The organism is Klebsiella sp. K4, assembly GCF_014596785.2.
Taxonomy (GTDB): domain Bacteria; phylum Pseudomonadota; class Gammaproteobacteria; order Enterobacterales; family Enterobacteriaceae; genus Klebsiella; species Klebsiella pneumoniae.
Window position 1 is genome coordinate 5,144,388 of sequence record NZ_CP115021.1, and the last position, 171,265, is coordinate 5,315,652.

At 56.4% G+C, this 171,265-nt stretch carries 148 protein-coding genes, 5 tRNA genes, 6 rRNA genes and 1 riboswitch (1 of these 160 running past the window's edge); of the genes, 78 read left to right on the forward strand and 81 right to left on the reverse strand.

All coding sequences use genetic code 11. The features are described from left to right. A protein-coding gene (locus IB144_RS25305) for a DUF554 domain-containing protein (RefSeq protein ID WP_002883185.1) crosses the window boundary here: on the forward strand, window positions 1-712 show its 3' portion. The gene continues 11 nt to the left of window position 1, outside the view; only the last 712 of its 723 coding nucleotides appear in the window; its start codon lies off the left edge, out of view; it ends in the stop codon at window positions 710-712. A gap of 4 nt (window positions 713-716) precedes the next feature. On the opposite strand, the gene rep is transcribed toward IB144_RS25305, so the two are convergent. After that, window positions 717-2,738, reverse strand: coding sequence for a DNA helicase Rep (gene rep / locus IB144_RS25310; RefSeq protein WP_004181641.1), 2,022 nt, complete (start codon window positions 2,736-2,738; stop codon window positions 717-719). A gap of 112 nt (window positions 2,739-2,850) precedes the next feature. On the opposite strand from rep, the gene ppiC (IB144_RS25315) reads away from it, so the two are divergent. Continuing rightward, the gene (ppiC, locus tag IB144_RS25315) at window positions 2,851-3,132 is read left to right on the forward strand and encodes a peptidylprolyl isomerase PpiC (protein WP_002883181.1); all 282 of its coding nucleotides are present in this window, start codon (window positions 2,851-2,853) and stop codon (window positions 3,130-3,132) included. Window positions 3,133-3,183: 51 nt separating this feature from the next. Further along, complete coding sequence (gene ppiC, locus IB144_RS25320; protein ID WP_002883180.1) at window positions 3,184-3,465, forward strand: peptidylprolyl isomerase PpiC; 282 nt, start codon at window positions 3,184-3,186, stop codon at window positions 3,463-3,465. A 203-nt stretch (window positions 3,466-3,668) separates the two neighbouring features. Here the strand turns inward: ppiC (IB144_RS25320) and ilvC are convergent, their stop codons facing one another. After that, complete coding sequence (gene ilvC / locus IB144_RS25325; RefSeq protein WP_002883178.1) at window positions 3,669-5,144, reverse strand: ketol-acid reductoisomerase; 1,476 nt, start codon at window positions 5,142-5,144, stop codon at window positions 3,669-3,671. 152 nt (window positions 5,145-5,296) lie between these two features. Between ilvC and ilvY the strand changes: the two genes are divergently transcribed. Next, entirely contained in the window at window positions 5,297-6,187 is an 891-nt protein-coding gene (gene ilvY / locus IB144_RS25330) for an HTH-type transcriptional activator IlvY (protein WP_002883176.1), read from the forward strand. Here ilvY and ilvA read toward each other — a convergent pair. The 6 genes from ilvA to ilvL form a co-directional block, all read right to left on the reverse strand. Next, on the reverse strand, window positions 6,184-7,728 hold the full coding sequence (ilvA, locus tag IB144_RS25335) for a threonine ammonia-lyase, biosynthetic (protein WP_002883174.1): 1,545 nt from the start codon (window positions 7,726-7,728) through the stop codon (window positions 6,184-6,186). The two genes, ilvY and ilvA, sit on opposite strands and share 4 nt — an antisense overlap. A gap of 2 nt (window positions 7,729-7,730) precedes the next feature. After that, the gene (ilvD, locus tag IB144_RS25340; protein ID WP_002883173.1) at window positions 7,731-9,581 is read right to left on the reverse strand and encodes a dihydroxy-acid dehydratase; all 1,851 of its coding nucleotides are present in this window, start codon (window positions 9,579-9,581) and stop codon (window positions 7,731-7,733) included. A gap of 60 nt (window positions 9,582-9,641) precedes the next feature. Then, window positions 9,642-10,571 (reverse strand): branched-chain-amino-acid transaminase, encoded by a 930-nt coding sequence (gene ilvE, locus IB144_RS25345; protein ID WP_002883171.1) that lies wholly within the window; start codon window positions 10,569-10,571, stop codon window positions 9,642-9,644. 16 nt (window positions 10,572-10,587) lie between these two features. Beyond that, on the reverse strand, window positions 10,588-10,845 hold the full coding sequence (gene ilvM, locus IB144_RS25350; RefSeq protein ID WP_002883170.1) for an acetolactate synthase 2 small subunit: 258 nt from the start codon (window positions 10,843-10,845) through the stop codon (window positions 10,588-10,590). Beyond that, entirely contained in the window at window positions 10,842-12,488 is a 1,647-nt protein-coding gene (gene ilvG, locus IB144_RS25355) for an acetolactate synthase 2 catalytic subunit (protein ID WP_002883142.1), read from the reverse strand. Before ilvG ends, ilvM begins: the two co-directional genes overlap by 4 nt. Before the next feature lie 140 nt (window positions 12,489-12,628). After that, window positions 12,629-12,727 (reverse strand): ilv operon leader peptide, encoded by a 99-nt coding sequence (gene ilvL, locus IB144_RS25360; protein ID WP_001311244.1) that lies wholly within the window; start codon window positions 12,725-12,727, stop codon window positions 12,629-12,631. A gap of 354 nt (window positions 12,728-13,081) precedes the next feature. Here ilvL and IB144_RS25365 point away from each other — a divergent pair, with 354 nt between their 5' ends. Continuing rightward, window positions 13,082-14,602 carry a YifB family Mg chelatase-like AAA ATPase gene (locus IB144_RS25365; protein ID WP_040235663.1) on the forward strand — a complete coding sequence of 507 codons (1,521 nt, stop codon included), beginning with the start codon at window positions 13,082-13,084 and terminating at the stop codon, window positions 14,600-14,602. Between the two features lie 24 nt (window positions 14,603-14,626). Here the strand turns inward: IB144_RS25365 and IB144_RS25370 are convergent, their stop codons facing one another. Further along, window positions 14,627-14,965: a DUF413 domain-containing protein gene (locus tag IB144_RS25370; RefSeq protein WP_004146520.1), complete on the reverse strand. Its 339-nt coding sequence runs from the start codon at window positions 14,963-14,965 to the stop codon at window positions 14,627-14,629. Window positions 14,966-15,083: 118 nt separating this feature from the next. Between IB144_RS25370 and hdfR the strand changes: the two genes are divergently transcribed. Beyond that, on the forward strand, window positions 15,084-15,905 hold the full coding sequence (hdfR, locus tag IB144_RS25375; protein WP_040215592.1) for an HTH-type transcriptional regulator HdfR: 822 nt from the start codon (window positions 15,084-15,086) through the stop codon (window positions 15,903-15,905). A 108-nt stretch (window positions 15,906-16,013) separates the two neighbouring features. On the opposite strand, the gene IB144_RS25380 is transcribed toward hdfR, so the two are convergent. From IB144_RS25380 to btuB, 9 genes are all read right to left on the reverse strand, one after another. Continuing rightward, a tRNA-Trp gene (locus tag IB144_RS25380) sits at window positions 16,014-16,089 on the reverse strand. A 53-nt stretch (window positions 16,090-16,142) separates the two neighbouring features. Next, window positions 16,143-16,219, reverse strand: a tRNA-Asp gene (locus tag IB144_RS25385). A 57-nt stretch (window positions 16,220-16,276) separates the two neighbouring features. Continuing rightward, window positions 16,277-16,392, reverse strand: a 5S ribosomal RNA gene (gene rrf, locus IB144_RS25390). Between the two features lie 97 nt (window positions 16,393-16,489). Further along, window positions 16,490-19,391: ribosomal RNA gene (locus IB144_RS25395) — 23S ribosomal RNA — on the reverse strand. Between the two features lie 169 nt (window positions 19,392-19,560). Beyond that, window positions 19,561-19,636, reverse strand: a tRNA-Ala gene (locus tag IB144_RS25400). A gap of 36 nt (window positions 19,637-19,672) precedes the next feature. Then, window positions 19,673-19,749: transfer RNA gene (locus IB144_RS25405), tRNA-Ile, on the reverse strand. A 69-nt stretch (window positions 19,750-19,818) separates the two neighbouring features. Next, window positions 19,819-21,358, reverse strand: a 16S ribosomal RNA gene (locus tag IB144_RS25410). Together the 16S, 23S and 5S rRNA genes with 4 tRNA genes alongside form the textbook arrangement of a ribosomal RNA operon. A gap of 396 nt (window positions 21,359-21,754) precedes the next feature. Next, window positions 21,755-22,606, reverse strand: a complete 852-nt coding sequence (murI, locus tag IB144_RS25415; RefSeq protein ID WP_002883026.1) for a glutamate racemase — start codon at window positions 22,604-22,606, stop codon at window positions 21,755-21,757. After that, window positions 22,551-24,389, reverse strand: coding sequence for a TonB-dependent vitamin B12 receptor BtuB (gene btuB, locus IB144_RS25420; protein WP_064162498.1), 1,839 nt, complete (start codon window positions 24,387-24,389; stop codon window positions 22,551-22,553). Before btuB ends, murI begins: the two co-directional genes overlap by 56 nt. Before the next feature lie 64 nt (window positions 24,390-24,453). Beyond that, window positions 24,454-24,641, reverse strand: a riboswitch (cobalamin riboswitch). A gap of 114 nt (window positions 24,642-24,755) precedes the next feature. Here btuB and trmA point away from each other — a divergent pair. Beyond that, entirely contained in the window at window positions 24,756-25,856 is a 1,101-nt protein-coding gene (gene trmA, locus IB144_RS25425; protein ID WP_002883023.1) for a tRNA (uridine(54)-C5)-methyltransferase TrmA, read from the forward strand. A gap of 51 nt (window positions 25,857-25,907) precedes the next feature. Here trmA and IB144_RS25430 read toward each other — a convergent pair whose 3' ends face one another. Together IB144_RS25430 and fabR are read right to left on the reverse strand one after the other, a co-directional pair. Then, window positions 25,908-26,267 (reverse strand): YijD family membrane protein, encoded by a 360-nt coding sequence (locus IB144_RS25430; RefSeq protein WP_002883021.1) that lies wholly within the window; start codon window positions 26,265-26,267, stop codon window positions 25,908-25,910. A gap of 15 nt (window positions 26,268-26,282) precedes the next feature. Then, window positions 26,283-26,918: an HTH-type transcriptional repressor FabR gene (fabR, locus tag IB144_RS25435; protein WP_004151856.1), complete on the reverse strand. Its 636-nt coding sequence runs from the start codon at window positions 26,916-26,918 to the stop codon at window positions 26,283-26,285. A gap of 196 nt (window positions 26,919-27,114) precedes the next feature. Between fabR and sthA the strand changes: the two genes are divergently transcribed. Continuing rightward, window positions 27,115-28,515 (forward strand): Si-specific NAD(P)(+) transhydrogenase, encoded by a 1,401-nt coding sequence (gene sthA / locus IB144_RS25440; protein WP_002883016.1) that lies wholly within the window; start codon window positions 27,115-27,117, stop codon window positions 28,513-28,515. Here sthA and oxyR read toward each other — a convergent pair. The 4 genes from oxyR to argC form a co-directional block, all read right to left on the reverse strand. After that, window positions 28,498-29,415 carry a DNA-binding transcriptional regulator OxyR gene (gene oxyR, locus IB144_RS25445; protein ID WP_002883015.1) on the reverse strand — a complete coding sequence of 306 codons (918 nt, stop codon included), beginning with the start codon at window positions 29,413-29,415 and terminating at the stop codon, window positions 28,498-28,500. The genes sthA and oxyR overlap by 18 nt on opposite strands. A 259-nt stretch (window positions 29,416-29,674) precedes the next feature. Further along, entirely contained in the window at window positions 29,675-31,048 is a 1,374-nt protein-coding gene (argH, locus tag IB144_RS25450; protein ID WP_004146283.1) for an argininosuccinate lyase, read from the reverse strand. Between the two features lie 99 nt (window positions 31,049-31,147). Beyond that, a complete protein-coding gene (gene argB, locus IB144_RS25455; protein ID WP_087757923.1) occupies window positions 31,148-31,924 on the reverse strand; it encodes an acetylglutamate kinase in 777 nt (258 codons plus the stop codon). Window positions 31,925-31,930: 6 nt separating this feature from the next. Next, window positions 31,931-32,935, reverse strand: coding sequence for an N-acetyl-gamma-glutamyl-phosphate reductase (gene argC, locus IB144_RS25460; protein WP_004181637.1), 1,005 nt, complete (start codon window positions 32,933-32,935; stop codon window positions 31,931-31,933). A gap of 113 nt (window positions 32,936-33,048) precedes the next feature. On the opposite strand from argC, the gene argE reads away from it, so the two are divergent. Both argE and ppc read left to right on the forward strand, forming a co-directional pair. Beyond that, complete coding sequence (gene argE, locus IB144_RS25465) at window positions 33,049-34,200, forward strand: acetylornithine deacetylase (protein ID WP_004177969.1); 1,152 nt, start codon at window positions 33,049-33,051, stop codon at window positions 34,198-34,200. 258 nt (window positions 34,201-34,458) lie between these two features. After that, a complete protein-coding gene (gene ppc, locus IB144_RS25470) occupies window positions 34,459-37,110 on the forward strand; it encodes a phosphoenolpyruvate carboxylase (protein WP_004181636.1) in 2,652 nt (883 codons plus the stop codon). 43 nt (window positions 37,111-37,153) lie between these two features. On the opposite strand, the gene zinT is transcribed toward ppc, so the two are convergent. Continuing rightward, entirely contained in the window at window positions 37,154-37,804 is a 651-nt protein-coding gene (gene zinT, locus IB144_RS25475; RefSeq protein ID WP_004895133.1) for a metal-binding protein ZinT, read from the reverse strand. 24 nt (window positions 37,805-37,828) lie between these two features. On the opposite strand from zinT, the gene IB144_RS25480 reads away from it, so the two are divergent. From IB144_RS25480 to IB144_RS25490, 3 genes are all read left to right on the forward strand, one after another. Continuing rightward, a complete protein-coding gene (locus tag IB144_RS25480; RefSeq protein ID WP_074177891.1) occupies window positions 37,829-38,815 on the forward strand; it encodes an AraC family transcriptional regulator in 987 nt (328 codons plus the stop codon). Window positions 38,816-39,020: 205 nt separating this feature from the next. After that, window positions 39,021-39,683, forward strand: a complete 663-nt coding sequence (fsa, locus tag IB144_RS25485; RefSeq protein ID WP_004146275.1) for a fructose-6-phosphate aldolase — start codon at window positions 39,021-39,023, stop codon at window positions 39,681-39,683. 54 nt (window positions 39,684-39,737) lie between these two features. After that, window positions 39,738-40,841, forward strand: coding sequence for a glycerol dehydrogenase (locus IB144_RS25490; RefSeq protein WP_004146274.1), 1,104 nt, complete (start codon window positions 39,738-39,740; stop codon window positions 40,839-40,841). 63 nt (window positions 40,842-40,904) lie between these two features. Here the strand turns inward: IB144_RS25490 and IB144_RS25495 are convergent, their stop codons facing one another. From IB144_RS25495 to IB144_RS25505, 3 genes are all read right to left on the reverse strand, one after another. Beyond that, the gene (locus IB144_RS25495; protein WP_004177983.1) at window positions 40,905-41,786 is read right to left on the reverse strand and encodes a DMT family transporter; all 882 of its coding nucleotides are present in this window, start codon (window positions 41,784-41,786) and stop codon (window positions 40,905-40,907) included. A gap of 143 nt (window positions 41,787-41,929) precedes the next feature. Continuing rightward, entirely contained in the window at window positions 41,930-42,817 is an 888-nt protein-coding gene (gene metF / locus IB144_RS25500; protein ID WP_002882952.1) for a methylenetetrahydrofolate reductase, read from the reverse strand. 228 nt (window positions 42,818-43,045) lie between these two features. After that, window positions 43,046-43,954 carry a LysR family transcriptional regulator gene (locus tag IB144_RS25505; protein WP_004187294.1) on the reverse strand — a complete coding sequence of 303 codons (909 nt, stop codon included), beginning with the start codon at window positions 43,952-43,954 and terminating at the stop codon, window positions 43,046-43,048. A gap of 91 nt (window positions 43,955-44,045) precedes the next feature. Here IB144_RS25505 and IB144_RS25510 point away from each other — a divergent pair, with 91 nt between their 5' ends. Then, window positions 44,046-44,417, forward strand: coding sequence for a carboxymuconolactone decarboxylase family protein (locus tag IB144_RS25510; protein ID WP_002882947.1), 372 nt, complete (start codon window positions 44,046-44,048; stop codon window positions 44,415-44,417). A gap of 37 nt (window positions 44,418-44,454) precedes the next feature. Here IB144_RS25510 and IB144_RS25515 read toward each other — a convergent pair whose 3' ends face one another. Then, a complete protein-coding gene (locus IB144_RS25515) occupies window positions 44,455-46,011 on the reverse strand; it encodes a bifunctional UDP-sugar hydrolase/5'-nucleotidase (RefSeq protein WP_004177990.1) in 1,557 nt (518 codons plus the stop codon). 138 nt (window positions 46,012-46,149) lie between these two features. Here IB144_RS25515 and IB144_RS25520 point away from each other — a divergent pair, with 138 nt between their 5' ends. Beyond that, the gene (locus IB144_RS25520; RefSeq protein ID WP_046654798.1) at window positions 46,150-47,286 is read left to right on the forward strand and encodes an IS1 family transposase; all 1,137 of its coding nucleotides are present in this window, start codon (window positions 46,150-46,152) and stop codon (window positions 47,284-47,286) included. Here IB144_RS25520 and IB144_RS25525 read toward each other — a convergent pair. Together IB144_RS25525 and metB are read right to left on the reverse strand one after the other, a co-directional pair. Next, the gene (locus tag IB144_RS25525; RefSeq protein ID WP_002882944.1) at window positions 47,261-49,693 is read right to left on the reverse strand and encodes a bifunctional aspartate kinase/homoserine dehydrogenase II; all 2,433 of its coding nucleotides are present in this window, start codon (window positions 49,691-49,693) and stop codon (window positions 47,261-47,263) included. The genes IB144_RS25520 and IB144_RS25525 overlap by 26 nt on opposite strands. 2 nt (window positions 49,694-49,695) lie before the next feature. Next, entirely contained in the window at window positions 49,696-50,856 is a 1,161-nt protein-coding gene (gene metB / locus IB144_RS25530; protein WP_004150388.1) for a cystathionine gamma-synthase, read from the reverse strand. 267 nt (window positions 50,857-51,123) lie between these two features. Here metB and metJ point away from each other — a divergent pair, with 267 nt between their 5' ends. After that, window positions 51,124-51,441: a met regulon transcriptional regulator MetJ gene (metJ, locus tag IB144_RS25535; protein WP_002882924.1), complete on the forward strand. Its 318-nt coding sequence runs from the start codon at window positions 51,124-51,126 to the stop codon at window positions 51,439-51,441. A gap of 101 nt (window positions 51,442-51,542) precedes the next feature. On the opposite strand, the gene rpmE is transcribed toward metJ, so the two are convergent. After that, complete coding sequence (gene rpmE, locus IB144_RS25540; protein WP_002882922.1) at window positions 51,543-51,755, reverse strand: 50S ribosomal protein L31; 213 nt, start codon at window positions 51,753-51,755, stop codon at window positions 51,543-51,545. Window positions 51,756-52,007: 252 nt separating this feature from the next. Here rpmE and priA point away from each other — a divergent pair, with 252 nt between their 5' ends. The 7 genes from priA (at window position 52,008) to rraA (ending at window position 59,978) form a co-directional block, all read left to right on the forward strand. Then, window positions 52,008-54,203 (forward strand): primosomal protein N', encoded by a 2,196-nt coding sequence (priA, locus tag IB144_RS25545; protein ID WP_049186483.1) that lies wholly within the window; start codon window positions 52,008-52,010, stop codon window positions 54,201-54,203. 150 nt (window positions 54,204-54,353) lie between these two features. Then, window positions 54,354-55,382 carry a DNA-binding transcriptional regulator CytR gene (cytR, locus tag IB144_RS25550; protein ID WP_002882921.1) on the forward strand — a complete coding sequence of 343 codons (1,029 nt, stop codon included), beginning with the start codon at window positions 54,354-54,356 and terminating at the stop codon, window positions 55,380-55,382. Between the two features lie 93 nt (window positions 55,383-55,475). Continuing rightward, on the forward strand, window positions 55,476-56,444 hold the full coding sequence (ftsN, locus tag IB144_RS25555) for a cell division protein FtsN (protein WP_071526720.1): 969 nt from the start codon (window positions 55,476-55,478) through the stop codon (window positions 56,442-56,444). A gap of 91 nt (window positions 56,445-56,535) precedes the next feature. Further along, window positions 56,536-57,066 carry an ATP-dependent protease subunit HslV gene (hslV, locus tag IB144_RS25560; protein WP_002882918.1) on the forward strand — a complete coding sequence of 177 codons (531 nt, stop codon included), beginning with the start codon at window positions 56,536-56,538 and terminating at the stop codon, window positions 57,064-57,066. A gap of 9 nt (window positions 57,067-57,075) precedes the next feature. Beyond that, window positions 57,076-58,410, forward strand: a complete 1,335-nt coding sequence (hslU, locus tag IB144_RS25565) for an HslU--HslV peptidase ATPase subunit (protein ID WP_002882917.1) — start codon at window positions 57,076-57,078, stop codon at window positions 58,408-58,410. Window positions 58,411-58,479: 69 nt separating this feature from the next. Continuing rightward, window positions 58,480-59,400, forward strand: a complete 921-nt coding sequence (menA, locus tag IB144_RS25570; protein ID WP_009309732.1) for a 1,4-dihydroxy-2-naphthoate polyprenyltransferase — start codon at window positions 58,480-58,482, stop codon at window positions 59,398-59,400. A gap of 92 nt (window positions 59,401-59,492) precedes the next feature. Beyond that, on the forward strand, window positions 59,493-59,978 hold the full coding sequence (gene rraA, locus IB144_RS25575) for a ribonuclease E activity regulator RraA (protein WP_002882913.1): 486 nt from the start codon (window positions 59,493-59,495) through the stop codon (window positions 59,976-59,978). A gap of 61 nt (window positions 59,979-60,039) precedes the next feature. On the opposite strand, the gene pfkA is transcribed toward rraA, so the two are convergent. The 3 genes from pfkA to cpxP all read right to left on the reverse strand — a co-directional run bounded on the left by pfkA (window position 60,040) and on the right by cpxP (window position 62,763). After that, window positions 60,040-61,002 carry a 6-phosphofructokinase gene (pfkA, locus tag IB144_RS25580; protein WP_002882911.1) on the reverse strand — a complete coding sequence of 321 codons (963 nt, stop codon included), beginning with the start codon at window positions 61,000-61,002 and terminating at the stop codon, window positions 60,040-60,042. A gap of 196 nt (window positions 61,003-61,198) precedes the next feature. Continuing rightward, window positions 61,199-62,101: a CDF family cation-efflux transporter FieF gene (fieF, locus tag IB144_RS25585; protein WP_002882907.1), complete on the reverse strand. Its 903-nt coding sequence runs from the start codon at window positions 62,099-62,101 to the stop codon at window positions 61,199-61,201. 158 nt (window positions 62,102-62,259) lie between these two features. Beyond that, entirely contained in the window at window positions 62,260-62,763 is a 504-nt protein-coding gene (gene cpxP, locus IB144_RS25590) for a cell-envelope stress modulator CpxP (RefSeq protein ID WP_002882903.1), read from the reverse strand. 149 nt (window positions 62,764-62,912) lie between these two features. Here cpxP and cpxR point away from each other — a divergent pair, with 149 nt between their 5' ends. Both cpxR and cpxA read left to right on the forward strand, forming a co-directional pair. Beyond that, window positions 62,913-63,611, forward strand: coding sequence for an envelope stress response regulator transcription factor CpxR (cpxR, locus tag IB144_RS25595; RefSeq protein WP_002882901.1), 699 nt, complete (start codon window positions 62,913-62,915; stop codon window positions 63,609-63,611). Then, window positions 63,608-64,981, forward strand: a complete 1,374-nt coding sequence (gene cpxA, locus IB144_RS25600; protein WP_002882898.1) for an envelope stress sensor histidine kinase CpxA — start codon at window positions 63,608-63,610, stop codon at window positions 64,979-64,981. Before cpxR ends, cpxA begins: the two co-directional genes overlap by 4 nt. 66 nt (window positions 64,982-65,047) lie before the next feature. Here cpxA and yiiM read toward each other — a convergent pair whose 3' ends face one another. Together yiiM and sodA are read right to left on the reverse strand one after the other, a co-directional pair. Further along, window positions 65,048-65,722, reverse strand: coding sequence for a 6-hydroxyaminopurine reductase (gene yiiM / locus IB144_RS25605; RefSeq protein ID WP_040215775.1), 675 nt, complete (start codon window positions 65,720-65,722; stop codon window positions 65,048-65,050). A 72-nt stretch (window positions 65,723-65,794) separates the two neighbouring features. Further along, window positions 65,795-66,415, reverse strand: a complete 621-nt coding sequence (gene sodA / locus IB144_RS25610; RefSeq protein WP_002882894.1) for a superoxide dismutase [Mn] — start codon at window positions 66,413-66,415, stop codon at window positions 65,795-65,797. Window positions 66,416-66,704: 289 nt separating this feature from the next. Here sodA and rhaT point away from each other — a divergent pair, with 289 nt between their 5' ends. Then, a complete protein-coding gene (rhaT, locus tag IB144_RS25615; RefSeq protein ID WP_002882892.1) occupies window positions 66,705-67,739 on the forward strand; it encodes an L-rhamnose/proton symporter RhaT in 1,035 nt (344 codons plus the stop codon). A gap of 32 nt (window positions 67,740-67,771) precedes the next feature. On the opposite strand, the gene rhaR is transcribed toward rhaT, so the two are convergent. Beyond that, window positions 67,772-68,617 (reverse strand): HTH-type transcriptional activator RhaR, encoded by an 846-nt coding sequence (gene rhaR / locus IB144_RS25620; protein ID WP_002882891.1) that lies wholly within the window; start codon window positions 68,615-68,617, stop codon window positions 67,772-67,774. A gap of 73 nt (window positions 68,618-68,690) precedes the next feature. Then, window positions 68,691-69,527: an HTH-type transcriptional activator RhaS gene (gene rhaS, locus IB144_RS25625; RefSeq protein WP_004178008.1), complete on the reverse strand. Its 837-nt coding sequence runs from the start codon at window positions 69,525-69,527 to the stop codon at window positions 68,691-68,693. Between the two features lie 310 nt (window positions 69,528-69,837). Between rhaS (IB144_RS25625) and rhaB the strand changes: the two genes are divergently transcribed. From rhaB to rhaM, 9 genes are all read left to right on the forward strand, one after another. Next, window positions 69,838-71,304, forward strand: a complete 1,467-nt coding sequence (rhaB, locus tag IB144_RS25630) for a rhamnulokinase (RefSeq protein WP_004187190.1) — start codon at window positions 69,838-69,840, stop codon at window positions 71,302-71,304. Beyond that, window positions 71,301-72,560: an L-rhamnose isomerase gene (gene rhaA / locus IB144_RS25635; RefSeq protein ID WP_004150375.1), complete on the forward strand. Its 1,260-nt coding sequence runs from the start codon at window positions 71,301-71,303 to the stop codon at window positions 72,558-72,560. Before rhaB ends, rhaA begins: the two co-directional genes overlap by 4 nt. A gap of 149 nt (window positions 72,561-72,709) precedes the next feature. Further along, the gene (gene rhaD, locus IB144_RS25640) at window positions 72,710-73,540 is read left to right on the forward strand and encodes a rhamnulose-1-phosphate aldolase (RefSeq protein ID WP_004187188.1); all 831 of its coding nucleotides are present in this window, start codon (window positions 72,710-72,712) and stop codon (window positions 73,538-73,540) included. An 81-nt stretch (window positions 73,541-73,621) separates the two neighbouring features. Beyond that, window positions 73,622-74,608 carry a rhamnose ABC transporter substrate-binding protein gene (gene rhaS / locus IB144_RS25645; RefSeq protein ID WP_002882880.1) on the forward strand — a complete coding sequence of 329 codons (987 nt, stop codon included), beginning with the start codon at window positions 73,622-73,624 and terminating at the stop codon, window positions 74,606-74,608. Window positions 74,609-74,753: 145 nt separating this feature from the next. After that, window positions 74,754-76,265, forward strand: coding sequence for a sugar ABC transporter ATP-binding protein (locus IB144_RS25650; RefSeq protein ID WP_004150373.1), 1,512 nt, complete (start codon window positions 74,754-74,756; stop codon window positions 76,263-76,265). After that, a complete protein-coding gene (locus tag IB144_RS25655; RefSeq protein ID WP_017879784.1) occupies window positions 76,262-77,269 on the forward strand; it encodes an ABC transporter permease in 1,008 nt (335 codons plus the stop codon). Before IB144_RS25650 ends, IB144_RS25655 begins: the two co-directional genes overlap by 4 nt. After that, window positions 77,266-78,270 (forward strand): ABC transporter permease, encoded by a 1,005-nt coding sequence (locus IB144_RS25660; RefSeq protein WP_046654800.1) that lies wholly within the window; start codon window positions 77,266-77,268, stop codon window positions 78,268-78,270. The genes IB144_RS25655 and IB144_RS25660 overlap by 4 nt, the downstream gene beginning before the upstream one ends. 89 nt (window positions 78,271-78,359) lie before the next feature. Further along, entirely contained in the window at window positions 78,360-79,508 is a 1,149-nt protein-coding gene (gene fucO, locus IB144_RS25665) for a lactaldehyde reductase (protein ID WP_002882871.1), read from the forward strand. Further along, a complete protein-coding gene (gene rhaM, locus IB144_RS25670) occupies window positions 79,505-79,819 on the forward strand; it encodes an L-rhamnose mutarotase (protein WP_004181618.1) in 315 nt (104 codons plus the stop codon). Before fucO ends, rhaM begins: the two co-directional genes overlap by 4 nt. A 37-nt stretch (window positions 79,820-79,856) precedes the next feature. On the opposite strand, the gene IB144_RS25675 is transcribed toward rhaM, so the two are convergent. The 4 genes from IB144_RS25675 to IB144_RS25690 form a co-directional block, all read right to left on the reverse strand. Continuing rightward, window positions 79,857-81,122 carry an MFS transporter gene (locus IB144_RS25675; RefSeq protein WP_004181617.1) on the reverse strand — a complete coding sequence of 422 codons (1,266 nt, stop codon included), beginning with the start codon at window positions 81,120-81,122 and terminating at the stop codon, window positions 79,857-79,859. 41 nt (window positions 81,123-81,163) lie between these two features. Continuing rightward, entirely contained in the window at window positions 81,164-83,287 is a 2,124-nt protein-coding gene (locus tag IB144_RS25680) for an alpha-galactosidase (RefSeq protein ID WP_004181616.1), read from the reverse strand. Between the two features lie 115 nt (window positions 83,288-83,402). Beyond that, window positions 83,403-84,398, reverse strand: coding sequence for a substrate-binding domain-containing protein (locus IB144_RS25685; protein WP_004146243.1), 996 nt, complete (start codon window positions 84,396-84,398; stop codon window positions 83,403-83,405). Between the two features lie 87 nt (window positions 84,399-84,485). After that, complete coding sequence (locus tag IB144_RS25690) at window positions 84,486-85,034, reverse strand: helix-turn-helix domain-containing protein (protein WP_002882865.1); 549 nt, start codon at window positions 85,032-85,034, stop codon at window positions 84,486-84,488. Between the two features lie 99 nt (window positions 85,035-85,133). On the opposite strand from IB144_RS25690, the gene IB144_RS25695 reads away from it, so the two are divergent. Both IB144_RS25695 and IB144_RS25700 read left to right on the forward strand, forming a co-directional pair. Continuing rightward, window positions 85,134-85,793 carry an AzlC family ABC transporter permease gene (locus IB144_RS25695; RefSeq protein ID WP_004195589.1) on the forward strand — a complete coding sequence of 220 codons (660 nt, stop codon included), beginning with the start codon at window positions 85,134-85,136 and terminating at the stop codon, window positions 85,791-85,793. Beyond that, the gene (locus tag IB144_RS25700) at window positions 85,793-86,116 is read left to right on the forward strand and encodes an AzlD domain-containing protein (protein WP_004146241.1); all 324 of its coding nucleotides are present in this window, start codon (window positions 85,793-85,795) and stop codon (window positions 86,114-86,116) included. The genes IB144_RS25695 and IB144_RS25700 overlap by 1 nt, the downstream gene beginning before the upstream one ends. Window positions 86,117-86,156: 40 nt before the next feature. Here IB144_RS25700 and IB144_RS25705 read toward each other — a convergent pair whose 3' ends face one another. Both IB144_RS25705 and fdhD read right to left on the reverse strand, forming a co-directional pair. After that, the gene (locus tag IB144_RS25705; RefSeq protein WP_002882830.1) at window positions 86,157-86,369 is read right to left on the reverse strand and encodes a YdgH/BhsA/McbA-like domain containing protein; all 213 of its coding nucleotides are present in this window, start codon (window positions 86,367-86,369) and stop codon (window positions 86,157-86,159) included. Window positions 86,370-86,497: 128 nt separating this feature from the next. Beyond that, window positions 86,498-87,334, reverse strand: coding sequence for a formate dehydrogenase accessory sulfurtransferase FdhD (gene fdhD / locus IB144_RS25710; RefSeq protein ID WP_002882828.1), 837 nt, complete (start codon window positions 87,332-87,334; stop codon window positions 86,498-86,500). Window positions 87,335-87,490: 156 nt separating this feature from the next. Here fdhD and fdnG point away from each other — a divergent pair, with 156 nt between their 5' ends. The 4 genes from fdnG to fdhE are packed head-to-tail and all read left to right on the forward strand — an operon-like array spanning window position 87,491 to window position 93,014. Next, window positions 87,491-90,541, forward strand: coding sequence for a formate dehydrogenase-N subunit alpha (gene fdnG / locus IB144_RS25715; RefSeq protein ID WP_085921749.1), 3,051 nt, complete (start codon window positions 87,491-87,493; stop codon window positions 90,539-90,541). Between the two features lie 12 nt (window positions 90,542-90,553). After that, on the forward strand, window positions 90,554-91,456 hold the full coding sequence (gene fdxH, locus IB144_RS25720; RefSeq protein WP_002882822.1) for a formate dehydrogenase subunit beta: 903 nt from the start codon (window positions 90,554-90,556) through the stop codon (window positions 91,454-91,456). Continuing rightward, entirely contained in the window at window positions 91,453-92,088 is a 636-nt protein-coding gene (fdoI, locus tag IB144_RS25725) for a formate dehydrogenase cytochrome b556 subunit (protein WP_002882818.1), read from the forward strand. The genes fdxH and fdoI overlap by 4 nt, the downstream gene beginning before the upstream one ends. Next, entirely contained in the window at window positions 92,085-93,014 is a 930-nt protein-coding gene (fdhE, locus tag IB144_RS25730; RefSeq protein ID WP_004150358.1) for a formate dehydrogenase accessory protein FdhE, read from the forward strand. Before fdoI ends, fdhE begins: the two co-directional genes overlap by 4 nt. Window positions 93,015-93,187: 173 nt before the next feature. Here fdhE and IB144_RS25735 read toward each other — a convergent pair whose 3' ends face one another. Then, window positions 93,188-93,571 (reverse strand): type II toxin-antitoxin system VapC family toxin, encoded by a 384-nt coding sequence (locus tag IB144_RS25735; protein WP_062921072.1) that lies wholly within the window; start codon window positions 93,569-93,571, stop codon window positions 93,188-93,190. After that, the gene (locus IB144_RS25740) at window positions 93,571-93,813 is read right to left on the reverse strand and encodes a CopG family transcriptional regulator (RefSeq protein ID WP_004150355.1); all 243 of its coding nucleotides are present in this window, start codon (window positions 93,811-93,813) and stop codon (window positions 93,571-93,573) included. The genes IB144_RS25735 and IB144_RS25740 overlap by 1 nt, the downstream gene beginning before the upstream one ends. Window positions 93,814-94,017: 204 nt before the next feature. On the opposite strand from IB144_RS25740, the gene IB144_RS25745 reads away from it, so the two are divergent. Then, on the forward strand, window positions 94,018-94,935 hold the full coding sequence (locus tag IB144_RS25745; RefSeq protein ID WP_065888547.1) for an alpha/beta hydrolase: 918 nt from the start codon (window positions 94,018-94,020) through the stop codon (window positions 94,933-94,935). 13 nt (window positions 94,936-94,948) lie between these two features. Here the strand turns inward: IB144_RS25745 and fabY are convergent, their stop codons facing one another. The 5 genes from fabY to typA all read right to left on the reverse strand — a co-directional run bounded on the left by fabY (window position 94,949) and on the right by typA (window position 99,781). Then, window positions 94,949-95,890: a fatty acid biosynthesis protein FabY gene (gene fabY, locus IB144_RS25750; protein ID WP_004178031.1), complete on the reverse strand. Its 942-nt coding sequence runs from the start codon at window positions 95,888-95,890 to the stop codon at window positions 94,949-94,951. Between the two features lie 44 nt (window positions 95,891-95,934). Further along, a complete protein-coding gene (dtd, locus tag IB144_RS25755; protein ID WP_002882809.1) occupies window positions 95,935-96,372 on the reverse strand; it encodes a D-aminoacyl-tRNA deacylase in 438 nt (145 codons plus the stop codon). Beyond that, a complete protein-coding gene (locus IB144_RS25760; RefSeq protein WP_004146232.1) occupies window positions 96,369-97,229 on the reverse strand; it encodes a virulence factor BrkB family protein in 861 nt (286 codons plus the stop codon). Before IB144_RS25760 ends, dtd begins: the two co-directional genes overlap by 4 nt. Then, window positions 97,223-97,822, reverse strand: coding sequence for a glucose-1-phosphatase (yihX, locus tag IB144_RS25765; protein ID WP_004151865.1), 600 nt, complete (start codon window positions 97,820-97,822; stop codon window positions 97,223-97,225). Before yihX ends, IB144_RS25760 begins: the two co-directional genes overlap by 7 nt. Before the next feature lie 135 nt (window positions 97,823-97,957). Beyond that, a complete protein-coding gene (gene typA, locus IB144_RS25770; RefSeq protein WP_002882755.1) occupies window positions 97,958-99,781 on the reverse strand; it encodes a ribosome-dependent GTPase TypA in 1,824 nt (607 codons plus the stop codon). A gap of 378 nt (window positions 99,782-100,159) precedes the next feature. Between typA and glnA the strand changes: the two genes are divergently transcribed. The 4 genes from glnA (at window position 100,160) to IB144_RS25790 (ending at window position 104,446) form a co-directional block, all read left to right on the forward strand. Then, window positions 100,160-101,569 carry a glutamate--ammonia ligase gene (gene glnA / locus IB144_RS25775; protein ID WP_002882753.1) on the forward strand — a complete coding sequence of 470 codons (1,410 nt, stop codon included), beginning with the start codon at window positions 100,160-100,162 and terminating at the stop codon, window positions 101,567-101,569. A gap of 188 nt (window positions 101,570-101,757) precedes the next feature. Then, window positions 101,758-102,807 carry a nitrogen regulation protein NR(II) gene (gene glnL / locus IB144_RS25780; RefSeq protein WP_004146229.1) on the forward strand — a complete coding sequence of 350 codons (1,050 nt, stop codon included), beginning with the start codon at window positions 101,758-101,760 and terminating at the stop codon, window positions 102,805-102,807. Window positions 102,808-102,815: 8 nt separating this feature from the next. Further along, complete coding sequence (glnG, locus tag IB144_RS25785) at window positions 102,816-104,225, forward strand: nitrogen regulation protein NR(I) (RefSeq protein ID WP_040215788.1); 1,410 nt, start codon at window positions 102,816-102,818, stop codon at window positions 104,223-104,225. A gap of 110 nt (window positions 104,226-104,335) precedes the next feature. Further along, window positions 104,336-104,446: a YshB family small membrane protein gene (locus IB144_RS25790; protein ID WP_004152951.1), complete on the forward strand. Its 111-nt coding sequence runs from the start codon at window positions 104,336-104,338 to the stop codon at window positions 104,444-104,446. A 35-nt stretch (window positions 104,447-104,481) separates the two neighbouring features. Here IB144_RS25790 and hemN read toward each other — a convergent pair whose 3' ends face one another. Continuing rightward, window positions 104,482-105,855: an oxygen-independent coproporphyrinogen III oxidase gene (hemN, locus tag IB144_RS25795; RefSeq protein WP_002882745.1), complete on the reverse strand. Its 1,374-nt coding sequence runs from the start codon at window positions 105,853-105,855 to the stop codon at window positions 104,482-104,484. Between the two features lie 188 nt (window positions 105,856-106,043). Then, a complete protein-coding gene (yihI, locus tag IB144_RS25800; protein ID WP_040215789.1) occupies window positions 106,044-106,550 on the reverse strand; it encodes a Der GTPase-activating protein YihI in 507 nt (168 codons plus the stop codon). 583 nt (window positions 106,551-107,133) lie between these two features. Here yihI and yihA point away from each other — a divergent pair. Beyond that, on the forward strand, window positions 107,134-107,766 hold the full coding sequence (yihA, locus tag IB144_RS25805; protein WP_002882734.1) for a ribosome biogenesis GTP-binding protein YihA/YsxC: 633 nt from the start codon (window positions 107,134-107,136) through the stop codon (window positions 107,764-107,766). Window positions 107,767-108,113: 347 nt separating this feature from the next. Here the strand turns inward: yihA and polA are convergent, their stop codons facing one another. Continuing rightward, entirely contained in the window at window positions 108,114-110,894 is a 2,781-nt protein-coding gene (polA, locus tag IB144_RS25810; protein ID WP_040215791.1) for a DNA polymerase I, read from the reverse strand. A gap of 396 nt (window positions 110,895-111,290) precedes the next feature. Between polA and IB144_RS25815 the strand changes: the two genes are divergently transcribed. Then, window positions 111,291-112,190 carry an acyltransferase gene (locus IB144_RS25815; RefSeq protein ID WP_004150336.1) on the forward strand — a complete coding sequence of 300 codons (900 nt, stop codon included), beginning with the start codon at window positions 111,291-111,293 and terminating at the stop codon, window positions 112,188-112,190. A gap of 48 nt (window positions 112,191-112,238) precedes the next feature. Here the strand turns inward: IB144_RS25815 and dsbA are convergent, their stop codons facing one another. From dsbA to IB144_RS25830, 3 genes are all read right to left on the reverse strand, one after another. After that, a complete protein-coding gene (gene dsbA, locus IB144_RS25820; protein ID WP_004146224.1) occupies window positions 112,239-112,862 on the reverse strand; it encodes a thiol:disulfide interchange protein DsbA in 624 nt (207 codons plus the stop codon). 27 nt (window positions 112,863-112,889) lie between these two features. After that, entirely contained in the window at window positions 112,890-113,876 is a 987-nt protein-coding gene (locus IB144_RS25825; protein WP_004187940.1) for a serine/threonine protein kinase, read from the reverse strand. 75 nt (window positions 113,877-113,951) lie between these two features. Next, on the reverse strand, window positions 113,952-114,221 hold the full coding sequence (locus IB144_RS25830; RefSeq protein ID WP_002882612.1) for a YihD family protein: 270 nt from the start codon (window positions 114,219-114,221) through the stop codon (window positions 113,952-113,954). Window positions 114,222-114,292: 71 nt separating this feature from the next. Here IB144_RS25830 and mobA point away from each other — a divergent pair, with 71 nt between their 5' ends. Together mobA and mobB are read left to right on the forward strand one after the other, a co-directional pair. Then, on the forward strand, window positions 114,293-114,874 hold the full coding sequence (mobA, locus tag IB144_RS25835; protein ID WP_040215792.1) for a molybdenum cofactor guanylyltransferase MobA: 582 nt from the start codon (window positions 114,293-114,295) through the stop codon (window positions 114,872-114,874). After that, entirely contained in the window at window positions 114,871-115,377 is a 507-nt protein-coding gene (gene mobB / locus IB144_RS25840) for a molybdopterin-guanine dinucleotide biosynthesis protein MobB (protein WP_002882596.1), read from the forward strand. The genes mobA and mobB overlap by 4 nt, the downstream gene beginning before the upstream one ends. A 365-nt stretch (window positions 115,378-115,742) precedes the next feature. Here the strand turns inward: mobB and rrf (IB144_RS25845) are convergent. The 4 genes from rrf (IB144_RS25845) to IB144_RS25860 form a co-directional block, all read right to left on the reverse strand. Beyond that, window positions 115,743-115,858 (reverse strand): 5S ribosomal RNA (gene rrf, locus IB144_RS25845). A gap of 97 nt (window positions 115,859-115,955) precedes the next feature. Then, a 23S ribosomal RNA gene (locus tag IB144_RS25850) occupies window positions 115,956-118,857 on the reverse strand. A 182-nt stretch (window positions 118,858-119,039) separates the two neighbouring features. Then, window positions 119,040-119,115: transfer RNA gene (locus tag IB144_RS25855), tRNA-Glu, on the reverse strand. Between the two features lie 85 nt (window positions 119,116-119,200). After that, window positions 119,201-120,740: ribosomal RNA gene (locus IB144_RS25860) — 16S ribosomal RNA — on the reverse strand. Window positions 120,741-121,216: 476 nt separating this feature from the next. On the opposite strand from IB144_RS25860, the gene IB144_RS25865 reads away from it, so the two are divergent. Continuing rightward, window positions 121,217-121,918 (forward strand): FadR/GntR family transcriptional regulator, encoded by a 702-nt coding sequence (locus IB144_RS25865; protein ID WP_002882540.1) that lies wholly within the window; start codon window positions 121,217-121,219, stop codon window positions 121,916-121,918. 12 nt (window positions 121,919-121,930) lie between these two features. Beyond that, entirely contained in the window at window positions 121,931-123,328 is a 1,398-nt protein-coding gene (mdtD, locus tag IB144_RS25870) for a multidrug transporter subunit MdtD (RefSeq protein WP_002882539.1), read from the forward strand. Here mdtD and rbsR read toward each other — a convergent pair. The 7 genes from rbsR to kup form a co-directional block, all read right to left on the reverse strand. Next, complete coding sequence (rbsR, locus tag IB144_RS25875) at window positions 123,325-124,317, reverse strand: ribose operon transcriptional repressor RbsR (RefSeq protein ID WP_004187944.1); 993 nt, start codon at window positions 124,315-124,317, stop codon at window positions 123,325-123,327. The genes mdtD and rbsR overlap by 4 nt on opposite strands. A gap of 3 nt (window positions 124,318-124,320) precedes the next feature. Beyond that, entirely contained in the window at window positions 124,321-125,253 is a 933-nt protein-coding gene (gene rbsK, locus IB144_RS25880; RefSeq protein WP_004173836.1) for a ribokinase, read from the reverse strand. Window positions 125,254-125,353: 100 nt separating this feature from the next. Further along, entirely contained in the window at window positions 125,354-126,244 is an 891-nt protein-coding gene (rbsB, locus tag IB144_RS25885) for a ribose ABC transporter substrate-binding protein RbsB (RefSeq protein ID WP_002882536.1), read from the reverse strand. Between the two features lie 27 nt (window positions 126,245-126,271). Continuing rightward, entirely contained in the window at window positions 126,272-127,237 is a 966-nt protein-coding gene (gene rbsC, locus IB144_RS25890; RefSeq protein WP_002882531.1) for a ribose ABC transporter permease, read from the reverse strand. Between the two features lie 5 nt (window positions 127,238-127,242). Then, complete coding sequence (gene rbsA / locus IB144_RS25895; RefSeq protein WP_002882529.1) at window positions 127,243-128,748, reverse strand: ribose ABC transporter ATP-binding protein RbsA; 1,506 nt, start codon at window positions 128,746-128,748, stop codon at window positions 127,243-127,245. Window positions 128,749-128,758: 10 nt separating this feature from the next. Then, a complete protein-coding gene (rbsD, locus tag IB144_RS25900) occupies window positions 128,759-129,178 on the reverse strand; it encodes a D-ribose pyranase (protein ID WP_009308849.1) in 420 nt (139 codons plus the stop codon). Between the two features lie 185 nt (window positions 129,179-129,363). Continuing rightward, window positions 129,364-131,232: a low affinity potassium transporter Kup gene (kup, locus tag IB144_RS25905; RefSeq protein ID WP_002882520.1), complete on the reverse strand. Its 1,869-nt coding sequence runs from the start codon at window positions 131,230-131,232 to the stop codon at window positions 129,364-129,366. A gap of 217 nt (window positions 131,233-131,449) precedes the next feature. Here kup and ravA point away from each other — a divergent pair, with 217 nt between their 5' ends. Beyond that, a complete protein-coding gene (ravA, locus tag IB144_RS25910) occupies window positions 131,450-132,949 on the forward strand; it encodes an ATPase RavA (protein WP_004151555.1) in 1,500 nt (499 codons plus the stop codon). Next, window positions 132,946-134,394 carry an ATPase RavA stimulator ViaA gene (gene viaA, locus IB144_RS25915; protein WP_065888789.1) on the forward strand — a complete coding sequence of 483 codons (1,449 nt, stop codon included), beginning with the start codon at window positions 132,946-132,948 and terminating at the stop codon, window positions 134,392-134,394. The genes ravA and viaA overlap by 4 nt, the downstream gene beginning before the upstream one ends. Before the next feature lie 3 nt (window positions 134,395-134,397). On the opposite strand, the gene asnA is transcribed toward viaA, so the two are convergent. After that, on the reverse strand, window positions 134,398-135,390 hold the full coding sequence (gene asnA / locus IB144_RS25920; RefSeq protein WP_002882514.1) for an aspartate--ammonia ligase: 993 nt from the start codon (window positions 135,388-135,390) through the stop codon (window positions 134,398-134,400). A gap of 151 nt (window positions 135,391-135,541) precedes the next feature. Between asnA and asnC the strand changes: the two genes are divergently transcribed. From asnC to IB144_RS26035, 23 genes are all read left to right on the forward strand, one after another. Then, window positions 135,542-136,000: a transcriptional regulator AsnC gene (gene asnC / locus IB144_RS25925; protein WP_002882510.1), complete on the forward strand. Its 459-nt coding sequence runs from the start codon at window positions 135,542-135,544 to the stop codon at window positions 135,998-136,000. Between the two features lie 99 nt (window positions 136,001-136,099). Next, entirely contained in the window at window positions 136,100-136,540 is a 441-nt protein-coding gene (gene mioC / locus IB144_RS25930; protein ID WP_004144988.1) for an FMN-binding protein MioC, read from the forward strand. 381 nt (window positions 136,541-136,921) lie between these two features. After that, window positions 136,922-138,811, forward strand: coding sequence for a tRNA uridine-5-carboxymethylaminomethyl(34) synthesis enzyme MnmG (gene mnmG, locus IB144_RS25935; RefSeq protein ID WP_004144989.1), 1,890 nt, complete (start codon window positions 136,922-136,924; stop codon window positions 138,809-138,811). A 115-nt stretch (window positions 138,812-138,926) separates the two neighbouring features. Further along, complete coding sequence (gene rsmG, locus IB144_RS25940) at window positions 138,927-139,550, forward strand: 16S rRNA (guanine(527)-N(7))-methyltransferase RsmG (RefSeq protein WP_004151554.1); 624 nt, start codon at window positions 138,927-138,929, stop codon at window positions 139,548-139,550. Window positions 139,551-140,166: 616 nt separating this feature from the next. Continuing rightward, window positions 140,167-140,547, forward strand: a complete 381-nt coding sequence (gene atpI / locus IB144_RS25945; protein ID WP_004144991.1) for a F0F1 ATP synthase subunit I — start codon at window positions 140,167-140,169, stop codon at window positions 140,545-140,547. A gap of 7 nt (window positions 140,548-140,554) precedes the next feature. After that, window positions 140,555-141,370: a F0F1 ATP synthase subunit A gene (atpB, locus tag IB144_RS25950; protein WP_004151552.1), complete on the forward strand. Its 816-nt coding sequence runs from the start codon at window positions 140,555-140,557 to the stop codon at window positions 141,368-141,370. Between the two features lie 49 nt (window positions 141,371-141,419). Continuing rightward, window positions 141,420-141,659: a F0F1 ATP synthase subunit C gene (gene atpE, locus IB144_RS25955; protein ID WP_000429386.1), complete on the forward strand. Its 240-nt coding sequence runs from the start codon at window positions 141,420-141,422 to the stop codon at window positions 141,657-141,659. 50 nt (window positions 141,660-141,709) lie between these two features. After that, window positions 141,710-142,180, forward strand: coding sequence for a F0F1 ATP synthase subunit B (gene atpF / locus IB144_RS25960; RefSeq protein WP_004107293.1), 471 nt, complete (start codon window positions 141,710-141,712; stop codon window positions 142,178-142,180). Window positions 142,181-142,194: 14 nt separating this feature from the next. Continuing rightward, window positions 142,195-142,728: a F0F1 ATP synthase subunit delta gene (gene atpH / locus IB144_RS25965; RefSeq protein ID WP_004144994.1), complete on the forward strand. Its 534-nt coding sequence runs from the start codon at window positions 142,195-142,197 to the stop codon at window positions 142,726-142,728. 12 nt (window positions 142,729-142,740) lie between these two features. Then, entirely contained in the window at window positions 142,741-144,282 is a 1,542-nt protein-coding gene (gene atpA, locus IB144_RS25970; RefSeq protein ID WP_004144995.1) for a F0F1 ATP synthase subunit alpha, read from the forward strand. 50 nt (window positions 144,283-144,332) lie between these two features. Beyond that, on the forward strand, window positions 144,333-145,196 hold the full coding sequence (gene atpG / locus IB144_RS25975; RefSeq protein ID WP_004144996.1) for a F0F1 ATP synthase subunit gamma: 864 nt from the start codon (window positions 144,333-144,335) through the stop codon (window positions 145,194-145,196). A gap of 26 nt (window positions 145,197-145,222) precedes the next feature. Then, complete coding sequence (gene atpD, locus IB144_RS25980) at window positions 145,223-146,605, forward strand: F0F1 ATP synthase subunit beta (protein WP_004144997.1); 1,383 nt, start codon at window positions 145,223-145,225, stop codon at window positions 146,603-146,605. Window positions 146,606-146,625: 20 nt separating this feature from the next. Then, the gene (locus IB144_RS25985) at window positions 146,626-147,045 is read left to right on the forward strand and encodes a F0F1 ATP synthase subunit epsilon (protein ID WP_001251971.1); all 420 of its coding nucleotides are present in this window, start codon (window positions 146,626-146,628) and stop codon (window positions 147,043-147,045) included. Between the two features lie 696 nt (window positions 147,046-147,741). Beyond that, a complete protein-coding gene (gene glmU / locus IB144_RS25990; protein WP_004173839.1) occupies window positions 147,742-149,112 on the forward strand; it encodes a bifunctional UDP-N-acetylglucosamine diphosphorylase/glucosamine-1-phosphate N-acetyltransferase GlmU in 1,371 nt (456 codons plus the stop codon). A 183-nt stretch (window positions 149,113-149,295) separates the two neighbouring features. Then, entirely contained in the window at window positions 149,296-151,125 is a 1,830-nt protein-coding gene (gene glmS, locus IB144_RS25995) for a glutamine--fructose-6-phosphate transaminase (isomerizing) (protein ID WP_004150309.1), read from the forward strand. Between the two features lie 336 nt (window positions 151,126-151,461). After that, entirely contained in the window at window positions 151,462-152,502 is a 1,041-nt protein-coding gene (gene pstS / locus IB144_RS26000) for a phosphate ABC transporter substrate-binding protein PstS (RefSeq protein ID WP_004150308.1), read from the forward strand. Window positions 152,503-152,630: 128 nt separating this feature from the next. Then, window positions 152,631-153,590: a phosphate ABC transporter permease PstC gene (pstC, locus tag IB144_RS26005; RefSeq protein ID WP_004145004.1), complete on the forward strand. Its 960-nt coding sequence runs from the start codon at window positions 152,631-152,633 to the stop codon at window positions 153,588-153,590. Next, window positions 153,590-154,480, forward strand: coding sequence for a phosphate ABC transporter permease PstA (gene pstA, locus IB144_RS26010; RefSeq protein WP_004151547.1), 891 nt, complete (start codon window positions 153,590-153,592; stop codon window positions 154,478-154,480). The genes pstC and pstA overlap by 1 nt, the downstream gene beginning before the upstream one ends. 47 nt (window positions 154,481-154,527) lie before the next feature. Beyond that, window positions 154,528-155,301 carry a phosphate ABC transporter ATP-binding protein PstB gene (pstB, locus tag IB144_RS26015; RefSeq protein WP_004145006.1) on the forward strand — a complete coding sequence of 258 codons (774 nt, stop codon included), beginning with the start codon at window positions 154,528-154,530 and terminating at the stop codon, window positions 155,299-155,301. A 50-nt stretch (window positions 155,302-155,351) separates the two neighbouring features. After that, window positions 155,352-156,077 (forward strand): phosphate signaling complex protein PhoU, encoded by a 726-nt coding sequence (gene phoU / locus IB144_RS26020; protein ID WP_004145007.1) that lies wholly within the window; start codon window positions 155,352-155,354, stop codon window positions 156,075-156,077. Between the two features lie 477 nt (window positions 156,078-156,554). Then, a complete protein-coding gene (locus tag IB144_RS26025; protein ID WP_004150305.1) occupies window positions 156,555-158,189 on the forward strand; it encodes a carbohydrate porin in 1,635 nt (544 codons plus the stop codon). 38 nt (window positions 158,190-158,227) lie between these two features. Next, window positions 158,228-159,394 (forward strand): alpha/beta hydrolase-fold protein, encoded by a 1,167-nt coding sequence (locus IB144_RS26030; protein WP_004145104.1) that lies wholly within the window; start codon window positions 158,228-158,230, stop codon window positions 159,392-159,394. 49 nt (window positions 159,395-159,443) lie between these two features. Next, complete coding sequence (locus IB144_RS26035; RefSeq protein WP_040215422.1) at window positions 159,444-160,163, forward strand: glucosamine-6-phosphate deaminase; 720 nt, start codon at window positions 159,444-159,446, stop codon at window positions 160,161-160,163. Window positions 160,164-160,242: 79 nt separating this feature from the next. On the opposite strand, the gene yieH is transcribed toward IB144_RS26035, so the two are convergent. Continuing rightward, a complete protein-coding gene (yieH, locus tag IB144_RS26040) occupies window positions 160,243-160,908 on the reverse strand; it encodes a 6-phosphogluconate phosphatase (protein ID WP_004145102.1) in 666 nt (221 codons plus the stop codon). A gap of 169 nt (window positions 160,909-161,077) precedes the next feature. Between yieH and IB144_RS26045 the strand changes: the two genes are divergently transcribed. Further along, window positions 161,078-162,415 carry an NCS2 family permease gene (locus tag IB144_RS26045; protein ID WP_004145100.1) on the forward strand — a complete coding sequence of 446 codons (1,338 nt, stop codon included), beginning with the start codon at window positions 161,078-161,080 and terminating at the stop codon, window positions 162,413-162,415. Window positions 162,416-162,460: 45 nt separating this feature from the next. Here the strand turns inward: IB144_RS26045 and IB144_RS26050 are convergent, their stop codons facing one another. The 10 genes from IB144_RS26050 to rpmH all read right to left on the reverse strand — a co-directional run bounded on the left by IB144_RS26050 (window position 162,461) and on the right by rpmH (window position 170,644). After that, entirely contained in the window at window positions 162,461-163,027 is a 567-nt protein-coding gene (locus tag IB144_RS26050) for an NADPH-dependent FMN reductase (RefSeq protein WP_004151543.1), read from the reverse strand. A 36-nt stretch (window positions 163,028-163,063) separates the two neighbouring features. Beyond that, the gene (locus IB144_RS26055; protein ID WP_004145098.1) at window positions 163,064-163,639 is read right to left on the reverse strand and encodes a hypothetical protein; all 576 of its coding nucleotides are present in this window, start codon (window positions 163,637-163,639) and stop codon (window positions 163,064-163,066) included. A 309-nt stretch (window positions 163,640-163,948) separates the two neighbouring features. Continuing rightward, window positions 163,949-164,908, reverse strand: a complete 960-nt coding sequence (gene yidZ / locus IB144_RS26060; protein ID WP_149358921.1) for an HTH-type transcriptional regulator YidZ — start codon at window positions 164,906-164,908, stop codon at window positions 163,949-163,951. Next, window positions 164,883-166,061: an MFS transporter gene (locus tag IB144_RS26065; protein WP_014908135.1), complete on the reverse strand. Its 1,179-nt coding sequence runs from the start codon at window positions 166,059-166,061 to the stop codon at window positions 164,883-164,885. The genes yidZ and IB144_RS26065 overlap by 26 nt, the downstream gene beginning before the upstream one ends. 99 nt (window positions 166,062-166,160) lie before the next feature. Continuing rightward, a complete protein-coding gene (locus tag IB144_RS26070; RefSeq protein WP_040215424.1) occupies window positions 166,161-166,580 on the reverse strand; it encodes a GNAT family N-acetyltransferase in 420 nt (139 codons plus the stop codon). A 119-nt stretch (window positions 166,581-166,699) separates the two neighbouring features. Further along, window positions 166,700-168,064 carry a tRNA uridine-5-carboxymethylaminomethyl(34) synthesis GTPase MnmE gene (gene mnmE / locus IB144_RS26075; RefSeq protein WP_021313053.1) on the reverse strand — a complete coding sequence of 455 codons (1,365 nt, stop codon included), beginning with the start codon at window positions 168,062-168,064 and terminating at the stop codon, window positions 166,700-166,702. Window positions 168,065-168,258: 194 nt separating this feature from the next. Further along, a complete protein-coding gene (yidC, locus tag IB144_RS26080; RefSeq protein WP_004150295.1) occupies window positions 168,259-169,905 on the reverse strand; it encodes a membrane protein insertase YidC in 1,647 nt (548 codons plus the stop codon). A gap of 2 nt (window positions 169,906-169,907) precedes the next feature. Continuing rightward, the gene (yidD, locus tag IB144_RS26085) at window positions 169,908-170,165 is read right to left on the reverse strand and encodes a membrane protein insertion efficiency factor YidD (RefSeq protein ID WP_004151536.1); all 258 of its coding nucleotides are present in this window, start codon (window positions 170,163-170,165) and stop codon (window positions 169,908-169,910) included. Then, entirely contained in the window at window positions 170,129-170,488 is a 360-nt protein-coding gene (gene rnpA / locus IB144_RS26090; RefSeq protein WP_004151535.1) for a ribonuclease P protein component, read from the reverse strand. Before rnpA ends, yidD begins: the two co-directional genes overlap by 37 nt. Window positions 170,489-170,503: 15 nt before the next feature. Further along, window positions 170,504-170,644 (reverse strand): 50S ribosomal protein L34, encoded by a 141-nt coding sequence (rpmH, locus tag IB144_RS26095; protein ID WP_000831330.1) that lies wholly within the window; start codon window positions 170,642-170,644, stop codon window positions 170,504-170,506. Window positions 170,645-171,265: the final 621 nt, after the last annotated feature.

Consider the following 171,265-nt stretch of genomic DNA (forward strand, 5'->3'; position numbering starts at 1 on the left):
TATATTTGTCTGTAGCGGCTCGCTTCTCGTTGGTGCGCTGGCGGGCGCTTCACTGAATCGTTTTATTCCGGAACATTTCAAAAAAACCTTACCGTTGATCGCCGGACTGATCTCAATCAGTATGGGCATATTCTTTGTCAATAAATTACATAACCTGCCGCCGATTGCCCTGGCTATTATTGTCGGCACGATTATCGGCGGCTTGTTGAATATTGAAAAATGGATTGAACGAGCCGGAACAACGCTGCGCAGCCCCATTGAACGTATCTTTCCGGCGCAGTCCAGCGCCAGCGTCGGTGCGGAAGATTTTATGAATCAGTTTATCGCCGTGCTGATCCTGTTCTGCGCCAGCGGTACCGGCATCTTCGGCGCCTTAACCGAAGGGATGACCGGCGACCCGACCATTCTGCTGACCAAGTCGATCCTCGACTTTTTTACTGCCGCGATTTTCGCCTCCACGCTGGGGTATATCATCACCGTGATCTTTATTCCCCAGCTAATTGTTTTCGTTATCCTGTTTTTCGCGGCAACCTTTATCATGGCGTTAATCAATCCGTCGATGATCGCCGACTTCACCGCCTGCGGCGGCATCATTATGCTGGCGACCGGTTTCCGTCTGTGCGGGATCCGTGCCTTCCCTACCGCCAATATGCTGCCCTCGCTAATACTGGTGATGCCCTTCTCCGCCGCCTGGCAGCAGTTTATCGCCTGAGACGCTAAGCTTTTTTCGCCTTTGCCAGCATCGCCCGAATATTAGCGACGTTGGCCTGGCCTTTTTGCATCCGCTCTTCAGGCGTAATGGTTTTGCGTGCCTGCTCCCAGATAAGGTCGTCCTGAGGGAGCTCCAGCAGAAAACGACTCGGTTCAGGACGCACCAGCTCGCCATATTGCCGGCGCTCCTTACAGAGCGTAAAGGTCAGCTCTTTCTGCGCACGGGTGATGCCAACGTAGGCCAGGCGGCGCTCTTCATCGACGTTATCTTCATCAATGCTGCTTTGGTGCGGCAGCAATCCCTCTTCCATTCCCACCAGATAGACGTAGGGGAACTCCAGCCCCTTTGACGCATGGAGAGTCATCAGCTGCACCTGATCCAGCTCTTCATCCGATTCGCCGCGCTCCATCATGTCGCGCAGGGTAAAGCGGGTGACCACCTGGGTCAGGGTCATCGGCTCATCGATTTCGCTGCCTTCCAGCATCTCGGTCATCCAGGTAAACAGCTGGTTGACGTTTTTCATGCGCATTTCCGCGGCTTTCGGGCTGGGCGAGGTTTCATACAGCCAGGATTCGTAGTCGATCCCGCGAATCAAATCGCGCACGGCGTTGACCGGCTCTCGTTCGGCCAGCTGCTGGATCTCGCGTAGCCAGTGGGTGAAGCGGGTGAGGGATTCATAGCCGCGCCCGGTCAGCGTCTGGCTGAGACCCATATCAAAGCTGGCGGTGAACAATCCTTTGTTGCGGCCCATCGCCCACTCACCGAGCTTTTGCAGCGTCGCCGGGCCGATCTCGCGCTTCGGCGTGTTGACGATACGCAGGAAGGCGCTGTCGTCGTCCGGGTTGGTCAGCACGCGCAGATAGGCCAGCAGATCTTTAATTTCCGGACGCGAAAAGAACGACGTGCCGCCGGAGATTTTGTACGGGATGCGGTTCTGCATCAGCATCTTTTCAAAGACCCGCGACTGGTGATTGCCGCGATAAAGGATCGCGTAGTCTTTGTAATTGGTTTTATTAATGAAGTGGTGGGCGATCAGCTCCCCGGCCACGCGCTCCGCTTCATGATCTTCATTGTTGGCGGAGAGCACTTTCAGCTCCGCGCCATATCCCAGTTCGGAGAACAGCCGCTTTTCAAAGACGTGAGGGTTATTGGCGATCAAAATGTTGGCGGCTTTCAGAATACGCCCGGATGAGCGGTAGTTCTGCTCAAGCTTGATCACCTGCAGCGCCGGGAAGTCCTGGCTGAGCAGCACCAGGTTCTGCGGCCGCGCGCCGCGCCAGGAGTAGATCGACTGGTCGTCATCGCCCACCACGGTAAAGCGCGCCCGCTGACCCACCAGCAGTTTCACCAGCTCATACTGGCTGGTATTGGTATCCTGATACTCATCCACCAGCAGGTAGCGGATCTTATTTTGCCAGCGCTCGCGCACCTCCTCGTTGCGCTGCAGCAGCAGCGTTGGCAGCAGGATCAGATCGTCAAAATCGAGGACATTGCAGGCCTTCATGTGCGCGTCGTATAGCCCATAGCAGTGGGCGAAAATACGATCCCGTTCGCCTTTCGCGCCAGCGGCAGCCTGCGCCGGGGTTTTTAGATCGTTTTTCCAGTTAGAGATTGTCGAGATCAGCTGCTGAAGCACCACTTTGTCATCTTCGATCAACCCTTCGGTCAGTTCCTTAAGCAGCGCCACCTGATCGGTATCGTCGAATAAGGAAAAGTTAGACTTCATACCCAGCGCAGCGTATTCCCGCTTAATGATATCCAGCCCCAGGGTGTGGAAAGTGGAGATCATCAGGCCACGCGCCTCTTTGCGCCCCAGCGTTTGCCCAACGCGCTCTTTCATCTCGCGCGCGGCTTTATTGGTAAAGGTCACGGCTGCGATATGGCGCGCCTGATAGCCACAGCCGCGGATCAGGTGGGCGATTTTATTCGTAATAACGCGGGTCTTACCGGAACCGGCGCCCGCCAGCACCAGGCACGGTCCGGTGACGAATTCGACGGCTTGTTGTTGGCCAGGGTTTAAACGCATGGGAGTCTTGCTCAATCTTCGAACGGGGTGGGGATTGTAGCAGAAAGCGGAGCCGAGATTTACTGACTGATGGTAAAGTGTCAGCCACACAAACCATCCTGAGAATGATGTCATGGCAAAAAGCGCAGCGGCCCTGCATATCCTGGTCAAAGAAGAGAAACTGGCGCTGGAGATCCTCGCCAAACTGGAGCGGGGCGTCAGCTTCGATCATCTGGCGAAACGCTATTCTAAATGTCCGTCTGGCCGCAACGGCGGCGACTTAGGCGAGTTTCAGCAAGGCGCAATGGTCGGTCCGTTTGATCAAGCCGTCTTCAGCTGTCCGCTGCTCAAACCCTATGGCCCGGTGAAAACCAAATTCGGCTACCACATCATCAAGGTGCTGTATCGCCGCTAGCGCGTGATACTATGGCGCCCTGATTTATTCCAACTCACTCAAGGCGCAATCATGGCTAAAACCGCGGCAGCACTGCATATCCTGGTAAAAGAAGAGAAACTGGCGCTCGATCTGCTCGAGCAGCTCAAAAACGGCGCCGATTTCGGCAAGCTGGCAAAGAAACACTCCATTTGTCCGTCAGGCAAACGCGGTGGCGATCTGGGTGAGTTCCGCCAGGGCCAGATGGTACCGGCCTTCGATAAAGTGGTCTTCTCCTGCCCTGAACTGGAGCCAACCGGCCCGCTGCATACCCAGTTCGGCTACCACATCATCAAAGTGCTGTACCGGAAATAATAAAAAAACCCGGGGATCTTAATCTCCGGGTTTTTGCCTGATGGCGCTTCGCTTATCAGGCCTACTAAACAAATCCATGCCTCTATGGATTTCGGCTTGCCGGAAGGCGGCAAGGAAGTACATCCCCAGGAACAAAGATTACTATGTGGCTGGGGTGTACGTACCGTAGCCAACGCATCGGCAAGTCGAAAGACGACGAGGAATTAGCCGGCTACCGCGATACGCTTCATATCGGTCATATAACCGCGCAGTTTCTTACCAACCTGCTCGATAGCGTGGCTGCGAATCGCTTCGTTCACATCGCGCAGCTGCGCGTTATCTACCGCGCCTTCGGCAATCGCTGTGCCCAGGTCGCCGGTCTGCAGGGTGGTCATGAACTCTTTCAGCAGCGGTACGCAAGCGTAAGAGAACAGGTAGTTACCATATTCAGCAGTATCGGAAATAACCACGTTCATCTCATACAGACGCTTACGGGCGATGGTGTTGGCGATAAGCGGCAGCTCATGCAGTGATTCGTAGTAAGCAGACTCTTCGATGATGCCGGAGGCCACCATGGTTTCGAAGGCCAGCTCAACGCCCGCTTTCACCATCGCGATCATCAGAACGCCTTTATCGAAGTACTCCTGCTCGCCGATTTTGCCTTCATATTGCGGCGCGGTTTCGAAGGCGGTTTTGCCGGTCTCTTCACGCCAGGTCAGCAGTTTCTTATCATCATTCGCCCAGTCCGCCATCATGCCGGAGGAGAATTCGCCGGAGATAATGTCGTCCATGTGTTTCTGGAACAGCGGCGCCATGATCTCTTTCAGCTGCTCGGACAGCGCATAAGCGCGCAGTTTCGCCGGGTTGGAGAGGCGATCCATCATCAGGGTGATGCCGCCCTGCTTCAGCGCTTCGGTGATGGTTTCCCAGCCGAACTGAATCAGTTTTTCTGCATACGCCGGATCGGTACCTTCCGCCACCAGCTTGTCGAAGCACAGCAGAGAACCCGCCTGCAGCATGCCGCAAAGGATGGTTTGCTCGCCCATCAGGTCAGATTTCACTTCCGCCACGAAGGAAGATTCCAGCACGCCCGCGCGGTGGCCGCCTGTCGCCGCAGCCCATGCTTTGGCAATCGCCATGCCTTCGCCTTTCGGGTCGTTTTCCGGGTGTACCGCGATAAGCGTCGGTACGCCGAAACCGCGTTTGTACTCTTCACGCACTTCGGTGCCCGGGCACTTCGGCGCCACCATCACCACGGTGATGTCTTTACGGATCTGCTCGCCCACTTCCACGATGTTGAAGCCGTGGGAGTAACCCAGCGCTGCGCCGTCTTTCATCAGCGGCTGTACGGAGCGCACAACGTCTGAGTGCTGTTTGTCCGGCGTCAGGTTAACCACCAGGTCTGCCTGCGGGATCAGCTCTTCATAAGTGCCGACTTTGAAGCCGTTTTCAGTCGCTTTACGCCAGGAGGCGCGCTTCTCAGCGATCGCTTCTTTACGCAGCGCATAGGAGATATCCAGGCCGGAGTCACGCATGTTCAGACCCTGGTTCAGGCCCTGCGCGCCGCAGCCGACGATGACCACTTTTTTACCCTGAAGGTAGCTTGCGCCATCGGCGAATTCGTCGCGCGCCATAAAGCGGCATTTGCCCAGCTGTGCCAGCTGCTGGCGCAGGTTCAGTGTATTAAAGTAGTTAGCCATGTCTGTAACTCCGTGATGTTGTGTCGTGCTTATTGTTCGGTTCGCTTTTGCGAGAATGAACTTACTATATGACAGGAATTTTATTGCGGAAATTGATATATTCACAACGTCACGTTGCATTTTATGAAATACAAAACCGGGGAGTACGCGCCGTGGATTTACGCGATCTGAAAACCTTTCTGCATCTGGCGGAAAGCCGCCATTTTGGCCGCAGCGCGCGGGCCATGCACGTCAGCCCGTCGACGCTTTCGCGCCAGATCCAACGCCTGGAAGAGGACCTCGGCCAGCCGCTGTTCGTGCGAGATAATCGCACGGTGACCCTTACCGAAGCCGGGGAAGAGTTACGTACCTTTGCCCAGCAAACTTTATTGCAGTACCAGCAGCTTCGTCACGTCATCGATCAGCAGGGCCCTTCGCTCTCCGGCGAGCTGCATATCTTCTGCTCTGTCACCGCCGCCTATAGCCATCTGCCGCCGATCCTCGACCGCTTTCGCGCCGCGCACCCCTCGGTAGAGATCAAGCTCTCGACCGGCGACGCCGCCGACGCTATGGAGAAGGTCGTCACCGGCGAAGCCGACCTGGCGATTGCCGGTAAGCCGGAGACTCTGCCAGGGTCGGTGGCGTTTTCGATGCTGGAGAACCTCGCCGTGGTGTTAATTGCCCCGGCCCTTCCCTGCCCGGTGCGCAACCAGGTGACCGTCGAGCGCCCCGACTGGTCGACAGTGCCCTTTATCATGGCCGACCAGGGGCCGGTACGTCGGCGCATCGAGCTGTGGTTTCGGCGGCATAAAATCAGCAATCCGTCGATCTACGCCACCGTCGGCGGGCACGAAGCGATGGTGTCGATGGTCGCCCTGGGATGCGGCGTGGCGCTGCTGCCGGAAGTGGTGCTGGAGAACAGTCCGGAGCCGGTACGCAACAGGGTGATGATCCTGGAGCGCAGCGATGAGCAAACGCCGTTTGAGCTGGGCGTTTGCGCACAAAAAAAGCGGCTGCATGAGCCGCTTATTGATGCTTTCTGGAAAATTCTTCCCAACCACTAACCCGCGAGGAAAAAGCGGAATGCCGGGTTATGCGTTTCGTCGTGGCACTCATAGCCCAGCTCATTAAGACGAGTTTCAAAGTCCGGCTCGTGCTCGCCCAACTCGAAGGCCGCCAGTACCCGACCATAGTCAGTGCCGTGGCTGCGGTAGTGGAACAGTGAAATATTCCAGTGGGTGCCAAGGGTATGCAGGAATTTCAGCAGCGCCCCCGGCGATTCCGGAAACTCGAAGCTGAACAGCCGCTCCTGCAGCGCTTTTGACGGCCGGCCGCCGACCATATAGCGCACATGCAGCTTAGCCATCTCATCATCAGAGAGATCCACCACGCTGTAGCCGCCGTCGTTCAGTAACTGGAGGATCTCTTTGCGCTCTTCCAGGCCACGACTCAGGCGTACCCCGACAAAAATACAGGCGTCTTTGGCATCGGCAAAGCGGTAGTTGAACTCCGTCACCGAGCGGCCCCCCAGTAGCTGGCAAAACTTCAAAAAGCTACCTTTCTCTTCCGGGATCGTCACCGCCAGCAGCGCTTCGCGCTGTTCCCCGAGCTCGCAGCGCTCGGACACGTAGCGCAGGCCGTGGAAGTTGACGTTGGCCCCGGACAGGATGTGAGCCAGACGCTCGCCGCGGATGTTATGCTGGGCGATATACTTTTTCATCCCCGCCAGCGCCAGCGCGCCGGAAGGCTCCGCCACCGCCCGCACATCTTCGAACAGATCCTTCATCGCCGCGCAGATAGCATCGCTATCGACGGTGATGATATCGTCCAGATACTCCTGGCATAAACGGAACGTTTCATCGCCGATGCGTTTGACCGCCACGCCTTCGGCAAACAAGCCGACGCGCGGCAGATCCACCGGATGGCCTGCGTCCAGCGCTGCCTTCAGGCAAGCAGAATCTTCCGCCTCCACCGCGATCACTTTGATCTGCGGCATCAGCTGCTTGATCAGCACCGCCACGCCCGCTGCCAGACCGCCGCCGCCCACCGGGACGAATACGCGGTCAATATGGGCATCCTGCTGCAGCAGCTCCAGCGCCAGGGTTCCCTGTCCGGCGATGACCATTGGGTGATCGAACGGCGGCACCCAGGTAAAACCCTGCTGTTGCGCCAGCTCAATCGCTCTCGCCTTCGCTTCGTCAAAGTTGGCGCCGTGCAGCAGCACTTCGCCGCCAAAGCCGCGAACGGCATCGACTTTGATATCGGCGGTCGCTACTGGCATCACGATCAGCGCCTTAACGCCCAGCCGCGATGCGGAAAACGCCACGCCCTGGGCATGGTTGCCCGCCGAAGCGGTGATCACCCCGTGGGATTTCTGTTCGGCAGTCAGGCTGGACATCATCGCGTAAGCGCCGCGCAGCTTAAAGCTGTGTACCGGCTGGCGATCTTCACGCTTCACCAGAATAACGTTATCCAGCCGCGACGAGAGCTTATCCATTTTTTGCAGCGGCGTTTTCTGCACCGCTTCATAAACCGGCGCGCGCAGCACTGCTCGCAGGTACTCGGCGCCCTCAGGGGCGCCGGACAAGGGTTGTGAATCCGCCATGATTAGCCACCCAGCTTGGATTTATCGCGTACCGCGCCTTTGTCGGCGCTGGTCGCCAGGCTGGCGTAGGCGCGAAGAGCAAAGGAGACCTGACGCTGGCGATTCTTCGGCGTCCACGCCTGGTCGCCACGCGCTTCCTGGGCTTCACGACGCGCCGCAATTTCCGCATCGCTCAGCTGCAGCTGGATGCTGCGGTTCGGAATATCAATCGCGATCATGTCGCCATCTTCAATGAGCGCAATGTTGCCGCCGCTCGCCGCTTCCGGAGAGACGTGACCGATAGAGAGCCCTGAGGTGCCGCCGGAGAAACGGCCATCGGTGATCAGCGCGCACGCTTTGCCCAGCCCCATCGACTTCAGGAAGCTGGTGGGGTAAAGCATCTCCTGCATCCCCGGCCCGCCTTTCGGCCCTTCGTAGCGGATCACCACGACGTCGCCTTCCACGACTTTACCGCCGAGGATGGCCTCAACCGCATCGTCCTGGCTCTCATATACTTTCGCCGGACCGGTAAATTTCAGGATGCTGTCGTCCACGCCGGCGGTTTTCACGATACAACCGTTTTCTGCGAAATTGCCGTACAGCACCGCCAGGCCGCCGTCCTTGCTGTAAGCGTGTTCCAGAGAACGGATACAGCCTTCGGCGCGATCGTCATCCAGGGTATCCCAGCGGCAGTCTTGCGAGAACGCCTGGGTGGTACGAATGCCTGCCGGGCCGGCGCGGAACATTTTTTTCACCGCGTCGTCCTGGGTCACCATCACATCGTACTGTTCCAAGGTCTGCGGCAGCGTCAGGCCAAGGACGTTTTTGACCTCGCGATTCAGCAGCCCGGCGCGGTCCAGCTCGCCCAGAATGCCCAGCACGCCGCCGGCGCGATGCACATCTTCCATATGGTATTTCTGCGTGCTCGGCGCCACCTTACACAGCTGCGGCACTTTGCGGGAGAGCTTATCGATATCGCTCATGGTGAAGTCGATTTCAGCTTCCTGCGCCGCCGCCAGCAGGTGCAGAACGGTATTGGTGGAGCCGCCCATGGCGATATCCAGCGTCATAGCGTTCTCAAAGGCCGCCTTGCTGGCGATATTGCGCGGCAGCGCGGAAGCGTCATCCTGCTCGTAATAGCGTTTGGTCAGCTCCACGATACGTTTCCCGGCGTTTAGGAACAGCTCCTTACGATCGGCGTGGGTCGCCAGCAGAGAGCCGTTGCCCGGCTGTGACAGGCCCAGCGCTTCGGTCAGGCAGTTCATGGAGTTCGCCGTGAACATCCCGGAACAGGAGCCGCAGGTCGGGCAGGCGGAGCGTTCCACCTGATTACTCTGCTCGTCGGACACTTTCGGATCCGCCCCCTGAATCATCGCATCCACCAGGTCAAGCTTGATGATTTTATCTGACAGCTTGGTCTTCCCGGCTTCCATCGGGCCGCCGGAAACAAAGATCACCGGAATATTCAAACGCAGGGAGGCCATCAGCATCCCCGGGGTGATTTTGTCGCAGTTGGAGATACAAACCATGGCATCAGCGCAGTGGGCGTTAACCATATACTCCACCGAGTCGGCGATCAGCTCGCGGGATGGCAGTGAATAGAGCATACCCCCGTGGCCCATAGCGATCCCATCATCCACTGCGATGGTGTTGAATTCTTTGGCCACGCCACCGGCGGCTTCAATCTGCTCGGCAACCAGTTTGCCGAGATCGCGCAGGTGCACGTGCCCGGGGACAAACTGGGTAAAGGAGTTAACGACGGCGATAATCGGTTTGCCGAAATCGGCATCGGTCATTCCGGTTGCGCGCCACAACGCGCGGGCGCCCGCCATATTGCGGCCATGTGTGGTGGTGGCGGAACGGTACTTAGGCATGCTCTTTTTACTCCCATCTGTGTTTATTAAATGGGACGGTGCGTGCCGTCCCATTTTTAATTACTTACTTACCGGATCCAACCAGCCCCATTTATCTTCTGTTTCACCGGTGAAGAGGCCAAAGAAGGCTTCCTGAATGCGTTTGGTTACCGGACCGCGACGGCCTGCGCCGACCTGGATGCCGTCCACGCTGCGCACCGGGGTGATTTCCGCCGCAGTGCCGGACATGAAGACTTCATCCGCCAGATACAGGGATTCACGGGACAACACCTGCTCGCGGACTTCGATACCAAGATCTTTCGCCAGCTTGATAATGGCGTCGCGGGTAATGCCCGGCAGCGCGGAAGAGGTAAACGGCGGGGTGAACAGTACACCGTCCTTCACTTCAAACAGGTTTTCCCCTGCGCCTTCGGAGATATAGCCGTTAACATCGAGGGCGATACCTTCCTGATAGCCATGGCGACGCGCTTCACTGCCAACCAGCAGCGAGGAAAGATAATTACCACCGGCTTTCGCTGCCGTCGGGATAGTGTTCGGCGCCGCGCGGTTCCAGGAAGAGACCATTGCATCGATCCCCTGCTCAAGCGCTTCTGCGCCGAGGTAGGCTCCCCATGGGAACGCCGCGATGATCACGTCAGTGTTGTAACCCGGAGGCGGGTTTACCCCCATGCCGACATCGCCAACAAACACCAGCGGACGGATATAAGCGCTGGTCAGATTATTGGTTCGAATGACTTCGCGGCAGGCTTCCATCAGTTCGTCGACGCTCTGGGAGACCGGGAAACGATAAATTTTGGCTGAATCATGCAGACGCTGCATATGTTCGCGATGACGGAACACCACCGGGCCTTTGTGCGAGTCGTAGCAACGGATCCCCTCGAATACCGAGGTACCGTAGTGCAGCGCATGGGACATCACATGAACTTTCGCTTCGCCCCACGGAACCATCTCGCCATTGAACCAAATGTAATCAGCTTTTTTCGTCGTCATTTTTCTTCCTTTGCGCTCAGGCGCGGATTTGTTGTGATGTGGGTTGCTGGATCTCGACGCAGGCAACGTCGACCAGTTTGCTTAATTGACTAAACAGTAATTCGACGGGCCGCGGGCTGGCAACGGTCAATTCTATATTTATGTTCTGTGCGTCCGGCGCGGTTTCCATGTTCATTGCGCAGATGTGGAAACCCCGGTGGCGGACAACGCGCAGCACGCGCTCTAAGGTTTCCGGGTTGAAACGTGCCTGTAAAGCGACCTGATGTTGCATCATGATAATTTCTCCAGCATTTCAGAGTTACTGGCGCCGGGCGGCACCAACGGCCAGACATTCTCAAGTTCGTCGATTGAGACATGAAGCAGGTATGGCCCCTGGCTCGAAAGCATGGTGTCGAGTGCCGCTTCAACCTGGTCTTTACGGGTGATGTGTTGGCCAGGAATACCGAAGGCGCTGGCCAGCGTGAGGAAATCAGGGTTATCAGTCAGAGTGGTTTCGCTATAACGTTCCTGGAAAAACAGCTGCTGCCATTGTCGAACCATCCCTAACCGCTGGTTGTCGAGTAACACGATCTTCAGCGGTAACTGCTTGCGTTTAACGGTGCCCAGCTCCTGTACATTCATCATGAAGGAGCCGTCACCGGAGATACAGATCACCGTATCGTTAGGGCGCGCCACCTGGGCGCCAACGGCGGCCGGCAGGCCAAAGCCCATGGTGCCTAAGCCGCTGGAGGTGATAAAGTTTTCCGGGCGGGTATAGGTCATATGCTGAGCCGACCACATTTGGTGTTGGCCAACGTCGGTGGTCACCACGCTGTCCGCCGGCTTGCGGTCGGAAAGCTGCTTCAGCAGCAGCGGCGCGTAGATTGCCTCACCGGGATGATCGTAACGCCAGGCATGCTCGGCACGCAGTGCGGCACTCCGCTCGCGCCAGCCATCGATAGCTAACGGCTGCTGCAGCGCGGGCAGCAGGCAGTTCAGATCGCCTGTCAGACCGATATGCGCCTGACGCAGCTTGTTCAGCTCCGCCGGATCGATGTCCATGTGGATCACTTTGGCATGCGGTGCGAAGGTATTGAGCTTACCGGTTACGCGATCGTCAAAGCGCGCACCGACGGCGATCAGCAGATCGCACTCCTGTACCGCCAGGTTAGCCGCCTTAGTGCCGTGCATTCCCAGCATGCCGAGATAATAGGGATAATCAGCATCCACCACGCCCAGCCCTTTCAGGGTGCATGTTGCCGGCATCCTGGTCACCGCCAGGAATTCGCGCAAAGCCGGTACCGCCTGCGCCATGCCGACCCCGCCGCCAACATACAGCATCGGTTGCTGCGATTGGGCCAGCATCTGCAGAGCCTGCGCCACTTCCGCCTGCGGAAATGCCATCTCATCGGCGACGGTAGAGAAATGGGGATCGAGGTCGCCCTGCGCCATCTGAATATCCTTAGGGATATCAACCAGCACCGGACCTGGACGGCCTGAGTTTGCCACCTGGAAAGCCTCGGCAATAACCCGCGGCAGTTCGTCCAGAGACTGCACAAGGAAACTGTGCTTAGTACAGGCCAGTGACAAACCGAGAACGTCTACTTCCTGGAACGCATCCGTGCCGATGAAGGGTGCGGCCACCTGGCCGGTGATAGCTACGATGGGAATAGAGTCAAGCAGGGCGTCCGCCAGGCCGGTGATCAGATTGGTCGCGCCCGGGCCGGACGTCGCGATACACACCCCGGTTTTACCGGTTGCTCGCGCATAACCAATGGCCGCCATGGCTGCCCCTTGCTCATGCCGGCACAGCAGGTGCTCCACGCCGCCGTCATACAGTGCATCGTAAACCGGCATAATTGCGCCACCCGGATAGCCAAAAACTGTGTCGACTCCCTGTGTCCGCAAAGCATGTACCACCCACTGCGCGCCATTCATAGTTAGTTCCCCGTCATAAATCGGGAGAAACAGAATTTTATGCTAAAAGTCATCATCTGCTCCTCGCTTAGGTTATTTCAGTTATAAAAAAACCCCCGGACCTTTCGGTGCGGGGGTCTTAGTTCGTTAAGGCTTGATTTCTAAGCCTTTCCTCGTCCAAGTGCAGCCCCGCACGGTGGGATAATAATCACCACCACGCTAATCACGACCAGGCTAATCACTCGTAGAAGGGCTGTCATTTTTTATACTTTCTGGCTTCTTGTTCGAAGGAATACCTAAAGAGTTACCACAGACATCACATAAAGCACAAGATTTTTTTATATCTTCGTTGCTGATCAGCCTAACGGTTTCAATAAAAATAATTGTTTTATATGAAAAAAATCAAAAATGAAAAAAATTCAGTTTTCTCACGCCTGCCGCGCTCTTCGGCGCCCTCTTTGCCAACATAGCTCTGTTTTGCGATCAAACGTCCATTTTCGGCTAAATGTAACGATATGCCGCGAAAAGTATGGATACGCAGTTCTAAATTCGCACTTTTTCCATTCTCGCTTTACGTCATGCCAACCATAATTCTTCTCTGTCCAGGAGGTTTTATGTCGCTCGCTATCGTCTATACTCGCGCGGCGCTCGGTATCGAAGCGCCATTGATTACCGTTGAGGTTCATCTCAGCAACGGTCTTCCTGGTCTAACTATGGTCGGGCTGCCGGAAACCACCGTGAAAGAGGCCCGCGACCGGGTCCGCAGCGCCCTGATCAACAGCGGCTACGCTTTTCCTGCGAAGAAGATAACCATTAACCTGGCGCCAGCGGATCTGCCCAAAGAAGGCGGACGATACGATCTGCCCATCGCTCTCGCGCTTCTCGTTGCCTCAGAGCAGCTCAACACGACGCGACTGAATCAATATGAGTTTGTGGGCGAACTCGCCCTTACAGGTGGGTTACGAGGCGTTCCAGGGGCAATCCCCAGCGCAATGGAGGCCATCAAAGCCGGCCGGCGCATTGTCGTCTCCTCTGACAATGCGGCGGAGGTCGGCCTGATCGGCGGCAGCGATTGTCTGGTCGCCGACCATCTGCAGGAGGTTTGCGCATTTCTTGCGGGGCAGACATCGCTTTCGCCGCCTCTCGCCGAGGCGCCTGCTCGGGATGAACGCTACGAAGATCTGCTCGATGTTATCGGCCAGCAGCAGGGCAAACGAGCGCTGGAGATTGTGGCCGCCGGTGGTCACAATCTGCTCCTGATAGGCCCGCCCGGGACCGGGAAAACCATGCTAGCCAGCCGACTCCCCGGTCTCCTGCCGCCATTAAGCAATCAGGAAGCGCTGGAGAGCGCGGCCATACAGAGTCTGGTCAACCTCCACACCGCAAAGACGCGGTGGCGTCAGAGGCCGTTCCGCGCCCCCCACCATAGCGCCTCGCTGGCAGCGATGGTGGGCGGCGGCTCGATACCGGTCCCCGGTGAGATTTCCCTGGCCCATAATGGCGTGCTGTTTCTTGATGAACTGCCGGAGTTTGAGCGGCGGGTACTGGATGCGCTACGCGAACCCATTGAGTCAGGCAAGATCCACATATCACGCTCGCGCGCCAAAATTGACTATCCGGCGCGCTTTCAGCTTATTGCAGCGATGAATCCAAGCCCGACAGGACATTATCAGGGTAAACATAATCGTGCATCGCCGGAGCAGACATTGCGCTACCTTGGACGCCTGTCAGGCCCCTTCCTCGACCGCTTCGATCTTTCCTTAGAGATCCCATTGCCGCCGCCAGGAATACTGAGTCAGGGCTCGCAGGGCGAAGAATCGAGCGCAACGGTCCGGCAGCGGGTGCTGGCGGCGCGTGAACGACAAATACTCAGGCAAAATAAACTCAATGCCCATCTTGAGAATCGTGAAATGAAGAACTGCTGTCGCTTAAGGCGGGAGGATGCTGTCTGGCTGGAACAGACGCTAACGCAGCTGGGGCTTTCTATTCGCGCCTGGCAGCGTCTGTTAAAGGTTGCGAGAACCATTGCCGATCTGGCAGAGGTTGAAGAGATTGAACGCTGTCATTTGCAGGAGGCGCTCAGCTATCGGGCAATTGATCGGATGCTCAACCATCTGCAGAAAATGATGGCGTAAAAAAAGGGCTTACGCCCTTTTTTCTTAGTCATCGCTTTCGGTGTAATCGTCAGCGCCTTCCATCTGCGGTTTGCCGCCGGACAGAGTATGGAAACGCTTCGGCCGCTTGATACGCGCCATATACTTAATCCATACGCGTTCTGCTTCCGTCACCGGCTCACGTTCACCACGGCACACCGAGACAAATTGTTTTTCATCTTCGGTAACAGGTTCGCGCTTACCCAGTTCCAGTTCGTTAAAGGCATAACCATGACGTTCCAGCAGTTGCGCCTCTTTGATGGTGAAATCACCGTGACGGGAGAACCCGCGTGGATAATTTTTATTGTCGAAAAAACGATTAGTCGTCGTAAAGCTTTCCGCCATCCTACACGCTCCTGATTCTTTGGCCGAGCTATTTATGGCGCGGAGTATTAGTTACGCTTGACAGAGCGTCAAACAAAACATTTAAATCATCACGACAAATAATTTTGTGGAGAACGGTGTGGATACGGAATTGCTCAAGACTTTCCTGGAAGTGAGTAGAACTCGTCACTTTGGGCGAGCAGCAGAGGCGCTTTACCTGACACAGTCAGCAGTCAGCTTTCGTATTCGTCAGCTGGAAAATCAACTTGGTGTGAATCTGTTCACCCGTCATCGTAATAACATCCGCCTGACGACCGCCGGCGAAAAGCTCCTCCCCTATGCCGAAACGCTCATGAATACCTGGCAGGCTGCGCGCAAGGAGGTGGCACACTCTTCGCGACATAATGAATTCTCCATTGGGGCCAGCGCCTCCCTGTGGGAATGTATGCTTAACAGCTGGCTCGGTACCCTCTACAGCGCATCTTACAATCTCCAGTTTGAAGCCCGTATCGCGCAGCGGCAGTCGTTGGTTAAACAGCTTCACGAACGCCAGTTGGATCTGCTGATCACCACCGAATCGCCGAAGATGGATGAATTAAGCAGCCAGCTGTTGGGTAATTTTACTCTTGCCCTGTATTGCGCATCGCCTGCAAAAAACAGAAATGAATTGAATTACTTGCGCCTTGAATGGGGGCCTGATTTTCAGCAAAACGAAGTGGGACTGATAGGAAGCGATGATGTTCCGCTGCTCACTACCTCTTCAGCTGAACTGATCTATCAGCAATTATCGCGCCTGAACGGCTGCTGTTGGCTACCTGCTCGCTGGGCGAAAGAGAAGCATGGGTTACATACGGTCATGGACAGCGCTACGTTATCCCGTCCACTTTATGCGATCTGGTTACAAAATAGCGATAAGCAGGCGCAGATCCATGAGATCCTGAAAAACCCTATTCTGGAATAAACGCTACTCTCCATGGACGGAGATCAGCAAGGTATTTTCGTAGGGGATATTGCCAATGGAGATTAGAGATAAAAAAAATCCTTTGCCTGAGCAAAGGATTCTTATAAATGGCAGGGGCGGAGAGACTCGAACTCCCAACACCCGGTTTTGGAGACCGGTGCTCTACCAATTGAACTACGCCCCTAAAATTTTCTTACCACTAAGCCTGCTATTTGAGCAGGCTTAATGTTAAATAAGTGGCGGAACGGACGGGACTCGAACCCGCGACCCCCTGCGTGACAGGCAGGTATTCTAACCGACTGAACTACCGCTCCACCGAATTTCTTCGCTTTATTACCACCGGTTGTCACCCCGGCTTACTGCAATTTGATGCCTGGCAGTTCCCTACTCTCACATGGGGAGACCCCACACTACCATCGGCGCTACGGCGTTTCACTTCTGAGTTCGGCATGGGGTCAGGTGGGACCACCGCGCTAGTGCCGCCAGGCAAATTCTGTTTTATCAACACGTCTCACCAACGTATCGATTAATCTGTATCAGAGCTGAAAATTCTCTCAAACCCGCCAAAACATCTTCGGCGTTGTAAGGTTAAGCCTCACGGTTCATTAGTACCGGTTAGCTCAACGCATCGCTGCGCTTACACACCCGGCCTATCAACGTCATCGTCTTTAACGTTCCTTCAGGAGACTTAAAGTCTCAGGGAGAACTCATCTCGGGGCAAGTTTCGTGCTTAGATGCTTTCAGCACTTATCTCTTCCGCATTTAGCTACCGGGCAGTGCCATTGGCATGACAACCCGAACACCAGTGATGCGTCCACTCCGGTCCTCTCGTACTAGGAGCAGCCCCCCTCAATTCTCCAGCGCCCACGGCAGATAGGGACCGAACTGTCTCACGACGTTCTAAACCCAGCTCGCGTACCACTTTAAATGGCGAACAGCCATACCCTTGGGACCTACTTCAGCCCCAGGATGTGATGAGCCGACATCGAGGTGCCAAACACCGCCGTCGATATGAACTCTTGGGCGGTATCAGCCTGTTATCCCCGGAGTACCTTTTATCCGTTGAGCGATGGCCCTTCCATTCAGAACCACCGGATCACTATGACCTGCTTTCGCACCTGCTCGCGCCGTCACGCTCGCAGTCAAGCTAGCTTATGCCATTGCACTAACCTCCTGATGTCCGACCAGGATTAGCTAACCTTCGTGCTCCTCCGTTACGCTTTGGGAGGAGACCGCCCCAGTCAAACTACCCACCAGACACTGTCCGCAACCCCGGTCAGGGGCCAACGTTAGAACATCAAACATTAAAGGGTGGTATTTCAAGGTTGGCTCCACGCAGACTGGCGTCCACGCTTCAAAGCCTCCCACCTATCCTACACATCAAGGCTCAATGTTCAGTGTCAAGCTATAGTAAAGGTTCACGGGGTCTTTCCGTCTTGCCGCGGGTACACTGCATCTTCACAGCGAGTTCAATTTCACTGAGTCTCGGGTGGAGACAGCCTGGCCATCATTACGCCATTCGTGCAGGTCGGAACTTACCCGACAAGGAATTTCGCTACCTTAGGACCGTTATAGTTACGGCCGCCGTTTACCGGGGCTTCGATCAAGAGCTTCTCCTTACGGATAACCCCATCAATTAACCTTCCGGCACCGGGCAGGCGTCACACCGTATACGTCCACTTTCGTGTTTGCACAGTGCTGTGTTTTTAATAAACAGTTGCAGCCAGCTGGTATCTTCGACTGGTCTCAGCTCCATCCGCAGGGACTTCACCTACACACCAGCGTGCCTTCTCCCGAAGTTACGGCACCATTTTGCCTAGTTCCTTCACCCGAGTTCTCTCAAGCGCCTTGGTATTCTCTACCTGACCACCTGTGTCGGTTTGGGGTACGATTTGATGTTACCTGATGCTTAGAGGCTTTTCCTGGAAGCAGGGCATTTGTTACTTCAGCACCGTAGTGCCTCGTCATCACACCTCAGCCTTGATTATCCGGATTTGCCTGGATAACCAGCCTACATGCTTAAACCGGGACAACCGTCGCCCGGCTAACATAGCCTTCTCCGTCCCCCCTTCGCAGTAACACCAAGTACAGGAATATTAACCTGTTTCCCATCGACTACGCCTTTCGGCCTCGCCTTAGGGGTCGACTCACCCTGCCCCGATTAACGTTGGACAGGAACCCTTGGTCTTCCGGCGAGCGGGCTTTTCACCCGCTTTATCGTTACTTATGTCAGCATTCGCACTTCTGATACCTCCAGCATGCCTCACAGCACACCTTCGCAGGCTTACAGAACGCTCCCCTACCCAACAACACATCGTGTCGCTGCCGCAGCTTCGGTGCATGGTTTAGCCCCGTTACATCTTCCGCGCAGGCCGACTCGACCAGTGAGCTATTACGCTTTCTTTAAATGATGGCTGCTTCTAAGCCAACATCCTGGCTGTCTGTGCCTTCCCACATCGTTTCCCACTTAACCATGACTTTGGGACCTTAGCTGGCGGTCTGGGTTGTTTCCCTCTTCACGACGGACGTTAGCACCCGCCGTGTGTCTCCCGTGATAACATTCTTCGGTATTCGTAGTTTGCATCGGGTTGGTAAGTCGGGATGACCCCCTAGCCGAAACAGTGCTCTACCCCCGAAGATGAATTCACGAGGCGCTACCTAAATAGCTTTCGGGGAGAACCAGCTATCTCCCGGTTTGATTGGCCTTTCACCCCCAGCCACAAGTCATCCGCTAATTTTTCAACATTAGTCGGTTCGGTCCTCCAGTTAGTGTTACCCAACCTTCAACCTGCCCATGGCTAGATCACCGGGTTTCGGGTCTATACCCTGCAACTTAACGCCCAGTTAAGACTCGGTTTCCCTGCGGCTCCCCTATACGGTTAACCTTGCTACAGAATATAAGTCGCTGACCCATTATACAAAAGGTACGCAGTCACACCCGAAGGTGCTCCCACTGCTTGTACGTACACGGTTTCAGGTTCTTTTTCACTCCCCTCGCCGGGGTTCTTTTCGCCTTTCCCTCACGGTACTGGTTCACTATCGGTCAGTCAGGAGTATTTAGCCTTGGAGGATGGTCCCCCCATATTCAGACAGGATACCACGTGTCCCGCCCTACTCTTCGAGTTCACAACCTGTGCATTTTGGTGTACGGGACTATCACCCTGTACCGTCGGACTTTCCAGACCGTTCCACTAACACACAAGCTGATTCAGACTCTGGGCTGCTCCCCGTTCGCTCGCCGCTACTGGGGGAATCTCGGTTGATTTCTTTTCCTCGGGGTACTTAGATGTTTCAGTTCCCCCGGTTCGCCTCGTTAACCTATGTATTCAGTTAACGATAGTGTGACGAATCACACTGGGTTTCCCCATTCGGACATCGCCGGTTATAACGGTTCATATCACCTTACCGACGCTTTTCGCAGATTAGCACGTCCTTCATCGCCTCTGACTGCCAGGGCATCCACCGTGTACGCTTAGTCGCTTAACCTCACAACCCGAAGATGTTTCACTTCTGATTGCGAAAATTTGAGAGACTCGAACACACATTAACTGTGTGTCGTTTCAATTTTCAGCTTGATCCAGATTTTTAAAGAGCAAAACTTCGCAGTGCACCTTTTCAGGTTCACTCTGAAGTTTTCTTGTGTTCGCAGTAAAGATGGTGGAGCTATGCGGGATCGAACCGCAGACCTCCTGCGTGCAAAGCAGGCGCTCTCCCAGCTGAGCTATAGCCCCATCGTTTGAAACCTCTTCAAATTTGCTTCGCAAATTTGGTAGGCCTGAGTGGACTTGAACCACCGACCTCACCCTTATCAGGGGTGCGCTCTAACCACCTGAGCTACAAGCCTGTAGAGGTTTTTACTGCTGTTTTTCATCAGACAATCTGTGTGAGCACTGCAAAGGCAGGTTCTTTAAGGTAAGGAGGTGATCCAACCGCAGGTTCCCCTACGGTTACCTTGTTACGACTTCACCCCAGTCATGAATCACAAAGTGGTAAGCGCCCTCCCGAAGGTTAAGCTACCTACTTCTTTTGCAACCCACTCCCATGGTGTGACGGGCGGTGTGTACAAGGCCCGGGAACGTATTCACCGTAGCATTCTGATCTACGATTACTAGCGATTCCGACTTCATGGAGTCGAGTTGCAGACTCCAATCCGGACTACGACATACTTTATGAGGTCCGCTTGCTCTCGCGAGGTCGCTTCTCTTTGTATATGCCATTGTAGCACGTGTGTAGCCCTGGTCGTAAGGGCCATGATGACTTGACGTCATCCCCACCTTCCTCCAGTTTATCACTGGCAGTCTCCTTTGAGTTCCCGGCCGAACCGCTGGCAACAAAGGATAAGGGTTGCGCTCGTTGCGGGACTTAACCCAACATTTCACAACACGAGCTGACGACAGCCATGCAGCACCTGTCTCACAGTTCCCGAAGGCACCAATCCATCTCTGGAAAGTTCTGTGGATGTCAAGACCAGGTAAGGTTCTTCGCGTTGCATCGAATTAAACCACATGCTCCACCGCTTGTGCGGGCCCCCGTCAATTCATTTGAGTTTTAACCTTGCGGCCGTACTCCCCAGGCGGTCGATTTAACGCGTTAGCTCCGGAAGCCACGCCTCAAGGGCACAACCTCCAAATCGACATCGTTTACGGCGTGGACTACCAGGGTATCTAATCCTGTTTGCTCCCCACGCTTTCGCACCTGAGCGTCAGTCTTTGTCCAGGGGGCCGCCTTCGCCACCGGTATTCCTCCAGATCTCTACGCATTTCACCGCTACACCTGGAATTCTACCCCCCTCTACAAGACTCTAGCCTGCCAGTTTCGAATGCAGTTCCCAGGTTGAGCCCGGGGATTTCACATCCGACTTGACAGACCGCCTGCGTGCGCTTTACGCCCAGTAATTCCGATTAACGCTTGCACCCTCCGTATTACCGCGGCTGCTGGCACGGAGTTAGCCGGTGCTTCTTCTGCGGGTAACGTCAATCGACAAGGTTATTAACCTTATCGCCTTCCTCCCCGCTGAAAGTGCTTTACAACCCGAAGGCCTTCTTCACACACGCGGCATGGCTGCATCAGGCTTGCGCCCATTGTGCAATATTCCCCACTGCTGCCTCCCGTAGGAGTCTGGACCGTGTCTCAGTTCCAGTGTGGCTGGTCATCCTCTCAGACCAGCTAGGGATCGTCGCCTAGGTGAGCCGTTACCCCACCTACTAGCTAATCCCATCTGGGCACATCTGATGGCATGAGGCCCGAAGGTCCCCCACTTTGGTCTTGCGACGTTATGCGGTATTAGCTACCGTTTCCAGTAGTTATCCCCCTCCATCAGGCAGTTTCCCAGACATTACTCACCCGTCCGCCGCTCGTCACCCGAGAGCAAGCTCTCTGTGCTACCGCTCGACTTGCATGTGTTAGGCCTGCCGCCAGCGTTCAATCTGAGCCATGATCAAACTCTTCAATTTAAGTTTGATGCTCAAAGAATTAAACTTCGTAATGAATTACGTGTTCACTCTTGAGACTTGGTATTCATTTTTCGTCCGAGGACGTTAAGAATCCATGTCACTTTGAGTGCCCACACAGATTGTCTGATAAATTGTTAAAGAGCAGTTGCAACGCGGCTTTCAGCTCACCGTTGCGAGGTCCCGTATAATACGTTTTCCTCATTCAGAGTCAAGCCCTTATTTTGCTTTTCTCTGTCAGTTTTTAGCGCTGAACTTCACCGCTAAAACCCTGCTGACCCGGCGGCTTGCTTGCCGTTGTTCCGTGTCAGTGGAGGCGCATTATAGGGAGTTCTGAGACGTTGACAAGCCCTGTTTTCAAAAAATTATTCAACCGTCTCTTTTTTGTGCAAAACGCCCTTAGAGCGGTAATTTTTCCAGCGTCGAGAAGCCATAGCGACGCAGAACGGGTAAAAGCTGTTCTGTTTCTGCCGTCAGCGCCATGCAGAATGCTTTATTCTCGTCGCTGGACTTCGCATCCGGCGCTTCATGCTCTAACAGCCAGGCGGTGCGACGGGCAATCGCCGCGCCGGAATCGATCAACCGTGTGCCTTCCGGCAGAACGCGCTGCAGCTCCTCCTGTAAAAGAGGAAAGTGGGTGCAGCCCAGCACCACCGTATCCGGCGGCTCCTGCATCCGCAGCCATGGGCGCAGGATACGGCGCAGCTCTTCTAACGGAACAGGCTCGCCGTGCAGCTTCGCTTCCGCCAGCTCCACCAGCTCCGCCGACCCCAGCATTTCAATCCGACATTCATTGGCAAAGCGGTCGATCAGCTCACGGGTATAAGGACGCTTTACGGTACCGCGCGTCGCCAGCAGGCCAACAATGCCGTTCGCCGTTAAACGGGCGGCGGGCTTGATCGCCGGCACCACGCCAACGACGGGGAAAGCGAACTTTTCACGCAGGGCAGGCAGGGAGACGGTACTGGCGGTATTGCAGGCGATCACCGCCAGCGCCAGGGGATAACGCTGCTGGACAGCAGTGACGATTTCCACAACGCGCTCAACGATAAACTCCTCGCTCTTCTCGCCATAGGGGAAGGCAACGTTATCGAAAGCATAGATGTAATGCAGATTCGGCAGCAGCTGCCGAATCTCATTATAAACCGACAACCCACCGACGCCGGAATCAAACACCAGCACGGTGGGACGTGGATCAGAAGGTGTAGCTGCCAGACAAGGTGTATTCCCGTCCTGCAGATTGGTAGCCATAAACTGTCTCGTAATCTTTATCGAACAGGTTGGCTATTTTACCACGAACTGTCAGGTGTGAGGTGACGGGATACGATAAACCGACATCCCAGAGGCTCAACCCACCCATATTGACGGTACGCGAGTTGTCGTAGTCATAATCGTAACGCTTGCCGATGTAGTGATACGTCACATCCCACCCCAGATCGTAGACCTGGCCGTTCAGCTCGTATTTCACCTGCTGCTTCGCCCGGCGATAGAGGATCTTATTGGTTTCATCATCGCGAGGGTCAACATACTGCAGCGTCAGATGGTGCTCCACCGGCCCGGTGGTTATATTCCCCGTCCACTCCAGCCCCTTAATCGTCGCCGACTTGACGTTGTAATAGGCGTTGTTGTCGTAATCGATGAGGTTTTGAATCTCATAGCGATACGCGGAGAGGCGCCAGTCGACCGGCCCAGTTAACCCTTCAAGGCCCGCTTCCCATTGCTTCGACTCCTCTGGCTTCAGATTCGGGTTAGAGGCGATGCCAAAGCGTTCTGCACCGTACTGCTGCCCGAGGGAGGGGGCGAGGAATCCTGTGCCGTACGAGAGCGTTGTCCGATAACCGTCGATAAATTCCCAGCCTACGGCCGTCTGCCAGGTACCGTGCCAGCCAAACTGCTCGTCATGATCCTCACGGCCGGAAGCTTCCAGCGTCACGCTGTCAATCTGCTGCTGTCCCGTCAGATAAAGACCGGTGGTGTCACGCTTATACACGTCGGTACTGGTCGTTCCGCTGGATTTCAGCTTCTCTTGTTTCCAGTCAACGCCGCCGCTCACTGCCCCATGGCCTACCACAACATTATTTCCCCACTGGATATAGCGCTGTTCCATATCATCCAGGGTGGTGCCCGCGGCATAGCGGCCAGCGTCGCTGCTGTAGTTGTAATCTTTGATGCGCTGATAGTTAGCAATCAGCTGGGTGGAGTAAATTCCGGAGTGGTAGTGCAGACCGGTATCCCAGGATTGGGTATAGGATTGATCTTCATCGTTTCCACCTGCGTAGCCCCAGTTACCCTGGTCATAGTCAGCGTTGGCGGAATAACCATAGCCGCGGAAGAACCCCGAGAAGTTGTCATCGAACTGATGCTGTACCCCGCCCCACAGCATTTTATTGCGGTAGCCGTCGCGATCGCTGTCGCCGCTGTAAGAGGAATTCGGCTGGACGTTAAACCCTTTGGTGGTCTGATAGGCGCCAGCAGCGGTAACCAACGTATCGCCAAACCGCTTGTTAAAGGCGCCGTCATAGGACTGATAGCCGTTCGTACCCGCGCCGGCGTTGATCTGCGAACGCTCAGCGTCGGTCATGGTGATGATGTTCACCACCCCGCCGATCGCTCCGGAGCCGTACACCGCGGAGCGCGGGCCGCGGATGTATTCCACCCGCTGGACCAGTGAGATAGGGATCTGACTGATATCTACCCCGTTGGAGATCCCCGGACGCGCCATCGGCACACCGTCGATCAGCACCAGCACGTGACGAGCCTCCGTCCCCCGAACATACAGCGAAGCGCTCTGCCCCATGCCGCCGTTGCGGGCAATATCGACCCCGGGAAGACGACGCATGACATCGTTTAAATCTTTGGACTGCCAGCGGTCGATGTCATCGCGCGTCACAATGTCGGTCGGCGCCAGCACGGTATTGACCGGCTGTTGAAAACGGTTTGCTGTCACCACCAACGTATCTGAATTGCTATCCTGCGCCCAGCCGGAAAATGCCGTGACGGATAAGGCCGTCATCAGCGAAGCTTTTTTAATCATTGTAAAAGCATCCGAAACAGAAAAAGGATGCCGCAGGTTTTATCAGTTGCTCGCGACGATAAAACCCAGTGCGACGTATTCCGGCAGGTCTTCGGGCTTGGAGGCTGTTTCAAGAAATAATGACTTCCCACGGCTAGCCGCAGTGTCTGCACCGAGTGCGCTCATTTCTCACCTTCCTTACCGCTGCGCGTCAGCCCCAGATTTCCACTGGGTTCCCTTTTAACTCACAGGACCGGTAGGCGAATGCTACAATCAGAACCATATAGATGTCCAGACTGCTAATTATATTTCCCGCGGCATTCGAGGCTGGACATCCCCGGCGCTTTCCCTACAATCCCCGCGTACTTATTTTATTCAGGATACATCATGACCCCCGAACACCTTCCTACCGAACAATACGAAGCGCAGCTGGCAGAAAAAGTCGTCCGTTTGCAAACCATGATGGCGCCTTTTGCCGCGCCGGTTCCGGAAGTGTTTCGTTCGCCGGTCAGCCACTACCGTATGCGCGCCGAGTTCCGTCTGTGGCACGATGGCGACGATCTGTACCATATTATTTTCGATCAGCAGACCCGGTCGCGGATTCGCGTTGACAGCTTCCCGGCCGCCAGCGCGCTGATCAATCAGCTGATGACCGCCATGCTGGAGGGCGTACGCAACAATCCCGTGCTACGCCAGAAGCTGTTCCAGATTGACTATCTGACCACCCTCAGCAACCAGGCGGTCGTTTCGCTGCTGTATCATAAAAAGCTGGACGATGCCTGGCGTGAGCAAGCGGAGGCGCTGCGTGACGCCCTGCGAGCCCAGGGGCTCAATGTGCATCTGATTGGGCGGGCGACCAAAACCAAAATCGAGCTCGATCAAGACTATATAGATGAACGCCTGCCGGTTGGCGGGCGGGAGATGATCTACCGTCAGGTGGAAAACAGCTTTACCCAACCGAACGCGGCCATGAACATTCAGATGCTGGAGTGGGCACTGGATGTCACCAAAGGGGCGACTGGCGACCTGCTGGAATTGTACTGCGGCAACGGTAACTTCTCGCTGGCGCTGGCGCGTAATTTCGATCGCGTATTGGCCACCGAAATCGCCAAACCGTCGGTGGCGGCGGCGCAGTACAACATCGCCGCTAACCATATCGACAACGTGCAGATTATCCGCATGGCGGCGGAAGAGTTTACTCAGGCGATGAACGGGGTGCGGCAGTTCAACCGGCTGCAGGGTATCGATCTGCATAGCTATCAGTGCGAAACCATCTTCGTCGATCCACCGCGCAGCGGGCTGGACAGCGAGACGGAAAAAATGGTGCAGGCCTATCCGCGTATTTTGTACATTTCGTGCAACCCGGAAACGCTGTGTCGCAATCTGGAAACGCTAAGCCAGACGCACAACGTTACCCGGCTGGCGCTGTTCGACCAGTTCCCGTATACCCATCACATGGAGTGCGGCGTCCTGCTGACCCGCAAATAGGCCCAAAAAAACCGGCAACGTCATATTGCCGGTTTTTTTACCGCTGGCGGCTTACTCGGCTGCGGTATCTTTGCGGTTACGCATCTTGTAGCCGATCCAGAAGACCATCGCGACGGACAGAACGGCCGGGAAGAAGTTAGAACCGATATCCGGGTACTCCGCACGCACGACGGTGCTGTACAACAGCACCCCGAGAATAAAAAAGGCGGCGGCCAGGCCCGGTAGCCCAACGGGCATACTGCGATTCTGATAGCGCTGATGCAGACAGTAGACCGTCAGCAGCAGGGATAAAATGGGGAAGACGGAAAACGGAACTATCGAACTGAACAGCGCCGCAAAGGCGCCATTAATGGATAACCCGGCAATCAGCGCCAGCAGCAGCGTACCTTTATCTTGAACTGAGTGTTTCATTGCTCGTCCTTCACGTTATTCGGAATGATGTGACATTTTTTCTTGTTCACGGCGATACCAGTAATACGCGCCTTTCGAGATCATTCGAAGCTGCAGTACCAACCGTTCCTCCAGCTGCCGGCGCTGCTCAGGGCCGACATCCAGCGCTTCCGCGCCAGCGCTAAAAACGATGGTGACCATAGCTTCAGCCTGCGCTTCGGTAAAGGCGCGCGGCATATGGTTTTCGAGTTCTAAATAGTCGGCGAGTTCCGCAATAAAGTGCTGGATCTCGCGTGCGACGGCGGCGCGAAACGCCGCAGAAGTTCCCGAGCGCTCGCGCAGCAGCAGGCGGAAGGCGTTCGGGTTGTTACCGATAAATTCCATAAAGGTGGAGACCGAGGTACGGATCACGCTGCCGCCTTTGGCTATCCGCTGGCGCGCCTGGCGCATCAGCTGGCGCAGCATCAGTCCGCTCTCATCGACCATCGTCAGGCCCAGCTCATCGACGTCGCGAAAATGACGATAAAAGGACGTCGGCGCGATCCCTGCTTCCCGGGCCACTTCACGCAAGCTCAGGCTGGCGAAACTCCGCTCAGCGCTAAGTTGGCTGAATGCCGCTTCCACCAGCGAACGGCGGGTTTTTTCTTTTTGTTGTGCTCTTACGCCCATCACGATGTATGAATCCTTCCAATAGCCCTGCTGGCACTATACCAGAGATTAAAACTAATCGGTTTGCCCTGGATTGTGAATGATTGTTTACGAGCCGTTTCTGCTTTTATGCTGCAAAAAAGCACAACGATAATTGGGTTAAAGCGCAGCGAATGTTATCATCGTGTTTATTTTATGTATAAAACAGGTGAGTAATGCCATGTCACACTCTTGGGATTATGATGCAATAGTGATTGGTTCCGGTCCTGGCGGGGAAGGCGCCGCCATGGGACTGGTGAAACAGGGAGCACGCGTTGCCGTCATCGAGCGCTACCATAATGTCGGCGGCGGTTGCACCCACTGGGGCACCATCCCGTCGAAAGCCCTCCGCCATGCCGTCAGCCGTATTATCGAGTTTAACCAAAACCCCCTCTACAGCGACCACTCCCGCCTTCTTCGCTCTTCTTTCGCCGACATCCTTAACCATGCCGACAGCGTCATCAACCAGCAGACTCATATGCGCCAGGGATTCTATGAGCGCAACCACTGTGAAATTCTGCAGGGCAATGCCCACTTCGTGGATGAGCATACTCTGGCGCTGGAGTGCCATGACGGCACGGTTGAGACTGTGACCGCGGAGAAATTCGTTATCGCCTGCGGATCGCGCCCCTACCATCCGGCGGATGTCGATTTCCACCACCCGCGCATCTATGACAGCGATTCGATTCTCAGCCTGCAGCATGAGCCGCGCCATGTGATCATTTACGGCGCCGGGGTGATCGGTTGTGAATATGCGTCGATCTTCCGCGGCATGGAGGTGAAGGTCGATCTGATCAATACCCGCGATCGTCTGCTGGCCTTCCTCGATCAGGAGATGTCAGACTCGCTCTCTTATCACTTCTGGAACAGCGGCGTGGTTATTCGCCACAACGAGGAGTATGAGAAAATTGAAGGGGTGGATGACGGGGTGATCATGCACCTGAAGTCCGGCAAAAAGCTGAAGGCCGATTGCCTGCTGTACGCTAACGGCCGCACCGGCAACACCGACACCCTGGCGCTGGAAAATATCGGTCTGCAGACCGACAGCCGCGGTCAGCTGAAGGTCAACAGCATGTATCAGACCGCCCTCCCGCACATCTATGCGGTTGGCGATGTCATCGGCTATCCAAGCCTGGCTTCTGCCGCTTACGATCAAGGACGCATTGCCGCCCAGGCGCTGGTGAAAGGCGAAGCCTCAGCGCATCTGATTGAAGATATCCCGACCGGGATCTATACCATTCCGGAAATCAGCTCCGTCGGGAAAACCGAGCAGCAGCTGACGGCGATGAAAGTGCCGTATGAGGTGGGCCGCGCCCAGTTTAAACACCTGGCGCGGGCGCAAATCGTCGGTATGAGCGTTGGTACGCTGAAGATCCTGTTCCATCGTGAAACCAAGGAGATCCTTGGCATTCACTGCTTTGGCGAGCGCGCGGCCGAAATTATTCATATCGGCCAGGCGATCATGGAGCAGAAAGGCGGTGGCAACACCATTGAGTACTTCGTCAACACCACCTTTAACTACCCGACCATGGCGGAAGCGTACCGGGTTGCCGCGCTGAACGGCTTAAACCGCCTGTTTTAACGCCTTGTCGAAATGGCCATCCATCGTGCCGCGGATGGCCTCCGCCAGATGTTCATAGCGGCTGCGCAGCGGGGAGCCCGGACGATAAACCAGACCGATGGTGCGTCTTGGCTCTGGCTTAATGCACGGCAGGTAGACTACGCCATCGCGTTTTCTCTCCTGCGGCACCGCCAGCGCCGGCAGCAGGGTAATGCCGCTGCCTGCCGCCACCATATTGCGCAGCGTTTCCAGGCTGGTCGCGCGGAAGTGGGTATCCTCATCCGCCCCCGCTTCAAAGCAGAAGCCCATCGCCTGATCGCGCAGACAGTGGCCATCCTCCAGCATCAGCAGCTTTTCACCGGCCAGATCCGACATCGGCACCCGATCGCGGTTCGCCCACGGATGATCTTCATAGATAGCCAGCATCATCGGCTCATCGAACAGCGGCACCTCGATAAAGGCCTCGCTCTCTTTGACCAGCGCCAGGATGGCGCAGTCGAGCTTACCGCTGTCGAGCTGAGCCAGCAGCTGATGGGTCTGCGCTTCGTGCAGATACATTTCCAGCTTCGGGAAGGTCTGATGCAGCATCGGAATGATGTGCGGCAGCAGGTACGGGCCAATTGTCGGGATCAGGCCGATATGCAGCGGCCCGGACATGGTTTCCCCTTGTTGGCTTGCCATTTCCTTGAGCACTTTTACTTCGCGTAACACGGTACGCGCCTGATCCACCAGCAACAGCCCCGCCTGGGTAAACAGAACCTTACGGCTGGTGCGCTCCAGCAGCATGACGCCAAGCTCATCCTCCAGCTTGCGGATCTGTCCGCTGAGCGTCGGTTGGCTCACATGGCATGAGTCAGCCGCCCGCCGGAAGTGGCGGTGTTCGGCGAGCGCTACCAGGTATTCAAGATCGCGAATATTCATTATTCATCCTCCATCGCCACGATAGTCCATGGCGATAGATAGCATAGCAACGAACGATTATCCCTATCAAGTTTTCTGTTCAATAATACGCCCATAAAGACGGTCTACCTGTGAAAATCACTGACCCGTCACACTGTTTCTCTACCCGAACAACTAAAGCCAACGTGAACTTTTGCGGACCTTGCGTCCGCTTTTTTTTTGCATAAAAAACCCGGCGTCGCTGGGCTTGGCCGGGTCAGGGAGGGCAGATATCTAAGGATTAGCTTAAACGAGCCTTCGCCTCGTTGATAGCCTGGGCTACCTGCTGCGGCGAGACGCCGCCTTTCGCTGCGCGTTTCTCGAGGCAGGACTGCAGCGACAGGATCGGATACACATCGTCCGCAATCACTGGGCTGAATTTCTGCAGATCGGCCAGGGTCAGCGCTTCCAGCGGTTTCCCTTGCGCAATGGCTTCCACTACCGCTTCACCGACAATATGGTGCGCCTCGCGGAACGGTACGCCTTTCGCCACCAGATAATCCGCCAGCTCAGTGGCGTTGGCATAGCCCTGCTGCGCCGCTTCCGCACAGCGCGGGCGTTTTACCTGAATGCCGTCCAGCACCAGGGCCGCCATATGCAGGCAGTCGAGCCAGGTATCCAGGGCGTCGAAAAGCCCCTCTTTATCTTCCTGCATGTCTTTGTTGTAGGCCAGCGGCAGTCCTTTCAGCGTCATCATCATGCCGGTCAGCGCACCCTGCACGCGGCCGCATTTGCCACGGATAAGCTCCAGGGCGTCCGGGTTTTTCTTCTGCGGCATCAGCGAGGAGCCGGAGGTCACGCGGTCGGAAAGCTCGACGAAGTTCGCCTCGCCGGAGTTAAAGAAAATCAGATCTTCCGCAAAGCGCGACAGATGCACCATACCGATAGCCGCATCGGAAAGCAGCTCCAGCACATGATCGCGATCGGACACGCTGTCGAGGCTGTTGCGGGTGGCGGAGGCAAAGCCCAGCCAGCCGGCCAGCTGCTCGCGGTCGATCTCATACGCCGTCCCCGCCAGCGCGCCGCAGCCCAGCGGGCTGACGTCGAGGCGCTTCAGCGCGTCCTGCAGACGGCTTTCGTCACGCGCCAGCATTTCAACGTAGGCCAGACACCAGTGCGCGAACGTCACCGGCTGGGCGCGCTGCAGGTGGGTGTACCCCGGCATTACCGCGTCCTGATTCTGCTGGGCGGTCTCCACCAGCGCGCTCTGCAGCTGGCGGTTCGCTGAGAGCAGTTCGACAACGGTATCTTTGCACCACAGTTTAAGATCGGTGGCGACCTGGTCGTTACGGCTGCGCCCGGTGTGCAGTTTCTTGCCCAGCTGGCCCACTTTATCGATCAGCTTGCCTTCCACCCAGCTGTGAATATCTTCGGCATCGCTGGCGAGGATTTGCTGCGGATTGGCGCGCACCTCTTCCAGCAGCACGTTCAGCGCTTCTTCCAGCTGCTGCTGTTCAGCGGCACTCAGAACGCCGACCGTTACCAGCGCTTTCGACCAGGCGACAGAGCCAACGATATCCTGCTCCGCCAGACGATAGTCGAAGCGCAACGAGTCGTTGAACTGTTTGAACCGTTGATCTGCTGCCTGTGTAAAACGCCCGCCCCAAAGTGCCATAACATGCTTCCTTTATTCGTTAGTTCCGCCGGCGGCATTGTGCCGCTCGGCCTACGGTCTTGTAAGCCCGGCAGACGACGCGCCGCCGGGCATGAAATCTTAAGCCAGAATACGTGTGCCGATCGGCGTGCCGTTAAATAACGCCGGCAACTGCTCGGCGTGACGCCAGGAGGCGATATCCACCGGACGGCCCAGAGCACGTGCGGCGTCAAGGGCCGCATTCACTTTAACAATCATGCCGTCGGTGATAATCCCCTGCTCGATCAGCTGTTCTGCTTTCTCGGCGGTCATCTCGGCAATGCGCTGCCCTTTACCGTCGAGGATACCGCTAACGTCAGACAACAGGATCAGATCCGCCCCCAGGGTGGCCGCCAGCGCTGTCGCCGCCTGGTCAGCGTTGACGTTCATCAGCTGGCCTTCATCGGTCACCCCGATAGAGCTCACCACCGGCAGGTAACCGCCGGCCAACAGGGTGTTGATCAGTGCCGGGGAGCCCGGCTGCGCCAGCCCGACATGGCCCAGCTCAGCATGCAGTTGCGTGACCTTCACGCTATCGCCATCGCCGAGGAACAGGCCTACCGAGGAAATACCATGTTTTTTCGCCCACGCCAGCAGCGTCTTGTTGGCGGTTCCCGCCAGCGCGCCGGTGATGATGTCGATTTGCTCAGCCGGCGTAACGCGCAGGCCATTTTTCTTCTGCACCGGCAGGTTGAGCTGCTTCATCAGCTCATCCACCACGCAGCCGCCGCCGTGGACGATAATCAGCGGACGCTGGTGCGCTTCACGGTAGTTAACCAGCGCGGTAAACAGGCGCTCCAGCGCTTCTTCGCTATCGAGTAATACGCCGCCAAGTTTGATAATTAATGGGTTCATCATCACACCTTAAATAAGAGACTGCGTCTCAGCGAAGCCGAAACGAATATTCGCGCACTGCACCGCCTGCGCTGCGGCGCCTTTCAGCAGGTTATCCTCTGCCGCGACGACGATGAGATGATCGTCCTGCACGGCAAAACCGATATCACAGAATGGCAGGCCTTCGACGCTTTTCAAAGCGGGCACGCCTTTATCATATAAACGTACCAGTGGTTTATCGGCGTAAGCCTGCTGGTAAACCGCCGCGATCTGCGCATGGCCGACGCCCGGCTTCAGGCGGCAGGTAATGGTTTCCAGGATGCCGCGCTTAAAATTACCCAGGTGCGGGGTAAAAATTACCTTTGCCCCGAGGTGGCTGGCAATCTCCGGCTGATGGCGATGGTTAAATATGCCGTACGGCTGCAGGCTAACTTCACAGAAGCTGTTGCCGATCGCGGCTTTACGACCCGCGCCGCTCACCCCGCTGGTAGCGTTGATTACCGGCCACTGGTTGAGATCCAGCAGATTGGCCTCAATCAGCGGCTTCAGCGACAGCTGCGCCGCCGTCGGATAGCAGCCTGGCACTGCGATTAACTGCGCGTCTTTAAGCGCATCCGCGCTCCACTCCGCCAGACCATACACCGCCTGTTTGAGCAGGTCGGGATGCTGATGAGTGAAACCGTAATATTTTTCGTAGAACGCCCCATCGTTAACGCGGAAGGCACCGGAGAGATCGAACACCACGCAGCCAGCGGCAAGGAACTGCGGCGCCAGATCGTGACTCACTTCGTGCGCGGTGGCGAGAAACACCACGTCCACGCCAGCGCTGAATTCGCTGATATCGGACATCGGCTGCAGCGGCATATCGACAATGCCTTTGAGCTGCGGATGCAGGTCGGAAATTAATTTTCCCGCATCATTGCTTTGCGCGGAGACCGTCAAAGCGGTTATGTTCATATGCGGATGACGATTGATATAGGTCACCAGCTCTGCGCCGGCATAACCACTGGCACCCACAATCAGCGTATTTAACATTGGAAGCGCATCTCCTTACATTCGATGGGTTTTCTTACGCTCAACGATATTGTATTTTTATTCACAATAAATGCATGAATATTGATACTATCACGACCCAAGGTGTGTCAACAATGAAAAACAATTTACCGCCCTTTATCGAGATTTACCGCGCGTTGATCGCCACACCATCCATCAGCGCGACTGAAGAGGCTCTCGATCAAAGCAATGAGTCTTTAATCAATTTGCTGGCAGGCTGGTTCCGCGATCTCGGCTTCAATGTTGAGATACAGCCGGTGCCGGATACGCGCCATAAATTCAACCTGCTGGCCAGCACCGGACACGGCGCCGGCGGCCTGCTGCTCGCCGGGCATACCGATACCGTGCCGTTCGATGATGGCCGCTGGACGCGCGACCCGTTCACCCTCACCGAACACGATAACAAGCTCTACGGCCTCGGCACGGCCGATATGAAAGGCTTCTTCGCCTTTATTCTCGACGCCCTGCGCGATGTCGACGTCACCACGTTGAAAAAGCCGCTGTATATTCTGGCCACCGCCGACGAAGAGACCAGCATGGCCGGCGCGCGCTACTTTGCCGAAACCACCCGGCTGCGCCCGGACTGCGCCATCATCGGCGAGCCCACCTCCCTGCAGCCGATCCGCGCCCACAAAGGCCATATGTCCAACGCGATCCGTATTCAGGGCCAGTCCGGCCACTCCAGCGATCCGGCGCGCGGGGTCAACGCGATTGAGCTGATGCACGACGCCATCGGCCGGATTATGCAGTTGCGCGATCTGCTAAAAGAGCGCTATCACTTCGAGGCGTTTACGGTCCCTTACCCAACCCTCAACCTGGGCGCTATCCATGGCGGCGATGCCTCAAACCGTATCTGCGCCTGCTGTGAACTGCATATGGATATCCGCCCGCTGCCGGGGATGACCCTAAACGATCTTAATGGTCTGTTGGGCGAGGCGCTGGCCCCGGTCAGCGAACGCTGGCCGGGCCGCCTGACGGTCTCTGAGCTGCATCCGCCGATCCCCGGCTACGAGTGCCCACCGGACCATAAGCTGGTGCAGGTGGTCGAGAAACTGCTTGGCGCGCAGACCGACGTGGTGAACTACTGCACCGAAGCGCCGTTTATCCAGACGCTGTGTCCGACGCTGGTTCTCGGCCCGGGCTCCATCAATCAGGCCCATCAGCCTGACGAGTATCTGGAGACGCGCTTTATCAAGCCGACCCGGGAGCTGATTAGCCAGGTGGTTCATCACTTCTGCTGGCACTAAAATCGCCCTCTTTTTCCGCCCCGTTCTCCCGGGGCGGAACGGTGACGATCGTCACATTTCCATAAGCGATGCTTATCCAGCGCTCCCTGAATTAAATTTCGCAAATTACGGCGATTTACTCGTTTGCTGAAGCGATTTCGCAGTAATTGACGTGGGGGTATTTACGTGGCTTTATAAAAGACGGGTTGCTTATCCGTTGCTCACGTTCCAGCGCAGCGGATATAACAAAATAAAATGAGATGGGGTGTCTGGGGTAACATGAACGAACAATATTCCGCATTGCGTAGTAATGTCAGTATGCTCGGCAAGGTGCTGGGCGATACCATCAAGGATGCATTGGGAGAAAATATTCTTGATCGTGTCGAAACTATCCGTAAGTTGTCCAAATCTTCACGCGCCGGCAACGAAGCTAACCGCCAGGAGCTGCTGACCACGCTGCAGAATTTGTCAAACGACGAACTGCTGCCGGTGGCCCGTGCCTTCAGCCAGTTTCTGAATCTGGCCAACACCGCTGAGCAGTACCACAGCATTTCGGCCAATGGCGAAGCGGCCAGCAATCCGGAAGTCATTGCGCGTACCCTGAGAAAGCTCAAAGACCAACCCAATCTCAACGAAGAGACCATCAAACAAGCGGTGGAATCGCTGTCTCTGGAGCTGGTGTTAACCGCCCACCCGACCGAGATCACCCGCCGGACGCTGATCCATAAAATGGTGGAAGTGAACAACTGCCTTAAGCAGTTGGACAACAAAGATATCGCTGACTACGAGCACCATCAGCTAATGCGCCGTCTGCGCCAGCTGATCGCCCAGTCGTGGCATACCGATGAAATTCGTAAGCACCGCCCTTCCCCGGTCGATGAAGCCAAATGGGGCTTCGCGGTGGTGGAAAACAGCCTGTGGGAAGGGGTGCCTAACTATCTGCGCGAGCTGAACGAACAGCTGGAAGCCAACCTTGGCTATCAGCTGCCGGTGGACTTCGTCCCGGTGCGTTTCACCTCGTGGATGGGCGGCGACCGCGACGGCAACCCGAACGTGACTGCCGACATCACCCGCCACGTGCTGCTGCTCAGCCGCTGGAAAGCGACCGACCTGTTCCTCAAAGACGTGCAGGTGCTGATCTCCGAGCTGTCGATGGTGGAGTGTACCGACGAGCTGCGCGCTCTGGCTGGCGCCGAGGGCGCTCAGGAACCGTACCGTTATCTGATGAAAAAACTGCGCTCTCAGCTGATGGAGACCCAGGCCTGGCTGGAAGCGCGCCTGAAAGGTCAGAAGCTGCCGAAACCGGCGGGACTGATCACTCAGAACGAGCAGCTGTGGGAGCCGCTGTACGCCTGCTATAAATCGCTGCAGGCCTGCGGCATGGGCATTATCGCCAACGGCGAACTGCTCGACACCCTGCGCCGCGTGAAGTCTTTCGGCGTACCGCTGGTGCGTATTGATATTCGTCAGGAAAGCACCCGCCATACCGAAGCGCTGGGTGAAATGACCCGTTACCTCGGGATCGGCGACTACGAAAGCTGGTCGGAAGCCGACAAACAGGCTTTCCTGATCCGCGAACTGAATTCCAAACGTCCGCTGCTGCCGCGCCAGTGGGAGCCAAGCGAAGAGACGCGTGAAGTTCTCGACACCTGCAAGGTGATCGCCGAGGCGCCGCGCGGATCGATCGCCGCCTACGTGATCTCGATGGCGAAAACGCCGTCCGATGTGCTGGCGGTTCATCTCCTGCTGAAAGAAGCCGGGATTGGCTTTGCTCTGCCGGTGGCCCCGCTGTTCGAAACGCTGGATGACCTCAACAACGCCAACGACGTCATGACCCAGCTGCTGAATATCGACTGGTACCGCGGCTTTATCCAGGGCAAGCAGATGGTCATGATCGGCTACTCTGACTCCGCTAAAGATGCCGGCGTGATGGCCGCCTCCTGGGCGCAGTACCAGGCGCAGGACGCGCTGATCAAAACCTGCGAAAAAGCCGGTATTGAACTGACGCTGTTCCACGGTCGCGGCGGCTCTATCGGCCGCGGCGGCGCGCCGGCCCACGCCGCGCTGCTCTCGCAGCCGCCGGGAAGCCTGAAAGGCGGCCTGCGCGTTACCGAGCAGGGCGAGATGATCCGCTTTAAGTACGGCCTGCCGGAAGTCACCATCAGCAGCCTGTCGCTGTATACCAGCGCCATTCTGGAAGCCAACCTGCTGCCGCCGCCGGAGCCGAAAGCAGAATGGCGCGACATCATGGCCGAGCTGTCCGACGTGTCGTGCAAGATGTATCGCGGCTACGTGCGTGAAAACAAAGATTTCGTCCCTTACTTCCGCTCTGCGACCCCGGAGCAGGAGCTGGGCAAACTGCCGCTGGGTTCGCGTCCGGCAAAACGTCGTCCAACCGGCGGCGTCGAGTCGCTGCGCGCCATTCCGTGGATCTTCGCCTGGACCCAGAACCGCCTGATGCTGCCAGCCTGGCTGGGCGCTGGCGCTGCGCTGCAGAAGGTGGTCGAAGGTGGAAAACAGAGTGAACTGGAAGCCATGTGTCGCGACTGGCCGTTCTTCTCTACCCGCCTCGGCATGCTGGAGATGGTTTACTCGAAGGCCGACCTGTGGCTGGCGGAGTACTACGATCAGCGCCTGGTGAAGCCGGAGCTGTGGGCGCTGGGTTCCGAGCTGCGCAAGCTGCTGGCTGCCGATATCAACGTCGTGCTGGCCATCGCCAACGACTCCCATCTGATGGCCGACCTGCCGTGGATCGCCGAGTCTATCCAGCTGCGTAATATCTATACCGACCCGCTGAACGTCCTGCAGGCGGAACTGCTGCACCGTTCACGCCAGGCTGAAGAAGAGGGCAAGGACCCGGATCCGCGCGTTGAACAAGCGCTGATGGTCACCATCGCCGGCGTCGCCGCCGGTATGCGTAACACCGGTTAATCTATCTCTCCCCGGCCGCCCGGCCGGGGGTTTTCCGCCCGTTCTAGTGGTGCAGCATCTCATCAACGATCTGTTCTTTATGCAGCGCATACGGATAATAGGTCGGCCAGTTATCCATCTCTTTCAGCAACGCCTCCTGTGATTCATTGCCCATGAAAATATGGAAATGCTGTGATTTACGCGGGCCAATGATATGGTCGCTGAATTGCACAAATTTCGGCGCGTTGGCATCGCCCTGCTGGCACTCGAACAGATAACGCACGCCCTTCTTACCGGAGGTGTAATGCAGAATTTTATAGCCTGAATAGCGGTATTTGCAGCTATTGACGGTCTGGCCAACGTGGAACTCAATCACGTCATCTTCAATGCCAATCTGCTCCACATCGGTGGCGTAGCCCTTCTTATAATAGGCGCGATACTCCTCCACGCTCTTGCCGCCGGGCTTTTTCGCCTTCTGCTCCAGCACCGGATCGAGGTCGCCGTTGAGCAGATACGGGTTCACCGACTGCCAGACGCCCTCCCAGTCGCTCAGCGCGCGGTCCTGCACATCTTTATCCGCAAAAATGCCTTCGCTGGCCTGACGCTCCACTTCGGTTAACGCCGGGCCATGGCTATGGTTGCCGTGGGCGAACGCCTGGGCGCTGGCTAAAGCCATGCCGAATCCTAAGGCCAGCAGGGGGATCTTTCTGGTCATTACTCTCTCCTGAGTTTGCTATCAATGGCGACAAATTGTTACGATATAACATATCTTATCTGGGAGGCAAGAGCGACAGGCAAGCGCTTTTACCGCTGGAATAATGTCCGGTATGATGAAAAGGGTGATGCGCTGAACGGAAGAATGATGGACAACGATATCAATCAGCTTATTGATGCATTGCTAAAAAAGCAGACCAGCCTCGGCCGGGTTTATTTCGCCGGCGAGACGCGCTCGCCTGCTGAGCCGGTGGTGCAGGTGGATTTTCCCCGTCTGAATATTCTCCTTGATGGGCAGTTGCCCGACCAGGCCCTCGGCGATAACACCCCGCTCCTTGAGGCCCATGACGTGCTCTATATCCCTGGCGATAGCTGGAACTGCCCGCAGTGGCAAGCGCCTTGCCTGTTGTTAAGCATCCTGTTCGCTAAGCAGCAGCTGGAGTGCTCGCTGCAGCACTGGAATGGCAAGGCGATAACTGTTGTCGACAAGCGGCAGGCGCTGCGCCGCGGGCCGCGCGTCGGATCATTTCTGCTGCAGGCGCTCAATGAACTCCGGATGCAACCGCAGGAGCAGCAAACCGCCCGCAGCATCGTCGTCAGCCTGCTCAGCCACTGCCATGATCTTCTCGGCAGCCAGGCGCAAACCTCCTCGCGCAGCCAGGCGTTGTTTGAAGCGATCCGCCAATATATGGACATCCATTATGCGGAACCGCTGAGCCGGGAATCGGTGGCCCAGGCGTTCTACCTCTCTCCCAACTATCTTTCCCATCTGTTCCAGAAATGTGGGCCAATGGGCTTCAATGAATATCTAAACCATATTCGTCTCGAACAGGCCCGTATGCTGCTGAAGGGCCACGATATGAAAGTGAAAGACATCGCCCACGCCTGCGGCTTCGCCGACAGCAACTACTTCTGCCGCCTGTTCCGCAAAACTACGGAACGCTCGCCGTCTGAATACCGCCGCCAGTACCATAGCCAGCTGACGGAAAAAACATCCCCGGTAAAAAACTAGATTTTTGTGTGTTAAACCTGACTTTTGTGCGCGCTATAGTTACCTCCCATCCCAGCCAGCGCCGATAAATGTGATCTAAATCATCCTTAATCACGATGCGTACATTTATCCAGTTTTTGGCAAATTTGTCATCTGGCTATCCTTCGAACGAAAGCCGTATGCTTACCTCAACGACAGCACCGAATTAAGCATTGAGGAAAACACAATGGAACTCTATCTGGATACCGCCAACGTCGCCGAAGTGGAACGCCTGGCCCGCATCTTCCCGCTGGCCGGGGTAACCACCAACCCGAGCATTATCGCCGCCGGTAAAGTCCCGGTCTGGGATGTGCTGCCGCGCCTGCAAAAAGCCGTCGGTCCGGAGGGCACCCTCTTCGCGCAGACCATGAGCCGCGACGCGCAGGGCATGGTGGAAGAGGCCAAACGTCTGAGCAATGCCGTGCCGGGCATTGTGGTCAAAATCCCGGTCACCGCCGAAGGGCTCGCCGCTATCAAACTGCTGAAGAAAGAAGGCATCCCGACCCTTGGCACCGCCGTCTACAGCGCTTCGCAAGGCCTGCTGGCCGCGCTGGCCGGCGCAAAGTACGTCGCGCCTTACGTTAACCGCGTCGACGCCCAGGGCGGGGACGGCATCCGCATGGTGCAGGAGCTGCAATCCCTGCTGGAAATGCATGCGCCCGAGAGCAAAGTTCTGGCGGCAAGCTTCAAAACGCCACGCCAGGCGCTGGATTGTCTGCTGGCTGGCTGCGAAGCAATCACCCTTCCACTAGATGTAGCGCAACAAATGCTCGGCACCCCTGCGGTAGAGTCAGCCATAGAGAAGTTTGAACAGGACTGGAATAACGCCTTTGGCACGCTGAATCTGTAACCGGATCCGCGAGCCGCCTGCGGGCGGCGTCACGGTCATCGAGGAGGAATCGAAATGGATCGCATTATTCAATCACCAGGCAAATATATCCAGGGCGCAGGCGCCATCAAGCGCCTCGGCGACTATCTGAAACCGCTGGCCGAGCGCTGGCTGGTGGTCGGTGATAAGTTCGTCCTGGGGTTTGCGGAAGAGATGCTGCGTAAAAGCCTGGCCGACGCTGGCCTGGCGGCTGAAATCGCGCCGTTTGGCGGTGAGTGTTCGCATAATGAAATCAACCGTCTACGCGATATCGCCGGCAACGCGAAGTGCACCGCCGTGCTGGGGATCGGCGGTGGCAAAACCCTGGATACCGCGAAAGCGCTGGCCCACTTTATGAATGTGCCGGTGGCGATCGCCCCCACCATCGCCTCCACCGATGCACCGTGCAGCGCGCTGTCGGTGATATACACCGACGAAGGGGAATTCGACAGCTACCTGATGCTGCCGCGCAACCCCAACATGGTCATTGTCGATACGCAGATCGTTGCCGGCGCGCCGGCCCGCCTGCTGGCCGCCGGGATTGGCGATGCGCTGGCCACCTGGTTCGAAGCCCGCGCCTGCTCCCGTAGCGGCGCCACCACCATGGCGGGCGGGAAGTGCACCCAGGCGGCGCTGGCGCTGGCCGAGCTATGCTACAACACCTTACTCGAAGAGGGTGAAAAAGCGATGCTGGCCGCCGAACAGCACGTGGTCACCCCGGCGCTGGAGCGGGTGGTGGAAGCCAACACCTATCTGAGCGGCGTGGGTTTCGAAAGCGGTGGTCTCGCGGCGGCGCACGCGATTCATAACGGCATGACGGCCATCCCTGACGCCCATCACTATTATCACGGGGAAAAAGTGGCGTTCGGAACCCTGACGCAGCTGGTGCTGGAAAATGCGCCGGTGGACGAAATAGAGACCGTCGCCGCGCTGTGCCACAGCGTTGGGCTGCCGATCACCCTGGCGCAGCTGGATATCAAAGGTGATATCCCGACCAAAATGCGTCTGGTGGCGGAAGCCGCCTGCGCTGAAGGCGAAACCATTCACAATATGCCGGGCGGCGTTGATTCCGACCAGGTCTACGCCGCACTGCTGGTGGCCGACCAGTATGGTCAGCGCTTCCTGCAGGAATGGGAATAAACCAGAGCAAAACACCCGGCGTCAGCCGGGTGTTTTTTATGCATCTCTGCAGGCCGGAGCAGGCTATGCCCCTCGTCTCTTGATACTGATCATCGCCAACGCCAGTACTATCAACGCAATGCCACAACCTTCCACCTTTCCTGGATTTTCATGTAGTAGCCACCAGGAAAATAGCACGCCACAGACCGGTACGGCCAGCGTACTCAGACCGGCTATACTTGCCGGTAAATTACGCAGTACAAAAAGCCACAGACTCCAGGCCAGCGCCGTTGCAAGGATTGCGCTGTAAGCCAGGGCCCAGAAAACGTCGGGCTGCCAGTCTACCGCTCGTTGCGGGACGAGCCAGGCCACTACGCTCATTACTACGGCGGCATATAGCATCTGCCATGTCGTTAGCGCCAGCAAATCAACCTGCGGATACCGGGTATACATACGCTTCGCGACGATCGCACCTGCCCCCCAGCTCACGCCGGAGAGGATCGCCAGCAAGGCGCTTTTCAGGGAGGTAAAGTCGAGTTGCCAAGGCTGAAGTACGAGTATCAGGCCCACGCATGCCACCCCGATGGCGATATACTGCCATCGCCGCATGCGCTCACCTAAGAATAACGCGGCCATCACCACTACCCAGAATGGCATGGTATAACTCAGGATCGCCACTTTACCGGCGCCACCGCTCATTAGCGCCCACTGTGCCAGACCGACCATGCCGCAGGTTTGCAATAACGCGATCGCCAGGGTGTAGCCGAAAGGCGTCGGCTTGAGCGCTTTACCGCGGATCAACATCACTATCCATAGCACCACGGCGCCAAAAATACAGCGCAGCGCCGTGAAGTCAAAAGCGCCGATATAGCTCGTCACTTGCTTCATCGCGATCCAGCTAAAGCTCCAGATCAGCGTTAATAACGCCAACCCACCAAACGCCAGTGGATCGCTCTTCCTTGCCATTGCATAACCCATCCCTGTCAATTATCAGGCTGGCACTATACGCGCTTTATCTTCTGCTCTCCCCTGACCTGTATCAGCGTTTTGGGCAAAAAAAAGCGATGGCGAATACCGGCTTCGCCATCGCACTAAACGTTAATGAAAACTCAGGCCGGGCGTACGCCCAGCGTATGGCAGATGGCGTAGCTCATCTCGGCGCGGTTCAGGGTGTAGAAGTGGAAATCCTTGACCCCTTCCCGGCTTAAGATCTTCACCATGTCCATGGCGATATTCGCCCCCACCAGTTGACGGGTTTCGGCGTCGTTATCCAGCCCTTCGAACATTTTTGACATCCACACCGGGATACGGACGTTGGTCATATCCGCAAACTTTTTCGCCTGTTTAAAGTTGGAGACCGGCAGGATACCGGGAATGATTTCCACGTCGATGCCTGCCGAGACGCAGCGATCGCGAAAACGCAGGTAGCTTTCCACATCGAAGAAGAACTGGGTGATCGCGCGGTTGGCCCCTGCTTCTACTTTGCGCTTCAGGTTCAGTAAATCCGCCTGCGCGCTTTTCGCCTCCGGATGCACTTCCGGATACGCGGCGACAGAGATATCAAAATCGCCTACCTCTTTCAGCAACGTCACCAGATCGGCGGCGTACATATCCGGTTTACCGCTGCCCGGCGGCAGGTCGCCGCGCAGGGCGACGATATGGCGGATACCGTTGTTCCAGTAATCCTGAGCGATAGTGCGCAACTCATCGCGGCTGGCATCGATACAGGTCAGGTGCGGCGCTGCTTCCAGACCGGTTCGCTCTTTAATGCCTTTGATGATGCTGTGGGTGCGATCGCGCTCGCCAGAGTTCGCGCCATAGGTTACCGAAACAAACTTCGGTTTCAGACTGCTCAGGCGATCGATGGATTTCCACAGGGTTTGCTCCATTTCACTGGTGCGCGGCGGAAAGAATTCAAAAGACACATTAATCTGGCCCTGGACTTCCGCCAGGCTCTGATTCAGGGCTTCCCGCTGATTGGCGTGAAAAAAGCTCATACCTTACCTCATCAATCGCATGTAATGGCTGTTATATTGCGAACTTCTATACGTTTAGACGTCCAGATGTAAAAATGACGGAAAAGCGCGCGGGCGTCAATAGAAAAATCTGCGTAAAGAGTGAGGAATAGGTCACCTACTTGAAAAAAGTTCATCTTCCGATCACCTGACCACGCAAAGGAAGCGGCTCGGTGGGCAATATAAGGTGGCTCGCGAGTCAGCCTGAGACTAGCCAGTCGCCAGAATGCCATCCAGCAGAGAAAGCCATTGCTGCACGGACTCTGCCTGGTGAGGCGGATAAATCACCCCAAGGCTTAACGGCATCGCGTCGCCCTCAGCCACCGGGCAGAACGCCACCCCCTGACGCTGAATCGCGGAAAAGGACGCCGGCAGCAGGATCATGCCTTCCCCGCGCGCAATACGCGCCAGCAGCACATCATGCTCGGCCGGTTCTTCCACATACGTCGGGGCATAGCCAGCCCGGTCGAAAATGCGGCGCGTGTAGTCAAAGAAACCAGGATTACGCTCGCGTTTAAACCAGAACAGCGGCCGATGATTGAGCGCGCTTAACGTCAGCCCTGGCCTGGCGGCTTCCGGCCAGGAGGCCGGTAATGCCGCAATGAGCGGCTCATGATACGGCAATGGGTGCAGGTGCAGCCCTTCAGTATTGAGCGGCAACGCGACCAGCGCCGCATCGAGTTTGCCTTTGCGTACCTGCTGAGCCAGCGCCGGTGAGGCGTGGCGGGTGATATGCAACGCGCGGGTATGTTCGCTCAGCGCAGCCTCAACGGCGGCGAAAATGCCCTGTTCGAAGGCCGTCGTCACGCCCAGACGTAGAGCCTGCGGCGAGTGGGCCGCGAGCTCACTCAATGCCGCCAGCGTGCGTTCCTGGAGCGCCAGCAGAGGCTGAATCATCTCCAGCACCTCTCTACCCGCGTCGGTCAGGATCAGGCCTTTGCTATGGCGCTGAAACAGCGTCACCCCCAGCTGCGCTTCCAGATGGCGGATATGGCGGGTCAGCGGCGGCTGCGAGATAAATAACCGCTGCGCCGCCCGGCTGATGTTATTTTCCTCCGCTACCACGGCAAAGGCGCGCAGCAGGCGAATATCCAGGGAATGTAATCGCGAAGTTGTCATACTGAAAAGGTATCACGAAAAGGGTATTACTCAAGTCCGGCACACTTCCCTACCCTTCCTCTTAACGCACCATCACAGAGAGGAAAAAACGATGTCCAGCGAACGTTATATCATCGGTCAGGAAATGCTTCAGCGGGTGGATGGTAAGGGCGGGGAAGCCGTCGTCGACAGCCTGCGGGATATCGCCCCCGATTTCGCCCGCTATCTGATTGAGTTCCCCTTCGGCGATATTTACGCCAGGCCAGGGCTCGATTTACGCAGCCGGGAAATCGCCACCATCGCCGCGCTCACGGCGTTGGGTAACGCCGAGCCACAGCTGAAAGTACACATTGCCGCGGGATTAAACGTCGGCCTGACGCAAGAGGAGATTACGGAAGCGATCATGCAGATGGCAGTCTATGCCGGATTCCCGGCGGCCCTCAACGGCCTGTTTGCCGCCAGGGCGGTATTTGCGGCCCACTGATCGCTTAAGGCCGGGCTGACTGCCCGGCCTTAAAAACTTATTTCTTCACATCGACAACGCGCTGCCCGTTAAGCTGCTCATCCGTTATCTTTTGCCCGGCTTTGAAATAGTCTACGACCGCATTTGAAACGTAATAGCCGCCGGAGGTATTACGCGCCTGCCCCTCGGTAAACGCGACAAAACCATCGCCGCCATCTGCAAGGAAGCTGTTGGTGGCAATATGGTAAACCGTCGTATCGTCAATCGGTTTACCGTTTAGCCTGAATAACACAACGCGCTGGCCCACAGGTTTGCTGCTGTCATACTTCATTTCCAGTCCCCGGGAGACCTGCAGCACGCCGTTGCTCAACCCGGCGCCATGCTCCATCAGGCTACGCAACTGCTTCCCGGTTAGATCCATGGTGACCAGCTCGTTGGGAAACGGGAAGGTGCTGATAACGGCGCCCATGCTCACCGCCCCGGCGGGGATCTCATTCCGGATCCCGCCCGAGTTGGTTAACGCCATCTGCGTACTCCTACCTGCTGCCAACAGCAAGGCGTCAGCGGCAAGATTGCCCAACGGCGAAGAGATGCCATACGCACGGGTCAGTTCAACGGGCGATTGTGTAATGACCTGCTGCACCAGTTGGTCAAGTTGCTTATTCCAGCCGTCGATGACCTGTTTTGTCTGCGGATCAGGCTTCCACTCATCGGCATAAAGCGTCTTCAGCTCAAAGTGCTTCACCGTGAATTGGTGCGGTTTCTCCTGATAATCCAGCACCAGTTTACCCACATCGATGCCGCCGCTATCGGTAGAAAGAATCAACGTATTACCCACTTTAATGGGCTCCGGTGTGCCAACGTGAGCATGGCCGGTAATTAAAACGTCCAGGCCTTTCACCTGACCCGCAGTCTGAATATCTTTATCCAGCGCACGACGCACATCGGTTCCCCCCTGGCTCGACTGACGCGCCGGGACGCCTTCATGGATCAGGGCCACGGTCAGATCCACTTTACCGTTAAGTTCATCGATATAATGCTGTAGCCATTTCACCTCATCGCGCGCTTCGATACCCACTCGCGTCGCGGCAGAAACGGTGTCATTAAAAGCAAACACGCCGTGCAGGCCAATCACGCCAATTTTCACGCCATCTTTTTCGATAATGGTATAGGGCTTATCCCAGAACGATTTATCGCTGTTCTGATAAAAAATATTGCCCTGAACAATCGGGAATGTCGCCTGGCTAAGCTGAAGCAACGTATTATCCCAGCCGTGATCGAACTCATGATTACCGATAGTCACCGCATCGTAGGACATCGTATTCATAATATCGATTATCGCTTTGCCCTTCGTCAGGCTACTGATATAAGGCCCGGTAAAATAATCCCCGGCATCAAAAAACCAGGTCGCGTTATTTTTCGCTTTTTCCTGTTTCACCATCGTCGTGATATTCGCCCAACCACCAATATCTCGTTTACCATCCGCTATCCATGGCACTTTATAAGGTTCGACATGGGCATGAAGATCGTTGGTATAAATGATGGTGACATCTTTGGCGCAGGCCCAGAAAGGCAAAGTTAACAGAAGTGCTGCGCTCATTGTTTTTAGTTTCATCGGAGTTCCTTTCAGAGTGATAAAGAACCGCTAAGTTACGTTCTGAAAGACTTTTTTATGTGAGAGCATTCACAGTTGTATGCAACCTGAGCAGGACAAAATTAACGACCTGTAAAAATCGTTGGTATTGACCTGCCAGTGGATACTCTCTTTACCATTAATGCCTGTAAAACTTTTGGCTGCCGCAATTTAGGTTTACCGTCTGCGGCTGAGTATCATTTCCCGAATTTTCGGCTGGGCTACCCGGCGCTCTACTGCGCAGCCTGCGGCAGCTATCCCCCCCTGTTTAACGAACGGGAATTCCGCCCCTGGCTGGCGGCTTATCTGACGGATCATGCCCGCCGCTACGGCTATTTTTGCCCGGTATGCTATCAGCGGGATATTATTCGCTACGGCCGCAATCCGCAGGGTACGCAACGCCTTCAGTGCCGCCACTGTAAAAAGGTCTGGACGCCAAAATTCCCACACATCGCCCCAATTGAAGCCCCACGACGTATTTGCAGCGTACCGTTGATAGCGCCATTCCAGGGTAATGCCGCCGGGCAAAAGCTCTATTTTTTATTAAGCTTTGATGCCGTGCGCGGTAATGTTATTCATCTTACCTCTAATTTCACTGCTTTCGCGGTAGGCGAATCATTACGCTATCACTGGCGCGGCGGACAAGCCGACAGGGAGGAGACTGACGATATTATTCAACGTATTTCTCTCACTGAAATGCGCTTTTTACAACGCAGTCAGTTCGATGAAATCCAGTACGGCAGCGCAATGCAAAAGCGCCATGCCCGCGGCAATATATTGCGCCCGGTTATCGCCGCGCACGGTCATTTCAAACTTCTCAGCCAGCGGTTTCCAGAGGTGAAAACGCACGTTATTGCGCATGAATGCTTTTTACGCGGCGCGGCGATCGTTGCCTGGGCGCCGCTTTTTCGTCAGCGGCAAGGCGATCTATGGTATGTGGAAGAAGAGATAAGGAACCCAGCCAGCCCGGCTCCGTGGCAGCTACAGGGGAAAACCCATCATGGCTGGTGGCAAAATTCATGGCAGCGTTGGACGCAGGAAGAGAATCAGAAAATGGTCTGCCGGCTTGCCGGCACTGCAGAAGAGAACGCCTTTCTACCAGACCTTGCGGCCAGCCGACGGTTTACAATATGGCTGAAAAACAGACCCGCGTTTGCGCAGAGCGCCCTGTATTCCGCAGGGCGCGTAACGCAAATAGTGGCCTCACTGGTTCAAGAGTATAACGCGACGCTTACAGCAGCTGCGCCAGGCGGTTAATATCCGACTGGATCGCCCCGGCGGTCACATCGCGCCCGGCGCCGGGCCCGCGGATCACCAGCGGGTTATCGCGATACCAGCGGCTTTCGATGGCAAACACGTTATCGCACGGCAGCAGCGCCGCCAGCGGGTGCTCTTCGCGTACCGCTTCCACACCGACGCGTGCTTTGCCGTTGGCATCAAAGCGCGCCACGTAGCGGAGCACCAGTCCCATCTCGCGGGCCGCTTCCAGACGCTGCAGCATCTGCTCGTTCAGCTCTTCGCCATTCTCAAAGAAGTGATCGACCGACCCCTCTTCACAGTGCGCCGGCACCAGTGATTCCACACGCACCTGATCCGGTTCGATGTCATAGCCCGCTTCCCGCGCGAGGATCACCAGCTTACGCATCACATCCTTACCGGACAGATCGACGCGCGGATCCGGCTCGGTCAGCCCCTGCTGCCACGCCTGATCCACCAGGTCGGTGAACGGCACGGTGCCATCAAACTGCAGGAACAGCCAGGAGAGCGTTCCCGAGAAGATACCGCTCAGGCCGAGAATAGTATCGCCGCTGTCGATCAGGTCGCGCACCGTATGGTTCACCGGCAAGCCGGCGCCCACGGTGGCGTTATATAGCCAGTGGCGCCCCGTCTTCTCAAACGCGTCGTGGATCTGACGATATTTATCACTGCTGCTGGCGCCCGCCAGCTTGTTGGCGCTAATGACGTGGAAGCCATGGCTGGCGAAATCAAGATACTGGTCGGCCAGCTGTTCGCTGGCGGTGACGTCCAGCACCACTAAATCATCATACGGGTGCGCGCGCATCCACAGGAACAGCGACTCTTCATCCTGCTCCACCGCTTCATCGTTGAAGAAAGCCAGCGCCCGGCTGGCATCCAGCCCGTCGTAATTCAGCAGGCTGCGTTTACTGTCGACTACGCCGGCGAGAATAAACTCGAAACCGGTACGCGCCGAGAGCGTAGTTTGTTCACGGGCGAAAAGCTCCAGCCAGCGGGAACCAATGTTCCCTTTGCCGAACAGCATCAGGCCAATACGCTTTTCGGCGCGAAACAAGGACTGATGCAGCCCCTGGATCAGGCTTTCCGTCGGCCCGGCGCGTAGCACCGCCACCAGGCTGATCCCCTCTTCAGACTGCCAGGTGAACTCCACCGGCTGCCCTTTGAGCTGCTGCCAGAAACGGTGGCAGTGCAGCGGGTTACGGGTGACTCCCGCGCCCACCATCGCCACCAGCGCCAGCTTCTGACGCAGACGCAGCTCGCCCGGCAGACCGGCTTCATCGAGCAATTTCAGCGCGCTGTCGGCCACCTCGGAGGTATAGCAGAACTGCAGCAGCTTACGGTCGGCATGGACGCCAACGGCTAACGGGCGCAGCTGGGCGCGTTTGAGCAGAGCGTCCAGCTCTTTATGCGCCAGTTTGAAATCGTGACCGGCCGGCACCTGGAACTCCACCAGGCAGACGTCGTCATGGCTGGTGACAATCCGTGCGCCGGTACCGGAGGCCAGCACGCGCTCAATGCGCGTGGAACCCTGTTCCGGCGTGTAGCTGCAGCGTAACTGCAGATCGATATCACTGGCGGAAACCGGCTGTAGCGTGCGGGCATGGAGCACCGGCGCGGCCAGGCGCGCCAGCTCGCTGGCTTCGTCCAGACGCAGCAGCGGCAGCAGGCAGGCGTCTTTCACCTTGCGCGGATCCGCGCTGTACACCCCGGCAACGTCGCTCCAGATAGTGACCCGGGAGGCGCCCGCCAGCGCGCCGATCTGGGTGGCAGAGTAGTCAGACCCGTTACGGCCCAGCAGGACGGTTTCGCCGGCCTGGTTGCGGGAGATAAAGCCGGTCACCACCAGACGTTTGTTAGGATGCTGCGCCATCAGCTGCTGCAGCAGCGGATAGGATAATCCTTCATCCACCTGCGGCTGCGCGGCGCGTTCCGCGCGCAGGAACGCGCGCGCGTCCAGCCAGGCGGCTTCCATACCCAGCTGGTTGAGAACCGCCGCCATCAGGCGCGCGGACCACACTTCCCCATGGCCGACCACTTCCGCATAGACCGCTTCGGAAACCCCGCCGTCCAGCAGACCAGCCAGACGCTCAAGATCGTGGATAAAGGCGGCTATCAACGTATCCGCCGCCGCAGGCTCCAGCAGACCGCCAATCAGCTCGGTGTGATAGCGGCGAAGCGACTGCTGAACCTGATGCGCAGCAAGGCGATCGCTCTGGCTAAGCTTAAGCCAGCTGATCAGCTGGTTGGTGGTGCTGCCAGCGGCGGAGACGACCATCATATCCCCCGCCTGCGAATACTCCTTCATGATCCCCGCGACGCGCAGGTAACATTTCGCATCCGCTAAACTACTCCCACCAAATTTGTGCAGCTGACGACCCTTCGCCCCTGCCTGCGCAATCACACTCATCTTTATTCCTCGTTTGCTGCCCGGAAGCCATTTTCCAGGTCGGCAATTAAATCTTCACCATCTTCAATACCGGTCGATATACGCAGGAGCGTTTCTGAAATTCCGGCGGCGGCACGCGCTTCAGGCGCCATGCCGGCATGCGTCATCGTTGCCGCATGGGAAATCAGGCTTTCAACGCCCCCCAGCGATTCCGCCAGTGTAAACAGCGACAGCCCGCTCAGAAAACGGCGCAGCGTCTGCTCGTCACCGTCAAGCTCGAAGCTTAACATTGCGCCAAAACCTTTTTGCTGACGCGCCGCAATTTCATGCCCCTGGTTTTCCGGCAGCGATGGATGATACAGCTTTTTCACCAGCGGCTGGGTTTTCAGATACTCAACGATCGCCAGGGCATTTCGCTGCGCCACTTCCATCCGTGGAGACAGCGTCCGCAGCCCGCGCAACAGCAGATAGCTGTCGAAGGCGCTGCCGGTGACGCCAATATTATTCGCCCACCATGCCAGTTCGGTGACAGTTGCCGGATCTTTGGCAATCACCACCCCGGCCACCACATCGGAGTGACCATTGAGGTATTTGGTACAGGAATGCAGCACCAGATCGGCGCCCAGCGCCAGCGGGTTTTGCAACGCCGGGCTCAGGAAGGTGTTGTCCACCACGCTAATTGCCCCGGCCTCACGCGCCAGACCACAGATTTTCGCAATATCCACCACCCGCAGCAATGGATTACTTGGGCTTTCCACCAACACCAGCTTCGGTTTTTCCGCCAGCGCCGCCCGCAGCGCCTGCTCATCGCTTTGATCGACAAACTGGACGCGATAGCAGCCGCGCTTCGCCAGGCTGTCGAACAGACGGTAGCTGCCGCCGTAGCAGTCGTGCGGCGCCACCAGCAGATCGCCCGGTTTAAGGAACACTGTCGTCACCAGCAGGATCGCCGACATTCCGGTATTGGTCAGCACCGCGCCGGCGCCGCCCTCCAGCTCCGCTAAGGCGCGCTGCACCACATCGCGCGTCGGATTGCCACGACGGGAGTAGTCGTGGGCGCGCGGTTCATTAAAGCCGGTGAAGTTATAGGTACTGGAGAGGTGAATCGGCGGGACAACGCAACCGTACTGCTCGTCGTCATTTAAACCGCTACGCACTGCGATGGTGGCCTGTTTACGCGTCATGTTGGGAAGTTCCTGGGCTGAATCGGTGAAAAGTCAGGCTCCAGAGTAATCATTGTCACAATAGACGTCAATACATCTGGACATCTAAACTTCTTTGCGTATAGATTGAGCAAAGTGCAAATAGCCGTTAAAATTATATGCATTAGCGCACGTCGTCGGCGGCTTATCTCATGTCAGAAAGCCCGCGCATACGGTAAACTACGCGCAATTATAGCCCGGGCGGAATATTCTGGCCCTTCACTAATAAACAGAGGATTAAGGTATCTCATGGCTGAATGGAGCGGCGAATATATCAGCCCATACGCTGAGCACGGTAAGAAGAGTGAACAAGTAAAGAAAATTACGGTTTCCATTCCTCTGAAGGTGTTAAAAATCCTCACCGATGAACGCACGCGTCGTCAGGTGAATAACCTGCGTCACGCGACCAACAGCGAGCTGCTGTGCGAAGCGTTTCTGCATGCCTTTACCGGACAACCGTTGCCTAACGATGAAGACCTGCGTAAAGAGCGCAGCGATGAGATCCCGGAAGCGGCGAAAGCGATTATGCGTGAACTGGGAATCGACCCGGATACGTGGGAATACTGAGACGATAAAAAGGGCGGAATAATCTTCCGCCCTTTTTTCTTTCCCGCCCAGGCAGGCGGGAGAGACAAAAAAGCCGCCCTGAGGCGGCTTCTTCTGGCAACTTACTTGCTGCCCGGGATGCTGAAGCGCTTGTTGAAGCGGTCAACACGGCCACCGGTAGCAACATCACGCTGTTTGCCGGTGAAGAACGGGTGGCATTTGCCGCACACGTCGAGGTTCAGATCGTGACCAACGGTGGAGCGGATTTTCATGACATTACCGCAAGAACAGGTAGCAGTAATTTCGTCGTAATTTGGGTGAATACCTTTTTTCATGGGAGAACCTCAGTTAAGGCCGCGTCGCTCTTCCAGCCCTAACGCCAGACACCACGCGATATTAGTAATTTCCCGTCGCCTTCTACGCTGCTGACAGCGTGAAGCACGCGGTAATGGTCAATCTTCAATGCGATATAAAGCGCATCAAAGGCGGCGAATCATACAGAATTTGACCAGCATATGCAAACTGATCCGCGCCGCCTTATCGTAATGTGTATACTATCCCGCCAGATTTCAAGTCAGGAAGATGACATGTCCGTCGCCCACGTTGCCCTACCCGTTCCGCTACCGCGCACTTTTGACTACCTGCTGCCTGAAGGCATGGCGGTCAAAGCGGGCTGTCGGGTGCGGGTGCCGTTCGGCAAACAGGAGCGGATCGGCATTGTCGCGGCGGTGAGCGAGCGCAGCGAACTGCCGCTGGATGAGCTAAAACCGGTCGCCGAAGCGCTGGACGACGAGCCGGTCTTCTCCACGACTGTCTGGCGACTGCTGATGTGGGCGGCTGAGTATTACCATCACCCGATCGGCGATGTGCTGTTCCATGCATTACCCGTTATGCTGCGCCAGGGCAAACCCGCCAGCGCCACGCCGCTGTGGTACTGGTTCGCCACCGAGCAGGGGCAGGTAGTCGACCTTAACAGCCTGAAACGCTCCCGGAAGCAGCAGCAGGCGCTGGCGGCGCTGCGCCAGGGCAAAATCTGGCGTCATCAGGTTGGCGAACTGGAATTCAATGAAGCGGCGCTGCAGGCGCTGCGCGGCAAAGGGCTGGCGGAGCTGGCCTGCGAAGCGCCCGCCCTCACCGACTGGCGCAGCGCGTATTCGGTTGCCGGCGAACGCCTGCGCCTGAATACCGAGCAGGCCACCGCCGTCGGGGCGATCCATAGCGCCGCCGATCGTTTCTCCGCCTGGCTGCTGGCGGGTATTACCGGCTCCGGGAAAACGGAAGTCTATTTGAGCGTGCTGGAGAATGTGCTGGCGCAGGGGCGCCAGGCGCTGGTGATGGTGCCGGAGATCGGCCTGACGCCGCAAACCATCGCCCGATTTCGCCAGCGCTTTAACGCGCCGGTGGAAGTGCTGCACTCCGGGCTCAATGACAGCGAACGTCTCTCGGCCTGGCTGAAGGCGAAAAATGGCGAAGCGGCCATTGTGATCGGCACCCGCTCCTCGCTGTTTACCCCATTTAAAGATCTCGGCGTCATCGTCATCGACGAAGAGCATGACAGCTCCTACAAGCAGCAGGAAGGCTGGCGCTACCATGCCCGCGACCTGGCGGTATGGCGCGCCCACAGCGAGCAGATCCCGATAATTCTCGGCTCGGCGACGCCGGCGCTGGAGACTCTGCATAACGTCCGCCAGGGTAAATACCGCCAGTTAACCTTAAGCAAACGCGCGGGCAATGCGCGCCCGGCCCAGCAGCACGTGCTCGATCTTAAAGGGCAACCGCTGCAGGCGGGCCTGTCTCCCGCGCTGATTAGCCGTATGCGCCAGCACCTGCAAGCGGATAACCAGGTGATCCTGTTTCTTAACCGCCGCGGCTTTGCGCCAGCGCTGCTGTGCCACGATTGCGGCTGGATAGCGGAATGCCCGCGCTGCGACAGTTACTATACGTTGCACCAGGCGCAGCACCATCTGCGCTGCCACCATTGCGACAGCCAGCGCCCAATCCCGCGCCAGTGTCCTTCCTGCGGCTCCACGCATCTGGTGCCGGTAGGGATCGGCACCGAGCAGCTGGAGCAGGCCCTGGCGCCGCTGTTCCCTGAGGTGCCTATCTCGCGTATCGACCGCGATACCACCAGCCGCAAAGGAGCGCTGGAGGAGCATCTCGCCGCCGTCCATCGCGGCGGGGCGCGTATTCTGATTGGCACCCAAATGCTGGCCAAAGGGCACCACTTCCCGGACGTCACCCTCGTCTCCCTACTGGATGTCGACGGGGCGCTGTTTTCCGCTGATTTCCGCTCCGCAGAGCGTTTCGCTCAGCTTTATACCCAGGTCTCCGGACGAGCGGGCCGGGCAGGAAAACAGGGCGAGGTCATTCTTCAAACCCACCATCCGGAACACCCTCTACTGCAGACCCTGCTGTATAAAGGCTACGACGCCTTTGCCGAACAGGCGCTGGCAGAGCGGCGGACGATGCAGCTGCCGCCGTGGACCAGCCATGTGCTGATTCGTGCGGAAGACCATAACAACCAGCAGGCGCCGCTGTTTTTACAACAGCTGCGCAATCTGCTGCAGGCCAGCCCGCTGGCCGACGAAAAGCTATGGATGCTCGGTCCGGTTCCGGCGCTGGCGCCAAAGCGCGGCGGCCGCTGGCGCTGGCAAATATTGCTGCAGCATCCTTCGCGGGTGCGTCTGCAACATATCGTTAGCGGTACGCTGGCGCTGATCAATACGCTTCCGGAGGCGAGAAAAGTGAAGTGGGTGCTGGATGTCGATCCGATTGAAGGATAAGCCTTCTCTTGCGAGCCGGATCGAAAAATTTAACAAGCATCACGTTTTTCATGAAAATTCTGTAACTCACTGCCGCGACTATCTGATAAAAATGATGCAGCAGTTAGCGCCCAAGGGAAATGCCAGCGCCATTCAGCGAGGAGAAACCAGGTGAAGCCCAAAAAACAAGTGGTTGCCGCCACCATGAAAGACGTCGCCCTCAAGGCAAACGTTTCCACGGCAACCGTGTCCCGAGCGTTGATGAACCCTGATAAGGTGTCGCAAGCCACCCGTAACCGGGTCGAGCAGGCGGCGCTGGAAGTCGGCTATTTACCGCAGTCGCTCGGACGCAATATGAAGCGCAACGAATCGCGGACGATCCTCGTGATCGTCCCGGATATCTGCGATCCCTTCTTTAGTGAAGTGATCCGCGGTATTGAAGTCACTGCCGCCGAGCACGGCTATCTGGTGTTAATCGGCGATTGCGCCCACCAGAATCAGAAAGAAAAAACCTTTATCGACCTTATCATCACCAAGCAGATCGACGGCATGGTGCTGCTCAGCTCGCGCCTGCCGTTTGACGCCAGCGTGGAAGAGCAGCGCAATTTGCCGCCAATGGTCATGTCGAATGAGTTTGCGCCGGAGCTGGAGCTGCCCACCGTCCATATCGATAACCTGACGGCGGCCTTTAACGCGGTAAATTATCTCCACGAGCTGGGACATCAGCGTATCGGCTGTATCGCCGGCCCGGAAGATATGCCGTTGTGCCATTATCGCCTGCAGGGTTATGTGCAGGCGCTGCGCCGCAGCGGTATCACCGTCGATCCGCACTATATTGCTCGCGGCAACTTTACCTTCGAAGCCGGGGCCAATGCGCTGGAGCAGCTCCTGGCGCAGCCGGTGCCGCCCACGGCGGTCTTTTGCCATAGCGATGTGATGGCGCTGGGCGCCTTATCGCTGGCAAAACGTCGCGGTCTGAAAGTGCCGGACGACCTGTCAATTGTCGGCTTCGATAACATCGCGTTGTCTGAATTTTGCGATCCGCCGTTGACCACGGTTTCACAGCCACGGTTTGATATCGGCCGTGAAGGAATGCTGCTATTACTGGAGCAAATGCAGGGGCATAACGTGAACAGCGGCTCGCGTCTGCTCGATTGCGAACTGATTGTTCGCGGCAGTACGCAAAAAATCAGACGATAACCATCAGGCTTTCGGGCCTGCTCTTCTGGTCAAAGGCCCGCCGCTTAAGTAACATGGCGGGCTGACGAACGAATATAAGACAGCGAAACGATAGTGGCACAACGAGATTATGTACGCCGCAGCCAACCGGCTTCTTCGCGGCGCAAAAAGAGCACGACCCGAAGCTCAAGGAATAAGCAAAGCAGCCTTCCGGCGATTTCACCGGCGATGGTGGCGATCGCGGCGGCTGTGCTGGTGGCCTTTATCGGTGGCCTCTATTTCATTACGCATCATAAGAAAGAAGAAGCGGAAGCGATGCAAAATCGCCAGGCCGCCGGCAACGGCTTGCCGCCCAAACCGGAAGAGCGCTGGCGCTATATTAAAGAGCTGGAAAGCCGCCAGCCTGGCGTCCGCGCGCCGACCGAACCGACCGCCGGTGGCGAAGTCATGAAACCGGAACAGCTGACCGACGAGCAGCGCCAGCTGCTCGCCCAGATGCAGGCCGATATGCGCCAGCAGCCGACCCAGCTGACCGAAGTGCCGTGGAACGAACAAACGCCGGCGCAGCGCCAGCAGACGCTTCAGCGTCAGCGTTTAGCGCAGCAACAGCAGCAGGCGCAGCAGCAACAGTGGGCGCAGACTCAGGCGCAGACCGTCCAACAGCAGCCGCCGCGCGTTCAGCAGCCGAAGCCGGTTCAGCAGCAACAGCCGAAGCAGACCGTGTCAAACCAGCAGCCGTACCAGGATCTGCTGCAGACGCCAGCGCATACCAATACCACGCAGCCGCGTACCCAGGCCGCGGCGCCGGTAACTCGGGTGGAAGAAGCGCCGAAAACCACCGCCGAGAAGAAAGACGATCGTAGCTGGATGATCCAGTGCGGCTCTTTTAAAGGCGCCGAGCAGGCCGAAACCGTCCGCGCTCAGCTGGCTTTCGAAGGGTTTGCTTCGCACATTACCACTAACAACGGCTGGAACCGCGTGGTTATTGGCCCGTTGAAAGGCAAAGAAAGCGCCAACGAGATGATCACCCGCCTGAAGATGGCTGGACACGCGAACTGCATTCGTCTCGCCGCCAGGGGTTGAAACCCTCAAAATCCCCCCCATCTATAATTGCATTCGGCCCCGCGGACAGCGCGGGGCCCCTGTTCCGCTTTTGCAACCAAGGGGTCTGCTCGTGACTACAATTGTAAGTGTTCGCCGTAACGGCCATGTTGTTATTGCCGGTGATGGCCAGGCCACGCTGGGCAACACCGTGATGAAGGGCAATGTGAAGAAAGTGCGTCGTCTGTACAACGACAAAGTGATTGCCGGTTTCGCTGGCGGCACCGCCGACGCCTTCACGCTGTTCGAACTGTTTGAACGTAAACTGGAAATGCACCAGGGCCATCTGGTGAAGGCCGCCGTTGAGCTGGCCAAAGACTGGCGAACTGACCGGATGTTGCGCAAACTGGAAGCGCTGCTGGCCGTCGCGGACGAAAACGCGTCGCTTATCATCACCGGTAACGGTGACGTGGTACAGCCGGAAAACGATTTGATTGCTATCGGCTCCGGCGGTCCTTACGCCCAGGCCGCGGCCCGCGCGCTGTTGGAAAATACCGATATGGGCGCGCGCGACATTGCCGAGAAAGCGTTGGATATTGCAGGTGATATCTGCATCTATACCAACCATTTCCACACCATCGAAGAATTACCTTCTAAAGCGTAAGGATCTCCCATGTCTGAAATGACCCCACGCGAAATTGTCAGCGAACTGGACAAACACATTATCGGTCAGGACGCCGCCAAGCGTTCTGTTGCTATCGCCCTGCGTAACCGCTGGCGTCGGATGCAGCTTAACGAAGAGCTGCGTCATGAAGTCACGCCGAAAAACATTCTGATGATCGGCCCAACCGGTGTCGGTAAAACCGAAATCGCCCGTCGTCTGGCAAAACTGGCTAACGCGCCGTTTATCAAAGTTGAAGCGACGAAGTTCACCGAAGTGGGCTATGTCGGTAAAGAAGTGGACTCCATCATCCGCGATTTGACCGATGCGGCGATCAAAATGGTTCGCATGCAGTCCATCGATAAGAACCGTTACCGCGCGGAAGAGCTGGCGGAAGAGCGCGTGCTTGACGTGCTGATCCCACCGGCGAAGAACAACTGGGGCCAGACTGAGCCGTCGCAGGAACCGTCTGCAGCGCGCCAGGCGTTCCGTAAAAAACTGCGTGAAGGCCAGCTGGACGATAAAGAGATTGAAATCGATCTCGCTGCGGCGCCGATGGGCGTTGAAATCATGTCCCCTCCGGGCATGGAAGAGATGACCAGCCAGCTGCAGTCTATGTTCCAGAACCTCGGCGGCCAGAAGCAGAAACCGCGTAAGCTGAAAATCAAAGACGCGATGAAGCTTCTGATTGAAGAAGAAGCGGCCAAACTGGTCAATCCGGAAGAGCTGAAGCAGGAAGCCATCGACGCTGTAGAGCAGCACGGTATCGTCTTTATCGACGAAATCGACAAAATCTGTAAGCGCGGCGGCAACACCTCCGGCCCGGACGTCTCCCGCGAAGGCGTACAGCGCGACCTGCTGCCGCTGGTGGAAGGCTGCACCGTCTCCACCAAACATGGGATGGTCAAGACCGACCACATCCTGTTTATCGCCTCCGGCGCATTCCAGGTGGCCAGCCCATCCGATCTGATCCCGGAACTGCAGGGGCGTCTGCCGATCCGCGTTGAGCTGAAGGCGCTGACCACCCACGACTTCGAGCGCATCCTGACCGAGCCGAATGCCTCCATCACCGTGCAGTACAAGGCGCTGATGGCGACCGAAGGGGTGAACATCGAATTCACCGAAGACGGCATCAAGCGCATCGCCCAGGCCGCATGGCAGGTAAACGAAACCACCGAGAACATCGGTGCGCGTCGCCTGCACACCGTGCTGGAGCGTCTGGTGGAAGATATTTCCTATGATGCCAGCGAGATGAACGGCCAGACCGTCACTATCGATGCCGAATATGTGAGTAAACACCTGGATGTTCTGGTGGCAGATGAAGATCTGAGCCGTTTTATCCTATAATCCGGTGCAATGCATTTTCATCACTGTTGATGGGGGCTATCGCCCCCATTTTTATTGGCTAAAATAACTATGACTGATATCAGCCGTTCACAGGCGTGGCTGGAAAGCCTGCGTCCTAAAACGTTACCGCTGGCATTTGCCGCGATTATTGTTGGCACCGTCCTTGCCTGGGAGCAGGGCCATTTTGATCCCTGGGTTGCCCTGCTGGCGCTGATCACCGCCGGCTTGCTGCAAATTCTTTCCAACCTCGCCAATGACTACGGCGACGCGGTTAAGGGGAGCGATAAACCGGATCGCATCGGGCCGCTGCGCGGGATGCAGAAAGGGGTGATTACCCCCCAGCAGATGAAGCGCGCTCTGATCGTCACCGTCGTACTCATCTGCCTGTTTGGTCTGGCGCTGCTGTGCGCCGCCTGGCAGAGCGTCGGCGATTTCATCGGCTTCCTCGCCCTGGGAGGCCTGTCTATCGTGGCCGCCATCACCTACACGGTGGGCACCCGTCCGTATGGATATATTGGTCTGGGTGATATCTCAGTACTCGTTTTCTTCGGCTGGCTGAGCGTCCTCGGCAGCTGGTATCTGCAAGCCCATAATGTGGAAGCGGCCATTTTTCTGCCGGCGACAGCCTGCGGTCTGCTGGCGACCGCCGTGCTGAACATCAATAATCTGCGCGATATCGACAGCGACCGGCAGAACGGGAAGAACACCCTCGCCGTGCGCCTGGGCCCGGTCAATGCCCGCCGCTATCATGCCTGCCTGCTGCTCGGCGCCCTGCTGTGTCTGGCGCTATTTAACCTGCTGACGCTGCATTCAGCCTGGGGCTGGCTGTTTATTCTCGCCACGCCGCTGCTGGTGAAACAGGCGCGCTACGTCCTGCGCGAATCCGATCCGCTGGCGATGCGGCCAATGCTCGAAAAGACGGTCAAAGGGGCCTTACTGACCAACCTGCTGTTTGTTATCGGAATTATTGCCAGTAAGCTGATGGCTTAACTGACAAATATCAATTAACAATTGATGATTTTGCCAACAATGCGATTCGCGGGATATACTAAAAACTCTCGCAGCAACTGAACGTTAAGCCTATGAAATACGATACTTCCGAGCTTTGTGACATCTACCAGGAAGATGTCAACGTCGTGGAACCGCTGTTCTCTAACTTTGGAGGACGGTCGTCGTTTGGTGGACAGATCATTACGGTTAAATGTTTCGAGGATAACGGGTTGCTCTACGATCTGCTCGAGCAGAATGGCCGTGGTCATATTCTCCTGATCGACGGCGGCGGCTCAGTACGACGCGCGTTAATTGACGCTGACCTGGCGCGTCTGGCCGTCCAGAATGAATGGGAAGGGTTGGTGGTCTATGGCGCGGTGCGCCAGGTTGACGACCTTGAGGAACTGGACATTGGTATTCAGGCGCTGGCGGCTATCCCGGTCGGCGCGGCTGGCGAAGGCATCGGCGAAAGCGACGTGCGCGTCAATTTCGGCGGGGTGACTTTCTTCTCCGGCGACCATCTGTATGCCGATAACACCGGGATGATCCTGTCGGAAGACCCGCTGGATATCGAATAAACCTTCCGCCATAAAAAAGGCCTTCTCCATGAGAAGGCCTTTTGTTTATCCGGCGCGTAACTTAGTACAGTTTCTTCGCGCAATCCAGCCAGTCGTTCTTGAACGGACGCTTCATGTTCTCGATGGCATCGATGATGTCGTGGTGCACCAGCTTCTCGTTCTGGATGCCGACGCAACGGCCGCCATGGCCCTGCAGCAGCAGCTCAATCGCATAGGCGCCCATGCGGGAAGCCAGGATGCGGTCGTAAGGAACCGGGGAACCGCCGCGCTGAATGTGGCCGAGGACGGTGGCGCGAGTTTCACGGCCAGTCTCTTTCTCGATGTAGCTTGCCAGCTCGTCAACGTCGCACATGTGCTCGGTGATGGCCACGATAGCGTGTTTTTTCCCTTTCGCGATACCGGCTTTGATTTCTGCCACCAGATCGTCACGGGTATATTCCACTTCAGGCACCATGATAAACTCACAGCCGCCGGCAATCGCCGCCGCCAGGGTCAGGTCGCCACAGTAACGGCCCATCACTTCCACCACGGAGATACGCTGGTGCGAAGAGGAGGTGTCGCGCAAACGGTCAATCGCTTCCACCACGGTGCTCAGGGCAGTAAAGAAGCCGATGGTGTAGTCAGTGCCTTTGATATCGTTGTCGATAGTGCCCGGCAGGCCGATGCATGGGAAGCCCATCTCGGTCAGGCGCATCGCCCCCATATAGGAACCGTCACCGCCGATAACCACCAGCGCGTCCAGGCCGCGCTTCTTCATGTTTTCGATAGCCACAGCGCGGATGTGTTCTTCGCGGAATTCCGGGAAGCGAGCGGAGCCCAGGAAGGTGCCGCCGCGGTTGATCATGTCGGAAACGCTGTAACGGTCGAGCTGAACCATACGGTCTTCATACAATCCGAGGTAACCGTCATAGATTCCAAAAACTTCCAGACCTTCCGTTAATGCCGCGCGCACAACGCCACGAATTGCTGCGTTCATGCCCGGCGCATCACCGCCACTTGTCAACACACCGATTTTCTTAATCATGACTACCTCTGAACTTAGGAAGCAAAAAATAATTCTGTTGCCTGAAGCGCTCCCTCACCAGGAGTGCACGACGCTAATGACAATAGTATATCAAACGCCTCAAGCTGAATTGATTCAGGTCAGACCAAACGGCGGTAATTTATACAAAAAATGCCGATCTGCCCCACATTTTTACATCGAGTTTACAGACTATAACCTAACGCTCAAAAAAGCCCTGCTGCGCCGCTGGCACCACAGAGCTGGGATCCTGATGGATAATGACATCGGACCCCGGGAAACGGCGCAGAATCGCCTGCTCCACCTGGTCTGCAATCACGTGGGCTTGCACCAGCGGGAGGTTATCTTCCATTTCCAAATGAATCTGAATAAAGCGGGTCGGCCCTGACTGCCGCGTTCGTAGATCGTGCGCCCCGCGGATGCCGGGCCATGCGGTCACGATGGTGATAATGTCCTGACGCTCCTCGTCAGGCAAGGCGCGGTCGAGTAGTGACTGAACCGCCTCATAGCCCATCCGCAGCGCGCTATATAAAATATAGATGCCAATCCCCAGGGCAAACAACGCGTCGGCGCGATGCCAGCCGTACCAGGAGAGGCCCAGCGCCACCAGAATGGCGCCGTTCATCATAACATCAGACTGATAATGAAGCATATCCGCCCGCACCGCCTGGCTCTGGGTTTTTCGCACCACCCAGCGCTGGAAAGTCACCAGCGCCAGCGTACTAACGAGGGCGATCAATGTGACGACGACTCCGACGCCGGCGGCCTGCAGCGGCTCCGGACGCACCAGGTGCTGAATGCCGGTGAGAAACAGGAACAGCGCCGAGCCGGAGATAAACATGCTTTGCGCCAGCGCCGCCAGCGACTCCGCTTTGCCATGACCAAAGGTATGTTCTTCATCAGCAGGCTGTAGCGAATAGCGAACCACCAGCAGGTTGGTCAGCGAGGCGGCAATGTCCACCAGCGAATCCACCAGCGCAGCCAGAATACTGACAGAACCGGTATACCACCACGCAAAAATTTTGATCAAAAGTAACGCGGAGGCCATAGCCGTCGCGGCGATAGCGGCGCGACTGACCAACCGGCCATAAGATTGATTCATATAGGCTCCTTCTCCTGCAATGCGCTTAGTATAACCCGAACTTGTGACGCTCACGGGATAGGCGAAGGAGTTGATTTACCGTAAAAAGGGCAAAAAAAACCCCCACATCATGTGGGGGAAGACAGGGATGGTGTCTATGGCAAGGAAAACAGGGTTTGTTACTGGGGTTGCAGGGTGTTGCTACTACTCGAAAGCATCATCGCTGAGCCTTTCTGCATCCTTGCAACCTCACGCAACTGATCCATACGCTGCTGGTGCTTAGCATTTAAAACCGCTTGCTGCTCTGGCGTAAGCAGGTGGTACATCTGGTTGCGAACCTTAGCCATCTCGACCTGGCGGGCAACCTGTTCCTGCGCCATCTTTTCTGCCTGAGCGCGCACAGCGTTTTCATCAAAATTTTCTGCGGTGACAAGGCGATGCATTGTCTCCATTTCGCTAACATTAACGGGGAGCCTGTCGTGGCGTGCCCGTTGCATAAGATCCCGTAACTGCTGACGTTGCTGCTCGGTTAAACTTATGCCGTCAAACATATGGCTTTGGCTACCGCGCTGTCCCCCGTCGTCTCCGGGGAGCCAGTTAACGCTGGTAACGACTTCAGCGGCCTGGCTATATGCACTTAGCGCCAGCGTTGAGGCCATGACGGCAGCGATAACATTGCGCATCACATACTCCCAAAACGTTTGTGTCGCGATTCAACGAGAGACAGTCTACGATTCAGGCTGCAAACATGCGTCAGGGGGTGTAAAACAACGTAAAGTCATGGATTAGCGGGCCTTGATGACGTAATTTCTGCCTCGGAGGTATTTAAACAATGAATAAAATCCTGTTAGTTGATGATGACCGGGAGCTCACCTCCCTGTTAAAAGAGCTGCTCGATATGGAAGGTTTTAACGTGCTGGTGGCCCATGATGGGGAACAGGCGCTGGCCCTTCTGGACGACAGCGTTGATTTATTGCTGCTCGACGTGATGATGCCGAAGAAAAACGGTATTGATACGCTGAAAGAGCTGCGTCAGACACACCAGACTCCGGTTATCATGCTAACAGCGCGCGGAAGCGAGCTGGATCGCGTTCTCGGCCTCGAGCTGGGCGCGGATGACTATTTGCCTAAGCCATTCAACGATCGCGAGCTGGTGGCCCGTATACGCGCGATTCTGCGCCGTTCCCACTGGAGCGAGCAGCAGCAGACGACCGAAGCCGGCTCACCAACCCTGGAAGTGGATGCCTTAAGCCTCAATCCGGGCCGTCAGGAAGCCAATTTCGATGGCCAGACGCTGGAGCTCACCGGCACCGAGTTCACCCTGCTCTATCTGTTAGCGCAGCATCTCGGTCAGGTAGTCTCCCGTGAGCATTTAAGCCAGGAAGTGTTAGGCAAGCGCCTGACGCCGTTCGACCGCGCCATCGATATGCATATTTCCAACCTGCGGCGTAAGCTGCCGGAGCGCAAAGATGGCCATCCGTGGTTTAAAACGCTGCGTGGCCGCGGGTATCTGATGGTTTCCGCTTCATGATTGGAAGTTTGACTGCACGCATCTTCGCCATCTTCTGGCTCACGCTGGCGCTGGTGTTGATGCTGGTGCTGATGTTGCCCAAACTGGATTCCCGGCAGATGACCGAGCTGCTGGAAAGCGAGCAGCGTCAGGGCATCATGATCGAGCAGCACGTCGAGGCCGAGCTGGCCAACGATCCGCCAAACGACCTGATGTGGTGGCGTCGTTTGTTTCGCGCCATCGATAAATGGGCGCCTCCGGGACAACGCCTGCTGCTGGTGACCAGCGAAGGCCGCGTGATCGGCGCAGAACGCAACGAAATGCAGATCATTCGTAACTTTATCGGCCAGGCCGATAACGCCGATCATCCGCAGAAAAAACGCTATGGCCGCCTGGAAATGGTGGGCCCGTTTTCCGTCCGGGACGGGGAGGATAACTATCAGCTCTATCTGATTCGTCCCGCCAGCACCTCACAATCCGACTTTATTAACCTGCTGTTTGACCGGCCGCTGCTGCTGCTGATCGTCACGATGCTGGTCAGCGCCCCGCTGCTGCTGTGGCTGGCGTGGAGCCTGGCGAAACCGGCGCGTAAGCTGAAAAATGCCGCCGATGAAGTCGCCCAGGGCAACCTGCGCCAGCATCCGGAGCTGGAAGCCGGGCCGCAGGAGTTTTTAGCCGCTGGCGCCAGTTTTAACCAGATGGTGACTGCCCTGGAGCGGATGATGACCAGCCAGCAGCGGTTGCTGTCCGATATCTCGCACGAGCTGCGCACGCCGCTTACGCGCCTGCAATTAGGTACCGCCCTGCTGCGTCGCCGCAGCGGAGAGAGCAAGGAGCTGGAGCGTATCGAAACTGAAGCGCACCGGCTGGACAGCATGATCAACGACCTGCTGGTGATGTCGCGCAATCAGGCGAAAAACGCCCTGGTCAGCGAGACGGTGAAAGCCAATCAGCTATGGAACGAAGTGTTGGACAATGCGGCGTTTGAAGCTGAGCAGATGGGGAAATCTTTCACCGTTGAGTATCCGCCGGGCCCATGGCCGCTGTACGGTAACCCCAATGCGCTGGAAAGCGCGCTGGAGAATATCGTCCGCAACGCCCTGCGCTACTCGCATACGAAAATTTCCGTCAGCTTCTCGGTGGATAAAGACGGGATTACGGTTAACGTCGATGACGACGGCCCGGGAGTCAGCCCGGAGGATCGCGAACAGATTTTCCGGCCATTCTACCGGACCGACGAGGCGCGCGACCGCGAGTCCGGCGGCACCGGCCTGGGGCTGGCGATTGTCGAAACCGCTATTCAGCAGCACCGCGGCTGGGTGAAGGCCGACGACAGCCCGCTGGGTGGTCTGCGTTTAACAATCTGGCTGCCGCTGTATAAACGAACCTGACGCCGACCCGGCCTGCGCTGTGCGGCGCTGCGCCGGGAGCATCCCGGGAATACTTAATATGGGGGATTATTTCCCCCATAATCTCCGCGAACTATCCTCTATCTTGCCGCTTAAACGCCGTTTCTGCATCGTTCGGCTCCAGCTAACAGACAGGCCCGCTGCCGACAATAAGCGGTGGTACTGATCATCATCAAACGGCATCTGCCAGGCAATCGCCCCGGCCTCATGAACGCTGACATCACTCAGCCGGGAAACCAGCTCGAGCGGCGCATCGCTGGAAACTTGCCCTCCGGCAATCACCCGGTACAGCCAGCCGGTTTTTCCGCTGTTTTGCATCAGCTGCGCCATATCATTGATCACAAAATGAAAGTTGAGCTTGAAGCACGGCGATCGCGGCTGGGTGACCTGGATCAGCGCCTCGCCCCAGCGAAAGATATCGCCGATATAAACGTTTTGCTCGGTAAGCCCGGTGGTGGAGAGGTTTTCGCCGAACGCCGGCGCGCAGAACCGCTCGGCCTGCTGGGGGAAGTCACGGATCCAGTCGGCATAGTGTTCGCGCGGATAATGACACAGCGCGCGGTCCGGCCCGCCGTGGATTTTCTTCTCCGCCTGCTGGTCCCCATCGAGACCGAGATCGCCGAGCTGCAATTCTCCGTCGACCTGGATTTTGTCGATCGCGCTGGGGCGACTGCCCGCGTAGTCCCTGATTTTGCCGACAAAGACATTCACCGGATAATGCATGGCTGCTCTCCTTGCTACAGATATAAAAAAAGCGAGTCATCAGACTCGCTTCTCTTTTAGCGCAATGCAACCTTATTTTTTGGCGGCAAAACGCGCTGCAGCTTCGTCCCAGTTCACTACGTCCCAGAAGGCTTTGATGTAGTCCGGGCGGCGGTTCTGGAATTTCAGGTAGTAAGCGTGTTCCCAGACGTCCAGGCCGATAATCGGGAAGCCGGAAGCGCCGGAAATGGCTTCGCCCATCAGCGGGGAATCCTGGTTGGCGGTGGAGACAACGGCCAGTTTGTCACCTTTCAGGACCAGCCACGCCCAGCCGGAGCCGAAACGGGTAGCAGCGGCTTTTTCGAATTCCGCTTTGAAGTTCTCCACGGAACCGAAATCGCGCTCGATAGCCGCTTTCAGGTCGCCCTGCAGGGTGGTACCGGTTTTCAGGCCTTTCCAGAACAGGCTGTGGTTCGCGTGGCCGCCGGCGTTGTTACGCAGTACGGTTTTTTTGTCAGCCGGCAGCTGATCCAGCTTGGTAATCAGCTCTTCAGCGGACAGGTTAGCGAACTCCGGCAGGCTTTCCAGCGCGGCGTTGGCATTGTTCACGTAGGTCTGGTGGTGTTTAGTGTGATGGATCTCCATCGTCTGCTTGTCGAAGTGCGGTTCCAGAGCATCGTAAGCGTAAGGCAGGGATGGCAGGGTATAGCTCATAATCATCTCCATTATTGTCGAGCGGCTCAAGTGTTAACGCCGCGTAAGCAGTTTGTCCATTATAGTTAATTAAATGGTATTGAAAATGCTTATCAATGCCGTATTTTTCATATGGATATAACCAGAAGAAATACCCGTCGTTTTGTGATGTAGAACAACTAATTAAGCCCATGGTTGCCAGGGTTCGCCATCCTGTGGCAACGTCCTGAAGGCGGCCAAAGCGGCCAATTTTTACACTCATCCCATCGGAAGCCGCCGTCTCCGATAAAAAAAGATGAGGATAAAATCAATGAACCACGCGATTACGATGGGTATTTTTTGGCATTTGATAGGGGCCGCCAGTGCCGCCTGTTTCTATGCCCCGTTCAAGAAAGTAAAACACTGGTCGTGGGAAACCATGTGGTCGGTCGGGGGGATCGTCTCCTGGCTGATTCTGCCCTGGGCCATCAGCGCCACGCTGTTACCCGACTTCTGGGCCTACTACCGCTCTTTTAGCGCCTCCACGCTGCTGCCGGTCTTTCTGTTCGGCGCCATGTGGGGCATTGGTAATATCAACTATGGCCTGACCATGCGCTATCTTGGCATGTCGATGGGGATTGGCATCGCCATTGGTATCACGCTGATTGTCGGCACGCTGATGACGCCGATTATTAACGGTCAGTTTGCAGTGCTGATGCACACCCAGGGCGGTCAAATGACGCTGCTCGGCGTGCTGGTGGCGGTGATTGGCGTCGGCATCGTCACCCGCGCAGGCCAGCTGAAAGAGCGCAAAATGGGCATCAAAGCCGAAGAGTTCAATCTGAAGAAAGGGCTTCTGCTGGCGGTAATGTGCGGTATCTTCTCCGCAGGGATGTCGTTCGCGATGAACGCCGCCAAACCGATGCATGATGCCGCCGCGGCGCTCGGCGTCGACCCGCTGTACGCAGCGCTGCCAAGCTACGTGGTGATTATGGGCGGCGGGGCGCTGGTTAACCTTGGCTTCTGCTTTATTCGTCTGGCGAAAGTGAAGAACCTGTCAGTCAAAGCCGATTTCTCGCTGGCCAAACCGCTTATCATCAGCAACCTTCTGCTCTCCGCCCTCGGCGGTCTGATGTGGTATCTCCAGTTCTTCTTCTATGCCTGGGGCCACGCCAGCATTCCGGCGCAGTATGATTATATGAGCTGGATGCTGCACATGAGTTTCTACGTGCTGTGCGGCGGTGTGGTGGGTCTGGTGCTGAAGGAGTGGAACAATGCCGGCCGCCGTCCGGTGAGCGTCCTGAGCCTCGGCTGCGTGGTGATTATCATCGCCGCCAATATCGTCGGTCTGGGAATGGCCAGTTAATCACCGGATCATCTGCCTGACAACGACGCTCTTCAGGCGGCGGCGCGACTGCGCTGCCGCCATTGCCCCGGCGACATGCCGATTTCCCGGCTAAAAACCACCGAAAAGTAGTTACTGTCCTCAAAGCCGCACTGCATGGCGATATCGCCGATTAAGCGCTCGGTATGCTGCAGCAGATACTGCGCATGGCAGATCCGCAGCTGGCGTAAATAGTGATTGATGGTCATCCCGGTTTGCTGGCGAAACTGCTGGCGAAGCGCCCGCTCGCTGCCGCCCTCCTGCTCGCAGAAACGCTCCAGAACAAAGGGGCGGCTAAGGCTGGCCGCCAGCGCGGCCAGCAGTTTGTCCAGCAGCGCTTCGCGCTGCGTCGCCGCGGGATCATCCGTCGCGTAGCGATGGCGCTGCAACGTCAGCGCCAGCTGGGCAAAAAGCAGTTCGGCCATCGCATTTCCCTGCGCGTCGCGCCGGGCGCACTCATGCTCAAGCTGGCTAATCACCTGGCGCGCCTGCGCCATACCTGTGCTGCCCATGCGCCAGTGGGGCTTCCACGGCGTGCCGAAGAGGCCAGGGATCGCCCCGGCCCAGTCAAAATTGAGCTGCAGCCGCTCCGGGCAATAGATGATGTTCTGCAGAACCAGATCGTTAACGGAAGCATAGGAGTGTTTATCTTCGGCGCGAATGTAGAACAGATCGCCGCGGGTAATGCGCCAGGGGCGATCGTTAAGGACGTGCAGCCCGTTGCCTCGCCACACCAGAACCAGCTCGCAGAACTCATGGGTATGTTCGGCAAAGACATTTTGCGGGTAGCGGTCTGCCACCGCCACTGCCTGTGTGGCGGAAGGGAAAAACTCCTCTTTACGTAAAATCAGACCGGCCACGGCTCACACTCCAAACGCGGATAACGGCGCATTATTCGCGTTTTTAGTCTGCAATACGTTGACTCTTCTCGCGTTACTGAAGAATGGCGTCGCGCCCCTGGCGGATATCGCGCGGCGACCAGTCGAACTCCCGGCGAAAAAGCGTCGAAAAGTGGTTACTGTCGCCGAAGCCGCAGCGATAAGCGATATCAGTCACGCTTTCATCGCTGTGGCGCAGCAGGTGGCGGGCTTTCATCAGGCGCACCCGATTAAGATAGCGCTGTGGCGTCAGACCGGTTTGCTGCTTCAGCTGGCGGTGCAGCGTACGCAGCGACAGCGAAAACTGCGCCGCCACCTCCTCCCAGCAGATCTCCTGCGCAAAATGGTCTTCGAGCCAGGCCAACAGCTGATTCAGCCGCGCATCGTTGTTGGTGGCCTCTTCCGCAAGGCTGCTTTTACGTAACAGCACCAGCAGCTGCATAAACAGGATCTCACGGCTGGCGACGGCATGAGTATCCGTTTCGCTCCCCACGGCCTCGATCTGCGCCACGATATGCCGCACCTGTTGCAGGACGGTTTGATTCACCCGCCAGTGCGAGGGGTAGTTTCCTTCCTGTTCCTGGGGCAGTAGTTGACTGACCCCGGCGAGAAAGCGAAACGCATCCGGCGCGCGATAGAGCACATTGGTCAGACACAGATTATCCGTGTGCTCGTAAAGATGGCGGTCGTGATCGCGGATAAAACAGACCGAACCGCCGCCAATGGTGTAGGGCTGGCCATTGAAGACGTGAATACCCGATCCCTGCTCCACGATAACTATTTCATGGAAATCATGGTGATGTTCCGGAAAGGCCGACTGAGGGAGGCGGGGTTCAATAGCCACCGTCGAGATCCCGGCCTTAAAGAAATCCGTACTGTGCAATATGGTCATGATGCCACCCTCGTAATGAGAAAAATTATCAGTCACCGGCTGATAGTAATGAAGGGTTGGCTATCCGGCCTTCAATTTTTGACCGCGAAATTCGTAAATCCTGCCGCTTTTTCAAGAATCAGCCGGAAAGATGCGGAACTGCGGAGGCCATCACATCCCCCTCGCCATCCCCTAAAACCGCAAACTGTGATGTCCCTCACGGTCACCTTTGCTTTCTTGCCAGCGGCCAGTTTTGGCTGTCCGTAGCGAGAAGGTGTCAGTAAACGGCCTTTTTTAGACTGCGGACAATGATTTTAAGAAGGATCGTTTCATGAGTATTCGTCATTGTGTCGCTGTCGATTTAGGCGCCTCCAGCGGGCGGGTGATGCTCGCCAGCTATCAGCCCGGGCCGCGCGCCCTGACGCTGCGCGAAATTCATCGCTTCACCAATAGTCTGCAGAAAGTAGACGGCTTCGACTGCTGGGATGTAGATAGCCTGGAAGGCGAGATCCGCCGCGGGCTGGAGAAAGTGTGTGAGCAGGGCATTCTGATAGACAGTATCGGCATCGATACCTGGGGGGTAGATTATGTCCTGCTGGATAAGCAGGGCCAGCGCGTCGGGCTGCCGATTTCCTATCGTGACGACCGCACCCAGGGCCTGCTGCGTCACGCTGAAGCGCAGCTGGGCAGGGCGGAAATCTATCGCCGCAGCGGCATTCAGTTTTTGCCGTTTAACACGCTTTATCAGCTGCGCGCGCTGGTGGAGCAGCAGCCGGAGCTGGTCAGTCAGGCTGCCCATGCCCTGCTGATCCCCGACTATTTCAGCTTCCGCCTGACCGGCAATCTGAACTGGGAATATACCAACGCCACCACCACCCAGCTGGTCAATATTAACAGCGATAGCTGGGATGAGACGCTGCTGAACTGGACCGGCGCGCCGTTGGCGTGGTTCGGAAAGCCGACCCACCCCGGCAATGTGATAGGCCACTGGATCTGCCCGCAGGGTAACCGAATTCCGGTAGTCGCTGTCGCCAGCCACGACACCGCCAGCGCGGTGATCGCCTCCCCGCTGGCCGACCGCCATGCCGCCTATCTCTCCTCCGGCACCTGGTCGCTGATGGGGTTTGAAAGCCTGACGCCGTACACCTGCGACGCGGCGCTGCAGGCCAATATCACCAACGAAGGCGGAGCCGAAGGCCGCTATCGGGTGCTGAAAAATATCATGGGCCTGTGGCTGCTGCAGCGGGTGCTAAAAGAGCAAAACGTCAGCGACCTGCAGGGGCTGATCGCCCGCACCGCCGCGCTACCGGCGTGCCGCTTCATAATTGACTGCAACGATGACCGCTTTATCAACCCGGCCAGTATGAGCGCCGAGATCCAGGCCGCCTGTCGCGACGCCGGGCAGCCGGTTCCTGAAAGCGATGCCGAACTGGCGCGCTGCATTTTCGACAGCCTGGCGCTGCTCTACGCCCGGGTGCTTAACGAGCTGGCGGCGCTGCGCGGCCACCCTTTCAGCCAGCTGCATATCGTCGGCGGCGGCTGTCAGAACACGCTGCTCAACCAGCTGTGCGCTGACGCCTGCGGGATCGTCGTCGTGGCCGGCCCGATAGAGGCCTCCACCCTCGGCAATATCGGCATCCAGTTAATGACCCTCGACGAGCTGGCCAATGTCGATGAGTTTCGTCAGGTAGTGCGCGGCAACGCGGCGCTCACCACTTTTACCCCCAATCCTGATAGTGAAATTGCCCGTTTCGTGGCGCAGTTTCAGCCACAACAGACCAAGGAGCTTTGCGCATGACCACTCAACTTGAACAAGCCTGGGAAATTGCTAAGCAGCGCTACGCCGCCGTCGGCGTGGATGTCGAGGAGGCCCTGCGCCAGCTGGACCGTCTGCCCGTCTCCATGCACTGCTGGCAGGGTGACGACGTCGCCGGTTTCGAAAACCCGGCGGGAAGCCTGACCGGTGGCATCCAGGCGACCGGCAACTACCCGGGCAAAGCGCGCAATGCAGAAGAACTCCGCGCCGACCTTGAGCAGGCGCTGAGCCTGATCCCGGGGCCAAAGCGTCTCAATCTGCACGCTATTTACCTGGAATCCGACGCGCCGGTAGCCCGCAATGAGATTAAGCCGGAGCACTTTAAAAACTGGGTTACGTGGGCGAAAGCCAACAAACTGGGGCTGGATTTCAACCCCTCCTGCTTCTCGCATCCGCTGAGCGCCGACGGCTTTACCCTGTCGCACGCCAACGATGAGATCCGCCAGTTCTGGATCGACCACTGCAAAGCCAGCCGCCGCGTATCCGCTTATTTTGGCGAACAGCTGGGCACGCCGTCGGTGATGAATATCTGGGTGCCGGACGGCATGAAGGATATTACCGTTGACCGCTTCGCCCCGCGCCAGCGGCTGCTGAACGCCCTGGATGAGGTGATCAGCGAGAAGCTCGACCCGGCGCACCATATCGACGCCGTGGAGAGCAAGCTGTTCGGCATCGGCGCCGAAAGCTACACCGTCGGCTCCAACGAGTTCTATATGGGTTACGCCACCAGCCGTCAGACGGCGCTGTGCCTCGATGCCGGCCACTTCCATCCGACGGAAGTGATCTCCGACAAGATCTCCGCCGCCATGCTCTACATCCCGCGCCTGCTGCTGCACGTCAGCCGTCCGGTGCGCTGGGACAGCGACCACGTGGTGCTGCTGGATGATGAAACCCAGGCCATCGCCAGCGAAATCATTCGCCATAACCTGTTTGACCGCGTGCACATCGGCCTCGACTTCTTCGATGCCTCCATCAACCGCATCGCGGCCTGGGTGATTGGCACCCGCAATATGAAAAAAGCGCTGCTGCGCGCCCTGCTGGAACCGACCGCCCAGCTGCGCCAGCTGGAGAACGACGGCGATTACACCGCCCGCCTGGCGCTGCTCGAAGAGCAAAAATCGCTGCCTTGGCAGGCCATCTGGGAGATGTACTGTCAGCGTCACGACACGCCGGCGGGTAGCCAGTGGCTGGACAGCGTACGGGCTTATGAGAATGCGGTTCTGAGCCAGCGCGGGTAATGCACGAGCTTCCCCGGGTCGCGGCTGACGCCTTACCCGGGCTACGAACCGGTAGCCCGGATAAGCCGTTTACGGCGCAATCCGGGGGCACGCACATATTTAGGGTGAGGGGGTCAACCCCGCACCGAATCAACAGGAAAGACAAGACTATGCAGACCATTATCGACGCCTGGTTCGTCCAGGGCATGATCAAAGCCACCTCCGACGCCTGGCTGAAAGGCTGGGACGAACGCAACGGCGGCAACCTGACGCTGCGTCTGGATGAAGCGGATATCGAACCTTACGCGGCGGATTTCCACGCCCAACCGCGCTATATCGCCCTCAGCCAGCCGATGCCAACCCTGGCCAACCAGCCGTTTATCGTCACCGGCTCCGGCAAATTCTTCCGTAACGTCCAGCTCGACCCGGCCGCTAACCTCGGCGTGGTGAAGGTCGACAGCGACGGCGCGGGATACCATATCCTGTGGGGCCTGACGGAGGATGCCGTCCCGACCTCCGAGCTGCCGGCACACTTCCTGTCGCACAGCGAGCGCATCAAACTGACCGGCGGCAAAGACCGGGTGATCATGCACTGCCATGCCACCAACCTGATCGCCCTGACCTATGTTCTGGAGAACCACAGCGATCTTTTCACCCGTAAGCTGTGGGAAGGTAGCACCGAATGTCTGGTGGTCTTCCCGGATGGCGTCGGCATTCTGCCGTGGATGGTGCCGGGCACCGATGAAATCGGCCAGGCGACCGCCGAAACCATGCAAAAACACTCGCTGGTGCTGTGGCCGTTCCACGGCGTCTTCGGCAGCGGCCCCACGCTGGATGAGACCTTCGGCCTGATCGATACCGCCGAGAAGTCCGCCGAGGTGCTGGTGAAAGTCTTGTCGATGGGCGGGATGAAGCAGACCATCACCCGCGACGAGCTTATCGCCCTTGGCAAACGCTTCAACGTGCAGCCGCTGCAGTCCGCTTTAGATCTTTATCCATAACAACATCGCGCCCCGCTCACCGAGACGGGGCGAAATATCACCTGCAAACCCTACAAAACTAACTCATGTGGAGTAAAAGCAATGAAAACAAAGACAAGCTTGATCCTCACCGTTGCCGCCCTGGCGTTGTCCGGTTCCGCCTTAGCCGAAGTTAAAATCGCCCTTGTGGCGAAATCGCTGGGAAATGGCTTCTTCGAAGCCGCCAACGTTGGCGCCCAACAGGCAGCCAAGGAGTTAGGTGATGTCAAAGTGATCTACACCGGCCCGACCACTACCACCGCCGAGGCGCAGATCGACGTGCTGAACGGGTTGATCGCCCAGGGGGTTGATGCGATCGCCATTTCCGCCAACGATCCGGACGCGGTGGTGCCGGTGCTGAAAAAAGCGATGCAGCGCGGCATCAAGGTGGTCTCATGGGACTCCGGCGTGGCGCCGGCAGGCCGTCAGATCCATCTTAACCCCTCAAATAACGCCTTAATTGGCGAAACCAACGTCAAGCTTGCCGCCGATGCGCTGCAGGCGCTGAACGTTGAGAAAGGCGAGGTGGCCGTGTTAAGCGCCACCCCAACCTCCACGAACCAGAACATCTGGATTGAGGAGATGAAAAAGGTGCTACCGCAGTATCCGTCGGTGCAGCTGGTCACCGTCGCCTACGGTGACGATCTGTCGGATAAAAGCTACCGCGAAGCGGTGGGTCTGCTGAAATCATATCCGGACCTGAAAGTCATTGTCTCGCCGTCGTCGGTGGGGATTGTTGCCGCCGCGCAGGCGGTGAAGGACCAGGGCAAAATCGGCAAAGTGTATGTCACCGGGCTGGGGCTGCCGTCGGAAATGGCCGGCGCGATCAAGTCCGGCGCCAGCAAAAGCTTCGCCATCTGGAACCCGATTGACCTGGGCTACGCCGCCACCTATCTGGCCGACGATTTAGTCAAAGGCACGGCGACCAAAACCGAAGCCAGTATGGGCAAGCTGGGCAAAGTGAAGCTGGACGCCGAGGGGAATGGCGCGATGGCCAAGCCGTTTGTCTACGATGCGAGCAACATCGATAAGTTCTCGAAAATTTTCTAATCCTTGTTCCCTCACCCCGGCCCTCTCCCGGAGGGAGAGGGGGAACGGCTGGCCCTCTGCGCGATGCGGCCAGCGGACGCCGGACCGTTCCCTCGCCCCTGTGGGGGAGGGTTAGGGTGAGGGGTGATTTTTGTGGAGAACTATCATGTCAGCATCAACGCCACTGCTGTCGCTGAAGGGGATCACCAAAATTTTTCCCGGTGTGCGCGCCCTTGAGAACGTGCAGCTTGATCTCTGGCCCGGCAAAGTGACCGCCTTAATCGGCGAAAACGGCGCGGGGAAATCCACGCTGGTCAAAGTGATGACCGGTATTTATCAGCCCGAAGAGGGCGAGATCCTCTATAAAGCGATCCCCATTCATCTGCCAACGCCGGAGTCGGCGCATAAGGTAGGGATCACCGCCATTCACCAGGAAACCGTGCTGTTTGACGAACTCTCGGTCAGCGAAAACATTTTCGTCGGCCAGTATCTGTATAAGGGACTGCTCAAAACGCTCGACTGGCCGGCGATGCACCGCAGAGCCAACGAGATCCTCACCCGGCTGGAAGTCCAGATCGACCCGCGAGCCACGCTGAAAACCCTCAGCATCGCCCAGCGTCACATGGTGGCGATTGCCCGGGCGCTGGCTTTCGACGCCCAGGTGGTGATCCTCGATGAGCCGACCGCCGCGCTTTCCCAGCATGAAATCCTGGAGTTTTATCACATCGTTGAGCGTCTGAAGCAGGACGGCAAAGCGATCCTGTTTATCTCGCATAAGTTCGATGAAATCTTCGAGCTGGCCGATTATTACACCATCCTGCGCGATGGGGTGTACGTCAGCTCCGGGGCGATAAGCGACATCACCGAAGAGCGGATGGTGTCGATGATGGTGGGCCGGGCGATCAGCCAAACCTACCCGAAAGTCGACTGCACCCCCGGAGAAACGGTGCTGGAGGTGACCGATCTCTGTCATCCTACCGAGTTTGCCCATATCAGCTTCCGCCTGCGCAAGGGAGAAATTCTCGGCTTTTACGGCCTGGTGGGCGCCGGACGCACCGAGCTGATGCAGGCGCTCTCCGGTGTCTCGCGCCCCTCCTCCGGCGAGATCCGCCTGAACGGCAGAACCATGCGCTTTCACCAGCCCGCCGACGCCATCCGCGCGGGCATCGTCTGCGTGCCGGAAGAGCGGCAGAAACAGGGAGCGATCATCGCCCTGCCTATCGCCCAGAACATCAGTTTACCGCAGCTCAGCAAGCTCAACCCTAACGGCGTCCTGAACGACGCCCGGGAATGGCGGCTGGCCGACGAGTACGCCTCGCGCCTGCAGGTAAAAGCCTTCAGCTGGCGGCAGCCGGTGGAGACCCTCTCCGGCGGCAACCAGCAGAAAGTGGTGATTGGCAAATGGCTGGCGACCCAGCCCGAGGTGATCATTCTCGATGAGCCGACCAAAGGCATCGATATCGGCTCAAAGGCCGCCGTGCATCAGTTTATGTCCGAGCTGGTCAGCCAGGGGCTGGCGGTGATTATGGTGTCGTCAGAGCTGCCGGAAGTGATGGGCATGGCCGATCGGATTATCGTAATGCACGAAGGGCTGATGGTCGCCGAGTACCGGGCCGGGGAAGCGACGGCGGAAACCATCGTTAGCGCCGCCAGCGGCATCGGCCAGGAGGCGGCATGATGGGACACGCATGGCTGAAACATCGCGAAGCGCTGCTGGCGGTGGTCATCATTTTGATGATCGGCGCCATCGGCAGCCGGGCGCCGTCGTTCGTTTCACCGGGCAATCTGGTGGAGATGTTTAACGATACCGCCATCCTTATCATCCTCGCCCTCGGCCAGATGATGGTGTTGCTCACCAAAGGCATTGATCTGTCGATGGCCGCCAACCTGGCGCTGACCGGGATGATCGTCGCCCTGATTAACGCCCACTATCCGGGTATTCCGGTGGTGGCGCTGCTGGCGCTGGCGACTCTGCTGGGCCTGCTGATGGGAGTAATTAACGGCCTGCTGGTCTGGCGCCTCGGCATTCCCCCCATTGTGGTGACCCTGGGCACTATGAGCATTTATCGCGGCATTATCTTCCTGCTGACTGACGGCGGCTGGGTTAACTCACATCAGATGAGCGCTGATTTTCTCAGTCTGCCGCGCAGCCCCCTCCTGGGGCTGCCGCTACTGAGCTGGTGCGCCATCGCCGCGCTGCTGCTGGTGGGTTATTTCCTGCGCTACAGCCGCACCGGCCGGGCCTTATACACCGCGGGCGGCAACGCGACGGCGGCATACTACACCGGCATTAACGCCGGAAAAATGCAGTTCGTCAGCTTCTGTCTCTCCGGCGCGCTGGCCGGCTTCTGCGGCTATCTGTGGATCTCGCGCTTCGCCGTCGCCTATGTCGACGTCGCCAACGGTTTTGAACTCCAGGTGGTCGCCGCCTGCGTGATCGGCGGTATCAGCACCACGGGCGGAAGCGGACGGGTGCTGGGCTGCCTGTGCGGCGCGCTGTTCCTCGGGGTCATCAATAACGCCCTGCCGGTGATCGGCATCTCGCCCTTCTGGCAAATGGCGATTTCCGGGGCGGTGATCGTCATGGCGGTGCTGCTCAACGAGCGCGGCAATCGCGGTCACGGGCGGTTAATCCTGCGCAACGCGGCGTTAGCCCGACAGAAACAGGCGGTGAAATCATGAGCAAAATGATGATATCTGAAGAGATGAAAAACGCCCCGGCCGCGCCGTCGCCACTGCGCCGCCTGCTGTGCTGGGAAGGGTTTTTACTGGCGGTCACCCTGGCGGTATTTATCGGCAACGCCGTGGCTTCCCCGTACTTCCTCAATATCTGGAACCTGTCGGACGCCACCTTTACCTTTACCGAGAAGGCGATCGTCGTCCTGCCGATGGCGATGCTGATTATCGCCCGGGAAATCGATCTGTCGGTAGCCTCGACGATGGCGCTCAGCTCAACGGTGATGGGCTTCTGCGCGGCGGCGGGGATGGACACTCCGCTGCTGGTGGTCATCGGCCTGGGCGTAGGTCTGCTGTGCGGCCTGTTCAACGGCTTGCTGGTGACCCGCTTTAACCTGTCGTCCATTGTGATCACCATCGGCACCATGAGCCTGTATCGCGGCATCACCTATATCCTGCTGGGCGATCAGGCACTCAATCACTATCCGGAGAGCTTTGCCTGGTTCGGCCAGGGATACGTGTGGGGGGCGCTCTCTTTTGAGTTTGCGCTGTTTATCCTCCTCGCGGCCGCCTTCACCTTCCTGCTGCATAAAACCAACTTTGGTCGCCGGACCTACGCCATCGGCAATAACCCGACCGGCGCCTGGTTCTCCGGGATCAACGTTAAGCGTCATAACCTGGTGCTGTTCGCGCTGGTTGGGCTGATGGCCGGGCTGGCGGCGGTCCTGCTGACCTCACGGCTCGGCAGTACCCGCCCCACCCTGGCGATGGGCTGGGAGCTGGCGGTTGTCACCATGGCGGTGCTCGGCGGCGTCAATATTCTCGGCGGCTCCGGCAGCATGCCCGGGGTGATCATCGCCGCCTTTCTGATGGGGCTGGTGACCTTCGGCCTGAGCCTGCTGAACGTCCCCGGCATCGTGATGTCGGTGATTATCGGCGCCATGCTGATCGTGGTGATCTCCCTGCCGATTATTACCCGGCGGATGATGCAGCGAAGACGATGTTAATTTCCCCCTCACCCTGGCCCCCTCCCTGCGGGAGAAGGTCGGGGTGAGGGGAAACGGATTTCCCAAAATCAACATTAAGGAGAATTATCATGAGTTTTATGTTGGCACTACCTAAAATCAGCCTCCACGGCGCAGGCGCGATCGGTGATATGGTCAAGCTGGTAGCGGGCAAACAGTGGGGCAAGGCGCTGATCGTCACCGACGGTCAGCTGGTGAAGCTGGGCCTGCTGGACAGCCTGTTCGCCGCGCTGGATGAACAGCAGATGGCTTATCAGCTATTTGACGAGGTATTCCCCAACCCCACCGAAGCGCTGGTGCAGCAAGGCTATGCGGCTTACCAGGCGGCCCGCTGCGATTACCTGATCGCCTTCGGCGGCGGTAGCCCGATTGATACCGCCAAAGCGATAAAAATCCTCACCGCCAACCCAGGCCCCTCCACCGCCTACTCCGGCGTCGGCAAAGTGAAAAACGCTGGCGTGCCGCTGGTGGCCATCAACACCACCGCCGGCACGGCGGCGGAGATGACCAGCAACGCGGTAATTATCGATAGCGAGCGGCAGGTGAAAGAGGTGATTATCGACCCGAACCTGATCCCGGATATCGCCGTCGACGACGCCAGCGTGATGCTCGACATTCCGCCAGCCGTTACCGCCGCCACCGGCATGGATGCCCTGACCCACGCCATCGAGGCCTTTGTCTCCGTTGGCGCCCATCCGCTGACCGACGCCAACGCCCTCGAGGCCATTCGTCTGATTAACCTGTGGCTGCCGAAAGCGGTAGACGATGGGCACGATCTGCAGGCCCGCGAGCAGATGGCCTTTGGCCAGTATCTGGCGGGCATGGCGTTCAACAGCGCCGGTCTCGGGCTGGTACATGCCCTGGCCCATCAGCCTGGCGCCACCCATAATCTGCCGCACGGGGTATGCAACGCCATCCTGCTGCCGATCATCGAAAACTTTAACCGCCCGAACGCGGTGGCGCGCTTTGCCCGCGTGGCGCAGGCGATGGGCGTCGATACTCGCGGCATGAGCGATGAAGCTGCCAGCATGGAGGCCATCAATGCCATCCGCACGCTGAGCAAACGCGTAGGGATCCCCCAGGGTTTTAGCCAGCTTGGCGTCAGCAAAGCCGATATCGAAGGCTGGCTGGATAAAGCGCTGGCCGACCCATGCGCGCCGTGTAACCCGCGCCCCGCCAGCCGCGATGAGGTTCGCGAGCTCTATCTGGAGGCCTTATGATCCGTAAAGCCTTCGTCATGCAGGTGAACCCCGACGCGCACGAGGAGTACCAGCGCCGCCATAACCCCATCTGGCCGGAGCTGGAAGCAGTGCTGAAAGCGCACGGCGCGCACCACTACGCCATTTATCTCGATAAAGAACGCCATCTCCTGTTCGCGACGGTGGAGATTGAATCGGAAGCCCGCTGGGAAGCGGTCGCCAGCACGGAAGTATGCCAGCGTTGGTGGAAATACATGCGCGAGGTGATGCCCAGCAACCCGGACAACAGCCCGCTGAGCGCGGAGCTCAAAGAAGTGTTTTATCTGGCGTAAAAATAACTGGCCTCCCTCCAGACGGGAGGCCGGTCGATTAAACGGTCATTGCATTATCGCGCAGCGGCTCGGTTTTCGTCTTACCCGCTAACGTAAACGCGGAGATTAAGGTGACGGTCAGGGCAATACCGCCGAGGATCATATAGGTATCCTGAAAGCCGATCCGATCGTACATATTGCCGGCGAAAGCGGAGAGGAAGATCGCCGCCACCTGCTTGGCGAACTGGAAGCCCACCAGATAAATGGTCGCCGACAGCCGGACGTCAAACACGCCGGTGATGTATTTAAAGGCGCCCACCAGCAGGAACGGCACCTCCAGCGCATGGAGCATTTTCAACGCTACGACTTCCGCGGCGGTGGTGGCGAAGGAAGAGCCAATCATTCTTGCCGCCATCACCATCCCGGCGATCAGCAGGGTATTCTTCGCTCCGATACGGTTAATAATCCACGGCGAGCTGAACATAATGATGGCGTTACATATTTCTCCCGCGGTGGTGGCGAAACCAAAGGCGCGGGTGCCCGCTTCCGGGGTCGCGAAGAACGATTTGAAGAAGGTGGCGAACTGCTGATCGAAAACGTCATACACGCAGGCCACGCCGATAACATACAGAATAAACATCCACATCTTACGCTGGCGGAACATGCGCACCGCCGTTTTTAAATCGATCGCCGGGCGATTGGCGCCGAGCGAGTCCATTACCTGCGCGGACTGACTGGCCTGCGGTTTGGCGATGGCCACCAGCACCACCAGCAGCAGCGCGGCGGCCGACCCCATCCAGAACACCCATTCGGGATTAATGCTGAACAGCATTCCGGCGGTAGTCGCGCACAGCGCCCATCCCAGGCAGCCAAAGGTGCGCGCCTTGCCGTATTCAAACCCGCTGTTGCGGCTTACCCGTTCGATATAGGCCTCCATCGCGCCGGCGCCTGCGGAGAATACAAAGCCGATATAGGCGCCGCCGCTCAGCGCTCCGAGCCAGATATTGGTTTTCAGCAGCGGAGCGAAAACATAAAGGAAGAAGGGAGCAATCAGCACCAGCAGAACGGTCACGATCCACATCAGGTGTTTTTTCAGCCCCAGCTTGTCAGAGATCACTCCGAGGATCGGCTGGAAACAGATGGCGAACAGCGACAGGCTGGAGAAAACGAGGCCGGTTTCGGTTTTATTCAGGCCGATGACGTCCGACAGCCAGATCGGCAGAAACGGAAAGCAGGTGGCCATGATGAAGAAGTAGAGAAAGAAGAACAGCCCGAAAATCCAGAAGTTGGGGTTGTTTTTGTGGGTACAGACGGTCGGGTTCATTATATTTTCCTCAAGAAGGGCCGCAGCGCGGCCCGATACCATCACACGCGTTGCAGACCAATCAGAATGGCGCTTTCCGGGTCGAGGATGGGCAGCGCCAGCCCCGCCTGCTGCAGCCACTCACCGCTCACCGTCTGCAGCGTCGTCATCCATGCCGGCAGCTTCCGCATGGTGTGGCCGCCCTCACCGGTGATCTGAATGTTCGGATGATCGAGGAGCGTCACCTGATAGCGGGCGCTCGCCTCCAGGCCCGCCAGGCGCAGCGGCGCCATCAGGGTGTAGTCCGGCATCGCCAGCTGGCTAACGAGGAAAATCGCCTGCGCTTTATCCGGGCTGACGACGCCATGGGCAAGAGTGGTAGCATCCGGCATATCTATTCGCCACTGCACGCCGTGATGGATCACGTCGCGCCACTGTTTATGCAGGGCCGCATATTTTCGGTATCCGGCGCGCTCTTCTTCATCGGCGCTCACCGGATCCAGCTCAAGGCCCATATGACCGAACAGCGCCGTCAGGCCGCGGAAGGCGATACTATGCTGGCGGAAGGTGGCATGACAGTGGCGATTGCCAATATGCGCGCCCATTACCTCGGGTGGAAAGAAGTAGCTCATGCCGCGCTGGATGGTGTTGCGCTCAAGGGCGTCATTGTTGTCAGAAGCCCAGAAGCGATGGCTGCGTTTGAGGACTTCATAATCGATCCGTCCGCCGCCGGAGGAGCAGGATTCAAATTCAATGTGCGGGAAACGGGCCACCAGCGTATCCAGCAGGCGGTAAAACTGGCGCGTTTGCGCGTCCGCAGCGGCGCGTCCCTGATGCCCAGGCTGCACCAGCTCGCGGTTCATATCCCACTTCACGTAGTCCACCGCATGCTCGCCCAGCAGCCAGCTCATCCGCTCCAGCAGATAATCAAACGCTTCGGGAATGTTGAGGTTCAGGACAAACTGATGGCGGCCGGTCAGCGGGGTATAGCCCGGCAGCGCCAGCACCCAGTCCGGGTGCGCCCGGTACAGATCGGAATCCGGGTTAATCATTTCCGGCTCCACCCAGATACCGAATTCCATACCCAGAGACTTCACGTGATCGATAACCGGCGTCAGGCCGTAGGGGTATTTTTTCTCATCGAGATACCAGTCGCCAAGCGCCGCCCAGTCGTCGTTGCGCCCTTTAAACCAGCCGTCATCGATAATAAAGCGCTCGACGCCCAGGGCCGCCGCTTCGTCGGCCATACGCATGATGTAGTCCGGGTCGTGGTCGAAATAGATCCCCTCCCAGGTGTTGAGATGCACCGGGCGCGGTTTGTTGCCCGGGAAACGAATAATCCGTTCGCGCAGATAACGATGGAACTGCTGGCTCATGCCGTTCAGCCCATTCGCCGAGTAGCTGGCATACAGGTACGGCGTCCACAAGGTTTCCCCTTCCGCCAGCGCCATTTCACCCGGCAGATAGAGCGCCTCGGCCTGCAGATAGCGACGGCCATCGGTTTTTACCTCCGCCCGCAGGCGATGGTTACCGCTCCAGGCCAGATGCACGCCCCAGACTTCACCCTGCATCTCGCTAAAGGCGCGGCTGCCGGTGATCAGGGCCGGGAAATGTTCGTGAGAGGTGCGCCCGCGGCGGTTCTCCAGCACAAAGCTGTCGTGCTCCAGCGTCAGGCGATGAGGCTGAAACTCGCGGATCCAGCGGCCATGGAAAGCCATCACCTCGCGAGCGCGTTCGGCGACCGGCAATGTGACCGCCAGGCGATCCACCTGCCATGGGCTGGCGCGCAGATTGGTCACGCCATGGCGCACGCTCAGCACGCCGCTGGCATCCAACGCGATCTCGCTCTGCAAGCGCAGGCCGGCCTGCGGATCTTCGCTGACCAGGGTCAGCGTCTGGCCCTCGTGCCGCACTTCGCTGGTGGTGAACAGCGGAGAGGCATCCAGCCCCTGACGATGGCCTTCAATGCCCGGCGCGCCAAACAGACCATGGCCCAGCTCCGCCATTAAGGTCACTGGCGAATCGACATCCAGTCTACCGTTGGCGACCGGGCGCGTCAGGCTGTCGGCATCCTGCGGCGAAAAGTGGCTTAAATGCGGTCCCCAGTAGACAATTTCAGCGAAAGGGCGGGTTTTAATCACAATATCGGCACCGGCGCTTTGCAGGTGAATCAGCGAATCAGACATCAGACATCTCCATTACAAGGAATGTCTTACTGTTGATCCGAAACGTTTCGGATGCCAACCAAAACGTTTCGGATCCGTGATCGGCTTCAGAATTACGGGTTAAAAAGGGGTAAGATCAGGCGGTTTCACCCGGGAAAAATTCCGGCTGCCATAGCACCTGCAGCGTGGCGAGATCCTCCCCGGCGATTAAGCGACGCACCATATCGGCAATCTGCCGTCCCACGCCCTGGCGCGTGGACTGGATCACCGCGGCGACATCGGTCTCAATGATGCTGTCCTGCGGCAGCCCGTCGTACACCACCAGGGCGACGCGATTGTCGCCGGTTAAACGCCCCAGGTGGGCGAGCGCCATCGCGGCGCCATCGCCATGGGTGTTGCAGTCGGTGATAATCGCGGTAGGCGGCTCAGGCAGACGCAGCAGCTCCAGCGTGGCCTGATAGCCGCCGCGGCGCGTCGCCGGCACGCTACGCAGCCATGCATCGGATAACCCCGCCTCGCGCAGGGCATCGAGGTAGCCGTTACGCCGTTGCAAAATAAACGCCTGATTGTTGTTCTCGCCCAGCAGAGCGATACGCTGGTGGCCCTGTTGAATCAGATGGCGGGTGGCGCGGCAGGTGCCGGCATAGTTATCGAAATCAAACCAGGCGTAGGGCTGCGCCAGGCGGCTACGGCCGAGCGCCAGAAACGGAAAGCCGGAGGCCTGCAGCTGCGCCAGCCGCGGATCGTCATCCAGAGTATGGGCCACGATTAATGCATCGACGCGACGGCCCTGCACCATGCGCATATAGCCATGTTTATCCGCCTGCTCATCATCGGCGATCAGCAACAAATCAATGTCATGGCGCGCCAGCTCATGGCTGATCTCCCCGACCATCTCGAGAAAAACGTTATTGTTGAGCGGCGCGGGGCGGACAGGGAAGACGAGACCAACGGCATCGATGGTGCCCATTTTCAGACGGCGGGCGAAAGTGTTGGGGCGATAGCCCCGGCGCTGCGCTTCAGCCTCAACCCGGGCGCGGGTCTCCTGCGACACATCGTCGTAGCCGTTCAACGCCCGGCTGACGGTCGTGACGGAGATCCCAAGTTGTTTGGCAATGGCTTTCAGCGACATAAAAATCCCTGTTTTCGCATAGGAAAGCTAGTTTCCCGCAATATGGCTATGACGTCCAGCGAGCGCGCGTCCCCCGCCGACGCGATGTCAGTTTTGCTCAGCGATCAGCAGGGCCTGCGTATCCGGCTCCAGCGCCTGAAAAACATGCTCCTGATCCGCCGGGTAGCAGATATAGTCGCCCTCGCCGAGCTCTTCCGGCGCCGACGTTAGCCCTACCCGCGCCCGCCCCTGGGTGACGATAATATGTTCCACCGAGCCTGGCGGATGCGGATGCGAAATGCGGTCGGCGCCGGGCTGGGTGAGCAGCAAATAGATGTCCCGACGCGCGCCGGGCGGACAGGCGGCCAGCAAAATGGCCTGATAGTTCGCCTGCTCTGCCACCACTTTGGTCCCCTCGCCGCGGCGGATCACCTGCGTTTTGTTCACCTGCGGCTCAAGCAGCCTGGCAAATGGAATATCCAGCGCTACGCAGAGCGACCACAGCGTTTCCAGACTCGGGTTGCCGTTGCCGGACTCCAGTTGCGATAGCGTGGATTTTGCGATACCCGCCCGACGCGCGACTTCCGCCAGCGAAAGCCCGGTCCGCGCCCGCTCCCGCACCAGACTTTTGGCGATAACGCTGATTGGCTGTGTCATACCCGCCCCTTGTTTTTTATATCGAACAATTCGTTCGCCTTGAAAAACGATCATTATGTGTTCATTATAATGGAAATTCGTTCGATATGGCTAAGTGATATGAAACAAACTCTCTCCAGTCTCAGCGGAGACACGATAAAAGCGATTGTTTTGGTCTGCCTTGCCGTCGGGGTGGTGGGCATGTCCTATGGGTCGCTGGCGGTGGCTTACGGCTTCCCTTTATGGGTGCCGCTCTTGCTTTCGGTGTCCGTGCTGGCAGGCGCTTCTGAATTCATGTTTATCGGCATTGTCGCCAGCGGCGGTAGTCCGCTGGCCGCCGCCGCCGCCGGCCTGTTAGTCAATGCGCGTCATATCCCGTTCGGGGTGACCGTACGCGAACTGGTTGGTCGGCGCGCCTTAAGCTTTATCGGGTGCCACATTATGAACGACGAGAGCGTGGTCTTTGGCTTGTCGCAGCCCACCCCCGCGCAGCGCAAAGCGGCCTACTGGCTGTGCGGCGCTGGCGTCGCGCTGATCTGGCCCCTCGGTACGCTAACCGGCGCGGCCGTCGGCAAACTGCTGCCAGCGCCGGAAACCATCGGGCTTGATGCGGTCTTCCCGGCGATCCTGCTGGCGCTGGTGATCCCGGCCTTTAAAAACCGCACTACGCTGATCCGCGCCGCCAGCGGCGCCGCGCTGGCGCTTGCCGCCGTACCGTTTGTGCCCACCGGGCTGCCGGTGCTGCTTTCGCTGTTCGGTTTACTGTCGAGGAAAAAATAATGGGCAATATGACGCTGTTTATCGCCGGTATCGCCATCCTGTCGCTGGGAACCTATCTGATGCGCCTCGGCGGCGCGAAGCTCGGCAATCGGCTGGCATTTTCCGAGCGCTCGCAGGCGCTGCTTTCCGATGCGGCGACGGTGCTGCTTTTTTCCGTCGCCCTGGCCACCACTTTCTATGAGGGCGCACATTTCGCCGGTATGGCGCGCGTTCTGGGCGTTGCTTTCGCTGTGTTCCTCGCCTGGCGCAAAGTCCCGCTGATCGGCGTGATTATCGCCGCCGCCGTGGTGACCGCGCTGCTGCGCCTGGCGGGTATAAACTAAAAAAGCGCCCTGAGGCGCTCTTTCGACAGTTGCTATACGCTTATTTGTTCAGTTCGGCAGTCATATGCACGCGGTTGCCGGTAAACGCTTCGGTGATTTTGTAAGACGAAGCGCCGGCAGCCTGCGCCTGTGCGGCGATTTTCGCTTCCGCGCCGTCCATTGTGGAGGCGGTTGCGGTCACGGTTTCAGCAGCGAAGGAAGCGAAAGAGGCGGCCATAGCGATTACTGCGACAAAAGTTTTGATGCTTTTCATGATATAAACCCTTTCATTTAGTTGTTTAGATAAGGCGCTGTGCCTTGATGTGTTAAATAGTATCCCGCACATCGCTAAACAAAAAGCGGAAGGATTTGCTGTCATTGTTCAAATTTATTGACCAATATTTAACCCGCAATTAAACGCTGCGGATGGGTATAAACTGTCGCCCTGCCCGGCTTGCAAAAGCCCACCAGCGTCAGATTGCAGCGCTCGGCAACTTCCACTGCTAAGGTGGTGGCCGCCGAGACCGCGAACAGGATCTCGACGCCGCACATCGCCGCCTTCTGCACCATTTCATAACTGGCGCGGCTGGAGACCAGCGCGGCGCCATGCTGCCACCCCTCGCCGACTTCCGCCCGCCGGCCCAGCAATTTATCCAGGGCGACATGCCGGCCAACGTCTTCAAACCCGCCCGCCAGTTCGCCCGTCAACCGGACCCACGCGGCCGCGTGAGTACAGCCGGTGAGCCGGCCAACCGGTTGAAAGTCGTTAAGATGCGCCAGGGCCTGATCGAGATTGGCTAAATCGAACGACTGAGTGAACGGCAGCGGCTGGACCGGCTTACCAATATCATTGAGCTGCTCGACGCCGCATACGCCGCAGCCGGTGCGCCCGGCCAGCGCGCGACGCCGGGCTTTGAGGCCCATAAAACGCCGGCTGGAGAGCTCAATCTGCACCTCAAGGCCGTTGCACACCGCTACCACGTCCATGCCGAAAATCTCCCGCCGGTGCTCGATAATCCCTTCGGATAAGGAGAAGCCGACGGCGAATTGCTCCAGATCTTTCGGGGAGGCCATCATCACCACGTGGGAGATACCGTTGTAGACCAGCGCGACGGGCACCTCTTCCGCTAACTCATCTGGCTGAGGGTGTTGCAGATCCTCGCGTTTCCAGAGGGAGACCTGGCGATATCCTGTGACATTCGTCACATTTTTGATTTGTTCGAGAGGCTTCTTGTTCACTTTGCTTTAACCGTATTGGAACAGGCATACACACAATGTGGTATTCTGTTTTTATCCCTTCAGGAATGAGGGAAATTTGCCCTAATTCTGAACCTTTGCGGCCTTCACCGCAAAGCAAATAACTACATGTGACAATGTCGAAACAAGGAGCGAACCATGCAGGTCAGCAGAAGGCAGTTCTTTAAGATCTGCGCTGGCGGTATGGCGGGAACCACGGCAGCAGCGCTGGGCTTTGCCCCGGCAACTGCGCTCGCGGAGACACGGCAGTACAAATTGCTGCGCACGCGCGAAACCCGTAACACCTGCACATACTGTTCTGTCGGCTGTGGGCTGTTGATGTATAGCCTCGGCGACGGCGCAAAAAACGCCAAAGCATCCATTTTCCATATCGAAGGCGATCCGGATCATCCGGTTAACCGTGGTGCGCTCTGCCCGAAAGGGGCCGGTCTGGTGGACTTTATCCATTCTGAAAGCCGCCTGAAATTCCCGGAATATCGCGCGCCAGGTTCCGATAAATGGCAGCAAATCAGCTGGGACGAAGCGTTTGATCGCATCGCCAAGCTGATGAAAGAGGACCGCGACGCCAACTTTATCGCGCAAAACGACGCCGGCACCACCGTCAACCGCTGGTTGACCACCGGGATGCTGTGCGCCTCCGCCTCCAGTAACGAAACCGGTTATTTAACGCAAAAATTCACCCGCGCCCTCGGGATGCTGGCGGTGGATAACCAGGCGCGTGTCTGACACGGACCAACGGTAGCAAGTCTTGCTCCAACATTTGGTCGCGGTGCGATGACCAACCACTGGGTTGATATTAAAAACGCCAACCTGGTCGTAGTGATGGGCGGTAACGCCGCAGAAGCGCATCCGGTGGGGTTCCGCTGGGCGATGGAAGCCAAAATTCATAACGGCGCCAAGCTCATCGTTATCGATCCGCGCTTTACGCGTACGGCGTCGGTGGCTGATTTCTATACCCCGATTCGTTCCGGTACCGACATTACCTTCCTGTCGGGCGTGATCCTGTATCTGCTGAATAACGAAAAATTCAACCGCGAATACACCGAAGCCTACACCAACGCCAGCCTGATCGTGCGTGAGGACTATAGCTTCGACGACGGGCTGTTCAGCGGCTATAACGCAGAAAAACGCCAGTACGACAAAACCAGCTGGAACTATGAGCTGGACGAAAACGGCTTCGCCAAACGCGATACTACGCTGCAACATCCGCGCTGCGTCTGGAACCTGCTGAAGCAGCATGTTTCCCGTTATACCCCGGATGTGGTCGAAAACATCTGCGGTACGCCGAAGGCCGACTTCCTCAAAGTCTGTGAATACATTGCTGAAACCAGCGCGCCGGATAAGACCGCATCGTTCCTGTACGCTCTCGGCTGGACCCAGCACTCCATCGGTGCGCAGAATATCCGCACCATGGCGATGATCCAGCTGCTGCTCGGCAACATGGGGATGGCGGGCGGCGGCGTCAACGCCCTGCGCGGCCACTCCAATATCCAGGGTCTGACCGACCTCGGCCTGCTCTCCACCAGCCTGCCAGGCTACATGTCGCTGCCGAACGAAAAACAGGCCGACCTGCAGACCTACCTGACGGCTAACACGCCGAAGCCGCTGCTGAAAGACCAGGTCAACTACTGGGGCAACTATCCGAAGTTCTTCGTCTCCATGATGAAAGCCTTCTTCGGCGACAAAGCCACCGCGGAAAACAGCTGGGGCTATGACTGGCTGCCGAAGTGGGATAAGAGCTACGACGTTCTGCAGTACTTCGAGATGATGAATCAGGGCAAAGTGAATGGCTATATTTGCCAGGGCTTTAACCCGGTCGCCTCGTTCCCGAACAAAAACAAGGTCGTCGCTTCCCTGTCGAAGCTGAAGTTCCTCGTGACTATCGACCCGCTCAATACCGAAACGTCCACCTTCTGGCAAAACCATGGTGAGTCGAACGATGTCGATCCGGCGAAAATCCAGACCGAAGTGTTCCGTCTGCCCTCCACCTGCTTCGCCGAAGAGAATGGGTCTATCGTCAACTCCGGCCGCTGGCTGCAGTGGCACTGGAAAGGCGCGGACGCCCCGGGGATCGCCGTCACCGATGGTGAAATTCTCGCCGGTATCTTCACTCGTCTGCGTAAGATGTATGCCGAAGAGGGTGGCCCGGCGCCGGAGCCGGTGCTCAACATGACGTGGAACTACTCCACGCCACACGAGCCGGCATCGGAAGAAGTGGCGATGGAAAGCAACGGTAAAGCGCTGGCGGATATCACCGACCCGGCAACCGGCGCGGTGATCGTCAAGAAAGGCCAACAGCTGAGCTCCTTTGCGCAGCTGCGAGATGATGGCACCACCTCCAGCGGCTGCTGGATCTTCGCCGGGAGCTGGACGCCGGAAGGTAACCAGATGGCGCGCCGCGATAACGCCGATCCATCCGGTCTCGGCAATACCCTGGGCTGGGCCTGGGCCTGGCCGCTCAACCGCCGCATCCTGTATAACCGCGCCTCCGCGGACCCGCAGGGTAAACCGTGGGATCCGAAGCGTCAGTTGCTGAAATGGGACGGCGCCAAATGGGGCGGCGTGGATATTCCGGACTACAGCGCCGCCGCGCCTGGCAGCGACGTCGGTCCGTTTATCATGCAGCCGGAAGGGATGGGCCGTCTGTTCGCTATCGACAAGATGGCGGAAGGACCGTTCCCGGAACACTACGAGCCGTTTGAAACGCCGCTCGGAACCAACCCGCTGCACCCGAACGTGGTCTCTAACCCGGCCGCTCGCGTCTTCAAAGGCGATCTCGAGCAGATGGGTAAGGCCGAGAAGTTCCCGTACGTCGGCACCACTTACCGTCTGACCGAGCACTTCCACTACTGGACCAAGCATGCGCTACTTAACGCCATCGCCCAGCCGGAACAGTTCGTGGAGATCGGGGAAAAACTGGCGAATAAGCTCGGCATCGGCCACGGCGATACCGTGAAAGTTTCCTCCAACCGCGGCTATATCAAAGCCAAGGCGGTGGTGACCAAACGTATTCGCACGCTGAAAGTTGACGGTAAGGATATCGATACCATCGGCATTCCTATTCACTGGGGCTATGAGGGCGTGGCGAAAAAAGGCTTTATTGCCAATACCCTGACGCCGTTCGTCGGTGATGCGAATACGCAGACGCCGGAGTTCAAAGCTTTCCTTGTGAACGTGGAAAAGGTGTAACGGAGACGACTTATGGCTTACCAATCGCAAGATATTATTCGTCGTTCCGCGACTAACGGTTTCACCCCCGCGCCTCAGGCGCGGGACCACCAGCAGGAGGTGGCGAAGCTTATCGACGTCACCACCTGTATCGGCTGCAAAGCCTGTCAGGTGGCCTGCTCCGAATGGAACGATATTCGTGATGAAGTCGGTCACAATGTCGGGGTGTATGACAACCCGGCGGACCTGACCGCCAAGTCATGGACGGTCATGCGCTTCTCGGAGGTGGAACAAAACGACAAGCTGGAATGGCTCATCCGCAAGGATGGCTGCATGCACTGCGCGGACCCGGGCTGCCTGAAGGCCTGCCCGTCAGAAGGCGCGATCATTCAGTACGCCAACGGTATTGTCGACTTCCAGTCCGAGCAGTGCATCGGCTGCGGCTACTGTATCGCCGGCTGTCCGTTCGATGTACCGCGTCTGAACCCGGAAGACAACCGCGTCTACAAATGTACCCTGTGCGTAGACCGCGTGACCGTCGGCCAGGAGCCTGCCTGCGTGAAAACCTGTCCGACCGGCGCAATCCACTTTGGCTCCAAAGAGGATATGAAAACGCTGGCCGGCGAACGCGTGGCTGAGCTGAAAACCCGCGGTTATGACAATGCGGGCCTGTACGATCCGGCCGGCGTCGGTGGCACCCACGTCATGTACGTGCTGCACCATGCCGACAAGCCGAATCTGTACCACGGCCTGCCGGAAAACCCGGAGATCAGCCAGACCGTCAAGTTCTGGAAAGGCATCTGGAAACCGCTGGCGGCCGTCGGCTTCGCCGCGACCTTCGCAGCCAGTATCTTCCACTACGTCGGCGTCGGTCCGAACCGCGCGGAAGAGGAAGAGGACAATCTGCATGAAGAGAAAGACGAGGTGCGCAAATGAAAAGACGTGACACCATCGTGCGCTACACGGCGCCGGAACGCATCAACCACTGGGTCACCGCCTTCTGCTTCGTCCTGGCGGCGGTGAGCGGGTTAGGCTTTTTCTTCCCGTCCTTTAACTGGCTGATGCATATCCTCGGCACGCCGCAGCTGGCGCGAATTCTCCACCCGTTCGTCGGGGTAGTGATGTTCGCGTCGTTTATCATCATGTTTTTCCGTTACTGGCATCACAACCTAATCAATCGGGATGATATCTTTTGGGCGAAGAATATTCGTAAGATCGTCGTCAACGAGGAGGTGGGCGATACCGGGCGCTATAACTTCGGCCAGAAATGCGTATTCTGGGCGGCGATTATCTTCCTGGTACTGCTGCTGGTGAGCGGTGTGATCATCTGGCGTCCGTATTTTGCGCCGGCTTTCTCAATCCCGGTGATCCGATTTGCGCTGATGCTGCATTCATTTGCCGCAGTGGCGTTAATTGTGGTTATCATGGTGCATATCTACGCCGCCCTCTGGGTGAAAGGCACCATTACCGCGATGGTGGAAGGCTGGGTTACCAAAACGTGGGCGAAGAAACATCACCCGCGCTGGTACCGAGAGGTCCGCCAGAAACAGGAAAAGTCATCTGAATGAGTATTCGCATAATCCCGCAAGACGAGCTGGGTTCGAGCGAGAAACGCACGGCGGAAGCAATTCCGCCGTTACTGTTCCCCAGGCTGAAAAATCTGTATAACCGCCGCGCTGAACGCTTGCGCGAGCTGGCCGCTAATAACCCGCTAGGCGATTACCTGCGCTTTGCCGCGCTGATTGCCCATGCCCAGGAAGTAGTGCTGTACGACCATCCGCTGCAGATGGATCTCACCGCCCGCATTAAAGCGGCCAGCGAACAGGGCAAGCCGCCGCTGGATATCCACGTCCTGCCGCGCGACAAGCACTGGCACAAGCTGTTGCACTCGCTGATTGCCGAGCTGAAGCCGGAGATGAGCGGCCCGGCGCTGGCGGTCATTGAGAATCTGGAAAAAGCCTCTGAGCAGGAGCTGGAGCAGATGGCCAGCGCGCTGTTTGTTTCCGATTTCGCCTCCGTCAGTAGCGACAAAGCGCCGTTCATCTGGGCTGCGCTGTCGCTCTACTGGGCGCAGATGGCCAGTCTGATCCCAGGAAAAGCGCGCGCCGAATACGGCGAACAGCGCCAGTTCTGCCCGGTGTGCGGCTCGATGCCGGTCTCCAGCATCGTGCAAATCGGCACCACTCAGGGGCTGCGCTATCTGCACTGCAACCTGTGCGAAACTGAGTGGCACGTAGTACGCGTCAAGTGCAGCAACTGCGAGCAGAGCCGCGACCTGCACTACTGGTCGCTGGACAACGAGCAGGCGGCGGTGAAAGCCGAAAGCTGCGGCGACTGCGGAACCTACCTGAAGATTATGTATCAGGAGAAGGATCCGAAAGTCGAAGCCGTCGCCGACGATTTGGCCTCCCTGGTGCTCGACGCCCGCATGGAACAGGAGGGCTTCGCCAGAAGCTCAATTAACCCGTTCATGTTCCCCGGCGAAGGGGAGTAAGTTCTGCAGTATGATTTCGGGCGGCTCTTGTCGCCCGTTTTCCTTCTTGTGACACGAACGTGCGCAGGGATTATTCACACGCGTCACTGACCGTTATCAGAGGCCAACCTTTGGCTGGAGATATTCGTTTCAGACGAGTTTATCGCTCACTTGTCGTCCTCCTGCCACTCGAATTATTCAGGGTGGATTTCGTACGGCGTGACTACGCCAGGAATACCGGCAAAATCCTTCGTATTCCGCGTAATTAGTTCCAGACGATGGAGTTGCGCCGTCGCCAGAATGAGGGCATCCGGCAGCTTAAGCTTATACTCCTGCCGCAGCGCAACGCTTCGCTCTGCAATATCCTGTGAGATGTTAATGATATTAAAGGTGCTCAGCGCCATTCGCGTGCGCTGCTCCTGGTGATATTTTTTAGCGCCAACCATCACCTCCATCCAGGTAATCAGACTGATCGCATTCTGCGGTGGCCAGGCCTCCAGCGCCTGTTTGGCTTCGCGACGCCCGCTAAATAAATCAATAAGAATATTGGTATCAAAAAGCGCAGATCCGGAGGTCATTACCACTCCTTGCGTAGCTGACGTTGATATTCCATGCCGTCTTCTTCGCAGTCTTGCCACAGACCCAGCGCACTGGAGATGGTATCTTTAGCTCGATCTTGTTTCTCCAGATATTGTTCAACCGCTTCACGTAACAGTTCCGCTCGCGGAATGTTACGCTGCACTTTGAGGTCATCGAGACGTTGAATGACATCGTCTGATAAATCGAGAAGAATTCTGCCCATATCCCTTTCAGCCATCATGCTCATATATACCTCAAGTATATCACCAGTGATGAAGTTATGAGCAATCTACAGTTTTTGAAATCGGAAACAAACAGGATTTTGTCAGGTAAACTCTTTTTTGCGAGCCGCTTTCCATAATGCACAGGCGACCTCAACAGGCCTGTCTTTTCGCCATAATCCAGGCTATAACACTGGATATTAAAACAGTATAAGGAACTTCATATGGCGCTGGAAAAAGGGATTGCTTCGCTGGTTGAGGCATTTATTGCGGCAGGTCGTCCGTCATCACGCGATCAGCATATTGATGATCGGAGGGCCGGCTATATCGTCAGTGCGGTACTCGCCGGGGAGACGGAAACGCGAGTGCGGGTGGAGGATATCACCCTGGAGGGTATGCACTTCGGCGTCGTTTCACCGCCCACAGCCGACGGCCTGCTACCCACGCTTATCTACTACCACGGCGGCTGTTTTGTCAGCGGCGGCTTTACCACCCACGATAACCAACTCCGTCAGTTAGCCATGTTCAGCGGTTGCCGGGTGATCGCTGTACAGTACCGCCTGGCGCCGGAGCATACCTTTCCGGCGGCGCACGATGACGCAGAACAAGGTGTCATGATTATCCACCGGCACGCGGAGCAGCTTGGCGTTGACGCATCACGTATCACCCTGGCTGGCGACAGTGCCGGCGGGCACCTCGCTCTGGTCACGGCCCTGCGTCTGAAAGCGAAAGCGGCGTGGCAACCCGCGCAACTGATCCTGATTTATCCGATGCTCGACGCTACCGCCAGCATGGCGAGCTACCTCAGCAATGGCGATGACTATGTGATTACCCGGGACACGCTACTGAGCGGCTACGAAATGTACCTCGCCTCGACGCCGGCAAACCATCCGGATGCCTGTCCGCTCTGGCGCGAAGATTTTAACGGGCTGCCACCGGTACACATTCTGACGGCGGAGTTCGATCCTTTACGTGATGAGGGCGAAGTGCTGTACCGAAGGCTGACGGAGCAAGGGGTGGAGAGTTCCTGTCAGCGCTATCTGGGGGTGATCCACGGCTTCTTTCAGCTGGGAGGCGTCAGCAACGCCGCGCGTGATGCCATGCGGGATATCGCCTGGCGTGTGGCATCGCCAGGACGATAACTGCCGCAGGCGCTTACTCTTCCTCGTTGCCGCCCTCTTCGTACGAGCCAAAGGGCTTCGCCGGCAGCACGATGTAGATCCCCTCGAAAACGGCGCCCTGTTTATCGTCGCCAAAAAGCTCCACCTGCATTTGCACGCGGGCTTTACGCCCGCGCGCCAGTCGGTCGAGATCGCCGCTCAGAGAACCGAGGTCGGCGATGGCGCTGGGGCGGCCGCTAATAGGCTGGCTGTAGCGGATATGCGCATCCGCCAGAATAATGGTGCCTCCCAGGTGCCGCTCGCGCAGCATCAGCCAGATAAGCCCCCATCCGGTTAAGGTAGCGAGCGAAAACAGGCTGCCGGCGAACAGCGTATGGTGCGGATTCTGGTTCCCCGCCTCCGGCATGGTGGTAATAAATTTCTGCCCGGTGTACTGCTGAATACGTACGCCCATTTTTTCACTCAGCGGAATATGCTGATACCACGCCTGCTGGAGCTGTGCGCACCAGTCGCCGCGGTGCAAAATATCGTCCAGCGACGCGACCGGTTTGATCATCAGAAAATGACGGATCGGCGTGGTGGTCGGGGTGGTGATCTCACCCTGATTGACAAATCCGAGCTTGGCGAAAAATTCCACCGCATCTTCGCGCGCGCTGCAGGTAACCCGCTTAACCCCTTCCTGACGCGCGACGGACTCCAGGGTCATCGCCATCAGCGTACCCAGCCCTTTATCCTGCACCGAGGGATGCACAGCCATAAAGCGGATGGAGGCTTCATTCTCCGCATTGATATATAGCCGGCCGACGGCAACCAGGTTGCCCTCTTCATCCACTACCATCTGATGATGCGCCATCGCATCCCAGGCGTCACGTTCCGATCCCTTAGGCTGATGCAGCGGCTTACGCAGCATCTCCCAGCGGAACTGGTAGTAGCTCTCTAACTCTTCTGCTGTTTGCGGTACACGAAGGTGATACATAGTCGTACTCTCTTTTGTTACCCGCAGCCTGCCCGGAAGCTGGGTCATACCTGCAACCAAAAGGTCACGGGACCATCATTGACCAAAGAAACCTGCATATCCGCAGCGAATCTTCCGGTCTGGGTGTGCATTTCCTGCTGGCGACAGCGGGCGACGAAATACTCATACAGCGCCTCAGCGCGGTCAGGGGCAGCGCCTTTCGAGAAGCTCGGTCGCATCCCCCGCTCGGTATCGGCCGCCAGCGTAAATTGCGAAACCACCAGCACGCTGCCGCCCGCCTGCTGGACATTCAGGTTCATTTTCCCTTCCGCATCACTGAAGATGCGGTAGCCCAGCACGCGTTCACAAAGGCGATTCGCCTTTTGTTCATCATCGTCTTTCTCGACGCCCAGCAGCACCAGAAGCCCCGGGCCAATTTCGCCCGTCACCTCGTCCGCCACGGTAACGCTTGCACGGGATACGCGTTGAATTAATGCAATCATGGTTGTTCTGTTTCTTCTGTTTTAAGTTTGCGGTATTCACCGAGAGTGACAGTAATTTCAGCGCCAAGCAAGACGATACACCAGGTCCAGTACACCCAGACGAACAAAATCGGCACCACCGAAATCACGCCATAAATTAGCTGATAGGACGGAAAGGTGGTGATATAGAGGGCAAACGCCTTTTTACCTGCCTCAAACAGCAGCGCCGCCACCAGCGCCCCGATCACCGCGTCGCGGTTACGTACCTGGGTAGTCGGTACAATACTATAGAGCAGCCAGAACGCTGCCCAGGAGAGGATCAGCGGAAATAGGCGGAGCAGATTATCAATTACGCCGTCCAGGTCGCTTGCCCAGCGCAGCGACAGCAGATAGGAACTGATCGCCAGGCTGGCGCCCGCCAGCAGCGGGCCGAGGGTCAGGATCATCCAGTAAACGGCAAAGGAATAAACTTTGGGGCGGCTGCGCGTGCTGCGCCAGATGGTGTTTAGCGCGCTGTCGATCGAGTACATCAGCAGCAGCGAGGTGACGATCAGGCCAAAGGCGCCTACGGCGGTCATGCGGCTGGAGTTGGCCACGAACTGCTCGATATATCCCTGGATTACATCCCCGGTCGCCGGAATAAAATTGGCGAAGATAAAATGACGGATCTGCACGCTGACTTCGGAGAACATAGGAAAGGCCGCAAACAGCGCGAACACGACGGCAATCAGCGGCACCAGGGACAGTAATGACACATAGGCGAGGTTCCCCGCCAGGGTGGTCATATGGTCTTCATCAATGCGCCGCCACAGCAGCTTTAGCCACGCCAGCAGCGGCCGGGTATGGTGGAGTAATTTTTGATGAACGGTTTTTAGCATAGCTGTTTCGCGAAATAGTCAGGGATGGTCTCCTTACCAGTCACCAGGATACTGGTGATCCCCAACCGGTTGGCCCCTGCTATATTATCGACGTTATCATCAAAAAAGACCGTATCTGCGGCGGAAAACCCCTCTTCTTCCAGTACTCGCAGATAAATTTGCGCTTCAGGCTTACGCAATCCCATCTCCTGCGACAGATAAATGCGATCGGCGGCCGCGCGCACTTCCGGGTATTCATCGGGCCAGAACGTGGTGTGCAGACGATTGGTATTGGAGAGCACCACCACCCGATGCCCCTGGGCACGAAGTTTATGCATGATGGTAATCACCTCCGGGCGCAGCGCGACAAACACCGCCTGCCAGCCGTGAGCAAACTGTTCATAGCTGAGGGGCATATTCATTTCATGGCACATGGCGGCGGCAAAGTCTTCATCGCTGAGCTCGCCGCGCTCATGCTGATGGAAAGCCTCACCCATGGTGAAATGCTGCTTCAGCGTCGCCAGCGGGATGCGGGTTAAATCGCTCCAGGCTCCCAATACCCGGTTGAAGTCAATGTCGACAATCACATTACCTAAATCAAAGATATAGAGCATTTTTGTCTCCTTCCGCGCCGTGGAAAATTAACTTTAGCGGGAAAGGCTGGATTTGACTATTGGCGTGTGATGCAGGAATGAAAAAAAGAAACCCCGCCGGAGAGGCGGGGTTTAGCGAACAACAAGAAGAAAAAATTACTCTTCTTTTGCACCGCGCATCGCGCGTTTACGGTCGTTCTCGGTCAGGTGACGTTTACGGATACGGATAGAGGTCGGAGTAACTTCTACCAGTTCGTCGTCATCGATGAACTCCAGAGCCTGCTCCAGGGTCATCTTAACCGGCGGAACCAGAACCGTTGCTTCGTCAGTACCAGACGCACGCATGTTGGTCAGTTTCTTACCGGTCAGGCAGTTTACCGTCAGGTCGTTGGAACGGCTGTGAATACCGATGATCTGGCCTTCGTAAACTTCAGCGCCGTGGCCGAGGAACAGCTTACCGCGATCCTGCAGACCGAACAGCGCGAACGCTACCGCTTTACCCTGACCGTTGGAGATCAGTACGCCGTTGTTACGCTGGCCCACTTCGCCCGGACGAACGTCGTCGTAGTGGCTGAAGGTGGAGTACAGCAGACCGGTACCGGAGGTCATGGTCATGAACTCTGAACGGAAGCCGATCAGACCGCGGCTTGGGATCACGTAGTCGAGACGTACGCGGCCTTTACCGTCCGGATTCATGTTTTTCAGGTCGCCTTTACGCTCGCCCAGCGCCTGCATGACAGAACCCTGGTGCTGCTCTTCGACGTCCAGCGTCACGTTCTCGAACGGCTCTTGTTTACGGCCGTCGATTTCGCGGAAGATAACTTTCGGACGGGAAACCGCCATCTCGAAACCTTCACGACGCATGTTTTCAATCAGAACGGACAGGTGCAGTTCACCACGGCCGGAAACGCGGAACGCATCAGCGTCTTCGGTTTCTTCAACGCGCAGCGCCACGTTGTGCACCAGCTCTTTATTCAGACGGTCCAGGATCTGGCGAGAGGTAACGAACTTACCTTCTTTACCGCAGAACGGAGAGGTGTTGACGTTGAAGAACATGGAAACGGTCGGCTCATCAACGGACAGGGCCGGCAGCGCTTCGACATTCTGCGGGTCGCAGATGGTGTCGGAGATGTTCAGCTCGCCCAGACCGGTGATCGCGATAATGTCGCCAGCTTCAGCTACGTCGCTCTCAATTCGCTCCAGACCCAGGTGAGTCAGTACCTTACCGACTTTACCGTTACGGGTTTTGCCTTCGCTATCGATGATAGTGACCTGCTGGTTCGGCTTCACTTTACCGCGCTTGATGCGGCCGATGCCGATAACACCAACGTAGTTGTTGTAGTCCAGCTGGGAGATCTGCATCTGCAGCGGACCGTCAAGATCAACGTCCGGCGCCGGCACGCGATCGACAATCGCCTGGTACAGCGGGGTCATGTCGTCAGCCATGTCTTCGTGATCCAGACCCGCGATACCGTTCAGCGCGGACGCGTAAACGATCGGGAAGTCCAGCTGTTCGTCGGTCGCATCGAGGTTAACGAACAGGTCGAACACCTGATCGACAACCCAGTCCGGACGCGCGCCCGGGCGGTCAACTTTGTTGATGACCACGATCGGCTTCAGACCGTGGGCAAAAGCTTTTTTGGTCACGAAGCGCGTTTGCGGCATCGGGCCATCAAAGGCATCTACCACCAGCAGCACAGAGTCAACCATGGACATAACACGCTCAACTTCACCTCCGAAGTCGGCGTGCCCTGGGGTATCAACGATGTTGATACGGTAATCATTCCATTTGATTGCGGTGTTTTTCGCGAGGATGGTAATCCCACGCTCTTTCTCCAAATCGTTGGAGTCCATCACACGTTCTTGTGCTTCAGTACGTGCGTCGAACGTACCGGATTGCTGTAGCAGCTTGTCAACCAGGGTAGTTTTACCATGGTCAACGTGCGCGATGATGGCGATATTACGCAGATTTTCGATCACAACTTTGCCTCAGGCATTAGAAATAGCGCGTTATTGTACACGTATTAAGCGAAGGACTGAACAGGATCACAAACATCCTCCGCAAACAAGTATTGCAGAGTTTCTTTGTGACCGCTTTCACGGAGCGATAAAAGGGCACCGTAACAAAAATTGCACCAAAATGGTGCTCAATGTTCACACTGAAGCATTATTTTGGTGCATTATCTCCATCATGGTGCAGTCCTTTTGCACTATGGTGCGCATGATACAGCGTTTTATGGGGCATTTAAAAGTTGGCACAGATTTCGCTTTATATTTTTTAAGGCAACAACGCCACTTTTAAGCAGTATGAAGTTTTCGTTACCACGACGACAATGACCAATCCGGGAGAGTTTAAGTATGTCCGCTGAACACGTTTTGACGATGCTGAACGAGCACGAAGTGAAGTTTGTCGATCTGCGCTTCACCGATACCAAAGGTAAAGAACAGCACGTCACGATTCCGTCTCATCAGGTAAATGCCGAATTCTTCGAAGAAGGCAAAATGTTTGATGGCTCCTCGATTGGTGGCTGGAAAGGTATCAACGAATCTGACATGGTCCTGATGCCGGACGCGTCCACCGCGGTCATTGACCCGTTCTACGAAGAACCGACCCTGATCATCCGCTGCGATATCCTCGAGCCAGGCACCCTGCAGGGCTATGACCGTGACCCGCGCTCCATCGCGAAACGCGCTGAAGAGTACCTGCGCGCCACCGGCATCGCTGATACCGTCCTGTTCGGGCCAGAACCAGAATTCTTCCTGTTCGACGACATCCGTTTTGGCGCCTCTATCTCCGGCTCCCATGTCGCGATCGATGACATTGAAGGTGCGTGGAACTCCTCCACCAAATACGAAGGCGGTAACAAAGGTCACCGTCCGGGCGTGAAAGGGGGTTACTTCCCGGTTCCGCCAGTAGACTCTTCTCAGGACATCCGTTCCACCATGTGTATGATCATGGAAGAGATGGGTCTGGTTGTTGAAGCCCATCACCATGAAGTAGCAACCGCAGGTCAGAACGAAGTGGCAACCCGCTTCAATACCATGACCAAAAAAGCGGATGAAATTCAGATTTACAAATACGTTGTTCACAACGTCGCTCACCGCTTTGGTAAAACCGCGACCTTTATGCCGAAACCGATGTTCGGCGACAACGGCTCCGGCATGCACTGCCATATGTCTCTGGCGAAAAACGGGACCAACCTGTTCTCCGGCGACAAATACGCCGGTCTGTCTGAGCAGGCGCTGTTCTACATCGGCGGCGTAATCAAACACGCTAAAGCCATCAACGCCCTGGCGAACCCGACCACCAACTCCTACAAGCGTCTGGTCCCGGGTTACGAAGCGCCGGTTATGCTGGCTTACTCTGCCCGTAACCGCTCTGCCTCTATCCGTATTCCGGTGGTGACCTCTCCGAAAGCGCGTCGTATCGAAGTGCGCTTCCCGGACCCGGCTGCCAACCCGTACCTGTGCTTTGCGGCGCTGCTGATGGCTGGCCTTGATGGTATCAAGAACAAAATCCATCCGGGCGAAGCAATGGATAAAAACCTGTATGACCTGCCGCCGGAAGAAGCGAAAGAGATCCCGCAGGTTGCCGGTTCTCTGGAAGAAGCCCTGCAGGCCCTGGATGCTGACCGCGAGTTCCTGACCGCTGGCGGCGTGTTCACCAATGACGCTATCGATGCCTACATCGCCCTGCGTATGGAAGAGAACGACCGCGTACGCATGACTCCGCATCCGGTTGAGTTCGAACTGTACTACAGCGTCTAATTTTGCTGTAAATCCAGGGTATGTCGTGTTGTGGCGCGAGATGCCCGGGATATTTTGTTGCCGTGGAAACTTTCAGCCCATCTCAGGATGGGCTTTTTTCTCCACCAACACGCTGATCTCGCGAGCTTTTTACCGATAAAAAGCTATACTGCACTAAATTGGTGCACTCATTTTCAGGAGACTGTCGAATGGCAACAGGCACACTGCCCGATGCTGGGCAGATCCTTAACTCCCTTATCAACAGTATTTTACTGGTCGATGATGACCTGGCGGTGCACTTTGCCAACCCTGCGGCGCAGCAGCTGCTGGCGCAGAGCTCGCGCAAACTGTTTGGCACCCCATTACCTGAGCTGTTGAGCTATTTTTCGTTGAATATCGGGCTGATGCAGGAGAGCCTGCAGGCGGGCCAGGGATTTACCGATAACGAAGTGACGCTGGTTATCGATGGCCGTTCGCACATCCTGTCGTTGACCGCCCAGCGGCTGCCGGAAGGCTTTATTCTGCTGGAAATGGCGCCGATGGATAATCAGCGCCGCCTGAGCCAGGAGCAGCTGCAGCATGCGCAGCAGGTCGCCGCTCGCGACCTCGTCCGCGGCCTGGCGCATGAGATAAAAAACCCGTTAGGCGGCCTGCGCGGCGCGGCCCAGCTGCTCAGCAAAGCGCTGCCCGACCCGGCGCTAACGGAATATACCAAAGTGATCATTGAGCAGGCCGACCGGCTAAGAAATCTGGTCGACCGCCTGCTCGGACCACAGCATCCGGGCATGCACGTTACCGAAAGCATCCACAAAGTCGCCGAACGGGTAGTTAAACTGGTTTCCATGGAGTTGCCGGACAACGTGAAGTTGATCCGCGATTACGACCCCAGCCTACCAGAGCTACCCCACGACCCGGATCAAATTGAACAGGTGTTGCTGAACATCGTCCGTAATGCGCTGCAGGCTCTGGGGCCGGAAGGGGGCGAAATTATTCTTCGCACCCGCACCGCTTTCCAGCTGACGCTGCACGGGGTGCGTTATCGCCTCGCCGCCCGCATCGACGTTGAAGATAATGGCCCGGGTATTCCGCCCCATCTCCAGGATACGCTGTTCTATCCGATGGTCAGCGGCCGCGAAGGCGGTACCGGCCTGGGCTTATCTATCGCCCGTAGCCTTATCGATCAGCACTCCGGCAAAATTGAATTCACCAGCTGGCCGGGTCATACCGAATTTTCGGTATACCTGCCTATTCGGAAGTAGAGGTGTTTATGCAACGAGGGATAGCCTGGATCGTTGATGACGATAGCTCCATCCGCTGGGTGCTTGAACGCGCGCTCACCGGAGCCGGCTTGAGCTGCACAACGTTCGAAAGCGGCAATGAGGTGCTAGATGCCCTCACCACCAAAACCCCGGATGTACTGCTGTCAGATATCCGTATGCCCGGAATGGATGGTTTGGCGCTGCTCAAACAGATTAAGCAGCGCCATCCAATGCTTCCGGTCATCATAATGACCGCGCATTCCGATCTGGACGCCGCGGTCAGCGCTTATCAGCAGGGCGCGTTTGATTATTTGCCCAAACCTTTTGATATCGATGAAGCCGTCGCCCTCGTCGACCGGGCGATAAGCCACTATCAAGAGCAACAGCAGCCGCGAAATGTGCCGATAAGTAGCCCAACCGCCGACATCATCGGCGAAGCGCCAGCTATGCAGGATGTCTTTCGCATTATTGGCCGCCTGTCGCGCTCATCCATCAGCGTGCTGATCAATGGCGAATCCGGTACCGGTAAAGAGCTTGTCGCACATGCCCTGCATCGCCATAGTCCACGCTCAAAAGCGCCGTTTATCGCGCTGAATATGGCGGCGATCCCCAAGGACCTGATTGAGTCCGAGCTGTTCGGCCATGAAAAAGGAGCCTTTACCGGCGCCAATACCGTCCGTCAGGGTCGCTTTGAACAGGCTGACGGCGGTACGCTGTTCCTGGATGAAATTGGCGATATGCCGCTTGATGTCCAGACTCGTCTGCTGCGCGTGCTGGCGGATGGTCAGTTTTATCGCGTGGGCGGTTACGCGCCGGTCAAGGTCGATGTGCGGATCATCGCCGCTACCCACCAGAACCTGGAACAGCGCGTGCAGGAGGGGAAATTTCGTGAAGATTTGTTCCACCGCCTGAACGTCATCCGGGTGCATTTACCGCCGCTGCGCGAGCGCCGGGAAGATATTCCACGCCTGGCCCGCCATTTTCTGCAGATAGCCGCCCGCGAGCTCGGCGTTGAAGCCAAACAGCTGCATCCGGAAACGGAGACAGCGCTGACCCGCCTGGCGTGGCCAGGCAACGTCCGTCAGCTGGAAAACACCTGTCGCTGGCTCACCGTCATGGCCGCCGGCCAGGAGGTGCTGACGCAGGATCTGCCGAGCGAACTGTTTGAGACCACGATTCCTGATAGCCCAACGCAGATGCAGCCTGACAGCTGGGCTACGCTGCTGGGTCAGTGGGCCGATCGGGCGTTGCGATCCGGTCATCAAAACCTGCTCTCAGAAGCGCAACCCGAAATGGAGCGCACGCTGCTAACGACCGCCCTGCGCCATACTCAGGGGCACAAGCAGGAGGCTGCGCGCCTGCTGGGATGGGGACGTAATACCCTGACGCGTAAGCTAAAAGAGTTGGGTATGGAGTAGGGTTCAACAGCATGATGAAAAATAGCCGATCGGCGCAAAGTGCTGCTATTTTGTACTTTACTGTTCCGATGAGTTGAGTATGATCGTGCCCGGCATTAGGGGAGAGCATCATGTTTGAATCACTGGTGAGTATGATATCGAGCGGCGCCGCTGCGAGTCACACGCCACAAACGGCAGTCGCTGCCGTGCTGTGCGCTGCGCTGGTCGGGCTGTTCAGCTAATTGTTCCCCCTCTCCTGCGGGAGAGGGGGAAAATATTAAATAACCCGTGAGAACTGCTGCATCCGGGCCTTTTGCCGTAGGTAGGCATCAAAGCACATACAGATGTTGCGGATCAGCAGGCGGCCTTTCGCCGTCACCTGAATGACCTTATCATCCACAGCCACCAGCCCGTCATGCGCCAGCGGCGCCAGCAGCTTCAGATCCTCGGCGAAATAAGACGCAAAATCCACGTCCCACTGCGCCTCGACCGCCGCGATATCCAGCTGGAAGTTACAGATCAACGCTTTAATCACGTCGCGACGCAGACAGTCATCGCGAGTTAACGCGATCCCGCGCCACAGGGCGTTCCCTTGCTCTGCTACCTGCTGGTAGTACTGCTTGAGCTCTTTTTGGTTCTGGGCGTAGCTGTCGCCAATCATGCTGATCGCCGAAACGCCCATCCCCAGCAGATCGGTATCGCCCTGAGTGGTGTAGCCCTGGAAATTACGATGCAGTACGCCGTGACGTTGCGCGACCGCTAATTCATCATCGGGACGGGCGAAATGGTCCATGCCGATAAACTGATAGCCTGCCGTCGTCAGCGAGCCGATGGTTTCCTGCAGGATCTCCAGCTTCTGCTCAGCGGAGGGCAGATCGGCATCTTTAATCTTCCGCTGAGCGGCAAAGAGCGTGGGCAGATGCGCATAGTTAAACACGCTCAGGCGGTCAGGATTGAGCTCGGCGACCTTTTGCAGGGTAAAGGCGAAGCTCTCCGGCGTTTGCTTCGGCAGGCCATAAATGAGGTCGATATTGGTCGAGGTAAAACCAATCTCCCGCGCATGGTTGAGCAAATCAAAGATGAACGCTTCGTCCTGCTCACGGTTAACCAGACGCTGAACCTCTTTATTGAAGTCCTGTACGCCCATACTCAGGCGGTTGAAACCCTCAGCGCGTAAATGATCGAGGACATCCAGTTCGATCTCACGCGGATCGACCTCTATGGAGATCTCGGCTTCCGCGCTGAAATGGAAATGGCTGCGCAACAGATCCATCAGGCGACTGATTTGCGCCTTATTGAGATAAGTTGGCGTGCCGCCCCCCCAGTGCAGTTGCTTCACCTGGCGAGTGGCAAACAGCGGCGCGCGGTGGATGATCTCCTGTTCAAGGACATCGAGATATTGATCGGCCTTATGCTGCTGGCGGGTGACTATCTTATTGCAGCCGCAGAAATAACACAGCTTATGGCAAAACGGGATATGCACGTACAGCGACAGGGGACGCTGTGGGTAACGGGCCACAGCGGCATCGAATTCCGCCGCGCCAAATTGCGGTGAAAACTCCAGCGCGGTGGGATACGAGGTATAGCGCGGCCCGGAATAGTTATATTTCTGGATCAGGGCCAGATCCCAGTCGATTATCTGCTCAGACATGCTCACTCCTTCCGATGGTGCCGCCGACGGGTACGCCGTCCCGGCCCCACCGCACCGCGGGTCATGAGCCGGTTGCGCAGCCATTTCTGACGCCGCGACAACCGTCGTAGTTTAACGAATAACCACAGCAGATAACATATAACCAGAAGGGTTATAAGGAGTACCGGGAATCCGATGGGATGCAAATGTTAGTTTCCACCCTTCAGCAGACGCATCATATCTTCCTGACGCTCTTCCTCTTCTTCATCTTCATCATCGTAAGAGAGGCCGAGCTGCTGCATCAGCTCATCAATGCGATCCAGTTTGGCGTCCACCCAGCTCTGCTCTTCAGCATTCAGGGTGCCGCCCTCTTCCAGACGTTCCAGCAGCGCGTCCAGGCGCTCATCATTCTCCAGCAACTCCAGCTCAGCCTGCGGTGAAAGCATAGGTTTCTCGCTCTTTGGTTTATGCTGCTTGGGGGCTGGAGCGCTGCTTTCGCTCACGCCCAGCGGGATCGGTTTTTTGCTACCCACGCGCGGATCTTGCGCCTGACGCTGTTTTTTATCCGCTGAAGCCGCATCGCCGCCGTTCGCGCGACTGCCTGCCGCGTGGCCACGATGTTTCTTCTGCCGTTTGCGATCGCGAGCTTCCTGATTTAACTCTTCACGCGACTTGCGGCCGGATTTGCCACGGGTGGCGGATGTCGGTTTTTTCATGATGTGTAATCTTCAGACAGTAGTATTCAGTATAGAATTGAGGCGGAATCTAGCAGAAAGCAAGCAAAGAAAAAAGGCGACAGATTACTCTGTCGCCTTTTTCCTCACTGACCACCCTTAACGGGCTCTTCTTTCCCTGTTCGCTAACGACTCACCCTGTCTTTCCCTTAGCGTCCAACGGTCCCTGTTTCTTCCTTTTCCCTGTAAAACGTCTCCAAGACGCGCGTCATCCTGACTATCCTGTGGTCTTCGCCTCCTGGCGCTTCCTGACTCCTCGTCCTGAGTCCTAATCCTTTCAGCATCCCCGCCGTTGTGTATTACTTTACCTTGTTGACAAAAATCGACAACTAGTCTGGCAGTTAAAAATCTATTTTCAGAATTCTCTATTTCTATAATTGATTAATTTTCAACACTTTAAATATGTTTTGTCTTATTTTCCTCAGGTATATCCTATACAAAGAATAGTCAATGTCTCACAAACCATATGGTTTTTACTTACAGGAACGGCGTGCGGTAAAAACAGCCTTTTTCTGCTGTTCAGGTATAATCCCTGCCATAGCCTGTTTTAACGGAGACGACCGTCTTGACCAACTGGAATTATCAACTGACGCACTTTGTCACTAGCGCGCCAGATATCCGCCATCTTCCTGCCGATACCGGTATTGAAGTGGCGTTCGCCGGCCGCTCCAACGCGGGAAAATCCAGCGCGCTGAATACGCTGACTAATCAGAAGAACCTGGCGCGTACCTCCAAAACCCCGGGGCGTACGCAGCTGATTAACCTGTTCGAAGTCGCTGAGGGCAAGCGCCTTGTCGACCTGCCCGGCTATGGTTATGCGCAAGTACCCGAAGAGATGAAGATCAAGTGGCAGCGCGCGCTGGGGGAATACCTGGAAAAACGTCTGTGCCTGAAGGGTCTCGTGGTGCTGATGGACATACGTCACCCGCTTAAAGATCTCGATCAGCAGATGATCGAATGGGCGGTAGAGAGCGATATTCAGGTGCTGGTACTGCTCACCAAAGCCGATAAGCTCGCCAGCGGCGCGCGTAAAGCGCAAGTGAATATGGTGCGTGAAGCGGTACTGGCCTTCAATGGCGATGTCCAGGTTGAACCCTTCTCTTCGCTGAAAAAATCTGGCGTCGATAAGCTGCGACAGAAGCTGGATAGCTGGTTTAACGAAATCCCGCCGCAAGAAGCCGTCGAAGACGCCGAGTAACCCCCGCTTTTTCCGGATAACGGCGCGTAGCGCCCTATCCGGACGTTCATACTACGTTGTTTTCACAGCCTAAAACTTTTCTTTCGCGCAATAAAAAACGCCCCGGTCATAAATGACCGGGGCGGCTAAAATATTCAGCCAAATCCGATTACGTGAAGTAAAAGGTCTGAAAGATAGAACATCTTACCTCTGTACCCTACGCGAATAACTTTACTCTTCTTTCGCTCACGGATAAAGCATTTTTTGTAGTTTTTTTTCACTATTTACATAGCAAATTCAAATGATCCTCACAAAACTCTATAAGTTATGTTGCTTACTTACAGAAAATCGCGTTGCGCTTTGTATACTTAGTGCGCTTGATCCCAGTTTTCGCCGCTGCCCACTTCCACCAGCAACGGTACCGCCAGCGTAGTGCTGTTCTCCATCAGTTCGTGGATCTTTTTCGATACGGCATCGAGCTCATCCTTATGCACTTCAAAGACCAGTTCATCGTGAACCTGCATGATCATCCGCACGCGAGGTTTCTCGCTCCGCAGCCATTCATCAACGGCAATCATCGCCCGCTTGATAATATCCGCAGCCGTCCCCTGCATCGGGGCGTTAATCGCCGCACGCTCCGCGCCGGCACGACGAGCGCCATTGCTGGACTTGATATCCGGCAAATAGAGTCGACGGCCATCCAGCGTTTCAACATACCCTTGCTCCTTCGCCTGTGCGCGGGTGCGCTCCATATACTCCAGGACGCCCGGATAACGTTCGAAATAAAGATCCATGTACTTCTGCGCTTCTTTACGCGGGATGTTCAGCTGGCGGGCCAGGCCAAAGGCGCTCATGCCGTAGATCAGACCGAAGTTGATGGCTTTCGCACTACGCCGCTGTTCGCTGCTGACGCTGTCCAGCGGTAAGCCAAATACTTCAGCCGCCGTCGCCCGGTGAATATCCTTCCCTTCCGCGAAGGCGGTCAGCAGGCCTTTATCCCGCGACAGGTGCGCCATAATGCGCAGCTCGATTTGCGAGTAGTCCGCCGAGACAATGACGTAATCTTCCGGCGCGATAAACGCCTGGCGAATACGGCGCCCTTCTTCGTTACGCACCGGAATGTTTTGCAGGTTTGGATCGGTAGACGACAAACGGCCGGTGGCGGTGACCGCCTGATGATAGGAGGTATGCACGCGGCCCGTTTTGGGGTTAATCATCAGCGGCAGCTTATCGGTATAGGTAGACTTCAGCTTCGCCAGCCCACGATACTCCAGAATCACTTTCGGCAACGGATAATCGAGCGCCAGCTCTTCCAGCACCTCTTCAGAGGTGGACGGCGCACCGCCCGGCGTCTTCTTCAGCGGCTTGATACCCTGTTTTTCAAACAGGATCGTTTGCAGCTGTTTGGTGGAGGAGAGATTAAACGCTTCCCCGGCGATCTCATGTGCCCGCTGCTCCAGCTCAACCAGGCGCTGGGCAATTTCCTGCGAGTGCGCATGCAGCACGGCGGGGTCGATTTTAACGCCGTTGCGCTCAACGCGAGACAGCACCGGCACCAGCGGCATTTCAATGTGCTGGAAGATATTCAGCGGGCCTTCATGCTGCTGTAGCTTCGGCCACATCTTCAGATGCAGCTGGAGCGTAACGTCGGCATCTTCCGCCGCGTAGCGACCAGCCTCTTCCAGCGCAATCTGGTTAAAGGTGAGCTGATTCTTACCCTTGCCAGCGATCTCTTCGAAGGTAATGGTTTTATGTTTCAGCCAGCGGTCGGAAAGACTGTCCATATCGTGGCGGCCCGCCACGCTGTCGAGAATGTAAGACTCGAGCATGGTATCGAACGCAATCCCGCGCAGCTCAATGTCGTAATTAGCCAAAATGCCGCGATCGTATTTGAGATTTTGCCCGACCTTGAGCACCTTCTCATCCTCCAGCAGCGGTTTAAGCAGCGTCAGCACGCGCTCGCGCGGGATCTGATCCGGCGCATCAAGGTAATCATGCGCTACCGGGACATAGGCGGCCACGCCCGGCTCAACAGCGAATGAAAGACCAACCATGTTGGCGGAGATGTTATCCAGGCTGTCGGTTTCCGTATCAAAGGCAAAGAGCGGCGCCTGCTTCAGCTTATCGATCCAGGTGAGCAGCGTAGCCTCATCAAGGATAGTGACATAATGCTCTGCTGAAAGTGCAGTAGCGGCTTCAACCTCTTCTTCCGCTTCTGCCGCTGCTGCAGGCGCTGCAGGTTTGCCCCCCTTAGCCTGCAGCCATTTTCCGGCCTCAACGTCGGTAGTCCAGCGCTTAAACTCATACTGTCTGAACAGCGCCAGCAGATCGTCTGCCGCCGGCGGCTGCACCTCCAGCTCTTCGCAGGTGAGCTCCAGCTCGACGTCGGTTTTGATGGTCGCCAGCTGATAAGAGAGATAAGCCACGTCCTTGTTCTGCTCGAGCTTCGCCGCCATCGTTTTCGCGCCGCGGAAGCTCAGTTCAGCGATCTTCTCCGGTTCCGCATACAGCGTATCAAGGCCGCCGAGGCCTTGCAGCAGCGCCTGGGCGGTCTTTTCGCCCACGCCCGGCACGCCGGGAATGTTATCCGAGGAGTCGCCCATCAGCGCCAGGAAATCAATAATCAGCTCCGGCGGGACGCCGTACTTAGTAACCACCTCATCCGGTCCGAGGATAGTGTTGGTCATGGTATTGATCAGGGTGATGCCCGGCGTCACCAGCTGGGCCATGTCTTTATCGCCGGTGCTGATCAGGACTGGGCGACCTGCCCTTTCCGCTTCCCGCGCCAGGGTGCCAATCACATCGTCAGCTTCGACGCCCGGGACAGCCATCAGCGGCAGCCCCATCGCTTTCACCATCTTATGCAACGGCTCAATCTGCGCGCGCAGATCGTCCGGCATCGGCGGGCGGTGAGATTTGTAATGCTCGAACAATTCATCACGGAAGGTTTTCCCTTTCGCATCAAAGACCACGACGGCATGAGTCGGTTGATACTGCAGTATCAAACTGCGCAGCATATTCAGTACGCCGTACATAGCCCCGGTGGGCTCCCCTGCGCTGTTAGTCAGCGGCGGAAACGCATGATACGCCCGATAAAGATAGGAGGAGCCGTCAACGAGGATGAGAGGGTTTTCTGGGATCTGAACCATAATTTCCGTGCCTGTTTATCAGATTATGGATAAAGGATGCCACAGACGGGCATGAAATCCTGAATTTTTCCCGCAATTCGCGGAAAAGATTCAACGATCGTCGCGATCGCGCGACAACTTAGCTTGTGGATAACTTTGTGTATAGTTTTACAACGTCAGCTTATCCGCCCCTGAAAATAAATGAATAAATAGTATTATTTACTATTTATCAACCACTTAAAAACAGATCAACGATCCTGGCATTAATTTGATGACCTAATCTTCCATGTGGATAGAAGATCCTTGTTTTTTTCTGTTCTGGTAAGACCCGTCATTTGCCGCGTTTTCTGGTAAAATCAGCCTCTTGCGCAGCTTAAAGGCGCTCTTTGTCAGCCTAACTTTCTGAATAAACTAACTATGTCGAGATTACTCGCTGCGATAACACTTCCGCTGAGTATCGCCTTAACCATCTTAGTCACCATTATCTGCTCTGTACCGATCATCGTCGCCGGGCTGATTAAACTGCTGGTCCCCATTCCAGCGGTATGGCGCTCTATATCCGTTTTTTGCAATTTTATGATGTACTGCTGGTGCGAAGGGCTGGCGCTGCTGTTGCATCTCAATCCCTGGCTAAAATGGGACGTCCAGGGTCTGGAAGGCCTGAACAAAAAGAACTGGTATCTGCTGATCAGCAACCACCACAGCTGGGCAGACATCGTGGTGCTGTGCGTGCTGTTCCGCAAGCATATTCCGATGAATAAGTACTTCCTTAAACAACAGCTGGCGTGGGTACCCTTCATTGGCCTCGCCTGCTGGGCGCTGGATATGCCTTTTATGCGCCGCTACTCGCGCAGCTATCTTATTCGTCACCCGGAGCGCCGCGGTAAAGATGTCGAAACCACCCGCCGTTCGTGTGAAAAATTTCGCGCGCATCCGACGACTATCGTCAATTTTGTGGAAGGCTCGCGTTTTACCGAAGAAAAAAAGCGCGAAACGCGCTCTCCTTACCATAACCTGTTACCGCCGAAAGCCGCTGGTATCGCCATGGCGCTCAACGTACTCGGTTCGCAGTTCGATAAACTGCTGAACGTCACGCTGTGCTACCCGGATAATCATACAAGACCATTTTACGATATGTTAAGCGGCCGCCTGACGCGCATTGTGGTCCGTATCAATCTGGTCCCTATTGGCGAAGAGCTGCACGGCGATTACGTTAACGATAAGAACTTTAAGCGCAGCTTCCAGCGCTGGCTGAATGGCCTATGGGAAGAGAAAGACCGTCAGTTGACTGACATCATGAGGGACAAAGAACGGTAGCTATTGCAAAACAGATAAAGTAACGCCGGTCAGTGACCGGCGTTTTTTTTATTTCTTCTCTACCAGTTGCTTCACGGTATCCGCATACTGAGCGACGAAGACATCCATATTGCTGGTGTCCATCCCCTGCGGATTCAGCTGGTATTTACCATTAACATACATAGCCGGTACGCCCTGCAGCTGCAGATCGGCTGCCGCTTTCTCTTGCTGAGCGACCAGAGATTTCACCACGAAGCTATTCCATGCGGCATCGTAGTCTTCCCCTTTCACGCCAGCGTCGACAAACACTTTACGAATGTCAGCCACACTCTGCACAGTCTGGTTTTTCTGCACGGCTTCGAACATCGGCGCAGTAATTTTGTCTTCAACGCCCAGCGCGATGGCCACCGCCCATGCCTGCGTCAGATCCTTGCCCAGCGGACCCAGGAACTCAACGTGGTATTTGGTCATTTTAGTGCCTTCCGGCAGTTTCTGGCGCACATTGTCAGAGACATGCAGCACTTCTTCAAACTGGTAGCAGTGCGGGCAGTAGAACGAAAAGAACTCGAGCACCTGCGGCTCGCCAGCAATCGGCTTATCAAGGGTGATGTACTGCTTGCCGTCGGTGATCTGGGCAGCGGATGCACTAAAAGCCAGAATCATACCAGCCAGCGCCAGCCAAACTTTTTTCATGATTTACTCTCTCCTGGATATATCACATTAATACATTGGCGTTAACTGAAGCGGGGGTTCCTGTAGAACCTTCACCTGCTCAAGAAAAGTCGACGTCTGCCCCCGCCAGTAATCCTCCCCGGTTAACCAGGGGAAATTGACCGGGAAAGCGGGATCGTCCCAGCGTCTGAGCAACCACGCCAGATAATAAACCAGTCGCATAGCGCGTAAAGGTTCAATCAGCGCGATTTCATCGCTGTTAAAGGGGCTGAATTCCTCATAGGCCTCGACAATAGTCTCCAGCTGCATACGCTGTTCAGCCTTATCGCCGTTGAGCAGCATCCACAGATCCTGAATCGCCGGGCCGGTACGCGCATCGTCTAAGTCGACAAACAGTGGTCCGTCGCGCCAGAGGATATTACCGGCATGGCAGTCACCGTGCAGGCGCAACGTGTTCCCGCGGCCGTGCCATTGCTCCATGACGGCAGCAATGAGTTTATCGGTCGCCTTCAGGAAATCGGCCTTCAGGCCAGAGGGGATCAGCGTCGCCTGCTCAAACACCTGACGCGGTTCCAGCAGGTACTCCTGCACGCCAATTTCCGGGCGGGCAGTAAAGCGCTGTTTGCGGCCCGTCTGGTGCAGGCGCCCCAGATAGCGGCCAACCCATTCCATCTGATCAAGGTTATCCGCTTCGAACTGACGACCGCCAAGGCTTGGGAAAACGGCAAAGTAGAATCCCTGATGCTGATGAAGCGTGCTGTCATTAAATAAGAGCGGCGCAGCAACGGGCACTTCATCTTCTACAAGCTGAAGCGCAAACTGGTGTTCTTCAAGGATCTGTTCTGCGGACCAGCGCTCAGGACGATAGAACTTTACCACATAGCGATGGCGCTCTTCGTCCTGGAACTGATAAACGCGGTTCTCATAGCTGTTTAGCGGGGTGAGACCGGAGTCCACCCGCATACCCAGATCGAATAACCCATCGATAATGGTATCCGGGCGAAGCGTCTGAAAAGTAAAAGCCTTATCGTGCATCCTGACATCCGATAATCGTACGAATAGTTCAGGATATCATCTCATTGCACTTTACGCGGTAGCGCTTACAACCTTTTACTCTTTTATTACCCCGCGGGCGCGCAGCAGCGCGGTTTTAAAGTCCTCTTCATAATCCTTCTGAATACCCGGGATGACAGCATCTTTGGAAGAGTCGCGCATCTTCAGGTGATAGATCAGAATATCGTCGGAAAGATCGCTCAGTTCGCCATCATAGCCGGCCTCTTTCGCCAGCTTCTGCAAAAATTGCATCAGGTTCAGTTCAGGCTCTTTTTGCCAGGCTGGCTGGAGGAGTTCAATTACTTCATTCAGACGTTTACATTTCATGGTCATGCTCCTTACTCTTGATAGGGACAAGTTAACAGGGTCAATCCCACAATGAAAGAGGCGATATTCATATGCAAAGCGAGGCGATAACCGGCGTCGTGCTGGCGGGCGGCAGGGCCACGCGGATGGGCGGCATTGATAAAGGATTACAGGCGCTAAATGGTCGCCCTCTCTGGCGACACGTCGCGGAAGCATTAGCCCCGCAGGTAGATGAGTTAGTCATTAGCGCCAATCGTCATCTTGAACAGTGGCGTGCCAGCGGATTTCCGGTCTTTCGAGACATACAGGAGGGTTATCAGGGGCCGCTGGCCGGAATGCTTGCTGTGATGCAGCAGGTCGCGAGCCCATGGTTTGTTTTTTGCCCCTGCGACACGCCGTTCATTCCGTCCTTTTTGGTGGAGCGCTTTATCCAGCAGAGAGGGGACGCACCGGTCGTTTGGGCCCATGACGGCGAACGGGATCATCCTGCCGTTGCATTAGTTCATCGTCAACTCATTCCGGAACTGGAGGCTTATCTGGCTCATGGAGAGCGCAGGGTGATGGTTTTTATGCGACAAATGGGTGGGCGCCCGGTGAATTTCAGCGATGTGAAAACTGCTTTCATTAATGTAAATACGCTCGAAGATTTGCAGCAGATGCAGGAGCCATCATGATCCCATTACTGGCGATCGCCGCATGGAGCGGTACCGGAAAAACAACATTATTAAAGCGTCTTATCCCTGAGCTTTGCGCTCTAGGATTACGCCCGGGACTGATAAAGCACACCCATCATGATATGGACGTGGATAAGCCGGGCAAAGATAGCTATGAACTGCGTAAGGCGGGCGCTGCGCAAACTATTGTCGCCAGCGAACAGCGGTGGGCATTGATGACCGAGACGCCAGAGAAGCCGGAATTAGATCTCACGTGGCTGGTCAGTCGAATGGATGCCAGCAAACTGGATCTGGTTTTAGTGGAGGGGTTCAAACATGAACCCGTGCCGAAGATCCTGCTTTTTCGGCAAAACAGCGGCCATCGTGTAGAAGAGCTGGTAATTGATGAGCATACCATCGCCGTGGCCAGCGATGTATCGATCGCGACCTCACTTCCGCTGCTGGATTTAAATGATGTACCACAGATCGCGACATTTATTGTGAGTTGGTTAGAGAGGCAATAGTCATTTATCGACGGTGATATAGGAGGGATTTTCCCGGAGGCGGTGCTGCGCACCTTGTCCGGCCACAGGGACGTAGCCCCGTGTCGGATCCGTAGCCCCGGCAAGCGCAGCGCCACCGGGGGACATGCCGGCACGCTGGCCGGACGGCAGAAACGCAAAAAGCCCATCCGGCAGGATGGGCTCTTCACTTGTTTGATGCCTGGCAGTTTATGGCGGGCGTCCTGCCCGCCACCCTCCGGGCCGTTGCTGCGCAACGTTCAAATCCGCTCCCGGCGGATTTGTCCTACTCTGGAGAGCGCTCACCGACAAACAACAGATAAAACAAAAAGCCCGGTCTTTCGACCGGGCTTTCTGCTTTATTTGATGCCTGGCAGTTCCCTACTCTCACATGGGGAGACCCCACACTACCATCGGCGCTACGGCGTTTCACTTCTGAGTTCGGCATGGGGTCAGGTGGGACCACCGCGCTAGTGCCGCCAGGCAAATTCTGTTTTATCAACACGTCTCACCAACGTATCGATTAATCTGTATCAGAGCTGAAAATTCTCTCAAACCCGCCAAAACATCTTCGGCGTTGTAAGGTTAAGCCTCACGGTTCATTAGTACCGGTTAGCTCAACGCATCGCTGCGCTTACACACCCGGCCTATCAACGTCATCGTCTTTAACGTTCCTTCAGGAGACTTAAAGTCTCAGGGAGAACTCATCTCGGGGCAAGTTTCGTGCTTAGATGCTTTCAGCACTTATCTCTTCCGCATTTAGCTACCGGGCAGTGCCATTGGCATGACAACCCGAACACCAGTGATGCGTCCACTCCGGTCCTCTCGTACTAGGAGCAGCCCCCCTCAATTCTCCAGCGCCCACGGCAGATAGGGACCGAACTGTCTCACGACGTTCTAAACCCAGCTCGCGTACCACTTTAAATGGCGAACAGCCATACCCTTGGGACCTACTTCAGCCCCAGGATGTGATGAGCCGACATCGAGGTGCCAAACACCGCCGTCGATATGAACTCTTGGGCGGTATCAGCCTGTTATCCCCGGAGTACCTTTTATCCGTTGAGCGATGGCCCTTCCATTCAGAACCACCGGATCACTATGACCTGCTTTCGCACCTGCTCGCGCCGTCACGCTCGCAGTCAAGCTAGCTTATGCCATTGCACTAACCTCCTGATGTCCGACCAGGATTAGCTAACCTTCGTGCTCCTCCGTTACGCTTTGGGAGGAGACCGCCCCAGTCAAACTACCCACCAGACACTGTCCGCAACCCCGGTCAGGGGCCAACGTTAGAACATCAAACATTAAAGGGTGGTATTTCAAGGTTGGCTCCACGCAGACTGGCGTCCACGCTTCAAAGCCTCCCACCTATCCTACACATCAAGGCTCAATGTTCAGTGTCAAGCTATAGTAAAGGTTCACGGGGTCTTTCCGTCTTGCCGCGGGTACACTGCATCTTCACAGCGAGTTCAATTTCACTGAGTCTCGGGTGGAGACAGCCTGGCCATCATTACGCCATTCGTGCAGGTCGGAACTTACCCGACAAGGAATTTCGCTACCTTAGGACCGTTATAGTTACGGCCGCCGTTTACCGGGGCTTCGATCAAGAGCTTCTCCTTACGGATAACCCCATCAATTAACCTTCCGGCACCGGGCAGGCGTCACACCGTATACGTCCACTTTCGTGTTTGCACAGTGCTGTGTTTTTAATAAACAGTTGCAGCCAGCTGGTATCTTCGACTGGTCTCAGCTCCATCCGCAGGGACTTCACCTACACACCAGCGTGCCTTCTCCCGAAGTTACGGCACCATTTTGCCTAGTTCCTTCACCCGAGTTCTCTCAAGCGCCTTGGTATTCTCTACCTGACCACCTGTGTCGGTTTGGGGTACGATTTGATGTTACCTGATGCTTAGAGGCTTTTCCTGGAAGCAGGGCATTTGTTACTTCAGCACCGTAGTGCCTCGTCATCACACCTCAGCCTTGATTATCCGGATTTGCCTGGATAACCAGCCTACATGCTTAAACCGGGACAACCGTCGCCCGGCTAACATAGCCTTCTCCGTCCCCCCTTCGCAGTAACACCAAGTACAGGAATATTAACCTGTTTCCCATCGACTACGCCTTTCGGCCTCGCCTTAGGGGTCGACTCACCCTGCCCCGATTAACGTTGGACAGGAACCCTTGGTCTTCCGGCGAGCGGGCTTTTCACCCGCTTTATCGTTACTTATGTCAGCATTCGCACTTCTGATACCTCCAGCATGCCTCACAGCACACCTTCGCAGGCTTACAGAACGCTCCCCTACCCAACAACACATCGTGTCGCTGCCGCAGCTTCGGTGCATGGTTTAGCCCCGTTACATCTTCCGCGCAGGCCGACTCGACCAGTGAGCTATTACGCTTTCTTTAAATGATGGCTGCTTCTAAGCCAACATCCTGGCTGTCTGTGCCTTCCCACATCGTTTCCCACTTAACCATGACTTTGGGACCTTAGCTGGCGGTCTGGGTTGTTTCCCTCTTCACGACGGACGTTAGCACCCGCCGTGTGTCTCCCGTGATAACATTCTTCGGTATTCGTAGTTTGCATCGGGTTGGTAAGTCGGGATGACCCCCTAGCCGAAACAGTGCTCTACCCCCGAAGATGAATTCACGAGGCGCTACCTAAATAGCTTTCGGGGAGAACCAGCTATCTCCCGGTTTGATTGGCCTTTCACCCCCAGCCACAAGTCATCCGCTAATTTTTCAACATTAGTCGGTTCGGTCCTCCAGTTAGTGTTACCCAACCTTCAACCTGCCCATGGCTAGATCACCGGGTTTCGGGTCTATACCCTGCAACTTAACGCCCAGTTAAGACTCGGTTTCCCTGCGGCTCCCCTATACGGTTAACCTTGCTACAGAATATAAGTCGCTGACCCATTATACAAAAGGTACGCAGTCACACCCGAAGGTGCTCCCACTGCTTGTACGTACACGGTTTCAGGTTCTTTTTCACTCCCCTCGCCGGGGTTCTTTTCGCCTTTCCCTCACGGTACTGGTTCACTATCGGTCAGTCAGGAGTATTTAGCCTTGGAGGATGGTCCCCCCATATTCAGACAGGATACCACGTGTCCCGCCCTACTCTTCGAGTTCACAACCTGTGCATTTTGGTGTACGGGACTATCACCCTGTACCGTCGGACTTTCCAGACCGTTCCACTAACACACAAGCTGATTCAGACTCTGGGCTGCTCCCCGTTCGCTCGCCGCTACTGGGGGAATCTCGGTTGATTTCTTTTCCTCGGGGTACTTAGATGTTTCAGTTCCCCCGGTTCGCCTCGTTAACCTATGTATTCAGTTAACGATAGTGTGACGAATCACACTGGGTTTCCCCATTCGGACATCGCCGGTTATAACGGTTCATATCACCTTACCGACGCTTTTCGCAGATTAGCACGTCCTTCATCGCCTCTGACTGCCAGGGCATCCACCGTGTACGCTTAGTCGCTTAACCTCACAACCCGAAGATGTTTCACTTCTGATTGCGAAAATTTGAGAGACTCGAACACACATTAACTGTGTGTCGTTTCAATTTTCAGCTTGATCCAGATTTTTAAAGAGCAAATATCTCAAACGTCACCCGAAGATGAGTTTTGAGATACATCGGCACGCGTCTTTCACTCACGAACCAGCAAGTGGCGTCCCCTAGGGGATTCGAACCCCTGTTACCGCCGTGAAAGGGCGGTGTCCTGGGCCTCTAGACGAAGGGGACACTGAAGTCTCAATCGCAAGACGCCTTGCTTCTTTACGTTCATCAGACAATCTGTGTGAGCACTACAAAGGCAGGTTCTTTAAGGTAAGGAGGTGATCCAACCGCAGGTTCCCCTACGGTTACCTTGTTACGACTTCACCCCAGTCATGAATCACAAAGTGGTAAGCGCCCTCCCGAAGGTTAAGCTACCTACTTCTTTTGCAACCCACTCCCATGGTGTGACGGGCGGTGTGTACAAGGCCCGGGAACGTATTCACCGTAGCATTCTGATCTACGATTACTAGCGATTCCGACTTCATGGAGTCGAGTTGCAGACTCCAATCCGGACTACGACATACTTTATGAGGTCCGCTTGCTCTCGCGAGGTCGCTTCTCTTTGTATATGCCATTGTAGCACGTGTGTAGCCCTGGTCGTAAGGGCCATGATGACTTGACGTCATCCCCACCTTCCTCCAGTTTATCACTGGCAGTCTCCTTTGAGTTCCCGGCCGAACCGCTGGCAACAAAGGATAAGGGTTGCGCTCGTTGCGGGACTTAACCCAACATTTCACAACACGAGCTGACGACAGCCATGCAGCACCTGTCTCACAGTTCCCGAAGGCACCAATCCATCTCTGGAAAGTTCTGTGGATGTCAAGACCAGGTAAGGTTCTTCGCGTTGCATCGAATTAAACCACATGCTCCACCGCTTGTGCGGGCCCCCGTCAATTCATTTGAGTTTTAACCTTGCGGCCGTACTCCCCAGGCGGTCGATTTAACGCGTTAGCTCCGGAAGCCACGCCTCAAGGGCACAACCTCCAAATCGACATCGTTTACGGCGTGGACTACCAGGGTATCTAATCCTGTTTGCTCCCCACGCTTTCGCACCTGAGCGTCAGTCTTTGTCCAGGGGGCCGCCTTCGCCACCGGTATTCCTCCAGATCTCTACGCATTTCACCGCTACACCTGGAATTCTACCCCCCTCTACAAGACTCTAGCCTGCCAGTTTCGAATGCAGTTCCCAGGTTGAGCCCGGGGATTTCACATCCGACTTGACAGACCGCCTGCGTGCGCTTTACGCCCAGTAATTCCGATTAACGCTTGCACCCTCCGTATTACCGCGGCTGCTGGCACGGAGTTAGCCGGTGCTTCTTCTGCGGGTAACGTCAATCGACAAGGTTATTAACCTTATCGCCTTCCTCCCCGCTGAAAGTGCTTTACAACCCGAAGGCCTTCTTCACACACGCGGCATGGCTGCATCAGGCTTGCGCCCATTGTGCAATATTCCCCACTGCTGCCTCCCGTAGGAGTCTGGACCGTGTCTCAGTTCCAGTGTGGCTGGTCATCCTCTCAGACCAGCTAGGGATCGTCGCCTAGGTGAGCCGTTACCCCACCTACTAGCTAATCCCATCTGGGCACATCTGATGGCATGAGGCCCGAAGGTCCCCCACTTTGGTCTTGCGACGTTATGCGGTATTAGCTACCGTTTCCAGTAGTTATCCCCCTCCATCAGGCAGTTTCCCAGACATTACTCACCCGTCCGCCGCTCGTCACCCGAGAGCAAGCTCTCTGTGCTACCGCTCGACTTGCATGTGTTAGGCCTGCCGCCAGCGTTCAATCTGAGCCATGATCAAACTCTTCAATTTAAGTTTGATGCTCAAAGAATTAAACTTCGTAATGAATTACGTGTTCACTCTTGAGACTTGGTATTCATTTTTCGTCCGAGGACGTTAAGAATCCATGTCACTTTGAGTGCCCACACAGATTGTCTGATAAATTGTTAAAGAGCAGTGCCGCTTCGTTTTCGCTGCGGCGCGGGGTGTGCATATTACGCCTTCCCGCTGCAGAGTCAAGCATTTATTTTTGCTTTTCTCTGCGAGGTTCTCACCGGAACCTCGCTGACCCGGCGGCTTGTTTGCCGTTGTTCCGTGTCAGTGGAGGCGCATTATAGGGAGTAATTCTGAGGTGACAAGGGGAAATGCAAAAAAAGTTTTCAACCGTCTCTTTTTTCAACAATGCGGCGAGGAATGTCGCAAAAAACCGCCGTTTTGCCGTTTTAACCGACGAAACGGGGCGCCTGGTGGCATACTGTTAGAGTAGAGGAAAGAAAGGAACGGCATTTATGTCTTTAAGCGCACAGCAACTGGCGGCACAAAAGAACATTTCCTGGGTACTGGCCGAAAAGCTCGCCCAAAAAATACTGACTGGCGAATATCAGCCGGAAAGCATTCTTCCCGGCGAAATGGAGTTGGGGGAGCAGTTCGGCGTAAGCCGTACCGCCGTCCGCGAAGCGGTGAAGACGCTTACTGCAAAAGGCATGCTGCTGCCCCGCCCTCGCATTGGCACCCGGGTGATGCCGCGCAGCAGCTGGAATTTCCTTGATAAGGAACTGCTCTCCTGGTGGCTAACAGAAGATAACTTCGAAGAGGTGGTAAGCCACTTTCTCGTCATGCGCAGCAGCCTGGAGCCACAGGCCTGCTTTCTCGCCGCCGCCAACGGCACCGCCGGGCAAAAAGCGCAGCTCAATACATTAATGGAAGAGATGATTGCTCTGAAACGCCATTTTCAGCGCGAACGCTGGATAGAAGTCGATATGGCCTGGCATGAACATATCTATGAAATGAGCGGTAATCCTTTCCTCAGCTCTTTCGCCTCGCTGTTTCATTCGGTCTACCACACCTACTTCACGTCGATTACGCAAAATGAAGTGGTGAAGCTCGATCTCCACCAGGCGATTGTCGATGCCATTCTTAACAGTGATGCGCCGGGGGCGTTGCTCGCCTGCCAGGCATTGTTGAACGCCCCACACCACGTAAATCAATAACAAGGATTTGGCATGAGCGGAAAAAAAGGGCGCAGCATGGCTGGCCTGCCGTGGATCGCGGCGATGGCCTTCTTTATGCAGGCGCTGGATGCCACCATTCTTAACACCGCCCTCCCGGCTATCGCCCACAGTCTTAATCGTTCTCCCTTAGCGATGCAGTCGGCCATTATCAGCTATACGCTGACGGTGGCGATGCTGATCCCGGTCAGCGGCTGGCTGGCCGATCGCTTCGGCACGCGCCGGGTCTTTATCATCGCCGTTAGCCTGTTCACCCTCGGTTCCCTCGCCTGCGCCCTCTCCAGTTCCTTAACGGAACTGGTCATTTTTCGCGTAATTCAGGGGATCGGTGGGGCGATGATGATGCCGGTGGCGAGGCTGGCCCTGCTGCGTGCCTACCCCCGCAGCGAACTGTTGCCGGTCCTGAACTTTGTCACCATGCCGGGATTGGTGGGGCCGATTCTGGGCCCGGTACTCGGCGGGGTATTTGTTACCTGGGCCAGCTGGCATTGGATTTTCCTGATAAACATTCCGATCGGCGTAATTGGCATTCTGTACGCCCGTAAATACATGCCAAATTTCACAACGCCGCGCCGACGCTTCGATATAGGCGGTTTTCTGTTATTTGGCTTAAGTCTGGTGTTATTTTCCAGCGGTATTGAACTGTTTGGGGAAAAAATCGTGGCGACATGGCAGGCGCTGGCCGTGATTGCCGTCAGTCTGTTACTGCTCGTGGCCTATGTGCGTCACGCGCGTCGCCATCCGACGCCGCTTATCTCGCTCTCTTTATTTAAGACCCATACGTTCTCGGTCGGCATTGCCGGCAACCTCGCCACGCGGTTAGGTACCGGCTGCGTACCGTTTCTGATGCCGCTGATGCTGCAGGTTGGTTTCGGCTATCCGGCCATTATCGCCGGCTGTATGATCGCCCCCACCGCTATCGGCTCGATTATTGCGAAATCCACCGTTACCCAGGTGCTGCGCTGGTTTGGCTATCGTAAGACCCTGGTGGGGATCACCGTGTTTATTGGCCTTATGATCGCCCAGTTCTCGCTGCAGTCGCCAGAGATGCCGCTGTGGATGCTTCTTCTGCCGCTGTTCGTGCTGGGGATGGCGATGTCCACGCAGTTTACCGCCATGAATACCATTACCCTGGCCGATCTGACCGATGATAATGCCAGCAGCGGCAACAGCCTGCTGGCCGTCACCCAGCAGCTTTCAATTAGTCTCGGGGTGGCCATCAGCGCTGCGGTGCTACGCTTCTATGAAGGTTTTGATAATGCAAGCACGGTACAGCAGTTTCACTACACCTTTATAACCATGGGCGTGATAACCATTATATCGGCGCTGATGTTTATGCTGTTAAGAGCGAAGGATGGCCGCAACCTGATTAGCGAGCGGCATAAACGCTAAGCGGAACCGCGAACCACCAGCTCCGGCGTTAACTGAACGCGCTGCTGTTTTTGCTGCGGATCGGCCATGCGATGGATCAGTACGTCGATGGCCAGTTCCCCCAGCTCATCCTTTGGCTGGTGAATGGTGGTCAATGGCGGCGTCATATAACGTGCCAGCTCAATATCATCGTAGCCCACCAACGCCATATCCTGCGGAATCTGCAGCCCGGCCTGGTATAACGCCTGATAAGCGCCAACCGCCATCGCATCGTTACCGACAAACACCGCCTGCGGACGCTGCGGCAACGCCAGCAGCTGCTGCATCGCGCTAAACCCGCCGCCAAACTCAAAATCACTGGTCACCACGTATCCTTCGGCAACCGGCAGGCCGCAGCGCGCCATCGCGGCATGATAGCCTTCAAGACGCAGGCGCGCCGGGGTTTTATCCAGCGGGCCGGCAATACAGGCAATGCGTGAATGCCCCTGGTCAATCAGATACTGGGTCGCCATATCGCCGCCGAGCAGCGAGTTATCCTGAATCAGATCGCTATCGCCATCAAAGGGGGCCCAGTCCATCATAACCGTCGGTACCGACGGATAGCGCTGCATGATTTCCGGGGAGGGCTGATGGGTCTCCGTGCACAGCAGGAGTAATCCATCGACGCGTTTTTGCATTAGCGTCTCCAGATTACGATTCATTCGCTGCTCATCACCTTCGGTATTGCAGAGCACGAGGCTATAACCCCGCTCAAAGCAGCTACGCTCCACGCCCCGCACCAGCTCCGAATAAAACGGATTGGTACTGGCGGTGATCAGCATGCCGATGGTACGGGTTTGATTGAGCTTGAGGCTACGCGCCAGCGCAGAGGGGGCGTAGTTGAGGCTTTTGATCGCAGCGTCAACTTTGGCGGTAATCGCCTCGCTGACAAAGCGGTCCTTATTGATGACGTGTGACACCGTCGATGTGGAAACGCCCGCGATGCGGGCCACATCTTTCATCGTAGCCAAGCATTACCCCTGTTGCGCTAAAAATTCATCGATCTCTGTGCGCCAAGGCACGGACGGCTGAGCGCCTTTGCGGGTTACGGCGATCGCCGCTGCGGCATGCGCAAAGCGAATCGCCTCCGGCAGGGCGGTCCCTTCCAGCAGCGCGGTCACCAGCGCGCCGTTAAAGGTATCACCGGCCGCGATAGTATCAATGGCCTGTACGCGAAACCCTGGGATCCGGCGGCTTTCGCCTTCGGCACTGAGCCAGACGCCGCGGCTGCCGAGGGTGATCATCACCGTACCAATGCCTTTGGCATGCAGCACGTTGGCGGCTTTTGCCGCATCTTCGTCACTCTCAACGCGAATACCGGTCAGCTTTTCCGCTTCGGTTTCGTTAGGGGTAATAATATCCACCAGCGCCAGCAGTTCATCCGGTAGTTCACGCGCTGGCGCGGGGTTCAGCACCACGGTGGTGTGATGGTGATGGGCGATTTTCGCCGCCGCTATGACGCTCTCCAGCGGCGACTCCAGCTGCATCAACAACGCCTGTGCGCTGGCGATACGCTCTTTTTCCGCCTCAACCTGGGAGACGGAAAGCGCCGCATTGGCGCCGGCATGAATACCGATGACATTCTCACCTTCAGCGTTAACGAAAATTAATGCCACCCCGGTCGCTTCCCCGGCAACCGCGCGCACGGGCGCCACGTCGATTTTATCGCTCGCCAGCTGACGACGGATGCGTTCACCGATATCGTCATCGCCGGTGCAGGCGATAAACGCGATATCCGCTCCGCTGCGCCCGGCGGCCACCGCCTGGTTGGCCCCTTTTCCACCGAACGCCACCTGATAATGGTGGCCGGTGACGGTTTCGCCCGGCGTCGGGAAAGCGTCAAGGTTAAGAATGTGATCGGCATTGATACTGCCAAGGACGACAAGTTTGCCTGCAGTTTTCATCATTTCTGTTCCCGGGAAAGCGCTCCACCGGGATCCGGTGGCGCATGCCCTGCTTTTCTTTTTTTATATTGTCCCTCGGACCGTTGCCAGTCCGAATCGCATATTACTGCTTAACGACCAGCTTCAGCTCAACCGGGTAGTTAGCTTCCACTTTTTCGCCCTTCAGTACCTTATCAGCAGTCTCAACGCCTTTCGCGCCGATCTGCTCCGGCAACTGTGCGACGGTCGCCGCCAGTTTGCCACTGTTTACTGCTTTTTCGCCATCCGGAGTGCCGTCAAATCCAACCACCATCACATCGGACTTGCCTGCGGTCTGCAGCGCGCGCAGGGCGCCCAGCGCCATTTCATCATTTTGCGCGAACACTGCCTGGACGTCAGGATGTGCGGTCAGCAGGTTCTGCATCACGTTCAGGCCTTTGGTGCGGTCGAAATCGGCCGGCTGGCTGGCCAGGACGTTGAATTTGTGCGCCGCCACGGCCTGTTTAAAGCCTTCGCCACGCTCGCGCGCCGCAGAAGTTCCGGCAATGCCCTGCAGCTCAATGACTTTTGCACTTTCACCCACTTTTTTCGCGATGTAATCGCCAGCCATTTTCCCACCCTGCACGTTGTCAGAGGCGATATGGCTCACAACATCGCCTTTTGTCGCCTGACGGTCGAGAGTGATGACCGGGATTTTCGCCTGATTCGCCATCTTCACGGCGTTGCCGACGGCATCAGAGTCGGTGGGGTTGATCAGCAGCAGCTTGGTGCCGCGCACCGTTAAATCCTGGACGTTCGCCAGTTCTTTCGCCGGGTTGTTCTGGGAATCCAGCACCACCAGGTTGTAGCCCAGCTTGTCAGCTTCTTTTTGCGCGCCGTCTTTCAGCGACACGAAGAACGGGTTGTTGAGGGTAGAGATAACCAGAGCGATGGTGTCTTTGGCCATCGCGTTCGCGCTAACGGTCGCACTTAGCGCAACAGCAGAGACCAGGGTCGCCAGTTTTTTCATATTCATAGTTAAGATGTCCTGTAGAGTTCTCAGTTACTGCTTTTTGTTATCTACCAGTACCGCCAGCAAAATCACCACCGCTTTAACGATCATCTGGTAATAGGAAGAAACGCCTAAAAGATTAAGACCATTATTCAGGAAGCCAAGGATCAGCGCACCAATCAGCGTGCCGACAATGCGTCCTTTGCCACCAGCGAGGCTGGTGCCGCCGAGCACCACCGCCGCAATGGCGTCCAGCTCATAGCCCGTCCCCGCTGTCGGCTGCGCGGAGGAGAGACGCGCCACTTCGATGATCCCGGCCAGCGAAGCCAGCATTCCGCACAAGGCGTAAACGATAATTTTAACTTTATTGACGCTAATCCCGGACAGACGCGTCGCCGCTTCATTACCGCCCAGGGCATAAATATAACGGCCCAGGCGAGTATGGTGCAGCATGTACCAGGCCGCCAGGAAGACAATCGCCATGATCCATACCGGCGTCGGGATCCCCAGCGGACGCCCGATGCCAAACCAGCCAAACAGATCGGCATTATCGCTAAAGCCGGTATTGATCGGGCTGCCGTTGGTGTACACCATGGTTACGCCGCGCAGCAGCAGCATCATCACCAGGGTGGCGATGAAGGCCTGCACGCGGCCTCTCGCTACAATCACCCCGGTGACTGCGCCGATCGCCGCACCTAATGCGAGGGCAGCCGCGACCGCCACCAGCGCATTAACCTCAATGCCAACGATCGACGCTGCCACCGCACCGGTGAGCGCCAGCAGGGAGCCGACGGACAGATCGATCCCCGAGGTCAGTATGACCAGCGTCATCCCTACCGCCATAATGGCGTTAACGGAGGTTTGCTGCAGAATATTGAACAGGTTATTGACGGTAAAAAAGTTGGGGCTCATGGTCGATACCACCGCGATCAGCACCAGCAGGGCAATCAGCGATTTTTGCTCCATCAGCCACGCTTTTGTGAAATAGCGGCGACCAGAAACAGCCTGGGTTGTCATCTTTCTTACTCCTGATTCACACGGTTAAGCTTGCCCACAGCGGCAGCCATCAATACTTCCTGGGTGGCCTGCTCGCGTGTGAATTCACCGCCGAGATGCCCTTCATGCATCACTATGATGCGATCGCTCATGCCCAACACTTCCGGCATCTCGGAGGAGACCAGAATGATGCTCAGGCCGTCGGCTTTGAACTGGTTGATGAGCTGGTAGATCTCTTTCTTCGCCCCGACGTCGACGCCGCGGGTCGGTTCATCGAGGATCAGCACCTTCGGCCGGGTCATCAGCCCGCGGGCGATGGCGACCTTTTGCTGGTTGCCGCCGGAGAGCAGGCCGATCGCCTGCTCCATGGACGGCGTTTTCACGTTAAACAGGCGGATGAAATCACTTACCGCCTGCTGTTCATCTTTATGCTTAAGACTACCGCCCGCCCGGCTGAAATAGCGCAACGCCGTCAGGGACATGTTTTCTTTTACCGACATCCCGAGAACCAGACCATCGCGCTTACGGTCTTCGGAGATATAGACAATGCCGTTCGCCAGACCATCCTGCGGCGAACGGGTCACCACTTCGCGGCCATCGAGCGTCACGGAACCGCTGCTGCGCGGCAGCGCGCCGTACAGCACTTTCATCAGTTCGGTCCGCCCGGCGCCCATCAGCCCGGCAACGCCGAGGATCTCCCCCTGGCGCAGGGTAAAGGTCACGTTATCCACCCCCGGGCCGCAGAGGTTGTCGACCTTCAGGCGCACCGCGCCGGGCGCCTTATCGAGGTGGGGATATTGGTCTTCCAGCTTACGGCCGACCATCATCTCGATAAGTCGGTCCTCATCCAGCGACGAGACCTCGCGCTCGGCGATAAACTGCCCGTCACGAAAGACCGTCACGTCGTCGCAAATCTCGAAGATCTCTTTCATACGGTGGGAGATATAGACGATACCGCGCCCCTGCGACTTCAGTTCGCGGATGACGCGGAACAGCGATTCGGTTTCGGTATCGGTCAGCGCATCGGTCGGTTCATCCATAATGATGACTTTCGATTCGAAGCTCAGCACTTTGGCGATCTCCACCATTTGCTGATCGCCAATCGATAGATCGCCCACCAGTTTCTGGCTGGTAAAGCGGAGATTCAGCTTTGCCAACAGCTTGTCGGCTTCGGCATACATCTGCTTCCAGTCGATTTTGCCAAAACGGTTAACGAACTCGCGGCCAAGGAAGATGTTCTCGGCGATCGTCAACTGAGGGATCAGGTTCAGTTCCTGATGGATAATGCCGATCCCGGCTTCCTGGGAGGATTTTGGGCCGTTAAAGGTCGTCTCTTTGCCTAACCACAGCAAAGAGCCGGCATCACGGGTGTAGATCCCGGTCAACACCTTCATCATAGTGGACTTGCCGGCGCCATTTTCCCCTACCAGCGCCATCACCCGGCCGGCATAGACATTCAGCGCCGCGCCGGAGAGCGCCTTGACGCCAGGGAACGCTTTGTCGATCCCTTTCAGTTGCAATAAGGCTTCCATGACGGCGACCTCAGAACGTGACGCCGGCACAGAGAATGATATTCGCAAACGGGGAACACTCCCCGCTGCGAATTACCGCCTGACTGTCTGCGGTTTGTTTTTTGAACTGCTCATGGCTGGTGTAACGAATTTCAATGGTAGTTCCCTGGTGCTGCTGCAGCTGCTCGAGGTGAGTGAGCAACGTCGCGTGGAGCTGCGGATTATGGGTTTTAATCTCTTCCGCGATGACAGCCGCTTCAACCTGCATTTCCGTCGTCACCACTTCCAGCACCTGCATAAATGAAGGTACGCCCTGAGTCAGCGCCATATCAATGCGCGTGCTGCTGCGGGGAACCGGTAATCCGGCATCGCAGACCACCAGCGTATCGGTGTGGCCCAGGCGGGAAATGACCGCGGAAATATCAGCGTTAAGTACGGTGCCTTTTTTCATTTTTTCTCTTTTGCTCCACTAGCGAAACGTTTCGCTAAAATAATTATTATCAATGCGTGAGCAGAAAACCATCACCAGAAGAGAGAAATGTGATCGCCATCGAAACGTTTCGCGAGACAGCAACAGGACATAACAACCGGAGTGAGAAACAAAAAGCCCTTCGCAACGGAAGGGCTTTTTTGACATCAGATTTCGACCTGGGTACCGAGCTCGATAACCCGGTTTGGCGGGATCTCAAACTGATCCGGCGCCCGCAGGGCGTTACGCTGCAGCAGCAGATAAAGCTTGCCGCGCAGGCGCAGATACCATGGCCGTTTACCGATAATCAGCGACTCATGCGACATAAAGAACGAGGTCTCCATCATCCGGCAGCTGAGTCCTTCCAGGCCACAGCGGTGGAACACCTCTTCAACGTTAGGCGTTTCCCGCCAGCCGTAGCTGGCCACCACCCGCCAGAAGGACGGTGACAGCTGCTCAATCTGCACCCGGCGAACGTTATGCACGTAAGGCGCATCTTCGGTACGCAGGGTCAGGAGGATCACTCGCTCATGCAGCACCTTGTTGTGCTTCAGGTTATGCAGCAGGGCAAACGGGATCACGTTCAGGGCGCGGGACATATACACCGCAGTACCCGGCACACGCACTGGCGGTGACTTCTCCAGCGAAGAGATCATCGCTTCCAGCGAGTTGCCATGCTCGTGCATCCGGCGCAGCAGGCGGAAACGCTCGCTCTTCCAGGTCGTCATCACCGTAAACATCACCATCCCCAGGGACAACGGTAGCCAGCCGCCGGAGACAATCTTATCGAGGTTCGCCGAGAACAGCGGAATATCAATGCACAGGAAGGCCACCAGCATCAGACCGACAAACAGCTTGTTCCAGTGCCAGTTTTTGCGCGCCACGGTCGCCGACAGAATGGAGGTCAGCACCATGGTGCCCGTTACGGCGATACCATACGCCGCCGCCAGGTTAGACGAATGCTCAAAGCTGACGATAACGATGACCACAGAAACGTACAGCAGCCAGTTAATGAACGGAATGTAAATCTGCCCGGACTCCATTTCCGAGGTATGGATAATGCGCATCGGCGACAGATAGCCCAGACGCACTGCCTGACGGGTCAGGGAGAAGACCCCGGAAATCACTGCCTGGGAGGCGATAACCGTCGCCAGCGTGGCGATAATCAGCATCGGGATCAGCGCCCACTCAGGCGCCAGCAGGAAGAACGGGTTTTTAATCGCTTCCGGGTGCTTCAGCAGCAGCGCGCCCTGGCCAAAATAGTTCAGCACCAACGAGGGCAGCACGACGGAGAACCAGGCAACGCGGATCGGCAGTTTGCCGAAGTGGCCCATATCGGCGTACAGCGCTTCCACCCCGGTAATCGACAGCACCACCGCGCCAAGCGCAATAAAGGAAACGGTCTTGTATTGCAGGAAGAAGTGCACAGCCCAGTAGGGGTTCAGCGCCTGCAGAACTTCCGGATTAGCGTAAATGCTTCGCGCGCCCAGCACCGCCAGTAACAGGAACCAGATCAGCATAATCGGCGCAAACAGCTTGCCGACCATGCCAGTCCCGTGCTTCTGGATCACAAACAGCAGGGTGAGCACGATAATGGAGATAGGGACAATCCAGGTATCCAGCTGCGGGGCGATAATTTCTAACCCCTCTATCGCCGACATTACCGAAATCGCCGGGGTAATCACCACTTCGCCATAGAAGAAACTGCCGCCGATAAGGCCGAGGATCACCAGCACGGAGGTCATTCTGGCCGAGGTATTACGTCCGGCCAGCGACATCAGCGTTAAGATCCCGCCTTCCCCGGCGTTATCCGCCCGCATCACGAAGGTGATGTATTTAATCGATACGGTAAAGATTAACAGCCAGAAAATCAGCGACAAAAAGCCAAAAACGGCATCGCGCTCTACGCCAAAGCCAAACTGACCTGACAGGCATTCGCGCAGGGTATACAGTGGACTGGTACCGATATCGCCGTACACCACGCCGATGGCCGCCAGCGTTAACGCCGGCAACGATTGTTTATTATCAGTGCTCATAGACTAGTCTTTTCGTTTATAAAACAAATGTGTGCCTAGTCCCTTGGCCCACAAAAAGCGCACAGTATGCACGATTATTTGTGAAATCGTACCCCTAACAGACACCATATTAACCTGGCTCAAAAAAAATAAATCGATTCTTCAGGCTATTACCGCCCCGGCTCTAACATCTATACTCGTCCCAATAACGATACATGACAAAGCACGCAACTCAATTATGGCTCAAACACATTTACTGGCTGAAAGAATTTCCCGGCTCAGCGCGGCACTCGAAAAAGGACTCTTTGAACGCAGCCACGCGATACGCCTCTGCCTGCTGGCGGCGCTCAGCGGCGAGAGCGTTTTTTTGCTTGGTCCACCGGGGATCGCCAAAAGCCTGATTGCCCGCCGCCTCAAATTCGCCTTCCAGCAGGCGCGCGCTTTTGAATACCTGATGACCCGCTTCTCCACCCCGGAAGAGGTTTTTGGGCCACTGTCCATTCAGGCGCTGAAAGATGAAGGCCGTTACGAACGTTTAACCGCCGGCTACCTGCCGGAAGCGGAAATCGTGTTTCTCGATGAAATATGGAAAGCAGGTCCGGCTATCCTCAACACCCTACTGACGGCGATTAACGAACGTCACTTCCGCAATGGCGCGCATGAAGAGAAAATCCCAATGCGCCTGCTGGTGGCCGCGTCGAACGAACTCCCGGAAGCCGACAGCAGCCTGGAAGCGCTGTATGACCGAATGCTGATCCGTCTATGGCTTGATAAAGTGCAGGATAAAGGTAATTTCCGTTCGATGCTGGTCAGCCAGCAGGATGAAAACAGCAATCCAGTGCCCAGCGCGCTGCAGGTGAGCGACGAGGAATTTACCCAATGGCAGCAGCAGATCGGCAATATTAAACTGCCGGACGCGGTGTTTGAGCTGATATTCCAGCTCCGCCAGCAGCTGGACGCCCTGCCAAATGCCCCCTACGTCTCGGATCGCCGCTGGAAAAAGGCTATTCGCCTGCTGCAGGCCAGCGCCTTCTTCAGCGGCCGCGACAGCATCGCGCCGATTGACCTAATCCTGCTGAAAGATTGTCTGTGGCACAACGTCGAAAGTATGAACCTGATGTCGCAGCAGCTGGAAACGCTCATGACCTGTCACGCCTGGCAACAGCAGGCGATGCTGACGCGGTTGGGGGCGATTGTGCAGCGACGCATTCAGATCCAACAACAGCAAAGCGACAAAACGGCGCTGAAGGTCACCCGCCTTGGCGGGATGTTTAGCCGCAAACCGCACTATGAACTGCCGGCGGAGATCCAGGGGACCACCCTGACGCTGCTGCTGCAGCAGCCGCTCAAACTTCACGATATGGAAGTGATCCACATTACTTTTGAACGCGAGGCGTTAGCCAACTGGCTGGAAAAGGGCGGCGAGATCCGCGGTAAGCTCAACGGGATCGGCTTTGCTCAACTACTCAATATGGATGTCGACACCAGCCAGCATCTGGTCGTCCGCGATGTGAGCCTGCAGGGCTCACGCCTCGCGCTGCCCGGCAGCGCAGCGCAGGAGAATATGCCGGCGGAAATTCGCCAGCAGCTGGAAGCGCTGGATGATGAGTGGCACCAGCAACACAACCGCTTCAGCGAGCAGCAAAAGTGCCTGTTTATCCCGGTCGAATGGCTGGGAAGAATCGAAGCCAGCCTGCAGGACGTCGGCGCGCAGATTAAACAGGCGAAGCAGCCATGACGCTCGATATGCTGAATGTCATGCTGGCAGTCAGCGAAGAGGGAATGATCGAGGAGATGCTGCTGGCGCTGTTGGCCTCTCCTCAGCTGGCGGTGTTCTTTGAAAAATTTCCCCGCCTGAAAAACATCATCGCGGCGGATATTCCGCGCTGGCGGGAAGCCGTTCGCGCCCGCTTAAAAGAAGTTAACATCCCGCCGGATCTGGACGCCGAAGTGCAAACCTATCAGCAGACTCAGCTGCTCTCTACCTCGCAGTTTATCGTCCAGCTCCCGCAAATTCTCGGCAAACTGCACCAGCTCCAGTCCCCTTTTGCCGCCCAGGCGCAGAAGCTGGTGGATGACAATGCCACCTTTACCCCGGCGCTGCATACGCTGTTTTTACAGCGCTGGCGCCTGAGCCTGGTGGTGCAAGCCACCAGCCTTAACCAGCAGCTGCTGGACGAGGAGCGCGACCAGTTGCTCAGTGAGGTCCAGGAACGAATGACGCTCAGCGGTCAGCTCGATCCGGTGCTGGCGGAAAATGATACCGCCGCCGGACGCCTGTGGGATATGAGCGCCGGCGAACTCAAACGAGGCGACTACCAGCTGATCGTGCGCTATGGCGATTTTCTTAACCAGCAACCGGAGCTGCTGCAGCTGGCGGAACAGCTGGGGCGTTCAAGGGAAGCGAAATCCGTGCCGAAGAAAGATGCGCCGATGGAAACCTTCCGCAGCCTGGTACGCGAGCCGGCAACGGTGCCTGAACAGGTCGACGGCCTCCAACAGAGTGACGACATTCTACGTCTGCTGCCGCCGGAGCTGGCGACGCTTGGCATCACGGAGCTGGAGTTTGAATTTTATCGCAAGCTGGTGGAGAAACAGCTGCTCACCTACCGGCTACACGGCGATGCCTGGCGCGAGAAAATTACCGAACGCCCGGTAACGCGGCAGGATTTTGATGAGCAACCGCGCGGGCCGTTCATTGTCTGCGTCGATACGTCAGGATCGATGGGCGGTTTTAACGAACAGTGCGCTAAGGCCTTTTGTCTGGCCCTGATGCGCATCGCGCTGGCCGATAACCGTCGCTGCTTCATTATGCTGTTCTCCAGCGAAGTGGTGCATTACGAGTTGACCAGCGAGAGCGGACTGGAGCAGGCGATCCGTTTCCTGAGCCAGCGTTTTCGCGGCGGCACCGATCTGGCCAGCTGTTTTCGCGCCATTATTGAACGTTTGCAAAACCCGCAGTGGGTGGATGCGGATGCCGTGGTGATCTCCGACTTTATTGCCCAACGGTTGCCGGATGAGGTGATTGCTCGGGTGGGGGAGTTACAGCGTAAGCATCAGCACCGTTTTCACGCGGTGGCGATGTCGGTTCACGGCAAACCCGGCATCATGCGCATCTTCGATCATATCTGGCGCTTTGACACCGGGCTGCGTAGCCGCCTGCTGCGACGCTGGCGGCGCTAATCGTTACAGCAGCGCGGAAACGCTTTCGCGAACCTGCGCTGGCCATACGCCGCACTGCACCTGACCGATATGGTCAAGCTGCAGCAACAGCATCGTCAAACGAGACTGGCCAATGCCGCCGCCGATAGTCTGCGGCATCTCGCCGCGCAGCAGCGCCTGGTGCCACTCCAGTTTCAGGCGATCTTCATCGCCGGTCAGCGCCAGCTGGCGCTTTAGCGCCTCGGCGTCAACGCGGATCCCCATCGAGGAGATCTCGAACGCATCCTCCAGCACCGGGTTCCACACCAGGATATCGCCGTTCAGGCCGGCAAAACCTTCAGAAACCTCAGTACTCCAGTCATCATAATCCGGCGCACGCACGTCGTGGCGCTTGCCATCAGCTAGTTTGCCGCCGATACCAATTAAGAAGACGGCGCCCAGCTCTTTGGCAATAGCCCGCTCACGACCTTTGGCATCAAGCTCCGGATAGCGGCTCAGCAGCTCCTGGCTGTGAACAAAATGGATCTGTTCCGGCAGGAACGGCGTCAGGCCAAACTCCTGGCTGACCGCCAGCTCGGTGGCTTTGATCCCGGCGTAGATCGCCTCGACGGTTGCCTTCAGGGTGCCGACGTGACGCTCTTCATCCCCCATCACGCGCTCCCAGTCCCACTGGTCAACATAGACGGAATGGATAGGCGTCAGACGGTCTTCATCGGGGCGAAGGGCTTTCATGTGCGTGTACAGCCCTTCGCCCGCGCTGAAGTCGTGTTGTCCCAGGGTTTGACGCTTCCACTTCGCCAGCGAATGAACCACTTCGAACTGGGCGTCGGGCAGTGTTTTCACTTTTACCTGAACCGCTTTCTCGCAGCCGGACAAGTTATCCTGCGTCCCATCGCCCACGCGGCTTAAGATTGGCGCCTGGACTTCAATCAGGCCAAGCTTCTCTTCCAGCTGACGGGAAAAGTGGGATTTAACGAAACTGATCTGGCGTTGTTTTGCGATATATGCGGTTTTCATTTTTATGACTCCTGCGTCCTGTTGCCATTGATTAAGCAACAAAACAGGGCGGCAATACAATAATCAATCAATAAAAAGGCTCATCAACTTTTAATTCATTAAAATATGGCGCTAAAATAGTAAGAACCCTCAAACTTCATAAGAAAAAGATATGGAAAATTATCAGATCGACAATCTGGACCGCGGCATTCTTGATGCGCTGATGGCCAACGCCCGTACCGCCTATGCCGAACTGGCCAAACAGTTCAGCGTCAGCCCGGGCACCATTCACGTGCGCGTCGAAAAGATGAAGCAGGCGGGTATCATTACCGGCGCGCGCATTGACGTCAGCCCCAAGCAGCTGGGCTACGACGTCGGTTGCTTCATCGGCATTATTTTAAAAAGCGCCAAAGACTATCCCTCCGCCCTCGCCCGCCTGGAAAGTCTGGAGGAGGTCACCGAGGCTTACTACACCACCGGCCACTACAGCATCTTTATTAAGGTGATGTGTAAATCCATCGATGCTCTGCAGCAGGTACTTATCAACAAGATCCAAACAATCGATGAAATTCAGTCCACTGAAACTCTGATCGTGCTGCAGAACCCGATCATGCGCACCATCAAGCCCTGATCGCTTTTTTTAATCCCACATTTTTCCACAGGTAGATCCCAGCTCGCTCACAGCGTACAATACGCCACTCTGAACAGTTGAGCGGGCGATCGGCGATCTATGGCAGACATTACACTTATCAGCGGCAGCACCCTGGGCAGTGCGGAATATGTAGCAGAGCATCTGGCGGAAAAGCTGGAAGAAGCCGGCTATAGCACTGAAATCCAGCACGGTCCGCTGGTGGACGATCTGCAGGCGCAAGGGATCTGGTTAATTATCTCTTCCACCCATGGCGCCGGCGACATTCCCGACAACCTGGTTCCCTTCTATGACGCGCTGCAGGAGAAGCAGGCCGATCTTTCCGCCGTGCGCTTTGGCGCTATAGGGATCGGCAGCCGCGAATACGACACCTTTTGCGGCGCGATCGATAAATTAGAAGCGGCGCTGAAGGCCTGCGGGGCAAAACAGATCGGTGAGACGCTGAAGATCAACGTCCTTGAACACGAAATTCCGGAGGATCCAGCGGAAATCTGGCTGGGATCCTGGAAAAATTTGCTCTGAGAATTGTAAAGATCGTCCGATCTTCTGTGGATAACCATGCTTAAAAGCTTGGATCAACCGGTAGTTATCCAAAGAATAACCGTAGTATGGTTTTTGAGCTGTGCATAACCCTTCATTCTGATCCCAGCTTATACGGACCAGGATCACCGATCATTCACAGATAGTGATCCTTCTTAAGCTTTTGATCTTACTTCGCGGATCCGACTTATCCACAAAGAGAGTCGATCCTAATAAGAGATCACAATAGAACAGATCTCTATATAAAGATCTTCTTTTTAATACTCAGGATCCCGGAGTCTTTCTCGAAAGACGAAAGTTGAGTAGAATCCACGGCCCGGGCTTCAATCCATTTTCATACCGCTTTATGCGAGGCAGACCACCATGTTTTATCAGGATCCTTTTGACGTCATTATCATTGGCGGGGGTCATGCAGGCACTGAGGCCGCAATGGCCGCAGCGCGTATGGGTCAACAAACCCTGCTTTTGACACACAATATCGACACGCTGGGGCAAATGAGTTGCAACCCGGCGATTGGCGGCATTGGGAAAGGACACCTGGTAAAAGAAGTGGATGCGCTCGGCGGTTTGATGGCCAAAGCGATCGATCAGGCGGGTATTCAGTTTAGGATACTAAACGCCAGCAAAGGACCGGCAGTACGCGCCACCCGCGCCCAGGCTGACCGCGTGCTTTATCGTCAGGCAGTACGTACCGCGCTGGAGAACCAGCCGAACCTGATGATCTTCCAGCAGGCGGTTGAAGATCTGATTGTCGAAAACGATCGCGTCGTGGGCGCCGTCACCCAGATGGGCCTCAAATTCCGCGCTAAAGCGGTGGTGCTGACCGTCGGGACCTTCCTTGACGGCAAAATCCATATTGGTCTGGACAACTACAGCGGCGGCCGCGCCGGCGATCCGCCGTCTATCCCGCTGTCTCGTCGTCTGCGTGAATTGCCTCTGCGCGTAAGTCGTCTGAAAACCGGTACTCCGCCGCGTATTGACGCGCGCACCATCGATTTCAGCGTGCTGGCGCAGCAGCATGGCGATAACCCGATGCCGGTCTTCTCGTTCATGGGATCCGCGGATCAGCATCCGCGCCAGGTACCGTGCTATATCACCCACACTAACGAGAAAACCCACGATGTGATCCGCAATAACCTCGATCGCAGTCCTATGTACGCCGGAGTGATCGAAGGGATCGGACCTCGCTATTGCCCGTCGATCGAAGACAAAGTCATGCGCTTTGCCGATCGCAACCAGCATCAGATCTTCCTCGAGCCGGAAGGACTGACCTCAAACGAAATTTATCCGAACGGTATATCCACCAGCCTGCCCTTTGATGTGCAAATGCAAATCGTCCGCTCGATGCAGGGGATGGAGAATGCGCGGATCGTCCGTCCAGGCTACGCTATTGAGTACGATTTCTTCGACCCGCGCGATCTGAAGCCAACGCTTGAGAGCAAATTTATTCAGGGTCTGTTCTTCGCCGGCCAAATCAACGGTACCACCGGTTATGAAGAGGCGGCGGCTCAGGGGCTGCTGGCCGGACTTAACGCCGCCCGCTTCTCTGCGGAAAAAGAGGGCTGGGCGCCGCGCCGCGATCAGGCTTACCTCGGCGTGCTGGTAGATGACCTCTGCACCCTGGGTACCAAAGAACCGTACCGCATGTTTACTTCCCGCGCTGAATATCGTCTGATGCTGCGCGAAGACAACGCCGATTTGCGTTTGACCGAACAGGGGCGTGAGCTGGGTCTGGTGGATGACGAACGCTGGGCGCGCTACAACGAGAAGCTGGAAAGCATCGAACGTGAACGCCAGCGTCTGAAATCTACCTGGGTGAATCCGCAGGCAGAGAGCGCCAACGAAGTGAACGCTCACCTGACCGCGCCGTTGTCGCGTGAAGCCAGCGGCGAAGATCTGCTGCGTCGTCCGGAAATGACCTACGAACAGCTGGTTCAACTCTCGCCATTCACCCCGGGACTGGAAGATCGTCAGGCGGCTGAACAGGTAGAGATCCAGGTGAAGTATGAGGGCTATATCGCGCGCCAGCAGGATGAGATTGAGAAACAACAGCGCAATGAGAATACCTTGCTGCCAGCGACCCTCGACTACCGCCAGGTCACTGGGCTGTCTAACGAGGTGATTGCCAAACTGAACGACCATAAACCGTCGTCGATAGGGCAGGCGTCACGTATCTCCGGGATCACCCCGGCGGCGATCTCTATTTTGCTGGTTTGGCTGAAAAAGCAGGGGATGCTGCGCCGCAGCGCCTGATTGCGGCTGCCTGCCGCGCTGATTTCCCAGTTGCATAATCAGCGTTCGCCTTTATCATTCATAGCCCGGTAAGCGTTAGCGCCTCCGGGCTCATTATTTTTTGAAGGTACTTACCGTGCTCAACAAACTTTCTCGTCTGCTGGATGAAGCGGGTATTTCGCTCACCGATCACCAGAAAAATCAGCTGGTGGCTTACGTCGGACTGCTCGATAAGTGGAACAAAGCCTATAACCTGACCTCCGTTCGCGATCCGAATGAGATGCTGGTGCGTCATATTCTCGACAGCATCATCGTGGCGCCTTATCTGCAGGGCTCGCGCTTTATCGATGTTGGTACGGGCCCGGGGTTGCCGGGGATCCCGTTGGCCATCGTATGTCCGGAGTCACATTTCACCCTGCTGGACAGCCTTGGCAAGCGCGTGCGCTTCCTGCGTCAGGTGCAGCACGAGCTGAAGCTGGATAACGTCACCCCGGTGCAGAGCCGCGTGGAAGCCTTTCCGGCCGAGCCGCCGTTTGATGGCGTGATAAGCCGCGCTTTTGCATCGCTTAATGATATGGTGAGCTGGTGCCATCATCTGCCGGCAGCGAATGGTCACTTCTATGCGCTCAAAGGGTTAGCGCAAAAAGAAGAAATGGAAAGTCTGCCGGAAGGGTATGACATTGTTGAGGTGATTGAGCTGCATGTTCCTCGGTTGGAAGGGGAGCGGCACCTGGTGGTGATTAAGCCAAAATCGAGTTAATTTTTATCAAAAAATGTGGAAAAAATGTGGCCCGCGCATGTTACAAAAATAAAGGACGTCCCCCGATATTAACGGGCTGCATTTAACCTTGTTTTTACTAAGGCTTTTCTTGCGGTTAACTTAGCGTAAGTGATTCACTGACAAAATAGTCAACTTTGAAAATATCAGGGTGCTAAAAATCGACAATGATGAACAGCGTAGTGATGTTAAATTTTTATTATAAATGTCAATAAAAGGTTTTTATTGTATGTGAGGTTGTTTTAGATAATGTCCTCACTTTTTATCTTGAATATCAAAAGCATGAAAAATAGTGTTTTATGTCCTTGATTCATTAAAGGGCGCTTGAAATGTTTATTATGTGATCTGATGCACGCTTTAATTGCCGTGTTTCCTCGTTATTTGCAGTTTTGTATGACCGCTCACAGAACGCTGAAATGCACGGAAAGTTGTCCGTTGGAAAATAATTAAACATTTATTCACTATTTTGCTACTTATTGTTTGAAATCACGGGGCGTCACCGTATAATTTGTCCGCTTTTTGATGCTTGACTCTTCGTCTTAAAGGACGTTTTATACGACACGCGACATACCTCAAAGGGAGCAGGAGTAAAAACGTGATGTCAGTGTCGCTCTTGAGTCGAAACGTTGCTCGCAAGCTTCTGTTTATTCAGTTACTGGCAGTAATGGCAAGTGGACTGCTGTTCAGCCTCAAAGACCCCTTCTGGGGCATTTCCGCTGTATGCGGCGGTTTGGCAGTGGTCTTGCCAAATCTGATGTTTATAATTTTTGCCTGGCGTCATCAGGCGCATACACCAGCAAAAGGCCGTGTGGCCTGGACCTTCGCCTTCGGTGAAGCCTTCAAGGTGTTGCTGACCTTCGCCCTTCTGGCGGTGGCGCTGGCCGTTTTAAAAGTGGTATTTTTGCCACTGATCGTGACGTGGGTTTTGGTGCTGGTGGTACAAGTTCTGGCGCCAGCTGTAATTAACAACAAAGGGTAAAGGCATCATGGCTTCAGAAAATATGACGCCGCAGGATTACATAGGACACCATCTGAACAACCTTCAGTTGGACCTGCGTACATTCTCGCTGGTGGATCCGCACAACCACACAGCCACCTTCTGGACGCTCAACATTGACTCCATGTTCTTCTCGGTGGTTCTCGGTCTGCTGTTCCTTGCCATGTTCCGTAGCGTTGCTAAGAAAGCGACCAGCGGCGTACCAGGGAAATTCCAAACCTTCATCGAAATGATCATCGGCTTCGTCCATGGCAGCGTCAAAGACATGTACCATGGCAAGAGCAAGGTTATCGCGCCGCTGGCGCTGACCGTGTTCGTCTGGGTCTTCCTGATGAACCTGATGGACCTGCTGCCAATCGACCTGCTTCCTTATATCGGCGAACACATTTTCGGCCTGCCAGCACTGCGCGTGGTTCCGTCTGCCGACGTGAACATCACCCTGTCGATGGCGCTTGGCGTGTTCATCCTGATTATTTTCTACAGCATCAAAATGAAAGGCGTTGGTGGGTTCGTTAAAGAACTGACCATGCAGCCGTTCAATCACTGGGCGTTCATTCCTGTCAACTTAATCCTTGAAGGGGTAAGCCTGCTGTCCAAACCGGTCTCTCTCGGTCTGCGACTGTTCGGCAACATGTATGCCGGTGAGCTGATTTTCATTCTGATTGCTGGTCTGTTGCCGTGGTGGTCACAGTGGGTTCTGAATGTGCCTTGGGCCATTTTCCACATCCTGATTATTACGCTGCAAGCCTTCATCTTCATGGTTCTGACGATTGTCTATCTGTCGATGGCATCTGAAGAGCATTGATTTTTTACCAACACTACTACGTTTTAACTGAAACAAACTGGAGACTGTCATGGAAAACCTGAATATGGATCTGCTGTACATGGCTGCCGCTGTGATGATGGGTCTGGCGGCAATCGGTGCTGCGATCGGTATCGGCATCCTCGGAGGTAAATTCCTGGAAGGCGCAGCGCGTCAGCCGGATCTGATCCCTCTGCTGCGTACTCAGTTCTTTATCGTTATGGGTCTGGTGGATGCTATCCCGATGATCGCTGTAGGTCTGGGTCTGTACGTGATGTTCGCCGTCGCGTAGTAAGTTGTTAGAAACCTAAGCCACAGAGTTAATTAAAGAGGTATTGTGCTGTGAACATGAACGCAACAATCCTCGGCCAGGCCATCGCGTTTGTTATCTTCGTATGGTTCTGCATGAAATACGTATGGCCGCCTTTAATGGCTGCCATCGAAAAACGCCAGAAAGAGATTTCTGACGGTTTAGCTTCTGCAGAACGCGCTAAGAAAGATTTGGACCTTGCACAGGCCAACGCGACCGACCAGCTGAAAAAAGCGAAAGCGGAAGCCCAGGTAATCATTGAGCAGGCGAACAAGCGCCGCTCTCAGATTCTGGACGAAGCTAAAGCTGAAGCAGAACAGGAACGCACCAAAATCGTTGCACAAGCGCAGGCTGAAATTGATGCTGAGCGTAAACGTGCACGCGAGGAGCTGCGTAAGCAGGTCGCTATCCTGGCTGTTGCTGGCGCCGAGAAGATCATCGAACGTTCCGTGGATGAAGCTGCTAACAGCGACATCGTGGATAAACTTGTCGCTGAACTGTAAGGAGGGAGGGGCTGATGTCTGAATTTGTAACGGTAGCTCGCCCCTACGCCAAAGCAGCTTTTGACTTTGCCGTCGAACACAACAGTGTTGAACGCTGGCAGGATATGCTGGCGTTTGCCGCCGAAGTGACCAAAAACGACCAAATGGCAGAGCTTCTCTCCGGTGCTTTGGCGCCGGAAACGCTCTCAGAAGCGTTTATCGCTATCTGCGGCGAGCAACTCGACGAAAATGGCCAGAACCTGATTAAGGTGATGGCGGAAAATAATCGTCTGAAGGTGCTCCCGGACGTTCTTGAGCAATTCATTCACCTGCGCGCGGCCAGTGAGGCCATCGCAGAGGTAGAAGTAATATCTGCCAACCAACTGAGTGATGAACAGCTTGCCAGGATCGTCAGCGCGATGGAAAAACGTCTGTCACGCAAAGTTAAGCTGAATTGCAAAATCGATAAGTCTGTTATGGCAGGTATTATCATCCGTGCGGGTGATATGGTCATTGATGGCAGCGTACGCGGCCGTCTTGAGCGCCTTGCAGACGTCTTGCAGTCTTAAGGGGACTGGAGCATGCAACTGAATTCCACCGAAATCAGCGAACTGATCAAGCAGCGCATTGCTCAGTTCAATGTTGTGAGCGAAGCTCATAACGAAGGTACTATTGTTTCTGTAAGTGACGGTGTTATCCGCATCCACGGCCTTGCCGAATGTATGCAGGGCGAGATGATCTCCCTGCCGGGTAACCGTTACGCTATCGCACTGAACCTGGAGCGCGACTCCGTAGGTGCGGTGGTAATGGGTCCGTACGCTGACCTCGCCGAAGGCATGAAGGTGAAATGTACTGGCCGTATCCTGGAAGTTCCGGTAGGCCGTGGCCTGCTGGGCCGCGTGGTTAACACCCTGGGCGCGCCAATTGATGGTAAAGGTCCGCTGGAAAATGACGGTTTCTCCGCCGTTGAAGCGATCGCGCCGGGCGTAATCGAACGTCAGTCCGTCGATCAGCCGGTACAGACCGGTTACAAATCCGTTGACGCCATGATCCCAATCGGTCGTGGTCAGCGTGAACTGATCATCGGCGACCGTCAGACCGGTAAAACTGCGCTGGCTATCGATGCCATCATCAACCAGCGTGATTCCGGCATCAAGTGCGTCTATGTCGCTATCGGTCAGAAAGCGTCCACCATCTCTAACGTGGTGCGTAAACTGGAAGAGCACGGCGCGCTGGCTAACACCATCGTAGTGGTAGCGACTGCATCTGAATCTGCTGCACTGCAATACCTGGCGCCATACGCTGGTTGCGCAATGGGCGAATACTTCCGCGACCGCGGTGAAGATGCGCTGATCGTTTACGATGATCTGTCTAAACAGGCTGTTGCTTATCGCCAGATCTCCCTGCTGCTCCGTCGTCCGCCTGGACGTGAAGCGTTCCCGGGCGACGTATTCTACCTCCACTCTCGTCTGCTGGAGCGTGCTGCGCGTGTTAACGCCGAATACGTTGAAGCCTTCACCAAAGGTGAAGTGAAAGGGAAAACCGGTTCTCTGACCGCGCTGCCGATTATCGAAACGCAGGCGGGTGACGTTTCCGCATTCGTTCCGACCAACGTAATCTCTATTACCGATGGTCAGATCTTCCTGGAAACCAACCTGTTTAACGCCGGTATTCGTCCTGCGGTTAACCCGGGTATCTCCGTATCCCGTGTTGGTGGTGCAGCGCAGACCAAGATCATGAAGAAACTGTCCGGTGGTATCCGTACCGCGCTGGCGCAGTATCGTGAACTGGCGGCGTTCTCCCAGTTTGCATCCGACCTTGACGATGCAACCCGCAAACAGCTGGACCACGGTCAGAAAGTGACCGAGCTGCTGAAACAGAAACAGTATGCGCCGATGTCCGTCGCGCAGCAGTCTCTGGTTCTGTTCGCAGCAGAACGTGGTTACCTGGCTGATGTAGAACTGGCGAAAATCGGTAGCTTCGAAGCCGCTCTGCTGGCTTACGTCGACCGTGATCACGCTCCGCTGATGCAAGAGATTAACCAGTCCGGTGGCTATAACGACGAAATCGAAGGCAAGCTGAAAGGCATCCTCGATTCCTTCAAAGCAACCCAGTCCTGGTAACGTCTGGCGGTCTGTCTTAGGGCAGGCCGCAAGGCATTGAGGAGAAGCTCATGGCCGGCGCAAAAGAGATACGTAGTAAGATCGCAAGCGTCCAGAACACGCAAAAGATCACTAAAGCGATGGAGATGGTCGCCGCTTCCAAAATGCGTAAATCGCAGGAGCGCATGGCGGCCAGCCGTCCTTACGCAGATACTATGCGCAAAGTGATTGGTCACCTTGCGAACGGTAATCTGGAATATAAGCACCCTTACCTGGAAGAACGCGACGTTAAGCGCGTGGGCTACCTGGTGGTGTCGACCGACCGTGGTCTGTGCGGCGGCTTGAACATTAACCTGTTCAAGAAACTGCTGGCGGAAATGAAAGCATGGTCCGATAAAGGCGTTCAGTGCGACCTCGCAATGATCGGCTCTAAGGGCGTTTCTTTCTTTAACTCCGTGGGCGGCAACGTGGTTGCACAGGTGACCGGTATGGGGGATAACCCATCCCTGTCCGAACTGATCGGCCCGGTAAAAGTGATGTTGCAGGCCTATGATGAAGGCCGTCTGGACAAGCTGTACGTTGTCAGCAACAAATTTATTAACACCATGTCTCAGGTTCCGACGATCACTCAGCTGCTGCCGTTACCGGCATCAGAAGATGCTGATCTGAAACGTAAATCCTGGGATTACCTGTATGAGCCCGATCCGAAAGCGCTGCTGGATACCCTCCTGCGCCGCTACGTCGAATCTCAGGTTTATCAGGGCGTGGTTGAAAACCTGGCCAGCGAGCAGGCCGCCCGTATGGTGGCGATGAAAGCCGCGACCGATAATGGCGGCAGCCTGATTAAAGAGCTGCAGTTGGTATACAACAAAGCTCGTCAGGCCAGCATTACTCAGGAACTCACCGAGATCGTCTCGGGGGCCGCCGCGGTTTAACCAGGTTATTTCGTAGAGGATTTAAGATGGCTACTGGAAAGATTGTCCAGGTAATCGGCGCCGTGGTCGACGTCGAGTTCCCTCAGGATGCCGTACCACGCGTGTACGAAGCCCTTGAGGTACAGAATGGTAATGAAGTTCTGGTGCTGGAAGTTCAGCAGCAGCTGGGCGGCGGTATCGTACGTACCATCGCCATGGGTTCTTCTGATGGTCTGCGCCGCGGTCTGGATGTAAAAGACCTCGAGCACCCGATCGAAGTCCCGGTAGGTAAAGCAACGCTGGGTCGTATCATGAACGTACTGGGTCAACCGGTTGACATGAAAGGCGACATCGGCGAAGAAGAGCGTTGGGCTATCCACCGCGCGGCACCGTCCTATGAAGAGCTGTCCAGCTCTCAGGAACTGCTGGAAACCGGCATCAAAGTTATCGACCTGATGTGTCCGTTCGCGAAGGGCGGTAAAGTTGGTCTGTTCGGCGGTGCGGGTGTAGGTAAAACTGTAAACATGATGGAGCTGATCCGTAACATCGCGATCGAGCACTCCGGTTACTCTGTGTTTGCGGGCGTAGGTGAGCGTACTCGTGAGGGTAACGACTTCTACCACGAAATGACCGACTCCAACGTTATCGATAAAGTATCCCTGGTGTACGGCCAGATGAACGAGCCGCCGGGAAACCGTCTGCGCGTTGCGCTGACCGGCCTGACCATGGCTGAGAAATTCCGTGACGAAGGTCGTGACGTACTGCTGTTCGTCGATAACATCTATCGTTACACCCTGGCCGGTACTGAAGTATCCGCGCTGCTGGGTCGTATGCCTTCAGCGGTAGGTTATCAGCCGACCCTGGCGGAAGAGATGGGCGTTCTGCAGGAACGTATCACCTCCACCAAAACCGGTTCTATCACCTCCGTACAGGCGGTATACGTACCGGCGGATGACTTAACTGACCCATCCCCAGCCACTACCTTTGCTCACTTAGATGCAACCGTAGTACTGAGCCGTCAGATCGCATCCCTGGGTATCTACCCGGCCGTTGACCCGCTGGATTCCACCAGCCGTCAGCTGGATCCGCTGGTTGTTGGTCAGGAACACTACGACACCGCGCGTGGCGTTCAGTCCATCCTGCAGCGTTATCAGGAACTGAAAGACATTATCGCCATCCTCGGTATGGACGAACTGTCTGAAGAAGACAAACTGGTGGTAGCTCGCGCGCGTAAGATCCAGCGCTTCCTGTCCCAGCCGTTCTTCGTGGCAGAAGTCTTTACCGGTTCTCCGGGCAAATACGTGGCGCTGAAAGACACCATCCGTGGCTTTAAAGGCATCATGGAAGGCGAATACGATCACCTGCCAGAGCAGGCGTTCTACATGGTCGGTTCCATCGACGAAGCCGTGGAAAAAGCCAAAAAACTTTAACGCCTTAATCGGAGGGTGATATGGCAATGACTTACCACCTGGACGTCGTCAGCGCAGAGCAACAAATGTTCTCTGGTCTGGTCGAAAAAATCCAGGTAACGGGTAGCGAAGGTGAACTGGGTATTTACCCGGGCCACGCGCCGCTGCTCACCGCCATTAAGCCTGGTATGATTCGCATCGTTAAACAGCACGGTCATGAAGAGTTTATCTATCTGTCCGGCGGCATTCTTGAAGTGCAGCCTGGCAGCGTGACCGTCCTGGCGGATACCGCAATTCGCGGTCAGGACCTCGACGAAGCGCGAGCGCTGGAAGCGAAACGCAAAGCGGAAGAGCACATTAAGAGCTCTCACGGCGATGTGGATTACGCTCAGGCGTCTGCGGAACTGGCCAAAGCGATCGCTAAACTGCGCGTTATCGAGTTGACCAAAAAAGCGATGTAACACCGGCTTGAACGTAAAAAGCCAGTCTGGGTTCCAGGCTGGCTTTTTTTATTGCCCGCTGTTGACGAGCGGATGAAGTGAAAACAGCATTCACCCTTAATTGTTATTGATTAGTTAAATGATGAGGCGTAAACTCTTTTTATGTGATGTATATCACAAAAAAGAGCGTTATAAACTGCACCTGCGTCAGGAAATCATCATGAAACTGTTCCATAAAATCATCGCTAAATTTAGCGTCCTGAGCTTCTAAGCTCCGCGCTATCTCGCCCGCTGACACGACGTATCGCCCATCAAAACGACAACACTGGCGATGTGAAACCGGGAAAAGAAGGTCACCTGATAGGTGGCCTTTCGTTTTTTATGGATAGCATCCATCACTTTACCGCCCTCCCCCGCCAGCGACTGGCGAATATTTATCCAGGTTCTTCCCGCTGTGGGTGCTGATAAACGCCTGCCGCTGCGGCTTTATTCAGGTGGCGAAAAAACAGCAAAAGCAGTGAGATAGTTAATGATTCTCCACCCCGCCCTCCTTTTTCAGCGTTAAACTGATTTGCAGTGGTTAAAAATAGCGTCATAAAATGGGGTAAAACAGTGAGCCTGGACGTTTTCTCCACGTCTCGTTTTATGATGAAAAATATGTAGAAATTTCAACGTGAAAGGCTTTTACTTTTCGTTCTAACTACCGTCAGGATGAGTATGTCAAATAGTGCGATGAGCGTGGTTATCCTTGCTGCAGGCAAAGGGACCCGCATGTATTCCGATCTTCCTAAGGTGCTGCATACCCTGGCCGGGAAGCCAATGGTGCAGCATGTCATTGATGCCGCTAACGATTTAGGCGCATGTGCGGTACACCTGGTATACGGCCACGGCGGCGATCTGCTGCGTCAGACTCTGCATGAAGACAACCTGAACTGGGTGCTGCAGGCCGAGCAGCTCGGAACCGGGCACGCTATGCAGCAGGCGGCGCCATTCTTCAATGATGATGAAGACATCCTGATGCTCTATGGCGACGTGCCGCTGATCTCCGTTGAGACTCTACAGCGCCTGCGCGCCGCGAAACCACAGGGTGGGATTGGTCTGTTAACGGTGAAGCTGGATGACCCAACCGGCTATGGCCGCATTACCCGTGAAAATGGCCAGGTGACGGGCATCGTTGAGCACAAAGATGCCAGCGAGGCCCAGCGCCAGATCCAGGAAATCAACACCGGGATCCTGATCGCCGGCGGAGCGGATCTAAAGCGCTGGCTGGCGAAACTCACCAATAACAACGCTCAGGGCGAATACTACATCACCGATATCATCGCCATGGCGCACCAGGAAGGACACCAGATCGTCGCAGTGCATCCGCAGCGCCTGAGCGAAGTCGAAGGCGTCAACAACCGCCTGCAGCTTGCGCGCCTGGAGCGCGTCTACCAGGCGGAGCAGGCGGAAAAGCTGCTGCTGGCGGGCGTGATGCTGCGCGATCCGGCGCGTTTCGATCTGCGCGGTACGCTGCAGCACGGGCGCGATGTAGAGATCGATACTAACGTTATTCTGGAAGGCAACGTGGTGCTGGGCGATCGAGTGAAAATCGGCGCCGGCTGCGTGATCAAAAACAGCACCATCGGCGATGACTGCGAAATTAGCCCCTACAGCGTGGTGGAAGATGCCCAGCTGCAGGCGGCCTGCACCATCGGTCCATTTGCCCGTCTGCGCCCGGGCGCCGAACTGCTGGAAGGCGCCCACGTTGGTAACTTCGTGGAAATGAAAAAAGCGCGTCTCGGGAAAGGCTCCAAGGCGGGTCATCTGACCTATCTGGGCGATGCGGAGATTGGCGATAACGTCAATATCGGCGCAGGCACCATCACCTGCAACTACGATGGTGCGAACAAGCATAAAACGATTATTGGCGATGATGTCTTTGTCGGCTCGGATACCCAGCTGGTGGCCCCGGTCACGGTAGGCAACGGCGTCACGATCGCCGCCGGCACCACCGTTACGCGCAATATCGCCGATAACGAACTGGTGTTGAGCCGCGTACCGCAGGTCCACAAACAGGGCTGGCAGCGTCCGGTGAAGAAGAAATAATTTGGATTAGCGCCGGGGAAATTTTCCCGGCGAACCAGGATGAGAGGGTCAACATAGATCCCCGTCCGCAGGCAGTACCATAACAATAACCCCACTCTCTACAAGGCTCGGGGCGCCCGGAAAACGGGCAAATACAGGTCAGCGACAACGCATGGCATATCGCCATTATCAGGAAATTTAACTATGTGTGGAATTGTTGGCGCAGTCGCGCAGCGTGATATTGCTGAAATCCTTCTCGAAGGTTTACGTCGTCTGGAATACCGTGGCTATGACTCTGCCGGTCTGGCAGTGGTCGACAGCGAAGGTCATATGACCCGCGTGCGTCGCCTGGGTAAAGTTCAGATGCTGGCTCAGGCGGTAGAAGAGCAACCGTTACACGGTGGTACCGGGATCGCCCATACTCGTTGGGCGACGCACGGCGAACCGTCTGAGAGCAATGCGCATCCGCATGTTTCTGAACACATTGTGGTGGTCCATAACGGGATCATCGAAAACCATGAGCCGCTGCGCGCCCTGCTGCAGTCTCGCGGCTATGTCTTCGTCACCGAGACCGATACCGAAGTTATTGCCCATCTGGTGCACTGGGAGCTGGAACAAGGCGGTACCTTGCGTGAAGCCGTCCTGCGCGCTATCCCGCAGCTGCGCGGCGCTTACGGTACGGTGATCATGGATACCCGTGACCCGGGAACTCTGCTGGCGGCCCGCTCCGGTAGCCCGCTGGTAATTGGCCTGGGGATGGGTGAAAACTTTATCGCCTCCGACCAGCTGGCATTGCTGCCGGTTACCCGCCGCTTCATCTTCCTCGAAGAAGGCGATATCGCGGAAGTGACTCGCCGTTCGGTGGTGATTTTTGATAAGTCCGCTGCGCAAGTGAAGCGCCAGGAGATCGAATCCAATCTGCAGTATGACGCTGGCGATAAAGGTATCTACCGCCACTATATGCAGAAAGAGATTTTCGAGCAGCCGAACGCGATTAAGAACACCCTGACCGGGCGCATCAGCCATGGCGAAGTGGATCTCAGCGAACTGGGGCCGAACGCCAATGAAATGCTGGCTCAGGTTGAACATATTCAGATAGTTGCCTGCGGGACTTCCTATAACTCCGGGATGGTTTCCCGCTACTGGTTCGAAGCGTTAGCCGGCGTCCCGTGCGATGTGGAAATCGCCTCCGAATTCCGCTATCGCAAGTCCGCAGTGCGTCGCAATAGCCTGATGATCACCCTCTCCCAGTCCGGTGAAACTGCCGATACCCTGGCGGCGCTGCGTCTGTCGAAAGAGCTGGGCTATCTCGGCTCGCTGGCCATCTGCAACGTGCCGGGCTCGTCGCTGGTGCGCGAGTCCGATCTGGCGCTGATGACCAAAGCCGGAACGGAAATCGGCGTGGCCTCGACCAAAGCCTTTACCACTCAGCTAACCGTGCTGTTGATGCTGGTGGCGAAACTGGCGCGACTGAAAGGTCAGGATGCGTCTATCGAGCATGATATCGTGCACGGCCTTCAGGCTCTGCCGAACCGTATCGAGCAGATGCTCTCCCAGGACAAGCGTATTGAGCAGCTGGCAGAGCGCTTCTCTGATAAGCACCATGCGCTGTTCCTTGGCCGTGGCGATCAGTATCCGATCGCTATGGAAGGGGCGCTGAAGCTGAAAGAGATCTCCTACATTCACGCGGAAGCCTATGCGGCGGGCGAGCTTAAGCACGGCCCACTGGCGCTGATTGATGCGGAAATGCCGGTGATCGTGGTGGCGCCGAACAACGAACTGCTGGAAAAACTGAAATCCAACATCGAAGAGGTTCGTGCCCGCGGCGGTGAACTATACGTCTTCGCCGACGGTGAAGCCGGCTTCAACGGTAGCGATAACATGCACATCATTGAGATGCCGCATGTGGAAGAGACCATCGCCCCTATCTTCTATACGGTTCCGCTGCAGCTGTTGGCTTATCACGTCGCGCTGATCAAAGGCACTGACGTTGACCAGCCGCGTAACCTGGCGAAATCGGTAACGGTTGAGTAAAGCATCCTATCCTGCAAAGGGCTGCCGACGGCGGCCCTTTTTATTTGCACCTGCTGTTTTCCATCGATTACGTGCGCAATATTTTGGCTGGCGGTAGATGACAAACGATCGTTTTACGGTCCGATTTCGCCGTCATAAAAAGAAAATTATTTTGTCATTGCACGGTCATGATTAAAGATAACCATCTGAGTTATAAGCGTATTATTTGGCGTAAAATCCACTCTCCCGGCCTGTCATAAAACTGTCATAATTCGTACATTTTACTGTCACCTCTTTGACCTATTTTGCTCACCATAGCCTCGAAACAATGATTTACGAATCCCAGCAGGAGACATTATGAACGTTATGCGTACCACCGTCGCAACAGTTGTCGCCGCGACCTTATCGATGAGCGCTTTCTCTGCCTTCGCAGCAGCAAGCCTGACTGGCGCAGGCGCAACTTTCCCTGCGCCGGTGTATGCCAAATGGGCTGATACCTATCAGAAAGAAACCGGCAATAAAGTGAACTACCAGGGTATTGGTTCCTCTGGTGGCGTTAAGCAGATTATTGCCAACACCGTTGATTTCGGTGCTTCTGATGCTCCGCTGGCTGATGACAAACTGACCCAGGAAGGTCTGTTCCAGTTCCCCACTGTGATTGGCGGCGTGGTACTGGCGGTTAACCTGCCTGGCGTGAAATCCGGCGAGCTGGTGCTGGATGGCAAAACCCTCGGTGATATCTACCTGGGTAAAATTAAAAAATGGGATGACGAAGCGATCGCTAAGCTCAACCCGGGCCTGAAGCTGCCGTCGCAGAACATCGCCGTGGTCCGCCGCGCCGATGGTTCAGGTACCTCATTCGTTTTCACCAGCTACCTGTCCAAAGTGAATGAAGAGTGGAAATCGAAAATCGGCGCCGGCTCTACCGTAAACTGGCCAACCGGTCTGGGCGGTAAAGGCAACGATGGTATCGCCGCCTTTGTTCAGCGTCTGCCGGGCTCGATTGGTTACGTCGAATACGCTTACGCTAAGCAAAACAACCTGGCCTACACCAAACTGGTCTCTGCCGACGGCAAGCCGGTTAGCCCGACTGAAGACAACTTCGCTAACGCCGCAAAAGGCGTTGACTGGAGCAAGTCTTTCGCTCAGGACCTGACCAACCAGAAAGGCGAAAATGCATGGCCGATCACCTCAACCACCTTCATCCTGGTGCATAAGGCGACGAACAAGCCGGAACAGACCGCTGAAGTGCTGAAGTTCTTCGACTGGGCGTATAAAAACGGCGGGAAAGAAGCGAATGCGCTGGATTACGCGACGCTGCCGGAAAGCGTGGTAGAGCAGGTTCGCGCGGCATGGAAAACCAACGTCAAAGACAGCAGCGGTAAAGCGCTGTACTAACAGTAGATTTTTGACGAAGATGGCGGGGGCGTTCAGGCGCTGCCCGCCCTACGGTTCAGACTGTAGGCCCGGGAGCCAACGCCACCGGGCATTTATTCGAACAAGTTTTAATACGTAAAGAGTAATCTATGGCTGCAACCAAGCCTGCATTTACCCCTCCGGGGAAAAAGGGTGACATGATTTTCAGTGCGCTGGTAAAACTGGCTGCGCTGATTGTGCTATTGATGCTGGGCGGCATCATCGTTTCCCTGATCATCTCTTCCTGGCCGAGCATTCAAAAGTTTGGCTTTGCCTTTTTGTGGACCAAAGAGTGGGATGCGCCTAACGAGATCTTCGGCGCGCTGGTCCCGATTTACGGAACCCTGGTCACCTCTTTTATCGCGCTGCTGATCGCCGTTCCGGTGAGCTTCGGCATCGCGCTGTTTCTGACAGAATTGTCCCCCGCCTGGCTCAAGCGTCCGCTGGGCATTGCGATTGAGCTGCTGGCGGCAATCCCGAGCATCGTGTACGGCATGTGGGGCCTGTTTATTTTCGCCCCGCTGTTTGCGACTTACTTCCAGGAGCCGGTCGGCAACGTTCTGTCGACCATCCCGTTCGTCGGCGCGCTGTTTGCCGGCCCGGCTTTTGGTATCGGTATTCTCGCCGCTGGCGTCATTCTGGCCATCATGATCATCCCTTACATCGCCGCGGTCATGCGCGATGTTTTCGAACAGACCCCGGTGATGATGAAAGAGTCGGCCTATGGCATCGGCTGCACCACCTGGGAGGTGATCTGGCGCATCGTTTTACCGTTCACTAAAAACGGGGTGATCGGCGGGGTGATGCTCGGTCTGGGCCGCGCGCTGGGTGAAACCATGGCGGTCACCTTTATCATCGGCAACACCTACCAGCTCGACAGCATCTCGTTGTATATGCCGGGGAACAGTATTACCTCCGCGCTGGCTAATGAGTTCGCCGAAGCGGAAACCGGCCTGCACGTGGCGGCGCTGATGGAGCTGGGCCTGATCCTGTTCGTTATCACCTTTATCGTTCTGGCCGCGTCGAAGTTTATGATTATGCGCCTCGCGAAGAATGAGGGGGCACGCTAATGGCGACCATTGAATTGCAAACTACCGCCGAACTGGCGGAGTCCCGTCGCAAGATGCAGGCCAAACGCCGCATGAAGAACCGTATCGCTCTGGCGCTGTCGATGGCGACCATGGCGTTTGGTTTGTTCTGGCTTATCTGGATCCTGATGGCGACGATAACCCGCGGTTTCGACGGCATGAGTCTGGCGCTGTTCACCGAAATGACGCCGCCGCCGAATACGGCGGGCGGTGGACTGGCTAACGCCCTCGCCGGCAGCGGCCTGCTGATCCTGTGGGCAACCGTATTTGGTACGCCGCTGGGTATCCTCGCCGGAATTTATCTGGCGGAGTATGGCCGCAAGTCGGTGCTGGCGGAAATCATCCGCTTTATCAACGACATTCTGCTTTCCGCGCCGTCTATCGTGGTGGGTCTGTTCGTCTACACCATTGTGGTGGCGCAGATGCAGCACTTCTCGGGCTGGGCGGGCGTTATCGCGCTGGCGCTGCTGCAGGTGCCTATCGTTATTCGTACCACCGAAAACATGCTGAAGCTGGTGCCGGATAGCCTGCGTGAAGCGGCCTATGCGCTGGGGACGCCGAAGTGGAAGATGATCTCGGCGATCACCCTGAAAGCCTCCGTCTCAGGGATTATGACCGGGATCCTGCTGGCTATCGCCCGTATCGCCGGGGAAACGGCGCCGCTGCTGTTCACCGCGCTGTCCAACCAGTTCTGGAGCACCGACATGATGCAGCCGATTGCCAACCTGCCGGTGACCATTTTCAAATTTGCCATGAGTCCGTTTGCGGAGTGGCAGCAACTGGCATGGGCCGGGGTATTGATTATCACCCTGTGCGTCTTGCTGCTGAACATCCTGGCGCGCGTTATCTTCGCCAAGAAGAAACACGGTTAATTTTTTGCAGCGCAGCAACTGCTGCGCTGAATGAGGAAGAGATTGAGATGAGTATGGTGAATACAGCTCCGGGTAAGATTTCAGTTCGTAACCTGAACTTCTACTACGGCAAATTCCATGCCCTGAAGAACATCAACCTGGATATCACCAAAAACCAGGTGACGGCGTTTATCGGTCCGTCAGGCTGTGGTAAATCCACCCTGCTGCGCACGTTCAACAAGATGTTTGAACTGTATCCGGAGCAGCGCGCGGAAGGTGAGATCCTGCTGGATGGCGACAACATTCTGACTAACACCCAGGATATCGCCCTGCTGCGCGCTAAGGTTGGCATGGTGTTCCAGAAACCAACGCCGTTCCCGATGTCCATATACGACAATATCGCCTTCGGCGTGCGCCTGTTTGAAAAGCTGTCCCGTGCCGATATGGACGAGCGCGTGCAGTGGGCGCTGACCAAAGCCGCATTATGGAATGAAACCAAAGATAAACTGCACCAGAGCGGGTATTCTCTCTCCGGTGGTCAGCAGCAGCGTCTGTGCATTGCCCGCGGTATCGCGATCCGCCCGGAAGTGCTGCTGCTTGATGAGCCGTGCTCCGCGCTGGACCCGATCTCCACCGGGCGTATCGAAGAGCTGATCACCGAGCTGAAACAGGACTACACCGTCGTTATCGTGACTCACAACATGCAGCAGGCTGCGCGTTGCTCCGACCATACGGCATTTATGTATCTTGGCGAGCTGATTGAGTTCAGCAACACGGATGACCTGTTCACTAAGCCCGCGAAGAAACAAACTGAAGATTATATTACTGGCCGCTACGGTTGATTTGCCCTTGTGCTTTCAGGCTCTCACCAGTTGGGCAATCAGGAGACACCATGGACAACCTAAATCTTAACAAACATATTTCCGGCCAGTTCAACGCTGAACTGGAGTATATCCGCACCCAGGTGATGACCATGGGTGGGCTGGTGGAACAGCAGCTCTCTGATGCCATCACCGCCATGCATAACCAGGACAGCGATCTGGCGAAACGCGTCATCGACGGCGACAAGCAGGTCAACATGATGGAAGTGGCTATCGATGAAGCGTGCGTGCGCATCATCGCCAAGCGCCAGCCGACCGCCAGCGACCTGCGCCTGGTGATGGCGATCATCAAGACTATTGCTGAGCTGGAACGCATTGGCGACGTGGCGGATAAAATCTGCCGCACCGCGCTGGAGAAGTTTTCCCAGCAGCACCAGCCGCTGCTGGTGAGCCTCGAATCGCTGGGCCGCCACACGGTACAGATGCTGCATGACGTACTGGATGCGTTTGCGCGTATGGATCTCGACGAAGCGGTACGTATCTATCGCGAAGATAAGAAAGTCGACCAGGAGTATGAAGGCATCGTGCGTCAGCTGATGACCTACATGATGGAAGACTCGCGCACTATCCCCAGCGTCCTGACCGCGCTGTTCTGCGCGCGCTCCATCGAGCGTATCGGCGACCGCTGCCAGAATATCTGCGAATATATTTTCTACTTCGTCAAAGGTCAGGATTTCCGTCACGTTGGCGGCGATGAGCTGGATAAACTGCTCGCTGGCAAAGATCCGAAAGAGTAATAATCATTCTGTCTAATTCTGGTAAATGGATTTATCAGAATTAGATATGTTTTACCCCGCGGCAGCGAGATTGCTGAGATTATCGTCACAATTAACAATCTGCCCGTTTGAGTTATTCATTTTATCGCGTAACAATCAGCTGCCACTCACTGAGTTTTAACGCTCAGGATGGTTTAAACGGATTGTGACTGCGACAGCAGGCAAAACCTGATATTGCTCCTGGGGGCGATATCAGGTTTTTTGTTTTATGCGGGCCAATAATGGCTGAATGAGGGTTGCTACCGCGATGCGCGGGCAAAACCTGAAGAGGATTATCTGCCAAGGCAGATGGTCTTCTTCAGGTTTTTTTGTTTTTGTCTAACCGCAAAAATAACAGCCGCCGCGACGTCAAACGGTATGGATACGGCTATTAGCACCGGCACGGAATAGGGTTGTTGTCGTGTTTTATTTACGCCAATGATTATATAAGGGAATATTATGATGAGAAAAAACAGGATCGCTTCGGCGATAGTCTTGCTGGCGCCACTTTGTTATTCAACTAATCTGCTAGCGAGCCAGCTGACGGTGGAACAACGGCTTGAGCTGCTGGAAAAAGCGCTCAAAGACACGCAAAAAGAGCTCAAAAAATATCAGGACCAGGAAAGAAAAAGAGACCAGATTTGGGCCTCATGGTCTCCTCCTGCGGAAGGTCAGAAGCGCAAGACCGGGGGGGCGACCGCCGGGCCGAAAACGGCGGTTAAACCGGATGCGGTGCTGGTTAAAAATCAACAACCTGTCACCGATGGCGCGCCAGCCTACAGCGCGATGACGCTGAAAGACTTTAGCAAGTTCGTGAAAGATGAAATTGGCTTTAGCTATAACGGCTACTTCCGTTCCGGCTGGGGGACCGCCTCGCACGGCTCGCCAAAATCATGGGCGATCGGTTCGCTTGGCCGCCTGGGCAATGAATATTCCGGCTGGTTCGATCTGCAGCTGAAGCAGCGGGTGTTTCAGGAAGGCGATAAACGCGTCGACGCCATCGTGATGCTCGACGGGAACGTCGGCCAGCAGTATTCCACTGGCTGGTTTGGTGACAATGCCGGCGGCGAAAACTACATTCAATTCTCGGATATGTATGTTAACACCAAAGGGTTCCTGCCGTTTGCGCCGGAAGCCGATTTCTGGGTCGGCAAACACGGGGCGCCAAAAATTGAAATCCAGATGCTGGACTGGAAAACGCAGAGAACCGATGCGGCGGCCGGCGTAGGGCTGGAAAACTGGCAGGTGGGCGCCGGGAAATTCGATATCGCGTTGATTCGCGAAGATGTCGATGATTATGACCGTTCTTTAAGCAATAAGCAGCAAATTAACACCAACACCCTGGACGTTCGTTACAAAGAGATTCCGCTGTGGGATAAAGCCAGCCTGATGGTTAGCGGACGCTATGTCGCCGCCAACCAAAGTTCCTCTGAGAAATATAAAGAGGGCAATGAAGGTTATTATCCGTGGAAAGATACCTGGATGGCTGGTACCTCGTTAACGCAGAAATTTGCTAACGGCGGCTTTAACGAATTCTCTTTCTTACTGGCCAATAACTCTATTGCCAGCAGCTTCTCACGCTATGCCGGATCCAGCCCTTATACCACCTTTAATGGCCGCTATTATGGCGATCATACCAATGGCACCGCCGTGCGCTTAACCTCGCAGGGGGAAACCTATTTACGCGATGACGTTATTATGGCGAATGCCATCGTCTACTCTTTTGGTAACGACGTCTATAGCTACGAAACCGGGGCCCACTCCGATTTTGAATCTATCCGTACGGTTCTGCGACCGGCTTATATCTGGGATAAATATAACCAGACCGGCGTCGAGCTGGGGTACTTCAAACAGCAAAACAAAGATGTTACCGGCAAGAAATATAACGAGTCCGGCTACAAGACCACGCTGTTCCATACCTTCAAAGTCAATACCAGTATGCTGACCTCGCGCCCGGAAATTCGTTTCTATGCCACCTATATTAAAGCGAAGGATATTGACCTGGATAAGGCCGCGAATAATACCACCAGCATTTTTGAAGACGGGAAGAACGATCAGTTTGCCGTGGGGGCGCAGGCGGAAATCTGGTGGTGAGACGATAACTGAACGGACACAACGAAAGAGGAACAACGATGAAACGACATGCAATTTATTTCGCCCTGGCGCTGGCGGGCGCGGCGTTTACCCTCCAGGCGGCGCCATTACCCGCGATGCCGGACCCAAGCCTGCCGGTGAGCCACTTTATCACCCAGGTTAACGCGGATAAGAGTATCACTTACCGCTTGTTTGCCCCTGATGCCCGGCGGGTCTCGATAGTGACTGGCGCCACGCCGGACTCCTTTGTCTCGCACGACATGACCAAAGCAGCGGACGGAGTCTGGACATGGAAAAGCGAGCCGATGAAGCCCAATCTCTATGAATACTATTTCGATGTGGATGGCTTCCGCTCGGTAGATACCGGCAGCCGCTATCAGAAGCCGCAGCGCCAGGTGAACACCAGTTTGATTCTGGTGCCGGGCAGTATTCTTGACGATCGGGAGGTTGCGCATGGCGATCTGCGCACCCTCACCTATCACTCGAAGGCTCTGAACGCCGAACGTCGTCTCTATGTCTGGACGCCGCCGGGCTATAGCGGAACCGGCGATCCGCTGCCGGTGCTCTATTTCTATCATGGCTTTGGCGACAGCGGCCTGTCGGCCATCGATCAGGGGCGGATCCCGCAAATCATGGATAACCTGCTGGCGGAGGGCAAGATTAAGCCGATGCTGGTGGTGGTCCCGGATACCGAAACCGATATCCCGGAAGCGGTCGCGGAAAACTTCCCGCCGCAGGAGCGGCGCAAAACCTTCTATCCACTTAATGCGCAGGCGGCGGATAAAGAGCTCATGCAGGATATTATTCCGCTGATCGATGCCCGATTTAACGTGCGTAAAGATGCCGACGGTCGGGCGCTGGCGGGCCTCTCGCAGGGCGGTTATCAGGCGCTGGTTTCCGGAATGAATCATCTGGAGAGCTTTGGCTGGCTCGCCACCTTTAGCGGCGTTACGACTACCACGGTGCCGAATGCCGGCGTGGAAGCGCAGCTGAAGCAGCCTGACGCGATCAATAAGCAGCTGCGTAACTTTACCGTGGTCGTCGGGGAAAAAGATTCTGTGACCGGTAAAGACATTGCTGGTCTGAAAAGCGAGCTGGAAAAACAGCAGATTAAATTTGATTACCACCAGTATCCCGGCCTGAACCATGAAATGGACGTCTGGCGCCCGGCCTACGCCGAGTTTGTGCAAAAACTGTTTAAATAACCTTTAGGGGGCCTTCAGCCCCCGTTTTGTGCTTGTGAAGGACGACAAGATGAAAATGATTGTGACCGAAGATTATGAAGAGATGAGCCTGGTCGCCAGCCATCATGTTCTGGGCTATATCACGGTGCCGCGGCGGGTGAATCTGGCGGTGACGGCGGGGAGCACGCCAAAGCGGATGTATGAGCATTTGACCGCCGCCGTGAAAGGCAAAGCATTCTATGATCGGGTGCACTATTACAACTTCGATGAGATCCCTTTTCGCGGCCAGTCGCGAGAAGGCGTCACGATATCTAATTTGCGCCAGCTGTTTTTTACCCCGGCGCAGATCAAAGAAGAGAACATTCACAAGCTGACGCTGGACAACGCCGCTCAGCACGATCGCCAGCTGGAAGAGGCTGGCGGTCTGGATCTGATGGTGCTGGGGCTGGGGGCCGACGGCCATTTTTGCGGCAACCTGCCGAATACCACCCGCTTTCATGATCAGACGGTCGAAGTGCCGATTCATGGGGAAATGATTGCTCTTATCGCTAACAGCGAGATGGGCGGGGATATCTCGGCAGTATCAAACAGCTATGTCACCATGGGGCCGAGAAGCGTGATGGCGGCGAAAAATTTATTGCTAATTGTCAGCGGTGCGGCAAAAGCGCACGCGTTAAAGCAAGTGGTGGAAGGTCCGGTCAGCGTGCAGGTGCCGGCTTCAGTGCTCAAATTGCACCCTTCACTGGTGATTATTGCCGATAAAGCGGCGGCGGCGGAATTGCAGCAATAAAAAGCCGCTAGTTCTATTCCCCGCTTACGCAGATGCATAGCGGGGGGGCATCGATGCCAACGTGCCGCTCACCAGGCCCTTAACGCGTGATATCCCAGCCGCGCGCCTGCCACAATGCCGGCAGCTCTGCCAGATCGGTAAAGGTCGTCACTTTGGGATGATCGATCGGCTGGTTGTGCGGATCGGCGCAGAAATAAAACACTTCCATGCCGGCGGCAATCCCCGACTGAGCGCCGGCGCTGGAGTCATCCACCAGAATACAGTTTTCGGCTTTTACCTGCATGGCCTCTGCCGCATGAAACATCAGCGCCGGGTCGGGCTTCCAGCGCTGAATATCGTAGCCGCTGTACAAGCGGTCAGTGAAATGGCGCAGCAGGCCGGTGCGTCCGAGCGAGTGCTGCATCTTACTGACTGGGCCATTGGAAACCACGCACATCGGGACGCTTACCGCATCCAGCAGCGCCTGGGCTCCGGGAATCACCTCCAGCTCGCTATCGAACAGGCGAGCGACCTCCGCCCGGTAAATCGGCTCCAGGGTGGCCTTTTGCAGATTAACGCCATACTCAGCGTTGATGGTGTCGATAATTTCGTACAGCTTCACACCTTTGAAGCGCTTAAAAATCTCGGCGAGGTCCAGCGTAATGCCGAATTCCTGAAACATGTGAACGTAGGCGCGGGAGCAAATCACCTCGCTGTCGACCAGCGTGCCGTCACAGTCAAAAAATACTGCTTCTGGTTGAGTCATAGCCTTTCCATATTAACAAGTTTAACGTTTTCGTAATGCTCAATGCCGCGACGCAATCGTTGCCGTATAAGCAAAATAAATGAAAAAAATTACCATACAACCGCGCCTGGTGCCGTAATTTGGTATAGGATAGCCTCGAATTTTCCCTCCTTACGTTCGGAAACCGATAATGAGTCAACAACAAACCAGCCAGTCTTCTGGCCAGGGTCTGCTGGAGCGCGTATTTAAGCTGCGCGAGCACGGCACCACGGTGCGCACCGAAGCCATCGCCGGTTTCACCACGTTCCTGACGATGGTGTATATCGTTTTTGTTAACCCACAAATTCTTGGCGTAGCGGGCATGGATACCAGCGCCGTGTTTGTGACCACCTGTCTGATTGCCGCTTTCGGCAGTATCCTGATGGGTCTGTTCGCGAACCTGCCGGTCGCCCTGGCGCCGGCGATGGGCCTGAACGCCTTTTTCGCCTTTGTGGTGGTGCAGGCGATGGGGCTGCCGTGGCAGGTGGGCATGGGCGCCATCTTCTGGGGCGCCGTGGGCCTGCTGCTGCTGACCATCTTCCGCGTACGTTACTGGATGATCGCCAATATTCCGCTTAGCCTGCGTGTAGGTATCACCAGCGGTATCGGCCTGTTTATCGGCATGATGGGCCTGAAAAACGCCGGGGTGATTGTCGCCAATCCGGAAACGCTGGTCAGCATTGGTCATTTGACTTCCCACAGCGTACTGCTGGGCGTGCTGGGCTTCTTTATCATCGCGATTCTGGCGTCGCGCAACATTCACGCCGCGGTACTGGTCTCTATCGTTGTGACCACCCTGCTGGGCTGGATGCTGGGCGACGTGCATTACACCGGGATCGTCTCGGCGCCGCCGAGCGTGGCTTCGGTGATTGGTCAGGTCGATCTGGCGGGCTCCCTGAACCTGGGCCTGGCCGGCGTGATCTTCTCCTTTATGCTGGTCAACCTGTTTGACTCCTCCGGGACGCTGATTGGCGTGACGGATAAAGCGGGTCTCGCGGATGCCAACGGTAAATTCCCGCGCATGAAGCAGGCGCTGTTTGTCGATAGCGTCTCGTCGGTGGCGGGCTCCTTCATCGGTACCTCGTCGGTGACGGCCTATATCGAATCTTCTTCCGGCGTTTCCGTGGGCGGGCGTACCGGCCTGACCGCCGTTGTCGTTGGTATCCTGTTCCTGCTGGTTATTTTCCTCTCTCCGCTGGCGGGGATGGTTCCTGGCTATGCCGCCGCGGGCGCGCTGATATACGTTGGCGTGCTGATGACCTCCAGCCTCGCGCGCGTGAAGTGGAGCGACCTGACCGAGGCGGTGCCTGCGTTCATCACCGCAGTGATGATGCCGTTTAGCTTCTCGATCACCGAAGGTATCGCCCTGGGCTTTATCTCTTACTGCGTGATGAAGATCGGTACCGGCCGGCTGCGCGAGCTCAGCCCGTGCGTGATTATCGTTTCGCTGCTGTTCGTGCTGAAAATTGTCTTTATCGATGCACATTAATCCGCACGCATGATGAAAAAGCCCGGCATCGCTGCCGGGCTTTTTTTATGCTTTAACCCGCCGAATATAGTCGCCGAAAGCGGTCAGTTGGCCGCGCAGATGGTCGAGTGTGCTTTGATCGACCACTTCACCCGCCTGCGGATCCACTTTGTTCTGGATGACGCCGCCCATAAATTCCGGTTTATTCATTACCATCGCATCAAGGAAGACCAGAATCTGCCGCAGATGATACTGGCAGCGCGCACCGCCGATGGCGCCCATTGAGCTGGTCTGAATCAGTACCGGTTTGCCGGACAGCGGCTGCTCGGGCAGGCGTGACAGCCAGTCGATGGCGTTTTTCAGGCCGCCAGGCACGGAATAGTTATATTCTGGAGTGACTATCACTACCCCATCCGCCTCGCGGATCTGTTGCGCAATCTCCTGCACGCGCTGCGGAAAACCTTCTTCCTCCTGCATATCAGCATCGTACAGCGGGATATCACCGATCGACGGCAGCGCGGAGATATCCATGCCCGCTGGCGCGATGCCGGGCAGGGTGCGCGCGACCATTCCATTAAACGACCCTTTACGCAGGCTGCCGAGTAACGTAACCACTTTCAAGGTATCTGACATGATTGCTCCTTTGGATCATGATGCCGGCAAGACCGGTCAATTGAGGGATAAGGTTTTTTCCATGGGTAAGCTGGTAAAGCGCATCAGGCGGGCTGACGGTTCGCGTGCGCGCTGCTGCGCATCCGCCAGGCTGCGCCAGTCACCTCCCTTAGCATCATATTCCCAGACCTTCAGCGAGCCGATGTTCGGGGTAGCGGCAATGGACCATACCAGCAGCGATTCGGCGTCACATACCGCTTCGATTGGCTGACTGCCGGCGGTGCGCAGGCGGCCAGAGCCGGGCAGCAGCTGCAGCTGCGTTGATGCTTCGCCGGTCAGCTTTAGCACGCTGCGGCGCAGCGCTACCAGCTGGCTGCGCGCTTCGTCCGGGTCATGCTGTATGTTAATCCACAGATTCTCATTGTTGCTGAAATTATGCCGGTCGGCGTCGTGGCTGCGGACAGTGCGCTGCAGTTCCATGTCGAGGCCACAATCCCCCTCGGTGGTGAGGGCAACACCAACGATATTGCCAGTATAAGCGATCGAAAAGCGGGGGAGTTGGCGATCGCTAAAAACCGGTCGGCCATTGGCTTCGTTGATGATTTCAGGCAGCTCGCTGATGCCGTAAAGCATAAACAGCAGCTCGGCAAGCAGCGAGCGCGACGCGCAAAAGCGAGCCTGGCGATATGTCGGGAGAAGACGTGCGGATTGATGACAGGCCGCTGACAAACGTGTCGATAGCGGCTCCCCGGTACTGAGTATCCCTCTTGCAAAATGCGTTGCCATACGTCGCTCCGTGAGTAATGGTCTGGATAAAACTGCGGGCGCTATTATCGCCTGGTATTAACAGGTTTTAATGCCGAAATCCCCCATTGAAAAGGGAATTTGTTTGAATTTTACAAATTCTTGCGCAAATAAGGTGCTATGGGCACGAAACAAGGCTTAAAGCGTACCGGAATAGAGCGCTTTCAGCGTATCTCTAAGCCAGACAAGCTTCGGGTTGTAGCTGTTGCGCTTATGCCATAGCAGGGTGAAGGGAACGCGCAGCTTTTCCAGATGCTGCGCCTCCAGGGGGAGCGGCCGGGAGACGAGCGGCAGCTGGTGCTGCTGATTATAGTGCTGACAGTAGCGCGGCGCGGTGGCCAGCATGGTGTGCTGCGGCTGAGCGGCCATAAAAAGTGATTGCTCAAACCCCGGCACGGTCAGCGCCACGTTACGCTTATACCCCAGCTCCTGCAGCACGTCGTCCAGGGCCCAGGTATCGCGTTGTTCCCAGCAGATAGTGATATGCGGATAGCGTAAGAATGCCGCCAGATCCCACTCTTCCCTGAGCGCCGGATGATCGGCGCGCAGCCAGACCTGCGGCAGGTCGGTGAACAGTACATCAAAATCGATATACCACGGCAGCAGGCTCAACAGCTCACGCGACTGCGGATGGCTTTCGCGTCCGCAGAAGCCGATATCCACCTCACCGCGGATGATGGCGTCCAGGGAGTCGTAGTCCCAGTTGCGCAAACGAATCAATGCCTGCGGATAGCGCTGATAGATGCGCTGAGAGAGGGTGTTAAACAGGATCATCAGCAGCGGCGCTTCCGCCGCCAGTTCGAATTTGAGGCCGCTGGGCATGGTATGGTGCGGTTTATCGAGGATTTGGTTGCCCATCTGCATCCAGTCCGCCAGATCCTGCTCCATGCTGCTGACCAGCGGCGTGGGCGCCAGGCCCAGCGGGGTTTTCACAAACAGCGGATCGTCAAACCAGGCGCGCAGTTTGGCCAGCGACTTGCTCACCGCTGACGGCGAAACGTTCATCCGCTTCGCCGTACGGGTAACGCTGAGCTCCTGGGTCAGGAGCTGCAGGCTGAGGAGTAAATTAAGATCAAGACTCGACAGCGGCTTCTTCATCGTATTGCGCAACCCGCGGCGGGGTGACGACCAGTAACAAAACAAGGCTCACTATGCTACAGGCAATGAGTATCCCGATCAGCATATTCATTGCGCTGAGTCCGATGATGGCGGCGAGCCAAATCCACAGCGATGAACCGCACACCTGCGCGATACCGAGGACCGAGCTGGCGACGCCCGCGCGCAGCGTGAACGGCCCCAGCGCCTGGCTCATCGCGACGCCGAACCCAACGGAGAAGCCGGCGCAAATCATGCCCAGCCCGATCAGGGTGACGGCCTGGCGAGTGGCGAGGCTCAGCGTCACGCCTGCCGCCAGAAACAGCACCTGTGAGGTCAGCATTAAGGTGCGGGGGTTAAACAGCGACAGGACGAACGGCGTTGAGAAGGAGACCGCCATGCTGATCATCGCCATCAGAGCCATCGCCATTGAGTAAGTTCCCCGGTCGAACCCCATCTCTTCCATCATTAGTACCGGCGAGACGTTAACGTAGGTCAGGATCACCGTCACGCTGAGGGTGGTAATGAGTAAGCGGCTGAGGAAAAAGCGGTTCAACAGCGATTCGCCAGCGTCATGCTGCGGTGACGCTGCCTGCGGAGGCGCCGTCGGCCGCGTTTCACGCAGGATAAAGACCGACAGCACAGCGACCATGACGCCCATGCCGGTCATCGTGTAGAACAGGCTCTGCCACGGATATTTCAGCATAATCAGGTGGCCAAGCACCGGCGCCAGGACGGGGATAATGCAGGTGATGCCGTTGAGCAACGACAGCACCTTGGCGCGGCGACGGTCGTCCAGCGTATCGCGCAGGATAGCGAAAGCCACCACGTAGCAGCTGCCGGCGCCGATCCCCTGGATAAAGCGTCCGATGAGGAAGTGGCTGCTGGTATGCGCCTGGGCGCAGAGCAGGGAGGCGATAACAAAGATCGCTGCACCTACAATAGCGACAGGCTTACGCCCCGAGCGGTCGGCGATGCGGCCAGCAAACAGCATCGCGGAGGCCATACCGGCCAGATAGACCGAGAAGGCGATATGTAATTGCGCCTCGCTGGCCCCCAGGTCCTGAGCAATACGCGGCAGGCCGACCAGATACATATCGATGCCGGAGGGGTAGAGCAGAACCAGGGCAAAGCTGCAGAGAAGAAAGCGTGTCATGGGATCCTCGCGATGTGAATGGCGTTCAGCATAGTGAGGAACGCGCCGTAAGACGAGTTGCCATTTGGACAACGCTCTTTTCCTGGCAGGAAATGCGAGCTAACGACTGCGGGTTCGCCAGACGCGGGCCATCCCCTCGCTCTCCGGGCGAACGCTTTCGAAGCCGAACTTCGCGTACAGTTCCGGCACATCCGCCACCAGCGTAACGTAGGCGCCATCAAAGGCGTTAGCGTCCAGCCAGGCGACCAGCTTCTCCATCACCAGCCGGCCAAGGCCTTTTCCCTGGTGAGCCGGATCGACGGCGACGTCGACAATATCGAAATTAATCGCGCCGTCGCCGACGATGCGTCCCATCGCGATCGGCGTCTCCTGCCAGAGGATTTGTACGCCATAACAGCTATGCGGCAGTCCGGCTCTGGCGCCTTCCAGGGGGCGCGGCGACATGCCGGCGGCTACCCGCAGGTGGCAAAACGCTTCGGCGGAGGGCACCTTCTCGATCACGGTATATTCAACGGTCATGTTTTAGTCTCGCGGCAGAGGGGGAGATAAAAGTAGAGAACGTTGCGCCGCAAAGGGCAAGAAAAAACCCGCATTAACGCGGCGTTAATGCGGGTGAGTGAACGTTTACGGACTAAACGTTATTTGCCGATACAGAAGCTGGAGAAGATGCGGCCCAGCAGATCGTCGGAAGTGAACTCCCCGGTGATCTCGCTCAGCGCCTGCTGCGCGAGGCGCAGCTCTTCCGCCAGCAGCTCGCCGGCCCAGGCGCCCAGCAGCTGGGCTTTGCCTTGCTGCAGATGGTTCGCCGCCTCTTCCAGGGCCTGCAGGTGACGGCGGCGGGCGAGGAAGCCGCCTTCCATATTGGTATCGAAGCCCATGCTCTGCTTGAGGTGGTTACGTAGCACCTCCACGCCTTCGCCGGTACGTGCCGACAGGCGAATAAGTGAGTGGCCATTTACTTCGCTGATACCGAGCGCTTCGCCGGTGACATCGGCTTTATTGCGCACCACGGTAATCGGCAGTTTAGCGGGCAGGCGCTCGATAAAGTCTGGCCAGATCTCCGCCGGGTCAACGGCGCTGGTGGTGGTGCCGTCGACCATAAACAGCACCCGATCGGCCTGGGCAATCTCCTGCCAGGCGCGCTCGATGCCGATACGTTCCACTTCGTCATTAGCATCGCGCAGGCCTGCGGTATCGATGATATGCAGCGGCATGCCGTCGATATGGATATGCTCGCGTAGCACGTCGCGGGTGGTACCGGCGATATCGGTGACGATCGCCGCTTCGCGGCCCGCCAGGGCGTTCAGCAGGCTTGATTTACCGGCATTTGGCCGCCCGGCGATCACCACTTTCATCCCTTCGCGCAGCAGGCTGCCCTGACGAGCTTCCGCGCGGACGGCGTCGAGATCGGCCATCACCTCGTTCAGCTGGGCTTCAATTTTGCCGTCGGAGAGGAAATCGATTTCTTCATCCGGGAAGTCAATGGCCGCTTCCACGTAGATGCGCAGGTGAGTGAGCGCTTCCACAAGATGATTTACCCGCGCGGAGAACGCCCCCTGCAGCGAATTCAGCGCCGAGCGCGCCGCCTGCTCTGAACTGGCGTCGATAAGGTCGGCGATGGCCTCTGCCTGCGCCAGATCGAGCTTGTCGTTGAGGAACGCGCGCTCGGAAAACTCACCCGGCCTGGCGATGCGCAGGCCCGGCAGGGTCAGAATACGTTTAAGCAGCAGGTCGAGAATGACCGGGCCGCCGTGGCCCTGCAGCTCAAGCACATCTTCCCCGGTAAAGGAGTTCGGCCCGGGGAACCACAGCGCAATCCCCTGATCCAGCGGGGTACCGTCAACGTCGTTGAACGGCAGGTAGTCGGCATAGCGCGGCTTCGGCAGCTTGCCCAGCACCGCCTGCGCGACGTCGCGCGCCTTAAGGCCGGAGATACGCAGGATGCCCACACCCCCGCGTCCCGGAGGGGTTGCCTGGGCGACGATAGTGTCGTTATGGCTCATGGTGACTCTCTATGTAGATGTAAAAAAGGCGGTCCATTGACCGCCTTCTCTGGCATTAACGCTACCGTAGATACTCGAAATAATTCAAGTTGCAGAAAGGCGGCAAGTTAGTGAGGCCCCAGGAGCTTACTGTAGTAAGTGACTGGGGCGAACTAATGAAGCCAACGCATCTGCGGCTTGAAGAATGAAGAGTATCAGGATTTCTTCTTCTCGCGGCTATGCAGGCCACGTTTCTCCAGACCACGGTAAATCAGCTGCTGCTGAATAATGGTGACCAGGTTGCTGACGATGTAGTACACCACCAGGCCAGACGGGAACCACAGGAAGAACACCGTGAAGATGACCGGCATAAAGGTCATGATCTTCTGCTGCATCGGGTCGGTCACGGTGGTCGGCGACATCTTCTGGATGAAGAACATGGTCGCGCCCATGATGATCGGCAGGATGTAGTACGGGTCCTGAGCAGACAGGTCGTGGATCCACAGGATAAACGGCGCATGACGCAGTTCAACCGAGGCGCTCAGCATGTAATACAGCGCAAGGAAGATCGGCATCTGAATAATCAGCGGGAAGCAGCCGCCCAGCGGGTTTACTTTTTCCGCTTTATACAGCGCCATCATCTCCTGGCTTTGACGTTGTTTATCGTCGCCCAGACGCTCACGCATGGCCTGAATCTTCGGCTGCAGCATGCGCATCTTCGCCATGGAGGTGTACTGCGCTTTGGTCAGCGGGTACATGATGCCACGAACGATAAAGGTGATAACGATGATCGAGAAGCCCCAGTTGCCGAGGAAGCTGTGGATGAATTTCAGCAGCTTGAACAGCGGTTGGGAGATGAACCACAGCCAGCCGTAGTCGACGGTCAGATCCAGGTGCGGCGCAACGGCAGCCATTTTGTCCTGAATAGCCGGGCCGACCCACAGCGTGCTCTGCAGTTTGTCGGTCTGGCCTGGCTGCACCAGTACCGGCTGCGATTTGTAGCCAATAGCGACAACGCCGTTGCCGAGGTTGGCGGTGTAGAAGTTATTCGTCCCGTTATTCCGCGGCACCCATGCGGTGGTGAAGTACTGCTGCAGCATGGCAACCCAACCGTTTTTGGTGCTGACGTTCAGGTTTTCGTTATCCAGAATGGTATCGAATTTATATTTTTCGTATTTCGAATCCGCAGTGGAGAACGCGGCGCCACGGAAAGTATGCATCGTGGACAGGCCACCGGTCTGCGTATCGCGACTGGTCGGCAGCGCAGCGGTCTGCTTCAGCTGACCGAAGGTCGAGACTTCCAGAGGCTTCTCGCTGGCATTCTGCACGCTGTAACCCACGTTCACCGCATAGCCACCGCGCTTCAGGGTGAAGGTTTTGGTGAAGACGTTGCCGGCTTTGTCAGTGTAGGTCAGCGGGATAACGAGCTCATCCTGGCCATCGGCCAACACAAACGCCTCTTTATCGACGTTGTACAGCGGACGCGGGCCGTTTGCCGGGTTATCCGGACCGTCACGGCCGGTTAAGCCGCTCTGCGCCTGGTAGACAAACTGCGGCGTGGTTTCCAGTAACTGGAACGGTTCGGTCGATTTCAGCGTTTTGGGATACGCCAGAAGCAGCGCCTGCTCAATATCGCCACCGTTGGTGTTGATAGTCAGCTCAAGCACGTCGGTTTTAACCGTAATCAGTTTCCCCTGGCCACTGGCCGGTACGCCCTGGTCGGCGGCGCTACCCGCTGCTGTGGTCGTAGTCTGCGTGGTCTGCTGCTGGGGCTGCGGATTTTTGTCCTGCTCCCAGGCTTGCCAGATCATGAAAGACACGAACAACAAAGCGATGATAAGAAGATTGCGTTGCGAATCCATCGTTAGTGTTCTCTGGTATCAAATGGTCCAGGCGGGACGGGATCGTCACCACCAGGGTGTAAAGGGTGGCATTTTAATACGCGTTTCATCGTCAACCAACTGCCTTTTATCACTCCAAACCTGCGTAAGGCCTCAATTCCGTATTGAGAACAGGTTGGGGTGAAACGACAATGCGGCCCGAGTAGCGGACTAATCAGGCGCTGATAAACTCGAATCAGGCCGATCAGGACCCGCGAGCCAGGCGACAATGGCGGCGCCATAATTTTTCCAACGCTTCCGAGAGAGCACGGTTATCGAGGTCGGCAACCCCTCTTTTCGCCACCACCACGAAATCCATTGGCGGGAGTTCATGTTGACGCAAACGAAAACTTTCACGCGTCAGACGTTTAATCCGATTGCGTTCATGTGCGCGTTTCACGTTTTTCTTGGCGACGGTGAGACCGATGCGGGGATGCCCCAGCGAATTCAGGCGGCCGAGGATGGTGATTTGCGGCGTGCCAGCCCGTTGTGGCTGCTGGAAGACGAAAGTGAAATGACTGGGAGTTAACAAGCGTAACTCCCTGGGAAATGCGAGCTTAACCACGCAGGGTTAGCTTTATTACTTGGAAACGGTCAGACGAGCGCGGCCTTTAGCACGACGACGTGCCAGAACCTGACGACCATTTTTAGTAGCCATACGAGCACGGAAGCCGTGAGAACGGTTGCGCTTCAGTACAGACGGTTGAAAAGTGCGTTTCATGGCGATTTCTACCTAAACTTGAATAAATTCACTGACTTTTGCGTAGACCCGAACGAACTTCGAACGACTTACGCCTCAGCGTGGGTGATTAAAGAGGCCGGATTGTAATAATTGTACACTCCGGAGTCAATTCTCTTTCCTTATTTCTCGCACCTCGTCGCACAAAAAATAAGCTGAGACGCGTGACGAAAACGGGCATTACGCGCCGGGTGGGGGATTATACGGCCTGGCCAGTAAAGCGCAAGGATCCACAAGGATCTTTATTAGATCGTTTCCGCCCAAAAGCGGCATAGCTCATTAATTTTTCCAATATGCGGCGGAAATCGTGCTTCACTCCCCGCAGGATCGATTACACTTACCCGGTTTCGATCCTTCCTGTGGATAAATCGGGAAGAATCTGTTGAGAAACACAAGATCTCTTTCTCAGTTTAGGCTATGATCCCCGGTCCCGATCGCGATCCCCGGATCCGCAGCGGGTAATAACCGCAGATAGCGGTTCGCACGTCACCCCTTTTGTGCAGGGGCTTTTCGGCTAATGCAGGGTCTTGTCGACGTGTGCCAACAATCACGATTGTTTCAGTTTTTCTTTGATATCGATTTTATGTTCGAGTGGAGTCCGCC

Excerpts from the sequence above, each read along its gene's own strand:
- ilvA (WP_002883174.1), bottom strand. The coding sequence starts at position 7,728 with ATGGCGGATTCACAACCCTTGTCCGGCGCCCCTGAGGGCGCCGAGTAC.
- IB144_RS25825 (WP_004187940.1), bottom strand. The coding sequence starts at position 113,876 with ATGCACGATAAGGCTTTTACTTTTCAGACGCTTCGCCCGGATACCATT.
- IB144_RS25695 (WP_004195589.1), top strand. The coding sequence starts at position 85,134 with ATGAAACAAACTCTCTCCAGTCTCAGCGGAGACACGATAAAAGCGATT.
- ilvM (WP_002883170.1), bottom strand. The coding sequence starts at position 10,845 with ATGATGCAACATCAGGTCGCTTTACAGGCACGTTTCAACCCGGAAACC.
- glmU (WP_004173839.1), top strand. The coding sequence starts at position 147,742 with ATGTCAAATAGTGCGATGAGCGTGGTTATCCTTGCTGCAGGCAAAGGG.
- atpB (WP_004151552.1), top strand. The coding sequence starts at position 140,555 with ATGGCTTCAGAAAATATGACGCCGCAGGATTACATAGGACACCATCTG.
- rbsC (WP_002882531.1), bottom strand. The coding sequence starts at position 127,237 with ATGACAACCCAGGCTGTTTCTGGTCGCCGCTATTTCACAAAAGCGTGG.
- btuB (WP_064162498.1), bottom strand. The coding sequence starts at position 24,389 with ATGATTAAAAAAGCTTCGCTGATGACGGCCTTATCCGTCACGGCATTT.
- rbsK (WP_004173836.1), bottom strand. The coding sequence starts at position 125,253 with ATGATGAAAACTGCAGGCAAACTTGTCGTCCTTGGCAGTATCAATGCC.
- cpxR (WP_002882901.1), top strand. The coding sequence starts at position 62,913 with ATGAATAAAATCCTGTTAGTTGATGATGACCGGGAGCTCACCTCCCTG.
- rhaS (WP_004178008.1), bottom strand. The coding sequence starts at position 69,527 with ATGACCATATTGCACAGTACGGATTTCTTTAAGGCCGGGATCTCGACG.
- rhaS (WP_002882880.1), top strand. The coding sequence starts at position 73,622 with ATGAAAACAAAGACAAGCTTGATCCTCACCGTTGCCGCCCTGGCGTTG.
- asnA (WP_002882514.1), bottom strand. The coding sequence starts at position 135,390 with ATGAAAACCGCATATATCGCAAAACAACGCCAGATCAGTTTCGTTAAA.
- argC (WP_004181637.1), bottom strand. The coding sequence starts at position 32,935 with ATGTTAAATACGCTGATTGTGGGTGCCAGTGGTTATGCCGGCGCAGAG.
- IB144_RS25480 (WP_074177891.1), top strand. The coding sequence starts at position 37,829 with ATGGCGACAAATTGTTACGATATAACATATCTTATCTGGGAGGCAAGA.
- pstC (WP_004145004.1), top strand. The coding sequence starts at position 152,631 with ATGGCTGCAACCAAGCCTGCATTTACCCCTCCGGGGAAAAAGGGTGAC.
- fdxH (WP_002882822.1), top strand. The coding sequence starts at position 90,554 with ATGGCTTACCAATCGCAAGATATTATTCGTCGTTCCGCGACTAACGGT.
- rbsA (WP_002882529.1), bottom strand. The coding sequence starts at position 128,748 with ATGGAAGCCTTATTGCAACTGAAAGGGATCGACAAAGCGTTCCCTGGC.
- yiiM (WP_040215775.1), bottom strand. The coding sequence starts at position 65,722 with ATGCATTATCCGGTGAATGTCTTTGTCGGCAAAATCAGGGACTACGCG.
- IB144_RS25705 (WP_002882830.1), bottom strand. The coding sequence starts at position 86,369 with ATGAAAAGCATCAAAACTTTTGTCGCAGTAATCGCTATGGCCGCCTCT.
- mnmE (WP_021313053.1), bottom strand. The coding sequence starts at position 168,064 with ATGAGCCATAACGACACTATCGTCGCCCAGGCAACCCCTCCGGGACGC.
- fdhE (WP_004150358.1), top strand. The coding sequence starts at position 92,085 with ATGAGTATTCGCATAATCCCGCAAGACGAGCTGGGTTCGAGCGAGAAA.
- atpD (WP_004144997.1), top strand. The coding sequence starts at position 145,223 with ATGGCTACTGGAAAGATTGTCCAGGTAATCGGCGCCGTGGTCGACGTC.
- argB (WP_087757923.1), bottom strand. The coding sequence starts at position 31,924 with ATGATGAACCCATTAATTATCAAACTTGGCGGCGTATTACTCGATAGC.
- mnmG (WP_004144989.1), top strand. The coding sequence starts at position 136,922 with ATGTTTTATCAGGATCCTTTTGACGTCATTATCATTGGCGGGGGTCAT.
- sodA (WP_002882894.1), bottom strand. The coding sequence starts at position 66,415 with ATGAGCTATACCCTGCCATCCCTGCCTTACGCTTACGATGCTCTGGAA.
- cpxA (WP_002882898.1), top strand. The coding sequence starts at position 63,608 with ATGATTGGAAGTTTGACTGCACGCATCTTCGCCATCTTCTGGCTCACG.
- menA (WP_009309732.1), top strand. The coding sequence starts at position 58,480 with ATGACTGATATCAGCCGTTCACAGGCGTGGCTGGAAAGCCTGCGTCCT.
- IB144_RS26065 (WP_014908135.1), bottom strand. The coding sequence starts at position 166,061 with ATGACACGCTTTCTTCTCTGCAGCTTTGCCCTGGTTCTGCTCTACCCC.
- sthA (WP_002883016.1), top strand. The coding sequence starts at position 27,115 with ATGTCACACTCTTGGGATTATGATGCAATAGTGATTGGTTCCGGTCCT.
- rraA (WP_002882913.1), top strand. The coding sequence starts at position 59,493 with ATGAAATACGATACTTCCGAGCTTTGTGACATCTACCAGGAAGATGTC.
- fsa (WP_004146275.1), top strand. The coding sequence starts at position 39,021 with ATGGAACTCTATCTGGATACCGCCAACGTCGCCGAAGTGGAACGCCTG.
- ilvC (WP_002883178.1), bottom strand. The coding sequence starts at position 5,144 with ATGGCTAACTACTTTAATACACTGAACCTGCGCCAGCAGCTGGCACAG.
- mioC (WP_004144988.1), top strand. The coding sequence starts at position 136,100 with ATGGCAGACATTACACTTATCAGCGGCAGCACCCTGGGCAGTGCGGAA.
- glmS (WP_004150309.1), top strand. The coding sequence starts at position 149,296 with ATGTGTGGAATTGTTGGCGCAGTCGCGCAGCGTGATATTGCTGAAATC.
- yihX (WP_004151865.1), bottom strand. The coding sequence starts at position 97,822 with ATGCTCTATATCTTTGATTTAGGTAATGTGATTGTCGACATTGACTTC.
- yieH (WP_004145102.1), bottom strand. The coding sequence starts at position 160,908 with ATGACTCAACCAGAAGCAGTATTTTTTGACTGTGACGGCACGCTGGTC.
- metF (WP_002882952.1), bottom strand. The coding sequence starts at position 42,817 with ATGAGCTTTTTTCACGCCAATCAGCGGGAAGCCCTGAATCAGAGCCTG.
- IB144_RS25525 (WP_002882944.1), bottom strand. The coding sequence starts at position 49,693 with ATGAGTGTGATTGCGCAGGCAGGGGCGAAGGGTCGTCAGCTGCACAAA.
- IB144_RS25830 (WP_002882612.1), bottom strand. The coding sequence starts at position 114,221 with ATGAAATGTAAACGTCTGAATGAAGTAATTGAACTCCTCCAGCCAGCC.
- rbsD (WP_009308849.1), bottom strand. The coding sequence starts at position 129,178 with ATGAAAAAAGGCACCGTACTTAACGCTGATATTTCCGCGGTCATTTCC.
- polA (WP_040215791.1), bottom strand. The coding sequence starts at position 110,894 with ATGGTTCAGATCCCAGAAAACCCTCTCATCCTCGTTGACGGCTCCTCC.
- oxyR (WP_002883015.1), bottom strand. The coding sequence starts at position 29,415 with ATGAATATTCGCGATCTTGAATACCTGGTAGCGCTCGCCGAACACCGC.
- atpG (WP_004144996.1), top strand. The coding sequence starts at position 144,333 with ATGGCCGGCGCAAAAGAGATACGTAGTAAGATCGCAAGCGTCCAGAAC.
- rpmE (WP_002882922.1), bottom strand. The coding sequence starts at position 51,755 with ATGAAAAAAGGTATTCACCCAAATTACGACGAAATTACTGCTACCTGT.
- atpI (WP_004144991.1), top strand. The coding sequence starts at position 140,167 with ATGTCAGTGTCGCTCTTGAGTCGAAACGTTGCTCGCAAGCTTCTGTTT.
- IB144_RS25660 (WP_046654800.1), top strand. The coding sequence starts at position 77,266 with ATGAGCAAAATGATGATATCTGAAGAGATGAAAAACGCCCCGGCCGCG.
- ppc (WP_004181636.1), top strand. The coding sequence starts at position 34,459 with ATGAACGAACAATATTCCGCATTGCGTAGTAATGTCAGTATGCTCGGC.
- IB144_RS25740 (WP_004150355.1), bottom strand. The coding sequence starts at position 93,813 with ATGATGGCTGAAAGGGATATGGGCAGAATTCTTCTCGATTTATCAGAC.
- IB144_RS26070 (WP_040215424.1), bottom strand. The coding sequence starts at position 166,580 with ATGACCGTTGAATATACCGTGATCGAGAAGGTGCCCTCCGCCGAAGCG.
- argH (WP_004146283.1), bottom strand. The coding sequence starts at position 31,048 with ATGGCACTTTGGGGCGGGCGTTTTACACAGGCAGCAGATCAACGGTTC.
- ilvE (WP_002883171.1), bottom strand. The coding sequence starts at position 10,571 with ATGACGACGAAAAAAGCTGATTACATTTGGTTCAATGGCGAGATGGTT.
- ilvL (WP_001311244.1), bottom strand. The coding sequence starts at position 12,727 with ATGACAGCCCTTCTACGAGTGATTAGCCTGGTCGTGATTAGCGTGGTG.
- ravA (WP_004151555.1), top strand. The coding sequence starts at position 131,450 with ATGGCTCAAACACATTTACTGGCTGAAAGAATTTCCCGGCTCAGCGCG.
- ilvG (WP_002883142.1), bottom strand. The coding sequence starts at position 12,488 with ATGAATGGCGCGCAGTGGGTGGTACATGCTTTGCGGACACAGGGAGTC.
- fucO (WP_002882871.1), top strand. The coding sequence starts at position 78,360 with ATGAGTTTTATGTTGGCACTACCTAAAATCAGCCTCCACGGCGCAGGC.
- zinT (WP_004895133.1), bottom strand. The coding sequence starts at position 37,804 with ATGACCAGAAAGATCCCCCTGCTGGCCTTAGGATTCGGCATGGCTTTA.
- IB144_RS25815 (WP_004150336.1), top strand. The coding sequence starts at position 111,291 with ATGTCGAGATTACTCGCTGCGATAACACTTCCGCTGAGTATCGCCTTA.
- yidD (WP_004151536.1), bottom strand. The coding sequence starts at position 170,165 with ATGGCGCCGCCATTGTCGCCTGGCTCGCGGGTCCTGATCGGCCTGATT.
- IB144_RS26050 (WP_004151543.1), bottom strand. The coding sequence starts at position 163,027 with ATGTCAGATACCTTGAAAGTGGTTACGTTACTCGGCAGCCTGCGTAAA.
- IB144_RS26055 (WP_004145098.1), bottom strand. The coding sequence starts at position 163,639 with ATGCTTTACGGCATCAGCGAGCTGCCTGAAATCATCAACGAAGCCAAT.
- yidZ (WP_149358921.1), bottom strand. The coding sequence starts at position 164,908 with ATGAAGAAGCCGCTGTCGAGTCTTGATCTTAATTTACTCCTCAGCCTG.
- IB144_RS25735 (WP_062921072.1), bottom strand. The coding sequence starts at position 93,571 with ATGACCTCCGGATCTGCGCTTTTTGATACCAATATTCTTATTGATTTA.
- asnC (WP_002882510.1), top strand. The coding sequence starts at position 135,542 with ATGGAAAATTATCAGATCGACAATCTGGACCGCGGCATTCTTGATGCG.
- IB144_RS26035 (WP_040215422.1), top strand. The coding sequence starts at position 159,444 with ATGAAAATGATTGTGACCGAAGATTATGAAGAGATGAGCCTGGTCGCC.
- glnL (WP_004146229.1), top strand. The coding sequence starts at position 101,758 with ATGGCAACAGGCACACTGCCCGATGCTGGGCAGATCCTTAACTCCCTT.
- atpA (WP_004144995.1), top strand. The coding sequence starts at position 142,741 with ATGCAACTGAATTCCACCGAAATCAGCGAACTGATCAAGCAGCGCATT.
- rhaD (WP_004187188.1), top strand. The coding sequence starts at position 72,710 with ATGCAGACCATTATCGACGCCTGGTTCGTCCAGGGCATGATCAAAGCC.
- pstB (WP_004145006.1), top strand. The coding sequence starts at position 154,528 with ATGAGTATGGTGAATACAGCTCCGGGTAAGATTTCAGTTCGTAACCTG.
- hslU (WP_002882917.1), top strand. The coding sequence starts at position 57,076 with ATGTCTGAAATGACCCCACGCGAAATTGTCAGCGAACTGGACAAACAC.
- yihI (WP_040215789.1), bottom strand. The coding sequence starts at position 106,550 with ATGAAAAAACCGACATCCGCCACCCGTGGCAAATCCGGCCGCAAGTCG.
- IB144_RS25790 (WP_004152951.1), top strand. The coding sequence starts at position 104,336 with ATGTTTGAATCACTGGTGAGTATGATATCGAGCGGCGCCGCTGCGAGT.
- IB144_RS25655 (WP_017879784.1), top strand. The coding sequence starts at position 76,262 with ATGATGGGACACGCATGGCTGAAACATCGCGAAGCGCTGCTGGCGGTG.
- IB144_RS26030 (WP_004145104.1), top strand. The coding sequence starts at position 158,228 with ATGAAACGACATGCAATTTATTTCGCCCTGGCGCTGGCGGGCGCGGCG.
- kup (WP_002882520.1), bottom strand. The coding sequence starts at position 131,232 with ATGAGCACTGATAATAAACAATCGTTGCCGGCGTTAACGCTGGCGGCC.
- pstA (WP_004151547.1), top strand. The coding sequence starts at position 153,590 with ATGGCGACCATTGAATTGCAAACTACCGCCGAACTGGCGGAGTCCCGT.
- IB144_RS25515 (WP_004177990.1), bottom strand. The coding sequence starts at position 46,011 with ATGAAACTAAAAACAATGAGCGCAGCACTTCTGTTAACTTTGCCTTTC.
- hemN (WP_002882745.1), bottom strand. The coding sequence starts at position 105,855 with ATGTCTGAGCAGATAATCGACTGGGATCTGGCCCTGATCCAGAAATAT.
- IB144_RS25745 (WP_065888547.1), top strand. The coding sequence starts at position 94,018 with ATGGCGCTGGAAAAAGGGATTGCTTCGCTGGTTGAGGCATTTATTGCG.
- glnA (WP_002882753.1), top strand. The coding sequence starts at position 100,160 with ATGTCCGCTGAACACGTTTTGACGATGCTGAACGAGCACGAAGTGAAG.
- fabY (WP_004178031.1), bottom strand. The coding sequence starts at position 95,890 with ATGTATCACCTTCGTGTACCGCAAACAGCAGAAGAGTTAGAGAGCTAC.
- atpE (WP_000429386.1), top strand. The coding sequence starts at position 141,420 with ATGGAAAACCTGAATATGGATCTGCTGTACATGGCTGCCGCTGTGATG.
- argE (WP_004177969.1), top strand. The coding sequence starts at position 33,049 with ATGAAAAACAATTTACCGCCCTTTATCGAGATTTACCGCGCGTTGATC.
- ppiC (WP_002883181.1), top strand. The coding sequence starts at position 2,851 with ATGGCAAAAAGCGCAGCGGCCCTGCATATCCTGGTCAAAGAAGAGAAA.
- murI (WP_002883026.1), bottom strand. The coding sequence starts at position 22,606 with ATGGCTACCAATCTGCAGGACGGGAATACACCTTGTCTGGCAGCTACA.
- pstS (WP_004150308.1), top strand. The coding sequence starts at position 151,462 with ATGAACGTTATGCGTACCACCGTCGCAACAGTTGTCGCCGCGACCTTA.
- IB144_RS25690 (WP_002882865.1), bottom strand. The coding sequence starts at position 85,034 with ATGACACAGCCAATCAGCGTTATCGCCAAAAGTCTGGTGCGGGAGCGG.
- viaA (WP_065888789.1), top strand. The coding sequence starts at position 132,946 with ATGACGCTCGATATGCTGAATGTCATGCTGGCAGTCAGCGAAGAGGGA.
- mobA (WP_040215792.1), top strand. The coding sequence starts at position 114,293 with ATGCAAAGCGAGGCGATAACCGGCGTCGTGCTGGCGGGCGGCAGGGCC.
- mdtD (WP_002882539.1), top strand. The coding sequence starts at position 121,931 with ATGAGCGGAAAAAAAGGGCGCAGCATGGCTGGCCTGCCGTGGATCGCG.
- metJ (WP_002882924.1), top strand. The coding sequence starts at position 51,124 with ATGGCTGAATGGAGCGGCGAATATATCAGCCCATACGCTGAGCACGGT.
- IB144_RS25490 (WP_004146274.1), top strand. The coding sequence starts at position 39,738 with ATGGATCGCATTATTCAATCACCAGGCAAATATATCCAGGGCGCAGGC.
- IB144_RS25650 (WP_004150373.1), top strand. The coding sequence starts at position 74,754 with ATGTCAGCATCAACGCCACTGCTGTCGCTGAAGGGGATCACCAAAATT.
- rhaA (WP_004150375.1), top strand. The coding sequence starts at position 71,301 with ATGACCACTCAACTTGAACAAGCCTGGGAAATTGCTAAGCAGCGCTAC.
- mobB (WP_002882596.1), top strand. The coding sequence starts at position 114,871 with ATGATCCCATTACTGGCGATCGCCGCATGGAGCGGTACCGGAAAAACA.
- rbsB (WP_002882536.1), bottom strand. The coding sequence starts at position 126,244 with ATGAATATGAAAAAACTGGCGACCCTGGTCTCTGCTGTTGCGCTAAGT.
- IB144_RS25675 (WP_004181617.1), bottom strand. The coding sequence starts at position 81,122 with ATGAACCCGACCGTCTGTACCCACAAAAACAACCCCAACTTCTGGATT.
- IB144_RS25700 (WP_004146241.1), top strand. The coding sequence starts at position 85,793 with ATGGGCAATATGACGCTGTTTATCGCCGGTATCGCCATCCTGTCGCTG.
- IB144_RS25680 (WP_004181616.1), bottom strand. The coding sequence starts at position 83,287 with ATGTCTGATTCGCTGATTCACCTGCAAAGCGCCGGTGCCGATATTGTG.
- rhaT (WP_002882892.1), top strand. The coding sequence starts at position 66,705 with ATGAACCACGCGATTACGATGGGTATTTTTTGGCATTTGATAGGGGCC.
- dtd (WP_002882809.1), bottom strand. The coding sequence starts at position 96,372 with ATGATTGCATTAATTCAACGCGTATCCCGTGCAAGCGTTACCGTGGCG.
- IB144_RS25865 (WP_002882540.1), top strand. The coding sequence starts at position 121,217 with ATGTCTTTAAGCGCACAGCAACTGGCGGCACAAAAGAACATTTCCTGG.
- IB144_RS25505 (WP_004187294.1), bottom strand. The coding sequence starts at position 43,954 with ATGACAACTTCGCGATTACATTCCCTGGATATTCGCCTGCTGCGCGCC.
- rpmH (WP_000831330.1), bottom strand. The coding sequence starts at position 170,644 with ATGAAACGCACTTTTCAACCGTCTGTACTGAAGCGCAACCGTTCTCAC.
- ilvD (WP_002883173.1), bottom strand. The coding sequence starts at position 9,581 with ATGCCTAAGTACCGTTCCGCCACCACCACACATGGCCGCAATATGGCG.
- fieF (WP_002882907.1), bottom strand. The coding sequence starts at position 62,101 with ATGAATCAATCTTATGGCCGGTTGGTCAGTCGCGCCGCTATCGCCGCG.
- phoU (WP_004145007.1), top strand. The coding sequence starts at position 155,352 with ATGGACAACCTAAATCTTAACAAACATATTTCCGGCCAGTTCAACGCT.
- pfkA (WP_002882911.1), bottom strand. The coding sequence starts at position 61,002 with ATGATTAAGAAAATCGGTGTGTTGACAAGTGGCGGTGATGCGCCGGGC.
- rhaM (WP_004181618.1), top strand. The coding sequence starts at position 79,505 with ATGATCCGTAAAGCCTTCGTCATGCAGGTGAACCCCGACGCGCACGAG.
- trmA (WP_002883023.1), top strand. The coding sequence starts at position 24,756 with ATGACCCCCGAACACCTTCCTACCGAACAATACGAAGCGCAGCTGGCA.
- IB144_RS26045 (WP_004145100.1), top strand. The coding sequence starts at position 161,078 with ATGAGTCAACAACAAACCAGCCAGTCTTCTGGCCAGGGTCTGCTGGAG.
- IB144_RS25510 (WP_002882947.1), top strand. The coding sequence starts at position 44,046 with ATGTCCAGCGAACGTTATATCATCGGTCAGGAAATGCTTCAGCGGGTG.
- IB144_RS25365 (WP_040235663.1), top strand. The coding sequence starts at position 13,082 with ATGTCGCTCGCTATCGTCTATACTCGCGCGGCGCTCGGTATCGAAGCG.
- metB (WP_004150388.1), bottom strand. The coding sequence starts at position 50,856 with ATGACGCGTAAACAGGCCACCATCGCAGTGCGTAGCGGTTTAAATGAC.
- priA (WP_049186483.1), top strand. The coding sequence starts at position 52,008 with ATGTCCGTCGCCCACGTTGCCCTACCCGTTCCGCTACCGCGCACTTTT.
- IB144_RS25685 (WP_004146243.1), bottom strand. The coding sequence starts at position 84,398 with ATGTCGCTGAAAGCCATTGCCAAACAACTTGGGATCTCCGTCACGACC.
- fdoI (WP_002882818.1), top strand. The coding sequence starts at position 91,453 with ATGAAAAGACGTGACACCATCGTGCGCTACACGGCGCCGGAACGCATC.
- IB144_RS25760 (WP_004146232.1), bottom strand. The coding sequence starts at position 97,229 with ATGCTAAAAACCGTTCATCAAAAATTACTCCACCATACCCGGCCGCTG.
- glnG (WP_040215788.1), top strand. The coding sequence starts at position 102,816 with ATGCAACGAGGGATAGCCTGGATCGTTGATGACGATAGCTCCATCCGC.
- IB144_RS26025 (WP_004150305.1), top strand. The coding sequence starts at position 156,555 with ATGATGAGAAAAAACAGGATCGCTTCGGCGATAGTCTTGCTGGCGCCA.
- ppiC (WP_002883180.1), top strand. The coding sequence starts at position 3,184 with ATGGCTAAAACCGCGGCAGCACTGCATATCCTGGTAAAAGAAGAGAAA.
- rep (WP_004181641.1), bottom strand. The coding sequence starts at position 2,738 with ATGCGTTTAAACCCTGGCCAACAACAAGCCGTCGAATTCGTCACCGGA.
- IB144_RS25370 (WP_004146520.1), bottom strand. The coding sequence starts at position 14,965 with ATGGCGGAAAGCTTTACGACGACTAATCGTTTTTTCGACAATAAAAAT.
- dsbA (WP_004146224.1), bottom strand. The coding sequence starts at position 112,862 with ATGAAAAAAGTTTGGCTGGCGCTGGCTGGTATGATTCTGGCTTTTAGT.
- cpxP (WP_002882903.1), bottom strand. The coding sequence starts at position 62,763 with ATGCGCAATGTTATCGCTGCCGTCATGGCCTCAACGCTGGCGCTAAGT.
- IB144_RS25495 (WP_004177983.1), bottom strand. The coding sequence starts at position 41,786 with ATGGCAAGGAAGAGCGATCCACTGGCGTTTGGTGGGTTGGCGTTATTA.
- yidC (WP_004150295.1), bottom strand. The coding sequence starts at position 169,905 with ATGGATTCGCAACGCAATCTTCTTATCATCGCTTTGTTGTTCGTGTCT.
- IB144_RS25985 (WP_001251971.1), top strand. The coding sequence starts at position 146,626 with ATGGCAATGACTTACCACCTGGACGTCGTCAGCGCAGAGCAACAAATG.
- atpH (WP_004144994.1), top strand. The coding sequence starts at position 142,195 with ATGTCTGAATTTGTAACGGTAGCTCGCCCCTACGCCAAAGCAGCTTTT.
- IB144_RS25430 (WP_002883021.1), bottom strand. The coding sequence starts at position 26,267 with ATGAAACACTCAGTTCAAGATAAAGGTACGCTGCTGCTGGCGCTGATT.
- rhaB (WP_004187190.1), top strand. The coding sequence starts at position 69,838 with ATGAGTATTCGTCATTGTGTCGCTGTCGATTTAGGCGCCTCCAGCGGG.